Origin of the sequence: Pseudomonas sp. BCRC 81390, from assembly GCF_030341915.1 — a bacterium.
GTDB lineage: Bacteria > Pseudomonadota > Gammaproteobacteria > Pseudomonadales > Pseudomonadaceae > Aquipseudomonas.
In genome coordinates this window covers 73705-299121 of sequence record NZ_JATAAG010000069.1, presented here as the reverse complement: position 1 = coordinate 299121, position 225417 = coordinate 73705, and the positions used below count along the sequence as shown (strand labels likewise).

Here is a 225417-nt window from a genome sequence, read left to right as displayed (position 1 = left end):
GGATTAGAGGAAATAGTAAATATCTTGCTGTTGAGCCGTTTTCTATCTATGGGTTTGATGAAGTTGCGAAGATAGATGAAGAGGCGATGCCGGTTGAGTATTCATCATTTAAAATGAGTGATCTAATAAATTTTAAGAGTGTTGTTCAGAGGCGTCAGGCTAGAGATGTTGAGGCTATTGCAAGGTTTTTGCGTGATACGGTTGAGGAGCTGGTGACTATTGAAGTTGACCAGCAATGCCCGAAGTGCGGATCGGAAGGGATGCGAATTTTCGTGGGTAGGCATAATGGATTATTGGCTTGCCAGTGCAATGTGTGTGGATACGCCTACTATTCGGATGGTTCTAGGGTTGAGGTTGGTGGGTTAGAGTTTGCGCGTGAAAGGCAGTTGCGAGAGCTTGGTCTGATTTAGTGGTCCAAAAGCAATTTCATCCGTCAAGCATTACTGTGACATATCAGATAGGTTCGGAACGCCCAATAAGATAAACTTTTGTCAATTCTCCGGGTGGGATATGAGTGTGGATGATGAAATATATCAAGGCATTGGTGAGGTTTTGGTTGCGATCTCTCCTGCTGATGCCGAAGTGGTACTGGTAGAGGCCGAACTTTCTCCGGAGGGGGATCACTGTAAGTTGTTATTTGATTATGTTGATCCTTCTGGAGCCAAGCAGTGGTTTTTGCCAAGTGGCGCGAAGGCGGACAGTGATTTGCTTGAGCTTTTTGTTCGGCTTAGAAGTTTCTTCGAGTCAAATGGGCTTTATGCAGAAGGTAAGCCTTGGAAAGGCTGCGTTGTGGAACTCTGTTTGCGCAGCATGAAAATAAAGATCGACTTTAAGTATGAATGACTAACCTGGATTTCTGTCCCGCTTGAATAAATATAGCCCCGACACTGCTGGGGCTATTTATTTGTAAACGGTCCATTAATCCTAGATTTAAAGCGCTTGCCTGATCTCCGATGCTGTACTCCCGATTTCTTTCTGAAGTTTGCCGACCATATGCGATCCGACGGCAAGTCGAAAAAGGTACCTCTATCCCAAGCCCATCGTCCAAGCTGACTCTCTTTTCCAAACTAATTCAGCGTTTAGGGAAGGCTAATTAAAACTGATGATTATTACTCCTAAGCAATATATAACAGCAAGGCTGTGGAGTGAATTCCTTCATCACTATGCCGCCCGGGACAAATTGATGACTATTTTATTTTGGCTTGAAAAACTCAAGAAATCATTCGCTTCCACCGGTCTGGATTATGAAGACCTCTACGAGCTAATAGAGGCATCTATAGAGAGGGGGAGGACCAATTTTCCGGCGTTTATCTATGAGGCTTCGAAGGGTTTCGGCTTCTCTGTGGGCGAAGGGTATTTCTATTCTCTTGATCAGGATTGGGATGACCCTGAAGAATTTAATGAGGTTAGTTTCTTTTTGGGGGAGGTGGGGACCTCAAGTATTCCTGTGTTCGATTATGTTTTTTTAATGAAAATTGCGGCCGATGTTTATTCTGAGTTCTTCCCTGAAGAGAGGGGTGGTGTTTTAAATTCGGCTAAAAGATTAAAAGAGCGTTACTCAAAGAAATCCCCGGTCTAGCCGGGGCTATATATTTTACTCAGCAGTAATCACAAAACAGCCTAGCATCACCTTGATGCGTATCCGTTCGTTGACCTCGAACCCGGTTCGTTGCAGCCAGTAGCCGCGTAGCTTGATGCCGAGGATAATTCGACCCTGCTGTGGGTCGGTTCACCGCGCGGCGGACAGCAGTCGGCGGCGATGGTGCCGAAACGTTCAGTTCTGGGCGTGACTGGCCTATGATCGGCCTTAGCCATGCGCTGTCGGGCAGCGACTGGTCGCCTATGGGCGTTGTTGCCAATCCGTATGTGAAGAAGATCAGAGCGAGTGAGCTGATTGCGGAATGGCGAAGGCAAGGGTTAACTGAGGATGCAATCATTGAGCGGGCACGTCAGGATGACTTGCTCGGCTCGACTTTGGCGCCGGTGGATGTGCCAGGGATCATAAGCCTTGTCGATAAAGGTGCTTCGCGGGATGATGTAGTAAAATTGGCGGCGGTGGTGATACTAGGCAAAGCTACCAGCGGTGTAAAAGGAACTGCGAATTTACCTGCTGCGACCCCGAAGGGCTCTGGCCCTGCACCGGGCGTTTTAGGCTTGGAACCTGGCTCACTATCTTCTAAAGCCATTCATAACTATTACGCCAGCACTAAAACTGGCTCTATAGAGTTCGTCTTTGATACTAAGACGCAAACCTTTGTTGTTGGTAAGCCGACTGACTTCCGCCCAGGTATGTCTCCTCATCAGCAGCTTGTAGACTCAATTAAAGCCTCTGATAGTACTGTGGTTGGCGGTATGTTTAGGTGCGGGAAGAACGGAAAGTTTATGACTAACGAGTTTAGTGGCCATTATTGGAAGGACTGGACGCCAGAAGTTCTTAGTTTGTTTGAGTAGACTACGGGTAAGTAGGGAATAAAGGTTGAGCATAGGCCAGGGATTTGACCAGATGGAATACATATTGCAAAATGGCCTTAAATTGTCTCGTGACGCGAGTGGTGAATGGCGGATAGCGGGAGCGAGTCAATCTTTCTCCTTTAAAGTAGCTGAGGATTTCTGGAGGGTCGTTAGCTTGCTTGAAATACCCTACAAGAAAGCCAGATCAATACTTGGGGATGAATTTGCTTATCCAAGTGTAATTTTGGCGGGTTTGGATAGCAAATCTGAGTATTGGATTGGTTTGGCTTTATCCTGGGTCGGTCAGGGAGGGTTCTATGCGGATAGGGCGGTTGTTATAAAGCTGCGCGAGCTAATTGAGGCTGATCAGCTTTCGCAAGTTGATAGAAGTAGTGCCAAATCATTTATTTCAAAAGGCGTGATATAAAAAATCCCTCGGTACTGCCGGGGGGGTTGTTTTCACTCCGCCGTAATCACCAAACAGCCCTGCATGACCCTGATGCGTATCCGTTCGTTGATCTCGAACCCGGCCCGTTGCAGCCAGTAGCCGCGTAGCTTGATGCCGGGGATGACCCTATCGCCGACGTGGAGTATCTGACACCCTCGACACCGGCCTTGCGCCGGTGTTTTTGCACCCTATCTGCCCCCTTTTTGTCGCCTTCTTGCACCCTTCCTACACCCCGTTAGCACTCAAGTTGCACCCTTTCTGTACTCTTTCTGTACCCCAGCCTGACGACTTTCGGTCTACCTAGCCAATACGCCCTTTGCGATGATGAGGGGGTAGTGGATGCGCAGAAGAGCGACGCCGACGCGAGCTTCCTTGATGTCTATGCGCTGTCGGGCAGCGACTGGTCGCCTATGGGCGTTGTTGCCAATCCGTATGTGAAGGCGAGCAGAGCGAGTGAGCTGTTTGCGGAGTGGAGAAGGCAAGGGTAAGTGAGGAGGGAATCATTGAGCGGGCCGGGCCGCGCTGGTTGAACTCGACGACCTGCCGGGAGTGACGTGATTTTTTCTTGACGCCCTGGCTTCCCGGCTTCGGTTCGCTGATTTAATATACTAGCCAGTATAAATATTCCGACGTGCACTCGCGAAAGGATTCATCATGTTGCGCCATGCGTTGTCCATCGCCCTGTCCACGGCCGCCGTGCTGTTCCTGGCAGCCTGCAGCCAGGAAGCCGCCCCACCTGCCGCGCCACGCCCGGCGCTGGTGGTGCAACCGCAGCCGGCCGAAGCCGCTGCCGACAGTTACCCCGGCGAAGTGCGGGCGCGCTTCGAGCCGGAGCTGGCCTTCCGCATCGCTGGCAAGGTCAGCAAGCGCCTGGTCGAAGAAGGGCAGCGGGTCAAGGCGGAGCAGCCGCTGGCCGAGCTCGACCCCCAGGATGTACGTCTGCAACTGGAAGCCAACCGTGCCCAGCTGGCGGCGGCCGAGGCCAACCTGTCGCTGGTGCGTGCCGAGCGCGATCGCTACCAGAAACTGCTGGACCGGCAGATGGTCAGCCGTTCGCAGTACGACAACGCCGAAAACCTCTACCGCGCCGGGCTGGCCCGCCTCAAGCAGGCCAAGGCCGAGTTCGACGTCGCCGGCAACCAGGCCGAATATGCCGTGCTGCGTGCGCCGCAGGCCGGGGTGATTGCCAAGCGCCAAGTGGAGGTGGGCCAGGTGGTTGCGGCCGGGCAAACCGTGTTCACCCTCGCTGCCGATGGCGAACGGGAAGTGCTGATCGGCCTGCCGGAGCAGCAGTTCGCCCGCTTCGCCGTGGGCCAGCCGGTCAGCGTGGAGCTGTGGTCGCACCCACAGGAGCGCTTTCAGGGGCGCATCCGCGAGCTGTCACCGGCCGCCGATCCGCGTTCGCGCACCTTCGCTGCACGTATCGCCTTCACCTCCGCTGCGACGCCGGCGGAACTGGGCCAGAGCGCCCGGGTATTCATTGCCCATGAAGGGCTGATCCCGTTGGCAGTGCCGCTGTCCGCAGTTACTGCAGAGAACGGTCAGGCGTATGTCTGGCGGGTCAACCAGGACAGCCGCCTGGAGCGGGCGGTAGTGCGCCTGGGGGCCTACGGGGCCGACAGCGTGCCGGTGCTCGAAGGCCTCGAGGCGGGGGACTGGATAGTGGCCGCCGGCGGCCACGTGTTGCGCGAGGGCCAGGAAGTACGCCCCGTGGACCGCACCAACCGTGTAGTGAACCTGACGGTCAAGGAGTAAGTCCCGATGGGTTTCAACCTTTCTGCCTGGGCGCTGCGCAACCGCCAGATCGTCCTGTTCCTGATGATTCTGCTAGCGGCCATTGGCGCGATGTCCTACACCAAGCTCGGCCAGAGCGAAGACCCGCCGTTCACCTTCAAGGCCATGGTCATCCGCACCTTGTGGCCGGGCGCCAGCGCGGAGGAAGTGTCGCGCCAGGTCACCGAGCGCATCGAGAAGAAACTGATGGAAACCGGCGAGTACGAAAGGATCGTCTCGTTCTCTCGTCCCGGCGAATCGCAGGTCACCTTCATGGCCCGCGACTCGCTGCATTCCAAGGACATCCCCGAGCTGTGGTACCAGATCCGCAAGAAGGTCGCGGACATCCGCCACACCCTGCCGCCGGAGATCCAGGGCCCGTTCTTCAACGACGAGTTCGGCACCACCTTCGGCAACATCTATGCGCTGACCGGGCAAGGCTTCGACTATGCCGTGCTCAAGGACTATGCCGACCGTATCCAGATCCAGCTGCAGCGGGTCAAGGACGTGGGCAAGGTCGAGCTGGTCGGCCTGCAGGACGAGAAAATCTGGATCGAGCTGTCCAACCTCAAGCTGGCCACCCTTGGCGTGCCGATGGAGGCCGTGCAGCAGGCGCTGCAGGAGCAGAACGCGGTCAGCACCGCCGGCTTCTTCGAAACGCCCAGTGAGCGCCTGCAACTGCGCGTGAGCGGGCGTTTCGGCAGCGTCGAGCAGATCCGCCAGTTCCCCATCCGGGTGGGTGACCGGACCTTCCGTATCGGTGACGTCGCCGAGGTGCACCGGGGCTTCAACGACCCGCCCGCACCGCGCATGCGCTTCATGGGCGAGGATGCCATCGGCCTGGCGGTGTCGATGAAGGACGGTGGCGATATCCTGGTGCTCGGCAAGGCGCTGGAAGCCGAGTTCGAACGCCTGGCGCGCAGCCTGCCGGCCGGCATGGAGCTGCGCAAGGTTTCCGACCAGCCGGCGGCGGTCAAGGCTGGCGTGGGCGAATTCATCCAGGTGCTGGTCGAGGCGCTGGTCATCGTGCTGCTGGTGAGCTTCTTCTCGCTGGGCCTGCGCACCGGCCTGGTGGTGGCGCTGGCCATCCCGCTGGTGCTGGCCATGACCTTTGCCGCCATGCACTACTTCGGTATCGGCCTGCACAAGATCTCCCTTGGCGCGCTGGTGCTGGCGCTGGGCCTGCTGGTGGATGACGCGATCATTGCCGTGGAAATGATGGCGATCAAGATGGAGCAGGGCTATGACCGGCTCAAAGCGGCCAGCCATGCCTGGAGCAGCACCGCCTTCCCGATGCTCACCGGCACCCTGATCACCGCAGCCGGCTTCCTGCCAATTGCCACGGCAGCTTCCAGCACCGGCGAATACACCCGCTCGATCTTCCAGGTCGTGACCATCGCCTTGCTCACCTCCTGGGTGGCCGCCGTGGTATTCGTGCCTTACCTGGGCGAGCGCCTGCTGCCCGACCTGGCCAGGTTGCATGCCGCGCGGCACGGCAACGACGGCCACGCGCCAGACCCTTACGCTACGCCGTTCTACCAGCGCGTGCGGCGCCTGGTGGAATGGTGTGTACGGCGGCGCAAGACCGTCATCCTGCTGACCGTGGCCGCCTTTGTCGGCAGTATCCTGCTGTTCCGCTTCGTGCCGCAGCAGTTCTTCCCGGCCTCCGGGCGCCCGGAGCTGATGGTCGACCTGAAGCTGGCCGAAGGTGCCTCGCTGGCCAACACTGCCGAGCGGGTCAAGCAGCTGGAAGCGCTGCTCAAGCAGCAGGACGGCATCGACAATTATGTGGCCTACGTGGGTACCGGCTCGCCGCGTTTCTACCTGCCGCTGGACCAGCAACTGCCGGCGGCCAGCTTCGCCCAGTTCGTGGTGCTGGCCAAATCGATGGAAGACCGCGAGCGCCTGCGCAGCTGGCTGATCAGCACCGTCGACCAGCAGTTCCCCGACTTGCGCGCCCGGGTCACTCGCCTGGAAAACGGCCCGCCCGTGGGCTACCCGGTACAGTTCCGGGTGACCGGCGAGCACATCGAGAAAGTCCGTGCGCTGGCTCGCGCAGTGGCCGACAAGGTGCGCGAGAACCCGCATGTGGTGAATGTGCACCTGGATTGGGAGGAACCGAGCAAGGCGGTATTCCTGGAAATCGACCAGGACCGTGCGCGAGCCCTGGGCGTGAGTACCGCGCAACTGGCGGGCTTCCTGCAAAGCTCGCTGACCGGTAGCACGGTCAGCCAGTACCGCGAGGACAACGAACTGATCGAGATCCTGCTGCGCGGCACCCGCCAGGAACGCAACGAGCTGGGCAACCTCGGCAGCCTGGCGTTACCCACCGACAATGGCCAGAGCGTGGCGTTGTCGCAGGTAGCAACCTTGGAGTACGGCTTCGAGGAAGGCATCATCTGGCACCGCAATCGCTTGCCGACGGTGACCGTGCGCGCCGATATCTACGAAAAGGAGCAGCCGGCCACGCTGGTGAAGCAGATCGAGCCGACCCTGGAAGAGATTCGCGCCAACCTGCCTGACGGCTACCTGCTGGAGGTGGGGGGCACGGTGGAAGACTCCGAGCGCGGGCAGAAGTCGGTGAATGCCGGCATGCCGCTGTTCGTGGTGGTGGTGCTGAGCCTGCTGATGATTCAGCTGCGCAGCTTCTCGCGCACGGTGATGGTGTTCCTCACCGCGCCGCTAGGGCTGATTGGCGTAACCCTGTTCCTGCTGGTGTTCCGTCAACCGTTCGGCTTTGTCGCCATGCTCGGCACCATTGCCCTGGCCGGGATGATCATGCGCAACTCGGTGATCCTGGTGGACCAGATCGAGCAGGACATCGCGGCAGGCCTGGACCGTTGGCAGGCGATCATCGAGGCCACGGTGCGGCGTTTCCGGCCGATCGTGCTGACCGCACTGGCGGCGGTGCTGGCGATGATCCCGTTGTCGCGCAGTGTGTTCTACGGGCCGATGGCGGTGGCGATCATGGGCGGCTTGATCGTGGCGACGGTGTTGACCTTGCTGTTCCTGCCGGCGTTGTATGCGGCGTGGTTCAGGGTGAAGAAGGGCTGAAAGTCGCAAGGGAGGGCTTCGCCCTCCTTTCGCGATACATGGCCGCCCCCAGGTCAGGCATTGCCCTTGGGAGGTGTGCAGGCGCGGCCTTGTGCCGCGATGGGCTGCAAGGCAGCCCATCGGCCATCACAGCGCGCCAAACACCTTCTTGGCCAGGCTGGTAGCCGCTTCAGCCGGGTTCTGGCGAATGCTCTGCTCCTGCTTGGCGATCATTTCGAACAGGCCATCCAGCGCTTTCTCGGTCACGTAGTTCTCGATATTGGCGTCGTTCTTGACCAGCCCCAGGCCTTTGGCCTGGGCCGCGAAGGCATTGTACTGCTGGGCCAGGCCAACCTTGTCGGTGGCCTGCTTGACGATCGGCAGGAACCTGGCGCGGATCTGCTCGCGGCTGCTCCTGTTCAGGTACTGGGTCGCCGAATCGTCACCACCGCTGAGGATGCCCTTGGCATCGGTCACGCTCATGTTCTTGACGGCATCCACCAGAATCGCCTGCGCCTGCGGCACGGCAGCCTCGGCGGCTTTGTTCATGCTGGTTTCCAGGGCTTCGACCTGTTCACCCTTGCCGAACATCTTCATCGCCTTGGCGGCCTTGCCCAGGTTGCCCGGCAGCTCGATACGCACGTTCGGGTCGTTGCTGAAGCCACCCGGGGCGCTCAGCTGCTTGACGGCCAGTTGCGCGCCCTGGGTCAGGGCATCCTTCAGGCCGCCGGTGGCGTCTTTCTGGCTCAGGTCGCCCAGCGACAGGGCCAGTGCACTGGCCGACAGCAGCAGGCCGGCGCACAGGGTGGTGAAACGCAGGGTGGTGCGGAACATGAAGCTTTCCTTGTAGACAGATGAATACGGGTATCAGCGGACCGGTTCGACCTTTATCCGAACGGGCTGCGGGTCGTTGCCGTCAAGCCTGACGCCATGCTGTTCGGTGTTGATGAACAGCAGCCTGCCATCCAGTTCGATGCGCGCGCTGACCGCATAGCGGTGGCCGGGCTTGACCTGGGACGGGTCGTAGGCGAGGTGGAAGGGCAGCGGTACGTTGCCTTTGACCGGGCCGGCCTGGCGTGCCAGGACCACCGCCGGGGCGTCCATCAGCGACACATCCTGCAGCTCCACACTGAGGGTGGCGTTTGCTGGCAGGGCGCTGCGCTGCAGATAGAAGACTTCGCCATCCAGGCTGGCCTGGCTGGGCGAGGTATGGCTGGAACAGGCTGCGAGCAGGGATGCGCAACACAGCATAAAGAGCTTTTTCATGGCGTCTCCGTTTTCCTTGGGGCTGGCTTGTGGCCAACCCCAGGGACTTTAGCGGATTTTGCCGGCTGCTGAACCCTTTACAGGGAACTTTCCAGGCCGTCATCGCGGTGCAGTGCCACCTGACGGATCGACAGGCGCAACTCGGCCGACAACACCCGCTTGGCCACGCCTTCGGCCACCTCGCCGAGCTTGTCGTGGTAGCCCAGCTTGCCTTGGCTGTCGGGCTGCAGCACGCCCTGCTCGAGCAAGGTCTGGATGAAGTGGCGGAACAGCGTCTTGTCGAAGAACTCCGGGGCGTTCAGGCCATGCAGGATCGACAGGCGCTGGGCCATCATCACGCACAGGTCTTCCAGCGCTTCGGCGCTGAGGCTGTGCTGCCCGCTGTTGAGCAGCAGCGAGGTAGCCATGTAGAAGCGCTGCAGGGTCTGGGTGATGGTGCGGGCGAGCAGGGTCAGCAGGACGAACTGCCGTGAACTGGGCGCGGGGCGGATATACAGGTCCTGGTCCTGGCGCAGCAGGCCCTGTTCGACCAGTGCGGCCAGCCACTGGTCGATCACTTCGTCCAGCTGCTCCGGTGTCCAGCGCAGGAACAGTTCAGCCTGCAGGTAGGGGTACAGTGCGTGCACATACTGGCCCAGCAGTTCACGGCTCAGGCGTGAGCTACTGAGGAAGAAGCTGGCCAGCAGGGCTGGCAGGGCGAAGATGTGCAGCACGTTGTTGCGGTAATAGGTCATCAGCACCGCGTTGCCTTCATCCAGGTACAGGATGCGACCCAGGGCATCCTTCTGCTCGGCCACCAGGTTCATGCTGCGCACGTGTTCAATCAACGCCTGGCCGTCGCCCTCGGGCAGGGTGGTATGCGGTGAGTAGGGCACCTGACGCAGCAAGGCCAGGTACAGGTCGAGCACGCGGGTCAGGGCGCGTTCGTCCAGGGCCAGGCGGCTGGTCGACAGCAGTGCCAGGGCCACCAGGTTGACCGGGTTGATTGCCGCTGCCTCGTTGAGGTGACGGGCCACGGTTTCGCCCAGGCGGGTGGTGGTAGCATTGAGCCAGTCCGGGCGATACTGCGGGCCGTGGTCCTGCTCCCGCCAACCAGGCTGCTGCTGATCGAGAAAACCGGCCAGGCGGATCGGTTCGCCGAAGTTGACGTAGACCTGGCCAAAGCGCTGCTTGAGTGCGCCGAACACCTTGAAGATGTCGAAGATCGACTCCTTCTTCTTGCTGGCCCCACGCAGCTCGCCCAGGTAGGTCCGGCCTTCGAGCACGCGCTCGTAGCCGATGTACACCGGCACGAAGACGATCGGCGTGCGCGACGAGCGCAGGAAGCTGCGCAGGGTGATAGCCAGCATGCCAGTACGCGGTTGCAGCATGCGCCCGGTACGCGAACGGCCACCCTCGACGAAGTACTCAACCGGGAAGCCCTTGGTGTAGAGGGTGTGCAGGTACTCGTTGAACACCGCGGTATACAGCGGGTTGCCCTTGAAGGTGCGGCGCATGAAGAAGGCACCGCCACGTCGCAGCAGGTTACCTACCAGCGGCATGTTCAGGTTGATGCCTGCGGCCACATGCGGCGGGGTAAGGCCGTTGCGGAACAGCAGGTACGACAGCAGCAGGTAGTCGATGTGGCTGCGGTGGCACGGCACGTAGATCACTTCGTTGCCGGGGGCGATGCCTTGCACCTGCTCGATGTGGTTGACCTTGATGCCGTCGTAGATCTTGTGCCAGAACCAGCTGAGTACCACTTCGAGGAAGCGGATGGCGGTGTAGGTGTAGTCCGAGGCGATCTCGTTGCCATAGCGCAGCGCCTGCGCTTCGGCCTTGGCCAGCGGCAGGTTCTCGCGCTGCGCCTCGTCGAGGATGGCCTGGCGCACCTGCGGCGCATGGATCAGGCCTTTGACCAGCGTGCGCCGGTGCGAGATGTCCGGGCCGATGACGGCGGTCTTGAGGTTGCGAAAATGCACGCGCATCAGGCGCTGGGCCATGCGCACGGTACGTTCGTGGCCCTTGTTGTGCTGCACCAGTTCGCGCAGGTGGATCGGCGCCGAGAACTGCACGCGGGTCTTGCGCCCCAGCACCAGCACGGTCAGTAGCCGGCGCAGGCGCCCGGTCACTGCCCAGCTGTCGGCGAACAGCAGCTTCCACGGGCTGGACTCACTGGCCGGGGTCTGGCCCCAGAACACACTGACCGGGATGATCTGCGCGTCCTCTTCGGCATGCTGGCTGATGGCGGTTACCAGGCGCTCCAGGGTGGGGGGCGCGCCACGCTTGTCGTGGCGGCCGAGCCAGTCCGGGTCCGGGGTCAGGTAGAAGAATGCAGCCGGTTCGTGCAGTGGGCCCACCGCCACCGGCAGCACCGGGCGCGGCAGCCCCGCCTTGGTGCATTCGTGGTCGAGCACGGCCAGGTCGGTGAGTGCGGGCGAGGGCAGCGCATAGAACACCGGGCGGCTGCGGTCGAGCTTGAGGGTGAGGGAGGACTGGTTGATGGTTTCGGAGCGCACCCACAGGTACAACAGGCGACGCAGGGCGCCGAAGATCAGGCGGCGCAGGGGGGAACGGGTCATGGGGTGTGTGCCCTGGGTGTGAAGTTCAGTGGTTATCTGGCCAATTAGTCTGCCGTATCCGCGCAAGTTCAGCAAAAATCGCCGAACGGCGCGACGGTCATCAAATTTTTTTGTTCTGTGTCATATACTCGGCCTGCCACTTGCAGGATATTTGCGCAAGCGGCGTCGGCACGTGGCGGAGGCCTCGTGTCTACAAGGCGATCTTCACAATAAAAATCCGGAGTAGTTCAGATGTCGTCTCGTGAGACTGGGAATGTAAAGTGGTTCAATGATGCCAAGGGTTATGGCTTCATTCAGCGCGAAGGTGGTGCGGATGTGTTCGTCCACTATCGGGCGATTCGCGGTGAGGGGCATCGTACCCTGGTCGAAGGGCAGCGGGTCGAATACGCCTGCGTGCAGGGCCAGAAAGGCCTGCAAGCCGAAGACGTAGTAGGGCTCTGAGCCTCATGCTGTAAGGCTTGTTGTGGGAGCTGGCTTGCCGGCGATTACCGGCAAGGCCGGTGCCAGGTACCGTGTTGCCTGCATCGGCGGCAAGCCTGGCTCCCACAGGAATACCCTGTGTTCAGGTACGCCAGGTGATCTCCTCTTCACCGTCGGCACTGATGCGGATCCAGCGGTCGGCATCCTCTTCCCCGTCTTCTTCCACCCAGCCACCCGGCGCGCAGCGCACTTCCACACCCAGTGCGGCGAAAGCGGCGCGGGCGCAGGCAACATCGTCGGCCCAGGGCGTCTGGTCGCTTTCCAGGTAAAGGCTGTTCCATTTCCCTACAGCTTTGGGTAACCAGGTGACCGGAATGTTACCGGCCTGGCATTTGAAGGTCTGGCCTTTCTGCTGCCACTCGCTGCACGGGCCGATCGCCTGGGCAAGCCACTCGGCAATCTGCTTGTGGTCGACGTCGGCGTCCTTCAGGTAGATCTCGATATCAGGTTGGCGCATAAGGGCTCCGGTGTGCTCAGTCTTGGCGCAGGAAATAGTCATAACGCATGGAAACCGTGACTTCGAACGGCTCGGCCTGGTCGATGACCCGGGCACGCTTTTCGGCACTGGCGCGCCAGCCGTGCGGGGTCATGGCCAGCAGGTCGGCGCGGGCCTTGGGCGCGACCAGGCTCAGGCGAAACTCGAGGGTTTCGCTGTGGGCATGGGCCATGCCTTCGGGGACCAGCGCCAGGTGCTTGTCGTCGGCGTAAGGGCGTACCTCATCGTAGAGCACTTCGCGCAGTTCCATCAGGTGGCCGCTGGTGGGGCCGACCCGCATCAGGCCGCCGCCGGGGCTGAGCAGGCGCTTGGCCTCGGCCCAGTCGAGCGGGCTGAACACGCTGGCAATGAACTGGCAGCTGGCGTCGGCCAGCGGCACCCGGGCCATGCTGGCCACCATCCAGGTGACCTCGGGCGCGCGGCGGCAGGCACGCTTGACCGCCTCGCGGGAGATGTCCAGGGCATAGCCTTCGGCGGCCGGCACGGCCTGGGCGAGCTGTGCGGTGTAGTAACCCTCGCCGCAACCGATGTCCAGCCAGGCAGAGGGCTGGCGCTCGGCGGCCAGTTCGGCCAGGCGGCGGGCCACCGGGGCGTAGTGGCCGGCATCAAGGAAATCGCGACGAGCCTCGACCATGGCCTGGTTGTCACCCGGGTCGCGGCTGTTCTTGTGCTGCACCGGCAACAGGTTCAGGTAACCCTGGCGGGCGCGGTCGAAGCGGTGCCCGGCCGGGCACACCACGCCGTTGTCGAGCCGGCTCAGCGGCGCTTGGCAAAGGGGGCAGGCGAGCATCAGGCGAGCAACCGGACCAGGGTCTGGTAGTAGATTTCGGTCAGCAGGTCGAGGTCGCTGGCCAGGATCCGCTCGTCAACCTGGTGGATGGTGGCGTTGACCGGGCCGAGTTCGACCACCTGGGTGCCCATGGTGGCGATGAAGCGGCCATCGGAGGTACCACCGCTGGTGGACGGCTGGGTGTCGCGGCCGGTGACGCCCTTGATGCTGGCCGAAACCGCGTCCAGCAGCTCGCCGGGTTCGGTGAGGAACGGCAGGCCCGACAGCGCCCAGTCGATCGACCAGTCCAGTTGATGCTTGTCGAGAATGGTCGCCACCCGCGCCTGCAGGCCGTCGACGGTGGACTCGGTGGAGAAGCGGAAGTTGAACAGCGCGGTCAGTTCGCCCGGGACCACGTTGGTGGCACCGGTGCCAGCATTGAGGTTGGAGATCTGGAAGCTGGTCGGCGGGAAGAACGCATTGCCTTCGTCCCAGTGCTCGGCAGCCAGTTCGGCCAGGGCCGGGGCCGCCAGGTGGATCGGGTTGCGCGCCAGGTGCGGGTAGGCCACGTGGCCCTGCTTGCCGCGCACGGTCAGCTTGGCGCCCAGCGAGCCACGGCGGCCGTTCTTGACCACGTCACCGAGCAGGGTGGTGCTGGATGGCTCGCCGACGATGCACCAGTCCAGGCGTTCGTTGCGTGCTTTCAGGCGCTCCACCACCGCCTTTGTTCCGTGGTGGGCCGGGCCTTCCTCGTCGCTGGTGATCAGGAACGCGACCTTGCCCCGGTGGTTCGGGTAGTCCTGCACGAAGCGCTCGCTGGCAATCACCATGGAGGCCAGGCTGCCTTTCATGTCGGCGGCACCACGGCCGCAAAGCATGCCGTCGGCGTCGATCAGCGCCTTGAACGGTTCATGCTGCCATTGCTGCACCGGGCCGGTGGGCACCACGTCGGTGTGGCCGGCGAAGCACAGCACCGGGCCATCCTGAGTGCCGTGGGTGGCCCAGAAGTTGTCGACGTCCTCGATGCGCATCGGTTCCAGCTGGAAGCCCACGGCGCCCAGGCGGTTCATCATCTGCGCCTGGCAGTCGGCGTCGACGGGGGTGACCGAGGGGCGACGGATCAGGTCGCAGGCCAGTTGAAGGGTGGGCGAAAGCTCGGCTGGGGCCGTCATGGGGGACTCCGGGGCAAGGCAAGGCGAGGAAATCTGAGGGGCGTTATCTTATATCAAACGGTTTCAGGCGGCACGGCCCATTCGCGGGCACGCCCGCTCCCCGGGTACTGCACAGCTCTGATTGCCCGCGACGGACCTGTGGGAGCGGGCATGCCCGCGAATGGGCTGCAAAGCAGCCCCCGCATTCTCAAGCCTGCTGCGGCTCGGCGGCTTTTTCCCCCGGCTTGGGCAACGACGACAGGAACGCCATCACCAAGGCCGCCACATAAGGCAACGATTGCACCAGCAACATCGCCACCCAGAAACGCATGTCCGAACTCGGCAGCCCCTGCACCAGATAGATGCCCAGTGCCGCACCCCAAAGCAGCAACATGATGAACAGCTCTTCACGGGCCTCGGAAATCGCCACCAGCAAGCCATGGCTGTCGGCGTTCTTCGGCGTGCGGAAGAACGGCATGCTACTGGTGAAGAAGCCGTACAGCACCGCCTTGGCGATGGTGTGCGACAACGCCAGACCGGCCAGCGCCGCGGCAAAGGCGTCCTTCAGGTTCACCCCCACTGCGCGCCGGTAGAGAAAGATGATCTTGCCGACCTTGAAGAAGAACAGCGCCAGCGGTGGAATGGCGAAGATCATCAGTGGCGGGTCGACCCGGTGGGGCACGATGATCATCGCCGCCGACCACAGCAGCGCGCCGACGGTGAAGAAGATGTTCATGCCATCGGCGATCCATGGCAGCCAGCCGGCCAGGAAGTGGTAGCGCTGGCCACGGGTCAGCTCGCTGCCCTTGCCGCGCAGCAGCGCGCTGGCGTGGTGCTTGATGATCTGGATGGCGCCATAGGCCCAGCGGAAACGCTGCTTCTTGAAGTCGATGAAAGTGTCAGGCATCAGGCCCTTGCCGTAGCTGTTGTGGGCGTAGGCCGCCGACAGGCCCTTCTCGAACACGCGCAGGCCCAGCTCGGCGTCCTCGCAGATGCACCACTCGGCCCAGCCCAGTTCTTCCAGCACGCTGCGCCGGGTCATGGTCATGGTGCCGTGCTGGATGATCGCGTCACGGTCGTTGCGGGTGACCATGCCGATGTGGAAGAAGCCCTTGTACTCGCTGTAGCAGAGCTTCTTGAAGGCGCTTTCGTGCTGGTCGCGGTAGTCCTGCGGCGACTGCACCACGGCGATTTTCGGGTCGGCGAAGTGCGGCACCATGTGCTTGAGCCAGTTGCGGTCGACGCAGTAGTCCGAGTCGATCACCGCAATCACTTCGGCGTCCTTGGCGGTATGCGGGATCAGGTAGTTCAGCGCGCCGCCCTTGAAGCCGGCCAATGGCGCGACGTGGAAGAACCTGAAGCGTTCGCCGAGCTTCTCGCAATGGGCCTTGAGCGGCTCCCACACGGCCGGGTCCTTGGTGTTGTTGTCGATCACCAGCACCTCGTAGTCGGGGTAGTCCAGTGCGGCCAGGGCGTCGAGGGTCTGCTTGACCATTTCTGGCGGCTCGTTGTAGCACGGCACATGCACCGACACCTTGGGCCGGTAGGCGCTGTCGGCCTGCACCGGCAGGAATTCGCGGCGGCGCTTGTGTATCCATACTGCCTCGGCCAGTTCGTGGGCCTCGGTGAGCAGGACGATGAACACCCCCAGCGCGCCAAGGGCCAGCAGCACGCCCACGGTCAGGCTGAACCAGGTGCTGTATTGCTGGCTGTAGTCGTAGGCGATCCACACCAGGACCGACCCGCACAGGAACGTGATGAAGGTCAGGAAGGTGCGGCCACGCTGGCGCAGGGCAGAGCCGTCGATGAACAGCACCGTCAGCGCAATCAGGGCCAGGACCACCGAGGCCACTGCCAGGGCACGCCATTGCGGGATCGCCACCACCGGGCCGTCGAAGTTGAATTTCTGCTGGCGCTCGGCGTTGTACACGCCCCAGTAGGCGCCTACAGACCCTTCGTCACTGGCTTTCCAGGGCTGGTCATAGGCTTCGATGACGAAGTAGTTGTAACCACGGCGGTTGAGGGTGTTGACCAGGGTGCGCAGGTAGATGGCCTGGTCGGCTTGGGTGGCATCGGCACCACCGCGCATGCGGCCGTTGCTCGGCCAGCCGACCTCCGACAGCAGCAGCGGCTTGCGCGGGAACTGGTGTTTCAGTTCGCGGGCCCGGTCGAGGACGAATGCGACCGAATCCTGCATCGGCACGAACTCCCAGTACGGCAAAATGTGCGCGGCGATCAGGTCGACGTGCTTAGCCAGCTGCGGGTTTTCTTTCCAGATGTGCCACTGCTCGCTGGTGGTCACCGGTACCTTCACCGCTGCACGTACCCGGTCCAGGTACTGGATCAGGTTTTCCGGGGTGACCTCCTCGCGGAACAGCGCCTCGTTGCCGACCACCACCCGGACCACGCTGCGCGAGGTGTTGGCCAGCTGGATGGCGGTGGCAATCTCGCGCTCGTTGCGTTCCAGGTCGGGGCTGATCCAGATGCCCAGCGTGACCCGCAGGCCGAACTCCTCGGCCAGCCGCGGAATATCGGCCTGGGTGCCTTCCACCGTATAGGTACGGATGCTGTCGGTCAGTTTGCTCAACTGCTCCAGGTCCTGGCGCATCTCGTCATCAGTGGGGTACTGGCCTTTTTGTGGGCTTTCCCCCAGGCGGAATGGCGAATACGAGAAGCCGGAGATCTGCTCGGGCCAGGCAGGCGCGGAAACCGGGCGATTGATCAGCGCCCAGAACCCGGTGAACAACGCGGCGATGGCCAGGACCACAACCAGGTTCAGGCCGAATTTACGAGAAGACATTGTCGTCCATTTGTGTCGAAGTGATAGGACATTAAAGCAGGGTTGGTAGGCTCTTTCCTAACGATGCAGGTCATGGGCCCGCTGGCATATAATGCGCGCCGGTTTTTTGGGGTATGAGCATGAGCACAGAAGATCCACGCTTCGCCGGCGTTGCCCGGCTATATGGCGACCAAGGCTTGCAGCGCCTGGCCCAGGCCCATGTGGCCGTGGTCGGTATTGGCGGGGTTGGCTCGTGGGCGGCCGAAGCGCTGGCCCGTAGTGGCGTGGGCGAGATCACCCTGTTCGACCTCGACGACGTCTGCGTCAGCAATACCAACCGCCAGGCCCACGCCCTGGAAGGGCAGGTGGGGCGGCCCAAGGTCGAGGTCATGGCCGAGCGCCTGCGCGCGATCAACCCGGCCTGCACGGTGCATGCGGTAGCCGACTTCGTCACCCGTGACACCATGGTCGAGTACATCAGCGAAAACCTCGACTGCGTGATCGACTGCATCGACAGCGTCATGGCCAAGGCCGCGTTGATTGCCTGGTGCCGCCGGCGCAAGATCGCCATTGTTACTACCGGTGGCGCTGGTGGGCAGATCGACCCGACGCAGATCCAGATCGCCGACCTGAACAAGACCTTCAACGACCCGCTGGCTTCGCGGGTGCGTTCCACCCTGCGCCGCGACTACAACTTCTCGCGCAACGTCAGCCGCAATTATGGCGTGCCGTGCGTGTTTTCCAGTGAGCAACTGCGCTATCCCAAGGGGGATGGCAGTGTATGCCTGCAGAAGAGTTTTGTCGGTGAAGGCGTGCGCCTGGACTGCTCGGGTGGTTTTGGCGCGGTGATGATGGTGACCGCGACCTTTGGCATGGTGGCGGCGAGCAAGGCGGTGGAAAAGCTGGTGGCGGGGGCGCGACGGCCTTCAGAGCGGGTCAAGCCTGAATAGACCGCGAAGAAGCCAGCGCGATTCAACGGTTGGACGCCAGCTCCGCCATCCGCTGCAACACTGCATGCAACCCATTGCTGCGCGACGGCGACAGCTGGCGCTCCAGGCCCAGTTGGGTAAACCACTCACGCAGATCAAGCGCGGCCAGCTCTGCACTGGCCAACCCCTGCACCCGCACCAGCAGCAACGCCAGCAGCCCGCGCAGCAAACGTGCATCGCTGCTGGCCTTGAACCGCCACGCACCTTCGACTTGCTCGGCCACCAGCCACACCAGGCTTTCACAGCCATGCACCCGGTTGGCCTCGGTCTTTTCAGCCTCAGCCAAGGGCTCCAGACGCTCGCCCCATTGCATCAGCAAGCGTGCACGCTGTTCCCAGCCCTTGCTTTGCGCAAACGCCTCCAGCGCCTGGCAGGCGTGTATCGGCAGGTTCATCGCAACAGCTCCAGGCCTTGATCCAGCGCGTCGAAGAAGCGCTGCAGGTCATCGCTGTCGTTGTACAGCCCCAGCGACACGCGGATGGCGCCCTCCAGCCCCAACCCCTTGAGCAGCGGCATGGCGCAGTGGTGCCCGGCACGCACGGCAATACCCTGCTCGGTCAGCAGGTGGGCAATGTCAGCGTTGTGCACGCCTTCGATGACGAAACTGGCCAGGGCGGCCTGTGGTGCGCCAAGGATGCGTACACCATCGCGGTCGCCCAGGCCACGCAGCAACTGCTGGTGCAGGCTCGTCTCATGGGCTTCGACCGCCCGGGCATCGAGGCTGGCCAGGTAGTCCAGGGTCGCGCCCAGGCCGATCACCCCGGCGATCGGCGGCGTTCCGGCCTCGAAACCCAGCGGCGCGGGGCGGAAGCTGGCGCTTTGGTAGTCGGCCAGTTGCACCATCTCGCCGCCGAACTGCCAGTGGCGCAGCAATTCCAGTGCCTGGCTGCGGCCGTACAGCACGCCGACGCCTTCCGGGCCGTACAGCTTGTGGCTGGAGAACACATAGAAGTCGCAACCCAGCTGCTGTACATCATGTCGCCCATGCACCACCCCCTGGGCACCGTCGACCACGGTCAGCGCGCCTTGCGCGCGGGCATGGGCCAGCAGCGCCGGCAGCGGCTGCCAGGTACCCAGCACGTTGGACAGCTGGCTTACCGCCAGTACCCGGGTGCGTGGCCCGATCAGTTGCAGTGCCTGGTCCAGGTCGATGCGGCCATGGGCGTCCAGCGGCAGTACCACCAGACGCAGCTTGCGCCGCTGCGCCAACTGCTGCCAGGGCAGCAGGTTGGCGTGGTGCTCCAGGGCGCTGACGGCAATTTCATCCCCGGCCTCGAAACGCTGTTCCAGGCCATAGGCCAGCAGGTTCAGCGCCGACGTGGCACCGTGGGTGAAGACGATCTGTCGTGATTCTGCCGCATTGAGCCAGGCGGCGACCTTGTCGCGGCTGGTTTCGAAAGCCTGGGTTGCGAGTGCGCCGGGCAAATGCTGGGCACGGTGCACGTTGGCAGCGCCATGGCCGTAGTAATGGCTCAGGGCATCGAGCAGGGCTTGCGGCTTCTGGGTGGTGGCGGCGCTGTCCAGGTAGGTCTGGTGCTGCCGTTGCAGGGCGGCGATCGCGGGGAAATCGGCACGCCAGGGGGAGGGCTGGAACATGGTCGCGGGGCCTGGAAGAAAATCGGGTCTGGCGTGGTGCCAGACCCGATCTTAGCATTTCAAGCGCTGAGAATCCGCTGCTGCAGGGCTGCAGGGTTCTCAGTTGTGCGCGTGCAGCGCCTCGTTCAGCTCGATCGCCGACTTGTGGGTCTTGCACTCCACCGCACCGTTCAGCGAGTTGCGGCGGAACAGCAGGTCGGTCTGGCCGGCCAGGTCGCGGGCCTTGACCACTTTGACCAGCTGGTTGTTCTCGTCCAGCAGGTTCACCTTGGTGCCAGCGGTGATGTACAGGCCGGCCTCGACGGTATTGCGGTCGCCCAGCGGGATACCGATACCGGCGTTGGCGCCGATCAGGCAGCCTTCGCCAACCTTGATGACGATGTTGCCGCCACCGGACAGGGTGCCCATGGTCGAGCAGCCGCCGCCCAGGTCGGAACCTTTGCCGACGAACACGCCAGCGGAAACGCGGCCTTCGATCATGCCCGGGCCTTCGGTGCCGGCGTTAAAGTTGACGAAGCCTTCGTGCATGATGGTGGTGCCTTCGCCGATGTAGGCGCCCAGGCGCACACGGGCGGTGTCGGCGATACGCACGCCGGCCGGGACCACGTAGTCGGTCATTTTCGGGAACTTGTCCACCGAGAACACTTCCAGCAGCTCGCCCTTCAGGCGCGCTTCCAGTTGCAGCTCGGCCAGTTCGGCCAGGTCGACTGCGCCCTGGTTGGTCCAGGCCACGTTCGGCAGCAGCGGGAAGATGCCGGCCAGGCTTACACCGTGCGGCTTGACCAGGCGGTGCGACAGCAGGTGCAGCTTGAGGTAGGCCTCCGGAGTCGAGCTCAGTGCAGCGTCTTCGGCCAGCAGGGTGGCGACCAGCGGCTTGTGGCTCTCGGCCAGGCGGGTCAGCAGGGCGGCCTGGGCGGCGTCGACGCCTTTCACCGCTTCGGCCAGTTGTGCGGCCTGGGCAGTGCTGAAGGCGATGGCCTGATTGCCACCTGCGTAGCCGAGCAGCGGCGCTACGGCAGCGACCAGTTCGGCGCTCGGGTTGAGCAGTGGTTGTGCGTAGAACACTTCCAGCCAGGCGCCCTGGCGGTTCTGGGAGCCGACACCGAAGGCCAGGCTGAACAGGGTATTGGACATGTGATTACCTCGTGCGAAATAGGGTAGGGGCTCAGGCCAGGGCAGCGGCGTACAGGTCGGGCTTGAAACCGACCAGGGTGCGGGTGCCCAGGTCCAGCACCGGGCGCTTGATCATCGACGGCTGGGCCAGCATCAGTTCGACGGCCCTGGCCTGGTCGAGGTCGGCCTTGCTGGCGTCGTCCAGCTTGCGGAACGTGGTGCCGGCACGGTTGAGGATGACTTCCCAGCCGTGTTCGTCGCACCAGCGGTTCAGGCTGTCACGGTCGATGCCTTGGGTCTTGTAATCGTGGAATTCGTAGGCGACGGCTTTTTCGTCGAGCCAGGTACGCGCTTTTTTCATGGTGTCGCAGGCTTTGATGCCGTAGAGCGTGTAGGTCATTATGTGCATTGAGGCCACAGGCTGCCTCAATTTCTCCGTGTTCGAATGTCAGTCGCGGGATTATGCGGGAACCATCCTTTGAGCGCCACGGGGTGGAGCATGCCTTGGGGGGTTGTAGCACCTGTGGGATTGAGCGCCGCTCGCGCGGCGCTCGATCTCGCGGGCACCGCAGACCCAAGGCATGCGCTCCAGCCCCGCGTCTCATCATGTTACATATTCATCCCCCACCTGCGACTATCGTGCAGCGGCCTCGCCTCACGCTACCCCGCTAACATATTGTTTCAATGGCGCGCTTTCGCCCCGCTGTCGATTCTGGTTCATAAAGGAAGCCCTACCGGATGCAGTCCGCTTATACCGTCCTCATCCTGCTTACGCTGGTCAGCGTGTCGAAGCTGGTCGGCCGCCTGATCCCGCTGCCCTTGCCGTTGGTGCAGATTGCCGCCGGTGCCTTGCTGGCCTGGCCGACGCTGGGCCTGCATGTGGCCCTGGACCCTGAACTGTTCCTGTTCCTGTTCCTGCCGCCCTTGCTGTTCGCCGACGGTTGGCGCATTCCCAAGCGCGAGCTGTGGCGCATCCGTGGCCCAGTAGTGGCGTTGGCCGTTGGGCTGGTGCTGTTCACCGTGGTCGGGGCCGGTTATTTCATCCACTGGTTGCTGCCTGGCATTCCGCTGCCGGTGGCCTTCGCCCTGGCGGCAGTGTTGTCGCCGACCGACGCCGTGGCGGTGTCGGCCATTGCCCAGGACCGCCTGCCCACCCCGCTGATGCACATGCTGCAAGGCGAGGCCCTGATGAACGATGCGTCCGGCCTGGTGACCTTCAAGTTCGCCCTGGCGGCAGCGATCACCGGGGTGTTCTCGTTGGCCGATGCCAGCTTCAGCTTCGTCCTGGTCGCCCTGGGCGGCCTTGCCGTGGGTGTCGCCCTGAGCTGGCTGATCGGCCGCCTGCGGGCGTGGATGATCGCCCGCGGCTGGGACGACCCGGCCACCCACGTGGTGTTCATGTTGCTCCTGCCGTTCGCCGCCTACGTACTGGCCGAGCGCCTGGGCGTGTCGGGCATTCTCTCCGCGGTAGCGGCCGGCATGATGCAGAGCTGGCTCGACCTGCTGCCCCGGCAGACCAGCACCCGCCTGCTCAACCGCAGTGTCTGGTCGCTGCTGGAGTTCGCTTTCAATGGCCTGATCTTCCTCCTGCTGGGCCTGCAATTGCCCGACATCATCAAGGCCGTGGTCAGCCACGAAGCCAGCGTCTGGCCGACCCTCGCCTGGCGTTGCCTGGATGTGGTGGCAATCTTTGCCGCGTTGATCCTGCTGCGTTTCATCTGGGTGCAGAGCATCTGGCGCTCGATCGGGGTGGTGCGACGCTGGCGCGGCAAGCCGGCGTTGGTCCTGATGCCCACGGCGCGCTCCTGCTGGCTGCTGACCCTGGGCGGTGTACGCGGAGCAGTCACCCTGGCCGGTGTCATGTCGATTCCGCTGTTGATAGGCGCGGACAAGGTGTTTCCAGAGCGTGACTTGCTGATCTTCATCGCCGCCGGAGTGATTCTGCTGTCGCTGATTACCGCCTGTATCTGCCTGCCGCTGCTGCTGCGCGGGGTGACCAAGAGCCCGGACGAGCGCTTGCACCAGGAAGTGCAGGAGGCCTGGCGGCGTACTGCCGAGGCGGCGATCCATGCTCTGGAGGCAGAAGAGGTGATCGACAGCAATGCGCCGCAGGATGCCGCGCAGGCGACCTTGGCCACCGAGCTCAAGGCGCGCCTGATGGCGGAATACCGGGATGAACTGGACAGCTACAACGACAGCGCCGAGGCCAAGGCCCTGGCGCAACAGATGGACCTGCTGGAGCGGCGCCTGCGCCTGCGCGCGCTGCGGGCGCAGCGGTTGGAGCTGTACGACCTGCATCGTCAGCATCTGGTAGGTGACGAGGTGGTGCGGCAGGTGCTGGGCGAGCTGGACTTGAGCGAGGCGAACCTGGGGCCGGTCAAGTAGATCTGCTGATGCCATTCGCGGGGCAAGCCCGCTCCCACAGGTCCCCACCGACCTCAGATGCATGGAGAACCTGTAGGAGCGGGCTTGCCCCGCGAATGGGGCGCAAAGCGCCCCCAATCCCAGGTCCCCATCAACCTCAGATGCATGGAGAACCTGTAGGAGCGGGCTTGCCCCGCGAATGGGGCGCAAAGCGCCCCCAATCCCAGGTCCCCATCAACCTCAGATGCATGGAGAACCTGTAGGAGCGGGCTTGCCCCGCGAATGGGGCGCAAAGCGCCCCCAATCCCAGGTCCCCATTCAACCTCAGATACATGGAGAACCTGTAGGAGCGGGCTTGCCCCGCGAATGGGGCGCAAAGCGCCCCAATCCAGTCAGCGGTCTTGCAGGAACGCGCGAATCCGCTCCGCCGCCTCGATGCACTCGGCCAGCGGCGCGACCAGCGCCATGCGCACACGCCCGGCACCCGGGTTCACCCCATCCACTTCGCGCGACAAATACGAGCCCGGCACCACCGTCACATGCTGGGCCGCGAACAGGTCGCGGGTGAATTCGGCATCGCTACCCGGCACCTTGGCCCACAGGTAGAAGCTGCCATCCGGGCGCTGCACGTCCAGCACCGGCTGCAGGATATCCAGCACGGCATCGTACTTGGCGCGGTACTGGTCGCGGTTCTCGCGCACATGCGCCTCGTCCTGCCAGGCGGCAATGCTGGCCAGCTGGGTTTGTACCGGCATGGCACAGCCATGGTAGGTGCGGTACAGCAGGAATGGCTTGATGATCTCGGCATCCCCGGCGACGAAGCCCGAACGCAGGCCCGGCAGGTTGGAACGCTTGGACAGGCTGTGGAACACCACGCAGCGCTTGAAGTCGCTGCGGCCCAGCTCCGCGCAGGCAGTCAGCAGGCCCGGTGGCGGGGCGTCTTCGTCGAAGTACAGCTCGCTGTAGCACTCGTCGGCGGCGATCACGAAGTCGTGTTGGTCGGCCAGGGCAATCAGCTTTTTCAAAGTGGCCATCGGCACCAGCGCGCCCGTGGGGTTGCCCGGCGAGCACAGGAACAGGATCTGGCAACGCTGCCACACCTCGGCCGGCACGGCGTCGAAGTCGGGGTTGAAACCGTTGCTTTCCAGGCACGGCAGGTAGTGCGGGGTGGCACCGGCCAGCAGCGCCGCGCCTTCGTAGATCTGGTAGAACGGGTTGGGGCTGACCACAAGGCCGTCATCGGCGCGGTTGACCACGGCCTGGGTGAAGGCGAACAGCGCCTCGCGGGTACCGTTGACCGGCAGGATGTGGCGCTCGGCGTCCAGCCAGCCGGCCGGCACGCCAAAGCGGCGCTCGCACCACTGGCCGATCGCCTGGCGCAAGGCCGGCAGGCCGATGGTGCTGGGGTAGACCGCCAGCTTGTCGAGGTTGTCGGCCATGGCCTGGGCGACGAACGCCGGCGATTCATGCTTCGGCTCACCTATCGAAAGGGCGATGGCGCGTTTGTCCGCCGCCGGCTTCACGCTGCCCAGCAGGGCGCGGAGTTTCTCGAACGGGTAGGGCTGAAGCTGGGTCAAGGCATGGTTCATCGGCGCAAGGTCTCGTCAATCGTCTGGTCGTTAAAAGGTCATGCGGGTCGGGCTGGTATCGCTGGCCTGTCCGGCTTGCAGCTGCTGGACAATGGCCTCCTGCAGGCGGCTGCACAGCTGTGGGTCGGACAGCGGCTGGTTGTCGGCGTCGGTGATGAAGAACACGTCTTCCACCCGCTCGCCAAGGGTGGCGATCTTGGCATTCTGCAGCGACAGGTCGAACTCCAGGAAGATCCGCCCTAGCCGGGCCAGCAGGCCTGGGCGGTCCGGCGCGGTGATCTCGAGGATGGTCACTGGCCGCTGGGCATCGTTGAGGATGGTCACCTGCGGCGGGAAGTCGAAGTGCTTGAGCTGGCGCGGGACCCGGCGCTGGATGATGGTCGGGTAGTCCTCGGGGTTGCGCAGCGCTTCGGTCAGGCCGTCGCGAATCTGCTTGACCCGCTGCGGGTTGTCGCCGATCGAGCCGCCATCGTTGTCCAGCACGATATAGGTGTCGAGGGTGAACTGGCTGCTCGAGGTGATGATCCGCGCGTCATGAATGTTCAGGTTCAGTTGCGACATGGCCGCCACCGTCACGGCAAAGAAGTCGTGCTGGTCGGGGGCGTAGATGAAGATCTGCGTGCCACCTTCGAATTCGCGCTGGGTGGTTTCCTTGATCAGTACCAGCGGCCCGCCGTCGGCCGGCTGCTGCAGGATCGCGTCACTGTGCCAGGCGACGTCGGCGGCGGTGTGCTTGAGGAAGTAGTCATCGCCCAGCTGCGACCACAATTGCTCGACGTCGTCCGGGTCGGTGCCCTCGCGCACCAGGATATCCAGCGCCGCAGACTGGGTCTGGCGAATCTGCTCCTCGCGGTCCAGCGGGTTTTCCAGGCCACGGCGCAGGGCACGCTTGGTCTCGGTGTACAGCTGGCGCAGCAGGCTGGCGCGCCACGAGTTCCACAGGCTGGGGTTGGTGGCGTTGATGTCGGCCACGGTCAGTACGTACAGGTAGTCCAGGCGCGTTTCGTCGCCCACGTGCAGGGCAAAGTCGTTGATCACCTGCGGGTCGGACAGGTCCTTGCGCTGGGCGGTGGTCGACATCACCAGGTGGTTCTGCACCAGCCAGGCGATCAGGCGGCTGTCCCAGGCCGGCAACTGGTGGCGTTCGCAGAACTTCTGCGCATCCAGGGCGCCCAGTTCGGAGTGGTCGCCCTGGCGCCCCTTGCCGATGTCGTGGTACAGGCCGGCCAGGTAGATCAGCTCGGGCTTGGGCAGGCGCCCCATGAGCTTGCTGGCCAGCGGGAATTTCTCCGACACCGGCGTGTACTGCAGCTTGCGCAGGTGCTTGATGAGGTTGAGGGTGTGCGCGTCCACCGTATAGATGTGGAACAGGTCATGCTGCATCTGCCCGACGATCAGGCCGAATTCCGGCAGGTAGCGGCCGAGGATGCCATAGCGGTTCATCCGCCGCAGGTTGCGGTGGATGCCGATTTCGCACTTGAACAGCTCGATGAACAGGCTGGTGTTGCGGATATCGGTGCGGAAGGTGTCGTCGATCAGGTGCCGATGTTCGCGCAGCAGGCGCACGGTATCGGCGCGCACGCCCTTGATCTCGGGGTGCTGGGCCATCAGCACGAAGATCTCCAGCATGGCGAACGGGGTGCGCTTGAACACGTTCGGCCGGGTGGCCTCTATATAGCCATCATGCAGGCGGAAACGTGCATTCAGCGGCTGGGTGGTGCCGCTGTCGTCATCGGCGAGGATCACCTCTTCGAAGTGCTGGATGATCAGGTCGCACAATTGGCTGATGCTCATCACCACCCGGTAGTACTGCTGCATGAACTGCTCGATCGCCCGCTTGGGGTTGTCGTCGCTGTAGCCCAGCAGCGCGGCGATACTGCGCTGGTGATCGAACAGCAGGCGGTCCTCGGCGCGCCCGGCCAGCATGTGCAAGGCGTAGCGCACCTTCCACAGAAAGTCCTGGGACGAGGCCAGCAGCTCGTTCTCGCTTTCCAGCAAAAAGCCTTCGCCGGCCAGCGCGTGCAGGTTGAGGGTGCCGTACTGGCGACGGGCCACCCACAGCACGGTCTGGATGTCGCGCAGGCCACCGGGCGAACCCTTCACGTTGGGTTCGAGGTTGTACTCGGTGTCGTTGTACTTGTGGTGGCGGGCCTTGAGTTCGGCGCGCTTGGCCAGGAAGAAGTCCTTGCTCGGCCACATGTGTGTGGTGTCGGTGACCTCCAGCATGCGCTGGCGCAAGGCCTCGGGGCCGGCGATGGTGCGGCTTTCCATCAGGTTGGTGATGACCGTCAGGTCGGCGTGGGCTTGCTCGGCACACTCGTCGACGGTGCGCACGCTCTGGCCCACTTCCAGGCCGATGTCCCACAGCAGGGTGAGAAAGCGCTCGATGGCGTCGCGGTACTGCTCGTGTTCGGCGGCGCCCAGCAGGATCAGCAGGTCGATGTCCGAATGCGGGTGCAGTTCGCCGCGCCCGTAGCCGCCAACCGCGACCAGGGCAATACCGCTGTGGTCGCCCCAGTCGAACTGGTTCCATGCCTGTTGCAGGATATTGTCGACGAGCCAGGCGCGAGCCTCGATCAGCGGGCGGATTTCGCTGCCGCTGCGAAAACGCTTGTCGAGCACCTCGCCGGCCTGGCGGATGGCCTTTTTGAAGGCGGCGATGGGGCTCGCCTTGAGGGCCAGTTCCGCCTGGAACTGGCCGCGGTCGAACAGCTCGGGATCCACCTGTGACATCGCGTCAGGTTCCTGTCGAGGGGTTGGCCGTTGTGAGTGCGTCAGGCCGAGGTGCGCGGGATGGTGTCGTCCTTGCGCAGGGTGAAGATCTCGTAGCCGGTCGCGGTCACCACCAGGGTGTGTTCCCACTGGGCCGAAAGCTTGCGGTCCTTGGTGATGGCGGTCCAGCCGTCGCCCAGTACCTTGGTGTCGGCCTTGCCCTGGTTGATCATCGGCTCGATGGTGAAGGTCATGCCTTCCTTCAGCTCCATGCCGGTGCCGGCGCGGCCATAGTGAAGGATCTGCGGCTCCTCGTGGAACACCTTGCCGATACCGTGGCCGCAGAACTCGCGTACTACCGAGAAACCGTTCTTTTCCGCGTGCTTCTGGATCACTTCCCCGATGTCGCCCAGGCGGCAGCCCGGCCGGACCAGCTCGATGGCCTTGTACATGCACTCCTGGGTGACCTTGGACAGGCGCTCGGCCCATACCGGCACGGTGCCGACATGGAACATGCGGCTGGTGTCGCCGTGGTAGCCGTCCTTGATCACGGTGACGTCGATGTTCAGCGTGTCACCGTCCTTGAGCGGCTTGTCGTTGGGGATGCCGTGGCAGACCACATGGTTGATCGAGGTGCAGATCGACTTCGGGTAGCCCTTGTAGTTGAGCGGTGCCGGGATGGCCTGCTGGACATTGACGATGTAGTCGTGGCACAGGCGGTCCAGCTCTTCGGTGGTGACACCGGGCTTGACGTGTTCCTCGATCATTTCCAGCACTTCGGCGGCCAGGCGGCCGGCGATGCGCATCTTCTCGATGTCTTCTGCAGTCTTGATGGTGACGGTCATTACAGGCTCTCTACAGCGCCGCATGCGGCGCGAACAAACGGGAAAGGCCGGATTCTAGCAGAGCAGGGCGCCGATCGGTCGGGATAAAGACGCTCATGCTGCTGTCTATAGCTGGCATTCTGGCGCGAAAGCCAGGGTGCTGCAAAAACCGCTGACGGACGCAACAGTATCCGGGTTCCGTTCGGCCGCTGTCTGTGGTATAAAATGCGCCGCTTTCGGGGACGACCCCGTCAGCACTTAACCCACACACGTGTCGACACGATGGCCTGGGTGCCCCGAGTTGCAGAATTCGCGGGTTGGTCATTGGGATACGTGGAGGCCCAACCCGACTTATCAAGGAACTATCATGTCCCAAGTCAACATGCGCGATATGCTGAAGGCCGGTGTGCACTTCGGCCACCAGACCCGTTACTGGAACCCGAAAATGGGCAAGTACATTTTCGGCGCGCGCAACAAGATCCACATCGTCAACCTGGAAAAAACCCTGCCGATGTTCAACGACGCCCTGGCGTTCGTAGAGCGCCTGGCCCAGGGCAAGAACAAGATCCTGTTCGTCGGCACCAAGCGTTCCGCTGGCAAGATCGTCGCCGAGCAGGCTGCTCGTTGCGGTTCGCCATACGTTGACCACCGTTGGTTGGGCGGCATGCTGACCAACTACAAGACCATCCGCGCTTCGATCAAGCGTCTGCGCGACCTGGAAACCCAGGCCGAAGACGGCACTTTCGCCAAGCTGACCAAGAAAGAAGCCCTGATGCGCTCCCGCGACCTGGAAAAACTGGATCGCAGCCTGGGCGGTATCAAGGACATGGGCGGTCTGCCTGACGCTCTGTTCGTTATCGACGTTGATCACGAGCGCATCGCGATCACCGAAGCCAACAAACTGGGTATCCCGGTTATCGGCGTTGTCGATACCAACAGCAGCCCGGAAGGTGTTGACTACATCATCCCAGGTAACGATGACGCCATCCGCGCTATCGAGCTGTACATGACTTCGATGGCTGACGCAGTCATCCGTGGCCGCAACAACGTTGCCGGCGGCACCGAAGTTTACGCTGAAGAAGCGGCTGCACCTGCTGCCGAGTAATTAGACGCTAGCGTCGACTTGGCACGCAAAAAGGGGGCTCTGCCCCCTTTTTGCCACCTTGAAATCCTGCTGTCAGCATCGGCCCCGCATCATGGGCCCTGCTGAGATAGACACAGTGGATTTGCAGAATTGAACGCCCGTGAGCAACGGGTGGAATGGTTGAAAAACTTTCCAAGAGGATTTTGAAATGGCAGCAATTACTGCAGCGCTGGTCAAAGAACTGCGCGAGCGTACCGGCGAAGGCATGATGGATTGCAAGAAGGCCCTGGAAAAGGCCGGCGGCGACATCGAGAAAGCCATTGACGACATGCGTGCCTCGGGCGCCATCAAGGCCGCCAAGAAGGCTGGCAACGTCGCTGCTGAAGGCGCTATCGCGGTCAAGACCGACGGTAAATCCGCCGTCCTGCTGGAAGTGAACTCGCAGACCGACTTCCTGGCCCTGCAAGACGACTTCAAGGCTTTCGTAGCCGACAGCATCGAAGAAGCCTTCGCCCAGAAGCTGACCGACGCCGCTCCGCTGATCGCATCGCGTGAAGCTGCGCGTGAAGCGCTGGTCGCCAAGTGCGGCGAAAACGTCAACATTCGTCGCCTGGTGCGCGTTGAAGGTGACGTGGTCGGTGCCTACCTGCACGGCAACAAGATCGGCGCTGCCGTTGTCCTGAAAGGCGGCGACGTCGAGCTGGCCAAGAACATCGCCATGCACGTTGCAGCTTCGAACCCAGAGTTCCTGCTGCCGTCGGAAGTTTCGGCCGAAGCCATCGAGCGCGAGAAGGGCGTCTTCCTGCAGCTGAACGCTGACAAGATCGCCGGCAAGCCGGAAAACATCGTCGAGAACATGATCAAGGGTCGTATCTCGAAGTTCCTGGCCGAAGCCTCGCTGGTCGAGCAGGCTTTCGTCATGAACCCGGAAGTCAAGGTTGGCGAGCTGGCCAAGAAAGCCGGTGCTGAAATCGTTTCCTTCACCTACTTCAAGGTCGGCGAAGGCATCGAGAAGCCAGTCGACAACTTCGCTGAAGAAGTTGCCGCCCAGGTCGCTGCTGCCAAGCAGTAAGACAGCCCCGTCTGTCGCCCCGAAGAGGCTGCCCGCTCACGCGCGCAGCCTCTTTGTCAAAACGGAGAGGGGTTTATCCGACTCTCTCTTCGCTGGCACCGAAGCGGTGCCACGCTACAGTTAGCAGGCTGAAAACAGCCCGCACGAATTTTCTAAAAGTACGCCGCAGGAGAGACTCGCAATGGCTCAGCAGGTGAGTGGTCGCCAACCTCGCTATAAACGCATTTTGCTCAAACTTAGCGGCGAGGCCCTGATGGGCTCGGAAGACTTCGGGATCGACCCGAAGGTGCTGGATCGCATGGCCCTCGAAGTTGGCCAGCTGGTAGGGATCGGGGTCCAGGTCGGCCTGGTGATCGGCGGTGGCAACCTGTTCCGCGGTGCCGCGCTCAGCGCAGCCGGCATGGACCGTGTCACCGGTGACCACATGGGCATGCTGGCCACCGTGATGAACGGCCTGGCCATGCGCGACGCGCTGGAGCGCTCGAACATCCCGGCCCTGGTCATGTCGGCCATTTCCATGGTTGGCGTCACCGATCATTACGATCGTCGCAAAGCTATTCGCCACCTCAACTCCGGGGATGTGGTAATTTTCTCCGCCGGTACCGGCAACCCGTTCTTCACCACCGACTCCGCGGCCTGCCTGCGCGCCATCGAAATCGATGCCGACGTGGTGCTGAAGGCGACCAAGGTCGATGGTGTGTACACTGCCGATCCATTCAAGGACCCGCACGCCGAGAAGTTCGATCACCTGACCTACGACGAGGTGCTCGATCGCAAGCTGGGTGTGATGGACCTGACCGCAATCTGCCTGTGCCGTGACCACAAGATGCCATTGCGGGTATTCAACATGAACAAGCCTGGCGCCCTGCTGAACATCGTGGTGGGTGGCGCTGAAGGCACTCTGATCGAGGAAGGCCAAGCATGATCAACGACATCAAGAAAGACGCGCAGGAGCGCATGACCAAGTCCCTCGAGGCCCTGGGTCGCAACCTGGCGGCAATCCGCACCGGTCGCGCTCACCCAAGCATCCTGGATAGCGTCAAGGTCCCGGCCTGGGGCAGCGAGATGCCGCTGAACCAGGTGGCCGCGATCACCGTCGAAGATGCCCGCACCCTGAAGATCGTCGCCCACGACAAGAACCTCAGCGCTGCCATCGAGAAGGCCATCCTCACTTCCGACCTGGGCCTGAACCCGTCCAGCGCCGGTACCACCATTCGTGTGCCGATGCCGGCCCTGACCGAGGAAACCCGCAAGGGCTACACCAAGCAGGCCAGCGGCGTTGCCGAGGATGCCAAGGTCGCTGTGCGCAACGTGCGCCGCGATGCCCTGGCCGAGCTGAAGAAGCTGACCAAGGACAAGGAAATCAGCGAAGACGAAGAGCGTCGCGCCGCTGACGACATCCAGAAGCTGACCGACAAGTTCGTTGCTGAAGTCGATGCCGCCTTCAAAGCCAAGGAAAAGGACCTGATGGCCGTCTAAGGCCGGGGTTTTTTAATGGAAAAGACCAAGCCAGCGGTGCCGCCCTCGGTGCCGCGTCATGTCGCGATCATCATGGATGGCAACAACCGCTGGGCGAAAAAGCGCCTGCTGCCCGGCGTTGCCGGGCACAAGGCGGGTGTCGACGCCGTTCGCGCGGTCATCGAGGTGTGTGCAGAATCCGGGGTCGAGGTGCTGACCCTGTTCGCGTTCTCCAGCGAAAACTGGCAGCGCCCCGCCGAAGAGGTCGGTGCGCTGATGGAGCTGTTCTTCTCGGCCTTGCGCCGCGAGGCCAGGCGCCTGAACGAGAACAACATCAGCCTGCGTATCATCGGTGACCGTTCGCGTTTCCATCCGGAGCTGCAGGCTGCCATGCGCGAGGCCGAGGCGCTGACTGCCGGTAACAACCGTTTCATCCTGCAGATCGCGGCCAACTACGGTGGTCAGTGGGACATCGCCCAGGCCGCCCAGCGGCTGGCGCGGGAAGTGCAAGCCGGGCACCTGCGCCCGGAGGACATCACCCCGGGCCTGTTGCAGACCTGCCTGGCAACCGGCGAACTGCCGCTGCCGGACCTGTGCATCCGCACCGGTGGTGAGCACCGCATCAGCAATTTCCTGCTGTGGCAGCTGGCCTATGCCGAGCTGTATTTCTCCGACCTGTACTGGCCGGATTTCAAACACGAGGCCATGCGCAATGCCCTGGCCGATTTCGCTTCGCGCCAGCGCCGCTTCGGTAAGACCAGCGAGCAGGTCGAGGCTGGAGCTCGTGCTTAATGCTTAAACAACGCATCATTACCGCGCTGATCCTGCTGCCGATCGCGCTGGGTGGCTTCTTCCTGCTCAATGGCGGGGATTTCGCCCTGTTCATCGGCTTTGTGGTAACGCTCGGCGCCTGGGAGTGGGCACGCCTGGCCGGGCTGATGGCCCAGCCGCTGCGTATCGCCTATGCCGCGGTGGTCGCCGGAGCGCTGATGCTGCTGTATATCCTTCCCGAGCTGGCGCCCTGGGTGCTGGGCGCTGCGGTGATCTGGTGGGGGCTGGCCACCTGGCTGGTGCTGACCTACCCGCGCAGCAGCGAACTGTGGGCCAGTGCCGCCTGCCGCCTGCTGATCGGCCTGCTGGTATTACTGCCGGCCTGGCAGGGGCTGCTACTGCTCAAGCACTGGTCGCTGGGTAACTGGCTGATCCTGTCGGTCATGGTGCTGGTGTGGGCCGCCGATATCGGTGCGTATTTCTCCGGGCGTGCCTTCGGCAAGCGCAAGCTGGCCCCGCAGGTCAGCCCGGGCAAGAGCTGGGAAGGCGTGTATGGTGGCCTGGCGGTCAGCCTGGCCATCACCGTGGTGGTCGGCATCGGTCGCGACTGGAGCGTCGGCCAGATCCTGCTGGGCCTGCTCGGTGCCGCGCTGGTGGTCATGTCGTCGGTAGTCGGTGACCTGACCGAGAGCATGTTCAAGCGCCGCTCCGGCATCAAGGACAGCAGCAACCTGCTGCCTGGTCATGGCGGGGTGCTGGATCGCATCGACAGCTTGACGGCCGCCATCCCGATCTTCGCCGTGCTGTTGTGGGCTGCGGAATGGGGTGTGATGTGAGCCGCCCGCAGCGCATTACCGTGCTCGGCGCCACTGGCTCCATCGGCCTGAGCACGCTGGATGTCATCGCGCGCCATCCTGACCGCTATGAGGTGTTCGCCCTGAGCGGTTATTCGCGTATCGACGAGTTGCTGGCCCTGTGTCTGCGCCATCGCCCGGCGTTTGCCGTGGTGCCGGTGGCCGAGGCGGCCGTGCGCCTGCGCGAAGGCCTGGCTGCGGCGGGTTGCGCCACCGAAGTGCTGGAAGGCGAGGGCGGACTGTGCCAGGTGGCTTGCGCGGCGGAAGTCGACGCCGTGATGGCGGCCATTGTCGGTGCTGCCGGCTTGCGTCCCACCCTGGCCGCGGTCGAGGCGGGCAAGAAGGTGCTGCTGGCCAACAAGGAGGCGCTGGTGATGTCCGGCGCGCTGTTCATGGACGCGGTGCGCCGCAGTGGCGCTGAGCTGCTGCCGATCGACAGCGAGCACAACGCGATCTTCCAGTGCATGCCTGGTGACTACGCGCGTGGCCTGAATGCCGTCGGCGTGCGCCGGATCCTGCTGACCGCCTCGGGTGGCCCGTTCCGCGAAACGCCCGTCGAGGCGCTGCTGGATGTCACCCCGGAGCAAGCCTGCGCGCACCCCAACTGGTCCATGGGGCGCAAGATTTCGGTGGATTCCGCCAGCATGATGAACAAGGGCCTGGAGCTGATCGAAGCCTGCTGGCTGTTCGATGCGGCACCGGCCAAGGTCGAGGTGGTGGTGCATCCGCAAAGCGTGATCCACTCCCTGGTGGACTACGTGGACGGCTCGGTACTGGCGCAGCTGGGTAACCCGGACATGCGCACGCCGATTGCCAACGCCCTGGCCTGGCCCGAGCGGATCGACTCCGGGGTGGCCCCGCTGGACCTGTTCGCCATAGCCCGTCTGGATTTCCAGGCGCCCGACGAACAGCGCTTCCCTTGCCTGCGCCTGGCGCGGCAGGCTGCCGAGGCCGGCAACAGCGCGCCAGCCGTGCTCAATGCCGCCAACGAAGTTGCGGTCGAGGCATTTCTCCAACGGCGTATCCGCTTCCCGGAGATCGCGCGTATGATCGAACAGGTGCTCGATCAGGAGCCCGTCGTGCCGCTGCCGTCGCTGGACGCGGTGTTCGCCGCCGACCAGCGTGCCCGGGAGCTTTCCCGTGAATGGCTGAGGCGCCACGCGCGCTGATGCAGGCCCGCCATGGTTCATGGGGGGCTGGGCATGACGCCGGCCCGCTGAACATCATTCGGAGATGGATATGACAGCGCTCTACATGATTATCGGCACCCTCGTGGCCTTGGGGGTGCTGGTCACCTTCCATGAATTCGGCCACTTCTGGGTGGCACGTCGCTGCGGCGTCAAGGTGCTGCGCTTCTCGGTGGGCTTCGGTACGCCGTTGCTGCGCTGGCATGATCGCCATGGCACCGAGTTCATGGTCGCGGCGATTCCGCTGGGTGGCTACGTCAAGATGCTCGATGAACGCGAGGGCGAGGTGCCGCCGGCGCTGCTCGACCAAGCGTTCAACCGCAAATCCGTGCGCCAGCGCATCGCCATCGTCGCGGCCGGCCCGGTCGCCAACTTCCTGCTGGCCATCCTGTTCTTCTGGGTGCTGGCGATGCTGGGTACCCAACAGGTCCGTCCGGTGATCGGCGCCGTCGAAGCGGGCAGCCTGGCAGCATCCGCGGGCCTTGCCGCAGGTCAGGAAATCGTCTCCATTGATGGCAAGCCGACCAATGGCTGGTCGGCGGTCAACCTGCAGCTGGTCCGGCGCCTGGGCGAGAGCGGCACCTTGCAGGTGGGCGTGCGCGACGAGGGCGCCACTGCCGAGCGTCAGTTGCAAGTGAAGCTGGACAGCTGGCTCAAGGGGGCCGACGAGCCCGATCCGATCCAGTCCCTCGGCGTGCAGCCCTGGCGCCCGGCGATCATGCCGGTGCTGGCCGAAATCGATCCGAAGGGGCCGGCTGCCGCTGCTGGCCTGAAAACCGGTGACAAGCTGCTGGCCCTGGACGGTATTGCCGTGAACGAATGGCAGCAGGTAGTCGATGCCGTGCGCGCCCGCCCGCAAGCCAAGGTTGTGCTGCGTGTCGAGCGTGACGGCGCTGCCCTGGAGCTGCCGGTGACCCTGGCGCGCAAGGGCGAGGGCAAGGCTGCTGGCGGCTATCTCGGTGCCGGGGTAAAAGGTGGCGAGTGGCCTGCCAGCATGCTCCGCGAAGTCAGCTACGGCCCGCTGGACGCGGTGGGTGAGGGCTTGTCGCGCACCTGGAGCATGAGTGTCCTGACCCTTGAATCGCTGAAGAAAATGCTGTTCGGAGAGCTCTCGGTAAAAAACTTGAGCGGACCGATAACCATTGCTAAAGTGGCGGGCGCTTCAGCCCAGTCCGGCGTGGGGGATTTCCTGAATTTCCTGGCCTACCTGAGCATAAGCCTGGGGGTTCTTAACCTGCTGCCCATCCCGGTTCTGGATGGGGGGCATTTGCTGTTTTACCTGGTCGAGTGGGCGCGCGGTCGTCCGCTGTCGGATCGGGTGCAAGGTTGGGGGGTCCAGATCGGTATCAGTTTGGTCATAGGGGTGATGTTGCTCGCCCTGATCAACGATCTGGGTCGACTATAAAGCTTCGCTCAATTGCGAACCCGCCGTTTTTGTCGCGGCGGGTTGTTTATTGCCAGTTGGAATAAAAGGACTTCATGAAACGTCTGCTGCTAACTGCGGTCATGTCCGCACTGATGATCGCTGAAGTTCACGCCGAGTCCTTCACCATCTCCGATATCCGCGTCAACGGCCTGCAGCGGGTTTCCGCCGGCAGCGTGTTTGGTGCGCTGCCGCTGAACGTCGGCGACCAGGCCGATGACCGCCGCCTGGTGGAATCGACCCGTTCCCTGTTCAAGACCGGCTTCTTCCAGGACATCCAGCTGAACCGCGATGGCAATGTCCTGATCATCAACGTGGTTGAGCGCCCGTCGGTATCGAGCATTGAGATCGAAGGCAACAAGGCGATCAGCACCGACGACCTGATGAAGGGCCTGAAGCAGTCCGGCCTGGCCGAAGGCGAGATCTTCCAGCGAGCCACCCTCGAAGGCGTGCGTAACGAGCTGCAGCGCCAGTATGTGGCGCAGGGCCGCTACTCGGCCGAAGTCGACGCCGAGGTGGTGCCGCAGCCGCGCAACCGTGTGGCGCTGAAGATCAAGATCAACGAAGGTACCGTCGCCGCCATCCAGCACATCAACGTCGTTGGCAACAACGTGTTCGACGACGAGACCCTGGCGCAGCTGTTCGAGCTGAAGACCACCAACTGGCTGTCGTTCTTCAAGAACGACGACAAGTATGCCCGCGAAAAACTCTCCGGTGACCTGGAGCGCCTGCGCTCCTACTACCTGGACCGCGGCTACATCAACATGGACATTGCCTCCACCCAGGTGTCCATCACCCCGGACAAGAAGCACGTCTACATCACCGTCAACATCAACGAAGGCGAGAAGTACACCGTTCGCGACGTGAAGCTGTCCGGTGACCTCAAAGTGCCGGAAGACCAGGTCAAGTCGCTGCTGCTGGTGCAGCCAGGCCAGGTGTTCTCGCGCAAGGTGATGACCACCACCTCCGAACTGATTACCCGCCGCCTGGGTAACGAAGGCTATACCTTCGCCAACGTCAACGGTGTGCCGAAGCCGAACGATGAAGACCACACCGTCGACATCATGTTCGTGGTCGACCCGGGCAAGCGTGCCTACGTCAACCGCATCAACTACCGTGGCAACACCAAGACCGAAGACGAAGTGCTGCGTCGCGAAATGCGCCAGATGGAAGGTGGCTGGGCCTCGACCTACCTGATCGACCAGTCCAAGACCCGCCTGGAGCGCCTGGGCTTCTTCAAGGAAGTCAACGTCGAGACCCCGCCGGTGCCAGGCACCGACGACCAGGTCGACGTCAACTACAGCGTCGAGGAGCAGGCCTCCGGCTCGATCACCGCCAGCGTCGGCTTCGCCCAGAGCGCCGGCCTGATCCTTGGTGGTTCGATCAGCCAGAGCAACTTCCTCGGTACCGGTAACAAGGTTTCCATCGGCCTGACCCGTTCGGAATACCAGACCCGCTACAACTTCGGCTTCGTCGACCCCTACTTCACTGCCGATGGCGTCAGCCTGGGTTACAACGCCTTCTACCGCAGCACCGACTACGATGACCTCGATGTCGACGTGGCCAGCTATGCGGTGGACAGCTACGGTGCCGGCGTCAGCCTGGGCTACCCGATCAGCGAAACCTCGCGCCTGACCTATGGCCTGAGCGTGCAGCAGGACAAGATCAAGACCGGCAAGTACACCGTCGACGAGATCTTCGACTTCCTCGAAGAGGAGGGCGACAACTTCCTCAACTTCAAGGCCTCGATCGGCTGGTCGGAATCGACCCTGAACAAAGGCGTGCTGGCAACCCGCGGTCACTCGCAGAGCCTGACCCTGGAATCCACCATTCCTGGCAGCGACCTGTCGTTCTTCAAGCTTGACTATCGTGGCCAGCTGTTCAAGCCGATCACCAACGACTACACCCTGCGCCTGCACACCGAGCTGGGCTATGGTGACGGTTATGGCAGCACCTCGGGCCTGCCGTTCTACGAGAACTACTTCGCCGGTGGCTTCAACTCCGTGCGTGGCTTCAAGGACAGCAGCCTGGGCCCGCGCAGTACCCCAAGCCGTGGCGAGGCCAACGGTGGCAAGCCTGGTACCATCGCCGACCCGGACCAGGATCCGTTGCCGTTCGGTGGTAACGTGCTCGTGCAAGGCGGTGTCGAGCTGCTGTTCCCGCTGCCGTTCGTCAAGGACCAGCGCTCGCTGCGCACCTCCGTGTTCTGGGACGTGGGTAACGTGTTCGACACCAATTGCGGCAACCAGCCTGATTGCGAGAAGGTCGGGTTCTCGGGCATGGCCAGTTCGGTCGGCCTGGGCGTGACCTGGATTACTGCACTGGGCCCGTTGAGCTTCAGCCTGGCGATGCCGGTCAAGAAGCCGGACGATGCCGACACCCAGGTGTTCCAATTCTCTCTGGGCCAGACCTTCTGAGGTCGGCCCTCGCTTAACGACAACGGTTTATCCAGGAGTGCATCGTGCGTAAGTTGACTCAACTGGCCGTAGTGGCCGCGGCGCTGGTCGCCACCCCGGCTTTCGCCGAAATGAAGGTTGCCGTCCTGAACTATCAGATGGCCCTGCTGGAATCGGACGCCGCCAAGAAATACGCGGTGGATGCCGAAAAGAAATTCGGCCCGCAACTGACCAAGCTGAAGAGCCTGGAAAGTAGCGCCAAGGGTATCCAGGACCGCCTGATCAAAGGCGGCGACAAGATGCAGCAGCAGGAGCGTGAGCGCCTGGAGCTCGAGTTCAAGCAGAAGGCCCGTGACTTCCAGTTCCAGTCCAAGGAGCTGAACGAAGCCAAGGCCGTTGCCGACCGCGACATGCTCAAGCAGCTGAAGCCGAAGCTGGATGGCGCAGTCGAGGAAGTGATCAAGAAGGGTGGTTATGACCTGGTCCTCGAGCGTGGTGCGGTCATCGATGTCAAACCTCAGTACGACATCACCCGCCAGGTCATCGAGCGCATGAACCAAGCCCGTTGATATGACCGTGACCATGACGCTAGGCCAGCTGGCCGAGGCCCTCGGCGCCACCCTCAAGGGGCCCGAGGCGCTGCAGATTACCGGGCTGGCCACCTTGCAGGAGGCAGGCCCCGGTCAGTTGAGCTTCCTCGCCAACCCGCAATACCGCAAATACCTGGACAACAGCCAGGCGGCCGCGGTGCTGCTCAAGGCGGCGGATGCCGAAGGCTTTGCCGGCAACGCATTGATCGTGGCCGATCCGTACCTGGCCTACGCGCGCATTTCCCACCTGTTCGACCCCAAACCCAAGGCTGTGGCGGGTATTCATCCCAGCGCCGTGGTGGCTGAGGACGCGCAGGTGGATGCCAGCGCCAGCATCGGGCCGTTCGCGGTCATCGAGAGCGGCGCACGCATCGGCGCCAATGTCAGCGTCGGCGCGCACTGCGTGGTCGGTGCCCGTTGCGTGATCGGCGAAGGTGGATGGCTGGCGCCACGGGTCACCCTGTACCATGACGTGACCATCGGCAAGCGCGTGGTCATTCAGTCGGGTGCGGTGATCGGCGGTGAAGGCTTCGGCTTCGCCAACGAGAAGGGTGTGTGGCGCAAGATCGCCCAGATTGGTGGCGTGACCATCGGTGACGACGTGGAAATCGGCGTCAACACCGCGGTCGACCGTGGTGCGCTGTCGGACACGCGCATCGCTGACGGGGTCAAGCTCGACAACCAGATCCAGATCGCCCACAACGTGCAGATCGGTGAGCATACGGCCATGGCCGCCTGCGTCGGTATCTCCGGCAGTACGCGCATCGGCAAGCATTGCACCATCGCCGGCGGTGTCGGCATGGTGGGTCATATCGATGTCTGTGATAACGTTTTCGTGTCCGGGATGACCATGGTGACCCGTTCGATCACCGAACCGGGTGCCTATTCTTCCGGCACTGCCATGCAGCCACTGGCTGAATGGCGCAAGAGCGCCGCGCGTATCCGCCACCTGGACGACATGGCCAAGCGTCTCCAGCAGCTGGAAAAACGCGTCGATACCGTGACCTCAGGTGGCCAGCCGACATCAGAAGGCTGATACCATTCCCTGAGCAAGAGTGAACAGTCGCTAGCTGGCTCCTCTTTGGATTGCAAAAGGAGCGTGTGGTCAGCACCTGCGCTCCCTATTCTTATTACAGGCTTCCCCCCCGAAATGATGGACATCAACGAGATTCGCGAATACCTGCCTCACCGTTACCCGTTCCTGCTGGTGGACCGTGTGACGGATCTGGACTTCGAGGCCCAGAGCATTCGTGCCTACAAGAATGTCAGCATCAACGAGCCGTTCTTCAATGGCCATTTCCCGGCGCACCCGATCATGCCCGGTGTTCTGATCATCGAAGCCATGGCCCAGGCAGCCGGTATCCTTGGTTTCAAGATGCTCGACGCCAAGCCGGCCGATGGCACCCTGTACTACTTCGTCGGTTCCGACAAACTGCGTTTCCGTCAGCCGGTGCTGCCGGGTGACCAGCTGGTGCTGGAAGCCAGGTTCCTCAGCCGCAAGAGCATGATCTGGAAGTTCGAGTGCCGTGCGCTGGTCGACGGCAAGCCGGTTTGTTCGGCCGAGATCACTTGCGCGGAACGCTCCCTATGAATTCGATTGATCCTCGGGCCATTATCGATCCTTCGGCCAAACTGGCCGATGGCGTCGAGGTCGGCCCCTGGTCGATCGTAGGCCCCGATGTGGAAATCGGGGAGGGCACCGTTATCGGCCCGCATGTTGTGCTCAAAGGGCCGACCCGCATCGGCAAGCACAACCGTATCTTTCAGTTTTCCTCGATCGGCGAAGACACCCCGGACCTGAAGTACAAAGGTGAGCCGACGCGCCTGGTGATCGGTGACCACAATGTCATCCGCGAAGGGGTGACCATCCACCGCGGCACCATCCAGGACCGCGCGGAAACCACCGTGGGCGACCACAACCTGATCATGGCCTATGCCCACATCGGCCACGACAGCGTCATCGGCAACCACTGCATCCTGGTCAACAACACAGCGCTGGCCGGGCATGTGCATGTAGGCGACTGGGCGATCCTGTCCGGCTACACCCTGGTGCACCAGTACTGCCACATCGGCGCGCATGCGTTTTCCGGCATGGGCACGGCGATCGGCAAGGACGTCCCGGCCTTTGTCACCGTGTTCGGCAGCCCGGCCGAGGCCCGTAGCATGAACTTCGAAGGCATGCGCCGGCGCGGTTTCAGCGATGAAGTCATCCATGTGCTGCGCCGTTGCTACAAGATCGTCTACCGCCAGGGCCTGACCGTCGAAGACGCGCTCAAGGAACTGGACGAACTCGCTACGCAGCACCCTGAGGTAGAGCTGTTCCGTCAGTCGATCGTGAACTCTGCCCGCGGCATTACCCGCTGACATGGCCCAGCTTTGCGTAGCGTTGGTCGCGGGTGAGGCCAGCGGTGACATCCTCGGTTCAGGCTTGATGCGTGCCCTCAAGGCACGCCACCCTGACGTGCGGTTCATCGGCGTTGGCGGCCCGCTGATGGAGGCCGAAGGGCTGCAATCCTATTTCCCCATGGAGCGCCTGGCCGTCATGGGCCTGGTCGAAGTGCTGGGGCGCCTGCGCGAGCTGCTCAAACGCCGCAAGCTGCTGATCGAAACCCTGCTAGGTGAGAGGCCCGATGTGTTCATCGGTATCGATGCGCCCGACTTCACCCTGAATATCGAGCTGAAGCTGCGCCAGGCCGGTATCAAGACCGTGCACTACGTCAGCCCCTCGGTGTGGGCCTGGCGGCAGAAGCGTGTGCTGAAGATCCGCGAAGGTTGCGACCTGATGCTCACGTTGTTGCCGTTCGAGGCGCGCTTCTATGAAGAAAAGGGTGTGCCGGTGCGCTTCGTTGGCCATCCATTGGCTGACACCATCCCGCTCGAAGCCGACCGTCCAGCCGCGCGCGCCCAGCTCGGCCTGGGCGAGGGGCCGGTAGTGGCACTGATGCCGGGCAGCCGGGGCGGTGAAGTCGGGCGCCTGGGGGGGCTGTTCCTCGATGCCGCCGAACGGCTGTGCCAGCAGGTACCGGGCGTGCGTTTCGTGCTGCCCTGCGCCAATGCCGCGCGGCGCGCGCAGATCGAGCAGATGCTTGAAGGGCGCCAGCTGCCGTTGACCCTGCTCGATGGGCAGTCGCACCAGGCCCTGGCCGCCTGCGACGCGGTGCTGATCGCCTCGGGTACCGCTACACTCGAAGCGCTGTTGTACAAGCGACCGATGGTGGTGGCCTACCGCCTGGCGCCGTTGACCTACTGGATCCTCAAGCGCCTGGTCAAAAGCCCTTATGTGTCGCTGCCAAACCTGCTCGCCCAGCGTGCGCTGGTGCCTGAGCTGTTGCAGGACGACGCCACCAGCGAAGCGCTGGCCGACACCCTGGCGCCACTGGTGGCCGACGGCAGCCAGCAGACCGGGCGCTTCGACGAAATTCACCGCACCTTGCGCCGTGACGCCTCGAATCAGGCCGCCGAGGCGGTGCTGGCCTTGCTGAAGGACCGCTGACATGCAGATTGGACTGGATTTCAACCTGGTCGAAGACCTCGTCGCTGGCGTCGACGAGGTGGGCCGGGGCCCGCTGTGCGGCGCGGTGGTGACGGCAGCGGTGATCCTCGACCCGGCGCGCCCGATCCTCGGCCTGAACGATTCGAAGAAGCTCACCGAAGCCAGGCGCGAGGCGCTGTTCGACGAGATCTGTGAGAAAGCCCTGAGCTTTTGTATCGCCCGTGCCGAGGTCGAGGAAATCGACCGGTTGAACATCCTCCACGCCACCATGCTGGCCATGCAGCGTGCAGTCGAAGGGCTGCACGTTACGCCGAAACTGGCCCTCATCGATGGCAATCGCTGCCCGAAGCTGGCCGTGCCTTCGGCGCCGGTCGTGCAGGGGGATGCAAAGGTGCCAGCCATTGCTGCGGCCTCGATCCTGGCCAAGGTGACCCGCGACCGGGAAATGAGCGCATTCGAGCTGATCTATCCGGGCTATGGCATTGGTGGGCACAAGGGCTACCCGACACCGGTGCACCTCGAGGCCCTGGCGCGCTTGGGGCCTACGCCCATTCATCGGCGTTCCTTTGCCCCGGTGCGGGCGGCCTGGGATGCGCGCGAAGGCGTCACGGCTTCCTTGATCTGACCTCGGCGTCCGTTTTGCGACCCAAGGTTGCTTCCAGAGACAGTGCGCCGGCTTGCAGGAGCGGCTCAGCCGGTGCCACCCACCGCACCGCCTGCTTTGCGGATAAATGCGCTCCTACAGTTGGCGCCGTACCTGGTCGGAGCAACTGTCTTGCTCAATTTCCAAAAGCTGGCGCGGTCCCTGTGGGAGCGGGCTTGCCCGCGAACACGGGCGAAGCCCGTGCCATCCACCGCGTCGCCTGCTTCGCGGATAAATCCGCTCCTACAGTTGGCGCCGTACCTGGTAGGAGCAACTGTCTTGCTCAATTTCCAAAAGCTGGCGCGGTCCCTGTGGGAGCGGGCTTGCCCCGCGAACACGGACGAAGCCCGTGCCATCCATCGCGTCGCCTGCTTCGCGGATAAATCCGCTCAGTTGACGCCGTACCTGGTAGGAGCGGCTTCAGCCCCGATCATCGGCACAGCCAGATGCAACGCTAGCGCTGGAGAGCAACGCGATGCTTGTGAGCGCCTTGTGTCGCGATAGGCTGCAATGCAGCCCAAAATCTCGCCTCATTTACGCTACAATCCCGCCCTTGTCGTTCAGCACTGCTACAGGATCTTCCATGTCGGTTCCCTTCGTTCACCTGCGCGTCCACTCCGAATTCTCGCTGGTCGACGGCCTGGTGCGGATCAAGCCGCTGGCCAAGGCACTGGCCGGGATGAACATGCCGGCGGTGGCGATCACCGACCAGAGCAACATGTGCTCGCTGGTGAAGTTCTACAAGACCGCCATGGGCGCCGGTATCAAGCCGATCTGCGGCGCCGACCTGTGGCTGGCCGGTGCCGACCCGGAAGCACCGCTGTCGCGGATCTGCCTGCTGGCCATGAACCCGAAGGGCTACCGTAACCTCACCGAGCTGATCTCGCGTGGCTGGACCGACGGCCAGCGCAACGGCCTGGTGATCCTCCAGCGCGATTGGATTGCCCCGGCCAGCGAGGGCCTGATCGCCCTCTCCGCAGGCAAGGAAGGTGACATCGGCATGGCCCTGCTGGCCGGCAGGGACGAAGAAGCCGAGGCCCTGCTGCAAGACTGGATGGGCATGTTCCCGGAGCGCTTCTACGTTGAAGTGCAGCGCACCAACCGCGCCCGCGACGAAGAGTACGTGCATGCCGCCGTAGCCCTGGCGGACAAGTTCGGCGCTCCGCTGGTAGCCACCAACGACGTGCGTTTCATCAAGCAGTCCGACTTCGACGCCCATGAAACGCGGGTGTGCATCGGCGAGGGCTGGACCCTCGACGACCCACGCCGGCCAAGAATGTACAGCGACCAGCAGTACCTGAAGTCGGCCGAGGAAATGACCGAGCTGTTCAGCGACCTGCCCGACGCCATCGCCAACACGGTCGAGATCGCCAAGCGTTGCAACATCCAGGTACAGCTGGGCAAGTACTTCCTGCCCGACTTCCCCACGCCCAATGGCATGGGTATCGATGACTACCTGCGCCACGTCTCCCACGAAGGCCTGGAAGAGCGCCTGGCGGTGCTGTGGCCGAAAGAGACCACGCCCAACTACGAAGAGAAGCGCCAGGTCTATCTGGACCGCCTGAAGTTCGAGCTGGATATCATCATCCAGATGGGTTTCCCCGGTTACTTCCTGATCGTGATGGACTTCATCAAGTGGGCCAAGAACAACGGCGTCCCGGTCGGCCCTGGCCGGGGTTCGGGTGCCGGCTCGCTGGTGGCCTACGTGCTGAAGATCACCGACCTCGACCCGCTGGCCTACGACCTGCTGTTCGAGCGCTTCCTCAACCCTGAGCGTATTTCCATGCCCGACTTCGACGTCGACTTCTGCATGGATGGCCGCGACCGGGTGATCGACTACGTGGCCGAAACCTATGGCCGCAACGCGGTCAGCCAGATCATCACCTTCGGCACCATGGCCGCCAAGGCGGTGGTGCGCGACGTGGCGCGGGTGCAAGGCAAGTCGTACGGGCTGGCCGACCGGCTGTCGAAGATGATCCCGTTCGAAGTCGGCATGACCCTGGAAAAGGCCTACGAGCAGGAGGAAATCCTTCGCGACTTCCTCAAGGGCGACGAAGACGCCCGCGAGATCTGGGACATGGCCCTGAAACTCGAGGGTGTGACGCGGGGCACCGGCAAGCACGCCGGTGGCGTGGTGATCGCCCCGACCAAGCTTACCGACTTCTCGCCGATCGCCTGTGACGAAGAGGGTGGCGGCCTGGTAACCCAGTTCGACAAGGACGACGTCGAGGCTGCGGGCCTGGTGAAGTTCGACTTCCTCGGCCTGCGTACCCTGACCATCATCAAGTGGGCCATGGAGATCATCAACCGCGAGCAGGCCAAGAAGAACCTGCCCGAGGTCAACATCGACTTCATCCCGCTGGACGACCGCAAGACCTACGAGCTGTTGCAGAAGGCCGAAACCACGGCGGTGTTCCAGCTTGAATCGCGCGGCATGAAGGAGCTGATCAAGAAGCTCAAGCCCGACTGCCTGGAAGACCTGATCGCACTGGTGGCACTGTTCCGTCCCGGCCCGTTGCAGTCGGGCATGGTGGACGACTTCATCAACCGCAAGCACGGCCGCGCCGAGCTGGCCTACCCGCACCCGGACTACCAGTACGAAGGCCTGCAGCCGGTACTGGCGCCAACCTACGGCATCATCCTGTACCAGGAACAGGTGATGCAGATCGCCCAGGTAATGGCCGGCTACACCCTTGGCGGCGCCGACATGCTGCGCCGGGCCATGGGCAAGAAAAAGCCCGAGGAAATGGCCAAGCAGCGCGGCGGCTTCATCGAAGGTTGTGCCAATAACAATATCGATGCGGACCTTGCCGGTAACATCTTCGACCTGGTAGAGAAATTCGCCGGTTACGGCTTCAACAAGTCCCACTCCGCCGCCTATGGCCTGGTGTCTTACCAGACCGCCTGGCTGAAGACCCACTACCCGGCGCCATTCATGGCGGCGGTGCTGTCGGCGGATATGCACAACACCGACAAGGTGGTGGTGCTGGTAGAAGAAGTACGCAGCATGAAGCTGCGCCTCGACGCCCCGGACGTGAACTTCTCCGACTTCAAGTTCACCGTCAACGATGACGGGCGCATCGTCTATGGCCTGGGTGCCATCAAGGGCGTGGGCGAGGGTCCGGTGGAGGCGATCGTCGAGGCGCGTGCACAGGGCGGCCCGTTCAAGGACCTGTTCGATTTCTGCCAGCGTATCGACCTCAAGCGGGTCAACAAGCGCACCCTCGATGCACTGATCCGCAGTGGCGCGCTGGACCGCCTCGGGCCGCACTTCCATGACGAGATCAAGGCCTACCACGCCCACATCGACATCAACCGTGCCACCTTGCTCTCGGCGCTGGGCGAGGCCATCAAGGCCGCCGAGCAGGCCGCACATACGGCGGACAGTGGCCACGTCGACCTGTTCGGCGGCATGTTCGACGCCGTGGACGCCGACGTCTACGCCAACCACCGCAAGGTGCGCGAGCTGACCCTCAAGGAACGCCTGAAGGGCGAGAAGGATACCCTTGGCCTGTACCTCACCGGCCACCCGATCGACGAGTACGAGGCCGAGATCCGCCGCTTCGCCCGCCAGCGCATCATCGACCTCAAGCCGTCGCGCGACACCCAGACCATTGCCGGCATGATCATCGCCCTGCGGGTGATGAAGAACAAGAAAGGCGACAAGATGGGCTTCGTCACCCTGGATGACCGCTCCGGGCGCATCGAGGCGTCGCTGTTTGCCGATGCCTTCATGGCGGCACAGTCCTTGCTGCAGACCGATGCCATGGTGGTGGTCGAAGGCGAGGTCAGCCACGACGACTTCTCCGGCGGCCTGCGCCTGCGGGTGAAGCAGGTGATGACCATGGAAGATGCGCGCACCAAGCTGGCCGAGAGCCTGCGCCTGAAGGTGGCGCACGAAGCGCTCAAGGGCGACCGGCTGAAGTGGTTGGGCGAGCTGATTACCCGTCACCGTGGTGCCTGCCCGATCACCCTGGAGTACACCGGCAGCGACGCCAAGGCCATGCTGCAGTTCGGCGAGCAGTGGGCGATCGACCCGGCCGATGGGCTGATCCAGGCACTGCGTGACCAGTTCGGGCGTGAGAACGTCTTCCTGCAATATCGTTGAACCGACAACAAATTTAATCTCGACCTGAATGCGCCTGATCCCTTAAGGTAAGGCGCCAAACGGATCAACCGGCCGGCCGCCTGGCCGTAGACCCAAGACGGATGACTATGAACCCGAATTTTCTCGATTTCGAACAGCCGATTGCCGACCTGCAAGCCAAGATCGAAGGCCTGCGTCTGGTGGGCAACGACAACTCGCTGAACATCAGCGATGAAATTGCCCGTCTGCAAGACAAGAGCAACACCCTGACCGAAAGCATCTTCGGCAACCTGACCAGCTGGCAGATCGCCCGCCTGGCCCGTCATCCACGTCGTCCTTACACCCTGGACTACCTGGAGCACATCTTCACCGAGTTCGAAGAGCTGCACGGCGACCGCCACTTCTCCGACGACGCCGCCATCGTCGGTGGTACCGCCCGCCTGGACGGCAAGCCGGTCATGGTCATCGGTCATCAGAAGGGCCGTGAAGTGCGCGAGAAAGTGCGCCGCAACTTCGGCATGCCGCGCCCGGAAGGCTACCGCAAGGCCTGCCGCCTGATGGAAATGGCCGAGCGCTTCAAGATGCCGATCCTGACCTTCATCGACACCCCGGGTGCCTACCCGGGCATCGACGCCGAAGAGCGCAACCAGAGCGAGGCCATCGCCTGGAACCTGCGCGTGATGGCGCGCCTGAAGACGCCAATCATCGCCACCGTGATCGGTGAGGGTGGTTCCGGCGGCGCGCTGGCCATCGGCGTGTGCGACCAGCTGAACATGCTGCAGTACTCCACCTACTCGGTGATCTCGCCGGAAGGCTGTGCCTCGATCCTGTGGAAGACTGCCGACAAGGCCGCCGACGCAGCCGAGGCCATGGGCATCACTGCCGAGCGCCTGAAGAGCCTGAACATCGTCGACAAGGTCATCCAGGAACCGCTGGGCGGCGCCCACCGTGACCCGGTGAAGATGTCGGAAAGCATCCGTGCCGACCTGGTGCAGCAGCTGGACATGCTCGGCAAGCTCGACCACGACGCACTGCTGGCCCGTCGTTACGAGCGCCTGATGAGCTACGGCGTCTGATATCGCGGTGAATGGCACCGGCTTCGCCGGTGTTCGCGGGCAAGCCCGCTCCCACAGGTATTGCGCTGCCCTCGGGCGCGGCGCCGAACCTGTGGGGGCGGGCTTGCCCGCGAATGCGTTCTTCAATTGTGCGAGGTCTGGATGATCAACCTCACCCCCTGGCTCAACGCCCGCACCTGGTACATCGCCTTCTCCGGCGGCCTCGACTCCACCGTCCTCCTGCACCTGCTGGCCGGGCACGTCCGCAACCACGCCAGCCCCGCGCTGCGCGCCATCCACATCCACCACGGCCTGCAACCTGCTGCGGACGCCTGGCCTGCGCACTGCCAATCCATCTGCGACCGGCTTGGTATCGTACTTCAGGTCATCCACGTCCAGGTCAGCCCCGGCGCCAGCCTCGAACAGGCGGCCCGTGCCGCCCGCTATGCCGCTTTCAGCCAGAGGCTGGGCCCGGGCGATGTCCTGTTCACCGGCCAGCACCGCGACGACCAGGCTGAAACCTTGCTGTTCCGCCTGCTGCGCGGTGCCGGCCTGCGTGGCCTGGCAGCGATGCCGGAGCAACGGCGACTGGGGCAGGGCAACCTGGCCAGGCCTTTGCTGGGGTGGTCCCGACAACAGTTGCGCGACTACGCCGAGGCGCATCAACTGGCCTGGATCGAAGACCCGTCCAACGCGGATACCCGATTCGCCCGCAATTACCTGCGCGCCGAAGTATTCCCGCACCTGCAGCAGCGTTGGCCACAGGCCAGCCAGAACCTTGCCCGCGCCGCCGAGCACCTTGGCGAAGCCCTGGGCCTGCTGGACGAGCTTGCCCAGGGCGATCTGGCGCTTGCCGAGGAGGGCGCCCCGCTGGCCTGGCCCGGGCTCGATTCGCTCGACCTGGCCGCCCTGCTTGCGCTGTCACCGGCCCGTCAGCGCAATGCCTTGCAGTACTGGCTGAGCCGGCGCAGCCGTTTGCCCGACACCCGGCACTGGGCCGGTTGGGCAGACCTGCGCGATGCCGCCGTCGGTGCCCAGCCGGTATGGCGGCTGGCCGATGGGCAACTGCTGCGCAGCCATGGACGCATCTGGTGGTTGAGCGGCGACTGGCTGCAGCAGCCTGGCGCGGGGCTGGTGTGGTCCGATCCCGGCGAGCCTTTGCGGCTGCCGGGTAACGGTAGTGTGCGACTGGTTGGCGCAGTACCTGCAGGTGGCCTGCGCATTGCCTACCGCCAGGGAGGCGAAGTGCTGGACATCCCCGGCCGTGGCCGACGCGAACTCAAGCGTCTGCTCAACGAACTGCAGGTGCCGCACTTCCTGCGTCCGCGCCTGCCATTGCTGTACCAGGGCGAGCGCCTGCTGGCGCTGGCCAACCTGCCTGGCCTGGTACAGGCGGATTGCCAGCTGGATTGGCAGTTGCCGACGAACGCGCAAGGTTTGAGCTGAAGGGTACATTCGGGTAGACTACCCTCCCTTCTTGATACAGCTTCTGTGGGTTCCGCGAAAACACAGGAGTTGCCGATTACCAAGCAGTTTTTTGCTGGGCTGATTCTGAAAATGACGAGCGAGCTCCATGCCGGGGATACCCCTGGTCTGTACAGACGCGGCAGTTTTTCGAGATGCACTGTGATTGACGCAGGTGATCGGGGGCTTCGGCCTTCCTTCGCTTTCTCCGGCGGCGCTGGCCGCCTTAACGCAGACTTCTAGGGTTTTTCATGACGCGCTACATATTCGTCACGGGCGGTGTTGTTTCTTCATTGGGGAAAGGCATTGCCTCGGCTTCCCTGGCGGCCATCCTGGAAGCGCGGGGCCTGAAGGTCACCATGCTCAAGCTGGATCCGTACATCAACGTCGATCCGGGCACCATGAGCCCGTTCCAGCATGGTGAAGTGTTCGTCACCCACGATGGCGCCGAGACCGACCTCGACCTGGGCCACTACGAGCGGTTCATCCGCACCACCATGACCCAGAACAACAACTTCACCACCGGCCGTATCTACGAGCACGTGCTGCGCAAGGAACGCCGTGGTGACTACCTGGGCGCGACCATCCAGGTCATCCCGCACATCACCGACGAAATCAAGCGTCGTATCATCAAGGGCGCCGGCGATGCCGACGTGGCCCTGGTGGAAATCGGCGGTACCGTGGGCGACATCGAGTCGCAACCGTTCCTCGAGGCCATCCGCCAGCTGCGTGTCGAAGTGGGCTCCAAGCGCGCCATGCTGATGCACCTGACCTTGGTCCCGTACATCGCCACCGCTGGCGAGACCAAGACCAAGCCGACCCAGCATTCGGTCAAGGAGCTGCGCTCCATCGGCCTGCAGCCTGACGTGCTGATCTGCCGTTCCGACCACCCGGTCGATGCCTCGTCGCGTCGCAAGATCGCGCTGTTCACCAACGTTGAAGAGCGTGCGGTGATTTCGCTGGAAGACGTCGATACCATCTACAAGATTCCGGGCGTGCTGCATGCTCAGGGCCTGGACGACTTCGTCGTCGAGCGCTTCGGCCTGCAGTGCAACGGTGCCGACCTGTCCGAGTGGGACAAGGTGGTCGATGCCAAGCTCAACCCAGAGCACGAAGTGACCATCGCCATGGTCGGCAAGTACATGGAGCTGCTGGACGCGTACAAGTCGCTGATCGAAGCGATGAGCCACGCCGGCATCACCAACCGCACCAAGGTCAACCTGCGCTACATCGACTCGGAAGACATCGAGAACCAGGGCACCAGCCTGCTCGAAGGCGCCGATGCCATCCTGGTGCCGGGCGGATTCGGCCTGCGCGGCGTGGAAGGCAAGATCACCGCGGTGCAATACGCCCGTGAGAACAAGGTGCCGTACCTGGGTATCTGCCTGGGCATGCAGGTCGCCGTGATCGAGTTCGCCCGCAACGTGATGGGCTGGAAAGACGCCAACTCCACCGAGTTCGACCGCAACAGTGGCCACCCGGTCGTCGGCCTGATCACCGAGTGGGCCGATGCCACCGGTGCCGTCGAGACCCGCAGCGAAGCCTCCGACCTGGGTGGCACCATGCGCCTGGGCGCACAGGATTGCCAGCTGGCTGCCGGTTCCAAGGTGCACGACTGCTACGGCAAGGACGTGATCACCGAGCGTCACCGCCACCGCTACGAAGTGAACAACAACCTGCTGCCACAACTGGTCGACGCCGGCCTGGTGGTGTCCGGCCGCTCCGAAGACGGTGCGCTGGTGGAAGTGGTCGAGTCCAAGGACCACCCATGGTTCGTCGCCTGCCAGTTCCACCCGGAATTCACCTCGACCCCGCGTGACGGCCACCCGCTGTTCAGCGGTTTCGTCAAGGCAGCCCTGGCTCAGAAGAACAAGGCCTGATCAATGACCCAGAAGATCATTCGCGTCGGTAACATCGAGATCGCCAACGACAAGCCGTTCGTCCTGTTCGGCGGCATGAACGTCCTGGAGTCCCGTGACCTGGCAATGAAGGTCTGCGAGGAGTATGTGCGGGTCACCGAGAAACTCGGTATCCCGTACGTGTTCAAGGCCAGCTTCGACAAGGCCAACCGTTCGTCGGTAACCTCCTACCGCGGCCCGGGCATGGAAGAAGGCTTGAAGATCTTCGAGGAGATCAAGCGTACTTTCAACGTGCCGGTCATCACCGACGTGCACGAGCCCTACCAGGCCGAGCCGGTGGCCAAGGTGTGCGACATCATCCAGCTGCCGGCCTTCCTGTCGCGGCAGACCGACCTGGTGGTGGCCATGGCCAAGACTGGCGCAGTGATCAACATCAAGAAGGCGCAGTTCCTCGCACCTCAGGAAATGAAACACATCCTGACCAAGTGCGAGGAAGCCGGTAACGACCAGCTGATCCTCTGCGAGCGTGGTTCGAGCTTCGGCTACAACAACCTGGTGGTGGACATGCTCGGCTTCGGCATCATGAAGCAGTTCGAGTACCCGGTGTTCTTCGATGTGACCCACGCCCTGCAGATGCCGGGTGGTCGTGCCGACTCCGCCGGCGGCCGCCGCGCCCAGGTCACCGACCTGGCCAAGGCCGGCATGAGCCAGGGCCTGGCCGGCCTGTTCCTCGAAGCCCACCCCGATCCGGACAACGCCAAGTGCGATGGCCCATGCGCCCTGCGCCTGGACAAACTGGAGCCATTCCTGGCCCAGCTCAAGCAACTGGATGACCTGGTGAAAAGTTTTCCGACGGTAGAAACCGCGTAAAGCTCGATTCTCGGGTAAAGTACCGTCCGATCCACCCCTGACCACTCGGTCAGGGGTTCCCTTCACGGGGCCTGCCCACTGCAAGTCCGCCCGGTGAACGGCAAGATTTCCCAAGCTAAGTTGTTTTCGTCAATTCTGGAGTGCTTACAACAATGGCAAAAATCGTCGACATCAAAGGTCGTGAAGTTCTCGATTCGCGTGGCAACCCCACCGTGGAAGCCGATGTACTGCTCGACAACGGCATCATCGGTAGCGCTTGCGCGCCGTCCGGTGCTTCCACTGGCTCGCGCGAAGCGCTGGAGCTGCGTGATGGCGACAAGAGCCGTTACCTGGGCAAGGGCGTGCTGAAGGCCGTCGCCAACATCAACGGCCCGATCCGTGACCTGCTGCTGGGCAAGGACCCGGCCGACCAGAAGGCCCTGGACCGCGCCATGATCGAACTGGACGGTACCGAGAACAAGGCCAAGCTGGGCGCCAACGCCATCCTGGCCGTCTCCCTGGCTGCCGCCAAGGCCGCAGCCCAGGACCTGGACCTGCCGCTGTACGCGCACATCGCCAACCTGAACGGCACCCCGGGCCAGTACTCGATGCCGGTGCCGATGATGAACATCATCAACGGCGGCGAGCACGCCGATAACAACGTCGACATCCAGGAGTTCATGGTTCAGCCGGTTGGCGCCAAGACCTTCTCCGACGGCCTGCGCATGGGTACCGAAATCTTCCACCACCTCAAAGCCGTGCTGAAGGCCCGTGGCCTGAACACCGCCGTGGGTGACGAAGGTGGTTTCGCCCCTAACCTGGCTTCCAACGAAGACGCCCTGGGCGCCATCGCCGAAGCGGTCGAGAAAGCCGGCTACAAGCTGGGCACCGACGTGACCCTGGCCCTGGACTGCGCGGCTTCGGAATTCTACGAAGACGGCAAGTACAACCTGTCCGGCGAAGGCAAGTCGTTCGACGCCGAAGGCTTCGCCGAGTACCTGAAAGGCCTGACCGAGCGCTTCCCGATCATCTCGATCGAAGACGGCCTGGACGAGTCCGACTGGGCTGGCTGGAAGATCCTCACCGACAAGATCGGCGCCAAGGTGCAACTGGTTGGCGACGACCTGTTCGTGACCAACACCAAGATTCTCAAGGAAGGCATCGAGAAGGGCATCGGTAACTCGATCCTGATCAAGTTCAACCAGATCGGCTCGCTGACCGAAACCCTGGAAGCCATCCAGATGGCCAAGGCTGCCGGCTACACTGCGGTGATTTCGCACCGTTCCGGTGAAACCGAAGACTCGACCATCGCCGACCTGGCGGTAGGGACCGCTGCTGGCCAGATCAAGACCGGCTCGCTGTGCCGTTCCGACCGCGTTTCCAAGTACAACCAGCTGCTGCGTATCGAAGAGCAACTGGGTGCCAAGGCGGTTTACCGTGGTCGTGCCGAGTTTCGCGGCTAAGCAAGAGATGGTAAAAAGACAGCAGCCGGAGTTGTAGGGGCTTTCATACTGAAATTTCCTACGTTCCAACGGGTTTCTGTCGACGAAGCCTGGCCTCGGCCAGGCTTCGTGCTATTCGAGACCCCGAATCGAACATTCTGCGACGGTCTTTTTTAACCTGGATACCTAGATGCGCAGTCCTTATTGGTTGTTCCTTGTCCTGCTCCTGCTGCTGGGTGGTCTGCAATACCGCCTGTGGGTAGGTAATGGCAGCCTGGCGCAAGTGACCGAGCTGAAGCAGCAGATAGCCGAGCAGCATGCCGAGAACGAGCGCCTGCTTGAGCGAAACCGCGTGCTCGACGCCGAAGTGCTGGAGCTGAAAAAAGGCATGGAGACCGTTGAAGAACGGGCTCGCCACGAATTGGGAATGGTCAAAGAGGGCGAAACCCTCTTCCAGTTGCCACAGAAATGATCGATACGTTACCGGCCTTCTGGGCCGTGATTCCTGCTGCGGGCGTTGGTGCCCGCATGGCTGCCGACCGCCCCAAGCAATACCTGGAGCTGGCCGGGCAGACCATTCTCGAGCACAGCCTCGACTGTTTTCTTGGCCACCCGACGCTTAACGGCGTGGTGGTCAGTGTTGCCGAACACGACCCCTACTGGCCGACCTTGCGCTGCGCCAGCGACCCGCGCATCCGCCGCGCGGCGGGTGGCCGTGAGCGTGCCGACTCGGTACTCAACGCCTTGTTGATGCTGCATGCCGAAGGCGCAGCGGACAGCGACTGGGTGCTAGTGCATGATGCTGCGCGCCCGAACCTGGCGCGCAGCGACCTGGACAAGCTGCTGTCGGAACTGGCGGACGACCCGGTGGGGGGGCTGCTGGCGGTGCCGGCGCGCGATACCCTCAAGCGGGCCGACGCTGGCGGGCGGGTCAGCGCCACGGTTGACCGCAGCACCATCTGGCAGGCCTATACGCCACAGATGTTCCGCCTGGGCGCACTGCACCGGGCGCTGGCCGAGTGCCTGGTGTCGGATGTGCTGGTGACCGACGAGGCCTCGGCCATCGAATGGTCCGGCCAGGCGCCAAAGCTGGTGGAAGGGCGCAGTGACAACATCAAGGTGACCCGCCCGGAAGACCTCGAATGGTTGCGCCAGCGCTGGGCCGGGCGGCGCTGAAGCTTTAATCCAGCACCGGCCTCTTCGCGGGCTTGCCCGCTCCCACAGGTACTGCGCATACCTTCAGGCTGGCGCTGTTCCTGTGGGAGCGGGCAAGCCCGCGAAAAGGCCGGTGCTGGCAGCGCATTCCTTCAGCCGAGACGATACTCCGGCAACCCCGCCAACCCTTCCTTCAGGTAATCCACCAACCGCCGCACCTTCGGCGACAGGTGCCGCTGCTGCGGATACAGCGCCCATACCGCCGTGTTCGGCGGCTGGTGCGCTTCCAGCAATGACACCAGGGCACCACTGTTCAGGTGCTCCAGCACGTAATAATCCGGTAGCTGACACAAGCCCATGCCCTGCAACGCCGCATCCAGCACGGCCTGCCCGCTGTTGCAGCGCCAGTTGCCCTGCACCCGCTGGCTGATCTCGCGACCGTCCTGCTGCAGCGCCCACAGGTCCGAACTGCCCACCAGGCAGTTGTGCCGCGCCAGCTCCGACAGGCTGTGAGGCCGCCCATAACGTTCCAGGTAGGCCGGCGAGGCGCACAGGTACATGCGCCGTGGCGCCAGGCGGGTGGCCACCAGCCGCGAGTCGGCCAGCCGGCCCAGGCGGATGGCCAGGTCCATGCCCTCATGCACCAGATCAAGGGTATGGTTGCTCAGTTCCACGTCCACCCGCAGTTGCGGGTATTGCGCCATGAACCGGGTTACCAGCGGCACGATGAAGCGCTCGCCATAGGCCACCGCACAGGTCATGCGCAACAAGCCCTTGGGCTCGCTGGCCAAGTCGCCCATGGCGCGCAAGGCTTCTTCGCGGCCATCCTGCAGGCGCTGGCAGTGCTGCAGAAAGGTCTGCCCGGCTTCGCTCAGGGTCACCCGCCGGGTACTGCGGTACAGCAAGCGGGTCTGCAGGCGTTCTTCCAGCCGGGCAATCTGCCGGCTGACATGCGACGAAGAAACCCCCAGGCGTTCGGCGGCCGTAGTGAACTGGCCGGTTTCTGCCACAGCGACGAATTCGTCGATGCCTTCCCAGCGGCTGCTCATGGATTATCCCTGTATAGCAATAATGTTTTGTCTTTGCCCGGATTATTCCCCAAATAGCAGTGAATTACACTGCCAGACTGAATCGACCCTCTGTCTGGAGACCTTTGATGATCAAGTCCCGTGCTGCCGTAGCCTTCGAAGCCAAGAAACCTCTGGAAATCGTCGAAGTCGACGTGGCCATGCCCAAAGCCGGTGAAGTGCTGCTGCGGGTAGTCGCCAGCGGTGTCTGCCACACCGATGCCTATACCCTGTCCGGTGCCGACCCAGAGGGTATCTTCCCGTCGATCCTTGGCCACGAAGGCGGCGCGATCGTCGAGGCGGTGGGCGAAGGCGTGACGTCGGTCGCCGTCGGTGACCACGTCATCCCGCTGTACACCCCGGAATGCGGCAAGTGCAAATTCTGCCTGTCGGGCAAGACCAACCTGTGCCAGGCCATTCGCGCCACCCAGGGCAAGGGCCTGATGCCGGATGGCACCACGCGCTTCTCCTACAAGGGCCAGCAGCTGTTCCATTACATGGGCACCTCGACCTTCTCCGAATACACCGTGCTGCCGGAAATTTCCGTGGCCAAGATCCAGAAAGAAGCGCCACTGGAAAAGGTCTGCCTGCTCGGTTGCGGCGTCACCACCGGTATCGGCGCAGTGCTCAATACTGCCAAGGTCAAGCCGGGTGATACCGTGGCCATCTTCGGCCTCGGCGGCATCGGCCTGTCGGCGGTAATCGGCGCGGTGAAGGCCAAGGCCTCGCGGATCATCGCCATCGACATCAACCCGGCCAAGTTCGAGATCGCCCGCCAGCTGGGTGCCACCGACTGCATCAACCCGAAAGACTACGACCGCCCGATCCAGGAAGTGATTGTCGACCTCACCGATGGCGGCGTGGACTTCTCCTTCGAGTGCATCGGCAACGTGCAACTGATGCGTGCCGCGCTGGAATGCTGCCACAAGGGTTGGGGAGAGTCGGTCATCATCGGTGTGGCCGGTGCCGGCCAGGAAATCGCCACCCGTCCGTTCCAGCTGGTCACCGGGCGCGTCTGGCGTGGTTCGGCGTTCGGCGGCGTGCGTGGCCGCAGCGAACTGCCAAGCTACGTGGAAATGTCGGAAAAGGGCGAGATCCCGCTGGACACCTTCATCACCCACACCATGGGCCTGGAAGACATCAACAAGGCCTTCGACCTGATGCACGAAGGCAAGAGCATCCGCAGCGTGATCCACTTCTGAGGTGCGCCATGAGCCTGGATAACATTTCCTGCCAGAAGAGCTTCGGCGGCTGGCACAAGCGTTACCGGCATCACTCCAGGGTGCTGGGCTGTGACATGGTGTTCGCCGTGTACCTGCCACCGCAGGCCGAGCAGGGCGAGAAGCTGCCGGTGCTGTACTGGCTCAGCGGCCTCACCTGTACCGACGAGAACTTCATGCAGAAGGCCGGTGCCCAGCGCCTGGCCGCCGAACTGGGGCTGATCATCGTCGCGCCGGATACCAGCCCGCGTGGCGAGCAGGTGCCGGGTGACCCTGACGGGGCCTGGGATTTCGGCCTGGGGGCGGGCTTCTACCTCAACGCCACCCAGCAACCCTGGGCACAGCACTACCGCATGCACGACTACGTGGTGGAAGAGCTGCCGGCGCTGATCGAGGCGCATTTCCCGGCATCGGCGGAGCGCAGCATCAGCGGCCATTCCATGGGCGGCCATGGTGCGCTGGTGTGTGCCTTGCGTAACCCTGGGCGCTACCGCTCGGTGTCGGCGTTCTCGCCAATCAGCAACCCGATGGATTGCCCATGGGGCGAGAAGGCCTTCAGCCGCTACCTGGGGGAAGACCGCGCGCGCTGGCGCGAATGGGATGCCAGCGTGCTGTTGGCCGAGACGCCGGCGGGCGAGTGCCCGCCGCTGCTGGTCGACCAGGGTGACCGGGACGACTTTCTCGAGAAGCAGCTCAAGCCCGAAGCGCTGGAGCAGGCGGCACGCAAAGGCGGGCATGCGCTGACCCTGCGCCTGCAACCGGGTTATGACCATAGCTACTACTTCATCGCCAGCTTCATCGAGGAGCACCTGCGCCATCATGCGGTGGCGCTGGGGCGGGTGTAGCCGTGGCTGCGGCCGCGCCTACATGGCGGCCCCAATAGCGGCTAAAGCAGGTAGAATCACGCCCTGACTCATTCAGGGCGTTTTTCTATGCGTATTGGCCACGGCTACGATGTGCACCGTTTCTGTGACGGTGATTTCATTACCCTGGGCGGGGTGCGTATCCCCCATAAATACGGCCTCCTGGCTCACTCCGATGGCGACGTGCTGCTGCACGCCCTGAGCGATGCCTTGCTGGGCGCGGCGGCGCTGGGCGATATCGGCAAACATTTCCCCGACACCGACCCGCAGTTCAAGGGCGCCGATAGCCGCGTGCTGCTGCGCCACGTGGTCGGCATCGTCCTGGCCAAAGGCTGGAAGGTCGGCAATATCGACGCCACCATCGTCGCCCAGGCGCCAAAGATGGCCCCCCACATCGAGACCATGCGCCAGCGCATCGCCGAAGACCTGCAGGTCGAACTCGACCAGGTCAACGTCAAGGCCACCACCACTGAAAAACTGGGCTTCACCGGTCGCGAGGAGGGCATCGCCGTGCATGCGGTTGCCCTGCTGCTGCCAGCATGACCGAAGTGGAACTGCTGGGCCCGCGCGCATCGGGCGAACCCTTGGGCACTGCTGTACTCAAGGCGGTGGCCGAAGACTTCCAGGTCGACGAAGTGCTGGACATTCCGTTGTCGGGGCAGGGTGAGCACTTGTGGCTGTGGGTCGAAAAGCGTGACCTCAACACAGAAGAAGCCGCCCGCCGCCTGGCGCGCGCTGCCGGCGTGCCGGTGCGCAGCATCAGCTACGCCGGGCTCAAGGACCGCCAGGCACTGACCCGGCAATGGTTCAGCCTGCACCTGCCGGGCAAGGCCGACCCGGACCTGTCGCGTGCCGAGGATGCCAGCCTGCGCGTGCTCAGGCAGGTACGCCACCAGCGCAAGCTGCAGCGCGGTGCGCATTCGGCCAACGGCTTCACCCTGCGCCTGACTGCCCTGGCCGCCGACCACCAGGCGCTGAACGCGCGCCTGGAACAGCTCAAGCAGCACGGGGTGCCCAACTATTTCGGCAGCCAGCGCTTCGGCCACGCCGGCGGCAATGTCCATGACGCCCTCGACTGGGCCGCGCGCAAGGCCCTGCCCGAGCAGCGCAACGTACGTTCGCGGCTGCTGTCGGCCGGGCGCAGCTACCTGTTCAACCAGTTGTTGGCCGCCCGTGTCGCCGATGGCAGCTGGTCGCGGGCGCAAGTGGGCGACCTGCTGGCGTTCACCGACAGCCGCAGTTTCTTCCCGGCGGGGGAGGCCGAATGCGTCGACCCGCGCCTGGCGATCCTGGACCTGCACCCGACCGGCCCGCTGTGGGGCGCGGGCGATTCGCCCGCCGGCGCTGCCACCGGGCAGCTGGAAAACGCCATCGGCGCGCGCCAGCCAGCCCTTTGCCAATGGTTGGCCCAGGCGGGCATGGATCACGAACGGCGTATTCTGCGGCTCCCTATTGGCGGCCTGACGTGGCATTATCCCGAGCCTGATATCCTGCAACTGGAATTCGTCCTTCCGGCCGGATGCTTCGCCACCGTGGTGGTGCGCGAAGTCGTGGATCTGGTGTCGGCAGGGCAGACGGACAGCCCATGCGTATTCTGATTTCGAACGACGACGGTGTTACCGCACCCGGCATCGCCGCGCTGCACGCTGCGCTGGCGGATTACGCCGAGTGCGTGGTGATCGCCCCGGATCAAGACAAGAGCGGCGCCAGCAGTTCGCTGACGCTGGACCGGCCACTGCACCCGCAGACCCTGGCCAATGGCTTCATCAGCCTCAACGGCACGCCGACCGACTGCGTGCACCTGGGGCTCAATGGGCTGTTGCCGCAGACGCCGGACATGGTCGTGTCGGGGATCAACCTCGGTGCCAACCTGGGCGACGACGTGCTCTATTCGGGCACGGTCGCCGCCGCGCTGGAAGGCCGTTTCCTCGGCGGGACTTCGCTGGCGTTCTCGCTGTTGTCACGCCAGCCGGACAACCTGCCGACGGCAGCGCATATCGCCCGCCGCCTGGTCGAGGCGCAGTCACGCCTGACCTTGCCGCCACGCACCGTGCTCAACGTCAATATTCCCAACCTGCCGCTGGAACACATCCGCGGTATCCAGCTCACCCGCCTCGGTCACCGGGCGCGGGCGGCAGCGCCGACCAAGGTGGTCAACCCGCGCGGCAAGGAAGGCTACTGGATCGCCGTGGCCGGTGATGCCGAGGACGGCGGGCCGGGCACCGATTTCCACGCCGTGATGCAAGGCTACGTGTCGATCACGCCGCTGCAGCTCGACCGCACCTTCAATGATGCCTTCGAGCAGCTCGACGGTTGGCTGGAGGGCCTGCTCTGATGCGCGAGGACGATATGCTGCGGCGTGGCATCGGCATGACTTCCCAGCGTACCCGGGAGCGGCTGATCCAGCGCCTGTGCGAAGAGGGGGTGTCGAACAGCAAGGTACTCGACGTGATCCGTCGTACCCCGCGCCACCTGTTCGTCGATGAGGCGCTGGCGCATCGTGCCTACGAAGACACCGCGCTGCCGATCGGCCACAACCAGACCATTTCCCAGCCATTCATGGTTGCCCACATGAGCGAGCTGCTGCTGGAAGCCGGGCCGCTGGACAAGGTGCTGGAGATCGGCACCGGTTCGGGCTACCAGACGGCGATCCTGGCCCAGCTGGTCGAGCGGGTGTTCTCGGTGGAGCGCATCAAGGTCCTGCAGGACCGGGCCAAGGAGCGCCTGGTGGAGCTGAACCTGCGCAACGTGGTGTTTCGCTGGGGCGACGGTTGCGAGGGTTGGCCGGCGCTGGCGCCGTATAACGGCATCATCGTCACAGCCGTGGCGCCGGAAGTGCCGCAGGCGCTGCTCGACCAGCTGGCGCCTGGCGGCCGTATGGTGATTCCGGTGGGGCCGGCCGGCGAAACGCAGCAGCTGATGCTGATCGTGCGTGAAGAACATGGGTTCTCCCGCCGAGTGCTCGGCGCTGTGCGCTTCGTGCCGCTGCTCAACGGTCCGCTGGCCTGAGCGCTGCGGGTACGCGCCAGCGGTATTTTTGCGCGGGTGGCGAATTCCTGTTGCTTCGCCCTGTCTATCTGGCGGGGTGAAGCGCTGGCACACAAATCGCCATGGCTTTGCATCAGTCATCGAACCTGCCTGCCAGGAATGGCCGGCTTGGTTATAATCGCAACATTATTGCATTTCTTGTCTTCATATCGTTTTCGGCACCATGAGGGGAGCGCGGGTGGGTCACACAGTCATTCGGCAGCGCAAGGACGGGTCGGGTTTCACGCTTCTGGTGATTGCACTGGCCATGAGTACGCTACTGGTGGGTTGCTCAAGCACCAGCAGCAACAGCGCGCGGGTGGTCGACCGTAACAACAGCGTACCCAAGCGCCCGGTGGTGACCTCCGGGCAGTACATCGTCAAGCCTGGCGATACGCTGTTCTCCATCGCCTTCCGTTATGGATGGGACTACAAGGAGCTGGCCGCGCGTAACGGCATCGCGGCGCCTTACACCATTCGCCCGGGGCAGGCGATTCGTTTCAGCAGTGGTTCGTCCGGCAGCACCACGGTGGTGTCCAGCCCCTCATCGTCGAGCAAGACCACGGTCATCCGCCGGCCTGCCGGCAGTCCGGCTACAACCCCTGCCAGCCCTGGCAAAGCGGCCGCGCCGGCCGCTTCCAGCAGCGCCCCGGTGGTCGCCACGGTGCCCGCCGCGGAGCGTGCGGTGGGTGGCTGGACCTGGCCAGCCAATGGCGTGCTGATTGGAAAATTCGCTTCAAACGGTAGTTTGAATAAAGGCATTGATATCGCCGGTGATTTGGGACAGCCTGTTTTTGCTGCGTCTGATGGTGCAGTGGTCTACGCCGGGAGTGGGCTGCGGGGCTACGGCGAGCTGATCATCATCAAGCACAGCGACACCTACGTCAGTGCCTACGGTCATAACCGCAGGCTGTTGGTTCGGGAGGGGCAGCAGGTCAAGGCAGGGCAGTCGATTGCTGAAATGGGGTCCACGGGCACAGATCGGGTGAAGCTGCATTTCGAGATTCGCCGCCAGGGCAAACCCGTCGATCCGCTCCAGTTCCTGCCACGTCGTTGACTGTTGTACCTGGCCTGTTCCGCTGATGTAGAGGGGACAGGCTCCAGCGCTGCCAGGGAGAAAGGTGCCGCTCGAGTCTGAGTTCGAACTCAGCAAAGGACTATAACAATGGCTCTCAGTAAAGAAGTGCCGGAGTTTGACATCGACGATGACGTCCTCCTGATGGAGACGGGCATCGTTTTGGAAACGGATGTGGTGTCAGACGAACCTGCTGTATCTTCGGTTCGGACGAGGGCCAAATCGGGCTCTTCGCTCAAGCAACACAAGTACATCGATTACAGCCGGGCGCTCGATGCCACCCAGCTGTATCTCAACGAGATCGGATTCTCGCCTCTGCTTTCGCCGGAAGAAGAAGTGCATTTTGCGCGTCTGTCGCAAAAGGGCGACCCTGCCGGCCGCAAGCGCATGATCGAAAGCAACCTGCGCCTGGTTGTGAAAATTGCCCGTCGTTACGTGAACCGCGGCCTGTCGCTGCTCGACCTGATCGAGGAGGGCAATCTGGGGCTGATCCGTGCGGTCGAGAAGTTCGACCCGGAGCGTGGTTTCCGTTTCTCGACCTATGCGACCTGGTGGATTCGTCAGACCATCGAGCGGGCGATCATGAACCAGACCCGCACCATTCGCCTGCCGATCCACGTGGTCAAGGAACTGAACGTATACCTGCGGGCGGCTCGCGAACTGACGCAGAAACTCGACCACGAGCCGTCGCCAGAGGAAATCGCCACGTTACTGGAAAAACCGGTCGGCGAGGTCAAGCGCATGCTGGGCCTGAACGAGCGGGTATCTTCCGTGGACGTTTCGCTGGGCCCGGACTCGGACAAGACCCTGCTCGATACTTTGACCGACGACCGGCCGACCGACCCCTGCGAGCTGTTGCAGGACGATGACCTGTCGCAGAGCATCGACCAGTGGCTGGGCGAGCTGACCGACAAGCAGCGTGAGGTGGTGGTGCGTCGCTTCGGCCTGCGCGGGCATGAAAGCAGTACGCTCGAAGATGTCGGCCTGGAAATCGGCCTGACTCGTGAGCGGGTGCGGCAGATCCAGGTAGAAGGCCTCAAGCGCCTGCGCGAGATCCTCGAGAAGAACGGGCTGTCCAGTGAGTCGCTATTCCAGTAGCGAAGGACCGCACCAGCAAACGCCCCGATGACCTCGGGGCGTTTTTGTTTGCCTTGTGTGGGGCCTGGAGTCTAGAGGCAGCCTGGGCCGGGCTCGAAACATTATGTACAGCGCTACCCTGTTAGCATTGCGTGTAAGCCTTTGCTTACTTGTTGTGTAAGCCTTCTATGTAATAGCCGGTAAATCAATGGCGCTCCAAGGGGCCGATATTCCTCAAGCCATTGAAAAATATCGATTATTTAGACGTGAGGAAATGTGTCTCCGGCAACACCCTGTGAGGTTTTGCGGTTGCCTGCCGGGCGCAAGGCGCTAGTATTCGAACTGTGCACAGGGACATGCACAGGCTTTCAGGACGAAGGCCAAGGACATCGCAAGAAGCGATTTCATCAGGATGATGTCAGGGACAAAGCAGGGACTACGGAAAAAAATGTGGGCGGGTCAAACCGCCCCTTTTTTTGCCCGCAGAAAACAAAAAAGGCCCTGGAGGGCCTTTTTCGTATCGGGCGCTATCAGCGCTCCAGGTGTTCGATCTTGCCGGTCTTGCCATCCCACTCTTCAGCGTCTGGCAGGGCGTCCTTACGCTCGGTGATGTTCGGCCAGATTTCCGCCAGTTCGGCGTTCAGCTCAATGAAGTTTTCCATGCCCGCTGGCACTTCGTCTTCCGAGAAAATGGCTTGTGCCGGGCATTCCGGTTCGCACAGGGCGCAGTCGATGCACTCGTCCGGGTGGATGACCAGGAAGTTCGGGCCTTCGTAGAAGCAGTCCACCGGACAGACTTCCACGCAGTCGGTGTATTTGCATTTGATGCAGTTGTCGGTGACGACGAAGGTCATTTCTAGTTCTCTCCTCAGGCGACGGCGGCGGCCCTTCCTCTCAGGGCCGCGCGGTTTACAGGCATGTGGCTGCAGGCCAGGCTAATAACCTGCAGCACCAGCAAACCGCGGCGGATTCTACCAGCTTGTAGTGGGCGCCGTTATAACAGGTTCTTTAGTTGATATAGCGTTTCGATAGCTTGACGCGGGGTCATGTCGTCCAGTTGCAGCTTGCCCAGCTTCTCGATGGCCGGGTGTGGCAGGCTGGCGAACAGGTCGCTCTGGTGCGGTACCTGCGGCACATCCTTGGCCTTTTGGGCCGGCGGTTGTTCATGCGGCAGGCTGGTGGTTTCCAGGCGGGCCAGGTGTTCCCGCGCACGCTGGATGACCGCCGTCGGTACGCCCGCCAGCTGGGCCACGGCCAGGCCGTAGCTCTGGCTGGCAGGGCCAGGCAGCACATGGTGCAGGAACACGATGCGTTCATTGTGCTCGGTGGCATTCAGGTGCACGTTGGCCACCAGCGGCTCGCTTTCGGCCAGCACGGTGAGCTCGAAGTAGTGCGTGGCGAACAGCGTGTAGGCGCGCAGCTGGGCCAGCCGCTCGGCGGCAGCCCAGGCCAGCGACAGGCCGTCGAAGGTACTGGTGCCGCGGCCCACTTCGTCCATCAGCACCAGGCTGCGGTCGGTGGCGTTGTGCAGGATGTTGGCGGTTTCGCTCATCTCGACCATGAAGGTCGAGCGCCCGCCGGCCAGGTCGTCGCTGGAACCGATACGGGTGAAGATGCGGTCGACCAGCGACAGTTCGCAACTGGCCGCCGGCACGAAGCTACCGATATGTGCCAACAGCACGATCAAAGCGGTCTGGCGCATGTAGGTGGACTTACCGCCCATGTTCGGGCCGGTGATGATCAGCATGCGCGTGTTGTCGTCCAGGCCCAGGTCGTTGGCCACGAACGGCGTGGTCAGTACCTGTTCCACCACCGGGTGGCGGCCTTGCTCGATGCGCAGGCATGGCTCGTCGACGAAGCGCGGGCAATTCAGGTCCAGGTTCAGCGCACGTTCGGCCAGGTTGCTGAGCACGTCCAGTTCCGCCAATGCCGCGGCGCTGTCCTGCAGCGGCGCCAGGTGGCTGATCAGGGTTTCCAGCAAGCCGTCGTAGAGCATCTTCTCGCGAGCCAGCGCGCGGCTTTTGGCCGACAGCGCCTTGTCCTCGAACGCCTTCAGCTCCGGGGTGATGAAGCGCTCGGCACCCTTGAGGGTCTGGCGGCGGATATAGTCGCCCGGCGCCTGCTCCGCCTGTTTGGTCGGCAGCTCGATGAAATAGCCGTGCACGCGGTTGTAGCCGACCTTGAGGTTGGCCAGGCCGGTGCGGGCCTTTTCCCGGGCTTCCAGGTCGATGAGGAACTGGCCGGCGTTCTCGCTGATCGCCAGCAACTCGTCCAGCTCGTTGTCATAGCCGGGCTTGAGCACGCCGCCATCGCGGATCACCGCTGGCGGGTTATCGATGATCGCCCGCTCCAGCAGGCTGGCCAGCTCCGGGTAGGTACCGGTAATGGCGGCCAGGCGCGCCAGGTGCGGCGCCTCCAGCTCGGCCATGGCGTTCTGCAGCTCGGGCAGCGCAGCCAGCGCATCGCGCAGGCGTGCCAGGTCGCGTGGGCGGGCGTTACGCAGGCCGATACGGGCGAGGATCCGCTCGATATCGCCAATTTCCTTGAGCTGCGGCTGCAGCTTCTCGAAACGGTAGCTGTCGAGCAGGCAGCGGATCGAGTCCTGGCGGGCCTGCAGCACCTTGAGGTCGCGCAACGGGCGGTTCAGCCAGCGGCTCAGCAGGCGGCTGGCCATGGCGGTCTGGCAGCGGTCGATGACCGACTGCAAGGTGTTGTCACGCCCGCCGGCAAGGTTGATGTCCAGTTCCAGGTTGCGGCGGCTGGCGCCGTCGAGGATGACCGTGTCGTCCAGCCGTTCGTGGCGCAGGCTGCGCAGGTGCGGCAGGGCAGTGCGCTGGGTTTCCTTGGCGTAGATCAGCAGGCAGCCGGCGGCGCCGATGGCCAGGGTCAGCTTGTCGCAGCCAAAGCCCTTGAGGTCCTTGGTCGCGAACTGCTGGCACAGGGCCTTGCGCGCCGAGTCGCGGTCGAAGTCCCACGGCGCACGGCGCCGGGCGCCAGGGCGCTTTTCCGCCGGCAGGTCGCGTGGCCAGTCGTCGGGGATCAGCAGCTCGACCGGGTTGAGGCGCTCGAGCTCGGCCAGCAGGTTTTCCCAGCCCTTGATCTCCTGGACGCTGAAGTTGCCGCTGGTGATATCCAGCACCGCCAGGCCGAACAGGCGTTCATCACCCAGCAGCGCGGCAATCAGGTTGTCGCGGCGCTCGTCGAGCAGGGCTTCGTCGCTGACCGTGCCGGGGGTGATGATACGCACCACCTGGCGTTCCACCGGGCCCTTGCTGGTGGCCGGGTCGCCAATCTGCTCGCAGATCACCACCGATTCGCCGAGCTTGACCAGCTTGGCCAGGTAGCCCTCCAGCGAATGGAATGGAATCCCGCACATGGGGATCGACTGGCCGGCCGACTGACCGCGCGCGGTCAAGGTGATGTCCAGCAGTTTCGCGGCCTTTTTCGCGTCTTCGTAGAAGATCTCGTAGAAGTCGCCCATGCGGTAGAACATCAGCTGGTCCGGGTGCTGGCTCTTCAGCTTCCAGTACTGCTGCATCATCGGGGTGTGTGCGGAAAGATCAGACATTCAGGGCCTTACAGCGGGTAATCTGGTTGGCGTTTGTGAAACCGGCAATGGTACAGGCTTTTTCGGGCAGATGCAGGCGTGGCGCTGCAGGTCTCATCGCGCTTCGGTGTGCATTGCATTTCCTGGCGCATGCCTGCATTATGCACGCTATGCAAAAACGCAACGTAGCCTCCGTACTCAGAGAACTGCTCGACCGCCACGGCCTGTCCCCGACGGAGCTGCATCGGCGCACGGGTGTTCCTCAATCCACCTTGTCGCGGATTCTCGGTGGCAAGATCGTCGATCCCTCCGACAAACACGTGTCGAAGATCGCCGAGTACTTCGGTGTGAGCACCGAGCAATTGCGTGGCCGCGCCGCGCTTGGCGAGTCTCGCGAGGCCGCGCTGCCGGCGCACGGTCATGCCGGCCTCAGCGACATCAGCCTGTGGGACGATGAAACCCCCGTCGAGGATGACGAGGTGTCGGTACCTTTCCTTCGCGAGGTCGAGTTGGCAGCAGGATCAGGAAGATTCGTCATTGAAGAAAGCGAGCACGCGCGCCTGCGCTTCGGCAAGCGCAGCCTGCGCCACAACGGCGTGCAGTTCGACCAGGCCAAGTGTGTGACCGTGCGCGGCAACAGCATGTTGCCGGTACTGCGTGATGGCGCGACGGTCGGGGTGAATACCGGCAAGTGCTCGATCGGCGACATCATCGATGGCGACCTCTATGCAATCAATCACAACGGCCAGTTGCGGGTGAAGCAGGTCTATCGCCTGCCTACCGGTATCCGCCTGCGCAGTTTCAACCGCGACGAACACCCGGACGAGGACTACAGCTTCCAGCAGATGCAGGACGAGCAGATCAGCTTGCTCGGGCATGTATTCTGGTGGGGCATGTACGCTCGCTGACAACCCCGCTTTACCAAAACCCGCTTCGGCGGGTTTTTTTTCGCCTTTGGAAAAGTCCTACAAGCCACACCGTGCATGGCCTGCATGCATTTCAGCAAAAACATGTGCATAGAAATTTTCAGAAATGCATTGACTGCATATGCGCAAATGCATAGCCTGTGTCTCAAGCCGGATGTAAACCGGCTGTTACACAGGCAGCGATGGACAGGCCTCAACTGTCCAGAGGGTTGGCAACTGGCCCGGGTGTGCAGCGTAAAGCACCACGATCAGTTATCCGGCGGGCAGGTGGCCGCGGTCGGAGTCATCAATCAGCAGCGGAACCGCGCGGCGTCACCAGTCGTGGCCGGCGGTTCGCCAACGCATTACTGAAAAGCCTGGCGAGCCGGGCTTTTTGGAATGCCGAGGGATTCAAGGCAAGGCATCCATAACCGACCTGTTGGCCTGCGCCAACAGGCATTACACAGGAGACAGGACAGTGACGAACGAGCAACAGGCGTTACTCGAGATGCCGCTCTGGCTGGTAATCGTCCTGGCATTGCTGGGCGGTCTGAGCGGCGAAATGTGGCGGGCCGACAAGGCCGGCGCCACGGGTTGGTCGCTGCTGCGACGGCTGTTGTTGCGCTCCGGGGCCTGCATGGCCTGCGGTGTGTCGACGGTGATGCTGTTGTATGCCGGCGGCGTGTCGATCTGGGCGGCCAGTGCATTGGGCTGCATGACAGCGGTAGGCGGCGCCGATGTTGCCATGCGGCTTTATGAACGCTGGGCGACCCGGCGTCTGGGCCTGCGCGACAGCACACAGCGCGACGAGCGTTAAGGAGGAATATGCATGAGCGAACTGGCCACTCTACATGGCGCAGTGACGGCAACCATTCGTGAGGCAATGCCGGAGTTGGCATCGGTAGATGCCTATACCGCCGTAGGAAATGTCCCCGAACGGCCTTCGCTGCGCCACGGCATCGTCCGCATGACGGCCGATGCGGCACCGCGGGATGGCCGCTCGGTGTTGATTGCCACCTTCGAGGCGGACATCACCGCTGACAGCGCCAATCCAGAAGCGCGGCTGCAGGGCAGTCTGCTGGCCGCCCAACTGATGGACCTGCTGCGCCAGCAGCATTGGGCGCTGGATTTCGTCGAAGCCAGCCGCAATGTGCAGGCGCAGTTTCTGGGCAACGCCTGGACCGTGCGCTGGGACCAGCCGGTGCTGCTCGGCGAGCCACGCTGGAACTGGCCGGACCAGCCGCCCGGCAGCCTGGTCCTGGGCTTCGCCCCGGATATCGGCCAGGGTAACGAAGCGCATTATGTCGCCCCAGAGGATCTGTCATGAGCTACGTCAGTGCCATGCATGACCGTATGCTGGCGTGCATGGTCATTCCCTGCCGGGTGGTTGCGGTGGACCTTGCCGCCGCCCGGGTCCGGGTCTCCGACGGCAGCGGCTGGACCAGCGCCTGGCTGCGCTGGCACGCCCAGGCGGCCGGCCAGGCCAGGCACTGGCGGGCGCCGAGCCTGGGCGAGCAGGGCGTGCTGCTGAGCCCCAGTGGCGAGCCGGCCCAGGGCACCTTCCTGCCCGGCCTGTATGGCGATGCCGGTGGCGCAGCGGACAACCGCGGGCACACCGAGGTCTGGCGTTTCGCCGATGGCGGTTCGGTCAGCTACGACTGGCAGGCCAGCCACTACGACATCCAGCTACCGGCTGGCAGCGCGACCATCAAGGTCGGCGCCGCCACGCTGCAGGTCAGTGACGGTGTGATCAGCCTGCAGGCCGCCGCGATCAAGCTTTCCGGCAACGTCACGGTCGATGGCCCGTTGCAGGTCAGCGGCGATATCAACGGCGGCGGGCGGATCATCGACACCGCCGGCAACACGGCCAACCACAAACACTGAATCAAGCCCGCCCATGCGGGCTTTTTCATACCAGGAGAATGCCATGCATAGCCATGAACAGGGCGGTGCACCATGATCGGCATGGACCGCCGTACCGGCCAGCCACTGCCCGGCATCGATCATCTGCGCCAATCCATCGAGGATATTCTCAGCACACCGCTGGGCAGCCGGCGCATGCGCCCGGAATACGGCAGCCAACTGCGGCGTTTCGTCGACTTGCCGGTCAACGAGGGCTGGAAGAGTGCCGTGCAGGCCGAAGTGGCGCGTGCGCTGGGCCGCTGGGAGCCGCGCCTGCAGTTACAGCGGGTCAAGGTAGTCGCGGTGCTCGACGGCCAGGTCAGCCTGGCACTCAGTGGCCGCTACCTGGGCGACGAAGCGCTGCTGGAGATCAGCGTATGAGCCAGGTCGACCTGTCGAAACTGCCAGCGCCGCAACTGCTGGAGGACCTCGATTACGAAGCCCTTTACCAGGCCGATCTGGACACCTTCCGGGGTTACCTGGGCGAAGCCTGGACCGCCAATCTGGAAAGCGACCCGGTCACCAAGCTGCTCGAGGTCGGCGCGTACCGCAAGCTGCTCAACCGGGCGCGTATCAACGATGCCGCCAAGGCGTTGCTGCTGGCCTACGCCCAGGGCACTGATCTTGACCAGCTGGCGGCCAATGTCGGCCTGCAGCGCCTGGTGATCCAGGCCGAGGACCTGGCCAGCGTCCCGCCGGTCGAGGCGTTGCTGGAAGCGGACGATGCCCTGCGCGAGCGGGTGCAACTGGTTTACGAAGGCCTGACCACGGCCGGCCCGCGCAACAGCTACATCCTGCACGCCCGCAATGCTTCGGGACAGGTGGCTGACGCCACCGCCGAAAGCCCGTCGCCGGCCGTGGTGGATGTCACCGTGCTGAGCCTGGAAGGCGACGGCGAAGCGAGTGCCGAACTGCTGGCGCAGGTAGCGGCCTACCTCAACGACGACGATATCCGCCCGGTTGCCGACCGGGTCAACGTACGCAGCGCTGAAGTGCTGGCATACCGCATCGATGCCGTGCTGCATCTGGCCGACAGCGGCCCCGAGTACGAAGCGATTCTCGCCGAGTGCCAACGCCGCCTGCAGGCCTGGATCAACCCGCGCCGACGCCTGGGGGTGGAAGTGGCACGCTCTGGCATCGATGCGCAACTGCACATCGATGGGGTCAGCCGGGTCGAGTTGAATGGCTGGGCCGACATTCGCCCGAGCAAGGCGCAGGCAGCCTGGTGCAGCGGCTTCAGCCTGAAACGGGGGAGCTGACATGCACAGCCTGTTGCCGCTCAACCGCACCGCGCTGGAGCGGGCCATCGAAGTGGCTGCCGACGAGGACCTCAAGGTCAGCCTGCGCCAACTCTACAACCCCGATAGCTGCCCGGCGCATCTTCTGTACCAACTGGCCTGGGCCTGGTCGGTGGACCGTTGGGAGGACAGCTGGAGCGATGAAATCAAACGCTCGGTGATCCGCTCGGCGTTCTTCGTCCATGCCCACAAAGGCACCTTGGGGGCACTGCGGCGGGTAGTGGAGCCGTTCGGCTACCTGATCGAAGTGCAGGAATGGTGGCAAACCACACCGCCGGCCCCGGCGGGCACTTTCGCGCTGAAGATCGGCGTATCCGATTCCGGCATCAGCGAAAGCACCTACCAGGAACTGACTGCGCTGATCGACGACGCCCACCCGGTCAGCCGCCACCTGACCGGCCTGGTGATCAGCCTCGAAAGCCGTGGCGCCCTTCATTTCGGCTGCGCGATCCAGGACGGCGACGAACTCGACGTCTATCCGCTGACGCCCCGTGACATCGAGGTCATCGGCGTGGTGGGGCGAGGTGGCCGTGAACACACAATCGATACCTTGGACATTGCACATGGTTGACCAGACTTCTCAGTTCTACGCCATCCTCACCAACGTGGGCGCGGCGAAACAGGCCAATGCCGATGCCTTGGGCATTGCCTGGAAAATCACCCAGATGGGTGTCGGCGATGCCAACGGCAGCGACCCTACCCCGAATGCCACCCAGACCCGCCTGATCAACGAATGGCGCCGCGCGCCGTTGAACCAGCTGAAGGTGGATGACAAGAACAGCGCGATCATCATTGCCGAGCAGGTCATCCCGGCTGACGTCGGCGGCAAGTGGATTCGCGAGATCGCGCTGTACGATGCCGATGGCGACATGGTTGCCGTGGCCAATTGCGCACCCACCTACAAGCCGCTGCTGAGCCAGGGTTCGGGACGGACCCAGGTGGTGCGGATGAACCTGGTGGTCAGCAGCGCCAGCAATGTGCAACTGAAGATCGACCCGGCGGTGGTGCTGGCGACTCGGGAGTGGGTTACCGAGGAGCTGGCCAGGCAGGATTTCAAGCATTCGGTGCTGGCGGCGACCACGGCGAACATCGCCCTGACCGGGTTGCAGACGGTTGATGGGGTGGCGCTTGCTGCCGGGGCGCGAGTGTTGGTGAAGAACCAGACCGCAGCCAAGGATAATGGGATCTACAAGGTCGCTGCCGGGGCCTGGAGTCGCAGTAGCGATGCCGATACCGATGCCAAGGTGACACCAGGGTTGTTGGTATCGGTGGAGAAAGGGGTGGCCAATGGTGATAGCGCCTGGCAACTGGTGACCGACGGGCCCATCTCGCTAGGTGTCACAGCGGTGAGCTTCGCCATGGCTTTTGGGCGTACCACAGTTGCTGCGGGAACCTACCGCAGCGTCACTGTCGATACGTATGGCCGGGTCGTCGCAGCAAGCAATCCTGATACCGTTGCCGGCTATGGCTTGACCGATGTTTATACCAAGAGTCAGATCGACCAGTCCCTTGCCTTGAAGGCGCCGCTGGCGAGCCCTGCACTGACCGGACTTCCAACTGCACCAACAGCCTCTCCTGGAACGAATAACGGGCAGCTGGCAAATACGGCGTTCGTAATGACCGCCGTAGCCAACCTGGTTGCCTCAGCTCCGGGTACGCTCGATACCTTGAATGAGTTGGCTGCCGCACTAGGGGATGACCCGAATTTTGCCACCACCATGGCTAATGAACTGGCAAAAAAAGCTGCATTGGCCAGCCCATCGTTCACTGGCGACCCTAAAGCCCCAACGGCTGCAGCCTCCGATAATGATACGACTATCGCTACCACGGCGTTCGTTCGCTCGGCAATGGCGCTATTCGGTATCGGCGCGCCCTCTGCAGCGGTAACGAATATTGATGAAGTTGCTGCCACCGGATTTTACGTTGTTGGCCAGGATACTGCCGGCACAAAACCAAAGCATCCAACGTCAGGGCAAGTGCTTCCTTCGGGCCAGATCATGCACATTCACCGGTCGAGTACTGTCGGCGCAACCCAACTTTGGGACACCCTTACAAGTAGCGAACCGCTGACGTTCATTCGAAGCCGGATTGGCAACACCTCCCAGTGGAACGACTGGACACTGTTATGGACAAGTGGAAACACACCCAAGCAAGTTTCCCCAACGGACACGACAGCGGGGGCCATGATGGTCGTTGGCTCCTTCGGGCTTGGCAAAGCCTATTTAAGTGCTGAAACAGACCTCAACCAGTACGTGGTGCCGGGTAACTACCTGACGCCCATGGCCGGTTTGACCAACCTTCCCAGAGGGTGGCTGACTGCTGCTCGCTATAACTTGATGGTTGAAGGTTCCGATGCCAACAATTATTTGGTCCAGCGTATCACCGGGGGACTGTCTGTCGGCGCGGCGCCGATCCATGCCATCCGTGTCATGCAGAATGCCAACGGCTGGACCGAATGGCAGATTATCAATACCAGTATCAATCTGCCATTTCGCAATCAGGTACGTTTCAAAACTGCGGGCGTCTACCAATGGACGGTTCCTGACAGCGTTCACAAGGTCGAAGTAGAGGTGCGTGGTGGCGGTGGAAGTGGTGCATTCGGCGCTTTTGATGCGACGGTAACTGGACCTGGCGGTGGCGGTGGCGGTGGCATCAGCAAGCGCTTGTGCGCCGTGACCCCAGGTAGCGTCATCACGATTACCGTAGGTGCGGGAGGAACTGCCGTTTCTGGAGAAGGTGAGAGTGGAGTCGCCGGTGGATCGTCGTCGTTCGGTACGTTTTGCTCCGCAACCGGTGGTGCTGCCGGTGGAATGAACGTCGGGGCCTTAGGTGGCCAAGGGACAGGCGGTGATTTCAACGCATCGCTTGGTAGGGGGTTCCCTCCCGTGCGGAGTTCCGGTGGAACTACGAACTGGGGAGGCCAAGGAGGTGGTGGTGAAAGCATCTTTGCGGCTTCTGATACTTCCACCCTCAGCCAGCCTGGCATGGGGGGTGGCGGCAGGACCGTTACCCGTTCCCAGGCTGGTGCTGCGGGCTGTGTTTTCATTACGTATTAAAGGTGCAGAAATGTGGGCATTAGTACAAGACGAGGTCGTGCTGGAAACAACCGAGGTTGATCCAGAAGGCCGATATCACGCCGATCTGAAATGGCGTTCCTGCCCTCCACAGGTGCAAGCAGGCTGGCGCTATGTAAATGCAGTTTTCGTCGAGCCGGTTCATTCCAGGCAAGATGAAGGGACGATAGAGCGCGCCTGGCGTGACGCAGAAATCACGCTGTACCAGTGGCTGCGAGACCGTCATCGCGACGAGCTGGATTTGGGGCGGCCAACGACGTTCAGTGATGTGCAATTCCTGGAGTTGCTCAACTATCTCCAACGGCTGCGTGACTGGCCACAAGACCAACACTTTCCTGATCGAAGTGCCCGGCCTGTATCACCCGACTGGATCAATTTATATACCTGATGACGCCCCGCACCCCGGGGCGTTTTCTTTTCTGGCAACACCCTTCAGGCCCTGCACCCGCAGGGCCTTTTCATACCTGAACCCGGAGTAAACCTACATGAGTGGATTCTTCCACGGCGTCACCGTAACCAACGTCGACACCGGCGCCCGCAGCATCGCGCTGCCTTCTTCCTCGATCATCGGCCTGGTCGACACCTTCACCGAGGGCGCTGGCGCCACGGCCAAGGCCAACGACCTGGTGCTGATCACCAGCGAGCGTGAAGCGGTTGCCGCCTTTGGCGAGAACGCCGCCATCACCAAGGCCTGCCGCGCCATCTATGCCCGCGCCAAGGCGGTCATCGTCGCCTGTGGCGTGGCCAAGCTGGACGATACAGCGGAGCAGACCGCCGCGATCATCGGCGCGGTGCAGGCCGATGGCAAACGCACCGGCCTGCAGGCGCTGCTCGACGGCAAGAGCCGTTTCAACGCCCAGCCACGCCTGCTGGCAGCGCCGCGCCACAGCGCCACCCAGGCGGTGGGCACGGCACTGGTGGCCCTGGCCGACAAGCTGCGCGGCATCGCCATCATCGACGGCCCCAACAGCACCGACCAGGCGGCCATCGACTACGCGAAGAATTTCGGCGCCAAACGCGCCTTCCTGGTCGACCCGGGCGTGCAGTACTGGGACAACGGCGAGCAAGCCACTCTCGATGCCCCTGGTTCGGCCTGGGTCGCCGGCCTGTTCGCCTGGACCGACCGCGAATATGGTTTCTGGGCCTCGCCCTCGAACAAGGAATTCGTCGGCATCACCGGTACCACCCGCCCGGTAGAGTTCCTCGATGGCGATGACAGCTGCCGCGCCAACCTGCTGAACAACGCCAACATCGCCACCATCATCCGCGACGACGGCTTCCGCCTGTGGGGCAACCGCACCTTGTCGAGCGACCCGAAATGGGCGTTCGTCACCCGCGTACGAACCATGGACATCGTCATGGACGCGATCCTCTACGGCCACAAGTGGGCCGTCGACCGCGCCATCACCGCCACCTACGTCAAGGACGTCACCGAAGGCCTGCAGGCCTTCATGCGCGACCTGAAGAACCAGGGCGCGATCATCAACTTCGAGGTCTTCGCCGACCCGGAGCTGAACACCGCCAGCCAGCTCGAGCAGGGCAAGGTGTACTGGAACATCCGCTTCACCGATGTGCCACCTGCCGAAAACCCCAATTTCCGCGTCGAAGTCACCAACCAGTGGCTGACCGAAGTCCTCGATTCCGCCGCTTAAGGAGCGCATCCACATGGCAATGATTCCCGAAACCCTGGCCAACCTGAACCTGTTCGTCGATGGCGTCAGTTTCCAGGGTGATGTACCCAGCCTGACCCTGCCCAAACTCACCCTGAAGATGGAAGAGCACCGCCCTGGCGGCATGGACATGCCGGTCGAGATGGACCTGGGCATGGAGAAGCAGGAAGCGGCCTTCACCACCACCGGTGTGCGCCGCGAAGCGCTGAAGTTTTTCGGCCTGGCCGACGGCAGCGGCTTCAACGGCACGTTCCGCGGTGCCTTCAAGGGCCTCAAGGGCAAGATCAACCCGGTTGTGGTCACCCTGCGTGGCACGCTCAAGGAAATCGACATGGGCGACTGGAAGTCCGGTGACAAGGCCGAGATCAAGCACAGCGTCGGCTTGACCTACTACAAGCTGGAAGTCGATGGCCGCCTGATTTACGAGATCGACGCGCTGGGCATGAAGCGCGTGATCGATGGTGTCGACCAACTGGCCGCCCAGCGCGCCGCGCTCGGCTTGTAAGGAGGCGACCATGGCTCATGCGAAAAAGCAGCCACAGTGGCTGACCCTGGGCGCCGACCGCGTCACCGTGCGCCTGTCACGCCCCAGCGAAGCCAACGGCATTCAGGTCGACAGCCTGTCGCTGCGGGCACCGACCGTGCGCGATATCCGCAACGCCCAGGCCGGCGGCGTCGACGATGACCAGCAGCGCGAACTGAACCTGTTCGCGTCGTTGGCCGAAGTCGGCATCAAGGACCTCGAAGGCCTGACCCTGAAGGACTATGGCCGCCTGCAAAGCGGTTATTTTCGCCTGGTGCAGGACGACGAACTTTGACCCGTCCCGGCAAAAGGCCGCCGCTCGGCGGCTGGCCAGGGAGCTGAATTTTTCCGCGAGCGAGATCATGACCATGTCGTACAGCGACATGGTCTGGTGGCTCGCCCCGTGACAAGGAGGAACCTATGGCGAACCCACAGCTGTTCCCGCTCGGGCTCGGCGTCACCGCCATCAACCCTTTGGGCCAGGCCATCGGGCTGCTGCGTCGGGATGTCGAACGCCTGCGCAGGCAGGCTGACGGCACCCGGCTTGGCCGGCTCGTCGGCGAAGTGATGCGGCTGGGGTTGGAGCTTGGCAAGCTACGCCAGGTCGAACGCGCGCTGGCGCCGGACCAGGCAGCGCAGGGCGAAGACCCGACTGTGAGGCTGAGGGATGAAGCCGAAGCCGTTGAGCGTTTGCGCCAGCATTACCTGATGCTGGACCGGGTCATCGCCGGGCTGGCGCAGCTCAAGCCATTGCCGGGCCAGATGACAGTCAATGTCTTTCAGCAGTGGCATACGCTGGTGCAGGGGCAAGGCGCCGCCACACCAGGCAAGGTGCAAGCGCCTGTGCAGGCCCCTGCGCAGGCTGCCAGGCCGGCGCCCGGCGCCGATGCAGGTGGCGACACCGGCATCGGCGCCGGGGGGCTCGCGCTGCTTGCTGGGGGGAGTGGCGCTGCTATCGCAGATGTCATACGCAAACTGCCACCGGAAAGACAGCGCGCGATACGCGAGCGTGCTTCGAAGGAATGGCGGGACAACCGTGTCGAAACCTTTGGCAAGGTGGCCAAGGCGGTGATCACTGCTGAGGACGGCGAAGAAAGGGCGCGCGGCGTCGGCGCTGCTGTCGGCGAAATTGGCGGTCGCATGCTGGGTGCCATGGCACCTCTGCTGTTCAAAGGCAAGGGCAAAGCGATAGGCAAAGCCTCGAGCACGGGCATGAGCAGCGGTAAACGCAAGCGCCGGCGCCAAGGCCAGCGGGCCAGCAAGCAGGCGGCGCAAAAGGACGCAGATAGAACGCAGGAGGACGCCACGCAGGAGCAATGGGCCAAATTTGGCGGCCAGGTGGGCGAGGCTGCGGGTGGTGAGGCCGGCGCTGCGTTGTTCAACTGGATCACCGAGGAGGAAGAGCCGGCGCCGCAAAGCAGCGGGGCGCCTGTGCCGGAGCCGGCGCAAACCATTGCCCAGGGCGTCGCTTCCCTGCCTTCGCTCGGCACAGCAAAACAGCTGCCATTGGCAGGAAAACTGTTCAAGCGCGTGCCACTGACGGCAGTGCTGGATACCTCGCTGCAGGTGGCCGACATCTACCAGAGTAACGGCACTCCCGCAGAAAAGCTGGAAGGCTATGGCGAGGTTTTCGGCGGGTTGGGTGGCAACCTGGCCGGCACCTCGGCCGGATGGCTCGGAGGCGCGGCGGCAGGTGCCATGCTTGGCTCGGTGGTACCGGGTATAGGAACGGTGATCGGCGGCGCGGTCGGTGGCCTGTTGGGCAGCCTGGGTGGCGGCTATCTGGGCGGCATCGGCGGGGAATGGGTCGGGGGCGCGTTGGGCAAGGCCGTGGCATCCGTCGTCGGCTCCGATGCGCCAGCGGCGAGCCGGGATATTGCCGCTTCCGCAGAACAGCCAAGCCGCTTGCAGAAAGGCGTCAGCACACCTGCACCGTTGCCTGCCACTTCGACAGCGCAGCTGCTTGGCAGCCTGGCCGGTTCATCGGTCGGTGGGCTCGGTGGTGCGGCAGCCGGCGCCATGATCGGCTCGGTGGTACCGGGTATAGGAACCGTGATAGGCGCCGCGGTTGGTGGCCTGCTGGGCAGCCTGGGTGGCAGTCAACTCGGCGGCATGGGCGCCAAGCTCATTGGCGAAGCGTCGGGCAAGGCCGTGCAGTCTGTCGCCGGCTCCGATGCGCCGGGGGCGAGCCTGGAGGTTACCCATCTCTCCGAGCAGGCGACCCGAGCGCCGAGAAACGTCGGCCCGCCTACGCCGTCGCCTGCTGTTTCGATACCGCCGTCATCGGTTGTGTCGCCACCCGCCATCAACCAGCAATTCACTTTCACCGCCAATATGCCGGTGACCTTGCACAACAGCCTCGATGACCCGACCACCCTGCAACAACTGGAAGCCATCGCCCGCCGCATGCTTGATGACCTGATGCGTCAGGCGCGTGCGGTGCAGATGGTCGATCAACCACAGCCATGAGGAGGACTGCATGACCTACCTGGAACAGTTGCAAGGCGGCTTGCATGCACTGGTCAAGGCGGGCGAGGCGGGGCGTCGGCGTGCCGACGCCATGCTCGACCCGATGAACCAGGCGGTCGGCCATGCCAGGGAGGCGGCCGCCGCGCTCGAAGCCCTGCCATGGATCGGCCCGGAAATCGGCAAGCGCCTGCAACGCACCCTGCGCGCCATCGACGCGGCCAGGCAGCGCGTCGACAAGGTGATTGCCGGGTACGACCAGACCCTTGACGTGGTGCGCAAGGTGCGCGACCGCGTCGGCGCCTTCAACGAACAGCTGGGCAAGGCCGGCGCAGCTGTGCGGCGGGTGATCGGTGATGCGCGCGCGGTCGCCAACGGTGTGTTGTCGACCTTCGGCTTCGCGCCCGACACGACACCGGCCGCACAAGCGATCAAACCGTTCCCGCACCTGCTGGTCCTGCAGCCGCTGAAGGCCAACAGCGCGCCGTATTACTTCAACCTCGACAGCGCCGCCTTCGATCAACTGCGCCGGCAAACGCGCTTTCGCTGGGCCGGGCAAGAGCGTTTGCGCCGCGAGAATGCCCAGCAGGCGGTGAGCCTGGGTGAAGAGACCATCAGCATCCGTGGCGCGATCTTCCCGGGCTTCAAAGGTGGCTTGGGCCAGCTGCAGGCCTTGCGTGGCATCGGTCGCCAACTGCTGCCGCTGTCGTTGACCACCGGCTATGGCGAAGTGCTTGGCACCTGGTGCCTGACCCGCATCGAGGAAGAGCAGGGCGCTTTGCTGGCAGGCGGCATACCGCGCAAACAAGGTTTCTCACTGGAGTTCGTCAGTTATGGACAAGATTTGCAAAACGTCTGAGGGCGACCTGCTCGACACCCTTTGCCAGCATTATTACGGGCACCTCGACGGTAGCGTCGAAGCGGTGTTGCAAGCCAACCAGGGGCTGGCAGACGAGCCTCAGCCATTTCGCAGCGGCGTGACGTTCCGCTTGCCGACCCTGGTGCGGGCAGCGGCCGACGTCGTGCAGCTGTGGGACTGACGCCATGCAGCCACAATTTCGTATCCAGGCCGACGGCAAGGACATTACTGCGCTGATCAACGATCGCCTGTTGCTGCTGCGTACCACCGACAAACCGGGCATGGAAGCGGATGACTTCGAGCTGCGCATCGACGCCCGGGACGGCACCATAGCCTTGCCCGCCCGCGGTGCGCTGATCGAGCTGCATCTGGGTTACGCCGGCCAGCCGCTGACCCGGCTGGGGCGTTACACCGTCGATGAAGTCGAGTTGTCCGGCCCGCCGGATACCCTGGTGATCCGGGGCAAGGCCAGCGACCTGCGCGGCACTGGCCGGACCGTCCGCAGCGGCAGCTGGGAAGCCGTGCCCTTGCAACGCATCGTTGCCGAAATCGGTGCGCGCAATGGCTGGCAGGCAATCTGCCCGGTGCTCACACGGGTACCTCGGGTCGACCAGGTCAACGAATCGGACTTCAACTTCATTACCCGCCTGGCGCGCCAGTACGACAGCACCGCTAAACTTGCCAATGGCCAGTTGCTGGTGTTGCCGCGCCAGGCCGGGCAGAGCGCCAGCGGCAAACCCTTGGGCGTGGTCGGGATTGCCCGTGGCGACGTCAGCCAATGGTACTTTCGCCTCGATGACCAGGCCGCGCGCAAGGCCGTGCGCACCCGTCACCTCGACGCCGCCACTGGCGAGGCCAAGGTCATCGAGCTGGTCAACGATGAGGCCGCCGAGGGGCAGCGGCCGGTGCATACCGACCGTCATCTCTACCCCAACCGCGCTGCCGCCGAGCAGGCCGCCAAGGCGCGCCTGGCCAGCTTCAACCGCGCTACCGCCCATGTGCGCCTGGACTTGCCGGGGCGCACCGACCTGTTCGCCGAGCGCAGCATCGAGCTGCACGGTTTTGTCGACGGCCTCGACGGGCAATACCAGATCGACTCGGTGGAGCAACTGTTCACCAGCTCGGGCTGGCGCACCACCGTGCAGGGCAATGCTGGCAAGGCGGGCAAGGTACAGGCCAAGGGCGCGGCGCCGCGCCGCCAGGCCGCGATCAAGGCGTGAGGAGCGATACAGGGAGGGAGGTTACCCATGCTCACTGAAACACAACTGCTACAGATTTTGCCGAACGCCCGCCCCGTTGCGGGCGTTTTTGTTCCGGCACTGAACGTCAGCCTGCCGCGCTGGGAAATCGACAACCCCAGGCGCGTGGCGGCGTTCATCGCCCAGGTCGGCCATGAGTCCGGCCAGTTCCGTTATGTCAAGGAACTGGGCAACGACCGCTACCTGGCCCGCTACGACACTGGCAGCCTGGCCCTGCGCCTGGGCAATACGGCCCAGGCCGATGGCGATGGCCAGCGGTACTGCGGGCGTGGCCTGATTCAGGTGACCGGGCGCAACAATTACCAGGCCTGCAGCCGCGCGTTGTTCGGCGACGAGCGCTTGCTGGCGCAGCCGCAACTGCTCGAACAACCCCGCTGGGCCTGTGAGTCGGCGGCGTGGTTCTGGCACTCGCGTGGGCTCAATGCCCTGGCTGACCGGGGCGAGTTCAACCGCATCACACGGCATATCAATGGTGGGCTCAATGGCCTGGAGGAGCGGCTCAAGCTCTGGGCGAGGGCGCGCGAGGTGTTATGTTGAACCGATGGCAACTGGCGCTCGGTGGCGGCCTGTTGATGCTGTCCATGGCCCTGGCCTGGCAGGTTCAGGGCTGGCGCTATGGCCGGCAGCTGGCGCAACTGGCGCAAGCCCAGGCGCAAGCCGAGGCTGCCCGGCTGCTTGCCGAACGTGAACGGCGTCAGCTTCTCGAACGACGCCTGGAAGAAAGTGAAACCCGTCATTTCAAGGAACTTGCCGATGTCCAGCAGTCTCAGGCTCGCCTGCGTGATCGCCTTGCTACTGCCGATCTGCGCCTGTCGGTCCTGGTCGAACGCGACACCCTCCCTGGCGCAGTGCCCGCCACCACCACCAGCGCCGCCAGCCTGGATCATGCAACCGTACGTGCCGGACTTGAGCCGGCGCATGCTCAACGAATTATCGCCATCACCGATGAAGGCGACCGGGGGTTGATTGCCTTACGGGCTTGCCAGGCTTATGTGCGGGAGGTGCGCGGCGGGCCTTGAGGCAGGCCCGGACGCGCCTGGCGCCTGCGAGCCATGCACGCGACAGGCGCAAAAATGTTACGTTGTCTGGATATCCTTCAAGGAACCCGACATGGACCCGATCACCGTCCTCGCCACCCGTCTCGGCGAACACCTACGCCGCTTCAACGCCCAGGTCAGCACCGCTGAATCGTGCACCGGCGGTGGTATCGCCGAAGCCATTACCCGGGTCCCTGGCAGCTCTGCCTGGTTCGAAGCCGGCTACGTGACCTATTCCAATGCCCAGAAAACCCGCCAGCTGAACGTGCCGGCGGCGTTGTTCGCCGAGGTTGGCGCAGTCAGCCAAGAGGTGGTTGAGGCCATGGCCCGTGGTGCCCAGGCCGCCAGTGGTGCGCGCTTCGCCGTGGCAGTCAGTGGCGTGGCCGGGCCCGACGGCGGGTCGCCGGCCAAACCGGTGGGCACCGTGTGGCTGGCCTGGGCCGATGGCACTCATGTAACCAGCGAACGCCGGCACTTCGAGGGCGACCGCGAAGCAGTGCGCCGACAGACGGTGATCGCCGCGTTAGACGGCTTGTTACAGCTTGGTGCCGAGTAAATCGACAACAGGGGTTTGCTCGCGCGCTTGCCTGTGGAATAATACTGGCTACTTATACAGGTATTCCGGCCATCAGGGCCAAGTCGAACACGTGAGGATTGCAATGGACGACAACAAGAAGCGCGCCTTGGCTGCGGCCCTGGGTCAAATCGAACGCCAATTCGGTAAGGGCGCGGTCATGCGCATGGGCGACCACGAGCGCCAGGCGATTCCGGCCATCTCCACCGGCTCCCTGGGCCTGGATATCGCTCTCGGCATCGGCGGTCTGCCGAAAGGCCGTATCGTCGAAATCTACGGCCCGGAGTCGTCGGGTAAGACCACGCTGACCCTGTCGGTCATCGCCGAAGCCCAGAAGAATGGCGCCACCTGTGCCTTCGTCGACGCCGAGCACGCCCTCGACCCCGAGTATGCCGGCAAGCTGGGTGTCAATGTCGACGACCTGCTGGTTTCCCAGCCAGACACCGGCGAACAGGCCCTGGAAATCACCGACATGCTGGTGCGCTCCAACGCAGTTGACGTGATCATCGTCGACTCCGTGGCTGCCCTGGTACCCAAGGCTGAAATCGAAGGCGAGATGGGCGACATGCACGTGGGCCTGCAGGCTCGCCTGATGTCCCAGGCACTGCGCAAGATCACCGGTAACATCAAGAACGCCAACTGCCTGGTCATCTTCATCAACCAGATCCGCATGAAGATCGGCGTGATGTTCGGCAGCCCGGAAACCACCACCGGTGGTAACGCCCTGAAGTTCTACGCGTCGGTGCGTCTGGACATCCGCCGTACCGGTGCAGTCAAGGAAGGCGACGAGGTGGTCGGCAGCGAAACCCGCGTCAAGATCGTCAAGAACAAGGTGTCGCCACCGTTCCGCCAGGCCGAGTTCCAGATCCTCTACGGCAAAGGCATCTACCGGAACGGCGAGATCATCGACCTGGGTGTGGCCCAGGGGCTGGTCGAGAAGTCCGGTGCCTGGTACGCCTACCAGGGCAACAAAATCGGTCAAGGCAAGGCAAACGCTGCCAAGTACCTGGCTGAGAACCCGGCCATCGGCGCCGAGATCGAGAAGCAGATCCGCGAGAAACTGCTGACCGCTGGCGCTGTTGCGGCTGCCGGGAAGGCTGCGGCTGCCGAAGCTGATGCCGATGACATGGCCGACGCTGACGCCGGTTATTGATTGCACGGATAGCCGAACATGTCCGCCGAACTCGACACCCCCGTCGCTATCCGGCGGACAGCCATGGACCTGCTCGCGCGACGTGAGCACGGTCGCGTCGAGCTGACGCGTAAATTGCGTCAGCGCGGCGCTTCGGATGAGCTGATAGGGCCCGAACTCGATCGGCTTGCCGAAGAAGGGCTGCTCAGCGAAGCCCGCTATCTCGAAAGCTTCATCCGTTATCGTTCCGGCTCTGGCTATGGCCCTGCGCGAATTCGCGAGGAGCTGAGCCAGCGCGGCTTGGCGCGGGCGGATATCGAGCAGGCGCTGCGTGACAGCGGGGTAGAGTGGAGCGAGCGCATGCGTGAGGTGTGGCAGCGCAAGTTTGCCGGCCAGCGCCCCCACGACCCGCGTAGCCGTGCCCAGCAGACGCGGTTTCTTGCTTATCGTGGATTTTCCATGGACATGATCGGTCGTCTGCTCAGTGGACGTGATCTCGACGACTATTGAAGGCAGGGGCGCAGAACGCCCCTCCTCAAAAAGCAACACGGTATCAACTGGCTTTCAACGCCTCCCGGGCCCGCTGGGTGGTATGCATGGGTTGCGGCTTGGCCCAGTTCTCCGGCAGGTTGATGAAGTCCACCAGTTCGCGCAGCCGGCCCTGATCCCGGCCGTTGAAGGCAAATGACAAACGGGTCAGGTGGCTGAAGTTGCCCACCTCGTGCTCGGCACTGCTGTCAGGTTGCTGGTGATACTTGCCGCTGAGGCGCAAGTCGGCGAAGCCTTCCTGAATGTCATACAGCGCCGCCTCGCTGAGCGGGTGATGCATGCGGATCACGAACTGGCTCTTCAGCCAGCGGCTGGAATGGTAGTTGCTGTAGAACTGGTTGATTTCCTCGACCGCCTCGTCAGCGCTATGCACCAAGCGCAACAGCTTCAGGTCGCTGGGCAGGATGTAGCGGTTTTCTTCCAGCTGGCGATTGATGAAGTCCAGGCAGTCGCGCCAGAAGCTGCCGCCCGGCGAATCCAGCAGCACCACTGGCACCAGCGGGCTCTTGCCGGTCTGGATCAGGGTCAGCACCTCCAGCGCTTCATCCAGGGTGCCGAAACCGCCTGGGCACAGCACCAGGGCATCGGCTTCCTTGACGAAGAACAGTTTGCGGATGAAGAAAAAGTGGAAGGGCAGCAGCTTGTCGGTGCCGTCCACCGTGGGGTTGGCGTGTTGCTCGAAGGGGAGGGTGATATTGAACCCCAGGCTGTGGTCGCTACCCGCGCCTTCGTGGGCTGCCGCCATGATACCGCCGCCGGCCCCGGTGATGACCATCAGGTCCGAACGCGCCAAGGTCGCACCCAGCTCGCGGGCCAGGGCGTACATGGGGTGTTCCATTGGGGTGCGCGCCGAGCCGAACACGGTTACCTTGCGCCGGCCCTTGTAGCGTTCCAGTGCGCGAAACGAGTGGTCCAGTTCGCGCAGGGCCTGCAGGGTGATCTTGGCGCTCCAGCGGTCGGTGTCGTCATGGGCCATGCGCAGGATGGTCAGTATCATGTCGCGGTACAGCGGCAGGTTGGGGCTGTCCGGTGCCACCAGTTGCAGTTGTGCGTCGATGTTGCTCAGGTCGATGTTGTGGTCGCGGAAGTGGCTGAACAGCAGTTCATTCGATTGGTAAGGCATGCAACGTCTCCTTCTGCACCAATACCTCTGACCTCAATCTAGACCCTTGCGTCCGATCGTGCCGGGGTGTTTGGCCTGTCCGCTCGTCGGCATGCTGCCACTGGCGATGCGGGTTTGGTTAACTGGAAATGCGAAACGTGTCGATGCAGGAGGTGGCGGTATGCATCGCTTGATCATCGAGGTGGACCGGCAGCTTTACCAGCAGCTGGAAAATGCGGCCCGAGCGCATCACCTGAGCCTCGAGGCCGAATGCCGACGCAGGCTGGCGGGGCTGGAATGCCAGTCGCGCTATCTGCAGGCGCTGCTGGCAGAGATGCGCGCCGATGCCGCTGAAGGACGTTGGCGCGCCCGGGAAGATGAAAAGGCGTAGCGATTGCAGGTTGTCGTTACTTCTTCTTGTTGCCGGCCACGCAGCTAGCATTGTCGAAAGCCTGGTCCATGATCGGCTGGTTGGTCTTGTACACCGTGAAACGGTAGACCATGACTGCGCCCTTGGACATCAGGTTGCGGAACCCGCTGTTGCGGCAAACGCTGTCACCCAGCTGGCTGCGGACCTGTTCCGGGTTGGCCTGCATGCGCTCGGCATGGCTCTGGCGCACGCTCAGGTGGTTGATCAGTGCCTTGCCTTCCACGGTGTAACCCTGGTCGAGGATATCCTCGTTGATGGCCCGCGGGGTGCCGACACTGCTCTCTTTGGCGACCTTCTGCAGCATGGTGTTCAGGTCGTAGTCCTGCTTGGAGGCCGCCTGGGCTGCCAGGGGCAGGGCGAGCATCAGGCTCAGGATGGGGGCGATACGGCGCAGCATGGATCTCTCCTGGTTCGATGACTGGCGCTTTGACATGCGCGGGTCGGCAGCGTTCCGTGACTATCGCGAAGGCGCGAGGTCCAGGCACGCTAAAACGCCGATTATAAGGACCGCCCTGCCGGCTGCACAGCAATTGCGCCCTGTTCTGGTAGACTGGCGGCCTTGTTTTCACCGAGCAATCCTTGTGTCCATTCCCAACCTGTCCAGAGGCCTGCCGGCATGAGCCATGCGGTAGCGCGCCTGCGCGCCGAACGCCTGGCGCGCAGCAACAAGCCTTTCATCGCCCGGGGTTCGCGTGCCGAACGTTGCCCGGATTGCCGGGTCATCGCCAGTCATTGCCTGTGTGCCTGGAAGCCGCGGGTGCAGGCCGAGTCCGGCATGTGCCTGCTGATGCATGACACCGAGCCACTGAAACCGACCAATACCGGGTGGCTGATCGCCGACCTGATCGAAGACACCTCCGCCTTCGGCTGGCTGCGCACGTCGGTCGACGAACGCTTGCTGGCATTGCTGGACGACCCGCGCTGGCAGCCCTACATCGTCTTCCCTGGCGAATTCGTTGCCCAGCAACGGGTGGTCAGCGAAGTGCGGCGTGAACCGGGCAAGCGCCCGTTGTTCATCCTGCTGGACGCTACCTGGACCGAAGCGCGCAAGATGTTTCGCAAAAGCCCGTACCTCGATCGCTTCCCGGTGTTGAGCCTGGCGGCCGAGCAGATGTCGCGCTACCGCCTGCGTCGCTCGCGGCGCGATGATCACTTCTGTACGGCGGAAGTGGCTGCCATGTGCCTCGACCTGGCTGGCGATACCCAGGCCTCGCAAGCACTGGATGCCTACCTGGATGTGTTCAGCCTGCATTACCTGAGCGGCAAGCGGCGCCTGCCCCTGGATGAGCAGGATGACACCCATCAGCGTTTGCATACCTTCCTATAGTCCAAGGGGCACAACCCCTGCTTTGGTTCATAATGACCCTACCCGAGTGCCCGACACAGAACAGGATCCCCAGATCGATGGCCACTTATGAAATCCTGATTGCCGATGACCACCCGCTGTTCCGCGGCGCCCTGCGCCAGGCCGTTACCCTCGGCCTGGGCCCGGATGTGCGCCTGGTGGAGGTTGCCAGCATCGCCGAACTGGAAACCCGCCTGAGCGAAAAAGCCGACTGGGACCTGGTACTGCTGGACCTGAACATGCCAGGCGCCTACGGTTTTTCCGGGCTGGTGCTGTTGCGCGGGCAATACCCGCAGATTCCGGTAGTGATGGTTTCGGCGCAGGAGGAGGCCGCCGTGGTGGTCAAGTCCCGCGAATTCGGTGCCAGTGGTTTCATTCCCAAGTCCAGCACCCTGGAAGTGATCCAGGATGCAGTGCGCAAGGTGCTCGACGGCGAAGTCTGGTGGCCGCCGCAGGCATTCGAAAAAGTGGACGTCTCGGCCGAGGCCAAGGCTGCCAGCGAAGGCCTGGCCAGCCTCACGCCGCAGCAATTCCGGGTACTGACCATGGTCTGCGAAGGCTTGCTGAACAAGCAGATCGCCTATGAGCTGAATGTGTCGGAAGCGACCATCAAGGCCCACGTCACCGCGATCTTCCGCAAGCTCGGCGTGCGTACCCGCACCCAGGCCGCGCTGCTGCTGCAACAACTCGAATCGGTTGCCAGCAGCTGATTGCGCCTGCATTCACGCTTTTTTGACCCTTGCCGCTCTAGGCTGCTGGCCTTTCGGTTGTTAAGTGACTCACATGACATCGCCATTCAAGGGCCAGACCGGCCTCAAACGCATCTTCAACGCCGCCGGCTATTCGCTGGACGGCCTGCGCGCCGCCTTCAAGGGCGAGGCCGCGTTCCGTCAGTTGGTCCTGCTCAATGTGCTGCTGATCCCAATCGCCTTCTGGCTGCCGGTCAGCCGCGCGGAGCGGGCGATCATGATTGCCGTGTGCCTGTTGGGCCTGATCGTCGAACTGTTCAATTCGGCGGTGGAGGCGGCCATCGACCGCATCTCGCTGGAGCGCCACCCGCTGTCGAAAAACGCCAAGGACATGGGCAGCGCCGCGCAACTGGTGGCGCTGACCATGGTGGCGCTGGTGTGGGGCGTGATCCTGCTTTAAGCGATTGGCGGCAAGACGATCTCGTCACTGCGGGTAAAGCCCGCGGTGAAATTGCGGCACAGTTCTAGAAATTCGCGCATGGCCGAGGTCTGGTACTTCTGTTTGTGCCAGATGAAGTAGAACTGGCGCCTCAGGTCCAGCTCCGGGGTTTCCACTGCAACCAGGCTGCCGCGGCGGAAGGCGTCGCGCAGGGCCAGGCGCGAAATGCAGCCGATGCCCAGGCCTGACTCCACAGCGCGCTTGATGGCTTCGGTGTGCTCCAGTTCCAGGCGGATGTTGAGGTTGGTGCGCTGGTGACGCATGGCCTGGTCGAAGGTCAGGCGTGTGCCGGAGCCCTGTTCGCGCAATATCCAGGCTTCCTGGGACAAGGTCTGCACATCGGCGCGGCCCAGCTTGGCCAGTGGATGCTGCGGCGCGCAGAACACCACCAGTTCATCTTCTACCCAGGGGCGAACTTCCAGGTCCGGGTGGTTGCAGTCGCCTTCGATCAGACCCAGGTCAATTTCGTAGTGCGCAACCTGTTGCACGATATGTGCGGTGTTCTGCACGTGCAGCTTCACCTGGCTTTCCGGGTGCACCTGCATGAAGCTGCCGATCAGCAGAGTGGCCAGGTAGTTGCCGATGGTCAGCGTGGCGCCGACCGCCAGCGAGCCAAAGCCGGACTTGCCATTGAGCAGGTCTTCGATTTCCTTGGCCTGGTCGAGCAGGGCCACGGCCTGCGGCAACAGCTGCTGGCCCAGGGCGTTGAGGCTCAGGCGCTTGCCGGCACGGTCGAACAGCTGGCAGCTGGACTGACGTTCAAGTTCGGTGATCGAGGTACTGGCAGCCGATTGCGACAGCGCCAGTACACTGGCCGCGCGGGAGACGCTCTGGTGCTGGGCCACGGCAACGAAGACCTGCAGTTGACGAAGTGTGAATCGCATATCGATATAACCGATAACACATATCTTGATAATCCAGTTAACAGATATTGTCGCTGCCCCTAAACTATCGCGCAACTGCGCGTCTTGCGCGCGCCGCGTCTTTCTTCAGGAGCCCCATTAGATGAGCAACATGAACCACGAACGTGTCCTCAGTGTGCACCACTGGAACGACACCCTGTTCAGCTTCAAGTGCACCCGCGACCCGGGCCTGCGCTTCGAGAACGGTCAGTTCGTGATGATTGGCCTGCAGCAGGACAACGGCCGTCCACTCATGCGCGCCTATTCCATCGCTTCCCCGAACTGGGAAGAGCACCTGGAGTTCTTCAGCATCAAGGTGCCGGATGGCCCGCTGACCTCCCAGCTGCAGCACCTGAAGGAAGGCGACGAGATCATCATCAGCAAGAAGCCTACCGGCACCCTGGTGCTCGACGACCTGAATCCCGGCAAGCACCTCTACCTGCTGAGCACCGGCACTGGCCTGGCGCCGTTCATGAGCGTCATCCAGGACCCGGAAACCTACGAGCGCTTCGAAAAAGTGATCCTGGTGCACGGCGTGCGCTACGTGAACGAAGTGGCCTACCGTGAATTCATCACCGAGCACCTGCCACAGAACGAGTTCTTCGGTGAAGCGGTACGCGAAAAGCTGATCTATTACCCGACCGTAACCCGTGAGCCGTTCGAGAACCAGGGCCGCCTGACCGACCTGATGCGCAGCGGCAAGCTGTTCAGCGACATCGGCCTGCCACCGATCAACCCGCAGGACGACCGTGCGATGATCTGTGGCAGCCCGAGCATGCTCGACGAGACCAGCGAAGTGCTGGACAGCTTCGGGCTGAAGATCTCCCCGCGCATGCGCGAGCCGGGCGATTACCTGATCGAGCGGGCTTTCGTCGAGAAGTAAGGCGCAGGCTGGTGCAGGGAGGGCGACCTACGGGTCGCCTTTCTTATGCCTGAAATTTTTGCATCGTCTGTGCCGATCAAAACAGCAAACACACCCTACTCGACGCGCATCTCGCCGCTGTACACCAATATCTCCCGACAGCGCTTGCACAGGTAGCGCCGGCCCTGACGCACCAGCTTGTGCCGCTGCGCGGTAAACGGGAAATCGCTTTGCGGGCAGGGGCAGCGGTAGATATAGCGGGTGGCCACGCGACGCTGCACTTCGTAGTTGTGGCATCGGTTGGGCGGCAGTTCATAGACGCCGCGCATGATCAGTTGCCATTCCTCGCCATGGGCCTGGATGCGGTCGCCGAACAGCTGATGGGCCACCAGATGCGCCACTTCGTGAGCCACGGTCTGGCGCAGGAAGTCTTCCTGGTTCTCCCGATACAGTTGCAGGTTGAAGCGCAGCAGGTTTTCGTGCAGGTGGGCGACCCCGGCTTTCTGCCCGCGCAGCTTGAAGCTGACTTCCGGGCGCGGGAAGGTACGTTTGAAGAAGGTTTCGGCTTGCTGGTAACAGGTTTCGACGCGTTGTAATAGCAGCTCGGGCATGGCGGGATGGTTCTCCTGGCCGAGCATTATGCCGCAACCCTGGGCAGCCTGCCGAGCCACCGGTCAGCGCACAGGTAGAGGCCGCCTTGCGGCGGCCCCTGGCAGATGCCCCAGTGTTGCTTACGTTCTAGTTGGTGTACACCGGCCCCACGCCCAGGCCCCAGATGATCACCGTGGCAGCCATGATCGCCACCAGTACTACAAGGCCCACTGCCAGCACCGAGCTGGAGAACAGGAAGCCCTCGTCGGAGGGGATGTTCATGAACGTCGGCAAACCGACGTATAGCAGATACACCGTGTAGCAGATGGCTGCGGTGCCTATCAGCATCCCTAGCCACAGGTGCGGGTACAGCGCCGCCAGGCCGCCAATGAACAATGGCGTGGCAGTGTAGGTGGCAAAGGCGACGCACTGCGCCATGGACGGGTTGGCATCGTAGGTGCGGGCCATCCAGTGGATGAATGCGCCCATCACCGCCACCCCGGCAAGCATTGCCAGGTACGACATGATGCTCATCCAGATGGCACTCTCCATGGTCAGCATCACCGCCGGTCGATCGCCGATCACCCAGCCGACCTGGGTGGTACCGATGAACGCCGACACGGCAGGGATCGCAGCCAGGATCAGGGTGTGCGTCAGGTACATGTGGCTGATGGTTTCTTCTTCGCCACGAATTTCCCGCCATTCCTGGTCGGGATGGGTAAACAGGCCCACAACGTGATGAATCATGCCGATCACTCCTCTCAATGTTGCCAGACGCCCCCAGATGGAGCGCAGCGGCCCGAGGCCCGAACACCGATGCAAGCGGTAATGTGGCCTTATGTCGCAGTATAGGAAGCGGTTACCTACATAAACCGTGCTTTTTAGAGCAAATCGCGCTGTAAGTGCGGCTCTTGATTACATTGAAGTCTTTGACGGAATGCCTACAGTAGCGGCGCGTTTGTGCGTAAAATAGCCGGCTTTTGTCACACCTCGCGGATCCAAGCGCTATGGGCACCCTCTCGGTCAACCAGAACAAACTGCAAAAACGCCTGCGTCGTCTCGCCGGCGAAGCCATCACCGACTACAACATGATCGAGGATGGCGACAAGGTCATGGTCTGCCTGTCCGGCGGCAAGGACAGCTACACCATGCTCGACGTTCTGTTGCACCTGCAGAAGGTGGCGCCGATCAGGTTCGAGATCGTCGCGGTGAACATGGACCAGAAGCAGCCGGGCTTCCCCGAGCATGTGCTGCCGGCCTACCTCAAGGAACTGGGCGTCGAGTACCACATCGTCGAGAAGGACACCTACTCGGTGGTCAAGGAGCTGGTACCCGAGGGCAAGACCACCTGTTCGCTGTGCTCGCGCCTGCGCCGTGGCACCCTGTACACCTTCGCCGACGAAATCGGCGCGACCAAGATGGCGCTGGGGCACCACCGCGACGATATCGTCGAAACCTTCTTCCTCAACATGTTCTTCAACGGCGCGCTCAAGGGCATGCCGCCGAAGCTGCGTGCCGACGATGGTCGCAACGTGGTGATCCGCCCGCTGGCCTACTGCAGCGAGAAGGACATCCAGGCCTATTCGGACATGAAGGAGTTCCCGATCATCCCGTGCAACCTGTGCGGCTCGCAGGAAAACCTGCAGCGTCAGGTGGTCAAGGACATGCTGGTGGAGTGGGAGCGCAAGCACCCGGGCCGTACCGAGAGCATCTTCCGCGCCCTGCAGAACGTGGCACCGTCGCAGCTGGCCGACCGCAACCTGTTCGACTTCACCAGCCTGAAGATCGACGAAAACGCCACGCCGCGTTTCCTTGACGTGCTGAATATCTGAGCCCATGCGCGACTATCAGTGGCTGCACGAGTACTGCCTGAACCGCTTCGGCTCGGCCCAGGCCCTGGAGGCTTTCCTGCCGCAGCCGCGCACGCCGGCGCAACTGCGCGACATCAGCGACGACCGCTACCTGTCGACCCTGGCCCTGCGCGTGTTCCGCGCCGGGCTCAAGCACAGCCTGGTGGATGCCAAGTGGCCAGCATTCGAGCAGGTGTTCTTCGGCTTCGACCCGGAGAAGGTCGTACTCATGAGCGCCGAACACCTGGAGCGGCTGATGCAGGACGAGCGCATCATTCGCCACCTGGGCAAGCTCAAGAGCGTGCCGCGCAATGCACAGCTGGTACTGGATATCGCCAAGGCACACGGCAGCTTTGGCGCGTTCATCGCCGACTGGCCGGTGACCGATATCGTCGGGCTGTGGAAGTACCTGGCCAAGCACGGCAACCAGCTGGGCGGGTTATCGGCGCCGCGCTTCCTGCGCATGGTCGGCAAGGATACCTTCATCCCTACCGATGACATGGCGGCGGCGTTGATAGCGCAGAAGGTGATCGACAAGCCGCCGACCAGCCAGCGTGACCTGGCCCTGGTGCAGCAGGCGTTCAACCAGTGGCATGCCGAGAGTGGGCGGCCGCTGTGCCAGTTGTCGGTGATGCTGGCACATACCGTCAACCATTGAGGTTTCCGGGGCCGCAAAGCGGCCCCAGAATTCAGCTGCCTTCGCCAGCCAGGCGCCGCTCTTGCTGGAACTTCCAGCGTACATACAGCAAGCCGGCGATGAACAACCCCAGGCTCACCAGCACCTCGAGCCAGCCAAACACCGCCCGCGCCGGATCGAATGCCGCCAGCACGCCCTTGATGAAGTAGATGTTCACCACGAAGCAGGTCCAGGCATGCGCCCGGGCGCTGCCTGCCAGCATGCCCGGCAGCAACAGCAGCAGCGGCACCAGTTCGATCGCCAGAATGACCTCGACCCGGGCCCCATGCAGGTTGGCGAACCCCAGGTTGTTCACCAGCAGCAGAACGATCAGGCCGAAGAAGAACGCCAGGCTCAATGCCCGCGTCAGGCGCAGGCGCGGGGCCAGCCACGCCAGCGCTGGCAATACCTTGGGCTTTCTAGCCACGTGCGGCCTCCAGGGCCTTGGCGGTAGTCGCCAGGCGTTGACCCAAGGCGCGGCACAGGGCGATTTCGTGGGCGTCCAGTTCGCGCTTGCCATCGGCCCCGGCATGATGACTGGCGCCATATGGCGTGCCGCCACCGCGGGTTTCGAGCAATGCCGATTCGCTGTATGGCAGGCCCATGACCAGCATGCCGTGGTGCATCAGCGGCAGCATCATCGACAGCAGGGTGGTTTCCTGGCCGCCATGCAGGCTGGCGGTGGAGGTGAACACGCCCGCCGGCTTGCCGACCAGCTCACCGCCCAGCCACAGGCTGCTGGTGCCATCCAGGAAGTACTTGAGCGGCGCCGCCATGTTGCCGAAGCGGGTCGGGCTGCCCAGTACCAGCCCGGCGCAGTGGCGCAGGTCGTCCAGGGTGGCGTACAGCGCGCCACTGGGCGGAATGTCCGGGGCTACCGCTTCGCATTCGGTGGAAATCGCCGGCACCGTGCGCAGGCGGGCCTCGAGGCCGGCCAGCTCGATGCCGCGGGCAATGTGCCTGGCCATCTCGCTGGTCGAACCATGGCGGCTGTAATACAGCACCAGGATATAGGGCGCGGTCACGGCAGGATCTCCAGCACTTTCTCCGGCGGGCGGCCGACCACGGCCTTGTCACCGGCGACCAGGATCGGCCGCTCGATCAGCTTGGGGTGGCGGGCCATGGCCTCGATCAGCTGCGCGTCGGTCAGGCCCGGGTCGGCCAGGTTCAGCTCCTTGTATTCGTCTTCGCCGGTACGCAGCAACTGGCGCGGGCCGATGCCCAGCTTGCCGAGCAAGGCCGCGAGGGTGGCCGCGTCAGGCGGGGTTTCGAGGTAGCGCACGATGGTCGGTGCCAGGCCGCGGGCTTCGAGCAGTTCCAGCGCGCCGCGGGATTTCGAGCAGCGCGGGTTATGATAGAGCGTCAGGTCGGTCATGTCGGGTCGCATCCAGCAGGGTGTGGCGGCTATTCTAACCGCAGCGACTGACACATTTGCTTGAAAACTCGAGAAGGATTGACCCATGGCAAGGCGTCTGGCAGCAGTACTGGCCATCACCGCGAGCCTGTTGCTCGGTGGTTGCGGTGCCGATTATGGCGTGGACCAACACGGTAATACGGTTAAGGCCGAACAGCTCGACGGGCACTGGCTGGTGCTCAACTACTGGGCCGAATGGTGCGGGCCGTGCCGTACCGAAATCCCGCAACTGAACGCGGCGGCCAAGCAATGGGTAGGCGACGGCATCAAGGTGGTGGGGGTGAATTTCGACGGCTTGCAGGGGCAGGACCTGAAGCAGGCGAGCGAAACCTTGGGAATCGATTTCACCGTACTGGCCCAGGACCCGGCCGAGCGCTATGACCTGCCGCGCAGCGAGGCGCTGCCGGTCACCTACATCATCGATGACAAGGGCAAGGTGCGTGAGCAGCTGATGGGCGAGCAGACGCTTGAAGGGCTGCAGGCCAGGATCAAGGCCCTGAAAGGCGCCTGATGCATCCGGGGCCGCAAACGGCCCCGGCAATTCTCAGCCTTCTTCAGGCCAGAAGCGCAATGGCTTGCCCTCGGCTGGCCAGAAGCGTATCTGCTCGATCGGCGACACGTCCCAGCGTTGCACGGTTTCCAGCGCCTGCAGGTAACGTTTTTCCTGCTCCATCAAGGCCGGCGCGCACAGCTTGCGGGTCTTACCGACCTTACCGAAGCTCAGGTGCTGGCCTTCCAGCGTGTACGGCGCAAACCAATGGTTGCAACCGCCGTTGCCATAGGCACGACCATCGCTGGCCAGGGTCAGGGTCAGGTGGCTGTAGTCGATCAGTGGCCGCTCGCCAATCCACTCCAGTACATAGCTGCGCTCCTGCTGCAGCCTGGCAGGTTCAGCGGCGCAGCCAAGCAGGCCGGTGGCAATCAGCACGCCGGTCAGCAGATTCTTCACTCGGCGCTCTCCTGGCAACGCGGGCACAGGTGTTTTTCGCCACGGCTGGCCCAGCCCAGCTCGGCGATGCGCGCGCTGGCGGCGGGCTGGCGGGCTTTTTTGCCCAGCTTGGCGTCCACGGCAAATTCGAAATCCAGCACTGCGGCGCAGCTGTCGCAGGCTACCTGCCAGGTAAGGATTTCCAGTTCGTTGAACACTGGGCCACTGGCCACCGCAACCCACTGGCCGCGGGGGTTGATCAAATGGCGCACGCTCTCCACGGTCAGGCGCATCGACAGGTCCTTGCTGCCCTTGAGGGTGACCAGCAGGGTGTCGCCTTTGTGCATCGAGCCGCCGTTGCCGGTGACTTGGTAGCGGCCCGGCACCAGCGCGCGGCACTCGATCAAGGTGTGTTGCGGGTTGAAAAGGGTGTAGCGGAAATCGTGCTCGACCATGGGTCCTCCAGAAATGCCGCGTATCCTAGCACTAACCCATCACCAGATTCTGTGGTTTGCCTGCCGCCCAGCGGTTGATGTTGTCCAGCGTGGTCGCAGCGATGGCGTCCAGTGCCTCACGAGTGAGAAATGCCTGGTGGGCGGTGACGATCACGTTGGGGAAGGTCAGCAGGCGGGCCAGCACGTCGTCCTGCAACGGCAGGTCGGAACGGTCCTCGAAGAACAGCTGGGCCTCTTCTTCATAAACATCCAGGCCCAGGTAGCCGAGCTGGCCGCTCTTGAGCGCGTCGATCAGCGCCGGGGTGTCGACCAGCGCGCCGCGACCAGTGTTGATCAGCATGGCGCCAGGTTGCAGCTGGGCCAGGCTTTGCGCATTGATCAGGTGCCGGGTGTGCTCGTTCAGCGGGCAGTGCAGGCTGATGATACGGGCTTCGCGCAGCAGCTCGGCCAACGGCAGGTAGCGCGCGTCCAGCGCTAGCAGCTCTGGGTTGGGATGGGGGTCGTAGGCCAGCAGCTGGCAGCCGAAACCGGCCATGATGCGGGCGAAGGCGGCGCCGATCTGGCCGGTGCCGACCACGCCGACGGTTTTGCCGTGCAGGTCGAAGCCGGTCAGCCCGTGCAAGGTGAAATCACCTTCGCGGGTGCGGTTGTAGGCCCGGTGCAGGCGCCGGTTGAGGGCCAGAATCAGCGCAACGGCATGTTCCGCCACGGCATGCGGCGAGTAGGCGGGCACGCGCACCACGGTCAGGCCCAGGCAACGCGCGGCGGCCAGGTCGACATGGTTGTAGCCGGCCGAGCGCAAGGCGATCAGGCGCGTGCCGCCGGCTGCCAGGCGCTGCAGCACCGGGGCGTCCAGTTCGTCATTGATGAAGGCGCAGACCACCTCGTAGCCCTCGGCCAGGGCAGCGGTGTCGAGGGTCAGGCGGGCAGGCTGGAAATGCAGGTCCACGCTGGTGCCGCTGGCGGCCTGGCTGAAGCTCTCCTGGTCGTAGTGCTGGCTGCTGAACAACAGGACCCGCATGGTAATGCTCCTCAAGATTGACTGGGCTGCGGCACGTAGCCGCTCTGGCACAGGCCGTTATGCTCAGGCGCTCAACCTGGCCTGGACAGCCAGGCGGTCGATGGCGGCATCCAGCTCATCCAGTGCCTGTTGCGCCTGGGGGTGTTCCTGCTTGAGCAAGGTCTCGCTGCGTTGGCACGCGGCGCGCAGCTGCGGGACACCGCAGTAGCGCGAGGCGCCGTTCAGGCGGTGCACCTGCTCGATCAGCGTGGTGCGGTCGTCGGCCTCGCGGGCGGCACGTATGGCTTCGCGGTCGGCCTCCAGCGAGGCCAGCAGCATGCTCAGCATGTCGGCTGCCAGGTCCGCCTTGCCGGCCGCCAGGCGCAAGCCTTCTTCGGGGTCGAGCACCTGCAGTTCATCGCCGCTGGCCAGTTGTTCGGCCAGGCGCTCCTGCTGTGGCGTGCCCAGGCTGAGCCCGGTCCATTTCATCACCACCTGGGCCAGTTGCCGTTCGCTGATCGGTTTGGTCAGGTAGTCGTCCATGCCGCCGTGCAGCAACGCACGTTTCTCGTTGGCCATGGCGTGGGCGGTGAGGGCGACGATCGGCAGCGGGTTGCCGCTCTGGGTGTTTTCCCACAGGCGGATCTGCTCGGTGCAGGCGCGGCCGTCCATGCCCGGCATCTGCACGTCCATCAGCACCAGGTCGAAGGGCTCGTTCTGCACCGCCTGCACCGCAGCATAGCCGTTGTCGACGGCGAGTACCTCGGCCCCCAGGTCTTCAAGCAGGGTCTGTACCAGCAGCAGGTTGGCGGCATTGTCGTCGACACAGAGGATCTTCGGCTGGCGTTGGCCGTTGACGCTGTTCGCCTCGCCCTGGGGACGGCGCGGTTGTACCAGCTCCAGCAACAGGCGCCGCAGTTTGCGGGTGCAGGTCGGCTTGGACAGCAGCTGGCCATGACCATTGGGCAGGTAGGGATGATACAGCGCCTGCTCGGTAGTCGGGCACAGCACCACGCACTGGCAATGGTAACGTTCCAGCTGCTGGTGGTAATGGCCCAGTTGTTCGGGCGACAGGTTGCCCAGGTTGGCCCCGAGCACGGCGAACTCGAATGGCTGACCGGCCTGGCTGGCGGCCTGTACACCTTGGAGCAACTGGGCGTAGGAGGTGAACAGGCTGACGCTGAGCCCGCAATCTTCCAGCTGGTGTTCCAACGCCTGGCGGGCCAGTTCGTGACCATCGACAATGGCCGCGCGGCGGCCCAGCAGCGGTTGCAGTGGTGGCTCCTGGAGATCGTCGTGGGCCTTGGGCAGGTTGAGGCTGATCCAGAACTGCGAACCTTCGCCCGGGGTGCTGTCGACGCCGATCTCGCCGCCCATCTGCTCGATCAGACGCTTGGAGATCACCAGGCCCAGGCCGGTGCCGCCGGGCTGGCGTGCCAATGAGTTGTCGGCCTGGCTGAACGCCTGGAACAGCGTGCGCACATCCTGGGGCGACAGGCCGATACCCGTGTCCTGCACGCTGATGCGCAACTGTGCGCTGTCTTCGTGCTCGTCTTCGAGCATGGCGCGCACGACGATGGTGCCCTCGCGGGTGAACTTGATGGCATTGCTGACCAGGTTGGTGAGGATCTGCTTGAGCCGCAGCGGGTCGCCGATCAGCGACGACGGGGTGTCGCGGTAGATCAGGCTGAGCAGCTCCAGCTGCTTGGCATGGGCCGCCGGGGCGAGGATGGTCAGGGTATCCTGGACCAGGTCCCGCAGGTTGAACGGAATACTGTCGAGCACCAGCTTGCCGGCTTCGATCTTGGAGAAGTCGAGGATCTCGTTGATGATTCCCAGCAGGTTGTCGGCGGATTTCTCGATGGTGCCCAGGTAGTCCAGCTGCCGCGGGGTCAGTTCGCTTTTCTGCAGCAGGTGGGTGAAGCCGAGGATGCCGTTGAGCGGGGTACGGATTTCATGGCTCATGTTGGCCAGGAATTCCGACTTGATGCGGCTGGCCTCCAGCGCTTCCTTGCGCGCCATGTCCAGCTCGATGTTCTGGATCTCGATGGTTTCGAGGTTCTGGCGCACGTCCTCGGTGGCCTGGTCGATGCTGTGCTGCAGTTCCTCATGGGCGTTGTGCAGGGTTTCGGCCATGCGGTTGATGCCGCGCGCCAGTTCGTCCAGTTCATGGCTGCCCATGATCGGCAGGCGTTCTTCCAGATGGCCGTCCTTGAGCTGGTTGACCGCGTGCTTGATGCGCTCGATGGGGTCGTTGATGGTACGGCTCATGCGCAGCGCCAGCAAGCCGCTGAGCACCAGGCAGGCGAGGATCAGGAACAGGCTGGTGAACAGGTTGCGGTAGCCGCGCAGCAGCGTGCCGTCGTGGGACAGCTCGATCTCGACCCAGCCCAGCAGGCGTTCGGCTTCGGCCGGCACGGCATCGGTGGCCAGGTCGCGGTGGTGGCCGAACACTGGCATCAGGTAGCGCGTGGCATCATTGCCGCTGCGCTGCAGTAACTGCATGCCGGTGCCGCCGCTTGGCGGCTGGTTGAGCATGCTCGGGCCGGCGTGGGCCAGGCGTGTGCGGTCCGGGGCCAGGAAGGTGACGGCGCGCACATCGGCCTGCTCCAGGGTCTGTGCGGCGATGCGCTCCAGTTGCGCCGGTGCGAGCTTGGCCATGGCGGGTGCAGCCAGCGGTGCCAGTTGTTCGGCAATCATCTTGCCGCGTTGCAGCAACTGGGTGCGCAGGTCGTTTTGCTGCAGCCAGGTGAAGTAGCCGCCCAGCACCAGGGCCATCAGGCCGGCCGGCAGCAGGGCCAGCAGCAGGACCCGGCTGCGTATTCCCAAGCGATCGAGCACACTCGCCTCCTGTCATGTGCCTGGACGCCGTCAAGCGATGACGGCCAAGGCGGGAAGTTACTCCGCCTGCGGCAGCATTGCACCTCTTTAGTCGGTGTTTTTGCCAGTTGCCGCGCATTGGTCGCAGCGCGGTTGCCCGGCGGGCGACGGATGCTCGATAATCGCGCAATTGAGAATGTATGGCAGTTGCCAATGAATCCCGAAGCTGTTCACAACTGCAATATCCTCGCCATCGAGGATGACCCGGTGCTGGGCGCCTACCTGCACGAAACGCTGCAACGCGGCGGTTTCCACGTGACCTGGTGCCGCAATGGCCTGGAGGGGCTGGAAACAGCAGGGCGTCACGCCTTCGACGTGGTGCTGCTGGACATCCTGCTGCCCGGGCTCAATGGCCTGGATGCCCTGGCGCAATTGCGCAAACGCAGCGCCACGCCGGTAATCCTGATGTCGGCACTGGGTGCCGAGGCCGATCGCATCAACGGCTTCCAGCGCGGCGCCGATGACTACCTGCCCAAGCCGTTCAGCATGGCCGAACTGCAGGTGCGCATCGAGGCAATCCTGCGCCGGGTCGCCCTCGAACGCCGCCATCGCGCCCCGCAGGCGCAGCCCGCCAGCGGTGAATTGCACTACGACGAGGGCCTGTGCGATGTACGCCTGGACGGCCGCCTGGCCGGTCTCACCCCCAGCGAATATCGTCTGCTCGATATCCTCAACCGCAACCCCGACGAGGTGTTGAGCAAGCCGTTCCTGTACCAGCAGGTACTGCAACGGGGCTATTCGCGGCATGATCGCAGCCTGGACATGCATGTCAGCCAGATCCGCCGCAAGCTCAAGGCCATCGGTTACCACGCACGCCAGGTCCGTACCGTGTGGGGCAAGGGTTACGTGCTCAGCGCCAGCGAGGCGGAGTGACCCATGCTCGACCGTCACTCGTTGTTCTGGAAACTGGCCATCCTGCTGGTGGGCTTCTGCCTGCTGATGATCGGCCTCAGCTACACCTGGGGGCGGCACATGGAAACCCAGGACGCCTTTCTTTCGGCGCCGGCGCAGCAGGTGTTGCGTGGTTATGCCAGCGAGGCCGAGCAGGCCTGGCGCAGCGGCGGGCGTGCGGGGCTGGACCGCTGGGTGGCAACCATGCACCAGCGCGAACGCGGCTGGGTTGGCGTTTTCGACCTCAACCTGCGGCCACTCGACAGCGCCAGCCTCGACCCGCAGACCATGCAACGCCTGACCCGCCTGCGCGGTGTCGACTGGCCGATGAGCCAGCGCACGGTGGGGCAGCCATGGCTGCGCATACCGTTTCCGGGGGCGGCGGAGCAGGGCCTGCTGGTGATCGAACTGCCGCAGCGCTTCAACCCCGGCCAGCACCGGCTGTTATGGCGGGTCGTCACCAACGGCATCATCCCTGGCCTGTTCACCCTGCTGCTGTGCGTGGGGCTCTACCGCATGCTGATCGTGCCATTGAACCAGTTGCGCGAGCAGGCCAACGCCTGGCGTGCCGACCAGCTGTCGGCGCGACTCGACTCACGTACCATTGCCCGGCATGACGAGCTGGGCGAACTGGCCCGCGCCTTCGACCAGATGGCCGAGCGCTTGCAGGGGACGGTGGCGATGCAACAGCAGTTGCTACGCGACCTGTCCCACGAAATGCGCACGCCGCTCAGCCGGCTGCGGGTGGCCTGCGACGGTGAAACCGACCTGCCACGCCTGCGTGAGCGCCTGTCGCGGGAATTGGCCTGCATGCAGCAACTGGTCGAGGATACCCTGCAACTGGCCTGGCAAGACGCCGAGCGTGCGCCGATGAACCTGGAACCGATCGAGATCCACGCCTTGTGGGAGTTGCTGGCCGAGAACGCCAGCTACGAGAGCGGCTGGCCGCTGGCGCGGCTGCGCTGCGAAGTGCCGGCCGACTGCTGGGTGCTGGGCAACCTCAATCACCTGGCCCAGGCGCTGGAGAACCTGTTGCGCAATGCCATTCGTCATTCGCCGGCCGAGGGTGTGGTGCGTTTGGGAGGGCAGCGTGACGGCAGCTATTGGCGGCTGTGGCTGGAGGATGAAGGTGGCGGCGTAGGCGAAGAGGACCTGGAGCGAATCTTTGCGCCGTTCTCGCGGCTGGATGGCTCACGGCCCGGTGATGGGGGCTTCGGCCTGGGGTTGAGCATCGCCCGCAGTGCCATTCAACGCCAAGGCGGGACCTTGTGGGCGGAGAATGGCAAGCAGGGGCTGCGGCTGTGGATGAGATTGCCGTTACATGTGCCGGCCCCTTCGCGGGTGAACCCGCTCCCACAGGGTCATCACCACTCTTGAGGCCAGTGTAGCCCTTGTTGGAGCGGGTGCACCCGCGAAAGGGCCGGTGCAGGCTATTGATATAGCTTGTGGCTATATCCATCACAGATTGCGTGATATGGCCGCGAAGGGTTTGCCGGTATGATAGGCGCCCCTGCCGTCCGGATTGTGAAATACGCCATGACCTTGCAGTACCCAACCATCGCCGATTGCGTCGGCAATACGCCTCTGGTTCGCCTGCAGCGCATCGCTGGCGAAACCAGCAATACCCTCCTGCTCAAGCTCGAAGGTAACAATCCTGCCGGCTCGGTGAAGGACCGCCCGGCATTGTCGATGATCACCCGCGCCGAACTGCGCGGCCAGATCAAGCCCGGCGACACCCTCATCGAAGCCACCTCCGGCAACACCGGCATCGCCCTGGCGATGGCGGCGGCGATCAAGGGCTACAAGATGATCCTGATCATGCCCGACAACTCCACCGCCGAACGCAAGGCCGCCATGACCGCCTACGGTGCCGAGCTGATCCTGGTGACCAAGGAAGAGGGCATGGAAGGTGCCCGTGACCTGGCCGAGAAGCTGCAAGCCGAAGGCCGTGGCCTGGTGCTGGACCAGTTCGCCAACGGCGACAACCCGATCGCCCATTACACCAGCACCGGCCCGGAGATTTGGCAGCAGACCCAGGGCACCATCACCCATTTCATCAGCTCCATGGGCACCACCGGTACCATCATGGGCTGCTCGCAGTACCTCAAGGAACAGAACCCGGCGGTGCAGATCATCGGCCTGCAACCGATGGAAGGTTCGGCCATCCCCGGCATCCGCCGCTGGCCCGAGGAGTACCTGCCGAAGATCTTCGACGCCACCCGCGTCGACCGCGTGGTCGACATGTCGCAGCAGGAAGCCGAAGACACCACGCGCCGCCTTGCCCGTGAAGAGGGTATTTTCTGCGGCGTGTCTTCCGGTGGTGCGGTCGCGGCCATGCTGCGCCTGTCCCGCGAGGTGGAAAACGCCACGATGGTCGCGATCATCTGCGACCGTGGCGACCGTTACCTGTCCACCGGCCTGTTCGACCTGAGCTAAATGTCCAAGAAGAAAAGCAACAGCGGCCTGCGTTTCCAGCCGGCCGGCGGCAACCGTACCGCCCAGGTGCCCGTGGGCAAGAAACAGCGGCTGGATATCGAGCGCCTGGCCGGTGACGGCCGCGGTATCGCCTTCTTCGAGGGGCGCACCTGGTTCGTCAGCGGCGCCCTGGCCGGTGAGGCCGTGGAGGCGCGGGTGCTCAACGCTCGTGGCAAAGTGGTCGAGGCCCGCCTGGAGCGGCTGCTGCAGGCCAGCCCCGAGCGCCGTGAGGCGCCCTGCCGGCATTACGGCCGTTGCGGTGGCTGCAACCTGCAGCACCTGCCCCACGATGCACAGCTGGCGCTAAAGCAGCGTACCCTGGCCGAGCAGTTGCAGCGGGTGGCCGGCGTGCAGCCCGAGGAATGGGCCGCGCCGCTGAGCGGGCCTGAATTCGGCTACCGGCGCCGCGCCCGCGTGGCGGTGCGCTGGGATGCCAAGGCGCGCCAGCTGCAGGTAGGCTTCCGCGCCGAAGCCAGCCAGGACATCATTGCCATCGATGATTGCGCAGTGCTGGTACAGCCCTTGCAGGCGATTCTGCGCCACTTGCCGACCGTGCTGCGTTCATTGAGCAAGCCGCAGGCGCTGGGCCATGTCGAATTGTTCAGCGGCACCGCCGAGGCGCTGCTGGTGCGTCATGTCGCGCCGCTGCCGGCAGAAGACCTGGCCAGGCTGCAGGCGTTCTGCGCGCAGGCCAGGGCGCAACTGTGGCTGCAAGGCGAAGGCGAGCCGGCACCGCTGGAGCCGAAAGCACAACTGGGTTTCGCCCTGGCGCCATGGCAACTGGAGCTGGCCTGGCGCCCCGGGGACTTCGTGCAGGTGAATGCCCAGGTCAACACGGCAATGATCGAGCAGGCCCTGGCCTGGCTTGCACCGCAGGCCGACGAGCGCGTGCTGGACCTGTTCTGCGGCCTGGGCAACTTCGCCCTGCCGCTGGCACGCCAGGCGCGCGAGGTGGTGGCAGTGGAAGGCGTGCAGGCCATGGTCGATCGGGCCGCAGCCAATGCCCGGAACAACAATGTGCATAACGCACGGTTTTTTCAGGCCGATTTATCGCAGCCTTTGGCAGGCACCGGATGGGCCGCCGAGGGCTTTTCTGCGGTACTCTTGGATCCACCGCGCGACGGTGCTTTCGAGGTGGTGCAAGGCATCGCCCGCCTCAAGGCCAGAAGGCTGGTCTATGTATCGTGCAACCCGGCCACGCTGGCGCGAGACGCCCAGGTGCTGGTCGGCCAGGGGTACCGGTTAAAAAGGGCCGGGATTCTCGACATGTTTCCTCAGACGGCGCATGTCGAGGCCATGGCGTTATTCGAAGCGGGCTAGCTGACTGGCCCCTTGGTGCGGCTTTCACGGAATGGCAGCCGCACGGTGATCGCCAGCGCACCCGCGTGGTGCGCTGTATGGAAAGGTAAAACAAAGATGGTACAGGTGAGAGTGCACCAGCCGGTCAACACTGACGGCAGTATCAATCTCGATGCATGGTTGGACCATGTGGTGAGCGTCGATTCGGCACTGGATCGCGCAGCGCTGAAGGAGGCCTGCGAGTTCGCCCATGAGGTCGAGAAAAAAGGCAACCCGGCCAAGCATTCCTGGGCGGACGGGACGTCCAGCTTCCAGGCAGGCCTGGAAATCGCCGAGATCCTCGCAGACCTCAAGCTCGACCAGGATTCCCTGGTAGCGGCAGTCATCTACCGCTCGGTGCGCGAGGGCAAGGTGACCCTGGCCGAGGTCAGCCAGCGTTTCGGCCCGGTGGTGGCCAAGCTGATCGACGGCGTGCTGCGCATGGCGGCGATCAGCGCCAGCCTCAGCCCCCGGCAGTCGCTGGTGCTGGGTTCGCAGGCGCAGGTCGAGAACCTGCGCAAGATGCTCGTGGCCATGGTGGACGATGTGCGCGTGGCGCTGATCAAGCTGGCCGAGCGCACCTGCGCGATCCGCGCGGTCAAGGCCGCCGATGACGAGAAACGCCTGCGTGTCGCCCGCGAGGTGTTCGATATCTATGCGCCGCTGGCCCACCGCCTGGGCATCGGCCACATCAAGTGGGAGCTGGAAGACCTGTCCTTCCGCTACCTTGAACCCGACCAGTACAAGCAGATTGCCAAGCTGCTGCACGAGCGGCGGCTGGACCGCGAGCGCTTCATCAGCGACGTGATGAACCAGTTGCAGAACGAACTGCTGGCCACCGGCGTCAAGGCCGACATCAGCGGCCGGGCGAAACATATCTATTCGATCTGGCGCAAGATGCAGCGCAAGGGCCTGGAGTTCAGCCAGATCTACGACGTGCGTGCGGTGCGCGTGCTGGTGCCGGAAATCCGCGACTGCTACACCGCACTGGGTATCGTGCACACGCTGTGGCGGCACATTCCCAAGGAGTTCGACGACTACATCGCCAACCCCAAGGAAAACGGCTACCGCTCGCTGCACACCGCGGTGATCGGCCCCGAGGGCAAGGTGCTGGAGGTGCAGATCCGTACCCACGGCATGCACGAGGAAGCCGAACTCGGGGTGTGCGCCCACTGGCGCTACAAGGGCACCGACGTCAAGTCCAGCTCCAACCATTACGAAGAAAAGATCTCCTGGCTGCGCCAGGTGCTGGAGTGGCACGAAGAACTGGGCGACATCGGTGGCCTGGCCGAGCAGTTGCGGGTCGATATCGAGCCGGACCGGGTCTATGTGTTCACCCCGGACGGCCACGCCATCGACCTGCCCAAGGGCGCCACCCCGCTGGACTTCGCCTACCGCGTGCACACCGAAATCGGTCACAACTGCCGCGGCGCCAAGATCAACGGGCGCATCGTACCGCTCAACTACAGCCTGCAGACCGGCGAGCAGGTCGAGATCATCACCAGCAAGCACGGCAACCCCAGCCGTGACTGGTTGAATTCCAACCTGGGCTATGTCACCACGTCGCGCGCCCGGGCCAAGATCGTGCACTGGTTCAAGCTGCAGGCGCGCGACCAGAACGTCGCTGCCGGCAAGACCTTGCTCGAGCGCGAGCTCAGCCGCCTGGGCCTGCCTCAGGTGGACTTCGAGCGCCTGGCCGAGAAGACCAACGTCAAGACCGCCGAGGACATGTTCGCCTCGCTTGGCGCCGGCGACCTGCGCCTGGCTCATCTGGTCAACGCGGCCCAGCAACTGCTGGAGCCCGAGCGCATCGAACAGATCGAACTGGTGCCGCGCAAGCCAACCGGGCCGCGGACCGGCAAGCGTGGCGACATTCAGATCCAGGGTGTCGGCAACCTGCTGACGCAGATGGCCGGCTGTTGCCAGCCGTTGCCGGGCGACGCCATCGTCGGCTACATCACCCAGGGCCGCGGCGTGAGCATCCACCGCCAGGACTGTGCCTCGGTGCTGCAGCTGGCAGGCAAGGAGCCCGAGCGCATGATCCAGGTCAGCTGGGGGCCGATCCCGGTGCAGACCTACCCGGTCGACATCGTCATCCGTGCCTACGACCGTCCGGGCCTGTTGCGCGACGTGTCGCAGGTGCTGCTGAACGAGAAAATCAACGTGCTGGCGGTGAATACCCGCTCGAACAAGGAAGACAACACCGCTCTGATGTCATTGACCATCGAGATTCCTGGCCTGGACGCGCTGGGGCGTCTGCTGGGGCGGATCTCGCAGTTGCCGAACATCATCGAGACGCGGCGTAATCGTACGCCTTGAGACTGCGGCGCCTGCTTCGCGGGGCGGTTGAACCGCGAAGCAGCCACCACTGAAGGACCTGCCTAGATGACCTACACCCTTGACGACCTGCTGCACCTCATGGCCCGCCTGCGCGACCCGCAATACGGTTGCCCCTGGGACCTGCAGCAGAACTACGCGAGTATCGTCCCGCACACCATCGAGGAGGCCTACGAGGTCGCCGACACCATCGAGCGCGGCGATTTCGAGCACCTGCAAGGCGAACTGGGCGACCTGCTGTTCCAGGTGGTCTACTACAGCCAGCTGGCCCGCGAGGAGGGGCGCTTCGAGTTCGATGGTGTGGTCGACAGCATCACCCGCAAGCTCATTCGCCGCCACCCGCATGTGTTCCCCACGGGTGAGTTGTATGCGCCGGTAGACACGCCAAGCCTGAGCGAGGCCCAGGTCAAGTCACGCTGGGAAGAAATCAAGGCCGAAGAGCGCGCGGAAAAGAGCCAGCCCGAGCAGTTGTCGCTGCTTGATGACGTACCGGCGGCATTGCCGGCATTGTCGCGTGCGGCCAAACTGCAAAAGCGCGCGGCCACCGTCGGTTTCGACTGGCCCGCGGCACTCCCCGTGCTGGACAAGGTCCGCGAGGAACTGGACGAAGTGCTGCAGGCGATGGCCGACGGCGATAGCGATGCGCTTGAGGATGAAATCGGCGACCTGCTGTTCGCCACCGTCAACCTGGCCCGCCACCTCAAGCACGACCCGGAACATGCCCTGCGTCGCGCCAACCGCAAGTTCGAGCGGCGTTTTCGCTTCATCGAACAGGCATTGCGCGACAGTGGGCGCCCCATCGAAGATTGTAGCCTTGACGAGCTGGACGCCCTTTGGGGCGAGGCCAAACGTCAGGAAAAGAACCTGCCCAGCTGCGGCTGAGCTGTTGCATAAGTGAGTGAACATTCATGAGCCTTTCCCTTCGCGACCAATTGCTCAAAGCCGGTCTGGTCAACCAGAAACAGGTTTCCCAGGCCAACAAGGCCGAGAAGAAACAGAAACGCCTGGAGCACAAAGGCCAGGTCGAGGTGGACGACAGCCAGCAGCGCCTGGCCAAGGAAGCCATGGCCGAGAAGGCCAAGCGTGACCAGGAACTGAACCGCCAGCAGCAGGAAAAAGCCGAGCAGAAGGCCCGTGCCGCGCAGATCAAGCAACTGATCGAAGCCACCCGCCTGCCCAAGCTGAACACCGAGGACTACTACAACTTCGTCGACGACAAGAAGGTCAAGCGTATTGCCGTCAACGCCCTGATGCGTACCAAGCTGAGCAACGGTGCGCTGGCCGTGGTGTCGTTTGCCGGTGGTTACGAGGTCATCCCCCGCGAAGCGGCGGTGAAGATCCAGGAGCGCGACCCCAGCCGTGTCCTGCTGCTCAACACCCATGTCGAGGAAGCGGACGAGGATGACCCGTATGCGGCATACAAGATCCCGGACGACCTGATGTGGTAAACAGCAAAAACCCCGCCTTGGCGGGGTTTTTCCTGGGTAGCGGGTTCACTGCGTGGTGCGCTGGTTTTCCAGGTTTTCCAGCTCGGCCCGGTACTGGTGTGCTTCGTGCTCGTTGTGGAACATGCCCACCAGCTGGCCTTGTTGGTGCACATCCCAGATCCGCACGCCAGCGGCCAGGCCTTCGTGGGACATTTTCGATTCGTCGCGTTCGGTTACTTGGACTGTCATCGGTAAACTCCACTGCTTGAGTTGGCTGCGACACTCTGTCGCACACCCTCTTTATAGAGTTTGTTAGCAGGCTAAGTAAATAAAACAGCCATGAAACAAGTTTCATGAAGTGCGATAGGGCCGGTACAGGTAGCCGGAAACGCCCGGCAGAAAAAAGCCCCGCACAAGGCGGGGCTTCGGGTGCTACGGACAGCGCCAATCAGTTGCCCTTCACCGGCTTGCCATCGACCGTGCCGTCCTGCAGCACGATCACGTACTCCTTGCCGTCGGTTTCGACCTGGCGCAGTTGCACCAGCAGGTAATCCCAGTTCTTGGCAAACCACAGCTCGGTGATGCGCTTGCTCTGGCTAGGGTCACGCACACGCTCGACCTTCACCGCATCCACCTGGCCGGTCTTGGTGGTGACCTTTTCGGTACCCAGCACGCGGAAGTCGTAGGTGTCGATCTCGTCACCGTCGACCACCTGGTAGGTCATGCTCTTCTTGCCGGCGGCCACGTCATGCTGCAGGGCCAACTGGTAGGACGACTTGTCGAGCACGCCACGGTTCAGCGGCAGGTTGATGGCATCGCCACGATCGTTGCCGGTGACCTTCTTGGCGTTCCAGTCGAAGTTCAGGTCGACCTTCTTGGCCTTGCCCAGGCCGCCGCGCTCGAAGTGATACTGCTGCGGCAGCAGGGTATCGTTGTCCATGCGCAGGGTACTTTGCTCGGTCAGGCTGGCGATCATCATGGAAGCCTTGAAGTTAAGGTCCCACGTACCGTTGGCATTCTTGACCAGGCTACGCTCGGCGGTGCCGCTCATGGGCAGCTGCTTCCAGTCGGCGGTGTAGCTGGCCGAGAAAGGCTTCAGATCAGCTGCCTGGAGGGGCAGGGCGAGCACGGCGAGAGCCAAGAGCAGGGCGCGACGCATAAATTCTCCTAGGATCGAATCAGGTGACCGCTGGCCGCCAGGGGTTGGCCATCCAGTAACGCGCCCTGTTCGCCGAGGCGCAAGCGCCCCTCAGCGTACCAGCGCACCGCCAGCGGGTAGATCAGGTGTTCCTGACGGTGTACCCGCTGGGCCAGGCTTTCGACGGTGTCGTCAGACGCCACCGGCACTACAGCCTGTACGACCAATGGGCCGCCATCGAGTTCCTCAGTCACGAAGTGTACGCTGCAGCCATGCTCGGCGTCGCCTGCCTCCAGTGCCCGTCGGTGGGTATGCAGGCCCTTGTACTTGGGCAACAGCGACGGGTGGATGTTGAGCAGGCGGCCCTGGTAGTGGCGTACGAAGTCGCCACTGAGAATGCGCATGAAGCCGGCCAGCACCACCAGGTCCGGGGCAAAACCGTCGATGCGCGCCATCAGCGCGGCATCGAAGGCTTCACGGCTGTCGAACTGGGTGTGCTCGAGCACCACGCTGTCGATGCCGGCCGCCGCGGCGCGTTGCAGGCCGTAGGCGTCGGCGCGGTTGGAAACCACCGCGCGGATGCACACCGGGCTGTCCGCGCCTTGGCAGCTGTCGATCAGCGCTTGCAGGTTGCTGCCGGAGCCCGACAGCAGTACCACTACATTGCAGGTCTTGCTTGGCATCAGTGTGCCTTGAGGTTCTGCAGCTCGACCTGGGCAGCGCCCTCGGCGGCTTCGGCGATGTGGCCGATCACCCATGGCTGCTCACCGGCGGCGCGCAGTTCGTTCAGGGCGGCTTCTACCTGGTCCTGGGCTACGCAGATGACCATGCCGACGCCACAGTTCAGCACGCGGTGCATTTCATGCTCGTCGACGTTGCCTTTTTCCTGCAGGAAGTCGAACACCGCCGGGCGCTGCCAGCTGGCCACGTCGATCACCGCCTGGGCGTTGGCCGGCAGTACGCGCGGAATGTTGTCTAGCAGGCCGCCACCGGTGATGTGGGCCATGGCCTTGACCGCGCCGGTGTTCTTGATCAGTTGCAGCAGCGGCTTGACGTAGATGCGGGTCGGCGCCATCAGCAGGTCAGCCAGCGGCTTGCCGTCCAGCTGGGTGTTTTCGATGTCGGTAGCCGACACTTCGAGGATCTTGCGGATCAGCGAATAGCCGTTGGAGTGCGGGCCCGAGGAGGGCAGGGCGATCAGTGCGTCGCCGGTGGCGACCTTGGAACCGTCGATGATCTCGGCCTTTTCCACCACGCCGACGCAGAAGCCGGCCAGGTCGTAGTCTTCGCCTTCGTACATGCCTGGCATCTCGGCGGTTTCACCACCGACCAGCGAGCAGCCGGCCAGTTCGCAACCGGCACCGATGCCGGTGACCACGGTGGCCGCCACGTCGACGTTGAGCTTGCCGGTGGCGTAGTAGTCGAGGAAGAACAGCGGCTCGGCGCCGCACACCACCAGGTCGTTGACGCACATGGCGACCAGGTCCTGGCCGATGCTGTCGTGCTTGTTCAGGTTCAGCGCCAGGCGCAGCTTGGTGCCGACGCCGTCGGTGCCGGAGACCAGCACCGGTTGCTTGTAGCCGGCCGGGATCTCGCAGAGGGCGCCGAAGCCGCCCAGGCCACCCATGACTTCAGGGCGTGCGGTGCGTTTTGCCACGCCCTTGATGCGTTCGACCAGTGCTTCGCCGGCGTCGATGTCTACACCGGCGTCCTTGTAGCTCAGGGAGGGTTGCTTGCTCATTGATCCAGGCCTTTAGGAGGGAGGGATTCTAAAAAAACGACCATGACGGCCAAGGCCGGCTGGTAAGCGGCGGCTGCCTGAAACGTCAGTGGTCTGTGAAGGCGCGCGATTTTATCAGGGTTGCCGTGCAGCGGCCATCCTCAGGCCGACGGGCAGGGCGGTAATTATTGAAAAAAGCCTGAGGGTGGTTGATGCGGTTGCATGTGTATAAGCTGCAAGCAACGAGTCGCAAGCTGCTTCGCAAGGCAGCCTGGCGCTCGGCCTGCTTTTTCTTGCCGCTTGAAGCTTACGGCTTGAAGCTCGACTGGACAGGAATCCTCCATGCGTTTGTTGAATATTCTGGCGGCCGGTTGCCTGGCCCTGATCTCGGCCACCGTCCAGGCTGAAAATGTCTCCGGCCTTTACCAGGTACGCGAAGCGGTGACCGGGCCGGGCGCCGAAGCCCGCGCAGCGGCTACTGCCAAGGCGCTCGATACCCTGGTGCTGCGCCTGACCGGCGACCCCAAGGCGGCGCAGAACCCGGCACTGGCCGAACTGCGCAAGGACCCGCAGCAAATCATCAACCAGGTGGGCAGCGAAGCCGGGCCACCCGAGTCGGTGCTGGTCGAATTCGACCCCGGCAGCACCGAGCGAGCCCTGCGCAAGGCCGGCCTGGCCTTGTGGGGCAGCAACCGTCCGTCGATCCTCGGTTGGTGGCTGAACGACAGCGCCGAAGGCAGCAGCCTGGTCGGCGACGGCCAGGCCAGCGCCCAAGCGCTGCGCCGCGCCGCCCAGCACCGTGGGCTGCCGCTGCGCCTGCCGCTGGCCGACCTGCAGGAGCAACTGGTGGCCAACGCCGGGCAGATCGAAGGCAGCAACCCGGCGCCGTTGCGTGAAGCCTCCGAACGCTACGGTGCCGATGCGCTGCTGGCCGTGCACGCCCGCGAGGCCGACGGCAAGTGGCAAGGCAAGTGGCAGCTGTGGCTGGGTGACCAGCGTGAGCAAGGCACTGCCGAGGGGGCCGACCCGGCAGCCTTGGCCGACGCCGTGATGCGGGCGGTCAGCGTCCGCCTGGCGCCGCGCTACGTCACGCGCCCCGGGGCCAGCAGCCAGTTGCAGGTGCAAGTGCAGGGCATGAACCTGCAGCGCTACGCCGAACTGGCTCGCGTGCTCGAACCTTACGGCCCGCGCCTGCAGATGGCCGAGGGCAGTACCCTGACCTACGCGGTGACCGCCAGCCGTGAACAACTGCGGGCCCAGCTTGGCCTGGCCAGGCTGCAGGAAGTACCGGCCGAGCAGGCGCCGGCGTTACCGGCCCCGCCAACTGCGCCCGGGGCAGCGGGCGTGCCACCGGCCACGCCGGCCCAGCCTGCGGGCACGCCGTTCGACGGCCTGCGTTTTCGCTGGTAAGGGGAGGCACACAGCATGACCGACGTACGCCGTTGGATCTGGCTGGGCGCTGCCTTGCTTGTCGCCGTGCTGCTTTATAGCCTGCACAACATTCTCACTCCGTTTCTGGTCGGCATTCTGCTGGCTTACCTGGCCGACCCGCTGGTCGATCGCCTCGAGCGCCTGGGGCTGTCGCGCACCTGGGGCGTGATCGTGGTGTTCGGCTTGTTCACCCTGCTGTTGCTGGCCCTGCTGCTGGTGCTGGTGCCGCTGCTGGCCAAGCAACTGTTGCGCCTCTACGAGCTGGCGCCACAAATGCTCGACTGGCTTGAGCACGTGGCGTTGCCCTGGGTGCAGAGCCGCCTGGGTCTGGCTGACGGCTTCTGGAAATTCGACCGGATCAAGGCCGCCATCGGCAGCCACATGGGCCAGACCACCGACATGGTCGGCGTGCTGCTGTCGCATGCCACCGCCTCGGGCCTGGCGCTGATGGCCTGGTTGGCCAACATGGTGCTGATCCCGGTGGTGGGCTTCTATCTGCTGCGTGACTGGGACCTGATGATGGCCAAGCTGCGCAGCCTGCTACCGCGCCAGCGCGAGCCGCAAGTGATGGGCCTGGCCGGGGAATGCCATGAAGTGCTGGGTGCTTTCGTTCGCGGGCAGTTGATGGTGATGGTCGCCCTCGGCGTCATCTATTCGGCCGGGCTGATGCTGGTGGGGCTGGAGCTGGGGCTGCTGATCGGCATGCTTGCCGGGCTGGCGGCCATCGTGCCGTACATGGGGTTCGTCATCGGTATCGGTGCGGCGCTGGTGGCTGGCCTGTTCCAGTTCGGCGGCGACTTGTACCCGATGCTGGGCATCGTTGCGGTGTTCATGCTTGGCCAGGCGCTGGAAGGCATGGTGCTGACGCCGTTGCTGGTGGGGGACCGCATCGGCCTGCACCCGGTGGCGGTGATCTTCGCCATCCTGGCCGGCGGTGAGCTGTTCGGCTTTACCGGTGTGTTGCTGGCGCTGCCGGTGGCGGCGGTGATCATGGTGCTGCTACGGCATGTGCACGACCTGTACAAGGAATCGGACATGTATGCCGGGGGCGTCGACCCGGAGCTTTGATGCCAGGCTGCTCGTGCACGGCGTGCAAGCCTTGCTTGCACGCAACTCCTTGATTTTGCTTGTGCTATCCGCTGCCGTGATTGTGCGCCCCGCGCTGCGGGTATAGACTTTGCAGATTGTTCACCAAAGGCCCCCCTGCGGTCCTGCGACCGCCCGCGAGCATGAAACCACCGATCCAGTTGCCCCTGGGTGTGCGCCTGCGCGATGACGCCACCTTCATCAACTACTATCCGGGCGCCAATGCTGCGGCATTGGGCTACGTCGAGCGGCTATGCGAAGCCGACGCCGGCTGGACCGAAAGCCTTATCTACCTGTGGGGCAAGCAGGGTGTTGGCCGTAGCCACTTGCTGCAGGCTGCCACCCACCGCTTCCAGCAACGCGGCGAGCCTGCCGTGTACCTGCCGCTGGCGCAATTGCTCGACCGTGGCGTCGAACTGCTCGATTACCTGGCTCAGTACGAGCTGGTGTGCATCGACGACCTGCACGTGATCGCCGGCAAGGCCGACTGGGAAGAGGCCATGTTCCACCTGTTCAACCGCCTGCGTGACAGCGGCCGGCGGCTGCTGCTGGCGGCCTCGGCGTCGCCGCGCGAATTGCCAATCAAGCTGCCGGACCTGAAATCGCGGCTGACCCTCGCGCTGGTGTTCCAGATGCGTGGCCTGTCCGACGAAGACAAGCTGCGCGCCCTGCAATTGCGTGCTTCGCGCCGTGGCCTGCATCTGACCGACGAAGTCGGTCATTTCATCCTTACCCGCGGTGCACGCAGCATGAGTGCCCTGTTCGACCTGCTCGAACGCCTCGACCAGGCCTCGTTGCAGGCACAGCGCAAGCTCACCATCCCGTTCCTCAAGGAAACACTCGGCTGGTAAGTGCCGAAAACGCTGGGCCAGAGCGGCAAAACAAAAAAGTCACATCTTTTTCGATAAAATTTGCAAATGGCCATGATAGAGGGCATAGTTTCACCCTTCTAAAGGATTACAGACACGGTCGTGCCCATGCTGAAGCGCTTCGCACCCCTCGTGCCACTCGCACTCGTGACCCTGCTTTTTGGCTGTGCGGCCCATGGCCCGGCTTCTCAATCCGAGCAGCAGCCCCAGGATCACACCCCGATCGCCGCAGAATCGGCGTTCAAGGCCAAAGCCTCGTCCTCGTCGGTGTTCGGCGAGCCGGAAGAGCTGGCCACCGAAGATGACCTGGAGGCGTTCTCCAGCAGCAAGCCTTATCAGTTGCCAGTCTTGGCTGACAGCATTCTCGAGCGTGGTATGTCGCTGATCGGCACCCGCTACCGCTTCGGCGGCACCTCGGAGAAGTCCGGCTTCGATTGCAGTGGTTTCATTGGCTACCTGTTCCGCGAAGAGGCGGGTGTGACCCTGCCGCGCTCGACGCGTGAAATGATCAACGTCGATGCCCCGAAAGTGGCGCGCAACAAGCTCAAGCCGGGCGACTTGCTGTTCTTCAGCACCAACGGCCGCGGCCGCGTCAGCCATGCCGGCATCTATCTGGGTGACAACCAGTTCATCCACTCCAGCAGCCGCCGCAGCGGTGGCGTGCGCATCGACAGCCTCGGTGATCGCTACTGGAGCAAGACCTTCATCGAAGCCAAGCGTGCCTTGGCCATGGCGCCGACCAATATCGCGCGCAACTGATAGCAAAATGATGTACCCTGCGCGGCGGCGATGCTTTGAAAAAAAGCTCGCCGCCGTGCGCATTTATAGAAAGCGTCTAATCTAATTTCTCAACTCTTTTCGGCTGCGGCCCCGCGACCTCAGACAGGATGTTCTGGCCATGGTAAAAATGGCGCGCTTCGCATTGATCTCCCTGGCAGCCTTGCTGGCTGCCTGCTCCAGCCGCGCGCCTGCGCCGGCCCCTGTGGTACAGCCACAGGTCACCTACAGTCAGCCCAGCCCATCGCCAATCGCCGACGACGTGTTGATGCGTGCCATCGGCCTGGTGGGCACGCCTTATCGCTGGGGCGGCAATACACCGGATTCCGGCTTCGACTGCAGTGGCTTGATCAAGTATGTCTACCGGGATGCGGCTGGCATCAGCTTGCCGCGTTCGACGCGAGAGATGATTGTCATGCGTGCGCCGACAGTGGATGCCGGGTCGCTGCAGTCCGGTGACCTGGTGTTTTTTGCCACCGGCGGTGGTTCGCAGGTCAGCCATGCCGGCATCTATGTCGGTGAGGGGCGCTTCGTGCATGCGCCTTCCACAGGCGGCACGGTGCGCCTGGACTACCTGTCGAACAGCTACTGGGCCAAGGCCTACCTGCAGGCCAAGCGGGTGATCCCTTCAGGGCACCTGGCGCAGAATCCGTGAATGCCAGCCTGGCGCAGACCCTGTGGGGGGGCGCCGGGCGCTAGCGGTAGTCCACCGCGGCAAGGCTCATCGGGCCTTGCTCACCCGCCAGATCACATTGCCGACATCATCGGCTACCAGCACTCCGCCGCGGCCATCATTGATCACCCCTACCGGACGCCCCATGGCTTCGCCCCGGGCATTGAGAAACCCGGTGAGCAGGTCCACGGGTTGGCCCGAGGGTTTTCCTGCGGCGTCGAACGGCACGAAAATCACCTTGTAGCCGCTGTGCGGCTTGCGGTTCCACGAGCCGTGCTGACCGACCAATGCGCCCTGTTCGAAGGGCGCTGGTAGCCCACCTGGCTCGGCGAATGCCAGCCCCAGCGACGCCGTGTGTGGGCCCACGGCATAGTCGGGTGCCAACGCCCGGGCCACCTTGTCAGGGTCAGGTGGTTGCACACGCTCGTCCACGTGTTGGCCGTAGTAGCTGTAGGGCCAGCCGTAGAAGCCGCCTTCCTTCACCGAAGTGATGTAGTCCGGTACGAGGTCGCTGCCGATCTCGTCACGCTCGTTGACCGCTGTCCACAAGGCGCCGCTGTGTGGTTCCCAGGCCAACCCGTTGGGGTTGCGCAAGCCGGTGGCGAATAGTCGGTAATGGCCACTGGCAGGGTCCACTTCCCAGATCGCGGCACGGTCCTGCTCCTTGTCCAGGCCGTTCTCACCCACGTTGCTGTTGGAGCCCACCGTCACATAGAGCTTCTTGCCGTCGGGGCTGGCGATCACATTCTTGGTCCAGTGGTGATTGAGCGGGCCGGCGGGCAGTTCGACTACCCGCTGCCCTTCGCCGCGCAATTGCATCGCTCCTGGCTCGTAGTGATAGCGCAGCAGTTTGTCCGTGTCGGCGATGTACAGGTCCTTGCCGACCAGGGCCATGCCGAAAGGGGACTCAAGCCCTTCGATGAAGGCGGTGCGTATTTCAGCTACACCATCATGGTCGGCATCACGCAGCAGGGTGATGCGATTGGCGCTGGGTACAGCCGCACCTGCGCGTTTCATCACTTTTTTCATGACCCAGCCGCGAATGCCTCTGTCGTCCTCCGGTTTGGCCGGCGCGTTGGTTTCGGCCACCAGAACATCGCCGTTGGGCAGCAGGTAGAGCCAGCGTGGGTGATCGAGGCCTTTGGCATAAGCGGCCACCTGGGTGCCGGGAGCCGACCGGGGTTTGGCGTCCGGTGGCCAACCGACGGCTGGGGCGATATTCACCGTAGGGATCCACGTGCTGTCGGGGGGCGGCAGGTGAGGGGCCGGGCCTGTACCTTGGTCGATTCCCAGATGGGCGGTTTCGCCACAGCCGGCCAGGCACGCGCCTAACGCGTAGGTGAGCATGAAGCCGGTGCGGTTCATGAGCGCAGTCCTCCGACGTGGGTCTTTGGAATTCAGAGCCTGCCGTGCCAGCAGAGGTTCAGTCACCGCGATGCAGATGCACAGCTACCCGCTTCGATTGACGCTCCCGGTGCAACCCTCTAACCTTCGCGCGTGTTTCAGGTGTCCTGCCAGCGCTGTCTGGGCGGGGTGAAACTGGGAAGCCGGTGGGCGCCAGCAAGGTGCGATTCCGGCGCTGCCCCCGCAACGGTAGGTGAGACGCGGCCGCGCAGGGCCACTGGGTGCCGGCACCCGGGAAGGCGCGCAGGCTCGGGCAAAGGCCCGCTCACAAGCCCGGAGACCGGCCTGATACTGCCAACGGCATCACGGAGGGTGATGCGCGGTGCACCGTGGCTCGCGGCCATGGCCTCTGCGCGTTCTCCGTCTGCCCGCCTATTACCTGTCGTCGCGCGTTGCCGTGGCGCCAGCCAGCGGAGAACCCTGATGAGCGAGTCCACCGAACGCGACGAACGCCACCTGGCGCGCATGCAGCGCAAGAAAGCGATCATCGACGAACGTATCGCCAATTCCCCCAACGAATGCGGCCTGCTGCTGGTGCTGACCGGCAATGGCAAGGGCAAGAGCAGCTCGGCCTTTGGCATGCTCGCGCGCGCCCTGGGGCATGGCATGCAGTGCGGTGTGGTGCAGTTCATCAAGGGCCGCAACAGCACCGGCGAAGAGCTGTTCTTTCGTCGCTTCCCGGAGCAGGTGCGCTACCACGTGATGGGCGAGGGCTTTACCTGGGAAACCCAGGACCGCCAGCGTGACATTGCCGCGGCAGAAGCGGCCTGGGCCGTGTCGCGCCAGTTGCTGCAGGACCCTGGCGTACAGTTCGTGGTCCTCGATGAGCTGAATATCGCCCTCAAGCATGGCTACCTCGACCTTGACCAGGTGCTGGCCGATATCCAGGCGCGCCCGCCGATGCAGCATGTGATCGTCACTGGCCGCGCCGCCAAGCCTGAAATGATCGAGCTGGCCGACACCGTGACCGAGATGGGCATGCTCAAGCACGCGTTCCAGGCCGGTATCCGCGCACAGAAGGGCGTCGAACTGTGAGCCAGCCGCGTCATTGCCCTGCCGTATTGATTGCGGCACCGGCCTCCGGCCAGGGCAAGACCACCGTTACCGCCGCCCTGGCCCGCCTGCACCGCAACCTCGGGCGCAAGGTGCTGGTGTTCAAGTGCGGGCCGGACTTTCTCGACCCGATGATCCTCGAACGGGCCAGTGGTGCGCCGGTGTACCAGCTCGACTTGTGGATGATCGGCGCCGAGGAAAGCCGCCGGTTGCTCTGGGACGCTGCCGGCGAGGCCGATCTGATCCTGATCGAAGGGGTGATGGGGCTGTTCGACGGTACCCCGTCCAGCGCCGACCTGGCCCGCCATTTCGGCGTACCGGTGCTGGCGGTGATCGATGGCACGGCCATGGCGCAGACCTTCGGTGCCCTGGCCTTGGGCCTGGCGCGCTACCAGCCCGACCTGCCGTTCGCCGGCGTGCTGGCCAACCGGGTGGGCAGCCTGCGCCACGCGCAACTGCTGGAAGGAAGCCTGACCGAAGGTCTGCGCTGGTATGGCGGGTTGTCCCGCGAGCGCGGCATCGAGCTGCCCAGCCGCCATCTGGGGCTGGTGCAGGCCAGCGAACTGAACGACCTGGATGCACGCCTGGACGCCGCCGCCGAGGCACTCGGTGCGAGCTGCGACGCTGCCTTGCCACCGCCGGTGGCGTTTGCCGAGCCTGTCCCAGAAACCTGCGCCACGCCGCTGGCCGGTGTGCGGATCGGCGTGGCGCGGGACGAGGCGTTTGCCTTCATCTATGGCGCCAATCTTGACCTGTTGCGCACGCTTGGCGCGCACCTGGAGTTCTTCTCGCCATTGCACGACTGCGCATTGCCTGCGGTGGATAGCCTGTACCTGCCGGGTGGTTATCCTGAACTGCACCACCACGCGCTCGCCGCCAATGTGCCGATGAACGAAGCGATCCGGGCTCATCACGCCCAGGGCAAGCCCTTGCTGGCCGAGTGCGGCGGCATGCTTTACCTGCTCGATGCCTTGACCGACGTGGCGGGCGTGCGGGCCGAGCTGCTCGGCCTGTTGCCAGGCGAGGCGACCATGCAAAAGCGCCTGGCGGCCCTGGCGTTGCAGGCCGTGGAGTTACCTGAAGGCACCTTGCGCGGGCACACCTATCACCATTCGCTGACCACCACCGCGCTGGAGCCGATCGCCCGGGGCCTGAGCCCCAATGGCGGGCGTGGCAACGAAGCGGTGTACCGCCTGGGACGGCTGACGGCTTCCTACGTGCACTTCTACTTTCCTTCCAACCCGGATGCGGTGGCGGCGTTGTTGCGACCATGAGCGAACATGCATACAGCGACGCCGAGCGCGCCGCGATCTACCGCGCCATCGGCGAGCGCCGGGACATGCGCCATTTCGCCGCTGGCGAGGTGGCGCCGGAGCTGCTCGGCCGCCTGCTGGCCGCTGCGCACCAGGCGCCCAGCGTAGGCCTGATGCAACCTTGGCGATTCATCCGTATCAGCCGGCGTGACCTGCGCGCGCAGATCCAGGCGTTGGTGGAAAGCGAACGGGTGCGAACTGCCGAGGCCCTGGGGGAGCGCTCCGATGCCTTCATGAAACTGAAGGTGGAAGGTATCAACGACTGCGCCGAATTGCTGGTGGCCGCCCTGATGGACAACCGCGAAGCCCATATTTTCGGCCGCCGCACCCTGCCGGAAATGGACCTGGCCTCGCTGGCCTGCGCTATCCAGAACCTGTGGCTGGCGGCCCGTGGCGAAGGGCTGGGCATGGGCTGGGTGTCGCTGTTCGACCCGCAGGCCTTGGCTACGCTGCTGGGCATGCCGACCGGAGCCAAGCCGGTGGCGGTACTGTGCCTGGGCCCGGTGACCGAGTTCTACCCGCAACCGATGCTGGTGCTGGAAAACTGGGCTGAGGAACGGCCCTTGAGCGAAATGCTGTTCGAGAACCAATGGGGAGAGCGCCAATGAGCGTGGCCTTGCTGACCGTGGCCGGGGTGGCCCTGGATGCCTTGCTGGGCGAGCCGCAGCGGCGTCACCCACTGGTGGCGTTCGGCAACATGGCCGGCAACCTCGAACGCCGCCTGAATGCCGGCGGGCGCGGCTGGCGCAGCCACGGTGTGAGCGCGTGGTTCCTGGCGGTGGTCCCGTTGACCCTGGTGGCCCTTGTCCTGTCCTGGTTGCCGTACATCGGCTGGCTGGTCGACGTGCTGGCGCTGTATTGCGCCGTCGGCCTGCGCAGCCTGGGCGAGCACGTGCTGCCGGTCGCCAATGCCTTGCGCCAGGGCGATCTGGAAGAAGCGCGACGCCGCGTCGGTTTCCTGGTCAGCCGCGAAACCCGCGAGCTGGACGAGCCCGCCGTGGCCCGGGCGGCCACCGAATCGGTGCTGGAAAACGGCAGCGATGCGGTGTTCGCCGCACTGTTCTGGTTCGTCGTGGCCGGCGCGCCGGGCGTGGTGCTGTATCGCCTGAGCAACACGCTCGACGCCATGTGGGGCTATCGCAATGAGCGTTTCGAACGCTTCGGCTGGTGCGCGGCGCGTGTCGACGACGTGCTCAACTATATTCCCGCCAGGCTGGTGGCGCTGACCTATGCACTGCTGGGCAAGACCCGCCTGGCCCTGGCCTGCTGGCGCCAGCAAGGCCCGCTGTGGGACAGCCCCAACGCCGGCCCGGTGATGGCCGCCGGTGCGGGCGCGCTGGGGGTGGAACTGGGGGGCGCGGCGGTGTACCACGGTGAGCTGCATGAGCGACCGCGCCTGGGGCAAGGGCCAATGGCCGATGCCGAGGCCATCGAGCGTGGCTGGGGGCTGGTGCAGCGCGGTGTGTGGCTGTGGTTGCTGGTGATCTGCCTGGGGGCTTACATCAATGCTTGAACATGGGGGCCGCCTGCTGCGTGCGGTGCAGCAATATGGTATCGCCCGCGAACAGTGGCTGGACCTGTCCAGCGGCATTGCGCCGTGGTCTTTTCCGATCCCGCCGATTCCGCTGGAGGCCTGGGCTCGCCTGCCGGAAACCGGGGACGGCCTGGAACAGGCTGCGTGCGCGTACTACGGCGCCCGCCAATTGCTGCCGGTAGCCGGTTCGCAGGCGGCGATCCAGGCCCTGCCGTTGCTCCGCTCAGCGTGCCGTGTGGGCGTGCTCGCACCGTGCTATGCCGAGCACCCGTACGCCTGGCAGCGGGCTGGGCACCAGTTGCTGGAGCTGGACGACACCAAGGTCGAGGCGACGCTGGACAGCCTCGACGTGCTGGTGCTGGTCAACCCGAACAACCCAACCGGCCGCCGGGTGTCGCCTGAACGCCTGCTGGCGTGGCATGCGCGCCTGGCCGCCCGCGGTGGCTGGCTGCTGGTCGACGAAGCGTTCATGGACAACACCCCGGCCGACAGCGTGATCGGCCATGCCGAGCGCCCGGGCCTTGTCGTGCTGCGCTCGTTCGGCAAGTTCTTCGGCCTGGCCGGCGTGCGCCTGGGCTTCGTCGCCGCCGAGCGCAGCCTGCTGCTGCGCCTGGCCGAGTTGCTCGGCCCGTGGACCGTCAACGGCCCGACCCGGGTACTGGCTCAGGCCAGCCTGGCCGACCATGCCCGCCAACGCATGCAGGCTGAGCGCTGCGCCGCTGCCAGCCAGCGGCTGGCCGTGCTGCTGGACCGCGCTGGCCTGACGCCCAGCGGCGGTTGCGAGCTGTTCCAGTACGTGCGCTGCGAGCATGCTGCGCAACTGCATGATTTTCTCGCCCGCCGTGGCATCCTGGTACGCCTGTTCGAACAGCCGCCGGCGCTACGCCTGGGGCTGCCTGCCTGTGAAGCAGATGAACTGCGCCTGGCCCAGGCCCTGGCCGCCTATCAGAAGGAAACGGCATGACCACCCTCATGGTGCAAGGCACCACCTCCGACGCGGGCAAGAGCACACTGGTGACTGCGCTTTGCCGCTGGCTGTTGCGCCAAGGTGTCGGGGTGGTGCCGTTCAAGCCGCAGAACATGGCGCTGAACAGCGCAGTGACCGCCGACGGCGGTGAAATCGGCCGGGCCCAGGCAGTGCAGGCCCAGGCCTGCCGGCTGGAACCGCACACCGACATGAACCCGGTGCTGCTCAAACCCAACAGCGACACTGGCGCCCAGGTCATCATCCATGGGCGTGCCGTCACCAGCATGAACGCGGTGGCCTATCACGACTACAAGGCCATCGCCATGCAGGCGGTGCTGGCGTCGCACCAACGCCTGAGCGCTGCCTGGCCAGTGGTGATGGTCGAGGGCGCGGGTTCGCCGGCGGAAATCAACCTGCGTGCCGGCGACATTGCCAACATGGGCTTTGCCGAAGCGGTGGACTGCCCGGTGATCCTGGTCGCCGACATCAACCGCGGCGGCGTGTTTGCCCACCTGGTGGGCACGCTGGAGTTGCTGTCGCCCAGCGAGCAGGCGCGGGTCAAGGGCTTCGTCATCAACCGCTTCCGGGGCGACATCGCCTTGCTGCAGCCCGGGCTGGACTGGCTGGAGCAGCGCACCGGCAAACCGGTGCTGGGTGTACTGCCCTATGTCAGCGACCTGCACCTGGAAGCCGAGGACGGCATCGATGCACGCCAGGGAGCCAAGGCCGGCCGCGTGCTCAAGGTAATCGTCCCGGTACTGCCACGCATCAGCAACCACACCGACTTCGACCCGCTGCGCCTGCACCCGCAGGTCGACCTGCAGTTCATCAGCCCGGGCCAGCCGATCCCGGCTGCCGACCTGATCATCCTGCCGGGCTCGAAAAGCGTGCGCGGCGACCTGGCTCAGCTGCGCGAACGCGGCTGGGACAAGGCCATCGCGCGGCACCTGCGCTATGGAGGCAAGCTGATCGGAATTTGCGGCGGCCTGCAGATGCTTGGCCGGGAAGTGCATGACCCGCTCGGTCTCGAAGGCGCTGCCGGCTCGAGCCCCGGGCTTGGGCTGTTCGACTACGTCACGGTGCTCGAAGCCGACAAGCAACTACGCAACGTTGCTGGCACGCTGACGCTTGAAGGCGTCCCGCTTGCCGGTTATGAAATTCACGCCGGCGTCACCAGCGGGCCTGCCCTGGAGCAGCCTGCGGTGCAGCTTGCCGATGGCCGTTGCGATGGTGCTGTCAGTGCCGACGGCCAGGTGCTGGCCACTTACCTGCACGGCCTGTTCGAAGGCAGCCAGTCGTGCGCGGCGCTGCTGCGCTGGGCTGGCCTGGAGGAGGTGCAGAGCATCGATTACCAGGCCCTGCGCGAACGCGATATCGAGCGCCTGGCCGACCTGGTGGAAAACCACCTGGACACCGCGCGCCTGCGCCAGCTGTGTGGAGTGGCCTGACATGCGTAACCTGATCCTCGGCGGTGCCCGCTCCGGCAAGAGCCGCCTGGCCGAACAACTGGCCAGCGCCAGTGGCCTGCCTGTGACGTACATCGCCACCAGCCAGCCGCTGGACGGTGAAATGAATACCCGTGTGCAGTTGCACCGCCAGCGGCGCCCGGCAGACTGGGGCCTGATCGAAGAGCCGCTGGCCCTGGCCGCCGTGCTGCGCGCCGAAGCGGCCGAAGGGCGCTGCCTGCTGGTGGATTGCCTGACCTTGTGGCTGACCAACCTGCTGATGCTCGAAGACGACCAGCGCCTGGCCGAGGAGCGTGATGCGCTGCTGGCCTGCCTGGAGCAACTGCCGGGCACTGTCATCCTGGTCAGTAACGAAACCGGCCTGGGCGTCGTGCCCATGGGCGAGCTGACCCGGCGCTATGTCGACCTGGCCGGCTGGTTGCACCAGGCCGTGGCCGAACGCTGCCAGCGCGTGGTGCTGACCGTGGCTGGCCTGCCCCTAATGCTCAAAGGACCTGCACTATGACTCAAGCCTGGTGGCGTGACGCCTGCCAACCCCTCGACAACGCCGCCATGGACCAGGCCCGCGCCCGTCAGCAACAGTTGACCAAACCCGCCGGTTCACTCGGCCAGCTGGAAAGCCTGGCCATTCAGCTGGCTGGCCTGCAGGGGCGCGAAAAGCCAAGCCTGGACCAGCTTGCCATCAGCCTGTTTGCCGGCGACCACGGCGTGGTCGAAGAGGGCATCTCGGCCTACCCGCAAGCGGTGACCGGGCAGATGCTGCGCAACTTCGTCAACGGCGGCGCGGCAATCAGCGTGCTGGCGCGCCAGCTTCAGGCCAGGCTGGAAGTGGTCGACCTGGGTACCATCGACCCGCATCTGCAGCTGCCTGACGTGCGCCATCTGCGTTTGGGTGCCGGCACGGCCAACTTCGCCCGCCAGCCGGCGATGACCGATGAGCAGTTGCAGGCGGCACTGCAGGCCGGTCGCGACAGCGCCCTGCGCGCTGCCGAACAGGGCGCACAACTGTTCATTGGTGGCGAGATGGGCATTGGCAACACCACCGCCGCCGCAGCCCTGGCCAGCGTGCTGCTGGGCTGCCCGGCTATCGAGCTGAGCGGCCCGGGCACCGGCCTGGATGACGCCGGTGTGCGGCACAAGGCCGAGGTCATCGAGCGGGCGCTGCGCCTGCACGGCCTGCGCGCCGAAGCGCCATTGCGGGCGCTGGGTTGTGTAGGCGGCTTTGAGATCGCCGCGTTGGCGGGGGCCTACCTGGGCTGCGCGCAGGCGGGTATCGCGGTGCTGGTGGACGGTTTCATCTGCAGCGTCGCCGCGCTGCTGGCGGTGCGCCTGAACCCGCAGTGCCGGGCCTGGCTGCTGTTCGCCCACCAGGGCGCGGAGCCTGGGCACAAGGCGGTGCTGGCGGCCTTGCAGGCCGAACCGTTGCTGGCTTTGGGCCTGCGCCTGGGCGAGGGCAGTGGTGCGGCCCTGGCGGTGCCGTTGTTGCGCCTGGCCTGTGCCCTGCACGGGCAGATGGCGACCTTTGCCGAAGCCGCCGTGGCAGACCGCCCGGCATGATCCTCGATTTGCTGCGCCATGGTGAAACAGAACACGGCGGCTTGCGTGGCAGCCTCGACGATGCCCTGACCGACAAGGGCTGGGCGCAGATGCGCAGTGCCGTGGCCGAAGCCGGTCCGTGGCAGGTGCTGGTCAGTTCGCCGCTGCAGCGTTGTGCGCGTTTTGCCGATGAGCTGGGGGCACGCTTGAACCTGCCGGTGCAGCTTGAACCGGCCCTGCAGGAGCTGCATTTCGGTGACTGGGAAGGCCGCAGCGCGGCGCAGATCATGGAACAACAGGCGGATGCACTGGGGCGCTTCTGGGCAGACCCGTACGGGTTTACCCCGCCCAATGGCGAGCCGGTCGCGGCGTTTGCCGAGCGTGTATTGGCGGCTGTCGAGCGCCTGCGCCATCAGCATGCCGGCAAGCAGGTACTGCTGATCACTCATGGCGGGGTGATGCGGCTGTTGCTGGCCCGTGCCCGTGGCCTGCCAAGGGCCCAACTGCTGCAGGTAGAGGTCGGCCACGCTGCATTGATGCGGCTGCTGCCGGGTGATGACGGCCACTGGGTCGAAGGGCGCTGAGATGTTACCGTTCTGGATTGCCTTGCAGTTTCTCAGCAGCTTGCCGGTGCGTCTGCCGGGCATGCCGGCACCGCGTGAAATGGGGCGTTCGCTGTTGTGCTACCCGCTGGTAGGGTTGCTGTTCGGCCTGTTGCTGTGGCTGGCCAGCCACCTGCTGCAGGCGACCCCGGCACCGCTGCATGCAGCTTTGCTGCTGACATTGTGGGTGCTGCTCAGCGGTGCCTTGCACCTGGATGGGCTGGCTGACAGCGCCGATGCCTGGTTGGGCGGTTTCGGCGACCGCGAACGTACCCTGCAGATCATGAAAGACCCGCGCAGCGGGCCGATTGCCGTGGTCACCCTGGTCCTGGTGCTATTGCTGAAGTTCTGTGCCCTGTGGGTACTGGTCGAGCAGGGTAGCGGGGCGCAGTTGCTGCTGGCACCGCTGATCGGGCGGGCGGCGATGCTCGGGTTGTTCCTGAGTACGCCCTACGTGCGCCCAGGCGGCCTGGGGCAGGCGCTGGCCGAGCATCTGCCTCGGGCTGCGGCCGGTTGGGTGCTGCTGGGCTGTGCGCTCTTCTGCCTGGTGCTGGGTGGGTGGATCGTGGTGCTGGCGCTGGCTGTTTTCGGCTGGCTGCGGCAACTGATGTCTCAGCGTCTCGGTGGAACCACCGGGGATACTGCTGGCGCCTTGCTGGAGCTGCTCGAACTGGGCGTAGTAGTGGGATTGGCGTTGGGCCTTTAAGTAATGCGCAAGACCTTTCTGTAGGCGGTTTCTGATCGGAACGTGACGGTAACTTTCCGAAAATACTTCGCAAAAAGTCCCTATCGTCACTGGCGTATGCTCGACCCTCCAACCAACGAACGAGGAGGGTTCGCATGCGTCAAATCATTCTTGCGGTTGTTTTGTTGGTCATCGGGCCTGTTGTAGGCGCAGCGGATCTCATTGCGTTCTGGAACACCCCGCGCCACGGTGGCAACAGCTTCAACCGGCTGCCTCCCGATCAGGCCTACTTCGATGCCTTGCGCGGCTATGGCGCGACCTGGGTGCGGCTGTCCTACGACAAATGGCAACCGGCGGGGCGTGACTTTCTGCTTGGCGATGCCGATGCCTATCAAGGCCTGCCGGCGGCTGACCTGGCCACGCTGCGCGCCACGCTTGACCGAGCCCACCAGGCCGGGCTCAAGGTGGTCATCGCACCGCTCTCGCTACCCGGCATGCGCTGGTCGCAAAACAACCAGGGCCGGTTCGACGACCGCTTGTGGCAGGACAAGCGCTACTGGTTGCAGGCTGCCGCTTTCTGGCGCGATATGGCCCGCGAGCTGAAGGGCCATCCGGCCATCGCGGCCTACAACCTGATCAATGAACCCGCGCCGGAGAAGGAGGGTGGCCTGGCCGAGCATGCCGACGCCAGGCAAATGCAGCGGTGGTACGCGCGAGCGCAGGGTAGCGCGCGCGATCTGCCGGCGCTGTATCAACAACTGATCGCAGCCATTCGTGAGGAAGACGCCGAGACACCGGTCATGGTCGATGCTGGTTGGTTTGCTGCCGCCGACGCCTTTGATTACTGGCCAGCCCCACTGGATGACCAGCGGGTGCTGTACAGCGTGCACATGTACGAACCCTACGCGGTTACCAGTGCGCCGAACATGACGCGCAAACAGCCTATGGCTTACCCCGGCCCGGCTCCGTTCGCAGGGCAGACCCAGCAGTGGGATGGTCAGCGGGTGGCACGCTACCTGCGCCAACCGCTCGATTGGGCCGAAGCCATGAAGGTGCCGCGCGAGCGCCTGGTGGTGGCTGAGTTTGGCTGCATGCGCAGGTTGCCGGGGTGCCGGCAATACCTGGAAGACGTGCTCGGCGTGCTGGAGCGCAACCGCTTGCACTGGGCGTTCTACAGTTTTCGGGAAGACAGCTGGGATGGCATGGACTACGAACTGGGCTCAGCCAAGGTCCCTTGGCGTTACTGGCAAGCGATCGAAGAGGGGGCTGCGGACCCGTTGCCGCGCAAGGCCACCGTGGAATTCGAGCCGATCCGCAAGCGTTTGAACCCGGATTGAGATCGTCAGTCGGTCACGAAATATCTTGCAACGCTCTGTATGCGGGTATATACACGTATCCATGCTGACCAGTGAATGTATCTGTACCCATCTGCGTCGCGCCGCCCGTGGGGTGAGCCGACATTACGACGAGGCCCTCGCCGGCTTCGGAGTCAATGTTGCGCAGTTTTCCCTGTTGCGTCACCTGCAACGGCTCGACCGTCCTAGTATCACCACCTTGGCCGAGGCCATGGGCCTGGAGCGCAGTACCCTGGGTCGCAACCTGCGGGTATTGGAGGCCGAAGGGCTGGTAGCCCTGGCTGATGGCGATGACCAGCGCAACCGCGTTGTGTTGTTGACCGACGCCGCTACGGAGTTGCTGCGTGTCGCCCATCCGGCCTGGGAGCGAGCCCAGGCCGAACTGGTGGAACGCCTGGGGGCAGGGCAGCGGGATGAACTGGTGCGCCTGCTGGGCCTGCTGGCTTGAATTGATACGATCATAAGCGGGTATATACCCGTAAACCCTTGCGATGTGCTGGAGATAACGACAATGACTTCGGTGTGGCGAACCAGCGGGTGGGTATTGTTGGGGGCAGCGTTGATTCTGGCGCTGTCCTTGGGTGTGCGGCATGGCTTCGGCCTGTTCCTGGCGCCGATGAGCGCCGATTTCGGCTGGGGGCGTGAGGTGTTCGCCTTCGCCATTGCCTTGCAGAACCTGATCTGGGGCTTGGCACAGCCCTTTGCCGGTGCGCTGGCCGACCGCCTCGGCGCGGCGCGGGTGGTGATCATCGGTGGCATTCTCTACGCCGCCGGCCTGATCCTGATGAGCCTGGCTGACTCGGCCTGGTCGCTGTCGCTGAGTGCCGGCCTGCTGATCGGCATCGGCCTGTCCGGCACCTCGTTCTCGGTCATCCTCGGTGTCGTCGGGCGCGCCGTGCCGGCAGACAAGCGCAGCATGGCCATGGGTATTGCCAGTGCCGCCGGCTCTTTCGGCCAGTTCGCCATGCTGCCGGGTACCCTTGGCCTGATCCAGTGGCTGGGCTGGTCTGCGGCACTGCTGGTGCTGGGCCTTTTGGTTGCACTGATCGTGCCCTTCGTCGGCTTGCTGCGCGACCGCCCGTTGCCCAGCCATGGCACGGAACAGACCTTGGGCCAGGCCCTGCACGAAGCGTGTTCGCATACCGGCTTCTGGCTGCTGGCCCTGGGCTTCTTCGTCTGCGGTTTCCAGGTGGTGTTCATAGGTGTGCACCTGCCGGCCTACCTGGTAGACCAGCATCTGCCCGCAAGCACCGGGACCACGGTACTGGCGCTGGTCGGGCTGTTCAACATCGTCGGTACCTTCACCGCGGGCTGGCTGGGCGGGCGCATGTCCAAGCCGCGCTTGCTGACCGGGTTGTACTTGCTGCGTGCGGTGGTCATCGTGCTGTTCCTCTGGGCGCCGGTGAGCGCGTTCAGCGCCTACCTGTTCGGCATTGCCATGGGTCTGTTGTGGCTGTCCACGGTGCCGCTTACCAACGGTACCGTGGCCACGCTGTTCGGCGTGCGCAACCTGTCCATGCTTGGCGGTATCGTCTTCCTGTTCCACCAGCTGGGTGCGTTTCTGGGGGGCTGGCTGGGTGGGGTGGTGTATGACCGCACCGGTAGCTACGACCTGGTCTGGCAGATTTCCATCCTGCTCAGCCTGCTGGCTGCCGCCCTGAGCTGGCCGGTACGCGAGCGCCCGGTCGCTCGCCTGCAGGCCCAGGCCGCATGAACCGCTACCTGGCCCGTGGGCTGCTGGCCGTTGCCGCGTGGTTGCTGCTGGCGTTGGTCTGGTGGGGCTGGCACAAGGGCGGGATGGCATTGATGCAACTGGGCATGAGTGTTTGTTAGGCGCTACCCTGCAAGCTCAAGGATTGTTTTGCAGGAGAAACGAACATGCGTGCACGTGGGTTGACGTTGCCGGTGCTGGCCCTGCTTGCCAGCGCTTCGAGCTGGGCTGCCGATTGCCCGGCCTTGTTGCAAGGCAGCCTGCCGGAGTTGCGGGGCAAGGGGCAGGTCGACCTGTGCCAGCGCTTTGCCGGCAAGCCGCTGGTGGTGGTCAATACGGCCAGCTATTGCGGCTTTGCACCGCAGTTCGAGGGGCTGGAGGCAACATACAAGGCGTACCACCAACAGGGCCTGGAAATGCTCGGCGTGCCCTCCAACGACTTCAAACAGGAAGATGCCGATAGCGAGAAGACGGCCAAGGTCTGTTATGCCAACTATGGTGTCACCTTCACCATGACCAAGGCGCAGCCGGTGCGGGGCAAGGATGCGATTCCGCTGTTCGTCGAACTGGCCAGCCAGAGCAGTGCGCCGAAGTGGAATTTCTACAAGTACGTTATCGATCGCAAGGGCAAGGTGATCGGCAACTTTTCCAGCCTGACCAAGCCGGATGACCCAGAATTCCGAGCCGCCATTGAAAAGGCCATCGCTTCGCAGCAGTAATGTAGCCGCTCTTGCTCTTGCTCTTGCTCTTGCTCTTGCTTTTGCTTCTAAGCGCGCGATAGTTCAGGCAGCGCCGAATGCGACTTCAGGAGGCCGAGCAGGCCTTGCTCCCGGGAGGACGCGCTGCAGGCCCCATCCATGGGGCCTCAGCGCTTGACGGGCATCCATGCCCGTCACCTCCCTCCGCAAGGCCTGCGTTCGGCCTCCTGAAGTCGCGAAGATCAAGATCAAGATCAAGATCAAGATCAAAATCAAGATCAAAGGCGAAAGCGGGTTATGTGCCTAGGGTTGCTTCACATGCACTGTAATTGCCACCAACCGTACCACCAACGGCCTGACCATCAATACGCAAACGAAAGCTACCGGCATCGCCAATTGATAGGCCTTCAGCACGTTATTCAAGTACTCCGGGTTGATCCCGGCATTCGCCGCAGTGATCACGAAGCACATCAACAGCGCCATGATCGACGACATGTAGAAGGCAAAAACGTAGGGTGTGGCGCCCGGTTTCAATTTGCGTCGGCTGCGCGCCTGCGACAGGTTGCTCATGCGAACTCCTGAAAAGTGAATGGGATCGCAGGTTAGCAACGTACCTGGTAGCCGCTGTAGACCAGCCGTATTAAGTTCTTTATAAAGAGATGCTTACGAATCCAAGGGCCAAGCATGGACCTGCTCAATGCCATCCGCAGCTTCATCAAGGTGGTCGAAGCCGGCAGCATCGCCGCCGGCGCACGCAACCTGGGCCTGAGCCCGGCCGCGGTCAGCCAGAACCTGGCACGCCTTGAAAGCCACCTTCAGGTGCGCCTGCTCAGCCGCACTACCCGCAGCATGGCGCTTACCCCTGCCGGAGCTCAATATTACGAGCGTGTCCGGCACGTCGAACGTGACCTGGCCCTGGCCGAGCAAGCCATTACTACTCCGGACAGCGAGCCCCAGGGACGTTTGTGCATTGCCTCGACCTCCGCCTTCGGTCGCCACGTGCTGGCGCCGCTGATACCCGCGTTCAATGCCCGTTATCCGTTGCTGTCGATAGAACTGGTAACGACTGATCGCCGGGTCAACCATGCGCGGGAAGACGTGGATGTAAGCTTGCGCATTGCTCCACAGCTGGAAGACCAACTGCTGGCCCGGCAGGTTGCCCGTATACCGTTCATGTGTTGTGCCTCGCCCGGTTACCTGCGTAGCGCCGGCGTGCCGGCCACACCCGAAGCCTTGCGTGATCACCGTTGCCTGGTGTTCCGCTACCCCGTGGACGGGCGATTCCTGCGCTGGGGGTTCATGCGTGACGGGCTGCGTTTCGAGGCCGAGTTCGGTAGCGTATTGATCAGCGATGACATCGATGCCCTGACCCAGATGGCACTGCACGATGGTGGCATTACCCGCTTGGCCGAGTTCATCGTACGGCCGCACCTGGCCTCTGGTGCGCTGGTACCGTTGTTCGAATACCGCGACAGCGGCCAGGCCTATGCCCAGACTGAGCCGATGGATATCTACCTGTGCCTGGCCGATCGTTTCGCCATGACCGCGAAAGTCCGCGTGTTCATGGACTACCTGCGCGAATGCCTGGGTGACAGCTGGCAATTGCAGGGATGAACAATCTATGGTCACCCATTTTTTGCAATACTGATTAACGGATGAAATGGGCCAAATCGCTCATGATGATGGCCTCCGGAATGAAAACACCCTGCGAAAGCGTAGCCCTCGCAGGGTGTCGGGGTGACCATCTCATTAACCGCCACGCGGGCGGTTTTTCATGCAGCGCGTATGAATCATCAGAAGCGGTAGGTGAGGGAAGCACCAATACCGTGAGCGCTGTTCTCGTACTTGGCCTGATAGGTGCCTTTCAGCGCCTGTTGGGTTGGCGAGCCCGACACGTTGTTTACCTTGGTATCCTCTTCCCACAGGTAGGAGTAGGCCACATCGATGGTCATGTCATCGTTCGGGCTCCAGCCGGCACCAAAGCTGACCGCTTTACGATCGCCAGTCGGAATGCGTGGCGAGCGATCGTGGTTGTTGGTGGGCGACTGGTCGACCGAGAAGCCTGCACGCAGGGTCCATTCCTTGTTCACCTTGTAGGCCGCGCCAATGGCGTGGGCCCAGGTGTCATGCCAGTTCTGCTCTTCGGTGATGGTCTGCAGCGGGTAGCCCGCTGGTGCGTCGTTCTTCACGATGATGCTTTCCAGGCGGCTCCAGCGCGTCCAGGTGCTGCCTGCATACAGTGTCCAGTGGTCATCCAGTTCATGAGTGATCGAGAAATCCACCGACTCCGGGGTTTTGACCTTCAGGCTGGCGTCGAACTTGCCGCTGAGGCCAAGCTGTGGAATCGGGTAGGAAACACGGGTGTCGCCTTCAAGTTCGTAGTCGACCATCGAGTGGTAGGTCAGGCCAAGGCGGGTACGGTCGGTAGCCTGCACCAGAACACCGATGTTGTAGCCGACCGCGGTGTCGTCGCCCTTGATCTTGACCTCGCCATCCGGGCCATTGGGCCCCAGGAGGGCCTTGCTGCTCAGGTTCGAGCCGAGTTCACCCTTGATGCGGTTGATGGTCGGGCCAAAACCGATCGAAACCTTGTCGTTGAAGGCGTAGCTGATGGTTGGCTGGAAGGTGACCACCTCGACCTTGCTCTTCTTGCCCCAGTAGCGTGCCGCGTCACCGCTGCCGTAGTCGGTGATCAGGCCGAATGGCACGTAAACGCCGAAGCCCACGCTCCAGTGATCATCGAGTGGCTTGACGTAGTAACCCATGGGGACACCCACGACCGGGACCATGTCGCCATCGGTTTCCCCCCCGAAATTGCTCCCACGGCCCGAAATATCAGTCTTGGCAATGACGGCTGCGCCACCCACGGTGACCTGTTCGCGCTTCAGGCGCGACATGCCGGCAGGGTTGCCGTACACCGTGCTGGCATCTTCGGCAGAAGAGGAACGCCCTGCGAAACCGGTTCCCATGCCGCTGATGCTTTGTTCGTTCAGCGCGAACCCGGCGGCGAGCAACTGGCTGGAAGCAAGAGCAACGGCAATGCCGAGGGAGGTTTTGAGCATTACTTTTTTCATTATTAGAAAACTCCTTGGGATCTCCGGGGCGAAACGCTACCAACAAATCACGCGTCGCGCCATAGCCGCGATCGAGGGAGATAGAGCAGTTTTGTAGGACAATCCGACCAAAATCCCATTTTTTCCGGTATCTTGTAGGAGGAGTCTCAAGATGCCTGCGGCAATTTCTGGTTTATGCAGGTATGCCAAGCGTGGGTGAAGTCGCGCAGGCGGCCTTGTGGGTTGAAAACCTGGCGCCAGATTCGTGCCTGCGCCAGCAGGTCATCGGCTGCGGGCAAAGGGGCGGCTTGCTCTTCGACCAGCATCCAGGCAATGGCGGTGGAATAACGCAGGTTGACCGCAAGTTCCAGGTGCGGGCTGCCGAGGAAGGCGTGCTGGCTGGCGAGGCCGCGGACCAGGCTGGCCAGGTCGGGATCGCGGGCCAGGTATGCGTCCCAGAGCGCTTGATGACGATGTTCGCCGATGCGATACAGGCCATGCCCGCGGCGGTCATGCAAGGCCGAGCCCAAGGCCGACTGGCTGGCGGCGATGCCCAGCAACAAGGCTTCGGCGCTGGCGCTGTGACGATTCAGGTAGACCAAGGTGGGTCGGATCACATACTGACACAATTCATTCGCCGCGATACCCATGATGCCCTCGAGCAGTTAAGGGCCGGACGGGCGCTGGAGCTTGGCAGCTGGTGAATGGTCAGGCCCGCCGGAAGCGGCAAGCACCGCTCGAGTTGAAGTGTAGTGTGATAATGGTCGTGTAAAAGGCTGTTTTTAAATCGATTGCTGCCTGACGTACCGGGCTATATGCCTTACGGCAATTACGCCGGCATCGTTCAGGCAGGCTTGCGATGGGATGATTCAGCGCTTGAATACCGCCGTATTCATGGCTCACGCGGTGAGCGACTGACGTGTGCGGTCGATAACCGCTTGCAGCGGTTCACTGCGGCTGTACTGCTCGGGGTACAGGCGCTCGGTGTGGCAGGCGACGCCGTGTTCGTCCACCAAGGTAAAGCTGAAGCTGCCCTTGCGTGGGGCAACGATCAGGCACTTCAGCGGCGAGAAGGCCTGGGAAAGGGTGCCAATGGCAGCCTGAATTTGATGATGAGTTTGCATATTATTGGAGGTTCCTGCTTTAAACACGGGGATTATGATCCGTGCATGATAGAAACGTTCCAGTGACGCCTTTATTAAGGGACGAACGAACCTGACTGGAACAGGGCAGCCAGAGGGGGCGCAATCAAAAGGTGGGCGCTTGGGCTGACTGGTAGGTACTTCAGAGGGCAGGCAGCACACCGGGGCCAAGGTTCTAGGCCGTCGGGGTGGGATCCTGATCAATCTGTCACGTGATTCGTGCTTGGACAGCGCAGGGCTGGCGAGTGAATCATCGAATGGGCCGGTCCAGGTTTCAGCAGGACACACTTGGGCGGTGTGGGTCTGCAAGGACGCTTGAGGCCAGAATTGACTTTCAGCTTGGTACTAACGATGCGCACCCTACCGGAAACGCATGCGTTTGGCAAGCACCACAGGTTTTTTCAGGTGAGCCGCGCAGTATGGCGCTTAATTTCCATGCTGGAAAGGGGAGCAGATGAACCGAAACCGACATGATGTCCTGTATCACAGCACCCAAATGAGGGTTCCAAGGTGAACTTGTTCACACTCGAGGACGCGCTTGTAACAACTTGGCAACAGGCTGCGACGCACTCGCCAATGCCTTGACTGGGCGGTTAAGTCAATGAAAAAAAACACTATTTTCAGCTGGTGAAAAAATCGTCAGTTTGACCGAAACCCACGATTCACGGGGGTTTGCGGGGTGTGGGAGGGGGTTGTCCACCGAGTTATCCACAGGAACTGTGGATTGTCCGAAGCGCTTGCTCTAGGACGGGCGTGCCAGCAACGTAATGAACTGTTCGACAATCGACAGGCTCCAATGGGCCCTCGATCCATTCACTTGAAAACGTCAAGAAAAGATCGCTGAAAACTTTTTGCAATTTTGCGGAAAATGCCCCACCGGGACTCAGCAAAGGGCGGTGCGACCCTCTGCTGTTCCACAATCCGCGCCTTCAGCGTTTGCTGATAAGCTGCGCGGCAATCATCCAGGATCATTCGGGGTAAGCATGGCAGTGGATCTGGCCAGCATTCTGCTGGGCTTGGTGGCGGGGGCCTTGCCCTGTCTGGGGTGGATCATGCAACTACAGCGCCGCCAGGCGGCGCGGCAGGCCGAGCAGGCCTTGCTCGAGGAACGCCTCAGCGCCGCCCTGTTGGCCCAGGCAGGCCTGCAGGCGCAGCTGGAAGCCAGCCGCGACGAGATCAGCGACCTGAGTGAAGCCAACTCGGTCAAGCAGGCCCAACTGGCCGCTCAGAGTCGCGAGCTGGAATTGCTCCAGATCGACCGCGACAACGCCCGCGATGCTGCCCACGCGTGGAGCCTCGAGCGCGCCAGCCGCGAAGCCGAACTGCGCCGTCTGGAAGCCCAGACGGCGCGCCTGGACGCCGAATTGCGCGAACAGCAGGAAAGCCACCAGCAGCGCCTGGAAGACTTGCGGGAAGCACGCGACACCTTGCGTGCTCAGTTCGCCGACATGGCCACCAAAATCTTTGACGAGCGCGAGCAGCGCTTCGCCCAGACCAGCCAGCAGCACCTGGGCCAGTTGCTCGACCCACTCAAGGAGCGTATCCAGGCTTTCGAAAAACGCGTGGAGGAAAGCTACCAGCAGGAAGCCCGCGAACGCTTCTCGCTGGGCAAGGAGCTGGAGCGCCTGCAGCAGCTGAACATGCGCCTGTCCGATGAAGCCACCAACCTGACCCAGGCGCTGAAGGGCCAGAAGACCCAGGGCAACTGGGGTGAGCTCATTCTCGAGCGGGTGCTGGAGCATGCCGGCCTGGAAAAGGGCCGCGAATACCAGACCCAGGTCAGCCTGAAGAGCGCCGATGGCGAGCGCTTCCAGCCCGATGTGCTGATCATGCTGCCCGGCGACAAGCAGGTGGTGGTGGATGCCAAGGTCAGCCTCACGGCCTACCAGCAGTACGTGGCCGGCAATGACGAGGCTGCGCTCAAGCAGCATGTGCAATCGCTGCGCAGCCACGTCAAAGGCCTGTCGAGCAAGGATTACAAGCGCCTCGAAGGCCTGCACAGCCTGGATTTCGTGCTGCTGTTCGTGCCGATCGAGGCGGCCTTCTCGGCGGCCCTGCAGGCCGAGCCGAACCTGTTCCAGGAAGCCTTCGACCGGCATATCGTGATCGTCAGCCCGACCACCTTGCTCGCCACCCTGCGGGTGATCGACAGCCTGTGGAAGCAGGAACGCCAAGGCCAGAACGCCCGCGAAATTGCCGAACGCGCCGGCTGGCTGTACGACAAGTTCGTGTTGTTCATCCAGGACCTGGACGAGCTGGGCAGCCGCCTGCAGCAGGTGGACAAGGCCTATGCCGCTGCGCGCAACAAACTGTGCGAAGGGCGCGGCAACCTGGTCAGCCGCAGCGAACAGCTGAAACTGCTGGGCGCCCGCGCCAGCAAGAGCCTGCCGGCCGACTTGCTGGAACGGGCGCTGTCCGATGAAGCGATGCCGGAGGAAGTGCTCACTGAACCAGGCTCAGATGGCGATTGAGCAGGGCGCGCAGGGCCGCTGGCTTGACCGGCTTGGCCAGGTAGTCCAGGCCCGAAGCATGCACCATGGCGAGGGTTTCCTTGCTGCCGTCGGCGCTGATCACCACGCCCGGCACCGGCTCGCCCAGGCGCGCGCGTAGCCAACCCATCAGCCCGATGCCGGTCTCGCCGTCGTCCAGGTGGTAGTCCACCAGCGCCAGGTGCGGGCGCATGCCCTTGGCCAGCAGGGCTTCGCATTCGGCCTGGTTGCGCGCGGTCCACACCTGGCAGCCCCAGCGGCTGAGCAGGCTGTTCATGCCGATCAGGATGCTGTCTTCGTTGTCCACGCACAGCACCTGCAGCCCTGCCAATGGCTGACCGGCCTGTTCCACCGGGGCACCGGCTGCCGGCGCGGCCTGACGGGCAATCGGTACGCTGACGCGGAACACCGTACCCTGGCCCGGCCACGAGCGTACTTCCAGCGTGTGGCCCAACACCCGGCACAGCCCGTCGGCGATCGCCAGGCCGAGGCCCAGGCCTTTCTCGGCTCGGGTCTGGTGGCTGTCCAGGCGCTTGAACTCCTGGAAGATCACCTGCAGCTTGTCGTCGGCGATACCAGGGCCACGGTCCCACACTTCCAGCCACAAGCGTTCGCCCTGGCGTCGTACCCCCAGCAGGATCGGGCTCTTGCCATAGCGCAAGGCGTTGGTCAGGAAGTTCTGCAGCACCCGACGCAGCAGCTTCATGTCGCTCTCCACCCGCAGGCGACTGCCGCGCAGGCGGAATTCCAGGCCTTTTTCGGCGGCCAGCAGCTTGAACTCGGCGCCCAGGGTGTCGAACAGTTCGTTGAGGGCGAAGGGCTTGGGGTCCGGGGTGATCTTGCCGTTTTCCAGGCGCGAGATGTCCAGCAGGTCGCTGATCAGCTCTTCCGCCGAGCGCAGCGAGCTGTCCATGTGCTGCACCAGTTGCCGGGCCTCTTCATTCATGCCTTCGGCCTGCTGCGACAGGGCCGCGGAGAACAGCCGCGCCGCGTTCAGCGGTTGCATCAGGTCATGGCTGACCGCGGCCAGGAAGCGGGTCTTCGACTGGCTCACGGCTTCGGCATGGCTCTTGGCTTCGGACAATGCCTGGTTCAGTTGCGACAGTTCGTGGGTGCGTTCGGCAACCCGTTGTTCCAGGCTTTCGTTGGCGTCACGCAGGGCCTGCTCGGCCTCGCGGAACGGTGTGATGTCAGTGAAGCTCATGACGAAGCCGCCGCCAGGCATCGGGTTGCCGATCAGCTCGATCACCCGGCCGTTGGGGAACAAACGCTCCGAGGAATGCGCACGGCCCTGGCGCATCCAGTGCAGCCGGCGCGCCACGTGCACTTGCGCTTCGCCCGGGCCGCACAGGCCGCGTTCGGCGTTGTAGCGGATGATATCGGCAATCGGCCGGCCGACGCTGATCAAGCCGTCGGGGTAGTTGAACAGCTCCAGGTAGCGACGGTTCCAGGCCACCAGGTGCAGGTTCTGGTCTACCACGCTGATGCCCTGGTTGATGTTCTCGATGGCGCCTTGCAGCAGGGCGCGGTTGAACTGCAGCACCTCGCTGGCTTCGTCGGCGATGCGCACCACGTCTTCCAGCTGCATGTCGCGGCCTTCGATGGCGGCCTTGACCACGGCGCGGGTCGATGAGGTGCCGAGCACCCCGGCCAGCAGGCGTTCGGTGTGTTCGATCCAGTCACCGTCGGCGTTCTGGTTGGGGTTGAAGCCCTTGCCCTGGCGGTAGGCGAAGCGGATGAAGCTTTGCCGCGCGCGCTCTTCGCCGACAAAGCGCGAGGCCAGGGTCAGCAGGTCATCGATCTGCACCGCCAGCAGCGGCTTGCTGCTGGGGCGGGCACTGGTCTGCTGGCCGATGAAGCGGCCGGCCTGCCAATGTTCGGAAACCCGCGTGCGCGACAGCACCGAGACCCAGGCGAACAGGGTGAAGTTGCCCGCCAGCGACAGCACCACGCCTTGGGTCAGCGGGCTGATCGGCAGGTGCAACGGGTTGCCGTGCAGCCACGCCAGCCCCGGAAACAATTGCAGCGACCAGCCTACACTGTGCGCGGCAATCGGCAGCACCAGGGTGTAGAACCAGAGGAAGATGCCCGCCGCCAGGCCGGCGAACACGCCGCGGCGGTTGGCCTGCTTCCAGTACAGTGCGCCGAGCATGGCCGGGGTCAGCTGGGTCACGGCGGCGAAGGCGATCTGGCCGATGGTCGCCAGGCTGGCGGTGGAGCCGAGCAGGCGGTAGCTGACGTAGGCCAGCAGCAGGATCACCACGATGGTCACCCGGCGTACCGACAGCATCCAGTGGCGGAATGCCTCGAACGGTCGCTCGGCGTTGGTCCGGCGCAGCAGCCAGGGCAGCAGCATGTCGTTGGAAACCATGGTCGACAGCGCCACGGCCTCGACGATGACCATGCCGGTAGCCGCCGAGGCGCCGCCGATGAACGCCAGCAGGGCCAGGCTCGGGTGGGCCTCGGCCAGTGGCAGGCTGATGACGAACGAGTCGGAAATCACCGTGCCCGGCAGCAGCATCTGCCCGGCCAGGGCGATGGGCACCACGAACAGCGCGGCCAGCGCCAGGTACATCGGGAACACCCAGCGCGCCAGGCGCATGTCCTGGGGTTCGATGTTCTCCACCACGGTGACGTGGAACTGCCGTGGCAGGCAGATGATTGCCATCATCGCCACGGCGGTCTGCACCACCATCGACGGCCAGTTGATGGTCTCTTGCCAGTAGTCCTGCAAGTGGACCGACTGGCGCGCCTGGCTGAACAGGTCGTCGAAGCCGTCATACAGGTTGAAGACGACGAAGATGCCCACGGCCAGGAAGGCCAGCAGCTTGATCAGCGATTCGAAGGCGATTGCCAGGACCATGCCACGGTGGTGTTCGGTCACGTCTAGGCTGCGGGTGCCGAACACGATGGCGAACAGTGCCAGCACCAGCGACACCACCAGCGCGGTGTCCTGCACCCGTGTGCCGGTGGCGTCGGCACTGGCGCCGATCAGCAGGTTGACACCGAGCACGATGCCCTTCAGTTGCAAGGCGATGTAGGGCAGCACCCCGACCAGGCAGATCAATGCCACCACGACTGCCAGGGTCTGCGACTTGCCGTAGCGTGCGGCGATGAAGTCGGCGATCGAGGTGATGTTCTGCTGCTTGCTGATCAGCACCATTTTCTGCAGCACCCATGGTGCGAAGATCAGCAGCAGCACCGGGCCCAGGTAGATCGGCAGGAACGCCCAGAGCTGTTCGGCGGCCTGGCCGACCGCGCCGAAGAAGGTCCAGCTGGTGCAGTACACCGCCAGCGACAGGCTGTAGACCCAGGCGCGCAGCTTCGGCGGCAACGGCGTGCTGCGGCGGTCGCCGTAGAAGGCGATGGCGAACATGATGGCCATATAGGCCAGGGCGACCACGGCGATCAGCCCGCTGGACAACGACATGAAGACTCCGAAGCAAAAAAGATAACGCGGTCCCGATCAATCAGTCTGGCACGCAGGTGTCGCTTCGTCAGCGCAGACCATGGTCGCAGTGGCAGGTGGTCGCAGGGTGCATTTCAACCTGTGTGGGTACCCAGCCGATAGAACACCCCTGCCAGTATCACCGACAACACCAGCAGGTAGAAGATCGCCTCCGGCCACAGATGCGCCAGGGCAAACCCCACCATCACCGGCCCCAGCGCCGCACCCAGGTTGGACAGGTTCTGCGCACCGTAATACACCCCGCGCAAGTGTTCCGGTGCAATCAGGTCGATGAACATGTACTCGGCGGGGATGACGATGATTTCGCCCAGGGTGAATACCAGCATCGCCAGGCACCACAGCAGCGTCGACCCGGCCAGGGCAAAGCCCAGCAGCCCGGCGATGAACAGGCCCATCCCGGCGAGCAGCCAGGGCATCAGGCGCTGGCGGCTGATACGCCGGCCGATGAGGTACTGCAAGGCAATCACCGTCACTGCGTTGGTGGTCACCAGGTAGCCGACCAGGCGCGCTGCCTCGCTCGGGCTGCTGGTCACCACCAGGTACTGCGACAGGTAGGCGGTGAACTGGCCGAACACCACCGCGCTCAGTACCCCGCCGAGGGTGAAGCACACCAGCCGACGGTCAGCGGCCAACCCCAGCGCCACCTGGCCAAAGCCGGCAGTGGGCTTGCTCGGCGCGCTGGCGCGCAGGCCGCGGTCGCCAAGGCGCCAATAGGCCAGGCTCATGGCCAGCCCAAGCAGGGCAGAGGCGATGAACGGCAGGTGGCCGTCCAGCTCCAGCATGGCCACGCCCAGCAACGGCCCGGCGGCATAGCCGACGTTGCTGAGGGTGTACTTGATGGCGAACACCTCGGCCCGTTCTTCCACTGGCAGCAACGCGCAGAAGCCCGCCTTGGCGGCGATGTCGACCACTGCCAGGGCCAGGTTGATCAGCACCAGGCAGATGAAGAACGGCATCGCTGCGCGGCTGGCAACGGCACCTACGAATGCCAGCGCGAACAGCAGCATGCAAGCGCTGACCAGCGTGTGGTTGCGCCAGGTATCGACCAGGTGGCCGCCATACAGGCTCAACAGCGAGGCGACAATCAGCGCACCGCCGATCAGCAGGCCGATCTGGCTGATCGGCAGCTGGAAGTTGTCGGCCAGATACACCACCAGATAGGGCAGGGTAAGGGCACGGGCGACGGTCAGCGTGAAGGTAGTGAGCAGCAGCAGGCGAACGGTATGCGGGTAGCGTTTGATGGCGGCAAGCATTGCCACGTCCTTGTTGTTCTGGTTTGCCGGGCTCAAGCATATGCCAACAGTGGCCCGCTGCGCAGGTCATTTGCAGGCGTGCCCGCGAAGGATGCCGGAACAGGCGACCGCTGGTGCTCAGGGCATCAATTCAAAGCTGGCTGTCTGTACGGTTTGCGAGTCCAGGCCGACCATTACGTCGAACCAGCCGGGTTCGCTGACCCAGCGCAGGTTGCGGTCGACGAAGCTGAACGCTGAAGGGGGCAGATGGAGGTTCACCTCTCGTACTTGCCCAGGAGCCAGCCACAGCTTTTCGAAGCCCTTCAGTTCCTTCACAGGTCGGCTTATCGAGGCGCTCCGGTCGCGAATGTACAGTTGCACGACCGTTTCCCCTGCGCGCGAACCGTCGTTGCGGACAGTCACTTGCACCTGCAGGGCTTGTCCGGCTGGCAAGCGAGTGCTCGACAAGCGCGGCGAAGAAACGCTGAAGCGGGTATAACTCAGCCCGTAGCCGAAGGGGTAGAGCGGCGTATCGTCAATGTCGTAATAGCGTGAGCGGTAGGCAGATGGCCTGGCCGGATCGAACGGCCTGCCTGTGTTGAGGTGGTTATAGTAGAGAGGGATCTGGCCCACGCTGCGCGGAAACGTGACAGGTAGCTTGCCTGACGGGTTGTACTCGCCAAACAGCACGTCGGCGATGGCGTTGCCACCTTCGCTGCCACTGAACCAGGTTTCCAGTACAGCATCGGCCCATTGGCTTTCTTCGGTGATGGTCAATGGCCGGCCATTCATCAGCACCAAGATCAGCGGCTTGCCGGTCGCCTTCAGTGCTCGCAGCAGAGCCCGTTGCTGCCCAGGCAGGTTCAGGTCGGTTCTGCTGGCACCCTCATGAGACATGCCGCGCGCCTCACCCAGTGCTGCCACCACCACATCGGCCTGACGAGCCGTGGCCACGGCCTCGGCAATCATGGTTTCAGCCGGACGTGGGTCGAAGGCGACCTGGTTATCTGCAAGCAGGACGAAAGCCTGCGGGTTGTCACTGATGTTTGCCCCCATTGCATACAGCAGGCGTGCGCCGGGGGCCTGGGCATCTCGTAAACCTTGGCGCAGTGTCACGGCCTGCTCGGGTTGGCCATTGGCATGCCAGCTGCCAAGGATATCCACGGCATTGTCGGCGAGGGGGCCGATCAGGGCGATGGTTGCTTGCCGGCTCAACGGGAGCACCTGGTGACTGTTCTTCAGCAGTACCAGCGAACGGCGTGCCATGTCCCTGGCCTGGGCACGGTGCAGTGTTTGTTCGAGGTGGTCCGGGGTAGCCCGCAGGCGGCGATAAGGGGCATCGAACAGGCCAAGTTCGTATTTGGTGGCCAGCACCTGGCGAACGGCGTTGTCGAGCTGTTGCTCGGGCACCTGTCCTTGCATGACCAGGTACGGCAGGTCGTGGACGAAGTAGCGGTCGCTCATGCTCATCTGCGTGCCGGCCATGAGTGCAGCCTGTGCGGCTTGCCTGCCGTTTTCGGCCACGCCATGGGCGATCAGTTCCTCGACGGCGCCATGGTCACCGATAACCAGGCCGTTGAACTGCCATTGCTGGCGTAGTATCTCCTGCAACAGCCAGGCGTTGGCGGTCGCCGGAACGCCGTTCAAGGTGGTCAACGTAGTCATCACCGCACCTGCTCCGGCATCCAGCGCGGCCTTGAACGGCGGAAGGTAGTCTTGTACAAGGCGCCGTTCACTGATGTCGGTGGTGTTGTAGTCGCGGCCGCCTTCCACCGCGCCGTAGCCGACAAAGTGCTTGACGCAGGTCATCAGGCTATCCGCCGCGCCCAAGGCCGGCCCTTGCAATGCACGTACCACCGTCCGGGCGATACTTGACACCAGGTAGGTGTCTTCGCCATACCCTTCGGACATCCTGCCCCAGCGCGGATCGCGGCTGAGGTCAAGGACCGGGGCGAAGGTCATGTCCAGGCCGTCAGCGGTAGCTTCGCGTGCGGCGGAACGCGCACTCTTGGCAATCGCCTGCAAGTCCCAGCTGGCGGCCTGCCCCAGGTTAATGGGGAATATCGTCCGCCGGCCGTGCACCACGTCCCCGGCAAAAAACAGCGGGATGTGCAGTCGGCTGCGCTGCACCGCTGCGTCCTGCAGTTCGCGCAATGCTACCGGGTCTGCTCTCGCGGCTGTAAACATGGCACCGACTTGGCCATTGGCAATGCTGTCGAGGCTGGCCTGCGGGGGCGGGCCTGCGTCTGCGTACACCATGCGTAACTGGCCGACCTTTTCCTGCAGGGTCATCTGCGCCAGCAGTTGATCGAGAAAGCGCTCCTTGCCTGTCTGCGTGCCGGTGGCAGCGGCGTTGGCAGTCATCGCGCAGGCGGCCAGTGCTGGCAAAAGCCTGGTCATGGCCCAATTCAGGCGGGCGAACAGTGATTCCATTCGATCGATTCGCGGCTGATAAAAGCCGACAATGGCGCCTGGACGCTGCAACACGCTACTGGTAGTTCTGTCAGTTGACGTCGACGATGTGGCTTGGCATAGCCCGAGCGCATTCTAATAAGACAACTGCCATCCATGGCTGAACCAGGACCAAGGACGATGAGTCATTCCTCGCAATTCACCTTGCTCGGCAAACGGCGTTTCCTGCCGTTTTTCATCACCCAGTCGCTGGGTGCGTTCAACGACAACCTGTTCAAGCAGTCGCTGATCCTGGCGATCCTGTTCAAGCTCAGCCTGGGTGACGGTGACCGTTCGATCTGGGTCAACCTGTGCGCCTTGCTGTTCATCCTGCCGTTCTTCCTGTTCTCGGCGTTGGGTGGGCAGTTTGGCGAGAAGTTCGCCAAGGATGCGTTGATCCGGGCGATCAAGCTGGCCGAGATCGCGATCATGGCAGTCGGCGCGCTCGGCTTCGTCACCAACCACCTGGCGCTGATGCTGGTGGCACTGTTCGGCATGGGCACGCATTCGGCGCTGTTCGGCCCGGTGAAGTACTCGATCCTGCCGCAGGCGCTACGCGAAGAAGAACTGGTCGGCGGCAACGGGCTGGTGGAAACCGGTACCTTCCTGGCCATCCTCGCCGGCACCATCGGCGCCGGGGTGATGATGTCGGCCGACAGCTATGCCACGGTGGTCGCTGGCGGCGTGGTCGGCACGGCGCTGCTGGGCTACCTGGCCAGCCGCTGGATCCCGCGCGCCGCCGCCGCGTCGCCGCACATGCCACTGGACTGGAATATCTTCAGGCAGTCCTGGGCGATCCTGCGCATGGGCCTGGGCCAGCCGCCGGCGGTGTCGCGTTCGATCGTCGGCAACTCGTGGTTCTGGTTCGTCGGGGCTATCTACCTCACTCAGATCCCGGCCTATGCCAAGGACTGGCTGCACGGTGACGGTACGGTGGTAACCTTGGTATTGACCCTGTTCTCGGTCGGTATCGCCCTGGGCTCGCTGTTGTGCGAGCGTCTGAGCGGGCGCAAGGTGGAAATCGGCCTGGTACCGTTCGGCTCGTTCGGCCTGAGCCTGTTCGGCCTGCTGTGGTGGTGGCATTCCGGCGATGTGCCGGCTGCCGCCGCCCCGCACGACTGGCTGGCGCTGCTGGGCATGGGCCAGGCCTGGTGGATCCTGCTGTCGATCGTCGGCCTCGGCGTGTTCGGCGGCTTCTATATCGTGCCGCTGTATGCGCTGATCCAGGCACGCACTGCCGACGACCAGCGCGCCCGGGTGATCGCCGCCAACAATATTCTCAATGCCTTGTTCATGGTGGTATCGGCGCTGCTCACCATTGTTCTGCTAGGCCTGGCCAAGCTGACCATCCCGCAGCTGTTCCTGGTGGTGTCGCTGCTCAATATCGCGGTGAACGTGCATATCTTCAGGATCGTGCCCGAGTTCACCATGCGCTTCCTGATCTGGCTGCTCAGCCATTCGATGTACCGCGTGCAGCACCGCGGTCTCGAGCGCATTCCCGAGCAAGGCGCGGCATTGCTGGTGTGCAACCACGTGTCTTTCGTCGACGCGCTGCTGCTCGGTGGGGCGATCCGTCGGCCGATCCGCTTTGTCATGTACTACAAGATCTACAACCTGCCGGTACTCAACTTCGTGTTCCGCACTGCAGGTGCCATTCCGATTGCCGGGCGCAATGAAGATCTGGCCACTTACGAGCGCGCCTTCACCCGAATTGCCGAGTACCTGGCAGATGGCGAACTGGTGTGCATCTTCCCGGAGGGCAAGCTGACCGGGGACGGTGAAATCGATGTATTCAAGGGCGGCGTCAACCGCATCCTCGCCGACACCCCGGTGCCGGTGATTCCGCTGGCCTTGCAGGGGCTGTGGGGCAGCTTCTTCAGCCGTGACCCGGCCAAGGGCTTTTTCAAGCGCCTGTGGTCACGGGTAACCATCGTGGCGGGTACTGCCATCCCGGTGGAGGCCGCGCAGCCAGAAGCGTTACGTGAGCAGGTCAGCCGCCTGCGCGGCGACCTGCGATAACGGCGGGTGTCAGCTGGCGCTGACTTTCAGGCCGACCAGGCCGGTAACGATCAGCGCCACGCTGACCAGGCGTACCAGTGCCACCGACTCGCCGAACAGAAGGATGCCGGCGATCACCGTGCCGACCGCGCCGACGCCGGTCCAGATGGCGTAGGCGGTGCCCAGCGGCAATTCCTTCATGGCCAGGCCCAGCAGGCCCAGGCTGATGGCCATGGCGGCGACGGTGAGTACGGTGGGCAGCGGCTTGCTGAAGCCATCGGTGTATTTCAGGCCGACGGCCCAACCCACCTCGAACAGGCCGGCGAAGAACAGGATGATCCAGGACATGGTGCGTCTCCATCGTTGCGAAGGATGGGGCCGTCCCCGAAATGGTCACGCGCTGCGTCGTGAGGTCGTCCTCACCGTGGGCACCATGGTGCACATATGCAGCCCACTGGGCAAGCCTGTGCGGCCTCTTCGCGGATAAACCCGCTCCCACAGGGATCTCCACAATTTTCAGACCTGTGCAGTACCTGTGGGAGCGGGTTTACCCACGAAAGGGCCCGTACAGGCAACATCAATGCCTGGCCGGCTCCCCACCTTCAGCTTCGGCCGCAGGTTTTCCCATGCGCCGGAACCAGGTTGACAGCAGCGCCCCGGAAATATTGTGCCAGACACTGAACAGCGCACTCGGCACCGCCGCCAGCGGCGAGAAATGCGCCGCTGCCAGGGCCGCGCCCAGCCCCGAGTTCTGCATGCCCACCTCCAGCGCCAGCGACTTGCGTTGGGCCAGCGGCAGCTTGCACAGCTTGCCGGTCAGGTAGCCGAGCAGATAGCCGAAGCTGTTGTGTAGCACGACCACGGCCATGATCAGCAGCCCTGACTCGGCGATTTTCGCCTGGCTGGCCGCCACCACTGCGCAGACGATCATCACGATACTGACCACCGACACCAGCGGCAGCACCTGTACCGCCGCCTGCACCTTGCTGCCGAGCAGGCGCTGGGCCAATACGCCAAGCACGATCGGCAGCATGACCAACTGCAGGATCGACCAGAACATGTCCATGAAGGACACCGGCAGCCAGGCCGAGGCGAGGAACCAGATCAGCGCCGGGGTCAGCAGCGGGGCGAGCAAGGTGGTCACGGCGGCGATCGCCACCGCCAGCGCCAGGTCGCCGCGCGACAGCCAGACCATCACGTTCGACGCCGTGCCGCTCGGGCAGCAGCCGACCAGGATCACGCCCACGGCGATTTCCGCTGGCAGCTGGAACATCTGGCACAGCAGCCAGGCCATGCCCGGCATGATCACGAAGTGCGCAACCACGCCCAGCATCACCCGCCACGGCTGGCGGGCGAGGGCGGCGAAGTCGTCGAACTTGAGGGTAAGGCCCATGCCGAACATCACCAGGCCCAGCAGCGGCACGATGGCTACCTTCAGGGCGATGAACCATTGCGGTTGCAGGAAGGCCAACACGGCGAACACCAGCACCCACAGGGCGAAGGTGTTGCCGACGAAGCGGCTGAGGGCGGCGAGGGCAGGCATGGGGCAAGTCCTTTTTCTTGTGGCTGGGTAATTATCAAGGGCCCAATCGCCGGCGCTGTCCGAGAATATTCCCCATGCCAGCACCGGCATTCCATGGCAGTCAGACCCCTTGCGGAATCTCCTCGCCACCCAGCGCCTCGAACAGCGCCGGCAGGAATTCGGCAAAGGTCATCATCATCAGCTGGAAACTGGCGTCGAACTGTTGCGCAGCTTCATCGCCGCCATCCTGTTCGGCCTGCTCCTGCAGCAACTCCTCGAATTTCACGCGCTTGATCACCATCTTGTCGTCCAGCACGAACGACAGCTTGTCCTGCCAGGCCAGGGCCAGCTGGGTGACCACCTTGCCGGTGCTCAGGTGCAGCTGGATTTCCTCGCTGGTCAGGTCCTGGCGCTTGCAGCGTACGATGCCGCCGTCTTCAGCGGTATCGCGCAGTTCGCATTCGTCGAGGACGTAGAAACCTTCGGCGGCCTGCTGCGACTTGACCCAGTCGGTCATGGTGGCGGCTGGCGCGATCTTCACCGTCGCCGGGCGCACCGGCAGCGAGCCCATCACTTCGCGCAGGGTGGAAAGCAGGTCTTCGGCACGCTTGGCGCTGGCCGAGTTGACCAGGATCACCCCCAGGCGCGGGGCGATGGCGGCGAAGATCATCGAGCGGCGGATGAACGCGCGCGGCAGGAAGGCCTGGATGATCTCGTCCTTGATCTGGTCGCGTTCCTTTTTATAGACCTTGCGCATCTGCTCGGTCTCGATCTCTTCGACCTTTTCCTTGACCGCGTCGTTGACCACGCTGCTGGGCAGGATGCGTTCTTCCTTGCGTGCGGCAACCAGCAGGTACTCGCCGCTGACGTGCACCAAGGGAGCGTCTTCGCCCTTGCCGAAGGGCGCGACGAAACCATAGGTGGTCAGCTCCTGGCTGGCGCAGGGGCGGGCCGGCTTGCTGGCCAGGGCCGCTTCCAGCGCTTCAGGCTCGAACGGGACTTCCTGGGTCAGGCGGTAGGTCAGCAGGTTCTTGAACCACATGAGGGGCAATCTCTCCTTAATGCATAAGGCGGGCATTATTCTCCGAGCGGTGCTCCGAGGCCAACCCTGTCAGAGGGCCAGCAGCCATCTGGATGCCGGGAAAACGCCCGGCAGCGCTAGGTCTTTGAAAGATCTGGAATTTTTTTTGGGAAAAGTTGAAAAAACGCTTGCCAGGGTAACGGGGCGTCCGTAGAATGCGCGCCACACCGAGACGAAGGGTGATTAGCTCAGCCGGGAGAGCATCTGCCTTACAAGCAGAGGGTCGGCGGTTCGATCCCGTCATCACCCACCACTCGATGTTTAGCGCAGCGGTAGTTCAGTCGGTTAGAATACCGGCCTGTCACGCCGGGGGTCGCGGGTTCGAGTCCCGTCCGCTGCGCCATATTTCACTTTCAGGGCCTACTGAACACCCGGAAGTCACAGAGAAAGCGACCTTAGGGTCGCTTTTTTTGTTTCTGCGACGACTACAGTGCCTTTACCGGAATGCAGATGTCGCAGCTGAACTCCCCCGTTTGAGGGTTGAAGGCCGTTGCGGCGTGAAACCTTTCAAAACACGGCCGCTCGTCACATTGCAGGCCGTTGGACGGCATCCACTCGCGAAGCAGCCGCGTCCAGGCATCAGCAATGTTCTCCACCCTGCCTTTGAAGCCAAACAGCGCATAGCGCCCTCCCGGCAGGGTCTGGATGTCTGCCTGACCACTGGTGACAAAATCGGCAGGTACCTCGACACAAGCGTCATAACGGCACTTGTCGGCGGGCGTGATGGACGGATCGTCATGACCGATACCGTAGCAAACGCCTTCGCTGAAACCGTGCGAGTACATCCAGGGCGTCATCTTGTTGCGCCAGAATTCGCCAATGGCGGGGCCATAGGGGCCGATCAGACGCTGGTAGGCCACGCGCGTTGCGGGCAAGTCGGTGATACGAACGTTCATGGCGGGATCCTTTGCCGATGGACTGGAGACGGCAGCATCAGCGAAGGCGCATTCGTGTGCCTGATTTACATTGCTCAAGACCTGATCAGGATTGCTGTCTCCATCAGCGGGGCGCTGGCGGGTGGCTTCAACCAGTGCTGCCGCTCGCTGCGGAGCAGTGGCCCGCCAGTCCGATGGCGTACAGCCAAACCTGAGCTTGAAGGCCCGTGCGAATGCCTCAGCCGAATTGAAGCCAGAAGCCAGGGCGGTCTCCAGCACTGTTTCATGGCTGCTGGCGGAAAGTCGCAGTGCTGCTTTCTCCAGCCTTCTGCGCCGGATGTAGTTGCCCAGGGTTTCGCCCATCCATGCAGCGAAGATCCGATGAAAATGAAAGCGTGAAAAATTGGCGACGTCGGCTAGTGCTGCGCCATCCAGAGGTTGCTCCAGGTGAGCATCGATATAGTTGAGCACGCGATTCATGCGTCGTGTGTACTCAGCGCGGGATGCCTGAGCGGCGGGGGCGGTCGTCATGGCGCAAATTATAGCCTCGGGTGGGAAAAGTAGCGGCTCACGGGTTGCAGCGGAGTAGAACGCTTCCAGCATTCCAAAAGCTAGTCTACCCGCTGCCATCAGCATGAATGTGCTCCAGCATGGCGCCAGCAAGCCCGCGCGTGCCATTGCATGGTGCGCTACCGGTGCCGGCTTTTTCGCCGGCCAGCCCACCCCTCACAGTGCAGCTCGGCCATCAGCCCTTTGAAATCCTGGTGTGAGTCGGCATGCCCGCGCAAGGGTCGGCACAGCTGGCCCACAAATTGCTGTTTCCCCTCCATCCAGGGCTATCAACGTCGACAGCCCGTAAACCTTCACGACAAAGGCGCCGTGTTGCCCCGCTTGCCAAGCAAGCCGGGCAGCCGGCGCCTTTTTGCGTTTCACAGGAGCCCGCCCCATGGCCAACAGCGAAGTATGCAGCGTCTGTCCCTATTGCGGCGTTGGTTGCGGCATCGTCATGAGCGTTGTCGATGGCAAGGTCGCCAAGATCAGCGGTGACAAGCAGCACCCCAGCAACTTCGGCCGCCTGTGCACCAAAGGCCTGACCGCACACCTGCCGCTGAGCGCCGCAGGGCGCATGGCCGACGCCTATGTACGCCAGCAGCGCAATCAGCAGCCGGCGCGTACCGGCCTCGACCAGGCCATTGCCGAGGCCGCCGCACGCCTGCGCGGCATCATCGACCAGCACGGCCCTGACGCCGTGGCACTGTACGTGTCCGGGCAGATGTCGCTGGAGGCCCAGTACCTGGCCAACAAGCTGGCCAAGGGGTTCATTCGCACCCGTCACATCGAGTCCAACTCGCGTCTGTGCATGGCCAGTGCTGGCAGCGGTTACAAGCTGTCGCTCGGCGCCGATGGCCCACCCGGCAGCTACCAGGACTTCGACCACGCTGATGTGTTTTTGGTGATCGGCGCGAACATGGCTGACTGCCACCCGATCCTGTTCCTGCGCCTGCTCGACCGGGTCAAGGCCGGCGCCAAGCTTATCGTCGTCGACCCGCGGCGCAGTGCCACCGCCGACAAGGCCGACCTGTTCCTGCAGGTGCGCCCCGGCACTGACCTGGCGTTGCTCAACGGGCTGCTGCACCTGCTGCAGCGCAACGGCCATACCGACCCCGATTTTATTGCCCGCCATACCGAGGGCTGGGACGAACTGGTCGGCTTTCTCGACGACTATACCCCGCAACGCGTAGCCGCCATCACCGGCCTGGCCGAGGCCGACCTCATCAAGGCCGCCGAATGGATCGGCACCGCCAGCAACTGGATGAGTTGCTGGACCATGGGCCTGAACCAGAGCATCCACGGCACCTGGCACAGTAATGCCCTCTGCAACCTGCACCTGGCCACGGGTGCCATTTGCCGCCCCGGTAGCGGGCCGTTTTCACTGACCGGCCAGCCCAATGCCATGGGCGGCCGCGAGATGGGCTACATGGGCGCCGGTCTGCCAGGCCAGCGCTCGGCGCTGGTGGCGGCGGACCGCGCCTTCGTCGAGCGGCAGTGGAGCCTGCCGCCTGGCAGCCTGCGGGCGGAAGAAGGCGAGGGCACTATCGCCCTGTACCAGCAGATGCAGGCAGGTGAGGTCAAAGCCTGCTGGATCATCTGCAGCAACCCGGTGGCCAGCGTTGCCAATCGCCAGCAAGTGATTGATGGCTTGCGCCGGGCCGAGCTGGTGATTGCTCAGGATGCCTTCCTCGACACTGAAACCAACCGTTACGCCGACATTCTTCTGCCAGCCGCGCTGTGGGCCGAAGGCGAGGGCGTGATGATCAACAGCGAGCGCAACCTGACCTTGATGCCGCGCGCTGTCGCGCCGCCCGGGCAGAGCCTGCCGGATTGGCAGATCATTGCCCGGGTTGCCTGCGCGATGGGCTACGCCGATGCCTTCGACTACCCCGATGCCGAAGCGGTGTACGAAGAGATCCGCCGCTTTCACAACCCCGCAACCGGCTACGACCTGCGTGGCATCGGTTATGCCGAGCTGCGCGAGCAACCGCGCCAGTGGCCCTGCGCGCCCGGTCGCGACGACCCGCGCAGCCCGTTACGCTACCGCAACGATGGCAGCAGCCAAGTGCTGTTGCACGATGCCCGCGGCGAACGCCCGGCACTGGCCTTTGCCACCAGCAGCGGCAAGGCGCGCTTCTTCGCCCGGCCCTGGCTGCCGGCGGCGGAGTTGCCCGATGCTGATTACCCCATGGTCCTGAATACCGGCCGTGTTCAGCATCAGTGGCACACCCTGACCAAGACCGGCAAGGTGCCGGCGCTGAACAAGCTGGAGCCTGGCCCTTTCGTCGAGCTCCACCGCGAAGATGCCGCACGGCTGGGGATCGCGGAAAAGGACCAGGTGGCCATCCGCTCGCGCCGGGGGCAAGCCGTGTTGCCCGCGCGTATCAGCGACCGGGTGATGCCGGGCAACTGCTTTGCCCCTTTCCACTGGAACGACCTGGTTGGCGATCAGCTGGCGATCAATGCGGTGACCTGCGATGCGGTCGATCCGCTGTCGTTGCAGCCAGCGTTCAAGCATTGCGCCGTGGCCCTGGAGCGGGTGGCCGGTGAACGCATCGAAGCCTTTGAACTCAGCGCTGCCATTGCGCAGCCAGCCCGCAGGCCGACCGCTGTGCTATCACAGGTACTGGGTCTGGACGCGCTGCCAGTCCCGGCGCTGGCCGAGGAGGAACGCCATTACCTGCAAGGCTTCCTGCTGGGCCTGGACCAGGTCCACGGCGAAGGCGTGCGCTGCCTGCCGGCCAATGCACCGCTGGCTAGCAATAGCCGGCTGTTCGTCGATGGCTTGCTGGCCGGGCTGTTCGCCCCGCCTGTGCCAGTGCACCAAGCCGCGCCGGCAGCCCCACGGCACCAGGTACTCTGGGCGTCGCAGACCGGCAACGGCGAGCGGCTGGCCGAGCGCTGTGCCGCACATTTGCGCAGTGCCGGCCTTGCTGTGCAGCTCAACTGCATGGATGCGGTCAGCCCGCATCAGCTGCAGGGCGCGGCCAGCGTCGTGCTGATTGCCAGTACGTTCGGTGATGGCGATGCGCCGGATAGCGCAGCGGCGTTCTGGCGTGCCTTGCAAGGCGAGGAGGGCGCCCATTGTGCCGAGCTGCCGTACGCCGTGCTGGCCCTGGGCGATTCCAGTTACCAGCAATTCTGCGGTTTCGGTCGCAAGCTCGACCAGCGCCTGGCCGAGCTGGGTGGGCGACGCCTGCTGCAGCGGGTCGATTGCGAGCCCGATTTCGACGATGCCTTCGCCGCCTGGCTCGATGCGCTGCTGCCCACCCTGCGCAGTGTCGCTGCGCCACAGCCGCGCAGCGAAGCCGCACCGGCGGCGGCCTGCAGCAAGCAGCAACCTTGGGCCGCTACCGTACTGGAGAACCGCCTGCTCAACGGCGCGGGCGCCAGCAAGGAAACCCGTCAGCTGGTGTTCGACCTGAGTGGTAGCAGCTTGACCTATGCCCCGGGTGATGCCCTGGGGGTATGGCCGCGCAACTGCCCGGCGCTGGTCGACGAACTGCTGGCGCTGATGCAGCTTGATGGCCAGGCCAGGGTCGAGCTGAACAACCAGCCGCCCATGCCGTTAAGAGAAGCCCTGCAAGCGCACCTGGAAATCGCCAAGGTTACCCCGCAGCAGTTGCAGGCGTTTGCCGTCAATGCCCCGGACCTGCAGCGCTTGCTGCAGCCCGAATGCAAGGCCGAGCTGCAGGACTGGCTGTGGGGCCGGCAACTGGTCGATGTGTTGCATGCCTTCCCGCAGCAATTGCCGCTGGCCAGCTGGCTAGAGCTGCTCAAACCGCTGCAGCCGCGGCTGTACTCGATCAGCTCCAGCCCGTTGGCACACCCTGGGCAAGTGCACCTGACCGTTTCCACGGTGCGCTATGGCTCACGTAAAGGCGTGTGCTCAAGCTTCCTTGCCGACCGCGCGCAGGCACTGAAGGTGGCGATCTTCCCGCAGGTGGCGAAGCACTTCCGGTTGCCAGAGGATGACGGTGTCTCGCTGATCATGGTCGGCCCCGGCACCGGCATTGCGCCGTTCCGGGCCTTCCTCGAGGAACGTGAGGCGCGTGGAGCCAAAGGCGCCAACTGGCTGTTCTTCGGTGAACAGTACGCGGCCACCGATTTTTACTACCGGGAGCAGCTGCAGGCCTGGCAGGCCGCAGGGCACTTGCGCCTGGACACGGCCTTCTCGCGGGACCAGGTGCAGAAAATCTACGTGCAGCAGCGCATGCTGGAGCGCGGCGCGGAACTCTGGCAGTGGCTGCAGGCGGGGGCTTACTTCTATGTGTGTGGTGATGCGCAGCGCATGGCCAAGGATGTAGAGGCGGCGTTGCGGGTGATCGTGGCCGAGCATGGGGGCATGGATGCGGCCGCGGCTGCGGCTTATATCGAGGAACTGGGCAAGGCCAAGCGGTATCGGCGGGATGTGTATTGAATGCGCCAAGATGGGGAGTGATGCACTTGGAGTGTGCATTTACTGCGCTGGCCCCATCGCTGGCAAGCCAGCTCCCACAACGGTTTCACCAGCTTGTGGATCTGTGGCGGCCCTTGTGGGTGCTGGCTTTCCGGCGATAGGGCCAGTTCTGGAAACAGCTTTGGCACAGTCCCTGCTTTAACCTGGTTACAACAAAGCCCACTGATCAACGGCGATCAATTCGGGCCCCCTACCGTGATGAATACAGGCAAAGGCGCCTGGAGCTTCGGCTCCAGGCGCTTTTTTTTGATCGAGGATCGGCTTATGAAGGCAACAGCGAGCAGCGGGCAACGACAGCGACTGATCATCGTCGGCAACGGCATGGTCGGCCATCACTGTGTCGAACAACTGGTCAGCCGCGGCGCCCTGCAGCGCTTCGAGCTGCACGTGTTCGGCGAAGAGCGGCAACGCGCCTACGACCGTGTGCACCTGTCCGAGTACTTTGGCGGCAGCTGCGCCGAAACCCTGGCCCTGTGTGGGCAGGACTTCTACAGCGCCAGCGGCGTGCACCTGCACCTCGGTGAAGCGGTGCTGGGAATCGACCGCGAGCGCAGCGAAGTAGTCACCGCCGAGGGCCGCTACGGTTATGACCAGCTGGTGCTGGCCACCGGTTCGTACCCCTTCGTACCGCCGATCGAAGGCTCCAGCGGCAATGCCCGCCTGGTTTACCGTACCCTCGATGACCTCGATGCCATCCGCGCTGCCGCAGCCAGCGCCCGCCGTGGCGTGGTGGTGGGCGGTGGTCTGCTCGGCCTGGAAGCGGCCAACGCCCTCAAGTCGCTGGGCCTGGAAGCCCACGTGGTGGAATTCGCCCCACGGCTGATGCCGGTGCAACTGGACGGCGAGGGCGGTGCCGCGCTCAAGGCGCAGATCGAAGCCCTGGGTGTAGGCGTGCACCTATCGCGCGCCACCCAGTCGATCAGTGCCGGTGAAGACTACCGCTACCGCATGAACTTCGACGGTGGCGAGCACCTGGAAACCGACCTGATCGTGTTTTCTGCCGGTATCCGCCCGCAGGACGCCTTGGGCCGCGCCTGTGGCCTGGACATTGCGGCGCGTGGCGGGGTGGTGATCGATAACCACTGCCGCAGCAGTGACCCACGCATCTTCGCCATCGGCGAGTGCGCCTCGTGGAACGGCAGCGTTTTTGGCCTGGTCGCCCCAGGCTACAGCATGGCGCGCAACCTGGCCGCGTTGCTGGTGGGTGAAGCTGTTGGCGAATTCACTGGTGCCGACATGTCCACCAAGCTCAAGCTGCTGGGCGTGGACGTCGGCTCGATCGGCGATGCCCACGGCGCCACGCCAGGCTCGCGCAGCTACCGCTTCATCGATGAAGCCAACAGCGCCTACCGCCGGCTGGTGGTGGACGCCAGCGGCAAGCGCGTGCTCGGTGCGGTGCTGGTTGGCGACAACAGTTACTACGACACCTTGCTGCAGTACGCCCAGAACGGCATCGCCCTGCCGGCCGACCCGGCGGCGCTGATCCTGCCGCAAGGCGGCGGTGCGCCGGCCCTGGGTGCCGATGCGCTGCCCGACAGCGCCACCATCTGCTCCTGCCACAACGTCAGCAAGGGCGCGGTCTGTGCCGCCATCGACAGCGGCTGTGGCGATCTTGCCGCAGTCAAGGGTTGCACCAAGGCCGCGACTGGCTGTGGGGGTTGCGCAGCCCTGCTCAAGCAGGTGTTCGAGCATGAGCTGAGCGCCCGTGGCGTGGCGGTGGACAAGAGCCTGTGCGAGCACTTTGCCTACACCCGCCAGGAACTGTACGGGCTGGTGCGGGTAGAGGGCATCCGTACGTTCAACGAACTTCTCGCACGCCATGGCCAGGGGCACGTTGGCTGTGACATCTGCAAGCCGGCGGTAGGCAGCATCCTCGCCTCGTGCTGGAACCAGCCGATCATGGACCCGGCGCTGGTGCCGTTGCAGGACACCAACGACACCTTCATGGCCAACATGCAGAAGAACGGCACCTACTCGGTGGTGCCGCGCATACCCGGTGGCGAAATCACCCCCGACAAGCTCATCGTGATCGGCCAGGTGGCGAAGAAGTACGACCTGTACACCAAGATCACCGGTGGCCAGCGCATCGACCTGTTTGGCGCCCAGCTGCACGAACTGCCGCTGATCTGGGGCGAGCTGATCGAGGCCGGCTTCGAAACCGGTCACGCCTATGGCAAGTCGACCCGTACGGTGAAGTCCTGCGTGGGCAGCACCTGGTGCCGCTACGGCGTGCAGGACAGCGTCGGCATGGCCCTGCGCCTGGAAGACCGCTACAAGGGCCTGCGCAGCCCGCACAAGCTCAAGTTCGCAGTGTCCGGCTGCACCCGTGAATGCGCCGAGGCACAAAGCAAGGACATCGGCGTGATCGCCACCGACAAGGGCTGGAACCTGTACGTGTGCGGCAATGGCGGCATGCGCCCGCGGCACGCCGAACTGTTCGCTACCGACCTTGACGACGAAACCCTGGTGCGCCTGATCGACCGGGTGCTGATGTTCTATATCCGCACGGCGGACAAGCTGCAGCGCACCTCGGTGTGGCGCGAGAGCCTGGAAGGCGGGCTGGACTACCTCAAGCAGGTGGTCATCGACGACAGCCTGGGCCTGGCCAGCGAGCTGGAGGCGCAGATGCAGCATGTGGTCGACCAGTACGAATGCGAGTGGGCCAACGCCCTGAACGACCCCGAGAAACTCAAGCGCTTCCGCACCTTCGTCAATGACCGCCGCGCTGACCCGGACGTGCACTTCGTGCGCGAACGCGAACAACGCCGGCCTGCGGCGCCGCTGCACCTGATCCCAACTATCGAGGAGGCTGTGTGATGAACCTGTCCAATGCTGCTGTGAAAACCCGAGTGAACTGGCAAACGGTATGCCAGGCCGACGACCTGGTAGCCGATTCCGGGGTGGTGGTATGGCTCGATGGCGACCAGGTGGCCTTGTTCTACCTGCCGGCGCAGGCACAACCGCTGTACGCGGTGGGCAACCGCGACCCGCGTTCCGGCGCCAATGTCATTGGTCGGGGGCTGGTGGGCACGGTGAAGGGCGAGCTGGTGGTTGCAGCGCCGCTGTACAAGCAGCACTTCAGCCTGCACAGCGGCGAATGCCTGGAAGATTCGGCGCAGCGCTTGCGGGTGTGGCCGGTGCGCTTGAGGGGCAGGGCGGTAGAGTTGGCGGTGGATTGATGCATTGTTTATCGCCTGTGAGATCGAGCGCCGCGCGCGCGGCGCTCGATCCCCATACGGCGAAAATACTGCGACCAGCGCAATGCGTTAAGCTTGCGCCCATGAACCTCGACACCCGTATCAAGTACCGCCACCTGCTGTGTTTCCTGGAGATTGCCCGGCAGGGCAGCCTGGCCAGGGCGGCAGATATCCTGGCAATCAGCCAGCCGGCGATTTCCAAGACCCTCAAGGAGCTCGAGGACCTGCTCGAAGCGCGCCTGTTCGAGCGCAGCCGTCAGGGCGTCGAGCTGACCCCGGCCGGCACGCGTTTCATGCGTTACGCCGGGCCTAGCGTACAGGCGCTGCGTGATGGCGTCAGCAGCCTGCGCGGTGAGGCGCGGGCGCCGTCGCAGGTGCGCATTGGTGTGCTGTCCACGGTGGAAGGGCTGCTGATGCCCGAGGTGCTGTGCCGCCTGCACCAGCGCCATGAGGCCTTGGTGATCAGCGTGGTCACCGGGGTCAGTGCGCAGTTGCTCGGGCAACTGCACCTGGGCGAACTGGAGCTGGTGGTCGGGCGCATGACCGACAGCCCGCAGATCCAGGGGCTGTCATTCGAGCACCTGTACAGCGAGTCCATGGCCCTGGTCGTGCGCCCCGGGCATCCTTTGCTGGCGAGCGCCCCGGTGGAGCGGCAGCGGGTCGGGCGGTATCCGTTGGTGCTGCCGCCGCCGGGCACCACCATCCGCCAGCATGCCGACAGCCTGTTCGTGCAATGCGGCATTCAGCTGCCGGCACAGCGTCTGGAAACCCTGTCTCTGGCCCTGAGCCGGCGTTACCTGCTGGGCAGCGATGCGCTGTGGGTGGCGCCGCGCGATGCGGTGCTGCTCGACTTGCGCCGTGGCGAGCTGGCCGAACTCGACCTGGGCGTGCGCGAGCCGGGCGGCTCGGTAGGCATCTGCCGCAACGCGGCCTTGCCACAGAGCCTTCCCGGGCAGTGGGTATGCGAGGTGCTGCGCGAAGTGGCCGGGCAGTACCGCGACGGTGCCTACCCCTGAAGCGGTGCGGTCAGCAAGGCGTTGATGGCCTTGAGGCTGTCATCGCTGAGGCTGCCACTGGCTGCCATCAGGCGTAGCTGCGCCTGCACGATGGCGTAGCGCTGACGGGCCAGTTGCAGGCGGGTGCGGGTCAGCTGCTGCTCGGCATCCAGCACATCGTTGCTGATCCGCGCACCGGCCTCGAAGGCATGCGTGGTGATCTGCAGGTCACTCTGGCTGGAGCGCAAGGCTTGCTGCAGGGCCTGGTACTGGCTGATGCCGCCCGTCAGGTTGAGGTAGGCCTGACGCGCCATGAAGTCCGCCTCGCGCCGGGCATCTTCCAGTTCATCCTCGGCGGCACCCTGCAGGGCACGGGCTTCGCGGGTAAGGCTCTGGGTACCGCCACCGGCATACAGCGGCACGCTGAGTTGCACGCCCACCACCGTCTGGGTGTACTTCTCTTCCGGCACGGTAACGTCGTACAGGCTGCCACCGACCGAGGCAAAACGGCCATGCGCCGCCACCAGGTCGAGGGTAGGCAGGTGCCCGGCCTGTTGTTTGTCCACCTCCTGTTCGGCGATCAGCTGGCGCACTTCGGCGGCCTGCACCTTCAGGTTGTGCTGACGTGCCTGTTCGGTCCAGGCATCCAGGCGGGCCGGCTGCGGGCCGCTGAACGCCACCTGGTCGTCCAGCCTGGCCAGTTCGCCCGGCGTGCTGCCGGTCAGCCGGGCCAACGCCTGCTGGTTCAGGCGCAAGGCGTTGCCGGCGGCGATCTGCTCGGCCTGCGCCAGGTCGTATCGCGCCTGGATGCGCTGCACCTCGTTCTCGGTCCCGGAGCCCTCGCGGCGGAAGCGCTGTGCCTTGTCCAGTTGCTGGGCCAGGGTTCGGACCTGCTGGCGGCTGGTGGCCAGCTGGTCCTCGGCCAGCAGCAGCTCGAAGTAGGCGTCGGCCACGCGCAGCATCAGGTCCTGGCGTGCAGCGAGCAAGTCGATTTCGCCCGCCGTTGCCAGGGCCTTGCCCTGCTCATGGCCGATCACGTTCTGCCAGCGCAGCAGCGGCTGGACCAGTACCAGCGCGTAGGCATTGGAATTGTCGCGGTCGCGGCTGGCCGCCCCGCTGTGTTCGCGATCGACCCAGGCTGCGCCGCTTTCCAGGGACAGGTGCGGCAACAGTCTGGCCAGCCCTTGCGGAGCCTTCTGCGCAGCCGCCAGCTGGCGTTGCTGGGCAGCGGCATAGGCCATGTCATGGCCCAGGGCCTGCTGGTAGCTCTGGTACAGGTCGCGAGCCTGGACGAGGCCTGTGCCGAACAGGGTGAAGGCCAGCACGCCTAGGCGGATTCGTGTGCTTTGTCCGAACACGTCACGGACTCCTTTGCAGGTGAGGGCTTGGGTTGGCGGGGGTTGCGCATCAGCAGCACCATTGGCACGCCGATCAGCATCACTGCGCCGAGCAGACCGAAGAGCATGCTGAAACCGAGCATCTGCGCCTGCTCCCGGGCCTGGAAAAAGGCCAGCACGGCATTGGCCTGGTCGGCACTCGGCAAGTCGGTGGAAAGCCGCCGTGGGTCGAGGTTGGCCAGGTCCCAGCCACTGGCAAGCAGGGTGTTTTCATCGACGTGCTCGGAAAGCTGTCGATAGCGCGCCCAGGAAAACCGCGTCAGCAGCGTGGCGGCGATGGCGATGCCGACGCTGCCGCCTAGCTGGCGCATCAGGTTGAGCACGCCGGAGCCCACCGAAATCAGCTGCGCGGGCAGTTGACGCATGGCCAGGTTGGTCAGCGGCACGAAGATCATGCCTAGCCCAAAGCCACGGATGATCAGCGGCCAGTACAGGGTGTCGGGGTTGCTTTGCAGGGTGAACTGGGTGTGCAGGTACATGGCGTAGCCGTAGACCAGGATGCCCACGCAAATGAAGTAGCGCTCGTCGATACGGTTCTCTTGCGACAGTTTGCCGATTACCAGGGTGCTGACCGCGCTGGCCAAGGCCCCGGGAAAGATCACCAGGCCACTCTGGTAGGGGCTCTGTTCAAGCAGCGTCTGCAACAGCAGGGGCACCATGAACAGCGTGCTGTACAGGCCGAAGCCGACGCAGAAGGCGCAGACCGAACCCAGCAGGAACTCGCGGTTGTTGAACAACGCCAGGTTGACGATCGGGTTGGCTACCCGCCGTTCCCAGTAGCAGAACCCCAGCAGGCCGAGCAGCGCCAGGGCCAGGCACAGCAGGCTCAGGTTGGATTCCAGCCAGTCCCAGTGCTCGCCACGCTCCAGCAGGATCTGCAAGCTGCCGACACCGACGGCAAGCAGGATGAAGCCCAGGTAGTCGATGCTGCGTGGGCGCCGTTCGTTGGGCGAGTCGCCCACGCACAGCCAGGCCAGCAGCAGCGCCAGCGCACCGATCGGCAGGTTGATCAGGAAGATCCAATGCCAGGAGAACTCGTCGATCAGGTAGCCGCCCACCGACGGGCCGAGGGTTGGCCCCATCATCACCCCGACGCCGTACAAGGCCAGGCCAGCGCTGACCTTCTCCTTGGGGAACACGTCGTAGATGATCGCCTGCGAGATGCCCAGCAGGCCGCCCCCGGCCAGCCCCTGCACCACGCGCCACAGCACCATCTGCCACAGCTCCTGCGACACTGCGCAACCCAGCGAAGCCAGCACGAACAGTGCCGATGACATCCAGTAGTAGCGGCGCCGGCCAAACCAGGCCGACAGCCAGCCGCTGGCCGGCAGGATCACCACGTTGGCGACGATGTAGCCGGTCGAGACCCAGGAAATCTCGTCCACCGAAGCGCCAAAGCTGCCCATCAGGCTTGGGATGGCGACGTTGACAATGGTCACGTCGAGCAGCTCCATCATCGAGATCAGGGTGACCGTCACGGCCACCAGCCAGGGCGATTTCATAATGTCTGCCCGCTATCGCGGGTATCGACCTCGACGAACACGCTCATGCCTTGGCTGAGCGCCTGCTGCATGGCAGTGGGTAACTGGCGGAACTCGATGCGCGCCTGGATACGCTGCACCACCTTGGTGAAGTTGCCGGTGGCGTTTTCCTGTGGCAGCAGCGAGAAGCGCGCGCCAGTGGCCGGTACCAGGCTGTGCACCACCCCTTCGAACTGCTGCCCCGGGAAGGCGTCGACGCTGATGCGTGCCGGCTGGCCGACCCGTATGCGGGCGACCTGGGTTTCCTTGAAGTTGGCCACCACCCATATGTGCTCGGTGCTGACCAGGCTCAGCAGCTTCTGCCCGGCCACGACGAACTGCCCGGGCTGTACGTCCTTGTGCACGATGACCCCGGCCCGCGGCGAGGCCTGGCGGGTGTCCTGCAATTCGATGCGGGCCAAGGCCAGTGCCGACTCGGCGGCCTTGATCCGGTACTCTTCGACTTTCAGGGCGGCCTTGTTGGCCAAGGCGCCTTCACGGGCCGCGGTGGAGTTGTCGCGGGCCGCCTGCAACTGGTGGTTCAGGGCATTGAAGCGGGCCCGTGCGGCTTCCAGGTCCTGGGTGCTGACCACGCCTTGTTCGGCCAGGCGTTGGCTGCGCTGGTAGTCACTGCGCGCCTGTTCGACATTGGCCACCAGCTGGCCGATGGTGGCCTGTGCCGCCTGGCTGCGCGCCGCAGCGCTGCGCACCTGGCTGTCGACCAGGCCGGGCATGCCGCCCTGGCCGGTAGCCACCAGGGCGCCGAGGTAATTGGCCTGGGCTTGCTCGACCCGCTGCAGGTATTCGTCGTCGCGCACCTGGAACAGCAGGTCACCCTTGTTCACCCGGGTGTTCTCGTGCACCGGCACTTGCACCACCACGCCACTCAAGCGGGCCCGAATGGGAATGATCACGCCTTCCACTTCGGCGTTGTCGGTGCTGACGTACTGCCTTGCGTATTGCCAGCGTTGCAGCCCCAGCACTGCCAGGCCAGTGATGACCAGCGCCGATACTGCCAACTTGGCGTACTTGCCTTTCACCATGTCACACGCTCTCGTCCTTGTTATGGAGCCAGTGCCCCTGCCCGCAGCTGGCGCAGGCAGGGGCCGCCACTCAGCTGGCGGCTGCCGCGCAAGCGGCCTGGCCACCGGCGCTGGCCCGCTGTTGCAGCAGGTCGAGCACGCCGTCCCACAGTACCGTGCGGGCCACCAGGGCATCGGCGGCGCTTTTGGCCAGGGCCTGCTGTTGTGCCGGCTCGCTGACGATCTCGGTAATGATGCGTTTGGCTGCCGGGCCGTGATCGTCGCCGTCCATCTCGATGTGGCGCTTGAGGTAGTAGGTGAGCATCGGCACGCTGGTTTCATTGATGGCCCAGCGCTGCAGCAGGCCGGTGAACATGTCCGGGATAATGTCTTCGCGGCCGAAGAAGAAGTACGCCAGTACCTGCTCGGTCGAGCCATGCAGGGCTACGTCGAGGGTCTTGCTGACGAACACCTTGGCCGGCAACGGGATGTCGACGTTGGTCAGCGCCTGGGCCAGTGGCACGCCCGCTTGCAGCAGGGACTGGAACTGGCGGAACGGGCCGGTATCGGCACCAATTTCATCCATGGCGCTGAGGTACAGGTCGAGGTGGCTGATGAAGCCACCGTCGGGGTGTTCGTCGGTTTCCTCGCCGGTGACGATCTCGTTGATCAGCCGCGCGGCAATGATGTGCCGGGGTGGCAGCCAGGGCAGGCTGACGCAGGTCAGGTCGCGCTGGATGCGTTTGAGCAGCGTCATGAAGTCCCACACCGCGAAAACATGGTTTTCCATCAGCAGGCGCACGTCATCCAGTGTGCTGATGCGGGCGAACAGCGGGTGTGCCAGCAGGGTGCGACGTTCATTTTCAATCAGTTCATCTACGTCAAAAGACATACTCGGCTCCTTGAGTGTGGGGTGAGGCTGCGGGCGGATCACTGCCCTGAGCGGCCGGGTGGTGGCATTGCCTGCCAGGCACCGGCATAGGGGAAACGTGCCTTGCAGTAGCGCAAGGCGCCAAAGAAACGCGGTTCGAGCAGTGCCTGGCGGCCTTCATACCAGCCGCTGGCGAGCAACTGGCGATGCAGGCGCGGTAGCCGCCAGCACGGCACCCGCGGGTACAGGTGGTGCTCCAGGTGGTAGTTGGAACCCAGGTGCAGCAGGGTGCTCAGGCAGGCCGTACGCGAGCGGGCCACCGGCAGCTTAACGCTGGCCTCGAAGGCATGTTCCTGGTAGGCATTGAGGGCCGAAACCAGCAATGCCAGCAGCAGGCACCCGGCCACGGCGGGCAGCAGCAACGGCCACCGGCTTGCCAGCGCCAGCCACAGCGCCGGCCACAACAGCAGGCAGGCCAGGTTGACCCGGGCCAGCAGGCGGATTTGCTGGTCCGGCAGCGGCAGGGTGCCGCTGACCTTGGCGCCGGGCAGGGCCAGGCGCACGGTTTGCAACAGGTACCAGGCGGTAACATGCAGGCGCGACAGCAGCAACCGGGTGAGCGCCAGGCGATAGCGCCGCAGCAGGCGCCAGTCCGGGTCCTTGGGGCTGCCGTTGTAGCGATGATGCTGCCAGTGGTCGACGAAGTAGCCGGTGACGCAGAAGCCGGTGAGCATCGAACTCAGCAGCACCGCCAGCAGGCAGCTGTACAGGCGGTTGTCACTGAGGTTGAAGTGAAACCCCTCGTGGCCGAGGATGCCCTGCAGGAACAGGCCGTAGCCGGCCAGCACCAGCAGCGGCAGGGCCAGCGGCCATGCCTGGGGCGCCTGGCTGAGGATGGCCACCACCAGCGCCAGCGGTACGGCGAACAGCAGCAGCGCATAACCGACCACCAGGCTGGTTTCCAGTGCCGATGGCTTGAGCAGGCTGCGGTCCGGGCGCAGCGTGGGCTTGTCCAGTGCCAGTTGCGTCATCGGCCTGGCCTCAGTCGATCAGTTCAGGCTTGAGCGACAGCTGCCCGGCCTTGCTCAGGCTGCGCAGGCGCAGGCCGATGAAGGCATCCACCAGGCTCGGCAACCAGCGGGCGGTATACATGGCCACGCTGCCGAGGAAGGTCAGGCCGCGATTGCGCAGGCCGCGCTGAGTGCAGGCACGCACCAGGCCGTTGCTGGCGTCATCGAGCTTCTCTTCCAGCGACAGCAGCACGCGGTCGCCGCGCTTGAAACTGACCAGGCGCTTGACCGACAGGCCGACCCGTTCCGCCGGGTCGTGAATGGCGGTGTCGATGAACCCGGGGAACACCGTCACCACGTCCAGCTGCCCCGGGTACTGCATGCGCAGCACATCCGAGTAGGCGCTCATGGCGCGCTTGCTGGTGGCGTAGGCCGCGACGTAAGGCGCGTTCACCAGGGCGAACAGCGAGGACACGTTGACCACCTTGCCACCGGTGCGCAGCAGCGCCGGCAAGAACCGCGAGGTCAGTTGCCAGGGCGCCAGCAGGTTGACCTCCAAGGCGCGACGCACGTCTTCGGTAACCCCGGTCTCGCCGCGCTCGAGGGTCAGCACCCCGGCATTGTTGACCAGGATGTCGATGTCGCCGAAGCGCTCCAGGATCGAGGCGGCGGCCTCGTCCAGGCGTTCGCGGTCGCACAGGTCGAGCACGTAGTAGGCATCGAAATTCAATGCCGTGTGCGGCTCGAGCCGGTCGATGCCGATCACGGTCGCCCCCTGACGCTTGAGCTTGCGCGCGGTTTCCAGGCCCAGGCCACGTGCCGCGCCGGTAATGACGACGATCTTGTTGAGCAGTTTCACGGGGTGACTCCATTGGCAATGCTGAAGGTGGTGCCTTGCAGGTAGCGGTCGAGGTTGGCGGTCATGCTGAATCGCCCTGGCGGGTGGAACTGCAGGCCTCGGGTGCTGGCCAGCCAGTCGCAGCCCTGGTTCGAGCGGATGAAGGCCAGGCCACCGAGCATCTGGTGGGCCAGGTCGGAGGCGCTGGCCAGTTGTTGCTCGATGCCGTAGCGGACCAGCAGCAGGCGCGCCAGCAGGTCATCGGCGTCGTCTTGCAGCTGCTCCACTTCGTGGGCCAGGCCTTCCAGCGCGCTCAGGCACAGTTGCAACTGGCAGGCCAGCTGCACCCGCTGCTGGTCGCTCCAGCGGCGCTCGTCGACAGCCCGCTCCACCAGGCCCATGCAGGCCCCCAGGTAACTGGCGCTGATCAGCAGCTCGAACCAGATGAAGCCGATGGTCTGTACCTCGCCCAACTGCGACTTCAGCCCGGCGGAGAAGATCATCTTGTCGTTGACGTAGACATCCTCCAGGCGCAATTCCTGGCTTTGCGCCGCCGCCAGGGCGCTGTTGCCCCAGAACGGGTGGTGGCTGATGCCCGGTGCATTGGCAGGAATGAGCGCAATCATCAGTTCCTCGCCGTGCTCGCCGGCCCGGCTGAAGCTGGCGGTCAGCAGGTCCATCGAAGTGCTCAGGCTGCACGGTTGCTTGCTGCCGCTCAGACGCACGCCATCGGCCAGCTGTACGGCCTCCATGCCGGCATCGAGGATGCCGCCACCGGGCACGCCCTCGGCGAAGCCCGAGGCCAGCAGCAGACGCTGCTGGGCGATGGCCGACAACAGCAGGCCTTCGGCGCCGGCGCCATTGGCGGCAACCGCGACCAGGCTGGCCACGGAAAACTGATGCATGGTGCTGGCCACCGCCAGCGAGGGCGACAACGCCCCGAGGGCGAGCTGCACCTGCAGCGCTTCGCAGGCGCTGGCGCCCAGGCCACCGCCAGCCTCGGGTACCAGCAAGGCAACCGGGCCGCTGTGCTTGAACCAGTCCACCACCGGGCTGTCGGCGGCCTCGCGCTGCTCGAATGGCAGTTCCAGCAGCAGGCTGGCGAAGCCCGGGGCAAAGCGCTGCAGCGTTTGCCGGGCGTTGTTCAGGAGGGACAAGGGCATGGCATCACTCCTTGATCTGGCTGTTCGGGAACAGGCCATGGATGATGGCGCTGATATTGTCGCGAATTGCCTGCCGAGCCACCGGGTCGAGCATGTCGGCCAGCATCGGCAGGCCCAGGTCGAAGCAAGAGCGGAAGGCGATGCTGGCGCCGCCGTCGGTTTCGCTGACTTGCCACGAGCCGGAGAAGTGCTCGATGTCGCCAGCGGTCTGGCGGAAGTGGATGTGCAGGTTGTCACGGTCGAAGACATCGCGTTCCTGCCACTTGAGAATGCCGCTATGGAAATTCACCTCCCAGTGGCTCAGTACTTCGTGCTCGGCGATGGTCTCGATCTCGATGTTGCGCACCGACTCGCACAGCTGCGGGTAGACGCTGAAATTGCTGATGGCCGCGTAGACCTGCTGGGCGCTCTGGCTGGGAACATGGGCGTTCAGGCTGACTTCATTCATTTCGATGTCCTATTCGAAGGTGCAGGCAAGGGCGCGGGCGAAACCGCCCAGCAGCCATTCGACGTCGCTGTCGCTGTACAAGGCTGGCGGTGTCAGGCGGATTACCCGGTGATCGTTGAGCGAATGGTTGACCACGATGCGTTGGTCGATCAGGTGCATGACCATGTTGGCCGCCAGCCCGGCGTCGGCGAACTCCAGGCCCAGCAGCAGGCCCAAGCTGCGCAGCTGCACCTGGGCGCCACGCGGGTGCTGGCGCAGCAGTGCCTGCAGGCCTTGGCGCAGGCGCTGCCCCAGTGCCGCGGCACGGCTTACCAGTTGGTCGCGCTGCATCACGTCGAGGGTCGCCATTACTGCGGCCATGGCCAGCGGGTTGGCGCCAAAGGTGGAGGTGTGCATCAACGGGTTGCGGTTGAGCGGTGCCTGCATTTCGGCAGTGCAGACCATGGCGCTGACCGGTACGCAGCCACCGGACAGGCTTTTGCCGACCAGCAGGATGTCGGCCACCACACCCTCGTGGTCGCAGGCCCACCAGCGCCCTGTGCGGCCCATGCCGGACTGGATCTCGTCGGCGATCAGCACCGCCCCGTACTGGTCGCAGAGCTGGCGCACCTGCTGCAGGTAGCCGGGCTCTGGCACGATCACCCCCGCTTCGGCCTGGACCGGTTCGAGGATCACGCAGGCGCGGGCGGGCTGGGCTTGCAACCGGCGGCGCAGCGCTTCGGCATCGCCATAGGGCACGAAGTGGCTATCGCCCAGGCGCTCGGCGAACGGGGAGCGGTACAGTTCTCGTCCGGTGACCGCCAGCGAACCGAGGGTCTTGCCGTGGTAGCCGCCCTGGGTCGAGATCACCTGCTGGCAACCGTTGAGCCAGGCCAGCTTGAGCGCCGCCTCGGTGGCTTCGGTACCCGAGTTGCAGAAGTACACGTACTGCAGCGGGGCGGGGCATACCGCAGCCAGCGCTGCAGCGGCCTGGGCCTGGAACGGGTTGAGCAGCAGCTTGCTGGCCATCGGGTGGCTGTGCAGCTGGCGGCTGACCTGTTCGACCACCTGCGGGTGCGAATGGCCAAGCAAAAACACACCATAACCACCGGCATCCAGATAGCGGTTGCCGTCCATGTCGAACAGGTAGACGCCTTCGCCAGCCACCTCGATGGGCAGGTTCATCATTGACGCCAGGCGGGCATAGCCGGCATTGACATGGTCACGGTACTGCGCGCGCACGCGCTCGGCGTCCAGCCCTTCGGGCAAGGGAGTGAAGCTGTTCATCGTCTCAGGCCTCCATGGCCAGTTCGCCACGGCGCTCGCCGGCTACCGGAATCTTCAACATGCGCTGCATGGCCGAAAGCTTGGGCGACAGGCGCGCCAGGGTCAGGGCCAACTCCTGGCGTGGCGAACGGCGGGCCAGGCGCTGCGCCGGCAACAGTTGCTCCAGCGAGCTGGGCAGCGGCTGCAGCAGGCTGGCGTAGCGGCACAACTGGGTGGCGCGGCCAAGGGCGGCGCGGATGTTCTCTTCCAGGGCGGGCAGGAATACCGGGCGCACCAGACGCTCGTAAATGTCCGGGTTCATGCAGCGCGGGCGCTGAAAGGGCTTGCCCTGGTCCTGCATTTCCGCGCACATCAGGTCGAGCAGGGTACGGATATCCAGCGCCTGCGGGCCGTTGCTGAGGAAGTAGTCGTCACCGATCAGGCGTTGGTCCAGGGCGCTGGCGATGCCGGCCGCTGCCACATCGCGGGCGATCACATCGACCCGCCCGGCTTCCGGGCAAGGGATGATCGGCAGGTAGCCCGACATCATCAGCCCCATGGTCAGGTGGAAACCTTGCAGGATCGGCATGTGGCCGCTGTGACTGTCGCCGATGATGATCGACGGGCGGAAGATCGACACCGGTACGCCTGCCTCTCGTACCAGGGTTTCGGCCTGGCGCTTGACCTCTTCGTACGGGGTCGAAGGCATCACCCCGGGGTGATAGTCACACGGGTGGGTGAAGGCGGTGCTGATGTGATACAGCGGTACGTCGGCGTCGCGAACGAATTCCAGCACCTGCTCGGTGCCTTGGTAGTTGACCGAGAACACGGCTTCGGCGTGGCCATCCAGGCGGGTGATGGCTGCGCAGTGGATGACCCAGTCGACCCGCTTGGTCAGTGCCAGGTAATCCGCGGCGGACAGGCCCAGGCGCGGTTGGCAGATATCACCGCGCAGGGTCTCGACCCCAGGGTGGTTGATGCTGCTGCGGCGGGTCAGGCAGATCAGGTGATAGCGCTCGGCCAGTTGGTCGATCAGGGTATCGCCCAGTACACCGGCTCCGCCGGTGAGGAAAACGGTCAGCCGCGTGGGTCCTGACATTGGCTAGCACTCCTTGCTCGCTAAGGTTGATGAAGTGGCATGGCACCCGTCCGCCTGGCAGCCGTCTAGGAGCGCCGGGAGCGGAACGATTAAAAAAGCCGACTGTAGTTACACAGCCGGCAAGTGCCCCTGCGCCTGGTGGTGGAGACCCCGATTGGCGCGGGCTGGGGGGATAATGGCGTTTTACAACTGCTGATTCTTGAACGAATCGCTTGTATTGCGCAGCACCGCGGCAACGCGGCTCGGCGACATGCCAACCATGCGCCGCATCATGCGGGTGAGGTGGGCCTGGTCAGCGAAATCGCCTGCAATCGCGGCATCGCTGAGGCTGGCGCCGTTGGCCAGGGCATGGCAGGCCCGTTCAAGTTTGCGCCAGATGATCCATTGCGACAGCGGCACGCCCATTTGCCGCGTGGCGAAAAAGCGCAGGCGCGGGCTGGACAGGCCAACCGCACTGGCCGCACGCGATACCGCACCGATGCCGGCGCAGTCCTGGCGCAGCAGGTGCAGGGCGTTGGACAACCGCGGGTCGAAGCTGTCCAGCGGGACCAGCTTGAGCTCCAGTGCCCGGACCACGTCATTGAAGTTGGCCGCGTTTCGCACGCAATCGACAATATCGGGGCTGATCGCTGCCGTGCCGCTGTCGTCGAGCAGGGCCTTCAACGCACGGCCAAGAGGAGCGTCGGGGTAGAAGTAGAGAAAGGCAACACGGCCTGGGTTGGGCAGCGAGCGATGGTCGACAGAAGGCCCGATCAATACCCCTGGCGCGGTGAGGACGTGGTTGCCGAACTCCACCGTGATGTCGTAGCGCAGGCCGATGCACAGCTGAATGGCAACGTGGGCGTGGGCGGCAGTCTGGTCGGTCTTGCCGATATAGCCCAGCCAGTAATCACCGAAGGTTACGGCTCCATCCCATCTCATCGTGCATCCCTGAAACCTGTGCTAGATGGCCTGGCCGCGCCCGGGCCAGTATTCTGAAAGCGGCAGATGATAGCGTTATGGTATATCTTGGTCGACACAAAACGTAACGAAGCATCTTTTGCCTTCCTCAACGCCTTTTTGCCGCGTGCATGGCTGTGGAACTAATCCATGTCTGCCCGCTCTTATGCCGGTAGCCATGGGTCGGGGACGCCTGATAAGCTCGCGGCTTTACCCTGATTGCCCTTATGGCGCATGAACAAGGAAATCACATGAAACAGCATCGTTTGGCGGCTGCGGTTGCCCTGGTAGGCCTGGTACTGGCTGGCTGTGATCAACAGACCAGCAGCCCCGAGCTGAAGACTCCGGCGCAGAAAGCCTCCTACGGTATCGGCCTGAACATGGGCAAGAGCCTGGCTCAGGAAGGCATGGAAGACCTTGATTCGAAAGCAGTCGCCCTCGGCATCGAAGACGCCGTCGGCAAGAAAGAACAGCGTATCAAGGATGAAGAGCTGGTCGAGGCTTTCACCGCATTGCAAAAACGCGCAGAGGAACGCCTGACCAAGGCCAGCGAAGAAGCTGCTTCTGCCGGCAAGAAGTTCCTCGAGGAAAACGCCAAGAAGCCAGGCGTGGTCACCACGGCCTCGGGCTTGCAGTACGAAGTGGTCAAGAAGGCCGACGGCCCGCAGCCCAAGCCGACCGACGTGGTCACCGTCCACTATGAAGGCAAGCTGATCGATGGCAAGGTGTTCGACAGCTCCGTCGAGCGCGGCAGTCCGATCGACCTGCCGGTCAGCGGTGTGATCCCGGGTTGGGTCGAAGGCTTGCAACTGATGCACGTTGGCGAGAAGTACAAGCTGTTCATCCCGGCGGAACTGGCCTACGGCGCACAAAGCCCGAGCCCGCTGATCCCGGCCAATTCGGTACTGGTGTTCGACCTTGAACTGATCGCCATCAAGGACCCGGCCCAGCTGCAAGGCGCCGAGCCGGAAGCCGAGGCCCCGGCCGAAGCTCCAGCCGAGGCACCTGCCAAGTAACACTGGCTGGCCCATGCAAAACGCCCCGTCCCGACGGGGCGTTTTCGTTTGTGCCGGATGGTTGGACGAACCCGCAACTGCTGATACTGTCCGAGCAAATGCAGCGTGAAGAAGCCGGACGCTTCTGGCAAAAACGTTTGCGCTGCACGCATACGCAGGCTGTGAAACGACTGTGTAAAAAACGCCCGATCTGACCGGGGCCCTTGCCTGGCAGGCACCTGCGGTCGGAAACGTCGCCCTGTTCACAAGGTTATCCACAATAAATGTGGATAACCTTTCCGCTCCGGAGGCTACATGAGCGCACCCTGGAATTTCACCCGTTTCCTGCCCCTGGCCGAGCGCCTGCTCAGCCGTGGCCGGTTGCCGGCCCTGTTGTTCGCGGTGGCCCGCAAAGGCCCGCGCCTCGGCCAGCTGCGGGAGGATGTGAAGTTGTTGCAGTCGCTGTGCCTGGCCTGGTGGCGTGGCGAGTACCGCGCCATCAGCGCCAAGGCCCTGGTCACCATCGTCGCCGGCCTGTTGTATTTCGTCAGCCCCATCGATGCCATCCCAGACTGGTTGCTCGGTGTCGGCTTGCTCGACGACATCGCCGTGCTGGGTTGGGTGCTGAAGACCGTGGCCGACGAACTGGCGCGCTTCAAGGCCTGGCGCGACAGCCAGGCGCCCGAGCGGCTGCGCGTGGTCGAACGCCTGCCGACCACCCCGGAAGCCTTGCAGCTGGAGCGCAAGGCTTAGTGAAACCGGCCTGAGCGACACCTTGGTTGCAGCTCGACTGCACAGACCCCGGAGTTGGTCATATAATTGGCATAAGGGTTATGCCTACGGATTACATGCAGTAATCCTTACTGAGGGGTTTGTATGGGTATTCAGGTCATCAGCCGGGACGGTCAACCCGAGTACGCCGTGGTTCCCTGGGAGGACTACCAGGCGCTGCTCAAGGCAGCAGGGCAGGCGCCTGCCGAGGCGGCTGTGCGGGATGCGGGGAGCGCCGCTGCTAGCGCACCCTTGCCGGCATTCAGTGAGGTCGCACAGATTCGCCAGGCCAAGGGCATCGCACCTGAGCAACTGGCGCGCAACGTCGGGGTAAGCCCGGCTTACCTGGCCATGATCGAGGCAGGCGAACGCCAACCGGATGCCGCCATCCGCCGCGCCCTGGCCTGGCATCTGGGCGTGGCCGGCTGGAGCGAGCCATCATGAGCCAGGTCAGGATCAGCCGTCAGCACTGGGATAACCTGCTGGGCGAGCTTGACCTGGCCCGTCGTCAACGTCATTTGCTGACTTACCGTGCACTGATCGAGCGCTTGCAACTGCCCAGCCCGGCCATGCAGACACTGACCGCCGCGCTGGAGTACCTGGCGGTGCTGGATGCCCGTGCCGAGCAGCCACTGCGCAGCTCGCTGGTCATCAGCCAAGGTGCCAGCCGGTTACCGCGTACCGGCTTTTTCGAGTGCGTGGAGCGCCTGGGCCGTTTCTCCGGGCCGGTCGATGGCATGGAGGCGGCATCGTGGCATGCTTCCGAAGTTGTCCGGGTGTTCGAGTACAGCTATCCCGAAACGGCCTGATTGGTTACCTGTTCCGGCCGGGCGGGTACCCGCTGTGGGAGTGGGCTTGCCCGCGAAGCAGTCATTACCGGCAAGGTATGCCTGTGGATCAGCCCACAAGGCCTGCCTTCGGCATCCACCACTTCCAGGGCGTTGAGGTGCTGATGGCGACCAAACAATTCCAGCAGCTGCCCGATCGTGGCGTTCAGTTGCACCGTAGGCTGTGCGGCCAGCCTGACACTCGTCGACACCGGTAACGCCCGGCTTTCGCGCACACCCAACTCCTGCGGCCGCCCCAGCAGGTAGCCCTGCACCAGGTCCACACCCATCTCGACCAGCACCGCCAGTTCCTCCGCCAGCTCGATGCCTTCGGCAATCACCTGTGCCTTTGACGCCCGAGCAATCTGCAGGATCGAACCGACGAACTCGCGCTTGAGCGGGTCGCGGTGGATGCCGTCAATGAAGTGGCGGTCGATCTTGACGTATTCGGGGCGCAGTTCCGACCACAGGCGCAAGCTGGAATAGCCTGCCCCGAGGTCATCGATGGCAATCGAAAAGCCCATGTCGCGGTAATGGTGCAGGGCATTGGAAAGCAGCTGGAAGTCGTCGGTCGGGGTGTGTTCGGTCAGCTCGATGACCACGCGGCTGGGCGCCAGGCCGACCTGTTCGAGCAGTTTCAGGGTCTGGCCGGAGGGATAGTCCGGTTCCAGCAGCGACTCAGGCGAAACGTTGAGGAACAGCTGGCCCTGCAACTGCTGTTCACTGAACCGCCGGCAGGCGCTTTCCCGGCAGGCGGCCTCCAGTTCGGTCAGGCGCCCAGCCTGGCGGGCGATGGTAAACAGGTTCAGCGGAGCGTGCAGCGGGCTGTTGGACGGGCCGCGGCTCAGCGCTTCATGGCCGAACACCCGTTGTTCGCTCAGGCGCATGATCGGCTGGAACAGACTGTGAATGCTGCGTTGAGCCAGGATGGCACCCAAGGCACTGAGCTGTTCGACGACGGTCATGACGGATTCCTGAAAATGAAAGGGCCGGACGCTTGCACGCCCGGCCCCTCTATTTCACGACAGCGCGATGACTGTTTGATGACGGGTCACATTAATTTGCCATCATTGCTGCCGTTGTTACTTCTTGGCCACCTTGGTGCTTGCACTGAGGTAGTCGATCAGGATGCGACCGGTCTCCGCCAGGTAGGCGTCGTCTTCCGGCTTGGTGTTTTCATCCTCGGTCGGCAACGCGTCCTCATCCTCTTTTTTCAGCTCTTTCAGCGGCTCTTCACCCTTGGCCTTGCGGCGGATATTTTCCAGCGCCAGTTGCTTGGCCTCGATTTCATCATGGCGAGCGCGGCGGTCCTGCTCGTTGAGGCTGACGGTTTTCTCGTTCAGCAGCTTCTGGGTCAGGGCCAGGCGGTCGCGAATGTAGGTGAACTCCGCGTCCTTGTCGCTGCGCGCTTCATGCTGCGCCTTGAGCTGGGCAAGGAACGGCTTGAACGGGTCGGCCGCCGGCTTGACCACCGGGCGGATGGTATCCCACGGCATCGCTTCGGGCAGGGCGCTCTCGCCGATTTCCTTGGTGTCGATGATCGACGGGTAGTCGATGTCCGGCAGCACGCCCTGGTGCTGGGTGCTCTGCCCGGAAACCCGGTAGAACTTGGCCAGGGTCAGCTTCAGCTCGCCATGGTTGAGCGGCTGGATGGTTTGCACGGTGCCTTTGCCGAAGGTCTGGCCACCGATGATCAGGGCCCGGTGGTAGTCCTGCATGGCGCCAGCGAAGATCTCCGATGCCGAGGCCGACAGGCGGTTGACCAGCAGTGCTAGCGGGCCCTTGTAGAAGGCGCCAGGGTTTTCATCTTCCAGCACGTCGACGCGGCCGTCGCTGTTGCGCACCAGCACGGTCGGGCCTTTCTCGATGAACAGGCTGGTCAGTTCGGTGGCTTCCTGCAGCGAGCCGCCGCCGTTGTTGCGCAGGTCTATGACCACACCGTCGACTTTTTCCTTCTGCAGTTCGGTGAGCAGCTTCTTCACGTCACGCGTGGTGCTCTTGTACTCCGGGTCTCCGGCGCGGTAGGCCTTGAAGTCGAGGTAGAAGGCCGGGATCTCGATGATGCCCAGCTTGTAGTCACGCCCGTCCTGCTTGAGTTTGAGCACCGACTTCTTCGCCGCCTGCTCTTCGAGCTTCACCGCCTCGCGGGTGATCGACACGATCTTGCTGGTCTGGTCGCTAGGGGCGTTGCTGGCTGGAATGATCTCCAGGCGCACCACCGAACCTTTCGGGCCACGGATCAGCTTGACCACTTCGTCCAGGCGCCAGCCGACCACGTCGACCATTTCCTTGTTGCCCTGGGCCACGCCGATGATCTTGTCGGCCGGGGCCACCTGCTTGGTCTTGGCCGCCGGGCCTGCCGGCACCAGGCGCACGATCTTGACCTGGTCGTTGTCGCTTTGCAGCACCGCGCCGATGCCTTCGAGCGACAGGCTCATGTTGATGTCGAAGTTTTCCGCGTTGTCCGGCGACAGGTAGTTGGTGTGCGGGTCGTAGGACTGGGCGAAGGTGTTGATATAGGCCTGGAAGATATCCTCGGCACGGGTCTGGTCCAGGCGCGCCAGCTGGTTCTTGTAGCGCTTGGTCAGGGTTTCCTGGATCTGCTTGGGCTCTTTGCCGGCGATCTTCTGGCGCAGCACCTCGTCTTTCACCCGCTTGCGCCACAGCTCGTCGAGTGCGGCCTGGTCCTTCAGCCATGGGGCGTCCTTGCGGTCTATCAGCAAGGTTTCCTTGGCGCTGAAGTCGATCTTGTCCACGCCTTTGTCCAGCTCGGCCAGAGCGAAGTCCAGGCGTTGCTTGACGCGGTCCAGGTAGCGTTTGTAGATGGTGAAGCCCGGGTCCAGGTTGCCGCTCTTGAGGAAATCGTCGAATTGCGTTTTCCACTTGTCGAATTCGGCGATGTCGGCAGCGGTGAAGTAGCTGCGCGCCGGGTCCAGCAGCTTGATGTAGCTGTCATAGATGATGACCGAACGGGCGTCGTCCAGCGGCGGCTTGCTGTAGTGGTGGCGCTTGAGCAGTTCCACCACGTTGAGGCTGGCGACGATCTCGTCACGGTCAGGCTGCAGGCTGTCCCATTTGTTGGCGGCCGCCGCATTGCCGCCGAGCGTGAGGCTGCCCAGGCCGACAATCAGCGCCAGGGCGGTGCTTGGGAGGAAATGCTTCATGCTGATTCGACGTGGAGGCAATTGATCACGCATAGTAGGCCGTCTTTTCCGTTCGCCGGTTCCAAAAAACCGGACGCATACTGCAAAAAGCCTGGGACATAGCATTCCCAGGCTCGGTCATATGATTCAACTATGGAGGCACTGTGAAGGCATTGCAAGGCGTTGACGGACATGTGGCCTGGGTCGAGGCCGAACGCCCGGCCTGTGACGCGGGCCAAGTGCGCATTCGCGTAGCCGCAGCGGGGCTGAACCGCGCCGATCTGCTGCAGATGAAGGGCCTTTACCCGCCACCGCCAGGCGCCAGTCCCTACATGGGCCTGGAGTGCGCCGGGGTGGTCAGTGAGGTGGGGGCAGGCGCCGACTGGCGGGTGGGAGACCGGGTATGCGCGCTGCTGGCCAGCGGCGCCATGGCCGAAGAAGTGGTGGTGGATGCCCGCCACGTGCTGCCGGTACCCGAGGGCCTGAGCCTGCATGAAGCCGCAGCGTTGCCGGAGGTCTACGCCACCGCCTGGTTGAACATCTTCCAGCTTGGTCAGGTGAAGGCTGGCGAGAAGGTATTGGTGCACGCTGGCGCCAGTGGCGTTGGCTCGGCCGCCATCCAGTTGTGCAAGGCGTTCGGCAGCCCGGTGTGGGTCAGCGTCGGTTCGCGGGACCGCCTGGCCTATTGCGAGGCGCTGGGGGCTGCCGGTGGTGTGGTGCGCAACGAGAACCTGCAAGCACTGGAAGCTATCGGCCCGTTCGATGTGATTCTCGACCCGGTGGGGGCGAGCTACGGTGAGCTCAACCTCAAGCTACTGGCCCGTGATGGCCGCTGGGTGATCATCGGCCTGATGGGCGGACGCAAGTTCGAACTGGACTTGGCGCAGGTGCTGGGCAAGCGCCTGGAAATCACCGGGTCCACGCTGCGCAACCGCGATGACAGCTTCAAGGCAGAGCTGCTGCGCGAATTGCAGCAGCAGGTATGGCCGCTGTTTGCCGAAGGGCGCCTGTCGCCACAACTGGTCGATACCTACCCGGTGGAGTTCGCCCAGGCGGCGTATGCCGAGCTGGAGAGCAACCAAGTGTCGGGCAAGCTGGTGCTGGTGATCGACCCGAGCCTGGTGTAAGCAGGCCCGGCCCTTTCGCAGGCACGCCCGCTCCCACAGGCACCCCGGAATATTCAAGTTGTGGTGATTCCTGTGGGAGCGGGCGAGCCCGCGAAGAGGCCCACGCAAATCTTCAGGTCCAGCTCAGAATCGGCCAGCCATTGATCTCGGCATGCTCGCGCAACACCGCATCCGGATTCACCGCATGCGGGAAGTCCACTTTCAGCAACAACGGCAGGTCATTGCGCGAGTCGGAATAGAAACTCGCCCCTTCCAGGTTCTCCTGTTCCTGATCCAGCCACTCCAGCAGCCGGGTGATCTTGCCCTCGCGGTAGGTCAGCACCCCATGGGTCTGGCCGGTATACACCCCGTTCACCGCCTCCAGCTCGATCGCCAGGTACTCGTCCACGCCCAGCCGCGCCGCAATCGGCCCGACCAGATGGGTGCCTGAAGCCGAAATGATCAGGATGCGGTCCCCGCGCTTGCGGTGCTCGGCAATGCAGCGGCAGGCGTCGCCGTAGATGATCGGCTCGATCACCTCCTCGACCCACGGCTCGACCAGGTGCTGGACCTCTTCCAGGGTGCGCCCGGCAATCGGTTCCAGGCTGAAGGCCATGTACTCCTCCATCCTCAGGTGGCCTTTGCCGTAGGCCTCCATCAGCTCATGGTCGCGGCGCAGGAACTCCTTGCCGTCGACCCAGCCCAGCCGGGCCATCTGCTCGCTCCACAGCGTCGCGCAGTCGCCGTGGATCAAGGTTTCGTCCAGATCGAAAATTGCCAGTGCCATGGGTAACTCTCCTTAAGCCACTTCCCGTAGCGCCGTGGGGTCGATCGACAGGCTTACCCGCTGCCCGTCCGCGTGCAGGTCGGCCGCCGAACGGTTGAGCACGTCGACCACCAGCTCTACCTCACGCACGCGTACCCGGTAGCGGATCACGTTGCCCAGCAGGCTGTGGCTGCGCACTTCCGCGTCCAATGCGCCGTCGCGGCCCAGGGTGATCGATTCCGGGCGGATCGCCAGGCGGCTGGCCACCGGGCGCTGCAGCAGCCGGCTGGCACTGTCGGCGTCGAGCAGGTTGTAGTTGCCGATAAAACCGGCGGCAAACAGGTCCACCGGCGCGGTGTACAGGGTTTCGGCGTCGCCACTCTGGACGATACGCCCTTGGTTCATCAGGAAGATGCGGTCGGACATCGTCAGCGCTTCTTCCTGGTCGTGGGTGACAAAGATGGTGGTCAGGCCCAGTTCACGCTGGATGGCCCGAATCTGCTCACGCAAATGCTTGCGAATGCGCGCATCCAGCGCCGACAGCGGCTCGTCGAGCAGCAGCAGGCGTGGGCGGGTCACCAGCGAGCGGGCCAGGGCCACGCGCTGGCACTGGCCACCGGACAACTGGTGCGGGTAGCGCCCGGCGAAGTTGCCCAGCTCCACCAGGTCCAGTGCTTCACGCACACGCTGCTGGCTTTCATCGGCCTTGACCTTCTGCATGCGCAGGCCGAAGGCCACGTTCTGCTCCACGGTCATGTTGGGGAACAGTGCGTAGCTCTGGAACACCATGCCGATGCCGCGCTTTTGCGGGCTCAGCGGCACGATGTCGTGGCCGTCGAGCAGGATCTGCCCGCTGTCCACCGGGGTCAGCCCGGCGATGCAGCGCAGCAGCGTGGACTTGCCGCAGCCGGACGGGCCAAGCAGGGTGACGAATTCGCCGCGCTCGATGTGGCAGTCGATGTTCTCGAACACCGGGCTGCCGGCGTAGCTCTTGTGCAGTTTCTGTACGCTGACGAAGCTCATGTCAGGTCTTGTCCTTGTTCAGGCGGTTGGCGACCCAGGTCAGTACCAGCACGAAGGCAAAGTACGAGATCACCAGTGCGCTGTTGAAGTGGCCGCTGCTGTTACGCATGTTGTTCAGGTACACCTGCAAGGTCTCGTAGCGGGTGCCGACCAGCAGGTTGGCGAACACGAATTCGCCGAACAGGAATGAGAACGACAGCAGCAGGGCTACCATCAGGCCCTTGCGCAGGTTCGGCAGCACCACCAGCAGCGCCGCCTGCCAGGTGCTGGCACCGAGCAGTTGGGCGGCGTCCATCAGGTCGCGCAGGTTGATCGCCTGCAGGTTGTTGGTGATGGCCCGGTACATGAACGGCAGGGCGATGGTGAAATAACAGCCGATCAGGATCCACGGGGTACCGACCATCGCCATGGGCCCGCTGCCGTAGAGCTGCAGCAGCCCTACCGAGGACACCACCGGCGGTACCGCGAATGGTAGCAGGATGAGGATGTTCATCAGCGCGTCGAGCCTGGGGAAGTGGTAGTGCACCACGAACAGCAGCGGCAGGATCAGCACCACCGACAGCAGCAGGGCGCCCACGCACACCAGCAATGATTGGGCAAAGGCGGCCAGGAAGCGCGGCTCGCTCCACAGCGCGAGGTACCATTTGAAGGTCAGCCCGCTGGGCAGCAGGCTGGCTGACCAGCTGGTGGCCAGCGAATAAAGCAGGGTGCCAGCCAGTGGCAACAGCAGGATGAGGAACAACAGGTAGACCACGGCGCGGTGGTACCAGCCGGCAGAACGCGTGTCAGCGCGCATGGTAGCTCCTTTTCAGCAGCCATTGATGCACTACCGTGACCAGCGTCATCAGCCCCACCAGGACCATGGCCAGGGCGCTGGCCAGGTTGGGGTCGAGGCTGATGTCACCGGCCACCAGGCCAGCGATGCGGATCGGCAGCACGTTGAAGTTGCCGGTGGTCAACGCGTACACGGTGGCGTAGGCACCGAGGGCATTGGCCAGCAGGATGACGAAGGTGCCCAGCAGTGCCGGGGTCAGCACCGGCAGGCCGATGTGCCGCCAGAATTGCCAGTGGCTGGCGCCCAGCAGTGCGGCCGACTCGCGCCAGTCTTCACGCAGGGCGTCGAACGCCGGGTACAGCAGCAGCACGCCGAGCGGGATCTGGAAGTAGGTGTACACCAGGATCAGCCCGCTTTTGGAGTAGATGCTGAAGTCTTCCAGCAGGCCGGCCTGCTTCAGCAGCAGGGTCAGCGCACCGTTGAAGCCGAGCAGGATGATGAAGGCGAAGGCCAGCGGCACCCCGGCGAAGTTGCTGGTCATGTTGGCGAAGGCGCTGACGAAGTCGCGCAGCCTCGAGTCCACCTGGCGCAGCGAGTAGGCGCCGAGGGTGGCAATGACGATGCCGAACAGGCTCGACCAGAAGCTGATCTCCAGGCTGCGTTGCAGGGCCTGCAGATAGAACTTCGAGGCGAATACCTTGCTGAAGTTGGCTACGCCCCAGCCTGCTTCCGATTGCAGGCTGTTGATCGCTACCCAGGCCAGCGGGGCGATCTGGAAAATGACGAAGAACACGGCGAACGGTAGCAGGCAGAGCAGGGCCAGGTAGCGGCCATGGTTGCTGCTGCGCTTGGCTTTGGTCACTTCAGCAGCTCCCGGCAGACGCTCTTGTCATGCGCCGCGCCAAGCAGCTCGCAGATGGTCCCGCACAGCTCGGTCTGCAGCGGCTTGGCCGCCGGGTCCAGGCTGAAGGCATCGCCGAAGACAAACAGCGGTACTTCGCGCTCTTCTGCGAGCAGGCCATTGTGCGAGCGGTCGTTGTTCATGCCGTGGTCGGCGGTGACCAGCACCTGGTAGCCCTCTGCGAGCCAGCCTGGCAGGTAGTCGGCCAGCAGAATGTCTGCGCTGCGTGCGGCGTTGCGGTACTGGCTGCTGTCCAGGCCGTGATGGTGGCCGACATCGTCGATGCTCATGGGGTGCACCAGCAGGAAATTGGGGGTATGGCGGCGGCGCAGGTATTCGCCATCGGCCAGCAGGTGCGAATCGGGATAACGGTCATCCCAGTAGAACAGCCCATGCTGGATCGGCAGCTTGGGTGCGTGGGTGTGGCGGTCGCGTTGCGCGTCGAAGGGTGAGCGGTTGTACAGCTCGCTGATCCAGTGGTAGGCCGCCGCGGCAGTGCTCAGGTTGGCTTCGCGGGCGTAGTGGAACACGCTGCGCTGGCTGGACAGGCGGCTGACCTTGTTGTGCACGATGCCGCTGTCGATTGGCGGCACACCGGTGAGAATGCACTCGTACAGCGGCCGAGACAGTGATGGCAGCTCGCATTCCACGCGGTACAGCGCGGCGCGGTCAGCTTCGACATAGGCATGCAGGTGGCCCATGGCATGGTGGGCGACCTGATAGTTGAGGCCGTCGAGCAGGACCAGGATGACGTTGTGGCTCATTCAATACTCCGCAAAGGAACCGGGGAGGGCTTCGCCCTCCTTTCGCGGCACGAGGCCGCTCCTACAGGGACAGCGCAAACCTCCAGGGCGACGCAGGCCCTGTGGGAGCGGCCTTGCGTCGCGATCGGCTGCGCAGCAGCCCCAGGATGGTCCTGCCTTACTCCATCTCGATGATCACCTGCTCCTGCCACATCTGCGGCAGCTTCTTCGAGGTTGCCTCCCAGGCTTCGGCATTCTTGATCGGCTGCGCCGCCTGGTACTGCTCGTTGGGCAGCAGCTTGGCCTGGACATCGTCGGGCAGCTTCAGGTGCTCGGCACGGATCGGCCGCGCATGCCCTTTGGCCAGGTTGATCTGCCCGGCATCGCTGAAGATGTACTCACGCGTCAGCTTGGCCGCGTTCGGGTGCTTGGCGTACTTGTTGATGATGGTGGTGTAGCCGGAGATTACCGAGCCGTCCGATGGGATCAGCACTTCGAAGCGCTTGGGGTCGATCTGTTCGCGGTAGCTCAGGCCGTTGAAGTCCCACACCACGCCAACCTCCACCTCGCCCTTTTCCAGTGTCTGGATGGTCGGGTTGGCCAGCGACAGGCGCTTCTGCTGGGCCAGTTTGGTGAACAGCTGCAGGCCCGGCGCCACGTTGCTCTCGTCGCCCTTGTAGGCGATGGCCGCAGCGAGCACGCCGTTGGCGGCCTGGGCGGCGGTACCGACATCGCCGATGGCGACCTTGTACTTGCCTTTTTCCAGGTCATGCCAGGTTTTCGGGCGCTCGCTTTCCTTGACCAGGTCCTTGTTGATGATGAACGCGATGGTGCCGGTATAGGCCAGCGCCCAGTGACCGTCCTTGTCCTTGGCCCACTCTGGTACCTGGTCCCAGGTGCTGGGTTTGTAAGGCTGGCTCACACCCTTGGTCACGGCGATCGGGCCGAACGCGGCGCCTACGTCGCCGATGTCGGCGCTGGCGTTGTCCTTCTCGGCGTCGAACTTGGCGATTTCCTGGGCCGAGCTCATGTCGGTGTCGCTGTGCTTGAGCCCGTACTTGCTGGCCAGGTCTTCCCAGGTGCCTTTCCAGTTGGCCCAGGCATCGGGCATGCCCACGCTGTTGACGTTACCTTCCTTGCGGGCCGCGTCTTCCAGGGCCTTGAGGTCGGTACCGGCGGCCATGGCCGTGGTGCACAGGGCGATGGCCGAACCGAGCAGTGACGCCATGAAGAACTTTTTCATCCGAAGCTCCTTTGGGTGAGTGCCTTGCGAATCGTTGTTATGAGTAAAGCCGTTGCCTGAGACCCTTGGTCTAGGTCAGCAAACCTTGAGCCAAGGTAGGCCGCTTGCGTGACAATTTGATGTAGGGCAAAGCCCGCGCAGGTGTAAGCGGGTTCCTGGCAATACAGCGTAGACCATGGGCAGACCCCGGTTTTGCGGGGCTGGCCCGATTCTGGCAGTGGGTCTGGTGCAGCTTTGTCACAGGATGTTCATCAGCCCTGCCTAGGCTTGCACTATTCTCCAAGTGCCCTGTCATGGGGCTGGACTAGTCCAGATAGGTAACCTTTGATGCAGTCGATGCCTCCGCGTGCGGTAACAGCCATCTGCCATGCCCTGCAGGAGCAGATCGAGCACGGCCTGTTGGCGCCGGGTGGCAAGCTGCCGGCGGAACGCAGGCTCAGCGAGGTGTTCGACACCACCCGCATCACCCTGCGTGAGGCGCTGGTGCAGCTGGAAGCCCAGGGCCTGATCTACCGCGAAGAGCGCCGCGGCTGGTTCGTTGCGCCCGAGCGGCTCACCTACGACCTGATCCAGCGCAGCCACTTCCACGCCATGGTGCGTGACCAAGGGCGGGTAGCCAGCACCGAATTGCTGTCCGCGCGGCTGCAGCCGGCCTCGGCCGCGATTTGCGCACGCTTGCAATTGCCGGCGCTGTCCAGCGTGGTGCGCATCTGCCGGTTGCGGCGGATCGACGGGCGAGCGGTGCTGTATGCCGAGCATTACCTCAATCCGCGGTATTTCCCGGCGATTCTCGAACAGGACCTGGCCCAGTCGCTGACCGAGATCTATGGGCGGGTGTATGGCATTCAGTATGGGCAGGTGTGCTTCGAGATCTGGCCGACGGCGTTGCCGGTGGAAGCGGCCAGCGCGTTGAAAGTGTCGGCGGGCAGCGCCGGGTTGCATATCACCCGGGTCAACAGCGACCAGCATGGACACCTGATCGACTGCGACCTCGAGTATTGGCGGCATGATGCCATCCGCATTCGTGCCCAGGCCGGGTGAGCAGGGTGCCTGGTGTCGCGATGGGGCTGCGAACCGGCCCTAGTTCGCTGCACTGCTGCCGTCTGCCATGCTCCCACCCCCGGCCGTCACCACCTGCACCGACAGGCGCGGTGTCGCCAGGTCCAGCCCGGCCTCATCCAGCTGCCGCTTCAACGCCAGGTTGAATGCCCGCGATACTTCCCACTGCTTGATCGGCGCGGTCTTGAACCGCGCCCGCAGGATCGCCGAGCCCGACTCGAAGCTTTCCACGCCCTGCAGCTCCAGTGGCGACCAGATATTGCGGCGCATCAGCGGGTCGTTGCGCAGTTTCTGCCCTACCTCGCGAACCAGGCTGATCGCCTGGTCGATGTTCATGCTGTGCGGGATCGCCACGCGGAAAATCGCGTAGCCGAACTCGCGCGAGTAGTTCTTGATGCTCTTGATCTCGCTGAACGGGATGGTATGCACGATGCCGTCGATGTCGCGCAGGCGCACGGTGCGGATGGTCAGCCCTTCCACCGTGCCCAGGTGGCCGCCGACATCCACGTAGTCATCGATGGCCAGCGAGTCCTCGATGATGATGAACAGCCCGGTGATCAGGTCGGCCACCAGCGATTGTGCGCCAAAACCGATGGCCAGGCCGATCACCCCGGCACCGGCCAGCAGCGGGGTGACGTTCATGCCCATGTTGGCCAGGGCGACGATGACCGCGATGATGAAAATGACCACGAACATGACGTTGCGGATCAACGGCATCATGGTTTGCGCGCGGGCGTTGGCCAGGCCGCGACGCGAACGCACCAGGGCGTGGTGCACGGCGGTGTCGGCGAGAATCCACACCAGCCAGGCGACAATCAGTGTGCCGGCCAGGCCCAGCAGGCGCAGGCTTATGTCGTGGCCCTCGCCCTCGGCGAAGCTGATCATCGACAGGCCCCACACGCGCAGGCCCAGTTCGATGAACACCAGCCAGATGAACAGGTGCACCAGCAGGTAGGCGAAATTGCGCAGGCGTTCGGCATATACCGCCTGGCGCCTGCTGGCCCGCTTCGGGTTGGCGGCGTGGCGGCGCACCAGGCCATTGAGCACCATGCACACCACCACCAGCACGGTGCACATCAGCGACTGGCGCAGGGCGGTGCTGGTGTCGCCGGCGGAAACGAAGGTGGCGAACAGCGAGATGGCCACCAGGATCAGCGCCGGCACGAACCAGAAGCTGCCGAGGATTTCGATGGTGTCGCTGAGGGTGCGCCGGGTCAGGCGCCGTGACAGCGGCTGGTTGCGGATCAGATGGGCAATGGGCCGGCGAAAGCGCAGGATGAACAGCCCGGTGCACAGCGCCGCGATCACGTTGGCCAAGGTCGCCAGGGTGTGGGCCAGGTGGGTGCCGAGGGCGACCGTCAGGCGTGGGTCGCTCATGGCCTCGCCGAACGCGGCGAAGCTGCCGATCAGCCACAGCGGGCGGAATGCCTGGTGGCGCAGGATATGCAGGGCGCGGTGGCGGTGCGGGCCGTCGAGCAGCGAAAAGGCGATCACGCAGATGGCCGAGAAGCAGGTGCCCACCACCAACGCATAGGCCAGCACCATGGCCAGCGACTTGCCCAGCGACGGTGGCAGCACGACGCTGAGGTACACGGTGAACACCAGCGCCACCAGCCATGGGCCCAGTTTACGCAGGGCGAAACGCACCAGGTCCCAAGTGCGGGGGTGCTGCGGCAGCTCCTCGCTCAGGCCGAAGCGCAGGCGTACCCGGTGGCCGACCCAGTTGAAGGCGTAGGCCAGCACGCTCCACACCGCAATGACCGCAGCAAAGCCGAACAGGATGGCCGGCCACTGATGAACCGGCACCATCAGGTCGCTGAGTTCGACCTGGGCCTGTTCGATTTCCGCAGCCCAGCGGTGGAACGGGCTGGCATCGCCGCTGAACTGCTTTTCAAAATCATGCAGGGCGCCGCCGATCAGGCCGAGCACGCCTTGTTCGACGTTGGGTTGCGATTGTTGCGTGGCGTCGCGCAGTTTTTTCAGGTCGGCCAGCAGCTTGGCCCGCTGCTGATCGTTTTCCAGGTTCTTGATCACCTCATCCAGCGACTTGCCCAGCGGTTCAGTGGCTTGCGGTTGCGCGGGCGTGCTACCGCCCAGCAGGCCGGGCAGGCCGGCGGCTTGGACCGGGGAAATGAACAGCAACAGCAACAGGAACAGGCAACGCAGGAGGGCGGGCACGGGCAAAACTACCTCAGGTCAAACGATGGACCGAGTGTAGAGCTTTACGACGGTAGTTGCTCCAGGATCTTCCAGCAGGTGAGGCCGAATATACCCAGTGTGCCGACCCACATCATCACCACGCCAATGTTGCGCTCGCGCAGGCTGAAGCCGACTGTCAGCAGCAACAAAAACAGGAACACCGGCACGAACAGGGACAGGAAGGGGGACATGGACAGCAATCCTTTTGCAGTGGGGCCATGTAACAAGCATAGCGGGTAGCGGGCGGAGCGGGATTGACCTTGAGCAGGCCCGGCCTCTTCGCGGGCCTGTCCGCTCCCACAGGATCATCTGTGCGGTACCTGTGGGGGCGAGCCCGCGAAGAGGCCGGGCCTGCTTACATCAAGGCAAATCGCGGCAACGATAGAAGGCGCTCAGCACCTTCACCAGGTGCGCCAGGTCATGGCTGCCGCACAGCTCGCGGATCGAGTGCATGGCAAAGGTCGGCAGGCCGATATCCACCGTACGCACGCCGAGGTGGCTGGCGGCAATCGGGCCGATGGTCGAGCCGCAGCCCATGTCGCTGCGCACCACAAAGCTCTGCACCGGTACTTCCTCGGCCATGCACAGGTGGCGGAAGAAACCGGCGGTTTCGCTGTTGGTGGCGTAGCGCTGGTTGTTGTTCACCTTGATCACCGGCCCGGCGTTGAGCTTGGGCCCGTGGTTGCCGTCGTGCTTGTCGGCGTAGTTGGGGTGCACGCCGTGGGCGTTGTCGGCCGACACCATCAGCGAGCGCTGGATGGTGCGCACGTAGGCATCGCCGTCCGGCAGCAGGCGCTGCAGGGTCTGCTCGAGCATCGGCCCGTCGGCGCCACAGGCCGAGCAACTGCCGACTTCTTCATGGTCGGTGCACACCAGCACGCAGGTTTCATCGCTGTCGGCCGCCAGCAGCGCCTGCAGGCCGGCGTAGCACGACAACAGGTTGTCCAGACGGGCGCCGGCGATGAAGTCGCCGTTCAGGCCGACCAGCGCGGCGTCCTGGGTGTCGTAGAAGCTCAGCTCGTAATCCAGCACCACATCGGCGATCAGTTCGTGCTCGCGGGCCAGCTGCTCGGTGAGCAGGGCGCGGAAGTCGATGCGCTCGTCACCCGCGACCTGGGCGAGGATGGGCGGCAGCTCGTTCTGCGGGTTGATCGCCCAGCCTTCGTTGGCGGTGCGGTTGAGGTGAATGGCGAGGTTGGGAATGACCGCGATCGGCAGCTTGAAGTCGATCAGCTGGCTTTCCACCTTGCCGTCACGGCGGTAGGTGACCCGGCCAGCCAGCGACAGGTCGCGGTCGAACCAGGGCGCCAGCAGCGCTCCGCCATACACTTCGACTCCCAGCTGCAGGAAACCCTGGCGCTGCAGCTCGGGCTGTGGTTTTACCCGCAGGCACGGGCTGTCGGTGTGCGCGCCGACCATGCGGATGCCGTTCAGCAGCGGCGCTTGCTTGCCCAGCTTGATGGCGATGATCGATGAATCGTTGCGGGTGACGTAGTAGCGGCCGCCAGGCACGGTGGCCCAGCTGTCGCGTTCGTCCAGGCGCTGGTAGCCGGCAGCTTCCAGGCGCTGGGCCAGGCTGGCGGTGGCGTGGAAGGGCGTAGGGGAGGCCTTGAGGAAGTCGATCAGGCCAGAATTCAGTGCGTCGCGCATAGCTCACTCCAGACAGCAGTGGCGCGAGTTTAGCGTATTAGGTCGACGAATTGTGCTTGCCTCTTCACGGCTAAAGTCGCTCCCACAGGGACTGCACCACCCTCGAAAGCGGTGCAGTCCCTGTGGGAGCGGCTTCAGCCGCGAAGAGGCCAGTACAGGCCGTACGAATTCAGAACGGCGCCGGGCACTCGAACTTCAACCGCTCCCCGGTCACCGGGTGGGTAAAGCTCAGCATCGATGCATGCAGGCACAGCCGCTCATGGGCCGCCAGTGCCTCGGGGTTGGCATACAGACGGTCGCCCAGCAGTGGGTGGCCGATCGACAGCATGTGCACGCGCAACTGGTGCGAGCGCCCGGTGATCGGCGTCAGCTCGACCCGGCAATGATTGCCACAGCGCTCGATGATGCGCCAGAAGGTCAGCGCGTGCTTGCCCTGCGCGTGGTCCACCACATGGCGCGGCTTGGTCGGCGGGTCGTAGCGCAGCGGCAGGTCGATGCTGCCGCTGTCCAGCGCCGGCTGGCCCCAGCACAGTGCGGTGTAGGCCTTTTCGGTTTCGCGATCATGGAACTGACGCGACAGCTCTCGGTGGCTGTCGGCATCGCGCGCCAGCAGGATGATGCCGGAGGTTTCCCAGTCCAGGCGGTGCACGATCAGCGCATCGGGGTAGCCGTTTTCCTGCAGGCGGGTGATCAGGCAGTCCTTGTTGTCCTCGGCACGGCCCGGTACCGACAGCAGCAGGGTCGGTTTGTTGATCACCAGGATGGCGGCGTCTTCGTGCAGGATCTGGATGTTGGACAGCGGCATTGCTTGGTCTCGGTCAAATCGGGGAAAACCAGAGGGGCCGCCTTGCGGCCCATTCGCGGCACAAGGCCGCTCCTACAGGGGCAATGCATAACGCCTGTAGGAGCGGCCTTGTGCCGCGAACGGGCTGCAAAGCAGCCCCAGCTTCCAGCCTGATCAGCGATCGGGCAAGGTAATGTTCAGCTCCAGAATCGAGCAGCTGCCCTGGTTTTCCAGTTCGATATGCACGTCGTCGTTGCCGATGTTCACATACTTGCGGATCACTTCCAGCAGTTCTTTCTGCAGCGCTGGCAGGTAGTCCGGCTCGCTGCGTTGGCCGCGCTCGTGCGCCACGATGATCTGTAGACGCTCTTTCGCTACCGACGCGCTGGTCTGTTTCTGTCTGCCACGAAAGAAGTCAAAAAGGTTCATGGTTTACTTGCCTCCAAACAGGCGCGCGAAGAATCCTTGCTTCGGCACTTCGATGAACCGCAATGGCTTCTCTTTGCCCAGCAGACGGTCGACGGTATCGCTATAGGCCTGGCCGGCATCGCTCTGGTCGTCGAGGATGACCGGGATACCCTGGTTGGAAGCCTTCAGCACAGCCTGGGATTCCGGGATCACGCCCTTGAGCTTGATTGCCAGGATCTCTTCGACGTCAGCGATGCTCAGCATTTCGCCCTTTTCCACGCGCTCCGGGTGGTAGCGGGTGATCAGCAGGTGTTCCTTGATCGGCTCTTCGCCGTTCTCGGAGCGGCGCGACTTGCTCGACAGGATGCCCAGCATGCGGTCGGAGTCGCGTACCGAAGAAACCTCGGGGTTGGTCACCACGATGGCTTCGTCGGCGAAGTACATGGCCAGGTGCGCGCCTTTCTCGATGCCGGCCGGCGAGTCGCAGATGACGAACTCGAAGTCTTTCTTCAGTTCCATCAGCACCTTTTCCACGCCTTCCTGGGTCAGCGCGTCCTTGTCACGGGTCTGGCTGGCGGCCAGCACGTACAGGTTCTCCAGGCGCTTGTCCTTGATCAGTGCTTGTTGCAGGTTGGCTTCGCCATTGACCACGTTGACGAAGTCGTACACCACGCGGCGCTCGCAGCCCATGATCAGGTCGAGGTTACGCAGGCCCACGTCGAAGTCGACGATGACTGTCTTGTGGCCACGCAGTGCGAGGCCGGTGCCGATGGCGGCGCTGGTGGTGGTCTTGCCCACACCCCCCTTGCCGGAAGTAACGACGAGAATCTTGGCCAAGGTGTTTCACCCCTAAATAAGACGGGACAGTTGTCCCTGCAAAATGCAAAAAATGGCAACAGATGAAAAAGTTGCTCTAAAAATGACGGCAAGTATCCGTTAAAGACGGGTGATGTTCAACACGTCACCGGACAGGCTGACTTGCACGCCGGTGCCCCACAGCGGGTCGCGGCGCAGGTCTTCGCAAACCTTGTACTGGCCGGCGATGGAGACCATTTCGGCAGTCATCTGCTGGCAGAAGATACGTGCCTTGGTATTGCCCTTGATGCCGGCCAGGGCGCGGCCGCGCATGGCGCCGTACACATGGATGTTGCCATCGGCCAGAAGTTCCGCCCCGGGGCTGACCGAAGCGGTCACCACCAGGTCGCCGCCCTGGGCGTAGATCTGCTGGCCGCCACGCACCGGCGCGGTGATGATGCGCGTCGGACGCACCTCGGGTTCGACAACCGGCGGCGGCAGCGGGGCCGGCTCGGGCTTCTTCACCTCGGGCTCGGGCTCCAGCGGTCGTTCGCGGGCACCCGACGGCGGCAGCACCGGTAGGTCGATGGCTATGGCGGCGGCAATGTCCTCGATACGGCTGGCGCGGATGGCCAGGGTGCGCAGGCCGTGGTGGCGGCAGATCCGCATCAAGCCAGGCAGGTCGATTGCGCCCACGTCGGCCGGCAGCTTGTCCAGCGCCAGCACCAGCGGCGTGTTGCTGAAGAAGTTCGGTGCCTGGGCGACTTTGGCCGCCAACTGGCGGTCAAGGGCCTCAAGGTCATTGCGCGCCAGTTCCAGCACGGTAATGGCAAGCATGCTGCCCTTGAGCTGGAACACGGAGGCGGAGTCGGGTGTGGTGTTTGGGCTCATGGTCTGCATAGACGGCTTGTTGCGAAAAAAGTGCCCTGACTTATAACGATAAGACCGGTTGCCCGCAACATGCGCTGATCCGTTGTAGAATGCGCGGCCTTTGTCTTTCCGGAAGCTTCAATGGAACGTCCGCGTTTTCGTCCCTATTTCCTTCACCCACGTTTCTGGGGCCTGTGGCTGGGCCTGGGCCTGCTGTGGCTGGTGGTCCAGCTGCCGTACCGGGTGCTGTTGAAGGTCGGTGCCGGGCTGGGGGCGGTGATGTACCGCTTTGCCGGTGAGCGGCGGCGCATTGCCGCGCGCAACCTGGAGCTGTGCTTCCCGGAGCTGTCGGTCGACGAGCGGCAGCGTCTGCTCAAGGCCAACTTCGCCTCCACCGGCATCGCCTTCTTCGAAATGGCCATGAGCTGGTGGTGGCCGAAGGCGCGGCTGGCGCGCCTGGCCCACGTCGAGGGGCTGGAGCACCTGCAGGCCGCGCAGCAGGCGGGGCAGGGCGCCATCCTCATGGCGGTGCACTTCACCACCCTGGAAATCGGCGCCGCGCTGTTGGGCCAGCAGCACACCATCGACGGCATGTACCGTGAGCATGGCAACCCGTTGTTCGATTTCATCCAGCGCAGCGGCCGTGAGCGGCATAACCTCGATTCGCTGGCCGTAGAGCGCGAGGATGTACGCGGCATGCTCAAGCTGCTGCGCTCGGGCCGGGCGATCTGGTACGCACCGGACCAGGACTACGGCGCCAAGCAGAGCATCTTCGTGCCGCTGTTCGGTATCCCGGCGGCGACGGTGACCGCCACCACCAAATTCGCGCGCCTGGGCAAGGCGCAGGTGATTCCGTTCACTCAGAAGCGCCTGGAGGACGGTAGCGGCTATCGTCTGGTAATACACCCGCCGTTGGCGGACTTCCCTGGCGAAAGCGAAGAGGCCGACTGCCTGCGTATCAACCAGTGGGTCGAGCGCGTGTTGCGCGAATGCCCCGAGCAGTACCTCTGGGCACACCGGCGCTTCAAGTCGCGGCCCGAAGGGGCGCCGCGGCTTTACGACAAGAAGAAGCGCTGAACTGATTTTGCCTGTGCCGGCCTCTTTGCGGGCTTGCCCGCTCCCACAGGTCCGTGGATTGCCAAGCCTGTGGTGATCCTGTGGAGCGGGCGTGCCCGCTAAGAGGCCGGGCCTGAAAACAACTGATCCAGGAAGGATGACATGGCCCCACCCCCGGTAACCGGTCTTATTCTTTCTGGCGGCGGCGCCCGTGCCGCCTACCAGGTCGGCGTGCTGGCCGGCATCGCCGAGCTGCTGCCTGCGGGCGCACATAACCCGTTCCCGGTCATTGTCGGCACCTCTGCCGGTGCCATCAATGCCGTGACCCTGGCCAGTGGCGCCACCCACTTCCATGACACCGTGCAAAAGCTCACGGCGTTCTGGCAGAACTTCCGCAGCCACCAGGTGATCCGCAGCGACTGGCCGGGCGTGGTCCGTCAGGCCAGCCGCTTCGTTGGCCACAACCTGCTGGGCCTGGGTGGCCCGGCGCCGGTGGCGTTGCTCGACAGCAGCCCATTGCGTGGCCTGCTGCAGGCGCATCTGAACCTGGACGGCATCGCCCATTCCCTCGCTGCCGAACAATTACGGGCCGTCGCGGTGACGGCGTTCGGCTATGAGTCCGGCCAGGCAGTTACCTTCTACCAGGGCCGCGGTACCATCGAGGCCTGGTTGCGCCACCGCCGTATCGGCATGCCCACGCCGTTGACCATCGACCACCTGCTGGCCAGCGCCGCCATCCCGCTGTTGTTCGCCCCGGTGCAGCTTGGCGATGAGTATTACGGGGATGGCGCGGTACGCCAGTCGGCGCCGATCAGCCCGGCCCTGCACCTGGGCGCCAGCCGCGTTCTGGTGGTCGGGGTCAGTGGCAACCCGCAGCGGCCAGCGCCGCCATTGCCGACCCAACGTGTGTTCAGCGGGCAGCAGCCGAGCCTAGCGCAGATCGGCGGGCACATGCTCAACAGCACATTCATCGACAGCCTGGAAGACGACATCGAACTGCTGCAGCGCCTCAACCACCTGAGCCGTCTGTTGCCGGCGCACCTCGATGCCCGGCGCCTGGGGCTGGCGCCCATCGACGTGCTGGTGGTTGCACCCAGTCAGCCGCTGGACGAGATTGCCGCTCGCCACCGGCGCGAGTTGCCGGCGGCGTTGCGCCTGTTCCTGCGCGGGCCGGGGGCGACCCGGACCAGTGGCGCGGGGGTGTTGAGTTACCTGTTGTTCGAGGCCAGCTATTGCAGTGAGCTGATCGAGCTGGGGCGCAGGGATGCCTTGGCCAAGAAGCGGGAGCTTTGCCAGTTTCTGGGGATTTGATGTTGCCTGTGCCGGCCTCTTCGCGGTAACCCGCTCCCCTAGCGACTGCACGCCCCTCAGGTATTGTGCGATCCCTGTGGGAGCGGGTTTACCCGCGAAGAGGCCAGGCCCGCTTACTCGGCTATCTGCAGCTTGCGCGCCTGGGTATACACATAGCGCACCTTTTCATACTCGAACGGCGAGTTGAGCTGGCCGTAGCGGAAGTTGGTGGTGTAACGCTTGTCCACCACGCGCAGGGCAAAGAGTTCCGGGTGGTCACTGCTGGCTTCGGCCACGTTCAGGTAGTTGATCGCCTGCTCGCCGGCATAGTCCACCACCAGCCCGGTGGTATCGCGCAGGTTCGACGGGCCCAGCACCGGCAGCATCAGGTATGGGCCGTCCGGCACGCCATAGAAGCCCAGGGTCTGGCCGAAGTCTTCGCTCTGGCGCGGCAGGCCCATCTTGGTCGCCGGGTCCCATAGCCCCCCGACACCGATGATGGTGTTGAACATCAGCCGCGCGGTGATCTCCGCCGAGCGCTTGGCCTTGAGCTGCAACACACTGTTGAACAGGTTCGGCACATCGCCCAGGTTGTTGAAGAAGTTGCTCACGCCAGTGCGCACGAAGCGCGGCGTGACGTACTGGTAACCGCTGACCAGCGGCAGCAGCACCCATTGGTCGAGGCGGTAGTTGAAGTGGTAGATGCGGCGGTTGATCGACTCCAGCGGGTCGTACACGTTCAGCGCTTCCAGGGTCGAGCGTTCGAACTCGCGCTGGTCCAGCCCCGGGTTGAATTTCAACTCGCGCAACGGGTCGAGGAAGCCGTCGGCCTCCGGCGTCAGCGGCGCGCTGGTGACCTGCGGGTCGGCCTCGATCACGCTGGCACGCGGGGCGGTTTCGGCAGCCAGGGCATGCCCGGCGGCGAACAGGGCAGTGGCGAAGAGGAGTTTGTTAACCACGGAAGAACTCCAGCATGGCGTCACTGTTGACGCGGTAATTGAGGTTGCCGCAATGGCCGCCGTGGGGGTAAAGGGTCAGGCGGTCGCCGAACACCTTGCGCAGGAAACCGATGTCGCCCGGGCCGAGGATGACGTCGTCGGCGTTGTGCATCACGGCGATCTTGTCGCTGCTGCGCAGGTAGTCTTCCAGGGCATACAGGCTGACCTGGTTGACCAGCTGCAGGATGCTGTTGCCGTCGGTGCGGGCGCGCCACATGGGGATGACCTGCTCGGTCATGTAGCAGTCGAAGTCGCACTGCAGCGCGCGCTTGAAGAACGGCGTGAGGCTGCTGCCCTCGGTGATCGGGAACTTCGGCGGAATGATCAGGCCGCGGCGGTTGATCAGGTCCGAGGTGAAGGCGATGTCGGCTGCGGAGAAGCGGAACGACGTGCCGATCAGCATGGCCATCTGTTCGTTGGACAGGTGCTGGCGCGACTGCTGGAAGTCGTACAGCAGGGCTTCATTGAGGTCGATGTAGCCCTTGTCCTGGAAGTAGCGGGTCAGCTTGGCCAGCATCAACTCATAGAACGTGGTACTGCGGTCGATGCCCTTGACCTGGGTTTGCACCAGCTTGTCGAGGTTGTTGATCGAGGTGTACAGGTTCACTGGCGGGTTCAGCAGCAGCACGCGCTTGAAGTTGAAGCTGCGGCGGGTTTCGTCCAGGTGGCTGACAAACGCCGCATCCAGTGCCCCCAGGCTGTAGCCGGTGAGGTAGAAGTCGCTGACCGGCAGGCGCGGGTGCTGCGCACGCACCGCCTGCATCACCCGGTACATGTCTTCGGCATCTTCCTGGCTGACGCCGGGGGTGGCGAAGCGTGAGGCAGCGCTCATGAAGTCGTAGCTGGTAGGTGACGACAGTTGCACCACATGGAAGCCGGCCTGGTAGAACAGCTTCTTCAGGTATTCGTTGATGCTGCTGCTATAAGGGGCGCCCGTGCCGGCGATGATGAAGATCAACGGTGCCTGACGGTCCTGGCGGGCCAGGCGGTACTTGAGCTTCTTCACCGCCCAGAAATTGTCGGGCAGGCTGAATTCACGCTCCGGGCGCAGGTTGAGGCTGTAGTCGGACTGGTTGATTTCGTCATCGCCGGGCAGGGTAGGGCGCTGCTCCGGCGGCGTCGTGGCGATGGTGGCCTCGAACGGGTTGGTCAAGGGGTAGCCATAACTCGCGGCGTCGATATCCCGCGCCGAAGCGGCCACAGCCATGAGCAGGCCGCCGAGCAAGGCAGCGAGGCGCAAAGATCGAAGCATGTAATCCCCCAAAAGAACGCAAGGTCGAGCAGTGTGCAGGCTAGGACCACAGCGGGCCGGGCAAAGTTGCCAGGCGTGGTGGCCTTTTGTGTACTTGTTATCTGCAACATAGCTGCAGGGTTGTGATTTTGCCTTACAACAAGGCATCAGCGATCATGGATGCTTTCGATTACCGCTATTGGAGAACCGGATGTCTCGTTCGCTGCCGCCTGCGCTGCTTGTGCTGTTTCTGGGGCTGTGGCTTGCTGCCAGTTATGGTGTGCGCTATGGGCTGATGGAGGACGCGCAGTGGGTAGGGCTGTGCACCGCGCCGGCGGCTTATTGGCAATGTGAGGTGCGCTCGTTGCTGGGGCTGGGCATTCATCATCAGGTGCTGGCCTGGGGCGGGCTGGGGCTGGCGTTGCTGGCGCAGGTCATCGGCGGCCGTCGTGGCTGGTGGCTGGCGCTGCTCGGGCTGGTCTTCGCGGTGCCGGCGCTGGTGCTGTATACCGCCAGCATGGCGACGTTTGCGCTGGTACTGGCGGGGTTGCGGTTGGTGCGAAATGCTGGGGCTACGCCGTCTCTATAGGAGCGGCTTCAGCTGCAATCACCGGCACAGGCGGTGCCATACACCGCGTCGCCTGCTTCGCGGATAAATCCGCTCCTACCTGTTGGCGCTATTCCTCTAGATACAACGAGCTGCCTGGTGTCGCGGTGGGCCACTCCTGCCGGGTATCTGCTTTCAGGCCTTGCGAGTAATGCGCAAACTGCGCCACAACGCCGCCGTCATCAGCAAACTGACCAGCGCCCACAGCCAGGCCTGCTGGTTCTCCAGCCCTTCCACGAACAACTGCGGCGCCACCCCGGCACCCACGATGAACGCCAGCAATGCCACTTCCGCCCGCCGCGCCGGTACCGGCCATAGCGCAAACACCAGCGCCGGCAAAGCCAGCGCTGCGCTGGGGAAGCTGCGATAGCGTGGGTCAAACACCATTGCCAGCATGCTCACCGCAGCGGCAAAGCCCGCCGCCAGCAACAGCCAGCCCGCCCGTGCGTGCAGCCAGGCGAACAGCCGCTCGCGCCAGCCGCCGCGCCGTGCCAGGGCCAGCACGGCATGGGCCAGCACCAGCAGGTTAAGCCCCGCCAGCAACAGCGCCCACAGCCATTCCCCGGCAAACCGTGCATGGGTGCGCATCAGCTCGCCCCACAGCCCCAGGCAACCTGCGCCAAACGCCGCCAGCAGCGGTAACAGCAGCGCCGCTGCCGGTGTAGCGGGGCGCCCGGCCAGCATCAGCATGGCCGCCGCCAGCAGCGCACTGGCCAGCAACCACTGCGGCCAGTGCGGCAAGTTGCTTACTGGCCCTTCGAGCACGCCCTTGTCCTGCCGGTCGGCATCGTAAAGCCCCCAGTAACCGCCGACCGCCCCTTCGTTGGCGCGCTTCCATGGCTGGTCGAACGCCTCGATCAGGTTGTAATGCCAACCGTTGCTTTGCGCCATGGCGACGAAGCCGCGAATGAAGCGAGCCTCGTTGACCCGGCTCGGTACCGCTGTCTCGCGCTGGCGGCCTTCGCTGGGCCAGCCGGTCTCGCCGATCAGGATGTCCTTGGGCGCGAAGCGCGTGCCGAATACCCGGCGCACATCGGCGACATGGGCCAAGGCTTGATCGATGCCACGCGGGTCGTCCTCCCAGTACGGCAGCAGGTGGATGGTGAGGAAGTCCACCGCCGGCGCCACTTGCGGGTGCTGCAGCCAGAACTCCCACACATCGGCGTAGGTCACCGGCACCTTTACCTGGCTTTTCACCCGGGCGATCAAATTGGCCAGCTGGGTGCCGGTGACTTCCTTGCGCAGCAGCGTCTCGTTGCCGACGATCACCGCGCTGACCACGTCGGGGTTGGCGTTGGCGGCGGCGATCAGCAGCTCGATTTCCTTCTCGGTGTCGGCCGCGTGGGCGTTGACCCAGGCGCCCAGTATCAGCTTCAGCCCATGTTTGCGGGCCAGCGCCGGAATTGCCTCAAGACCGGTCTGGGAATAGGTGCGGATGCACTGGAATCGCTCGGCGAGCAACGCCAGGTCGGCGTCCATGCGCTCCGGGCGCAGGCGGAACGGGCGGTCGTAGGGCGACTGGTCCTTGTCGAACGGTGTGTACGAGGCGCATTGCAGCTTGTGCGTCGGGCTGGCGGCGTCGGGCAGTCGCACCGGCTTGCCGAGCCCGTACCAGAGCCCTCCCAGCCCCAGCAGGGCGAGCAGGCAGGCAAGCAGGTACAACGGCAACAGCAGGCGGGCAGAGCGGGGCATCGGGCGGTCCATCGTCAGGTGCAAAAGGCTAGATAGTAGCCTGACGCCAAACCTTTGGCATGCAAGGATCGCGCAGGTCGGCGCTGGGGGATGGCGCTAATGGCATAGTGCTGTCGCATATGGGCGGGTACAGGTCGCACGTGGAGCAGGTCGCCCGGTGTGGCAGGAAGATGATGCAATCTCCTAGACCTGACGAGGGGATGCTTTGATGGCTGCTTTGAGAAAAATGCGACGTTTCCTGGGTGTGGGCACCGCCTTGGTAATGGCCATGGGCGCTGCACAGGCAATGGCTAAAGAAGTAAGCATTGGTTACGTGGATGGTTGGGCCGACAGCGTGGCAACCACCAACGTGGCCGCCGAAGTGATCAAGCAGAAGCTCGGCTACGACGTCAAGCTGCAGGCTGTGGCCACCGGGATCATGTGGCAGGGCGTGGCTACCGGCAAGCTCGATGCCATGTTGTCGGCCTGGTTGCCGGTGACCCATGGCGAATACTGGGCCAAGAACAAGGACAACGTGGTCGACTACGGCCCTAACTTCAAGGACGCCAAGATCGGCCTGATCGTCCCCGAGTACGTCAAGGCGGTGAGCATCGCCGACCTCAAGACCGACGATACCTTCAAGCAGAAGATCGTCGGCATCGACGCCGGTTCCGGGGTGATGCTGAAGACCGAGCAGGCCATCAAGGACTACGACCTGACCGGCTACAAGCTGCAGGCCAGCTCCGGTGCGGCGATGACGGCAGAGCTGGGCCGTGCCTACAACAAGCAGCAGTCGATCGCGGTGACCGGCTGGGTACCGCACTGGATGTTCGCCAAGTGGAAGTTGAAGTTCCTCGAAGACCCGAAAGGCGTGTATGGCGCTGCTGAAACCGTGAACAGCATCGGCAGCAAGGAGCTGGCGAGCAAGGCGCCGGAAGTGGCGGAGTTCCTGAAGAAGTTCAGCTGGCAGTCGAAGGACGAGATTGGCGAGGTGATGCTGGCGATCCAGGAAGGGGCCAAGCCTGAAGCGGCGGCCAAGGACTGGGTGGCCAAGCACCCTGAGCGCGTGAAGGAGTGGACCGGCAAGTAACAACCCGTCAGGGCCAGTTTTGCTGCTTCCGGGCACGCCCGCTCCCACAGGAACTGCACCGACTTCAAGGGCAGCGAAAATCCTGTGGGGGCGGGCGTGCCCGCGAATGGGCCTTCACATGGGCCTTCACTTTGTTACGCAACGGGTAAAACACCGTTGCATCTAAGACTAAGGTCGTCTGGTTGGCGTCCGACAGCCGCATAAAGTAGGGGTCGTGGGTTCTCCCCTATCTGTGCTGCTAGGACAAAAACAATGAACGACAGCATTTACCTCTCGATACAAAACAGCCCCCGTTTCAAGGAGCTGGTCACCAAGCGCGAACGGTTCGCCTGGATCCTCTCGGCGATCATGCTCGGCCTGTACTGCGCCTTCATCCTCCTGATCGCCTACGGTCCGCATATCCTGGGTACCAAGCTCAGCCCGGACTCCTCGATTACCTGGGGCATTCCCCTGGGCGTCGGCCTGATCGTCTCGGCATTCGTGCTGACCGCCATCTACGTGCGCCGCGCCAATGGCGAGTTCGATGAGCTGAACAAGGCCATCCTGAAGGAGGCGCAACAATGATTCGACATGCCAAAACCTTGGCCGTACTGGCCTGCGGTGCCTTCGCACCCGCCGTGTGGGCCGCCGATGCCCTGACCGGCGAGGTGCAGAAACAACCGCTGAACGTTTCCGCCATCGCCATGTTCGTGGCCTTTGTCGCCTTTACCCTCGGCATCACCTACTGGGCTTCCAAGCGCAACAAGTCGGCTTCCGACTACTACGCCGCAGGCGGCAAGATCACAGGTTTCCAGAATGGCCTGGCAATTGCCGGTGACTACATGTCGGCGGCCTCGTTCCTGGGCATTTCCGCGCTGGTGTTCACTTCCGGCTACGACGGCCTGATCTACTCGATCGGCTTCCTGGTCGGCTGGCCGATCATCCTCTTCCTGATCGCCGAACGCCTGCGCAACCTGGGCAAGTACACTTTTGCCGACGTGGCCTCGTACCGCCTCGGGCAGAAGGAGATCCGCACGCTGTCGGCCTCCGGTTCGCTGGTGGTGGTAGCGTTCTACCTGATCGCGCAGATGGTCGGTGCCGGCAAGCTGATCGAGCTGCTGTTCGGCCTGGACTACCACGTGGCGGTGATCCTGGTCGGTATCCTGATGTGCCTGTACGTACTGTTCGGCGGCATGCTGGCCACCACCTGGGTACAGATCATCAAGGCCGTGCTGCTGCTGTCCGGGGCCAGCTTCATGGCGCTGATGGTGATGAAGCACGTGGGCTTCGACTTCAACACGCTGTTCTCCGAAGCGATCAAGGTGCACGCCAAGGGCGAAGCGATCATGAGCCCGGGCGGCCTGGTCAAGGACCCGATCTCGGCCTTCTCGCTGGGCCTGGCACTGATGTTCGGTACCGCCGGCCTGCCGCATATCCTGATGCGCTTCTTCACCGTCGGTGACGCCAAGGAAGCGCGCAAGAGCGTGCTGTATGCCACCGGTTTCATTGGCTACTTCTACATCCTGACCTTCATCATCGGCTTTGGCGCCATCCTGCTGGTCAGCACCAACCCGGACTTCAAGGACGCCGCTGGCGCCCTGCTGGGTGGCAACAACATGGCAGCGGTGCACCTGGCCAATGCCGTGGGTGGCAGCGTGTTCCTCGGCTTCATCTCGGCAGTGGCCTTCGCCACCATCCTCGCGGTGGTTGCCGGCCTCACCCTCGCCGGTGCCTCGGCGGTATCCCACGACCTGTACGCCAGCGTATGGCGCAAGGGCAAGGCCAACGACAAGGACGAGATCCGCGTGTCGAAGATCACCACCGTCGCCCTCGGCGTACTGGCGATCGGCCTGGGCATCCTGTTCGAGAAGCAGAACATCGCCTTCATGGTCGGCCTGGCGTTCTCCATCGCCGCCAGCTGCAACTTCCCGGTACTGCTGCTCTCGATGTACTGGAAAAAGCTGACCACCCGTGGCGCCATGATCGGCGGCTGGCTGGGCCTGGTCAGTGCGGTGACGCTGATGATCCTCGGCCCGACCATCTGGGTACAGATCCTCGGCCACGAAAAGCCGATCTACCCGTACGAGTATCCGGCACTGTTCTCGATGCTGATCGCCTTCGTCGGTATCTGGTTCTTCTCGATCACCGACAAGTCCAAGGCTGCCGAAGACGAACGTGCGCTGTTCTTCCCGCAGTTCGTGCGTTCGCAGACTGGCCTGGGAGCATCGGGCGCTGTTTCGCACTGATCCTCACGGCAATGAAAAAACCGCGCTTCGGCGCGGTTTTTTCTTGTCTGCGGCGCTAGATCATGCCTAGCAGCAACAACACCAGCAGGATCACCAGCACCACGCCGATGATGCCGGACGGGCCGTAGCCCCAGCTGCGTGAATGTGGGAAGACCGGTAAGCCACCAATCAACAGCAGAATCAGGATGATGATCAGAATCGTGGTCATGACGGAGTCCTTGCGTGGTTGGGGGTCAAGGGCCTCGGACTGCTGGCCTCTTGTAGATTGGGACCGACGCCGCTTGGGAAAGATTCCATTGGTGTACGGGCAGTGCTGGCACGGACGCATGCTGCCCCATTCACTACCCTGATGAACCCTGCCGTTACCCTGGCCCTTGTTTAGACTCCAGTCACTCTTCATGCAAACAAGGCCAGCCACCATGCAAAACCGCATCATGATCACCGGCGCCGGGTCCGGCCTCGGTCGCGAGATCGCCCTGCGCTGGGCGCGCGAGGGCTGGCGCCTGGCGCTGGCCGACGTCAACGAAGGCGGCCTGCGCGACACCCTGGAAGGCGTACGCAAGGCCGGCGGCGACGGCTTCGTCCAGCGCTGCGACGTGCGTGACTACAGCCAGCTCACCGCCCTGGCGCAGGCCTGCAGCGAGCAGTTCGGCGGCATCGATGTGATCGTCAACAACGCCGGTGTCGCCGCGGGCGGGTTCTTCGCCGAATTGTCGCTGGAAGACTGGGACTGGCAGCTCGCGATCAACCTGATGGGGGTGGTCAAGGGCTGCAAGGCGTTCCTGCCGCTGCTGGAGCGCAGCAAGGGGCGCATCATCAACATCGCTTCGATGGCGGCGTTGATGCAGGGCCCGGGCATGAGCAACTACAACGTGGCCAAGGCCGGCGTGCTGGCCTTGTCGGAGAGCCTGCTGGTGGAGCTGCGCCAGCTCGAAGTAGCGGTGCATGTGGTGTGCCCGTCGTTCTTCCAGACCAACCTGCTGGATTCGTTCCGCGGGCCTAACCCGGCGATGAAGGCGCAGGTGGGCAAGCTGCTGGAGGGATCGCCGATCAATGCTGCGGAAATCGCCGACTACATCCACCGGCAGGTTGCCGCCGGCGAATTCCTGATCCTGCCCCACGAAGCCGGGCGCCAGGCCTGGCAACTGAAACGCCAGGCGCCCGAGCGGCTGTATGACGAGATGGCCGACATGGCAATGAAAATGCGTGCCAAGGCCCATTCACGATGATTGGTCTGTAAGACAAATTACTTCGTTATGTAGGGCGCTTCTGAATCGCCGCGGAACTATTGAGTAGCCAGATGTCCGCAAGGCAGGCTCCGGTTTTCCCTTTCGCTGGAGGACTGGAGCATGTTGGTAATAGGACGCGAAGTGGGGGAGGTCATCATGATCGGCGATGACATTCGGCTCATGGTGGTGGACGCGCGCGACGGGGTAGTGCGCTTTGGCGTGGATGCACCGCGCGAGGTGCCGGTGCATCGGGCCGAGGTGTACAAGCGCATCAAGGACGCCAGGCAAGACGCCTGCCCTGGCCAGTGTTCCGGTAGACCCGCCCGCACACGGGGTTGAGCGGGCCGGGAGCAGCATGCCGTGGCTGTGGGGCGAGTTTGCCCGCGAACGGACCAGACCTGCTAGCCGAGCAGCTCGCGCGGCACATCATGCCTGGCCAGCAACTGGCACTGCTGGCTTTCCGGATCGAACAGGATGAACGCCTGGCCTTTGGCCAAGGCCTGACGCACCCGCAGCACGCGGGTTTCCAGCGGGGTATCGTCGCCGTTGTCGGTGCCGTCGCGGGTGACGAAGTCTTCGATCAGACGGGTCAGGGTTTCGGCTTGCAGTTGGTCGTAAGGGATCAGCATGATGGGCGTTGCCTAGGGTGTGGGTGCGGGCATGCTACGCGAAACATTCGGCATTTTGGCGCCGCGATGGGCTGCAGGGCAGCCCCGGGGCCCTCAAGCTTTGTGACCGACCAGGCTATCCACCGCGGGTACCCGTGTCTCGCTCTCCATCTGCGCATCATGTTCCAGCTGGTGGCTGAAGCGCTCCAGGGACGCATTGGCCGGCTGCGAGTCGCTGGCAAACACCGGCGGGCTCAACAGGTACGCCGACAGCAACCGGCTCAGCGCCGCCAGGCTATCGATGTGGGTGCGTTCGTAGCCATGCGTGGCATCGCAACCGAACGCCACCAGTGCGGTGCGGATATCGTGGCCTGCCGTCACCGCCGAGTGGGCATCGCTGAAGTAATAACGGAACAGGTCGCGGCGCACCGGCAGGTCGTAGTCGCCAGCCAGCTTCAGCAGGTGTCGCGACAGGTGGTAGTCGTAAGGCCCCGACGAGTCCTGCATGGCCACGCTCACCGCATGTTCGCTGGAGGCCTGGCCGGGCGCCACCGGGGCAATGTCGATACCGACGAACTCGCTGACATCCCAGGGCAGGGCACCGGCGGCGCCCGAACCGGTTTCCTCGGTAATGGTGAACAATGGATGGCAGTCGATCAGTGGCTGACGGCCGCTTTCCACCACTGCCTTCAGTGCCGCCAACAGTGCCGCCACGCCGGCCTTGTCATCCAGGTGGCGGGCGCTGATATGGCCGCTTTCGGTGAATTCGGGCAACGGGTCGAAGGCGACGAAGTCACCGATGCTTACACCCAGCGCCTCGCAATCGGCGCGGGTGGCGCAGTAGGCGTCCAGGCGCACTTCCACATGCTCCCAGCTGATCGGCATCTGGTCGATGGCGGTGTTGAAGGCGTGCCCGCTGGCCATCAGCGGCAGCACGCTGCCACGGAACACGCCGGTGTCGGTGAACACGCTGACCCGGCTGCCCTCGGCGAAGCGGCTGGACCAGCAGCCCACCGGCGCCAGGGCCAGGCGGCCATTGTCGAGCAATTGCCGGACGCTGGCGCCGATGGTGTCCAGGTGGGCGGACACGGCGCGGTCCGGCGAGCTTTGCCGCCCCTTGAGCGTGGCACGGATGGTGCCGCGGCGGGTCAGCTCGAAGGGAATGCCCAGCTCCTCCAGGCGCTCGGCCACGTAGCGCACGATGGTGTCGGTGAAACCTGTGGGGCTGGGGATGGCGAGCATCTCCAGCAGGACGCGTTTGAGGTAGTCGAGATCGGGTTCGGGATGTCGCTCGGACATGGTCGGACTCCTTTACTGCTGTGTCGGCCTTTTCGCGGCTTACCCGCGAAGAGGCCGGCACGGGTTCACGCCAAAGGCCGGCTATGCGGAAACAGCAGGTCGATGAAACGCTCGGCGGTCGGCTGCGGCTCGTGGTTGGCCAACCCGGCCCGCTCGTTGGCTTCGATGATCACGTACTCCGGCTGCCCGGCATCGCGCACCATGAAATCCAGCCCCACCACCGGGATCTCCAGCGTCCGCGCTGCCCGGACGGCGGCCTCGGCCAGCGTCGGGTGCAGGCGTTCGGTCACGTCTTCCAGGGTGCCGCCGGTGTGCAGGTTGGCGGTGCGCCGCACGTTCAAATGCTGCCCTGGTGGCAGCACATCGTCGTAGCAATGGCCCGCCGCGCCCAGGGTGCGTTCGGTCTCTTCATCGAGCGGAATCTTGCTTTCGCCGCCAGTAGCCGCCTGCCGGCGGCGGCTCTGCGCCTCGATCAGCTGGCGAATGCTGTGCTTGCCGTCACCCACCACCTGCGCCGGGTGGCGAATGGCGGCGGCCACCACTTCATAACCGATGACCACGATGCGCAGGTCATGCCCGGCATGGAAGCTTTCCAGCAATACGCGGCTGTCGTACTGGCGCGCATGCTCGACGGCGCGGGTGATGTCCTCGATCGTGGTGAGGTTGACCGCGACACCTTGGCCCTGCTCGCCATCGACCGGTTTGACCACCACTGCTGCGTGCTCGTCGAGAAACGCCAGGTTGTCGTCGGCGTTGCCGGCCAGCTGCTGTGCCGGCACCTTGAGCCCGGCGTTATGCAGGGCCTGCCGGGTCAGGCGCTTGTCCTGGCACAGGGTCATGGTGACGGCGCTGGTCAGGTCGCTCAGCGATTCCCGGCAGCGAATTCGGCGCCCGCCGAGGCTGAGGGTGAACAGCCCGGCAGCGGCGTCGTCTACTTGCACCTCGATACCCCGGCGCAGCGCTTCGTCGACGATTATGCGGGCATAGGGGTTGAGGTCTGCCTGCGGTCCAGGGCCGAGAAACAACTGCTCGTTGATGCCGTTCTTGCGCTTGACCGCAAAAGTCGGCAGGTTGCGAAACCCTAGTTTCTGGTACAGGCGCTTGGCCTGGCGGTTGTCGTGCAGCACCGACAGGTCCAGGTAAGCCAGGCCGCGGCTCATGAAATGCTCGATCAGGTGGCGTACCAGCACTTCGCCGACGCCGGGGCGGGTGCAGTGCGGATCCACCGCCAGGCACCACAGGCTGCTGCCGTGCTCGGGGTCGTCGAATGCCTTGGCGTGGTTCAGGCCCATGACGCTGCCGATGACTGCGCCGCTGTCTTCGTCCTCGGCCAGCCAGTAGACGGGACCACCCTGGTCAAGGGGGGTGAGCAGCTCGGGGACGACCGGCAACATGCCGCGCGCTTGGTACAACGTGTTGATGGCCTGCCAGTCGCCGGGATTCTGCGCCCGGCGTACGCGGAAGCCGCGGAACACCCGCTGCGCCGGGCGGTAATCGGTGAACCACAGGCGCAGGGTGTCGGACGGGTCGAGAAACAGCTGCTGTGGCGCATGGGCCAGCACCTGCTGGGGCGCCGCCACATACAGCGCGATGTCGCGTTCGCCCCGGCACTCGCCGAGCAGGTCCTCGGCCAGCCGGGCCGGGTCGGCGTAGGTGTGGCCGATCAGCAGCCGGCCCCAGCCGCAATGTACGGCGCGCGGCTGGTCGTGGGGCTGGCTGCCATCGCCGGCCAGGCGTGCCTGCAGGCGCTCGTAGGAAGGCGCCTGGCCGCGCAGCAGGCGCTGGCCGTAAGCAGTTTCGTGGGCTTTCATCGATCAGAGTCCTTGTTCGGTCAGCCACAGGTTCAGTGCCGCCAGTTGCCACAGCTTGGAGCCGCGCAGCGGGGTCAATTGGCCGTGCGGGTTGCTCAGCAGGCGGTCGAGCATGGCCGGGTTGAACAGCCCCCGGTCCTGGCTGGGGTCGGTCAGCAGTTCACGTACCCAGCCAAGGGTGGCGCCTTCCAGGTGCTTCAGGCCTGGCACCGGGAAGTAGCCCTTCTTGCGGTCGATCACCTCATGCGGGATCACCCGCCGGGCGGCCTGCTTGAGTACCTGCTTGCCACCCTCGGGCAACTTGAAGCGCGCGGGGATGCGCGCCGACAGCTCCACCAGGCGGTAGTCGAGGAACGGCGTGCGCGCCTCCAGGCCCCAGGCCATGGTCATGTTGTCCACCCGTTTGACCGGGTCTTCCACCAGCATCACCGTGCTGTCCAGGCGCAGGGCCTTGTCCACCGCATCGGCGGCGCCGGGGCGGGCAAAGTGTTCGCGCACGAAGTCGCCCGCCGCATCGGTTTCCAGCAGCCAGGAGGGTTGCATGGTGTCGCGGTATTCGGCGTGGCTGCGGTCGAAGAAGGCCGCACGGTAGGCGCTGAAGGCGTCCTCGGCGCCGTCCACCTGCGGGTACCAGTGGTAGCCGGCGAACAGTTCGTCGGCGCCCTGGCCGCTTTGCACGCCCTTGCAATGTTTCGCCACCTCCCGCGACAGCAGGTAGAAGGCGATGCAGTCGTGGCTGACCATCGGTTCGCTCATGGCGCGGAACGCCGCCGGCAGTTGCTCGATGATTTCGTGTTCGGCAATGCGCAATTGGTGGTGGCGGGTACCGTAGTGCCGGGCGATCAGGTCGGAGTACTGGAACTCGTCGCCGCGTTCGCCGCCAGCGTCCTCGAAACCGATGGAGAAGGTCGACAGGTCGTCCACGCCTGCTTCGCGCAGCAGGCCGACCAGCAAGCTGGAGTCGACCCCGCCGGAGAGCAGCACGCCCACATCCACGGCGGCACGTTGGCGAATGGCCACGGCCTCGCGCGTGGCATCGAGCACGCGGGTGGTCCAGCCTTCGAGGTCCAGCTCGCGCTCGTCTGGCGTGGCGCCGTAGTGCAGCTGCCACCAAGTCTGGCGTTCCACTTCGCCATGGCGGTCGACGCGCATCCAGGTGCCAGGCTCGAGCTTCTGCACGTTGGCCAGCAGGGTGCGTGGTGCCGGTACCACCGCGTGGAAGTTCAGGTAGTGGTTGAGTGCCACCGGGTCGAGCACCGGGTCGATGTCACCGCCCTTGAGCAGTGCTGGCAGGGTCGAGGCGAAACGCAGGCGCTCGCCATTGCGCGACAGGTACAAGGGTTTGACACCCAGGCGGTCGCGGGCGAGGAACAAGCGCTGGTTGTCGCGCTCCCAGATGGCCAGGGCGAACATGCCGTTGAGCTTTGGCAGCAAGGCGGCGCCCCAGGCGTGGTAGCCCTTGAGCAGCACCTCGGTGTCGCCGTCGGACCAGAAGGTGTAGCCCAGCGCCTGCAGCTCCTGGCGCAGTTCGGGGAAGTTGTAGATGGCGCCGTTGAACGCCAGCGACAGGCCCAGGGTGTTGTCGACCATCGGCTGCGCCGAGCCGTCGGACAGGTCCATGATTTTCAGGCGCCGGTGACCCAGGGCAATCGGGCCCTGGCTATGGAAGCCCCAGGCGTCCGGGCCGCGCGGCGCCAAGTGATGGGTAATGCGCTCTACCGCAGCCAGGTCGGCCGGGCGAGGGGCTTGGTCGATGGGGGTGAAACGCAACTCTCCTGCTAATCCGCACATAGGTCCTTACCGGTTTTTCCGTTGGGGAGGGAGTGCCCCGGATTAGGGCACTTGAAGGAACTGACCTGTGCGGTTTGTGAGAGTTTTAGATCGATCTGTTATATACCACCGTTTCCTTTGTGAGCGCTGGCTCGCCGGCGATGGGCTGCGCAGCAGCCCCGGTCCGCTCATTTGCCGCGAATCAACCTGCGCAAGGCAAACCGGTTCGGATGACAAGCCTCCGCCACTGCCCGCGGCAACGGCAGCGGCTCGCCGCATACCCAGGCGGCCACCAGCTCGCCACTCAGCGGTGCGGTGATCAAGCCCCGCGAGCCATGCCCGCTGTTCACATACAGGCCACCCAGCCACGGGCAGGGCACCTCTGGCACCTGCCGCGCATCGCGGCCGAGCACCGCATAGGCTTCGCTGAACGCCAGGGTATCGGCCATCGGGCCGACGATCGGCAGGTAGTCGGGGCTGGTGCAGCGGAACGCCGCGCGCCCGTGCAACTGTGCCGGGTCCAGTCCGGCGGTGCCCAGGCGCCGGGCCAGGTCGGGGGAAATTTCATCCAGCAACGCCAGGTTGCCTTGGTGCTCGGCCACCGTCGGCGCCAGGTCTTCGCTATGGAAGTCGAAGCTCGCGCCCAGGGTGTGTTCATCGTCGCGCGGTGGCGCCACATAGCCCTCCGCACACACCACGGTGCGCAGCGCGCGGCTCCCGGCGGTGGCCGGCAGGCGGGTGATCTGCCCGCGGATGCGCTTGAGCGGCAGCTGTGCGCACGGCTCGAAGCGCCGTACTTCGGCGGCCCCGGCCAGCACCACCACGGGGGCGCAGGCCAGCAGCCGTTCGCCAGCCCAGGCTTGCCATTGCTCACCGACCCTGCGCAGGTCGAGCACCGTCTGGTGTGTCAGCAGGCGGATGCCAGGGTGCTGCAACTGCTGCTGACACAGCGCCGGCGGGTGGACCCAGCCACCCTCGGGATAGAACAGCCCACCGGCCGGCAACGCCACACCGGCCATGGCTTCGGCTTCTTCACGCTGGAGTGGGCGTAAAAGGTCAGGGGCGAAAGCCGCCGCCAGTTTGCCCTGGCGCTCGGCTTCCTTGCTGTCGAAGGCCAGTTGCAGCACGCCACAGGCATCCCAGTCGCGGCCTCGCTGCAGGCGCTCCAGCTGGCGTCGGGTGTAGCCGAAACCGGACAGGATCATCTGCGACAGTGCGGTGCCATGGGCAGACAGCTTGAGGTAGAGCACCCCTTGCGGGTTGCCTGACGCTTCCCGTGCCGGCCCGTCGTGACGTTCCAGCACGGTCACCTGCCAGCCGCGCCGGGCCAGGCTGGCGGCGCTGCAACTGCCGGCCAGCCCGGCACCGATGACCAGCGCCTGGCGTGGCCCCGCTACGGCCTCCGGGCGGGCATACCAGGGCGGGCTGGCGCTGGGTGCAGTGCCGACATAGGCGCCGTTCATCACCTCCCACTTCTTGCCGATGCCCGGCACCTTCTTCATCGCAAAGCCGGCGTCGACCAGGCTGCGGCGCACCCAGCCGGTGGTGGTGAACGTGCCCAGCACGGTGCCGGGGTGCGACAGTCGCGCCAGCTGTGCGAACAGCGCCGGCGTCCACATGTCGGGGTTCTTGGCCGGGGCGAAGCCGTCGAGGAACCACACGTCGACCTGCGCATCGAGTTGCGGCAACTGTTCCAGCACGTCACCAATCAACAAGGTGAGGGTGACCCGCCCATTGGCGAAGGTGAACTGTTGGTAACCTGGGTGCAGCGCCACGTACTGCGCCAGCAGCGGTTCGCTGTAGGCCGCCAGCTCTGGCCACAGGCGCACGGCCCGGGCCAGGTCGTCACGGCCGAGCGGGTACTTCTCGACGCTGACGAAATGCAGGCGGGCCTCGGCGCCAGCCTGTTGCTCGAACAGCTGCCAGGCGCAGTAGAAATTCATGCCGGTGCCAAAACCGGTTTCACCTATCACCAGGCAGGCGTGCGGGGCGAGGGCGGCGAACCGTTCTGCCAGGCGGGTTTGCCCGAGGAAGACATGACGGGTTTCCTCGATGCCTTCATTGACCGCGAAGTAGACGTCGTCATATTGCCGCGAATGAGGGCGGCCCTGGTCGTCCCAGTCGATCTGGGCGTGCTGGAGAAGGGTGGACATGGTTGGCTCGGTTGCAGCGGATGGGCGGATTTTAAGCTATCCGGGCGGTTTGCACAGGCTGTGCCGAGCGCTTCGCGGGCGTAAATGAAATCCGCTAGTCTTGCTTATCCATTGAAGGAGCCAATGCATGTTCGAATCTGCCGAAATCGGCCACAGCATCGACAAGGAGGCTTATGACGCCGAGGTGCCCGCTTTGCGCGAGGCCCTGCTCGAAGCCCAGTACGAACTCAAGCAGCAGGCGCGCTTCCCGGTGATCGTGCTGATCAACGGGGTCGAAGGCGCCGGCAAGGGCGAGACAGTCAAGCTGCTCAACGAGTGGATGGACCCGCGGCTGATCGATGTGCTCACCTTCGACCAGCAAACCGACGAGGAGCTGGCCCGGCCTCCGGCCTGGCGCTACTGGCGGGCGCTGCCGCCGAAGGGGCGGATGGGCGTGTTCTTCGGCAACTGGTACAGCCAGATGCTCCAGGGGCGGGTGCATGGCCTGTTCAAGGACGCGGTGCTGGACCAGGCCATCACCGGCGCCGAGCGGCTCGAGGAAATGCTCTGCGACGAGGGGGCGCTGATCATCAAGTTCTGGTTCCACCTGTCCAAGAAACAGATGAAGGCCCGCCTCAAGGCACTGAAGGACGACCCCTTGCACAGCTGGCGCATCAGCCCGCTGGACTGGCAGCAGTCAGAAACCTACGACCGCTTCGTGCGCTTCGGCGAGCGCGTGCTACGCCGCACCAGCCGCGATTATGCACCCTGGCATATCATCGAAGGCGTCGACCCCAACTACCGCAGCCTGGCGGTGGGGCGCATTCTCCTGGAAAGCCTGCAGGCGGCCCTGGCCAACGACCCCAAGGCCAAGCACCGTGGCAACGTTGCCCCGCTGGGCCGCAGCCTCGACCAGCGCAGCCTGCTCGGCGCGCTGGACATGACCCTGCGCCTGGACAAGGCCGACTATCAGGAGCAACTGGTCACCGAGCAGGCGCGCCTGGCTGGCCTGCTGCGCGACAAGCGCATGCGCCGGCATGCCCTGGTGGCGGTGTTCGAAGGCAACGATGCTGCTGGCAAGGGCGGTGCCATTCGCCGCGTGGCGGCGGCGCTGGACCCACGCCAGTACCGCATCGTGCCAATTGCCGCGCCCACTGAAGAAGAGCGCGCACAGCCTTACTTGTGGCGGTTCTGGCGGCATATTCCGGCGCGTGGCAAGTTCACCATCTTCGACCGTTCCTGGTATGGCCGGGTACTGGTGGAACGGGTGGAAGGCTTCTGCAGCCCGGCCGACTGGATGCGCGCCTACAGCGAGATCAACGATTTCGAGGAACAGCTGGTCAACGCCGGCGTGGTGGTGGTCAAGTTCTGGCTGGCGATCGACCAGCAGACGCAGCTGGCGCGCTTCGAAGAGCGTGAACAGATCCCGTTCAAACGCTACAAGATCACCGAGGACGACTGGCGCAACCGCGAAAAGTGGGACGACTATGTGCAGGCGGTGGGTGACATGGTCGACCGGACCAGCACCGAGATCGCGCCGTGGACGTTGGTGGAGGCCAACGACAAGCGCTGGGCGCGGGTGAAAGTGCTGCGCACCCTCAACCAGGCACTTGAGGCGGCGTTTGCCAAGGACAAGAAATAAGCGAAATTGTTGCTGCCGGTTCTGGCCCTTTCGCGGACACGCCCGCGAACAGGCCAGGGCCGGTACCACGCCTTCCCAGCCATGCCACAAAAGAATGACCTGATGAATTCTTTTCTCGGCACTCACGCCCGCCCCAGCCCTCCAAGCCTTTAGAATTCAATCACCCCCACCACGGGCTTGATCGAGGACTTTATGCACACCACTTCCGGCCGCTGGGGCTATGGCCTGTTCCTGGCACTTCTGACGGCGTTGCTCTGGGGCATCCTGCCGATCAAGCTCAAGCAGGTGCTGCAGGTGGTCGACCCGGTCACGGTCACCTGGTACCGCCTGCTGGTTTCCGGTGGGCTGCTGTTCGCCTGGCTGACGGCCCAGCGCCGCCTGCCGTCCATTGGCAAACTGACGCCCAGGCGCAAGGGGCTGGTGCTGGTCGCCGTGCTCGGCCTGATGGGCAACTATGTGCTGTACCTGATCGGCCTGAACCTGCTGAGCCCGGGCACCGCGCAACTGGTGGTGCAGCTCGGCCCGGTGCTGTTGCTGGTGGCCAGCGTGTTCGTGTTCCGCGAACGTTTCAGCCTGGGGCAGGGCATGGGCTTGCTGATCCTGCTGGCGGGGTTTGCTCTGTTCTTCAACCAGCGCCTTGAAGAGCTGCTGACTTCGCTGGGTACCTATACCACAGGCGTGCTGACCATCCTGCTGGCCACCACGATCTGGGTGTTCTACGCGCTGAGCCAGAAACAGTTGCTGACCGTGTGGAATTCGCAGCAGGTCATGATGGTGATCTACCTTGGTTGCGCCGCATTACTCACGCCATGGGTACACCCACTGCAGGCGTTGCAGCTGAGCCCGGTGCAGGGCTGGCTGTTGCTGGCCTGCTGCCTGAATACCCTGGTGGCCTATGGCGCATTCGCCGAGGCGCTGGCGCACTGGGAGGCGTCGCGGGTGAGTGCCACGCTGGCGCTGACGCCGCTGGTCACCTTTGTCGCGGTGGCCTTGGCGGCCTTGCTGTGGCCTGGCTACGTACATGCGGAGGATATCAACGCCCTGGGTTATGTCGGGGCGGTCACGGTGGTGCTGGGGTCGGCGCTGGTGGCGCTTGGGCCATCGCTGGTGGCGAGCTGGCGGGCGCGGAAATTCCGCAAAGTCGCGCGCTCGGTGTAGGCGCGGCCTTGCGTCGCGATGGGCTGCGCAAGGCCGCTCGTGCAAGGGGCGCGCTGTCCGGATGTCAGCCTTTTCCTCCTGGGGCCAGCATGTTCTCCGGCCGCACCCACTGGTCGAACTGCTCATTGGTCAGATACTTCAACTCCAGTGCCGCCTCGCGCAAGGTCTTGCCCTCGCCGTAAGCCTTCTTGGCAATTTCCGCAGCCTTGTCATAGCCGATATGCGGGTTCAGCGCCGTTACCAGCATCAACCCGCGCTCCAGGTGTGCCGCCATCTGCTCGGCATCCGGCTCGATACCTGCCACGCAGTGCTTCTGGAAGTTACGGCAACCATCGGCCAGCAGTTCGATCGACTGCAACAGGTTGTGGATGATCACCGGCTTGAACACGTTCAGCTGCAAATGGCCCTGGCTGGCGGCAAAGCCGATCGCCGCGTCGTTGCCCAGCACCTGGCAGGCAAGCATCGACAGTGCCTCGCACTGGGTCGGGTTGACCTTGCCCGGCATGATCGAGCTGCCGGGTTCGTTGGCCGGCAGGCGTACCTCAGCCAACCCGGCACGTGGGCCGGAACCCAGCAGGCGCAGGTCGTTGGCAATCTTCATCAGCGCCACTGCCAGGGTCTTCAGGGCGCCGGCCAGGCTGGTCAGCGGCTCATGCCCGGCCAGGGCGGCGAACTTGTTCGGTGCGGTGACGAACGGCAGGCCCGACAGCGCCGCCAGCTCGGCCGCGATGGCTTCGGCGAACCCATGCGGAGCATTCAGCCCGGTACCCACGGCAGTGCCGCCCTGGGCCAGTTCACAGACTGCCGGCAAGCTGGCGCGGATGGCGCGCTGGGCGTAGTCGAGCTGGGCGACGAACGCGGACACTTCCTGGCCGAAGGTGATCGGCGTGGCGTCCATCATGTGCGTGCGGCCGGTCTTCACCAGTTGGTGGTGACGCGCCGACAGCTCGGCCAGCCCCGAGGACAGCTCGGCGATGGCTGGCAGCAGCTTGTCATGTACCGCCTGGGCTGCAGCGATGTGCATGGCGGTGGGAAAGCAGTCGTTGGAGCTCTGCGAACGGTTGACGTGGTCGTTGGGGTGCACCGGCGCCTTGCCGCCACGGCCCTTGCCGGCCAGTTCGTTGGCGCGCCCGGCGATCACCTCGTTGACGTTCATGTTGCTCTGGGTGCCGCTGCCGGTCTGCCACACCACCAGCGGGAATTGGTCGTCGTGCTGGCCAGCCAGCACCTCGTCGGCAGCCTGTTCGATCAGCCGGGCGATATCGGCCGGCAAGTCGCCATTGCGGTCGTTGACGCGTGCGGCGGCCTTCTTGATCAGCGCCAGGGCGTGCAGCACCGCGATGGGCATGCGTTCCTTGCCGATGGCGAAGTTGATCAGCGAACGCTGGGTCTGCGCACCCCAGTAGGCGTCCTCAGGAACTTCGACCGGGCCCAGGCTGTCTGTCTCGATACGGCTCATTCTGTACGCACTCCTGTGTAGTTCGAAATCGCAGTTTAGGCCCTGATTCGACCGAGCGGTTCCGTCGCTCGTCGTGCCACTTGAGCACATCGCCACCACGGCGCAGAATGCTCTACCCTGAGGTACCTGCCTCTGTCTCTTCTGAAGGAAATGCAATGACCCGTCTCCGTGTCCTTTGTGCCGCCGTTGCCCTGGCTTGCGCCAGCGGCCAGGTACTCGCTGCCACCGCCAGCCACAATGCTGCTGCCGAGAAATTCCTGACCCTGGCCAACGCCGACAAGCTGGGCACCCCGGTGTACATGCAGGTCCAGCAGATGTTCGCCCAGCGTTTCGCCCAGACCAAGGCCCCGGCCACCAAGCAGTCGGTGCTGGAAAGCTACCAGGCCAAGGCCAACGCGGCGCTGGACAACGCCATCGGCTGGAACAAGCTGAAGCCGAAGATGGTCGACCTGTACACCCAGACCTTCACCGAGCAGGAGCTGAAGGACCTGGTCAAGTTCTACGAATCGCCGCTGGGCAAGAAAGTGCTGCGTGAAATGCCCAAGGTCACCCAGCAGTCGGCCCAGCTGACCCAGCAGAGCCTGGAGCCTGCGGTGCCGGTGGTGAACAAGCTGCTCGACGACATGACCAAGGAACTGGACCCGAACGCCGGCAAGGCCGCCGCCCCGGCGAAGAAGTGAGCACGCCGCGATGACCATGCAGCAGCGCATCGAACAGCAGCTGGCCGCCCTGGCGCCGCAACACCTGCAAGTGCTCAACGAAAGCCACATGCACAGTCGTGGTCAGGAGACCCACTACAAGGCAGTGATCGTCAGCGAGCAGTTTGCCGGGTTGAACAGCGTCAAGCGCCACCAGAAGGTCTACGCCACCATGGCTGAACTGATGGGCGAGATCCATGCCCTGGCCATCCATACCTACACAGCCGAGGAATGGGCCAAGGTCGGCGTGGCACCGGCCTCGCCGGTGTGCGCGGGCGGCGGGCACTGAAACCTTGCTGTTGTTCTGGTAGAATCTGCAGTACTCCGGGGGCCGCTTTGCGGCCCATTCGCGGCACAAGGCCGCTCCTACAGGGATAGCGCAGCCCGTCGGCTGGTGCATTGCCCTGTAGGAGCGGCCTTGTGCCGCGAATGGCGCGCAAAGCGGCCCCTGCTTTTTTGTCACACTGTCAAACCCGGTCCGCCCCTTACGAGGGCAACCACCTGGAGATTGCGCTTCATGTCCCAACCCATCGTCGTCGCGGCGTTGTACAAGTTCGTCACCCTGGAAGACTACGTCGAGCTGCGGGAGCCGCTGCTCAAGACCATGCTCGACAACAACGTCAAAGGCACCCTGCTGCTGGCCCACGAGGGTATCAACGGCACTGTCTCGGCCACCCGCGAAGGCATCGACGGCCTGCTGGCCTGGCTGCGCAACGACCCGCGCCTGGCCGATGTCGACCACAAGGAATCGTACTGCGACGAACAGCCGTTCTACCGTACCAAGGTCAAGCTCAAGAAAGAGATCGTCACCCTCGGCGTACCCGGCGTGGATCCCAACAAGGCAGTCGGCACCTACGTCGAGCCCAAGGACTGGAACGCGCTGATCAGCGACCCGGAAGTGCTGCTGATCGACACCCGCAACGATTACGAAGTGGCCATCGGCACCTTCAAGGGCGCCATCGACCCGAAGACCGAGACCTTCCGTGAGTTTCCCGACTACATCAAGGCCAACTTCGACCCCAGCAAGCACAAGAAGGTTGCCATGTTCTGCACCGGTGGCATCCGTTGCGAAAAAGCCTCCAGCTACATGCTCGGTGAAGGCTTCGAGGCGGTCTATCATCTTAAGGGCGGCATCCTGAAATACTTCGAGGAAGTACCTCAGGAAGAAAGCCTTTGGGACGGCGACTGCTTCGTCTTTGACAACCGGGTCACGGTGCGCCATGACCTGAGCGAGGGCGAATACGACCAGTGCCACGCCTGCCGCCACCCGATCAATGCAGAGGAGCGCGCGTCCGAGCACTATTCGCCAGGGGTCAGCTGCCCGCATTGCTGGGACACCCTGAGCGAGAAGACCCGGCGTAGCGCCATCGACCGGCAGAAGCAGATCGAGCTGGCGAAGGCCCGCAACCTGCCGCACCCGATCGGTTACAACTACAAAGCCGAGGCTTGATGCATGTCCGCGCGCCTGATCTATGTGATGGACCCGATGTGCTCCTGGTGCTGGGGCTTCGCACCCGTGGCCGCGGCCCTGATCGCCCAGGCGCGTGAAGCAGGCGTGCCCACCCGCCTGGTCACTGGCGGCTTGCGCACCGGTGGTAGCGCCCTGGACAGCGCCACCCGCAAGTACATTCTCGAACATTGGCAGGCGGTGGCCGAAGCCACCGGCCAGCCGTTCCGCTTCGAAGGGGCCATGCCCGACGGCTTCGTCTATGACACCGAGCCGGCCTGTCGGGCCCTGGTCACTGCCCGCGAGCTGGACGCCGAGCGCGTCTGGCCGCTGCTGGCGTTGATCCAGCGTTCGTTCTACGAGCAGGGCGTGGACGTGACCGTTGCGCCGCATCTGGTCGATCTGGCCGAACAGTCAGGCTTCGACCGTGCCATGTTCGCCGAGGCCTTCACCCGTGCCGACACCCGCGCCGCCACTGCAGCCGATTTCAGTTGGGCCCAGGACCTGGGCATTGCCGGTTTCCCGACCCTGCTGGCCGAACGCAATGGCCAGCTGGCCCTGCTGACCAACGGCTACCAGCCGCTGGAACGCCTGCAACCCTTCCTCGGCCGCTGGCTGCAGCAGGCCGCCTGTGCTTGATGTGCCTGGGTCACCCGACCCGGTGCCGGGCAAGCCTCACACTGCGGCCGATCGACTGAGCTGGGCGGAAATCCGCCGCCTGGCCCTGCATCACAAGAAGAACCTCTGGTCCGCCAACCTCATCGCTGTGCTGGCAGCCTGCTGCAGCGTGCCCATCCCGTTGCTGCTGCCGCTGCTGGTGGACGAAGTGCTGCTGGGCCAGGGCGATGCCGCGCTGAAGTGGATGAACCACCTGCTGCCGTCCAGCTGGCAGGTGGCGGCCGGCTACATTGGTCTGATGTTGCTGCTGACCCTGTGCCTGCGCCTGGCCGCCCTGGCGTTCAACGTGACCCAGGCCAGGTTGTTTGCCGGCTTGGCCAAGGACATCGTCTACCGCCTGCGCATTCGCCTTATCGAGCGGCTGAAGCGCATTTCGCTGAAAGAATACGAAAGCCTCGGCAGCGGCACGGTGACCACCCACCTGGTCACCGACCTGGACACCCTCGACAAGTTCGTCGGCGAAACCCTCAGCCGCTTCCTGGTGGCCATGCTGACCCTGACCGGCACCGCGGCCATCCTGATCTGGATGCACTGGCAGCTGGCCTTGTTGATCCTGCTGTTCAACCCGCTGGTCATCTACTTCACCGTGCAGTTGGGCAAGCGCGTCAAGCACCTGAAAAAGCTCGAGAACGACAGCACCGCACGGTTCACCCAGGCGTTGGCGGAAACCCTCGATGCCATCCAGGAGATCCGTGCCGGCAACCGCCAGGGCTATTTCCTCGGGCGCCTTGGCCTGCGCGCCCGCGAAGTGCGCGACTATGCCGTGGACTCGCAATGGAAAAGCGACGCCAGTGGCCGCGCCAGTGGCCTGCTGTTCCAGTTCGGTATCGATATCTTCCGCGCCGCGGCGATGCTCACCGTGCTGTTTTCCGACCTCTCGATCGGCCAGATGCTGGCGGTGTTCAGCTACCTGTGGTTCATGATCGGCCCGGTGGAGCAACTGCTCAACCTGCAATATGCGTACTACGCCGCCGGCGGTGCGCTGAGCCGTCTCAACGAGCTGCTGGCGCGTGCCGACGAGCCGCAGTACGCGGCCGCCAGCGACCCGTTCGCCGGTCGCCAGACGGTCGGTATCGAAGTACATGACCTGCGCTTTGCCTATGCCGAAGAGCCAGTCCTCGAACACCTCGACCTGTGCATTGCGCCGGGCGAGAAGGTGGCGATCGTCGGCGCCAGCGGCGGTGGCAAGAGCACCCTGGTGCAATTGTTGCTGGGCCTTTATAGCGCCCAGGCCGGGACCATCCGCTTCGGTGGTGCCAGCCTGCAGGAAATCGGCTTGGAAACCCTGCGCGAAAACGTCGCGGTGGTGCTGCAGCACCCGTCGCTGTTCAACGACAGCGTGCGTGCCAACCTGACCATGGGCCGCGACTGCAGCGACGAGGCCTGCTGGCAGGCGCTGCGCATCGCCCAGCTGGATGCCACCATCGTCGCCTTGCCGCAGGGCCTGGACAGCGTGGTGGGGCGCTCCGGCGTGCGCTTGTCCGGTGGCCAGCGCCAGCGCCTGGCGATTGCCCGCATGGTGCTGGCCGAGCCCAAGGTGGTGATCCTCGACGAAGCGACCTCGGCCCTGGACGCCGCCACCGAGTACAACCTGCACCAGGCCCTGGCGCGTTTTCTCAGCGGCCGCACCACCCTGATCATCGCCCACCGTCTGTCGGCAGTGAAGCAGGCCGACCGGGTGCTGGTGTTCGATGGCGGGCACGTGGCAGAGGATGGAGACCACCAGCAGCTGATTGCAGAAGGTGGGTTGTATGCCAAGCTTTATGGGCACCTGCAACAAAATTGAACTTGGACAATTTCGCCGATCTTCTGTCATGAAAAACCCAACCACAGCGATGGCATATGGCCTACGCTGTGCTTGTCTGGGTTGATCTGCGCCATATCTGCTCTGTGACAGGGACTCCATGAAGGGACATCGCACTCTAGAAGCGCCAAAGCTGCTCGGCATCACCTGGCCCTTCATCGCCGTTGTGGTCTTCCAGGTGGCCCTGGGCAGCGTCAGTTTCTATGCGCTATCGGCCGTACGCGCCTATGTCGCGGGTGAAAGCCTGTGGTCCAAGGCGCAGAAAGACGCTATTTATTACCTCGACCTGTACGCCGAGACCCGCGACGACAGTACCTACCAGCGCTACCGCCAGGCGATAGCCGTGCCCCAGGGCGACCAGCGCGTGCGCGAAGTGCTCGACCAGCCCGTTCCCGACCTGGATGCCGCGCGCCAGGCCGTGCTGCAAGGCGGCAACCACCCCGACGATGTCGAGCGGATCATCTGGTTCTATCGCAACTTTCGCAACCTCAGCTACATGCAGACGGCGATCGACTACTGGAATATCGGCGACGACTACCTGGCCAGGCTGGACCTGCTTGCCGTCGAAATGCGCAGCAAGTTTGCCGCTGGCCCGGTAGACGCCCGTACGGTCAGCGAATGGAAGGCGCGCATCGTCACCATCAACGAAGGCGTGACCCCGGCTGCCAAGGCATTCAGCGATGCCCTGGGCGAAGGCTCGCGCATGCTGTTGCGGGTGCTGCTGATCACCAACCTGGTGACGGCACTGTTTCTGATTGCCATTGCCTGGCGCCGCTCCAGCAAGCTGCTGGCCCAGCGCGAGGCGTTTGCCAGTGCACTGCAGGTGGAAAAAGAGCGGGCGCAGATCACTCTGCAGGCCATCGGCGACGCGGTGATCACCGCTGATGTGGAGGGCAGCATCGGTTACATGAACCCTGCCGCCGAACAACTGACCCACTGGCAGGCGGCCCAGGCCCAGGGCCTGCCGTTGTCGGCATTGTTCAGTCTGGTCGACGAGCAGGCCGCAGAGGATGGCCGCAGCCTGGTCGAGCAGGTACTCAGCGGCAGCCTCAAGGGCGGCGCCGAGCATGCCCGGCTGATCCAGCGCCTGGACGGCAGTACCGTGTCGATCAACCTGGTCGGTTCGCCCATCGTCAATGACGGCCAGGTCAGCGGCATCGTCCTGGTGCTGCATGACATGACTCAGGAACGCCAGTACATCGCCAACCTGTCCTGGCAGGCCACCCACGACGCCCTGACCGGGCTGGCCAACCGCCGCGAGTTCGAATACCGTCTGGAGCAGGCGCTCAATGACCTGGCGCGCCAGGCCGGGCGGCATTCGCTGATGTTCCTCGACCTCGACCAGTTCAAGCTGGTCAACGACACCTGTGGGCATGCCGCTGGCGATGAATTGCTGCGGCACATCTGCGCCGTGCTGCAGTCCGGCTTGCGTGAAGGCGACACCCTGGCCCGCCTGGGCGGTGACGAATTCGGCGTGCTGCTGGAAAGTTGCCCGCCCGACCAGGCCGAACGCATTGCCGAGCAGTTGCGCCAGCTGGTGCAGAGCCTGCACTTCGTATGGAAGGGGCGGCCGTTCGTCACCACTGTCAGTATCGGCCTGGTGCACATGGCCCAGGCCCCCGGTACCCTGGAGGCCTCGCTGCGCGCAGCCGACATGGCCTGCTACATGGCCAAGGAGAAGGGCCGCAACCGCGTGCAGGTGTACCACGCCGACGACAGCGAGCTGTCCATGCGCTTTGGCGAAATGGCCTGGATTCAGCGTTTGCACGTGGCACTGGAAGAAAACCGCTTCTGCCTGTACGCCCAGGAAATCGCCCCGCTGAAAAGCTTCGAAGGGCCGGGCCATATCGAGATCCTGTTGCGCCTGCACGACGAAAGCGGTCGCACCATCCTGCCCAACAGCTTCATCCCGGCGGCCGAACGCTATGGCCTGATGACCGCGCTGGACCGTTGGGTAGTGCGCAATGTGTTCCAGGTCATCCGCCAGTGCCTGGACCAGGAGCGGGAAGGGCCGCTGTCGATCTGTGCGATCAACCTGTCGGGGTCGAGCATCGGCGACGACAAGTTCCTCGAATACCTGCAGCGGCTGTTCGTCGAATATGCCATCCCGCCGCGGATGATCTGCTTCGAAATCACCGAAACCAGCGCGATTGCCAACCTCGGCAGCGCCATCCGCTTCATCAACGAACTGAAGGGGCTGGGCTGTCGCTTCTCGCTCGATGACTTCTGCGCTGGCATGTCATCGTTCGCCTACCTCAAGCATTTGCCCGTGGATTACCTGAAGATCGACGGGAGTTTCGTCAAGGACATGCTCGACGACCCGGTCAACCGGGCAATGGTCGAGGTCATCAATCACATCGGTCATGTAATGGGCAAGCGCACCATTGCCGAGTTCGTCGAAACACCCTTGATCGAGCAGGCCTTGCAGGAGATTGGCGTTGATTACGCCCAGGGCTACCTGATTGAACGCCCCCAGGTGTTCACCTGTGACAGTCTGCAGCGCCAACGGATCGCCACCCGGCCTCTGTTGCAGCGGGCACCTGGCACGTTTCGTTAGCTAGTGATCGCAAGGATCAAGGAGCTCAAAGTGATTGATGCATTCGTTCGTATCGGCCCTCTGATGGACCCTGCCAGCTACCCCCAATGGGCCCAGCAACTGATTGAGGATTGTCGCGAAAGCAAGCGCAGGGTGGTAGAACACGAGTTCTACGCACGGTTGCGTGATGGCCAGTTGAAGCAATCGACCATTCGTCAGTACCTGATCGGTGGCTGGCCGGTGGTGGAGCAGTTCTCGCTGTATATGGCGCACAACCTGACCAAGACCCGTTATGGCCGGCACCAGGGCGAGGATATGGCGCGGCGCTGGTTGATGCGCAATATCCGCGTCGAGCTCAACCATGCCGACTATTGGGTCAGCTGGGCCCAGGCGCATGGCGTGCACCTGCATGAATTGCAGGCGCAGAACGTACCGCCCGAGCTGAACGGCCTGAACGACTGGTGCTGGCGCGTGTGTTGCACCGAAAACCTGGCGATCTCCATGGCGGCGACCAATTACGCCATCGAAGGCGCGACCGGAGAGTGGTCGGCGGTGGTGTGTTCGACCGACACCTATGCGTTGGGCTTTGCGGAGGATGAACGCAAGCGGGCGATGAAGTGGCTGAAGATGCATGCCCAGTATGACGACGCGCACCCGTGGGAGGCGCTGGAGATCATCTGCACCCTGGCCGGCGAGAACCCGACCCTGGGGCTGCGCACCGAATTGCGCAGGGCGATATGCAAAAGCTATGACTGCATGTACCTGTTCCTGGAACGTTGCATGCAGTTGGAAGGCCGCCAGCAGGGTCACATGCGCCCGGCATTGGTGGCGGGGTAAGGCCCGGGCCGCTGCGCAGCCATTGCGGCAAGGCCGGTCCTGCAGGGGGCGAACCCCTGCAGGACCGGCCTTGTGTCGCGATGGGCTGCCAGCCAGCCGCGGCAACCCCGTGCCTTACTGGGCGTCGAACGCCTGCCCGTTCACGCCTTTGCTGTCCGGCCCCATCAGGTACAGGTACAGCGGCATGATCGCTTCCGGCAGCGGGTTGTTCTGCGGATTCTCGCTGGGGTACGCCTGGGCGCGCATCGCCGTGCGCGTGGCGCCCGGGTTGATGCTGTTCGAGCGCACCGGCGCCACGCCTTCCAGTTCGTCGGCCAGCGTCTGCATCAGGCCCTCGGTGGCGAATTTCGACACGCCATAAGCGCCCCAGTAGGCCCGGCCCTTGCGCCCGACGCTGCTGCTGGTGAATACCACCGAAGCGTCTTCCGACAGCTTGAGCAGCGGCAGCAAGGTGCTGGTAAGCATGAACGTGGCGTTGACGTTGATGTGCATTACGCGCATGAAGTTGTCACCCGACAACTGCTCCAGGGGCGTCCGCGGGCCGATGATCGAGGCGTTGTTGAGCAGGCCGTCGAGGCGGCCGAACTGATCCTCGATCATCACCGCCAGTTCGTCGTACTGGTGGGGCAGGGCGGTTTCCAGGTTGAACGGGATCACCACCGGTTGCGGGTGGCCGGCGGCTTCGATCTGGTCGTAGACCTCGTTGAGGTTGGCCTCGGTCTTGCCCAGCAGCAGCACGGTGGCGCCGAGTGCGGCGTAGGCCTTGGCAGCGGCGGCGCCGATGCCACGGCCGGCGCCGGTAACCAGGATGACCCGGCCTTGCAGCAGGTCGGGGCGGGCGGTGTAGTCGAACATTGCGTATTCCCTTTTTATGGCGCGCCAGACCGTGTGGGAGCGGGCGCGCCCGCGAACACCGGCAAAGCCGGTGCCATGCACCGCAGTGCCTGCCTCGCGGGCTTGCCCGCTTCCACAGCGTCTGGCGTCAGCCGTTGCTACTCAGCAGCCGCACAGCGCGCTGTCGATCACTTTGCGCAGCTCCAGCGGGTGGTCCACCACCACGTCGGCGCCCCAGTTGTTGGGGTTGTCCTCTGGATGAATATAGCCGTAGCGCACCGCCGCCGTACGGGTGCCCGCATCGCGGCCGGACTCGATGTCGCGCAGGTCGTCGCCGACGAACAGGACGCTGGCCGGGTCCAGGTTCAGGGTCTTGCAGGCCAGGATCAGCGGCTCCGGGTCGGGCTTGCTGTTTTTCACATGGTCCGGGCAGATCAGCAGTGCCGAACGCTCGGCCAGGCCCAGCTGCTGCATGATCGGCTCGGCGAAGCGCACCGGCTTGTTGGTGACCACCCCCCACAGCAGGTTGCCTTTCTCGATATCGGCGAGCAGCTCGGCCATGCCGTCGAACAGCTTGCTGTGCACCGCGCAGTCGCGCTGGTAGCGCTCGAGAAACTCCAGGCGCAGGGCCTCGAAGCCTTCGGCCTCGGGGCTGATGGCGAACGTGGTGGCAACCATGGCGCGGGCGCCGCCGGAAATCACGTCACGGATGCGCTGGTCGTCGATGGCCGGCAGGCCGCGCTCGGCGAGCATGGCCTGGCAGATGGCGATGAAGTCCGGCGCCGTGTCGAGCAAGGTGCCGTCCATGTCGAAGAGAACCGCTTGCAAACGCATGCTCATTCCTCGCGCAGGGTCTGGATCATGTAGTTGACGTCCACATCGCTGCTGAGCTTGTAGTGCTTGGTCAGCGGGTTGTAGGTCAGGCCGATGATGTCCTTGACCTGCAGCCCGGCAACGCGGCTCCAGGCACCCAGCTCGGACGGGCGGATGAACTTCTTGAAGTCGTGGGTACCGCGCGGCAGCATCTTCAGGATGTACTCGGCGCCGACGATCGCCAGCAGGTACGCCTTGGGGTTGCGGTTGATGGTTGAGAAGAACACCTGGCCGCCAGGCTTGACCATGCGATAGCAGGCGCGGATGACCGAGGACGGGTCGGGCACGTGCTCGAGCATTTCCAGGCAGGTGACCACGTCGAACTGTTCGGGCATTTCTTCGGCCAGGGCTTCGGCGGTGATCTGCCGGTATTCCACCTGCACGCCCGACTCCAGCTGGTGCAGCTGGGCCACGGCCAGCGGTGCCTCGCCCATGTCGATGCCAGTGACGGTGGCGCCACGCAGGGCCATGGCCTCGCTGAGGATGCCGCCGCCGCAACCCACGTCCAGCACTTTCTTGCCGGCCAGGCTGGCGCGCTCGTCGATCCAGTTGACGCGCAGCGGGTTGATTTCATGCAGCGGCTTGAACTCGCTTTCGCGGTCCCACCAGCGGTGGGCCAGCGCTTCGAACTTGGCGATTTCGGCGCGGTCGACGTTGCTCATTGAACAGTCCTCTGAAACTTCGCAAAATTGCGCCGGAGTATACCCGAGCGCTTGGCCCCGAGGGTCGCTATAATCGCCGGCTTTTGATATCCGAACGACGGGGAGAGGCGATGCGCGAGCGACTTTTGGCGGCGGAGAAGGTGACCGCGATCCGCTGGCAGGGCGGCGTCTTGCACCTGCTCGACCAGCGCCTGCTGCCGTCGGAAGAGCGTTGGCTGGCCTGCGACAATGTCGCGCAGGTGGCGGCAGCGATCCATGACATGGCCGTACGCGGCGCCTCGGCCATCGGCATCGTGGCGGCCTACGGCCTGGTGTTGGCCGTGGAAGAGCGCCTGGCCCAGGGCGGCGACTGGGAAATGGACCTGGAAGAGGACTTCCTGTTGCTGGCCGAGGCGCGCCCCACCGCAGCCAACCTGTTCTGGGCGCTGAACCGCATGCGCGAGCGCCTGCAGCGCCTGCGCCCGGACGAAGATGTGCTGGCAGCGCTGGAAGCTGAAGCACTGGCCATCCATGAAAGCGACCGTGAAGCCAACCTGACCATGGCCCAGCATGGCATCGAGCTGGTTCGCCGGCACCAGGGCAACGCCCAGACCCTGCTTACCTACGGTAATGCCGGCGCGCTGGCCAGCGGCGGCTTCGGCACCGCGCTGGGGGTGATCCGTGCCGGTTACCTGGAGGGCATGGTCGAGCGGGTATATGCCGGCGAGACCCGTCCCTGGCTGCAGGGCTCGCGCCTGACGGCCTGGGAGCTGGCCAACGAAGGCATCCCGGTGACCCTGTGCGCCGACTCGGCGCTGGCCCACCTGATGAAGACCAAGGGCATCACCTGGGTGGTGGTGGGCGCTGACTGCGTGGCCGCCAATGGCGACATGGCCGGCAAGATCGGCACCTACCAGCTGGCGGTCAGTGCCATGCACCACGGGGTGCGCTTCATGGTGGTGGCGCCGAGCACCAGCATCGACTTCAACCTGGCCACAGGCGAAGACATCCCCCTGGAAGAGCGCGCGGCCGACGAGCTGCTGGACATTGGCGGCACCCGGGTCGCGCCGGATGTCGAGGTGTTCAACCCGGTGTTCGATGTGACCCCTGCGGACCTGATCGACGTGATTGTGACCGAACGAGGCATTGTCGAGCGGCC

The 225417-nt window shown here is 63.9% G+C and carries 215 protein-coding genes, 2 tRNA genes, 1 pseudogene and 1 riboswitch (1 of these 219 only partly in view); of the genes and pseudogenes, 132 read left to right on the top strand and 86 right to left on the bottom strand.

The window, feature by feature from the left end:
• From QSV36_RS22815 to QSV36_RS22805, 3 genes are all read left to right on the top strand, one after another.
• Positions 1 to 410 carry the 3' portion of a hypothetical protein gene (locus tag QSV36_RS22815; protein ID WP_289134650.1) on the top strand. It extends 103 nt beyond the left edge of the window, so only the last 410 of its 513 coding nucleotides appear in the window; the start codon falls outside the window, past its left edge; the stop codon is at positions 408 to 410.
• Positions 411 to 510: 100 nt separating this feature from the next.
• Positions 511 to 843, top strand: coding sequence for a hypothetical protein (locus tag QSV36_RS22810; protein WP_289134648.1), 333 nt, complete (start codon positions 511 to 513; stop codon positions 841 to 843).
• 340 nt (positions 844 to 1183) lie between these two features.
• Positions 1184 to 1579, top strand: a complete 396-nt coding sequence (locus QSV36_RS22805; protein WP_289134646.1) for a hypothetical protein — start codon at positions 1184 to 1186, stop codon at positions 1577 to 1579.
• A gap of 15 nt (positions 1580 to 1594) precedes the next feature.
• On the opposite strand, the gene QSV36_RS22800 is transcribed toward QSV36_RS22805, so the two are convergent.
• A complete protein-coding gene (locus QSV36_RS22800) occupies positions 1595 to 1696 on the bottom strand; it encodes a SymE family type I addiction module toxin (protein ID WP_289134733.1) in 102 nt (33 codons plus the stop codon).
• 101 nt (positions 1697 to 1797) lie between these two features.
• On the opposite strand from QSV36_RS22800, the gene QSV36_RS22795 reads away from it, so the two are divergent.
• Together QSV36_RS22795 and QSV36_RS22790 are read left to right on the top strand one after the other, a co-directional pair.
• Complete coding sequence (locus QSV36_RS22795; RefSeq protein WP_289134643.1) at positions 1798 to 2451, top strand: polymorphic toxin type 43 domain-containing protein; 654 nt, start codon at positions 1798 to 1800, stop codon at positions 2449 to 2451.
• A gap of 52 nt (positions 2452 to 2503) precedes the next feature.
• A complete protein-coding gene (locus QSV36_RS22790; RefSeq protein WP_289134642.1) occupies positions 2504 to 2878 on the top strand; it encodes a hypothetical protein in 375 nt (124 codons plus the stop codon).
• Between the two features lie 32 nt (positions 2879 to 2910).
• Here the strand turns inward: QSV36_RS22790 and QSV36_RS22785 are convergent, their stop codons facing one another.
• Positions 2911 to 3012, bottom strand: a complete 102-nt coding sequence (locus QSV36_RS22785) for a SymE family type I addiction module toxin (RefSeq protein WP_289134730.1) — start codon at positions 3010 to 3012, stop codon at positions 2911 to 2913.
• Positions 3013 to 3234: 222 nt separating this feature from the next.
• Between QSV36_RS22785 and QSV36_RS22780 the strand changes: the two genes are divergently transcribed.
• The 3 genes from QSV36_RS22780 (at position 3235) to QSV36_RS22770 (ending at position 7726) form a co-directional block, all read left to right on the top strand.
• The gene (locus QSV36_RS22780; protein WP_289134640.1) at positions 3235 to 3387 is read left to right on the top strand and encodes a hypothetical protein; all 153 of its coding nucleotides are present in this window, start codon (positions 3235 to 3237) and stop codon (positions 3385 to 3387) included.
• Positions 3388 to 3553: 166 nt separating this feature from the next.
• On the top strand, positions 3554 to 4654 hold the full coding sequence (locus QSV36_RS22775) for an efflux RND transporter periplasmic adaptor subunit (protein ID WP_289134638.1): 1101 nt from the start codon (positions 3554 to 3556) through the stop codon (positions 4652 to 4654).
• 6 nt (positions 4655 to 4660) lie between these two features.
• Positions 4661 to 7726 carry an efflux RND transporter permease subunit gene (locus tag QSV36_RS22770; protein ID WP_289134636.1) on the top strand — a complete coding sequence of 1022 codons (3066 nt, stop codon included), beginning with the start codon at positions 4661 to 4663 and terminating at the stop codon, positions 7724 to 7726.
• A gap of 126 nt (positions 7727 to 7852) precedes the next feature.
• Here the strand turns inward: QSV36_RS22770 and QSV36_RS22765 are convergent, their stop codons facing one another.
• The 3 genes from QSV36_RS22765 to plsB all read right to left on the bottom strand — a co-directional run bounded on the left by QSV36_RS22765 (position 7853) and on the right by plsB (position 11532).
• Positions 7853 to 8539: a DUF4197 domain-containing protein gene (locus QSV36_RS22765; protein ID WP_289134635.1), complete on the bottom strand. Its 687-nt coding sequence runs from the start codon at positions 8537 to 8539 to the stop codon at positions 7853 to 7855.
• A gap of 33 nt (positions 8540 to 8572) precedes the next feature.
• Positions 8573 to 8971: a YbaY family lipoprotein gene (locus QSV36_RS22760; protein ID WP_289134633.1), complete on the bottom strand. Its 399-nt coding sequence runs from the start codon at positions 8969 to 8971 to the stop codon at positions 8573 to 8575.
• 77 nt (positions 8972 to 9048) lie between these two features.
• Positions 9049 to 11532: a glycerol-3-phosphate 1-O-acyltransferase PlsB gene (gene plsB / locus QSV36_RS22755; RefSeq protein ID WP_289134631.1), complete on the bottom strand. Its 2484-nt coding sequence runs from the start codon at positions 11530 to 11532 to the stop codon at positions 9049 to 9051.
• A gap of 231 nt (positions 11533 to 11763) precedes the next feature.
• Here plsB and QSV36_RS22750 point away from each other — a divergent pair, with 231 nt between their 5' ends.
• Positions 11764 to 11973 (top strand): cold-shock protein, encoded by a 210-nt coding sequence (locus QSV36_RS22750; protein WP_003252255.1) that lies wholly within the window; start codon positions 11764 to 11766, stop codon positions 11971 to 11973.
• Positions 11974 to 12094: 121 nt separating this feature from the next.
• Here the strand turns inward: QSV36_RS22750 and QSV36_RS22745 are convergent, their stop codons facing one another.
• The 4 genes from QSV36_RS22745 to QSV36_RS22730 all read right to left on the bottom strand — a co-directional run bounded on the left by QSV36_RS22745 (position 12095) and on the right by QSV36_RS22730 (position 17228).
• Positions 12095 to 12469, bottom strand: a complete 375-nt coding sequence (locus QSV36_RS22745; RefSeq protein ID WP_186679262.1) for a hypothetical protein — start codon at positions 12467 to 12469, stop codon at positions 12095 to 12097.
• 16 nt (positions 12470 to 12485) lie between these two features.
• Positions 12486 to 13298 (bottom strand): putative RNA methyltransferase, encoded by an 813-nt coding sequence (locus QSV36_RS22740; RefSeq protein WP_289134629.1) that lies wholly within the window; start codon positions 13296 to 13298, stop codon positions 12486 to 12488.
• Positions 13298 to 14449, bottom strand: a complete 1152-nt coding sequence (gene dapE, locus QSV36_RS22735) for a succinyl-diaminopimelate desuccinylase (RefSeq protein ID WP_289134626.1) — start codon at positions 14447 to 14449, stop codon at positions 13298 to 13300. Before dapE ends, QSV36_RS22740 begins: the two co-directional genes overlap by 1 nt.
• Positions 14450 to 14636: 187 nt before the next feature.
• Positions 14637 to 17228 (bottom strand): glycosyltransferase, encoded by a 2592-nt coding sequence (locus QSV36_RS22730; protein WP_289134624.1) that lies wholly within the window; start codon positions 17226 to 17228, stop codon positions 14637 to 14639.
• 119 nt (positions 17229 to 17347) lie between these two features.
• Between QSV36_RS22730 and tcdA the strand changes: the two genes are divergently transcribed.
• Complete coding sequence (gene tcdA, locus QSV36_RS22725; RefSeq protein WP_289134622.1) at positions 17348 to 18157, top strand: tRNA cyclic N6-threonylcarbamoyladenosine(37) synthase TcdA; 810 nt, start codon at positions 17348 to 17350, stop codon at positions 18155 to 18157.
• Positions 18158 to 18179: 22 nt separating this feature from the next.
• Here tcdA and QSV36_RS22720 read toward each other — a convergent pair whose 3' ends face one another.
• The 4 genes from QSV36_RS22720 to QSV36_RS22705 form a co-directional block, all read right to left on the bottom strand.
• A complete protein-coding gene (locus tag QSV36_RS22720; protein WP_289134621.1) occupies positions 18180 to 18590 on the bottom strand; it encodes a SufE family protein in 411 nt (136 codons plus the stop codon).
• Positions 18587 to 19792, bottom strand: a complete 1206-nt coding sequence (locus QSV36_RS22715) for a cysteine desulfurase (protein ID WP_289134619.1) — start codon at positions 19790 to 19792, stop codon at positions 18587 to 18589. Before QSV36_RS22715 ends, QSV36_RS22720 begins: the two co-directional genes overlap by 4 nt.
• Positions 19793 to 19891: 99 nt before the next feature.
• Entirely contained in the window at positions 19892 to 20926 is a 1035-nt protein-coding gene (dapD, locus tag QSV36_RS22710; protein ID WP_289134617.1) for a 2,3,4,5-tetrahydropyridine-2,6-dicarboxylate N-succinyltransferase, read from the bottom strand.
• A gap of 31 nt (positions 20927 to 20957) precedes the next feature.
• Entirely contained in the window at positions 20958 to 21305 is a 348-nt protein-coding gene (locus QSV36_RS22705) for an ArsC family reductase (protein ID WP_289134616.1), read from the bottom strand.
• Between the two features lie 338 nt (positions 21306 to 21643).
• Here QSV36_RS22705 and QSV36_RS22700 point away from each other — a divergent pair, with 338 nt between their 5' ends.
• A complete protein-coding gene (locus tag QSV36_RS22700; RefSeq protein WP_289134614.1) occupies positions 21644 to 23290 on the top strand; it encodes a Na+/H+ antiporter in 1647 nt (548 codons plus the stop codon).
• 371 nt (positions 23291 to 23661) lie between these two features.
• Here QSV36_RS22700 and dapC read toward each other — a convergent pair whose 3' ends face one another.
• From dapC to map, 3 genes are read right to left on the bottom strand one after another with little or no spacing between them, the layout of a single operon-like run.
• Positions 23662 to 24858: a succinyldiaminopimelate transaminase gene (dapC, locus tag QSV36_RS22695; protein WP_289134612.1), complete on the bottom strand. Its 1197-nt coding sequence runs from the start codon at positions 24856 to 24858 to the stop codon at positions 23662 to 23664.
• A gap of 30 nt (positions 24859 to 24888) precedes the next feature.
• On the bottom strand, positions 24889 to 27591 hold the full coding sequence (locus QSV36_RS22690; protein WP_289134610.1) for a [protein-PII] uridylyltransferase: 2703 nt from the start codon (positions 27589 to 27591) through the stop codon (positions 24889 to 24891).
• 41 nt (positions 27592 to 27632) lie between these two features.
• Positions 27633 to 28415 (bottom strand): type I methionyl aminopeptidase, encoded by a 783-nt coding sequence (gene map / locus QSV36_RS22685; protein ID WP_087501394.1) that lies wholly within the window; start codon positions 28413 to 28415, stop codon positions 27633 to 27635.
• A gap of 346 nt (positions 28416 to 28761) precedes the next feature.
• Here map and rpsB point away from each other — a divergent pair, with 346 nt between their 5' ends.
• The 23 genes from rpsB (at position 28762) to ispD (ending at position 55297) form a co-directional block, all read left to right on the top strand.
• Positions 28762 to 29499, top strand: a complete 738-nt coding sequence (rpsB, locus tag QSV36_RS22680; RefSeq protein WP_046616139.1) for a 30S ribosomal protein S2 — start codon at positions 28762 to 28764, stop codon at positions 29497 to 29499.
• A 187-nt stretch (positions 29500 to 29686) separates the two neighbouring features.
• Positions 29687 to 30550 (top strand): translation elongation factor Ts, encoded by an 864-nt coding sequence (tsf, locus tag QSV36_RS22675; protein WP_225776613.1) that lies wholly within the window; start codon positions 29687 to 29689, stop codon positions 30548 to 30550.
• A gap of 181 nt (positions 30551 to 30731) precedes the next feature.
• Positions 30732 to 31475 carry a UMP kinase gene (pyrH, locus tag QSV36_RS22670; protein ID WP_003252294.1) on the top strand — a complete coding sequence of 248 codons (744 nt, stop codon included), beginning with the start codon at positions 30732 to 30734 and terminating at the stop codon, positions 31473 to 31475.
• Positions 31472 to 32029 (top strand): ribosome recycling factor, encoded by a 558-nt coding sequence (gene frr / locus QSV36_RS22665; protein ID WP_289134605.1) that lies wholly within the window; start codon positions 31472 to 31474, stop codon positions 32027 to 32029. Before pyrH ends, frr begins: the two co-directional genes overlap by 4 nt.
• 15 nt (positions 32030 to 32044) lie before the next feature.
• Positions 32045 to 32800 carry a polyprenyl diphosphate synthase gene (gene uppS, locus QSV36_RS22660; RefSeq protein ID WP_225776614.1) on the top strand — a complete coding sequence of 252 codons (756 nt, stop codon included), beginning with the start codon at positions 32045 to 32047 and terminating at the stop codon, positions 32798 to 32800.
• Positions 32800 to 33615 carry a phosphatidate cytidylyltransferase gene (locus QSV36_RS22655; RefSeq protein WP_289134602.1) on the top strand — a complete coding sequence of 272 codons (816 nt, stop codon included), beginning with the start codon at positions 32800 to 32802 and terminating at the stop codon, positions 33613 to 33615. The genes uppS and QSV36_RS22655 overlap by 1 nt, the downstream gene beginning before the upstream one ends.
• Positions 33612 to 34802: a 1-deoxy-D-xylulose-5-phosphate reductoisomerase gene (ispC, locus tag QSV36_RS22650; RefSeq protein ID WP_289134601.1), complete on the top strand. Its 1191-nt coding sequence runs from the start codon at positions 33612 to 33614 to the stop codon at positions 34800 to 34802. The genes QSV36_RS22655 and ispC overlap by 4 nt, the downstream gene beginning before the upstream one ends.
• Before the next feature lie 70 nt (positions 34803 to 34872).
• On the top strand, positions 34873 to 36225 hold the full coding sequence (gene rseP, locus QSV36_RS22645; RefSeq protein WP_289134599.1) for an RIP metalloprotease RseP: 1353 nt from the start codon (positions 34873 to 34875) through the stop codon (positions 36223 to 36225).
• 74 nt (positions 36226 to 36299) lie between these two features.
• The gene (gene bamA, locus QSV36_RS22640) at positions 36300 to 38660 is read left to right on the top strand and encodes an outer membrane protein assembly factor BamA (RefSeq protein WP_225776618.1); all 2361 of its coding nucleotides are present in this window, start codon (positions 36300 to 36302) and stop codon (positions 38658 to 38660) included.
• A 44-nt stretch (positions 38661 to 38704) separates the two neighbouring features.
• Positions 38705 to 39208, top strand: coding sequence for an OmpH/Skp family outer membrane protein (locus tag QSV36_RS22635; RefSeq protein ID WP_015269197.1), 504 nt, complete (start codon positions 38705 to 38707; stop codon positions 39206 to 39208).
• Between the two features lies 1 nt (position 39209).
• Complete coding sequence (gene lpxD / locus QSV36_RS22630; RefSeq protein WP_289134597.1) at positions 39210 to 40265, top strand: UDP-3-O-(3-hydroxymyristoyl)glucosamine N-acyltransferase; 1056 nt, start codon at positions 39210 to 39212, stop codon at positions 40263 to 40265.
• Between the two features lie 114 nt (positions 40266 to 40379).
• Positions 40380 to 40820: a 3-hydroxyacyl-ACP dehydratase FabZ gene (fabZ, locus tag QSV36_RS22625; RefSeq protein ID WP_051097422.1), complete on the top strand. Its 441-nt coding sequence runs from the start codon at positions 40380 to 40382 to the stop codon at positions 40818 to 40820.
• On the top strand, positions 40817 to 41593 hold the full coding sequence (gene lpxA, locus QSV36_RS22620; RefSeq protein WP_289134593.1) for an acyl-ACP--UDP-N-acetylglucosamine O-acyltransferase: 777 nt from the start codon (positions 40817 to 40819) through the stop codon (positions 41591 to 41593). Before fabZ ends, lpxA begins: the two co-directional genes overlap by 4 nt.
• Before the next feature lies 1 nt (position 41594).
• Positions 41595 to 42722 carry a lipid-A-disaccharide synthase gene (gene lpxB, locus QSV36_RS22615; RefSeq protein WP_289134590.1) on the top strand — a complete coding sequence of 376 codons (1128 nt, stop codon included), beginning with the start codon at positions 41595 to 41597 and terminating at the stop codon, positions 42720 to 42722.
• A 1-nt stretch (position 42723) separates the two neighbouring features.
• The gene (gene rnhB, locus QSV36_RS22610) at positions 42724 to 43347 is read left to right on the top strand and encodes a ribonuclease HII (RefSeq protein ID WP_170028656.1); all 624 of its coding nucleotides are present in this window, start codon (positions 42724 to 42726) and stop codon (positions 43345 to 43347) included.
• Between the two features lie 601 nt (positions 43348 to 43948).
• Positions 43949 to 47473, top strand: coding sequence for a DNA polymerase III subunit alpha (gene dnaE, locus QSV36_RS22605; protein WP_289134588.1), 3525 nt, complete (start codon positions 43949 to 43951; stop codon positions 47471 to 47473).
• 107 nt (positions 47474 to 47580) lie between these two features.
• Entirely contained in the window at positions 47581 to 48528 is a 948-nt protein-coding gene (gene accA / locus QSV36_RS22600) for an acetyl-CoA carboxylase carboxyl transferase subunit alpha (RefSeq protein ID WP_289134586.1), read from the top strand.
• A 141-nt stretch (positions 48529 to 48669) separates the two neighbouring features.
• Positions 48670 to 49953: a tRNA lysidine(34) synthetase TilS gene (tilS, locus tag QSV36_RS22595; RefSeq protein ID WP_289134584.1), complete on the top strand. Its 1284-nt coding sequence runs from the start codon at positions 48670 to 48672 to the stop codon at positions 49951 to 49953.
• A gap of 269 nt (positions 49954 to 50222) precedes the next feature.
• Positions 50223 to 51851 (top strand): CTP synthase, encoded by a 1629-nt coding sequence (gene pyrG, locus QSV36_RS22590; protein WP_025337984.1) that lies wholly within the window; start codon positions 50223 to 50225, stop codon positions 51849 to 51851.
• A 3-nt stretch (positions 51852 to 51854) separates the two neighbouring features.
• A complete protein-coding gene (gene kdsA, locus QSV36_RS22585; protein ID WP_025337985.1) occupies positions 51855 to 52700 on the top strand; it encodes a 3-deoxy-8-phosphooctulonate synthase in 846 nt (281 codons plus the stop codon).
• Positions 52701 to 52852: 152 nt separating this feature from the next.
• Positions 52853 to 54142 carry a phosphopyruvate hydratase gene (gene eno, locus QSV36_RS22580; RefSeq protein ID WP_170028662.1) on the top strand — a complete coding sequence of 430 codons (1290 nt, stop codon included), beginning with the start codon at positions 52853 to 52855 and terminating at the stop codon, positions 54140 to 54142.
• A 169-nt stretch (positions 54143 to 54311) separates the two neighbouring features.
• The gene (ftsB, locus tag QSV36_RS22575) at positions 54312 to 54593 is read left to right on the top strand and encodes a cell division protein FtsB (protein ID WP_004375443.1); all 282 of its coding nucleotides are present in this window, start codon (positions 54312 to 54314) and stop codon (positions 54591 to 54593) included.
• Positions 54590 to 55297 (top strand): 2-C-methyl-D-erythritol 4-phosphate cytidylyltransferase, encoded by a 708-nt coding sequence (ispD, locus tag QSV36_RS22570; protein WP_289134581.1) that lies wholly within the window; start codon positions 54590 to 54592, stop codon positions 55295 to 55297. Before ftsB ends, ispD begins: the two co-directional genes overlap by 4 nt.
• Before the next feature lie 131 nt (positions 55298 to 55428).
• Here the strand turns inward: ispD and QSV36_RS22565 are convergent, their stop codons facing one another.
• Positions 55429 to 56325: a LysR substrate-binding domain-containing protein gene (locus QSV36_RS22565; RefSeq protein ID WP_289134579.1), complete on the bottom strand. Its 897-nt coding sequence runs from the start codon at positions 56323 to 56325 to the stop codon at positions 55429 to 55431.
• Positions 56326 to 56432: 107 nt separating this feature from the next.
• Here QSV36_RS22565 and QSV36_RS22560 point away from each other — a divergent pair, with 107 nt between their 5' ends.
• From QSV36_RS22560 to rpoS, 8 genes are all read left to right on the top strand, one after another.
• A complete protein-coding gene (locus QSV36_RS22560; RefSeq protein WP_016712915.1) occupies positions 56433 to 57545 on the top strand; it encodes an S-(hydroxymethyl)glutathione dehydrogenase/class III alcohol dehydrogenase in 1113 nt (370 codons plus the stop codon).
• An 8-nt stretch (positions 57546 to 57553) separates the two neighbouring features.
• A complete protein-coding gene (gene fghA / locus QSV36_RS22555) occupies positions 57554 to 58408 on the top strand; it encodes an S-formylglutathione hydrolase (protein WP_225776629.1) in 855 nt (284 codons plus the stop codon).
• Positions 58409 to 58495: 87 nt separating this feature from the next.
• Complete coding sequence (gene ispF, locus QSV36_RS22550; RefSeq protein ID WP_186679178.1) at positions 58496 to 58969, top strand: 2-C-methyl-D-erythritol 2,4-cyclodiphosphate synthase; 474 nt, start codon at positions 58496 to 58498, stop codon at positions 58967 to 58969.
• Positions 58966 to 60024: a tRNA pseudouridine(13) synthase TruD gene (gene truD / locus QSV36_RS22545; protein WP_289134576.1), complete on the top strand. Its 1059-nt coding sequence runs from the start codon at positions 58966 to 58968 to the stop codon at positions 60022 to 60024. Before ispF ends, truD begins: the two co-directional genes overlap by 4 nt.
• Complete coding sequence (gene surE / locus QSV36_RS22540) at positions 60012 to 60761, top strand: 5'/3'-nucleotidase SurE (protein WP_225776632.1); 750 nt, start codon at positions 60012 to 60014, stop codon at positions 60759 to 60761. Before truD ends, surE begins: the two co-directional genes overlap by 13 nt.
• Before the next feature lie 35 nt (positions 60762 to 60796).
• Positions 60797 to 61435, top strand: a complete 639-nt coding sequence (locus QSV36_RS22535; protein WP_170034070.1) for a protein-L-isoaspartate(D-aspartate) O-methyltransferase — start codon at positions 60797 to 60799, stop codon at positions 61433 to 61435.
• A 217-nt stretch (positions 61436 to 61652) separates the two neighbouring features.
• On the top strand, positions 61653 to 62510 hold the full coding sequence (locus QSV36_RS22530; RefSeq protein ID WP_289134727.1) for a peptidoglycan DD-metalloendopeptidase family protein: 858 nt from the start codon (positions 61653 to 61655) through the stop codon (positions 62508 to 62510).
• A 108-nt stretch (positions 62511 to 62618) separates the two neighbouring features.
• Positions 62619 to 63626 carry an RNA polymerase sigma factor RpoS gene (rpoS, locus tag QSV36_RS22525; RefSeq protein WP_170028669.1) on the top strand — a complete coding sequence of 336 codons (1008 nt, stop codon included), beginning with the start codon at positions 62619 to 62621 and terminating at the stop codon, positions 63624 to 63626.
• 509 nt (positions 63627 to 64135) lie between these two features.
• Here rpoS and fdxA read toward each other — a convergent pair.
• Together fdxA and mutS are read right to left on the bottom strand one after the other, a co-directional pair.
• The gene (gene fdxA / locus QSV36_RS22520) at positions 64136 to 64459 is read right to left on the bottom strand and encodes a ferredoxin FdxA (protein WP_085626452.1); all 324 of its coding nucleotides are present in this window, start codon (positions 64457 to 64459) and stop codon (positions 64136 to 64138) included.
• 140 nt (positions 64460 to 64599) lie between these two features.
• Positions 64600 to 67173 (bottom strand): DNA mismatch repair protein MutS, encoded by a 2574-nt coding sequence (mutS, locus tag QSV36_RS22515; RefSeq protein WP_289134573.1) that lies wholly within the window; start codon positions 67171 to 67173, stop codon positions 64600 to 64602.
• Between the two features lie 149 nt (positions 67174 to 67322).
• Here mutS and QSV36_RS22510 point away from each other — a divergent pair, with 149 nt between their 5' ends.
• The 22 genes and pseudogenes from QSV36_RS22510 (at position 67323) to recX (ending at position 84361) form a co-directional block, all read left to right on the top strand.
• A complete protein-coding gene (locus QSV36_RS22510; protein ID WP_289134571.1) occupies positions 67323 to 68060 on the top strand; it encodes a LexA family transcriptional regulator in 738 nt (245 codons plus the stop codon).
• Positions 68061 to 68535: 475 nt separating this feature from the next.
• On the top strand, positions 68536 to 68874 hold the full coding sequence (locus QSV36_RS22505) for a phage holin family protein (protein WP_289134569.1): 339 nt from the start codon (positions 68536 to 68538) through the stop codon (positions 68872 to 68874).
• 12 nt (positions 68875 to 68886) lie between these two features.
• A complete protein-coding gene (locus QSV36_RS22500; protein ID WP_289134567.1) occupies positions 68887 to 69384 on the top strand; it encodes a hypothetical protein in 498 nt (165 codons plus the stop codon).
• On the top strand, positions 69381 to 69941 hold the full coding sequence (locus QSV36_RS22495; protein ID WP_289134565.1) for a phage baseplate assembly protein V: 561 nt from the start codon (positions 69381 to 69383) through the stop codon (positions 69939 to 69941). Before QSV36_RS22500 ends, QSV36_RS22495 begins: the two co-directional genes overlap by 4 nt.
• Positions 69942 to 70013: 72 nt before the next feature.
• Positions 70014 to 70340 (top strand): GPW/gp25 family protein, encoded by a 327-nt coding sequence (locus QSV36_RS22490; RefSeq protein ID WP_289134563.1) that lies wholly within the window; start codon positions 70014 to 70016, stop codon positions 70338 to 70340.
• The gene (locus QSV36_RS22485; RefSeq protein ID WP_289134561.1) at positions 70337 to 71218 is read left to right on the top strand and encodes a baseplate assembly protein; all 882 of its coding nucleotides are present in this window, start codon (positions 70337 to 70339) and stop codon (positions 71216 to 71218) included. The genes QSV36_RS22490 and QSV36_RS22485 overlap by 4 nt, the downstream gene beginning before the upstream one ends.
• Before the next feature lies 1 nt (position 71219).
• Positions 71220 to 71828, top strand: a complete 609-nt coding sequence (locus QSV36_RS22480; RefSeq protein WP_289134559.1) for a phage tail protein I — start codon at positions 71220 to 71222, stop codon at positions 71826 to 71828.
• Positions 71821 to 72888: pseudogene (locus QSV36_RS22475) on the top strand (phage tail protein); the annotation flags it as partial. The gene QSV36_RS22480 and the pseudogene QSV36_RS22475, both read left to right, overlap by 8 nt.
• A complete protein-coding gene (locus QSV36_RS26170; RefSeq protein WP_502945746.1) occupies positions 72874 to 74313 on the top strand; it encodes a glycine-rich domain-containing protein in 1440 nt (479 codons plus the stop codon). The pseudogene QSV36_RS22475 and the gene QSV36_RS26170, both read left to right, overlap by 15 nt.
• Entirely contained in the window at positions 74294 to 74719 is a 426-nt protein-coding gene (locus tag QSV36_RS22470) for a phage tail assembly chaperone (RefSeq protein ID WP_289134557.1), read from the top strand. Before QSV36_RS26170 ends, QSV36_RS22470 begins: the two co-directional genes overlap by 20 nt.
• A 97-nt stretch (positions 74720 to 74816) precedes the next feature.
• Positions 74817 to 75983, top strand: a complete 1167-nt coding sequence (locus tag QSV36_RS22465) for a phage tail sheath subtilisin-like domain-containing protein (RefSeq protein WP_289134555.1) — start codon at positions 74817 to 74819, stop codon at positions 75981 to 75983.
• Positions 75984 to 75996: 13 nt separating this feature from the next.
• Positions 75997 to 76506 (top strand): phage major tail tube protein, encoded by a 510-nt coding sequence (locus QSV36_RS22460; RefSeq protein ID WP_027920000.1) that lies wholly within the window; start codon positions 75997 to 75999, stop codon positions 76504 to 76506.
• A 10-nt stretch (positions 76507 to 76516) separates the two neighbouring features.
• On the top strand, positions 76517 to 76819 hold the full coding sequence (locus QSV36_RS22455; protein ID WP_289134553.1) for a phage tail assembly protein: 303 nt from the start codon (positions 76517 to 76519) through the stop codon (positions 76817 to 76819).
• A 125-nt stretch (positions 76820 to 76944) separates the two neighbouring features.
• Positions 76945 to 78993: a hypothetical protein gene (locus QSV36_RS22450; RefSeq protein WP_289134551.1), complete on the top strand. Its 2049-nt coding sequence runs from the start codon at positions 76945 to 76947 to the stop codon at positions 78991 to 78993.
• Positions 78994 to 79003: 10 nt separating this feature from the next.
• Positions 79004 to 79849, top strand: coding sequence for a phage tail protein (locus QSV36_RS22445; RefSeq protein WP_289134549.1), 846 nt, complete (start codon positions 79004 to 79006; stop codon positions 79847 to 79849).
• Positions 79824 to 80030, top strand: a complete 207-nt coding sequence (locus QSV36_RS22440; protein WP_289134548.1) for a tail protein X — start codon at positions 79824 to 79826, stop codon at positions 80028 to 80030. Before QSV36_RS22445 ends, QSV36_RS22440 begins: the two co-directional genes overlap by 26 nt.
• 4 nt (positions 80031 to 80034) lie before the next feature.
• On the top strand, positions 80035 to 81069 hold the full coding sequence (locus tag QSV36_RS22435; RefSeq protein WP_289134546.1) for a phage late control D family protein: 1035 nt from the start codon (positions 80035 to 80037) through the stop codon (positions 81067 to 81069).
• Between the two features lie 27 nt (positions 81070 to 81096).
• A complete protein-coding gene (locus QSV36_RS22430; protein WP_289134544.1) occupies positions 81097 to 81645 on the top strand; it encodes a glycoside hydrolase family 19 protein in 549 nt (182 codons plus the stop codon).
• A complete protein-coding gene (locus QSV36_RS22425) occupies positions 81639 to 82127 on the top strand; it encodes a lysis system i-spanin subunit Rz (protein WP_289134542.1) in 489 nt (162 codons plus the stop codon). Before QSV36_RS22430 ends, QSV36_RS22425 begins: the two co-directional genes overlap by 7 nt.
• A gap of 91 nt (positions 82128 to 82218) precedes the next feature.
• Positions 82219 to 82701, top strand: coding sequence for a CinA family protein (locus tag QSV36_RS22420; RefSeq protein ID WP_289134540.1), 483 nt, complete (start codon positions 82219 to 82221; stop codon positions 82699 to 82701).
• Positions 82702 to 82804: 103 nt separating this feature from the next.
• The gene (gene recA, locus QSV36_RS22415; RefSeq protein WP_170028690.1) at positions 82805 to 83872 is read left to right on the top strand and encodes a recombinase RecA; all 1068 of its coding nucleotides are present in this window, start codon (positions 82805 to 82807) and stop codon (positions 83870 to 83872) included.
• Between the two features lie 18 nt (positions 83873 to 83890).
• Positions 83891 to 84361 (top strand): recombination regulator RecX, encoded by a 471-nt coding sequence (gene recX, locus QSV36_RS22410; RefSeq protein ID WP_289134538.1) that lies wholly within the window; start codon positions 83891 to 83893, stop codon positions 84359 to 84361.
• 43 nt (positions 84362 to 84404) lie between these two features.
• Here recX and QSV36_RS22405 read toward each other — a convergent pair whose 3' ends face one another.
• Complete coding sequence (locus QSV36_RS22405; RefSeq protein ID WP_289134536.1) at positions 84405 to 85523, bottom strand: LOG family protein; 1119 nt, start codon at positions 85521 to 85523, stop codon at positions 84405 to 84407.
• A gap of 160 nt (positions 85524 to 85683) precedes the next feature.
• On the opposite strand from QSV36_RS22405, the gene QSV36_RS22400 reads away from it, so the two are divergent.
• A complete protein-coding gene (locus QSV36_RS22400; protein ID WP_225776655.1) occupies positions 85684 to 85893 on the top strand; it encodes a hypothetical protein in 210 nt (69 codons plus the stop codon).
• A 16-nt stretch (positions 85894 to 85909) separates the two neighbouring features.
• On the opposite strand, the gene QSV36_RS22395 is transcribed toward QSV36_RS22400, so the two are convergent.
• Complete coding sequence (locus tag QSV36_RS22395) at positions 85910 to 86329, bottom strand: quorum-sensing-regulated virulence factor family protein (protein WP_289134534.1); 420 nt, start codon at positions 86327 to 86329, stop codon at positions 85910 to 85912.
• A 219-nt stretch (positions 86330 to 86548) separates the two neighbouring features.
• Between QSV36_RS22395 and QSV36_RS22390 the strand changes: the two genes are divergently transcribed.
• From QSV36_RS22390 to QSV36_RS22380, 3 genes are all read left to right on the top strand, one after another.
• Positions 86549 to 87259 (top strand): tRNA-uridine aminocarboxypropyltransferase, encoded by a 711-nt coding sequence (locus tag QSV36_RS22390; protein WP_289134533.1) that lies wholly within the window; start codon positions 86549 to 86551, stop codon positions 87257 to 87259.
• Between the two features lie 77 nt (positions 87260 to 87336).
• The gene (gene erdR, locus QSV36_RS22385; protein ID WP_025338000.1) at positions 87337 to 87987 is read left to right on the top strand and encodes a response regulator transcription factor ErdR; all 651 of its coding nucleotides are present in this window, start codon (positions 87337 to 87339) and stop codon (positions 87985 to 87987) included.
• Positions 87988 to 88060: 73 nt separating this feature from the next.
• Complete coding sequence (locus QSV36_RS22380) at positions 88061 to 88426, top strand: diacylglycerol kinase (protein ID WP_010952700.1); 366 nt, start codon at positions 88061 to 88063, stop codon at positions 88424 to 88426.
• Here QSV36_RS22380 and finR read toward each other — a convergent pair.
• Entirely contained in the window at positions 88423 to 89349 is a 927-nt protein-coding gene (gene finR / locus QSV36_RS22375; protein ID WP_289134530.1) for a LysR family transcriptional regulator FinR, read from the bottom strand. The genes QSV36_RS22380 and finR overlap by 4 nt on opposite strands.
• A gap of 121 nt (positions 89350 to 89470) precedes the next feature.
• Between finR and fpr the strand changes: the two genes are divergently transcribed.
• Positions 89471 to 90250: a ferredoxin-NADP reductase gene (fpr, locus tag QSV36_RS22370; protein ID WP_225776659.1), complete on the top strand. Its 780-nt coding sequence runs from the start codon at positions 89471 to 89473 to the stop codon at positions 90248 to 90250.
• A gap of 95 nt (positions 90251 to 90345) precedes the next feature.
• Here the strand turns inward: fpr and QSV36_RS22365 are convergent, their stop codons facing one another.
• Both QSV36_RS22365 and QSV36_RS22360 read right to left on the bottom strand, forming a co-directional pair.
• Complete coding sequence (locus tag QSV36_RS22365) at positions 90346 to 90840, bottom strand: SprT family zinc-dependent metalloprotease (protein WP_289134528.1); 495 nt, start codon at positions 90838 to 90840, stop codon at positions 90346 to 90348.
• Positions 90841 to 90967: 127 nt separating this feature from the next.
• Positions 90968 to 91567 carry a Yip1 family protein gene (locus QSV36_RS22360; protein ID WP_225776662.1) on the bottom strand — a complete coding sequence of 200 codons (600 nt, stop codon included), beginning with the start codon at positions 91565 to 91567 and terminating at the stop codon, positions 90968 to 90970.
• A gap of 260 nt (positions 91568 to 91827) precedes the next feature.
• Here QSV36_RS22360 and ttcA point away from each other — a divergent pair, with 260 nt between their 5' ends.
• Entirely contained in the window at positions 91828 to 92652 is an 825-nt protein-coding gene (gene ttcA, locus QSV36_RS22355) for a tRNA 2-thiocytidine(32) synthetase TtcA (RefSeq protein WP_289134525.1), read from the top strand.
• A gap of 4 nt (positions 92653 to 92656) precedes the next feature.
• Positions 92657 to 93328, top strand: a complete 672-nt coding sequence (locus QSV36_RS22350; protein WP_289134523.1) for a DNA-3-methyladenine glycosylase I — start codon at positions 92657 to 92659, stop codon at positions 93326 to 93328.
• A gap of 31 nt (positions 93329 to 93359) precedes the next feature.
• On the opposite strand, the gene QSV36_RS22345 is transcribed toward QSV36_RS22350, so the two are convergent.
• From QSV36_RS22345 to arsC, 3 genes are read right to left on the bottom strand one after another with little or no spacing between them, the layout of a single operon-like run.
• Positions 93360 to 93773, bottom strand: a complete 414-nt coding sequence (locus tag QSV36_RS22345) for a DUF2069 domain-containing protein (protein WP_289134522.1) — start codon at positions 93771 to 93773, stop codon at positions 93360 to 93362.
• Positions 93766 to 94371 (bottom strand): NAD(P)H:quinone oxidoreductase, encoded by a 606-nt coding sequence (gene wrbA, locus QSV36_RS22340; RefSeq protein WP_289134520.1) that lies wholly within the window; start codon positions 94369 to 94371, stop codon positions 93766 to 93768. The genes QSV36_RS22345 and wrbA overlap by 8 nt, the downstream gene beginning before the upstream one ends.
• Positions 94368 to 94721 carry an arsenate reductase (glutaredoxin) gene (gene arsC, locus QSV36_RS22335; RefSeq protein WP_186689783.1) on the bottom strand — a complete coding sequence of 118 codons (354 nt, stop codon included), beginning with the start codon at positions 94719 to 94721 and terminating at the stop codon, positions 94368 to 94370. The genes wrbA and arsC overlap by 4 nt, the downstream gene beginning before the upstream one ends.
• Positions 94722 to 94806: 85 nt before the next feature.
• Between arsC and QSV36_RS22330 the strand changes: the two genes are divergently transcribed.
• Positions 94807 to 95271 (top strand): TlpA disulfide reductase family protein, encoded by a 465-nt coding sequence (locus QSV36_RS22330; protein ID WP_289134518.1) that lies wholly within the window; start codon positions 94807 to 94809, stop codon positions 95269 to 95271.
• Positions 95272 to 95304: 33 nt separating this feature from the next.
• Here the strand turns inward: QSV36_RS22330 and QSV36_RS22325 are convergent, their stop codons facing one another.
• The 4 genes from QSV36_RS22325 to QSV36_RS22310 form a co-directional block, all read right to left on the bottom strand.
• A complete protein-coding gene (locus tag QSV36_RS22325; RefSeq protein WP_289134516.1) occupies positions 95305 to 95709 on the bottom strand; it encodes an META domain-containing protein in 405 nt (134 codons plus the stop codon).
• Positions 95706 to 96143, bottom strand: a complete 438-nt coding sequence (locus tag QSV36_RS22320) for a hypothetical protein (RefSeq protein WP_289134515.1) — start codon at positions 96141 to 96143, stop codon at positions 95706 to 95708. Before QSV36_RS22320 ends, QSV36_RS22325 begins: the two co-directional genes overlap by 4 nt.
• A 31-nt stretch (positions 96144 to 96174) precedes the next feature.
• Complete coding sequence (locus tag QSV36_RS22315; protein ID WP_289134514.1) at positions 96175 to 97164, bottom strand: 2-hydroxyacid dehydrogenase; 990 nt, start codon at positions 97162 to 97164, stop codon at positions 96175 to 96177.
• A 63-nt stretch (positions 97165 to 97227) separates the two neighbouring features.
• Positions 97228 to 99984: a response regulator gene (locus QSV36_RS22310; protein WP_289134512.1), complete on the bottom strand. Its 2757-nt coding sequence runs from the start codon at positions 99982 to 99984 to the stop codon at positions 97228 to 97230.
• Positions 99985 to 100176: 192 nt separating this feature from the next.
• On the opposite strand from QSV36_RS22310, the gene QSV36_RS22305 reads away from it, so the two are divergent.
• From QSV36_RS22305 to QSV36_RS22275, 7 genes are all read left to right on the top strand, one after another.
• Positions 100177 to 100896 carry a response regulator transcription factor gene (locus QSV36_RS22305; protein WP_289134511.1) on the top strand — a complete coding sequence of 240 codons (720 nt, stop codon included), beginning with the start codon at positions 100177 to 100179 and terminating at the stop codon, positions 100894 to 100896.
• Positions 100897 to 100899: 3 nt separating this feature from the next.
• Positions 100900 to 102291: a sensor histidine kinase gene (locus tag QSV36_RS22300; RefSeq protein WP_289134509.1), complete on the top strand. Its 1392-nt coding sequence runs from the start codon at positions 100900 to 100902 to the stop codon at positions 102289 to 102291.
• Between the two features lie 159 nt (positions 102292 to 102450).
• Positions 102451 to 103350, top strand: coding sequence for a cysteine synthase CysM (cysM, locus tag QSV36_RS22295; protein WP_225776674.1), 900 nt, complete (start codon positions 102451 to 102453; stop codon positions 103348 to 103350).
• Positions 103351 to 104709, top strand: coding sequence for a 23S rRNA (uracil(1939)-C(5))-methyltransferase RlmD (gene rlmD, locus QSV36_RS22290; protein ID WP_289134507.1), 1359 nt, complete (start codon positions 103351 to 103353; stop codon positions 104707 to 104709).
• A 96-nt stretch (positions 104710 to 104805) separates the two neighbouring features.
• A complete protein-coding gene (gene relA / locus QSV36_RS22285; protein ID WP_289134505.1) occupies positions 104806 to 107046 on the top strand; it encodes a GTP diphosphokinase in 2241 nt (746 codons plus the stop codon).
• Positions 107047 to 107112: 66 nt separating this feature from the next.
• Positions 107113 to 107946 carry a nucleoside triphosphate pyrophosphohydrolase gene (gene mazG, locus QSV36_RS22280; RefSeq protein WP_289134503.1) on the top strand — a complete coding sequence of 278 codons (834 nt, stop codon included), beginning with the start codon at positions 107113 to 107115 and terminating at the stop codon, positions 107944 to 107946.
• A 26-nt stretch (positions 107947 to 107972) separates the two neighbouring features.
• Positions 107973 to 108512, top strand: coding sequence for a DUF2058 domain-containing protein (locus QSV36_RS22275; protein ID WP_225776678.1), 540 nt, complete (start codon positions 107973 to 107975; stop codon positions 108510 to 108512).
• A gap of 45 nt (positions 108513 to 108557) precedes the next feature.
• Here the strand turns inward: QSV36_RS22275 and QSV36_RS22270 are convergent, their stop codons facing one another.
• The 4 genes from QSV36_RS22270 to purM form a co-directional block, all read right to left on the bottom strand.
• The gene (locus QSV36_RS22270; protein ID WP_170028714.1) at positions 108558 to 108740 is read right to left on the bottom strand and encodes a hypothetical protein; all 183 of its coding nucleotides are present in this window, start codon (positions 108738 to 108740) and stop codon (positions 108558 to 108560) included.
• A gap of 199 nt (positions 108741 to 108939) precedes the next feature.
• A complete protein-coding gene (locus tag QSV36_RS22265) occupies positions 108940 to 109650 on the bottom strand; it encodes a DUF3108 domain-containing protein (RefSeq protein WP_289134500.1) in 711 nt (236 codons plus the stop codon).
• A gap of 8 nt (positions 109651 to 109658) precedes the next feature.
• On the bottom strand, positions 109659 to 110312 hold the full coding sequence (gene purN / locus QSV36_RS22260) for a phosphoribosylglycinamide formyltransferase (protein ID WP_289134499.1): 654 nt from the start codon (positions 110310 to 110312) through the stop codon (positions 109659 to 109661).
• On the bottom strand, positions 110312 to 111370 hold the full coding sequence (gene purM / locus QSV36_RS22255; RefSeq protein ID WP_186689768.1) for a phosphoribosylformylglycinamidine cyclo-ligase: 1059 nt from the start codon (positions 111368 to 111370) through the stop codon (positions 110312 to 110314). The genes purN and purM overlap by 1 nt, the downstream gene beginning before the upstream one ends.
• Before the next feature lie 321 nt (positions 111371 to 111691).
• On the opposite strand from purM, the gene QSV36_RS22250 reads away from it, so the two are divergent.
• The 5 genes from QSV36_RS22250 (at position 111692) to QSV36_RS22230 (ending at position 116167) form a co-directional block, all read left to right on the top strand.
• Positions 111692 to 112759, top strand: a complete 1068-nt coding sequence (locus QSV36_RS22250) for a DUF2066 domain-containing protein (protein ID WP_289134497.1) — start codon at positions 111692 to 111694, stop codon at positions 112757 to 112759.
• Positions 112760 to 112774: 15 nt separating this feature from the next.
• On the top strand, positions 112775 to 113848 hold the full coding sequence (locus QSV36_RS22245; protein WP_289134495.1) for an AI-2E family transporter: 1074 nt from the start codon (positions 112775 to 112777) through the stop codon (positions 113846 to 113848).
• Positions 113849 to 114009: 161 nt separating this feature from the next.
• Positions 114010 to 114717, top strand: coding sequence for a DnaA regulatory inactivator Hda (gene hda / locus QSV36_RS22240; protein WP_003252443.1), 708 nt, complete (start codon positions 114010 to 114012; stop codon positions 114715 to 114717).
• A 126-nt stretch (positions 114718 to 114843) separates the two neighbouring features.
• Complete coding sequence (locus QSV36_RS22235) at positions 114844 to 115494, top strand: C40 family peptidase (protein WP_289134493.1); 651 nt, start codon at positions 114844 to 114846, stop codon at positions 115492 to 115494.
• Positions 115495 to 115633: 139 nt separating this feature from the next.
• The gene (locus QSV36_RS22230) at positions 115634 to 116167 is read left to right on the top strand and encodes a C40 family peptidase (protein WP_289134491.1); all 534 of its coding nucleotides are present in this window, start codon (positions 115634 to 115636) and stop codon (positions 116165 to 116167) included.
• A 66-nt stretch (positions 116168 to 116233) separates the two neighbouring features.
• Here the strand turns inward: QSV36_RS22230 and QSV36_RS22225 are convergent, their stop codons facing one another.
• Complete coding sequence (locus QSV36_RS22225) at positions 116234 to 117550, bottom strand: PQQ-dependent sugar dehydrogenase (protein WP_289134490.1); 1317 nt, start codon at positions 117548 to 117550, stop codon at positions 116234 to 116236.
• A gap of 122 nt (positions 117551 to 117672) precedes the next feature.
• Positions 117673 to 117892, top strand: a riboswitch (cobalamin riboswitch).
• Positions 117893 to 118012: 120 nt separating this feature from the next.
• Between QSV36_RS22225 and cobO the strand changes: the two genes are divergently transcribed.
• The 15 genes from cobO (at position 118013) to QSV36_RS22150 (ending at position 130530) form a co-directional block, all read left to right on the top strand.
• Positions 118013 to 118624, top strand: a complete 612-nt coding sequence (gene cobO / locus QSV36_RS22220; protein ID WP_186679068.1) for a cob(I)yrinic acid a,c-diamide adenosyltransferase — start codon at positions 118013 to 118015, stop codon at positions 118622 to 118624.
• Entirely contained in the window at positions 118621 to 119916 is a 1296-nt protein-coding gene (locus tag QSV36_RS22215; RefSeq protein ID WP_289134489.1) for a cobyrinic acid a,c-diamide synthase CobB, read from the top strand. Before cobO ends, QSV36_RS22215 begins: the two co-directional genes overlap by 4 nt.
• Positions 119913 to 120563, top strand: coding sequence for a 5,6-dimethylbenzimidazole synthase (bluB, locus tag QSV36_RS22210; RefSeq protein ID WP_289134487.1), 651 nt, complete (start codon positions 119913 to 119915; stop codon positions 120561 to 120563). The genes QSV36_RS22215 and bluB overlap by 4 nt, the downstream gene beginning before the upstream one ends.
• Positions 120560 to 121468: an adenosylcobinamide-phosphate synthase CbiB gene (cbiB, locus tag QSV36_RS22205; RefSeq protein WP_289134485.1), complete on the top strand. Its 909-nt coding sequence runs from the start codon at positions 120560 to 120562 to the stop codon at positions 121466 to 121468. The genes bluB and cbiB overlap by 4 nt, the downstream gene beginning before the upstream one ends.
• The gene (gene cobD, locus QSV36_RS22200; protein WP_289134483.1) at positions 121461 to 122453 is read left to right on the top strand and encodes a threonine-phosphate decarboxylase CobD; all 993 of its coding nucleotides are present in this window, start codon (positions 121461 to 121463) and stop codon (positions 122451 to 122453) included. Before cbiB ends, cobD begins: the two co-directional genes overlap by 8 nt.
• Entirely contained in the window at positions 122450 to 123904 is a 1455-nt protein-coding gene (locus QSV36_RS22195; RefSeq protein ID WP_289134481.1) for a cobyric acid synthase, read from the top strand. Before cobD ends, QSV36_RS22195 begins: the two co-directional genes overlap by 4 nt.
• 1 nt (position 123905) lies before the next feature.
• Positions 123906 to 124427, top strand: a complete 522-nt coding sequence (gene cobU / locus QSV36_RS22190) for a bifunctional adenosylcobinamide kinase/adenosylcobinamide-phosphate guanylyltransferase (protein WP_289134479.1) — start codon at positions 123906 to 123908, stop codon at positions 124425 to 124427.
• The gene (cobT, locus tag QSV36_RS22185) at positions 124424 to 125479 is read left to right on the top strand and encodes a nicotinate-nucleotide--dimethylbenzimidazole phosphoribosyltransferase (protein ID WP_289134478.1); all 1056 of its coding nucleotides are present in this window, start codon (positions 124424 to 124426) and stop codon (positions 125477 to 125479) included. The genes cobU and cobT overlap by 4 nt, the downstream gene beginning before the upstream one ends.
• Positions 125476 to 126042, top strand: coding sequence for a histidine phosphatase family protein (locus QSV36_RS22180; protein ID WP_289134476.1), 567 nt, complete (start codon positions 125476 to 125478; stop codon positions 126040 to 126042). Before cobT ends, QSV36_RS22180 begins: the two co-directional genes overlap by 4 nt.
• Before the next feature lies 1 nt (position 126043).
• Complete coding sequence (locus QSV36_RS22175) at positions 126044 to 126766, top strand: adenosylcobinamide-GDP ribazoletransferase (protein WP_289134474.1); 723 nt, start codon at positions 126044 to 126046, stop codon at positions 126764 to 126766.
• A gap of 200 nt (positions 126767 to 126966) precedes the next feature.
• The gene (locus tag QSV36_RS22170; protein ID WP_289134725.1) at positions 126967 to 128082 is read left to right on the top strand and encodes a glycoside hydrolase family 5 protein; all 1116 of its coding nucleotides are present in this window, start codon (positions 126967 to 126969) and stop codon (positions 128080 to 128082) included.
• A gap of 61 nt (positions 128083 to 128143) precedes the next feature.
• Positions 128144 to 128548, top strand: a complete 405-nt coding sequence (locus tag QSV36_RS22165; RefSeq protein WP_289134472.1) for a MarR family winged helix-turn-helix transcriptional regulator — start codon at positions 128144 to 128146, stop codon at positions 128546 to 128548.
• Positions 128549 to 128611: 63 nt separating this feature from the next.
• Positions 128612 to 129814 carry an MFS transporter gene (locus QSV36_RS22160; protein WP_502945736.1) on the top strand — a complete coding sequence of 401 codons (1203 nt, stop codon included), beginning with the start codon at positions 128612 to 128614 and terminating at the stop codon, positions 129812 to 129814.
• Positions 129811 to 129933, top strand: coding sequence for a hypothetical protein (locus QSV36_RS22155; RefSeq protein ID WP_289134470.1), 123 nt, complete (start codon positions 129811 to 129813; stop codon positions 129931 to 129933). Before QSV36_RS22160 ends, QSV36_RS22155 begins: the two co-directional genes overlap by 4 nt.
• A 45-nt stretch (positions 129934 to 129978) precedes the next feature.
• A complete protein-coding gene (locus tag QSV36_RS22150) occupies positions 129979 to 130530 on the top strand; it encodes a glutathione peroxidase (protein ID WP_289134468.1) in 552 nt (183 codons plus the stop codon).
• A gap of 282 nt (positions 130531 to 130812) precedes the next feature.
• Here QSV36_RS22150 and QSV36_RS22145 read toward each other — a convergent pair whose 3' ends face one another.
• Positions 130813 to 131079 (bottom strand): DUF2798 domain-containing protein, encoded by a 267-nt coding sequence (locus QSV36_RS22145; RefSeq protein WP_289134466.1) that lies wholly within the window; start codon positions 131077 to 131079, stop codon positions 130813 to 130815.
• 114 nt (positions 131080 to 131193) lie between these two features.
• Between QSV36_RS22145 and QSV36_RS22140 the strand changes: the two genes are divergently transcribed.
• Complete coding sequence (locus QSV36_RS22140; RefSeq protein WP_289134464.1) at positions 131194 to 132123, top strand: LysR family transcriptional regulator; 930 nt, start codon at positions 131194 to 131196, stop codon at positions 132121 to 132123.
• Between the two features lie 179 nt (positions 132124 to 132302).
• Here the strand turns inward: QSV36_RS22140 and QSV36_RS22135 are convergent, their stop codons facing one another.
• The 3 genes from QSV36_RS22135 to QSV36_RS22125 form a co-directional block, all read right to left on the bottom strand.
• Positions 132303 to 133583 carry an OmpP1/FadL family transporter gene (locus tag QSV36_RS22135; protein ID WP_289134463.1) on the bottom strand — a complete coding sequence of 427 codons (1281 nt, stop codon included), beginning with the start codon at positions 133581 to 133583 and terminating at the stop codon, positions 132303 to 132305.
• Between the two features lie 146 nt (positions 133584 to 133729).
• Positions 133730 to 134212 (bottom strand): hypothetical protein, encoded by a 483-nt coding sequence (locus QSV36_RS22130; RefSeq protein ID WP_289134462.1) that lies wholly within the window; start codon positions 134210 to 134212, stop codon positions 133730 to 133732.
• Positions 134213 to 134461: 249 nt separating this feature from the next.
• On the bottom strand, positions 134462 to 134686 hold the full coding sequence (locus QSV36_RS22125; protein WP_225776701.1) for a hypothetical protein: 225 nt from the start codon (positions 134684 to 134686) through the stop codon (positions 134462 to 134464).
• 1115 nt (positions 134687 to 135801) lie between these two features.
• On the opposite strand from QSV36_RS22125, the gene QSV36_RS22120 reads away from it, so the two are divergent.
• Positions 135802 to 137175, top strand: coding sequence for a DNA recombination protein RmuC (locus QSV36_RS22120; protein WP_289134721.1), 1374 nt, complete (start codon positions 135802 to 135804; stop codon positions 137173 to 137175).
• On the opposite strand, the gene QSV36_RS22115 is transcribed toward QSV36_RS22120, so the two are convergent.
• The 3 genes from QSV36_RS22115 to bglX all read right to left on the bottom strand — a co-directional run bounded on the left by QSV36_RS22115 (position 137147) and on the right by bglX (position 144294).
• Positions 137147 to 140623: a hybrid sensor histidine kinase/response regulator gene (locus QSV36_RS22115; protein WP_289134461.1), complete on the bottom strand. Its 3477-nt coding sequence runs from the start codon at positions 140621 to 140623 to the stop codon at positions 137147 to 137149. The genes QSV36_RS22120 and QSV36_RS22115 overlap by 29 nt on opposite strands.
• A 113-nt stretch (positions 140624 to 140736) precedes the next feature.
• Positions 140737 to 141915: an MFS transporter gene (locus tag QSV36_RS22110; RefSeq protein ID WP_289134460.1), complete on the bottom strand. Its 1179-nt coding sequence runs from the start codon at positions 141913 to 141915 to the stop codon at positions 140737 to 140739.
• A 117-nt stretch (positions 141916 to 142032) separates the two neighbouring features.
• Complete coding sequence (bglX, locus tag QSV36_RS22105; RefSeq protein ID WP_289134459.1) at positions 142033 to 144294, bottom strand: beta-glucosidase BglX; 2262 nt, start codon at positions 144292 to 144294, stop codon at positions 142033 to 142035.
• Positions 144295 to 144486: 192 nt separating this feature from the next.
• Here bglX and QSV36_RS22100 point away from each other — a divergent pair, with 192 nt between their 5' ends.
• Entirely contained in the window at positions 144487 to 146364 is a 1878-nt protein-coding gene (locus QSV36_RS22100; protein ID WP_289134458.1) for an MFS transporter, read from the top strand.
• A gap of 9 nt (positions 146365 to 146373) precedes the next feature.
• Here QSV36_RS22100 and sugE read toward each other — a convergent pair whose 3' ends face one another.
• From sugE to rdgC, 3 genes are all read right to left on the bottom strand, one after another.
• Positions 146374 to 146691, bottom strand: coding sequence for a quaternary ammonium compound efflux SMR transporter SugE (gene sugE, locus QSV36_RS22095; protein WP_289134457.1), 318 nt, complete (start codon positions 146689 to 146691; stop codon positions 146374 to 146376).
• Positions 146692 to 146920: 229 nt separating this feature from the next.
• A complete protein-coding gene (locus tag QSV36_RS22090) occupies positions 146921 to 147886 on the bottom strand; it encodes a bile acid:sodium symporter family protein (protein WP_289134456.1) in 966 nt (321 codons plus the stop codon).
• A 100-nt stretch (positions 147887 to 147986) separates the two neighbouring features.
• Complete coding sequence (gene rdgC / locus QSV36_RS22085) at positions 147987 to 148907, bottom strand: recombination-associated protein RdgC (protein WP_225776709.1); 921 nt, start codon at positions 148905 to 148907, stop codon at positions 147987 to 147989.
• A 216-nt stretch (positions 148908 to 149123) separates the two neighbouring features.
• Here rdgC and QSV36_RS22080 point away from each other — a divergent pair.
• A tRNA-Val gene (locus QSV36_RS22080) sits at positions 149124 to 149199 on the top strand.
• A gap of 13 nt (positions 149200 to 149212) precedes the next feature.
• A tRNA-Asp gene (locus tag QSV36_RS22075) sits at positions 149213 to 149289 on the top strand.
• An 82-nt stretch (positions 149290 to 149371) separates the two neighbouring features.
• Here QSV36_RS22075 and QSV36_RS22070 read toward each other — a convergent pair.
• Positions 149372 to 150301 carry an AraC family transcriptional regulator gene (locus QSV36_RS22070; RefSeq protein WP_289134455.1) on the bottom strand — a complete coding sequence of 310 codons (930 nt, stop codon included), beginning with the start codon at positions 150299 to 150301 and terminating at the stop codon, positions 149372 to 149374.
• Positions 150302 to 150767: 466 nt separating this feature from the next.
• Between QSV36_RS22070 and QSV36_RS22065 the strand changes: the two genes are divergently transcribed.
• From QSV36_RS22065 to pcaQ, 4 genes are all read left to right on the top strand, one after another.
• Positions 150768 to 154793, top strand: a complete 4026-nt coding sequence (locus tag QSV36_RS22065) for a bifunctional nitrate reductase/sulfite reductase flavoprotein subunit alpha (RefSeq protein WP_289134454.1) — start codon at positions 150768 to 150770, stop codon at positions 154791 to 154793.
• Positions 154794 to 155096: 303 nt separating this feature from the next.
• Entirely contained in the window at positions 155097 to 157649 is a 2553-nt protein-coding gene (gene nirB / locus QSV36_RS22060; protein WP_289134453.1) for a nitrite reductase large subunit NirB, read from the top strand.
• Positions 157649 to 158011: a nitrite reductase small subunit NirD gene (nirD, locus tag QSV36_RS22055; RefSeq protein ID WP_289134452.1), complete on the top strand. Its 363-nt coding sequence runs from the start codon at positions 157649 to 157651 to the stop codon at positions 158009 to 158011. Before nirB ends, nirD begins: the two co-directional genes overlap by 1 nt.
• A 101-nt stretch (positions 158012 to 158112) precedes the next feature.
• Complete coding sequence (pcaQ, locus tag QSV36_RS22050; RefSeq protein WP_289134451.1) at positions 158113 to 159045, top strand: pca operon transcription factor PcaQ; 933 nt, start codon at positions 158113 to 158115, stop codon at positions 159043 to 159045.
• On the opposite strand, the gene QSV36_RS22045 is transcribed toward pcaQ, so the two are convergent.
• The 11 genes from QSV36_RS22045 to QSV36_RS21995 all read right to left on the bottom strand — a co-directional run bounded on the left by QSV36_RS22045 (position 159036) and on the right by QSV36_RS21995 (position 170558).
• Positions 159036 to 160382, bottom strand: coding sequence for a TolC family outer membrane protein (locus QSV36_RS22045; protein WP_289134450.1), 1347 nt, complete (start codon positions 160380 to 160382; stop codon positions 159036 to 159038). The genes pcaQ and QSV36_RS22045 overlap by 10 nt on opposite strands.
• Complete coding sequence (locus QSV36_RS22040) at positions 160352 to 161923, bottom strand: DHA2 family efflux MFS transporter permease subunit (RefSeq protein ID WP_289134449.1); 1572 nt, start codon at positions 161921 to 161923, stop codon at positions 160352 to 160354. The genes QSV36_RS22045 and QSV36_RS22040 overlap by 31 nt, the downstream gene beginning before the upstream one ends.
• Positions 161920 to 162984 carry an HlyD family secretion protein gene (locus tag QSV36_RS22035; protein ID WP_289134448.1) on the bottom strand — a complete coding sequence of 355 codons (1065 nt, stop codon included), beginning with the start codon at positions 162982 to 162984 and terminating at the stop codon, positions 161920 to 161922. The genes QSV36_RS22040 and QSV36_RS22035 overlap by 4 nt, the downstream gene beginning before the upstream one ends.
• A 70-nt stretch (positions 162985 to 163054) precedes the next feature.
• Positions 163055 to 163855 (bottom strand): DUF3050 domain-containing protein, encoded by an 801-nt coding sequence (locus QSV36_RS22030; RefSeq protein WP_289134447.1) that lies wholly within the window; start codon positions 163853 to 163855, stop codon positions 163055 to 163057.
• A gap of 38 nt (positions 163856 to 163893) precedes the next feature.
• Positions 163894 to 164865 carry a fatty acid desaturase gene (locus QSV36_RS22025; RefSeq protein ID WP_289134445.1) on the bottom strand — a complete coding sequence of 324 codons (972 nt, stop codon included), beginning with the start codon at positions 164863 to 164865 and terminating at the stop codon, positions 163894 to 163896.
• Positions 164866 to 164875: 10 nt separating this feature from the next.
• A complete protein-coding gene (locus tag QSV36_RS22020; RefSeq protein ID WP_289134443.1) occupies positions 164876 to 165703 on the bottom strand; it encodes an SDR family NAD(P)-dependent oxidoreductase in 828 nt (275 codons plus the stop codon).
• Positions 165700 to 166845, bottom strand: coding sequence for an acyl-CoA dehydrogenase family protein (locus tag QSV36_RS22015; RefSeq protein ID WP_289134441.1), 1146 nt, complete (start codon positions 166843 to 166845; stop codon positions 165700 to 165702). The genes QSV36_RS22020 and QSV36_RS22015 overlap by 4 nt, the downstream gene beginning before the upstream one ends.
• A gap of 4 nt (positions 166846 to 166849) precedes the next feature.
• A complete protein-coding gene (locus tag QSV36_RS22010) occupies positions 166850 to 167293 on the bottom strand; it encodes a type II toxin-antitoxin system RatA family toxin (RefSeq protein ID WP_225776722.1) in 444 nt (147 codons plus the stop codon).
• A 9-nt stretch (positions 167294 to 167302) separates the two neighbouring features.
• Positions 167303 to 168559, bottom strand: coding sequence for an aspartate aminotransferase family protein (locus tag QSV36_RS22005; RefSeq protein ID WP_289134437.1), 1257 nt, complete (start codon positions 168557 to 168559; stop codon positions 167303 to 167305).
• Between the two features lie 4 nt (positions 168560 to 168563).
• Entirely contained in the window at positions 168564 to 169637 is a 1074-nt protein-coding gene (locus QSV36_RS22000; protein WP_289134436.1) for an SDR family oxidoreductase, read from the bottom strand.
• Between the two features lie 183 nt (positions 169638 to 169820).
• Positions 169821 to 170558, bottom strand: a complete 738-nt coding sequence (locus QSV36_RS21995; RefSeq protein ID WP_289134434.1) for a helix-turn-helix domain-containing protein — start codon at positions 170556 to 170558, stop codon at positions 169821 to 169823.
• A gap of 269 nt (positions 170559 to 170827) precedes the next feature.
• Here QSV36_RS21995 and bamJ point away from each other — a divergent pair, with 269 nt between their 5' ends.
• The 4 genes from bamJ (at position 170828) to QSV36_RS21975 (ending at position 173151) form a co-directional block, all read left to right on the top strand.
• Complete coding sequence (gene bamJ / locus QSV36_RS21990; protein WP_225776726.1) at positions 170828 to 171592, top strand: BamJ family beta-barrel-assembly machinery protein; 765 nt, start codon at positions 170828 to 170830, stop codon at positions 171590 to 171592.
• Positions 171593 to 171886: 294 nt separating this feature from the next.
• Positions 171887 to 172324 (top strand): YkvA family protein, encoded by a 438-nt coding sequence (locus QSV36_RS21985; RefSeq protein WP_289134432.1) that lies wholly within the window; start codon positions 171887 to 171889, stop codon positions 172322 to 172324.
• A 123-nt stretch (positions 172325 to 172447) separates the two neighbouring features.
• Positions 172448 to 172786, top strand: coding sequence for a helix-turn-helix domain-containing protein (locus tag QSV36_RS21980; protein ID WP_289134430.1), 339 nt, complete (start codon positions 172448 to 172450; stop codon positions 172784 to 172786).
• Complete coding sequence (locus QSV36_RS21975) at positions 172783 to 173151, top strand: hypothetical protein (protein ID WP_013971408.1); 369 nt, start codon at positions 172783 to 172785, stop codon at positions 173149 to 173151. The genes QSV36_RS21980 and QSV36_RS21975 overlap by 4 nt, the downstream gene beginning before the upstream one ends.
• Here QSV36_RS21975 and QSV36_RS21970 read toward each other — a convergent pair.
• Together QSV36_RS21970 and QSV36_RS21965 are read right to left on the bottom strand one after the other, a co-directional pair.
• Positions 173133 to 174134: an EAL domain-containing protein gene (locus QSV36_RS21970; RefSeq protein ID WP_289134428.1), complete on the bottom strand. Its 1002-nt coding sequence runs from the start codon at positions 174132 to 174134 to the stop codon at positions 173133 to 173135. The genes QSV36_RS21975 and QSV36_RS21970 overlap by 19 nt on opposite strands.
• A 117-nt stretch (positions 174135 to 174251) precedes the next feature.
• A complete protein-coding gene (locus QSV36_RS21965; RefSeq protein ID WP_289134426.1) occupies positions 174252 to 176333 on the bottom strand; it encodes a carboxy terminal-processing peptidase in 2082 nt (693 codons plus the stop codon).
• A 143-nt stretch (positions 176334 to 176476) separates the two neighbouring features.
• Here QSV36_RS21965 and QSV36_RS21960 point away from each other — a divergent pair, with 143 nt between their 5' ends.
• Entirely contained in the window at positions 176477 to 177439 is a 963-nt protein-coding gene (locus QSV36_RS21960; RefSeq protein ID WP_289134424.1) for an NAD(P)H-quinone oxidoreductase, read from the top strand.
• 112 nt (positions 177440 to 177551) lie between these two features.
• Here QSV36_RS21960 and QSV36_RS21955 read toward each other — a convergent pair whose 3' ends face one another.
• The 6 genes from QSV36_RS21955 to QSV36_RS21930 form a co-directional block, all read right to left on the bottom strand.
• Positions 177552 to 178205 (bottom strand): HAD family hydrolase, encoded by a 654-nt coding sequence (locus QSV36_RS21955; protein WP_289134422.1) that lies wholly within the window; start codon positions 178203 to 178205, stop codon positions 177552 to 177554.
• A gap of 12 nt (positions 178206 to 178217) precedes the next feature.
• Positions 178218 to 179207, bottom strand: coding sequence for an ABC transporter ATP-binding protein (locus QSV36_RS21950; protein ID WP_289134420.1), 990 nt, complete (start codon positions 179205 to 179207; stop codon positions 178218 to 178220).
• A gap of 1 nt (position 179208) precedes the next feature.
• A complete protein-coding gene (locus tag QSV36_RS21945; RefSeq protein WP_289134418.1) occupies positions 179209 to 180003 on the bottom strand; it encodes an ABC transporter permease in 795 nt (264 codons plus the stop codon).
• On the bottom strand, positions 179993 to 180844 hold the full coding sequence (locus tag QSV36_RS21940; protein ID WP_289134416.1) for an ABC transporter permease: 852 nt from the start codon (positions 180842 to 180844) through the stop codon (positions 179993 to 179995). The genes QSV36_RS21945 and QSV36_RS21940 overlap by 11 nt, the downstream gene beginning before the upstream one ends.
• Positions 180841 to 181647 carry an alkaline phosphatase family protein gene (locus QSV36_RS21935; protein ID WP_289134414.1) on the bottom strand — a complete coding sequence of 269 codons (807 nt, stop codon included), beginning with the start codon at positions 181645 to 181647 and terminating at the stop codon, positions 180841 to 180843. Before QSV36_RS21935 ends, QSV36_RS21940 begins: the two co-directional genes overlap by 4 nt.
• A gap of 157 nt (positions 181648 to 181804) precedes the next feature.
• Positions 181805 to 182869: an ABC transporter substrate-binding protein gene (locus QSV36_RS21930; protein ID WP_289134412.1), complete on the bottom strand. Its 1065-nt coding sequence runs from the start codon at positions 182867 to 182869 to the stop codon at positions 181805 to 181807.
• Between the two features lie 327 nt (positions 182870 to 183196).
• Between QSV36_RS21930 and QSV36_RS21925 the strand changes: the two genes are divergently transcribed.
• Positions 183197 to 183910, top strand: coding sequence for a UTRA domain-containing protein (locus QSV36_RS21925; RefSeq protein WP_289134411.1), 714 nt, complete (start codon positions 183197 to 183199; stop codon positions 183908 to 183910).
• A gap of 39 nt (positions 183911 to 183949) precedes the next feature.
• On the opposite strand, the gene QSV36_RS21920 is transcribed toward QSV36_RS21925, so the two are convergent.
• The 7 genes from QSV36_RS21920 to minC form a co-directional block, all read right to left on the bottom strand.
• Positions 183950 to 186106, bottom strand: coding sequence for a mechanosensitive ion channel family protein (locus QSV36_RS21920; protein WP_289134409.1), 2157 nt, complete (start codon positions 186104 to 186106; stop codon positions 183950 to 183952).
• A 44-nt stretch (positions 186107 to 186150) separates the two neighbouring features.
• Positions 186151 to 186318 carry a hypothetical protein gene (locus QSV36_RS21915; RefSeq protein WP_178076400.1) on the bottom strand — a complete coding sequence of 56 codons (168 nt, stop codon included), beginning with the start codon at positions 186316 to 186318 and terminating at the stop codon, positions 186151 to 186153.
• A gap of 169 nt (positions 186319 to 186487) precedes the next feature.
• Positions 186488 to 187777 carry a M18 family aminopeptidase gene (locus tag QSV36_RS21910; protein WP_289134404.1) on the bottom strand — a complete coding sequence of 430 codons (1290 nt, stop codon included), beginning with the start codon at positions 187775 to 187777 and terminating at the stop codon, positions 186488 to 186490.
• A 169-nt stretch (positions 187778 to 187946) separates the two neighbouring features.
• Complete coding sequence (locus tag QSV36_RS21905; protein ID WP_289134403.1) at positions 187947 to 188582, bottom strand: RluA family pseudouridine synthase; 636 nt, start codon at positions 188580 to 188582, stop codon at positions 187947 to 187949.
• Positions 188583 to 188735: 153 nt separating this feature from the next.
• Positions 188736 to 188990, bottom strand: coding sequence for a cell division topological specificity factor MinE (gene minE / locus QSV36_RS21900; RefSeq protein WP_003252572.1), 255 nt, complete (start codon positions 188988 to 188990; stop codon positions 188736 to 188738).
• A gap of 3 nt (positions 188991 to 188993) precedes the next feature.
• Positions 188994 to 189806, bottom strand: a complete 813-nt coding sequence (gene minD / locus QSV36_RS21895; RefSeq protein ID WP_019097102.1) for a septum site-determining protein MinD — start codon at positions 189804 to 189806, stop codon at positions 188994 to 188996.
• A gap of 99 nt (positions 189807 to 189905) precedes the next feature.
• Positions 189906 to 190664, bottom strand: coding sequence for a septum site-determining protein MinC (gene minC / locus QSV36_RS21890; RefSeq protein ID WP_289134399.1), 759 nt, complete (start codon positions 190662 to 190664; stop codon positions 189906 to 189908).
• Positions 190665 to 190775: 111 nt separating this feature from the next.
• Here minC and QSV36_RS21885 point away from each other — a divergent pair, with 111 nt between their 5' ends.
• Both QSV36_RS21885 and QSV36_RS21880 read left to right on the top strand, forming a co-directional pair.
• Positions 190776 to 191711, top strand: coding sequence for a lipid A biosynthesis lauroyl acyltransferase (locus QSV36_RS21885; protein ID WP_289134397.1), 936 nt, complete (start codon positions 190776 to 190778; stop codon positions 191709 to 191711).
• 141 nt (positions 191712 to 191852) lie between these two features.
• Positions 191853 to 193001 (top strand): patatin-like phospholipase family protein, encoded by a 1149-nt coding sequence (locus tag QSV36_RS21880; RefSeq protein WP_289134395.1) that lies wholly within the window; start codon positions 191853 to 191855, stop codon positions 192999 to 193001.
• 113 nt (positions 193002 to 193114) lie between these two features.
• Here QSV36_RS21880 and QSV36_RS21875 read toward each other — a convergent pair whose 3' ends face one another.
• Both QSV36_RS21875 and mlaY read right to left on the bottom strand, forming a co-directional pair.
• Entirely contained in the window at positions 193115 to 193939 is an 825-nt protein-coding gene (locus tag QSV36_RS21875; protein ID WP_289134393.1) for an MlaA family lipoprotein, read from the bottom strand.
• Positions 193932 to 195230 carry a lipid asymmetry maintenance lipase MlaY gene (mlaY, locus tag QSV36_RS21870; protein WP_289134391.1) on the bottom strand — a complete coding sequence of 433 codons (1299 nt, stop codon included), beginning with the start codon at positions 195228 to 195230 and terminating at the stop codon, positions 193932 to 193934. The genes QSV36_RS21875 and mlaY overlap by 8 nt, the downstream gene beginning before the upstream one ends.
• A gap of 190 nt (positions 195231 to 195420) precedes the next feature.
• Between mlaY and QSV36_RS21865 the strand changes: the two genes are divergently transcribed.
• Positions 195421 to 195798 (top strand): hypothetical protein, encoded by a 378-nt coding sequence (locus tag QSV36_RS21865; protein WP_289134389.1) that lies wholly within the window; start codon positions 195421 to 195423, stop codon positions 195796 to 195798.
• A 153-nt stretch (positions 195799 to 195951) separates the two neighbouring features.
• Here the strand turns inward: QSV36_RS21865 and QSV36_RS21860 are convergent, their stop codons facing one another.
• A complete protein-coding gene (locus tag QSV36_RS21860; protein WP_289134387.1) occupies positions 195952 to 197520 on the bottom strand; it encodes a glycoside hydrolase family 17 protein in 1569 nt (522 codons plus the stop codon).
• 196 nt (positions 197521 to 197716) lie between these two features.
• On the opposite strand from QSV36_RS21860, the gene QSV36_RS21855 reads away from it, so the two are divergent.
• From QSV36_RS21855 to QSV36_RS21845, 3 genes are all read left to right on the top strand, one after another.
• Complete coding sequence (locus QSV36_RS21855; RefSeq protein ID WP_289134385.1) at positions 197717 to 198577, top strand: glycine betaine ABC transporter substrate-binding protein; 861 nt, start codon at positions 197717 to 197719, stop codon at positions 198575 to 198577.
• A gap of 252 nt (positions 198578 to 198829) precedes the next feature.
• The gene (locus QSV36_RS21850; protein ID WP_289134383.1) at positions 198830 to 199141 is read left to right on the top strand and encodes a DUF485 domain-containing protein; all 312 of its coding nucleotides are present in this window, start codon (positions 198830 to 198832) and stop codon (positions 199139 to 199141) included.
• The gene (locus QSV36_RS21845; protein WP_289134382.1) at positions 199138 to 200802 is read left to right on the top strand and encodes a cation acetate symporter; all 1665 of its coding nucleotides are present in this window, start codon (positions 199138 to 199140) and stop codon (positions 200800 to 200802) included. The genes QSV36_RS21850 and QSV36_RS21845 overlap by 4 nt, the downstream gene beginning before the upstream one ends.
• 55 nt (positions 200803 to 200857) lie before the next feature.
• On the opposite strand, the gene QSV36_RS21840 is transcribed toward QSV36_RS21845, so the two are convergent.
• On the bottom strand, positions 200858 to 201010 hold the full coding sequence (locus QSV36_RS21840) for a DUF3309 family protein (protein WP_003252624.1): 153 nt from the start codon (positions 201008 to 201010) through the stop codon (positions 200858 to 200860).
• Positions 201011 to 201221: 211 nt separating this feature from the next.
• On the opposite strand from QSV36_RS21840, the gene QSV36_RS21835 reads away from it, so the two are divergent.
• On the top strand, positions 201222 to 202031 hold the full coding sequence (locus QSV36_RS21835; protein WP_289134380.1) for an SDR family oxidoreductase: 810 nt from the start codon (positions 201222 to 201224) through the stop codon (positions 202029 to 202031).
• Positions 202032 to 202151: 120 nt separating this feature from the next.
• The gene (gene csrA / locus QSV36_RS21830; RefSeq protein WP_289134378.1) at positions 202152 to 202370 is read left to right on the top strand and encodes a carbon storage regulator CsrA; all 219 of its coding nucleotides are present in this window, start codon (positions 202152 to 202154) and stop codon (positions 202368 to 202370) included.
• A gap of 62 nt (positions 202371 to 202432) precedes the next feature.
• Here csrA and QSV36_RS21825 read toward each other — a convergent pair whose 3' ends face one another.
• The 5 genes from QSV36_RS21825 to mnmC form a co-directional block, all read right to left on the bottom strand.
• The gene (locus tag QSV36_RS21825) at positions 202433 to 202660 is read right to left on the bottom strand and encodes a YheU family protein (protein ID WP_060497566.1); all 228 of its coding nucleotides are present in this window, start codon (positions 202658 to 202660) and stop codon (positions 202433 to 202435) included.
• A gap of 93 nt (positions 202661 to 202753) precedes the next feature.
• On the bottom strand, positions 202754 to 203938 hold the full coding sequence (locus QSV36_RS21820; RefSeq protein ID WP_289134375.1) for an osmoprotectant NAGGN system M42 family peptidase: 1185 nt from the start codon (positions 203936 to 203938) through the stop codon (positions 202754 to 202756).
• 65 nt (positions 203939 to 204003) lie between these two features.
• Positions 204004 to 205749 carry an N-acetylglutaminylglutamine synthetase gene (gene ngg, locus QSV36_RS21815; protein ID WP_289134373.1) on the bottom strand — a complete coding sequence of 582 codons (1746 nt, stop codon included), beginning with the start codon at positions 205747 to 205749 and terminating at the stop codon, positions 204004 to 204006.
• Between the two features lie 3 nt (positions 205750 to 205752).
• Positions 205753 to 207540, bottom strand: a complete 1788-nt coding sequence (locus QSV36_RS21810; RefSeq protein ID WP_289134371.1) for an N-acetylglutaminylglutamine amidotransferase — start codon at positions 207538 to 207540, stop codon at positions 205753 to 205755.
• Between the two features lie 167 nt (positions 207541 to 207707).
• Positions 207708 to 209672: a bifunctional tRNA (5-methylaminomethyl-2-thiouridine)(34)-methyltransferase MnmC2/FAD-dependent 5-carboxymethylaminomethyl-2-thiouridine(34) oxidoreductase MnmC1 gene (gene mnmC / locus QSV36_RS21805; RefSeq protein WP_289134369.1), complete on the bottom strand. Its 1965-nt coding sequence runs from the start codon at positions 209670 to 209672 to the stop codon at positions 207708 to 207710.
• 127 nt (positions 209673 to 209799) lie between these two features.
• Here mnmC and pap point away from each other — a divergent pair, with 127 nt between their 5' ends.
• Together pap and QSV36_RS21795 are read left to right on the top strand one after the other, a co-directional pair.
• Positions 209800 to 211293 carry a polyphosphate:AMP phosphotransferase gene (gene pap / locus QSV36_RS21800; RefSeq protein ID WP_289134368.1) on the top strand — a complete coding sequence of 498 codons (1494 nt, stop codon included), beginning with the start codon at positions 209800 to 209802 and terminating at the stop codon, positions 211291 to 211293.
• Positions 211294 to 211485: 192 nt separating this feature from the next.
• Positions 211486 to 212451, top strand: coding sequence for a DMT family transporter (locus QSV36_RS21795; protein ID WP_289134366.1), 966 nt, complete (start codon positions 211486 to 211488; stop codon positions 212449 to 212451).
• 64 nt (positions 212452 to 212515) lie between these two features.
• Here the strand turns inward: QSV36_RS21795 and QSV36_RS21790 are convergent, their stop codons facing one another.
• Entirely contained in the window at positions 212516 to 213910 is a 1395-nt protein-coding gene (locus QSV36_RS21790) for a class II fumarate hydratase (protein WP_289134364.1), read from the bottom strand.
• Between the two features lie 155 nt (positions 213911 to 214065).
• On the opposite strand from QSV36_RS21790, the gene QSV36_RS21785 reads away from it, so the two are divergent.
• The 7 genes from QSV36_RS21785 (at position 214066) to QSV36_RS21755 (ending at position 221910) form a co-directional block, all read left to right on the top strand.
• On the top strand, positions 214066 to 214590 hold the full coding sequence (locus QSV36_RS21785; RefSeq protein ID WP_225776760.1) for a DUF2059 domain-containing protein: 525 nt from the start codon (positions 214066 to 214068) through the stop codon (positions 214588 to 214590).
• Between the two features lie 10 nt (positions 214591 to 214600).
• Positions 214601 to 214897 (top strand): BolA family protein, encoded by a 297-nt coding sequence (locus QSV36_RS21780; protein WP_225776761.1) that lies wholly within the window; start codon positions 214601 to 214603, stop codon positions 214895 to 214897.
• Positions 214898 to 215125: 228 nt separating this feature from the next.
• The gene (gene trhO, locus QSV36_RS21775; protein WP_225776762.1) at positions 215126 to 216058 is read left to right on the top strand and encodes an oxygen-dependent tRNA uridine(34) hydroxylase TrhO; all 933 of its coding nucleotides are present in this window, start codon (positions 215126 to 215128) and stop codon (positions 216056 to 216058) included.
• Positions 216059 to 216061: 3 nt separating this feature from the next.
• Entirely contained in the window at positions 216062 to 216694 is a 633-nt protein-coding gene (locus QSV36_RS21770) for a DsbA family protein (protein WP_289134361.1), read from the top strand.
• Positions 216687 to 218519, top strand: coding sequence for an ABC transporter ATP-binding protein (locus tag QSV36_RS21765; RefSeq protein WP_289134359.1), 1833 nt, complete (start codon positions 216687 to 216689; stop codon positions 218517 to 218519). The genes QSV36_RS21770 and QSV36_RS21765 overlap by 8 nt, the downstream gene beginning before the upstream one ends.
• A 118-nt stretch (positions 218520 to 218637) precedes the next feature.
• Positions 218638 to 221094 (top strand): EAL domain-containing protein, encoded by a 2457-nt coding sequence (locus QSV36_RS21760; RefSeq protein ID WP_289134357.1) that lies wholly within the window; start codon positions 218638 to 218640, stop codon positions 221092 to 221094.
• Positions 221095 to 221124: 30 nt separating this feature from the next.
• On the top strand, positions 221125 to 221910 hold the full coding sequence (locus QSV36_RS21755; protein ID WP_289134356.1) for an iron-containing redox enzyme family protein: 786 nt from the start codon (positions 221125 to 221127) through the stop codon (positions 221908 to 221910).
• Positions 221911 to 222024: 114 nt separating this feature from the next.
• Here QSV36_RS21755 and QSV36_RS21750 read toward each other — a convergent pair whose 3' ends face one another.
• The 3 genes from QSV36_RS21750 to ubiG all read right to left on the bottom strand — a co-directional run bounded on the left by QSV36_RS21750 (position 222025) and on the right by ubiG (position 224279).
• Complete coding sequence (locus QSV36_RS21750) at positions 222025 to 222765, bottom strand: YciK family oxidoreductase (protein ID WP_289134354.1); 741 nt, start codon at positions 222763 to 222765, stop codon at positions 222025 to 222027.
• A gap of 141 nt (positions 222766 to 222906) precedes the next feature.
• The gene (gene mupP / locus QSV36_RS21745) at positions 222907 to 223578 is read right to left on the bottom strand and encodes an N-acetylmuramic acid 6-phosphate phosphatase MupP (protein WP_186678108.1); all 672 of its coding nucleotides are present in this window, start codon (positions 223576 to 223578) and stop codon (positions 222907 to 222909) included.
• A 2-nt stretch (positions 223579 to 223580) separates the two neighbouring features.
• Positions 223581 to 224279 (bottom strand): bifunctional 2-polyprenyl-6-hydroxyphenol methylase/3-demethylubiquinol 3-O-methyltransferase UbiG, encoded by a 699-nt coding sequence (gene ubiG, locus QSV36_RS21740; protein WP_025338098.1) that lies wholly within the window; start codon positions 224277 to 224279, stop codon positions 223581 to 223583.
• Between the two features lie 110 nt (positions 224280 to 224389).
• On the opposite strand from ubiG, the gene mtnA reads away from it, so the two are divergent.
• Positions 224390 to 225417, top strand: a 1028-nt coding sequence (mtnA, locus tag QSV36_RS21735; RefSeq protein WP_289134350.1) for an S-methyl-5-thioribose-1-phosphate isomerase, incomplete at its 3' end; no start/stop codon positions are given.

Excerpts from the sequence above, each read along its gene's own strand:
- QSV36_RS22810 (WP_289134648.1), top strand. The coding sequence starts at position 511 with ATGAGTGTGGATGATGAAATATATCAAGGCATTGGTGAGGTTTTGGTT.
- QSV36_RS22805 (WP_289134646.1), top strand. The coding sequence starts at position 1,184 with ATGACTATTTTATTTTGGCTTGAAAAACTCAAGAAATCATTCGCTTCC.
- QSV36_RS22795 (WP_289134643.1), top strand. The coding sequence starts at position 1,798 with ATGATCGGCCTTAGCCATGCGCTGTCGGGCAGCGACTGGTCGCCTATG.
- QSV36_RS22790 (WP_289134642.1), top strand. The coding sequence starts at position 2,504 with ATGGAATACATATTGCAAAATGGCCTTAAATTGTCTCGTGACGCGAGT.
- QSV36_RS22775 (WP_289134638.1), top strand. The coding sequence starts at position 3,554 with ATGTTGCGCCATGCGTTGTCCATCGCCCTGTCCACGGCCGCCGTGCTG.
- QSV36_RS22770 (WP_289134636.1), top strand. The coding sequence starts at position 4,661 with ATGGGTTTCAACCTTTCTGCCTGGGCGCTGCGCAACCGCCAGATCGTC.
- QSV36_RS22765 (WP_289134635.1), bottom strand. The coding sequence starts at position 8,539 with ATGTTCCGCACCACCCTGCGTTTCACCACCCTGTGCGCCGGCCTGCTG.
- QSV36_RS22760 (WP_289134633.1), bottom strand. The coding sequence starts at position 8,971 with ATGAAAAAGCTCTTTATGCTGTGTTGCGCATCCCTGCTCGCAGCCTGT.
- plsB (WP_289134631.1), bottom strand. The coding sequence starts at position 11,532 with ATGACCCGTTCCCCCCTGCGCCGCCTGATCTTCGGCGCCCTGCGTCGC.
- QSV36_RS22750 (WP_003252255.1), top strand. The coding sequence starts at position 11,764 with ATGTCGTCTCGTGAGACTGGGAATGTAAAGTGGTTCAATGATGCCAAG.
- QSV36_RS22745 (WP_186679262.1), bottom strand. The coding sequence starts at position 12,469 with ATGCGCCAACCTGATATCGAGATCTACCTGAAGGACGCCGACGTCGAC.
- QSV36_RS22740 (WP_289134629.1), bottom strand. The coding sequence starts at position 13,298 with ATGCTCGCCTGCCCCCTTTGCCAAGCGCCGCTGAGCCGGCTCGACAAC.
- dapE (WP_289134626.1), bottom strand. The coding sequence starts at position 14,449 with ATGACGGCCCCAGCCGAGCTTTCGCCCACCCTTCAACTGGCCTGCGAC.
- QSV36_RS22730 (WP_289134624.1), bottom strand. The coding sequence starts at position 17,228 with ATGTCTTCTCGTAAATTCGGCCTGAACCTGGTTGTGGTCCTGGCCATC.
- tcdA (WP_289134622.1), top strand. The coding sequence starts at position 17,348 with ATGAGCACAGAAGATCCACGCTTCGCCGGCGTTGCCCGGCTATATGGC.
- QSV36_RS22720 (WP_289134621.1), bottom strand. The coding sequence starts at position 18,590 with ATGAACCTGCCGATACACGCCTGCCAGGCGCTGGAGGCGTTTGCGCAA.
- QSV36_RS22715 (WP_289134619.1), bottom strand. The coding sequence starts at position 19,792 with ATGTTCCAGCCCTCCCCCTGGCGTGCCGATTTCCCCGCGATCGCCGCC.
- dapD (WP_289134617.1), bottom strand. The coding sequence starts at position 20,926 with ATGTCCAATACCCTGTTCAGCCTGGCCTTCGGTGTCGGCTCCCAGAAC.
- QSV36_RS22705 (WP_289134616.1), bottom strand. The coding sequence starts at position 21,305 with ATGACCTACACGCTCTACGGCATCAAAGCCTGCGACACCATGAAAAAA.
- QSV36_RS22700 (WP_289134614.1), top strand. The coding sequence starts at position 21,644 with ATGCAGTCCGCTTATACCGTCCTCATCCTGCTTACGCTGGTCAGCGTG.
- dapC (WP_289134612.1), bottom strand. The coding sequence starts at position 24,858 with ATGAACCATGCCTTGACCCAGCTTCAGCCCTACCCGTTCGAGAAACTC.
- QSV36_RS22690 (WP_289134610.1), bottom strand. The coding sequence starts at position 27,591 with ATGTCACAGGTGGATCCCGAGCTGTTCGACCGCGGCCAGTTCCAGGCG.
- map (WP_087501394.1), bottom strand. The coding sequence starts at position 28,415 with ATGACCGTCACCATCAAGACTGCAGAAGACATCGAGAAGATGCGCATC.
- rpsB (WP_046616139.1), top strand. The coding sequence starts at position 28,762 with ATGTCCCAAGTCAACATGCGCGATATGCTGAAGGCCGGTGTGCACTTC.
- tsf (WP_225776613.1), top strand. The coding sequence starts at position 29,687 with ATGGCAGCAATTACTGCAGCGCTGGTCAAAGAACTGCGCGAGCGTACC.
- pyrH (WP_003252294.1), top strand. The coding sequence starts at position 30,732 with ATGGCTCAGCAGGTGAGTGGTCGCCAACCTCGCTATAAACGCATTTTG.
- frr (WP_289134605.1), top strand. The coding sequence starts at position 31,472 with ATGATCAACGACATCAAGAAAGACGCGCAGGAGCGCATGACCAAGTCC.
- uppS (WP_225776614.1), top strand. The coding sequence starts at position 32,045 with ATGGAAAAGACCAAGCCAGCGGTGCCGCCCTCGGTGCCGCGTCATGTC.
- QSV36_RS22655 (WP_289134602.1), top strand. The coding sequence starts at position 32,800 with ATGCTTAAACAACGCATCATTACCGCGCTGATCCTGCTGCCGATCGCG.
- rseP (WP_289134599.1), top strand. The coding sequence starts at position 34,873 with ATGACAGCGCTCTACATGATTATCGGCACCCTCGTGGCCTTGGGGGTG.
- bamA (WP_225776618.1), top strand. The coding sequence starts at position 36,300 with ATGAAACGTCTGCTGCTAACTGCGGTCATGTCCGCACTGATGATCGCT.
- lpxD (WP_289134597.1), top strand. The coding sequence starts at position 39,210 with ATGACCGTGACCATGACGCTAGGCCAGCTGGCCGAGGCCCTCGGCGCC.
- fabZ (WP_051097422.1), top strand. The coding sequence starts at position 40,380 with ATGATGGACATCAACGAGATTCGCGAATACCTGCCTCACCGTTACCCG.
- lpxA (WP_289134593.1), top strand. The coding sequence starts at position 40,817 with ATGAATTCGATTGATCCTCGGGCCATTATCGATCCTTCGGCCAAACTG.
- lpxB (WP_289134590.1), top strand. The coding sequence starts at position 41,595 with ATGGCCCAGCTTTGCGTAGCGTTGGTCGCGGGTGAGGCCAGCGGTGAC.
- rnhB (WP_170028656.1), top strand. The coding sequence starts at position 42,724 with ATGCAGATTGGACTGGATTTCAACCTGGTCGAAGACCTCGTCGCTGGC.
- dnaE (WP_289134588.1), top strand. The coding sequence starts at position 43,949 with ATGTCGGTTCCCTTCGTTCACCTGCGCGTCCACTCCGAATTCTCGCTG.
- accA (WP_289134586.1), top strand. The coding sequence starts at position 47,581 with ATGAACCCGAATTTTCTCGATTTCGAACAGCCGATTGCCGACCTGCAA.
- tilS (WP_289134584.1), top strand. The coding sequence starts at position 48,670 with ATGATCAACCTCACCCCCTGGCTCAACGCCCGCACCTGGTACATCGCC.
- pyrG (WP_025337984.1), top strand. The coding sequence starts at position 50,223 with ATGACGCGCTACATATTCGTCACGGGCGGTGTTGTTTCTTCATTGGGG.
- kdsA (WP_025337985.1), top strand. The coding sequence starts at position 51,855 with ATGACCCAGAAGATCATTCGCGTCGGTAACATCGAGATCGCCAACGAC.
- eno (WP_170028662.1), top strand. The coding sequence starts at position 52,853 with ATGGCAAAAATCGTCGACATCAAAGGTCGTGAAGTTCTCGATTCGCGT.
- ftsB (WP_004375443.1), top strand. The coding sequence starts at position 54,312 with ATGCGCAGTCCTTATTGGTTGTTCCTTGTCCTGCTCCTGCTGCTGGGT.
- ispD (WP_289134581.1), top strand. The coding sequence starts at position 54,590 with ATGATCGATACGTTACCGGCCTTCTGGGCCGTGATTCCTGCTGCGGGC.
- QSV36_RS22565 (WP_289134579.1), bottom strand. The coding sequence starts at position 56,325 with ATGAGCAGCCGCTGGGAAGGCATCGACGAATTCGTCGCTGTGGCAGAA.
- QSV36_RS22560 (WP_016712915.1), top strand. The coding sequence starts at position 56,433 with ATGATCAAGTCCCGTGCTGCCGTAGCCTTCGAAGCCAAGAAACCTCTG.
- fghA (WP_225776629.1), top strand. The coding sequence starts at position 57,554 with ATGAGCCTGGATAACATTTCCTGCCAGAAGAGCTTCGGCGGCTGGCAC.
- ispF (WP_186679178.1), top strand. The coding sequence starts at position 58,496 with ATGCGTATTGGCCACGGCTACGATGTGCACCGTTTCTGTGACGGTGAT.
- truD (WP_289134576.1), top strand. The coding sequence starts at position 58,966 with ATGACCGAAGTGGAACTGCTGGGCCCGCGCGCATCGGGCGAACCCTTG.
- surE (WP_225776632.1), top strand. The coding sequence starts at position 60,012 with ATGCGTATTCTGATTTCGAACGACGACGGTGTTACCGCACCCGGCATC.
- QSV36_RS22535 (WP_170034070.1), top strand. The coding sequence starts at position 60,797 with ATGACTTCCCAGCGTACCCGGGAGCGGCTGATCCAGCGCCTGTGCGAA.
- rpoS (WP_170028669.1), top strand. The coding sequence starts at position 62,619 with ATGGCTCTCAGTAAAGAAGTGCCGGAGTTTGACATCGACGATGACGTC.
- fdxA (WP_085626452.1), bottom strand. The coding sequence starts at position 64,459 with ATGACCTTCGTCGTCACCGACAACTGCATCAAATGCAAATACACCGAC.
- mutS (WP_289134573.1), bottom strand. The coding sequence starts at position 67,173 with ATGTCTGATCTTTCCGCACACACCCCGATGATGCAGCAGTACTGGAAG.
- QSV36_RS22510 (WP_289134571.1), top strand. The coding sequence starts at position 67,323 with ATGCAAAAACGCAACGTAGCCTCCGTACTCAGAGAACTGCTCGACCGC.
- QSV36_RS22500 (WP_289134567.1), top strand. The coding sequence starts at position 68,887 with ATGAGCGAACTGGCCACTCTACATGGCGCAGTGACGGCAACCATTCGT.
- QSV36_RS22495 (WP_289134565.1), top strand. The coding sequence starts at position 69,381 with ATGAGCTACGTCAGTGCCATGCATGACCGTATGCTGGCGTGCATGGTC.
- QSV36_RS22490 (WP_289134563.1), top strand. The coding sequence starts at position 70,014 with ATGATCGGCATGGACCGCCGTACCGGCCAGCCACTGCCCGGCATCGAT.
- QSV36_RS22485 (WP_289134561.1), top strand. The coding sequence starts at position 70,337 with ATGAGCCAGGTCGACCTGTCGAAACTGCCAGCGCCGCAACTGCTGGAG.
- QSV36_RS22480 (WP_289134559.1), top strand. The coding sequence starts at position 71,220 with ATGCACAGCCTGTTGCCGCTCAACCGCACCGCGCTGGAGCGGGCCATC.
- QSV36_RS26170 (WP_502945746.1), top strand. The coding sequence starts at position 72,874 with ATGACCGCCGTAGCCAACCTGGTTGCCTCAGCTCCGGGTACGCTCGAT.
- QSV36_RS22465 (WP_289134555.1), top strand. The coding sequence starts at position 74,817 with ATGAGTGGATTCTTCCACGGCGTCACCGTAACCAACGTCGACACCGGC.
- QSV36_RS22460 (WP_027920000.1), top strand. The coding sequence starts at position 75,997 with ATGGCAATGATTCCCGAAACCCTGGCCAACCTGAACCTGTTCGTCGAT.
- QSV36_RS22455 (WP_289134553.1), top strand. The coding sequence starts at position 76,517 with ATGGCTCATGCGAAAAAGCAGCCACAGTGGCTGACCCTGGGCGCCGAC.
- QSV36_RS22450 (WP_289134551.1), top strand. The coding sequence starts at position 76,945 with ATGGCGAACCCACAGCTGTTCCCGCTCGGGCTCGGCGTCACCGCCATC.
- QSV36_RS22445 (WP_289134549.1), top strand. The coding sequence starts at position 79,004 with ATGACCTACCTGGAACAGTTGCAAGGCGGCTTGCATGCACTGGTCAAG.
- QSV36_RS22440 (WP_289134548.1), top strand. The coding sequence starts at position 79,824 with ATGGACAAGATTTGCAAAACGTCTGAGGGCGACCTGCTCGACACCCTT.
- QSV36_RS22435 (WP_289134546.1), top strand. The coding sequence starts at position 80,035 with ATGCAGCCACAATTTCGTATCCAGGCCGACGGCAAGGACATTACTGCG.
- QSV36_RS22430 (WP_289134544.1), top strand. The coding sequence starts at position 81,097 with ATGCTCACTGAAACACAACTGCTACAGATTTTGCCGAACGCCCGCCCC.
- QSV36_RS22425 (WP_289134542.1), top strand. The coding sequence starts at position 81,639 with ATGTTGAACCGATGGCAACTGGCGCTCGGTGGCGGCCTGTTGATGCTG.
- QSV36_RS22420 (WP_289134540.1), top strand. The coding sequence starts at position 82,219 with ATGGACCCGATCACCGTCCTCGCCACCCGTCTCGGCGAACACCTACGC.
- recA (WP_170028690.1), top strand. The coding sequence starts at position 82,805 with ATGGACGACAACAAGAAGCGCGCCTTGGCTGCGGCCCTGGGTCAAATC.
- recX (WP_289134538.1), top strand. The coding sequence starts at position 83,891 with ATGTCCGCCGAACTCGACACCCCCGTCGCTATCCGGCGGACAGCCATG.
- QSV36_RS22405 (WP_289134536.1), bottom strand. The coding sequence starts at position 85,523 with ATGCCTTACCAATCGAATGAACTGCTGTTCAGCCACTTCCGCGACCAC.
- QSV36_RS22400 (WP_225776655.1), top strand. The coding sequence starts at position 85,684 with ATGCATCGCTTGATCATCGAGGTGGACCGGCAGCTTTACCAGCAGCTG.
- QSV36_RS22395 (WP_289134534.1), bottom strand. The coding sequence starts at position 86,329 with ATGCTGCGCCGTATCGCCCCCATCCTGAGCCTGATGCTCGCCCTGCCC.
- QSV36_RS22390 (WP_289134533.1), top strand. The coding sequence starts at position 86,549 with ATGAGCCATGCGGTAGCGCGCCTGCGCGCCGAACGCCTGGCGCGCAGC.
- erdR (WP_025338000.1), top strand. The coding sequence starts at position 87,337 with ATGGCCACTTATGAAATCCTGATTGCCGATGACCACCCGCTGTTCCGC.
- QSV36_RS22380 (WP_010952700.1), top strand. The coding sequence starts at position 88,061 with ATGACATCGCCATTCAAGGGCCAGACCGGCCTCAAACGCATCTTCAAC.
- finR (WP_289134530.1), bottom strand. The coding sequence starts at position 89,349 with ATGCGATTCACACTTCGTCAACTGCAGGTCTTCGTTGCCGTGGCCCAG.
- fpr (WP_225776659.1), top strand. The coding sequence starts at position 89,471 with ATGAGCAACATGAACCACGAACGTGTCCTCAGTGTGCACCACTGGAAC.
- QSV36_RS22365 (WP_289134528.1), bottom strand. The coding sequence starts at position 90,840 with ATGCCCGAGCTGCTATTACAACGCGTCGAAACCTGTTACCAGCAAGCC.
- QSV36_RS22360 (WP_225776662.1), bottom strand. The coding sequence starts at position 91,567 with ATGATTCATCACGTTGTGGGCCTGTTTACCCATCCCGACCAGGAATGG.
- ttcA (WP_289134525.1), top strand. The coding sequence starts at position 91,828 with ATGGGCACCCTCTCGGTCAACCAGAACAAACTGCAAAAACGCCTGCGT.
- QSV36_RS22350 (WP_289134523.1), top strand. The coding sequence starts at position 92,657 with ATGCGCGACTATCAGTGGCTGCACGAGTACTGCCTGAACCGCTTCGGC.
- arsC (WP_186689783.1), bottom strand. The coding sequence starts at position 94,721 with ATGACCGACCTGACGCTCTATCATAACCCGCGCTGCTCGAAATCCCGC.
- QSV36_RS22330 (WP_289134518.1), top strand. The coding sequence starts at position 94,807 with ATGGCAAGGCGTCTGGCAGCAGTACTGGCCATCACCGCGAGCCTGTTG.
- QSV36_RS22320 (WP_289134515.1), bottom strand. The coding sequence starts at position 96,143 with ATGGTCGAGCACGATTTCCGCTACACCCTTTTCAACCCGCAACACACC.
- QSV36_RS22315 (WP_289134514.1), bottom strand. The coding sequence starts at position 97,164 with ATGCGGGTCCTGTTGTTCAGCAGCCAGCACTACGACCAGGAGAGCTTC.
- QSV36_RS22305 (WP_289134511.1), top strand. The coding sequence starts at position 100,177 with ATGAATCCCGAAGCTGTTCACAACTGCAATATCCTCGCCATCGAGGAT.
- QSV36_RS22300 (WP_289134509.1), top strand. The coding sequence starts at position 100,900 with ATGCTCGACCGTCACTCGTTGTTCTGGAAACTGGCCATCCTGCTGGTG.
- cysM (WP_225776674.1), top strand. The coding sequence starts at position 102,451 with ATGACCTTGCAGTACCCAACCATCGCCGATTGCGTCGGCAATACGCCT.
- rlmD (WP_289134507.1), top strand. The coding sequence starts at position 103,351 with ATGTCCAAGAAGAAAAGCAACAGCGGCCTGCGTTTCCAGCCGGCCGGC.
- relA (WP_289134505.1), top strand. The coding sequence starts at position 104,806 with ATGGTACAGGTGAGAGTGCACCAGCCGGTCAACACTGACGGCAGTATC.
- mazG (WP_289134503.1), top strand. The coding sequence starts at position 107,113 with ATGACCTACACCCTTGACGACCTGCTGCACCTCATGGCCCGCCTGCGC.
- QSV36_RS22275 (WP_225776678.1), top strand. The coding sequence starts at position 107,973 with ATGAGCCTTTCCCTTCGCGACCAATTGCTCAAAGCCGGTCTGGTCAAC.
- QSV36_RS22270 (WP_170028714.1), bottom strand. The coding sequence starts at position 108,740 with ATGACAGTCCAAGTAACCGAACGCGACGAATCGAAAATGTCCCACGAA.
- QSV36_RS22265 (WP_289134500.1), bottom strand. The coding sequence starts at position 109,650 with ATGCGTCGCGCCCTGCTCTTGGCTCTCGCCGTGCTCGCCCTGCCCCTC.
- purN (WP_289134499.1), bottom strand. The coding sequence starts at position 110,312 with ATGCCAAGCAAGACCTGCAATGTAGTGGTACTGCTGTCGGGCTCCGGC.
- purM (WP_186689768.1), bottom strand. The coding sequence starts at position 111,370 with ATGAGCAAGCAACCCTCCCTGAGCTACAAGGACGCCGGTGTAGACATC.
- QSV36_RS22250 (WP_289134497.1), top strand. The coding sequence starts at position 111,692 with ATGCGTTTGTTGAATATTCTGGCGGCCGGTTGCCTGGCCCTGATCTCG.
- QSV36_RS22245 (WP_289134495.1), top strand. The coding sequence starts at position 112,775 with ATGACCGACGTACGCCGTTGGATCTGGCTGGGCGCTGCCTTGCTTGTC.
- hda (WP_003252443.1), top strand. The coding sequence starts at position 114,010 with ATGAAACCACCGATCCAGTTGCCCCTGGGTGTGCGCCTGCGCGATGAC.
- QSV36_RS22235 (WP_289134493.1), top strand. The coding sequence starts at position 114,844 with ATGCTGAAGCGCTTCGCACCCCTCGTGCCACTCGCACTCGTGACCCTG.
- QSV36_RS22230 (WP_289134491.1), top strand. The coding sequence starts at position 115,634 with ATGGTAAAAATGGCGCGCTTCGCATTGATCTCCCTGGCAGCCTTGCTG.
- QSV36_RS22225 (WP_289134490.1), bottom strand. The coding sequence starts at position 117,550 with ATGAACCGCACCGGCTTCATGCTCACCTACGCGTTAGGCGCGTGCCTG.
- cobO (WP_186679068.1), top strand. The coding sequence starts at position 118,013 with ATGAGCGAGTCCACCGAACGCGACGAACGCCACCTGGCGCGCATGCAG.
- bluB (WP_289134487.1), top strand. The coding sequence starts at position 119,913 with ATGAGCGAACATGCATACAGCGACGCCGAGCGCGCCGCGATCTACCGC.
- cbiB (WP_289134485.1), top strand. The coding sequence starts at position 120,560 with ATGAGCGTGGCCTTGCTGACCGTGGCCGGGGTGGCCCTGGATGCCTTG.
- cobD (WP_289134483.1), top strand. The coding sequence starts at position 121,461 with ATGCTTGAACATGGGGGCCGCCTGCTGCGTGCGGTGCAGCAATATGGT.
- QSV36_RS22195 (WP_289134481.1), top strand. The coding sequence starts at position 122,450 with ATGACCACCCTCATGGTGCAAGGCACCACCTCCGACGCGGGCAAGAGC.
- cobU (WP_289134479.1), top strand. The coding sequence starts at position 123,906 with ATGCGTAACCTGATCCTCGGCGGTGCCCGCTCCGGCAAGAGCCGCCTG.
- cobT (WP_289134478.1), top strand. The coding sequence starts at position 124,424 with ATGACTCAAGCCTGGTGGCGTGACGCCTGCCAACCCCTCGACAACGCC.
- QSV36_RS22180 (WP_289134476.1), top strand. The coding sequence starts at position 125,476 with ATGATCCTCGATTTGCTGCGCCATGGTGAAACAGAACACGGCGGCTTG.
- QSV36_RS22175 (WP_289134474.1), top strand. The coding sequence starts at position 126,044 with ATGTTACCGTTCTGGATTGCCTTGCAGTTTCTCAGCAGCTTGCCGGTG.
- QSV36_RS22165 (WP_289134472.1), top strand. The coding sequence starts at position 128,144 with ATGCTGACCAGTGAATGTATCTGTACCCATCTGCGTCGCGCCGCCCGT.
- QSV36_RS22160 (WP_502945736.1), top strand. The coding sequence starts at position 128,612 with ATGACTTCGGTGTGGCGAACCAGCGGGTGGGTATTGTTGGGGGCAGCG.
- QSV36_RS22155 (WP_289134470.1), top strand. The coding sequence starts at position 129,811 with ATGAACCGCTACCTGGCCCGTGGGCTGCTGGCCGTTGCCGCGTGGTTG.
- QSV36_RS22150 (WP_289134468.1), top strand. The coding sequence starts at position 129,979 with ATGCGTGCACGTGGGTTGACGTTGCCGGTGCTGGCCCTGCTTGCCAGC.
- QSV36_RS22145 (WP_289134466.1), bottom strand. The coding sequence starts at position 131,079 with ATGAGCAACCTGTCGCAGGCGCGCAGCCGACGCAAATTGAAACCGGGC.
- QSV36_RS22140 (WP_289134464.1), top strand. The coding sequence starts at position 131,194 with ATGGACCTGCTCAATGCCATCCGCAGCTTCATCAAGGTGGTCGAAGCC.
- QSV36_RS22135 (WP_289134463.1), bottom strand. The coding sequence starts at position 133,583 with ATGAAAAAAGTAATGCTCAAAACCTCCCTCGGCATTGCCGTTGCTCTT.
- QSV36_RS22130 (WP_289134462.1), bottom strand. The coding sequence starts at position 134,212 with ATGGGTATCGCGGCGAATGAATTGTGTCAGTATGTGATCCGACCCACC.
- QSV36_RS22125 (WP_225776701.1), bottom strand. The coding sequence starts at position 134,686 with ATGCAAACTCATCATCAAATTCAGGCTGCCATTGGCACCCTTTCCCAG.
- QSV36_RS22115 (WP_289134461.1), bottom strand. The coding sequence starts at position 140,623 with ATGTCGTTGTCCAGCGGGCTGATCGCCGTGGTCGCCCTGGCCTATATG.
- QSV36_RS22110 (WP_289134460.1), bottom strand. The coding sequence starts at position 141,915 with ATGCTTGCCGCCATCAAACGCTACCCGCATACCGTTCGCCTGCTGCTG.
- bglX (WP_289134459.1), bottom strand. The coding sequence starts at position 144,294 with ATGACCAGGCTTTTGCCAGCACTGGCCGCCTGCGCGATGACTGCCAAC.
- QSV36_RS22100 (WP_289134458.1), top strand. The coding sequence starts at position 144,487 with ATGAGTCATTCCTCGCAATTCACCTTGCTCGGCAAACGGCGTTTCCTG.
- sugE (WP_289134457.1), bottom strand. The coding sequence starts at position 146,691 with ATGTCCTGGATCATCCTGTTCTTCGCCGGCCTGTTCGAGGTGGGTTGG.
- QSV36_RS22090 (WP_289134456.1), bottom strand. The coding sequence starts at position 147,886 with ATGCCTGCCCTCGCCGCCCTCAGCCGCTTCGTCGGCAACACCTTCGCC.
- rdgC (WP_225776709.1), bottom strand. The coding sequence starts at position 148,907 with ATGTGGTTCAAGAACCTGCTGACCTACCGCCTGACCCAGGAAGTCCCG.
- QSV36_RS22070 (WP_289134455.1), bottom strand. The coding sequence starts at position 150,301 with ATGAATCGCGTGCTCAACTATATCGATGCTCACCTGGAGCAACCTCTG.
- QSV36_RS22065 (WP_289134454.1), top strand. The coding sequence starts at position 150,768 with ATGGCCAACAGCGAAGTATGCAGCGTCTGTCCCTATTGCGGCGTTGGT.
- nirB (WP_289134453.1), top strand. The coding sequence starts at position 155,097 with ATGAAGGCAACAGCGAGCAGCGGGCAACGACAGCGACTGATCATCGTC.
- nirD (WP_289134452.1), top strand. The coding sequence starts at position 157,649 with ATGAACCTGTCCAATGCTGCTGTGAAAACCCGAGTGAACTGGCAAACG.
- pcaQ (WP_289134451.1), top strand. The coding sequence starts at position 158,113 with ATGAACCTCGACACCCGTATCAAGTACCGCCACCTGCTGTGTTTCCTG.
- QSV36_RS22040 (WP_289134449.1), bottom strand. The coding sequence starts at position 161,923 with ATGAAATCGCCCTGGCTGGTGGCCGTGACGGTCACCCTGATCTCGATG.
- QSV36_RS22035 (WP_289134448.1), bottom strand. The coding sequence starts at position 162,984 with ATGGTGAAAGGCAAGTACGCCAAGTTGGCAGTATCGGCGCTGGTCATC.
- QSV36_RS22030 (WP_289134447.1), bottom strand. The coding sequence starts at position 163,855 with ATGTCTTTTGACGTAGATGAACTGATTGAAAATGAACGTCGCACCCTG.
- QSV36_RS22025 (WP_289134445.1), bottom strand. The coding sequence starts at position 164,865 with ATGACGCAACTGGCACTGGACAAGCCCACGCTGCGCCCGGACCGCAGC.
- QSV36_RS22015 (WP_289134441.1), bottom strand. The coding sequence starts at position 166,845 with ATGCCCTTGTCCCTCCTGAACAACGCCCGGCAAACGCTGCAGCGCTTT.
- QSV36_RS22010 (WP_225776722.1), bottom strand. The coding sequence starts at position 167,293 with ATGAATGAAGTCAGCCTGAACGCCCATGTTCCCAGCCAGAGCGCCCAG.
- QSV36_RS22005 (WP_289134437.1), bottom strand. The coding sequence starts at position 168,559 with ATGAACAGCTTCACTCCCTTGCCCGAAGGGCTGGACGCCGAGCGCGTG.
- QSV36_RS22000 (WP_289134436.1), bottom strand. The coding sequence starts at position 169,637 with ATGTCAGGACCCACGCGGCTGACCGTTTTCCTCACCGGCGGAGCCGGT.
- QSV36_RS21995 (WP_289134434.1), bottom strand. The coding sequence starts at position 170,558 with ATGAGATGGGATGGAGCCGTAACCTTCGGTGATTACTGGCTGGGCTAT.
- bamJ (WP_225776726.1), top strand. The coding sequence starts at position 170,828 with ATGAAACAGCATCGTTTGGCGGCTGCGGTTGCCCTGGTAGGCCTGGTA.
- QSV36_RS21985 (WP_289134432.1), top strand. The coding sequence starts at position 171,887 with ATGAGCGCACCCTGGAATTTCACCCGTTTCCTGCCCCTGGCCGAGCGC.
- QSV36_RS21980 (WP_289134430.1), top strand. The coding sequence starts at position 172,448 with ATGGGTATTCAGGTCATCAGCCGGGACGGTCAACCCGAGTACGCCGTG.
- QSV36_RS21975 (WP_013971408.1), top strand. The coding sequence starts at position 172,783 with ATGAGCCAGGTCAGGATCAGCCGTCAGCACTGGGATAACCTGCTGGGC.
- QSV36_RS21970 (WP_289134428.1), bottom strand. The coding sequence starts at position 174,134 with ATGACCGTCGTCGAACAGCTCAGTGCCTTGGGTGCCATCCTGGCTCAA.
- QSV36_RS21965 (WP_289134426.1), bottom strand. The coding sequence starts at position 176,333 with ATGAAGCATTTCCTCCCAAGCACCGCCCTGGCGCTGATTGTCGGCCTG.
- QSV36_RS21955 (WP_289134422.1), bottom strand. The coding sequence starts at position 178,205 with ATGGCACTGGCAATTTTCGATCTGGACGAAACCTTGATCCACGGCGAC.
- QSV36_RS21950 (WP_289134420.1), bottom strand. The coding sequence starts at position 179,207 with ATGAGCTTCGTCAGCGTACAGAAACTGCACAAGAGCTACGCCGGCAGC.
- QSV36_RS21945 (WP_289134418.1), bottom strand. The coding sequence starts at position 180,003 with ATGCGCGCTGACACGCGTTCTGCCGGCTGGTACCACCGCGCCGTGGTC.
- QSV36_RS21935 (WP_289134414.1), bottom strand. The coding sequence starts at position 181,647 with ATGAGCCACAACGTCATCCTGGTCCTGCTCGACGGCCTCAACTATCAG.
- QSV36_RS21930 (WP_289134412.1), bottom strand. The coding sequence starts at position 182,869 with ATGAAAAAGTTCTTCATGGCGTCACTGCTCGGTTCGGCCATCGCCCTG.
- QSV36_RS21925 (WP_289134411.1), top strand. The coding sequence starts at position 183,197 with ATGCAGTCGATGCCTCCGCGTGCGGTAACAGCCATCTGCCATGCCCTG.
- QSV36_RS21915 (WP_178076400.1), bottom strand. The coding sequence starts at position 186,318 with ATGTCCCCCTTCCTGTCCCTGTTCGTGCCGGTGTTCCTGTTTTTGTTG.
- QSV36_RS21910 (WP_289134404.1), bottom strand. The coding sequence starts at position 187,777 with ATGCGCGACGCACTGAATTCTGGCCTGATCGACTTCCTCAAGGCCTCC.
- QSV36_RS21905 (WP_289134403.1), bottom strand. The coding sequence starts at position 188,582 with ATGCCGCTGTCCAACATCCAGATCCTGCACGAAGACGCCGCCATCCTG.
- minE (WP_003252572.1), bottom strand. The coding sequence starts at position 188,990 with ATGAACCTTTTTGACTTCTTTCGTGGCAGACAGAAACAGACCAGCGCG.
- minC (WP_289134399.1), bottom strand. The coding sequence starts at position 190,664 with ATGCAGACCATGAGCCCAAACACCACACCCGACTCCGCCTCCGTGTTC.
- QSV36_RS21885 (WP_289134397.1), top strand. The coding sequence starts at position 190,776 with ATGGAACGTCCGCGTTTTCGTCCCTATTTCCTTCACCCACGTTTCTGG.
- QSV36_RS21880 (WP_289134395.1), top strand. The coding sequence starts at position 191,853 with ATGGCCCCACCCCCGGTAACCGGTCTTATTCTTTCTGGCGGCGGCGCC.
- mlaY (WP_289134391.1), bottom strand. The coding sequence starts at position 195,230 with ATGCTTCGATCTTTGCGCCTCGCTGCCTTGCTCGGCGGCCTGCTCATG.
- QSV36_RS21865 (WP_289134389.1), top strand. The coding sequence starts at position 195,421 with ATGTCTCGTTCGCTGCCGCCTGCGCTGCTTGTGCTGTTTCTGGGGCTG.
- QSV36_RS21860 (WP_289134387.1), bottom strand. The coding sequence starts at position 197,520 with ATGGACCGCCCGATGCCCCGCTCTGCCCGCCTGCTGTTGCCGTTGTAC.
- QSV36_RS21855 (WP_289134385.1), top strand. The coding sequence starts at position 197,717 with ATGGCTGCTTTGAGAAAAATGCGACGTTTCCTGGGTGTGGGCACCGCC.
- QSV36_RS21850 (WP_289134383.1), top strand. The coding sequence starts at position 198,830 with ATGAACGACAGCATTTACCTCTCGATACAAAACAGCCCCCGTTTCAAG.
- QSV36_RS21845 (WP_289134382.1), top strand. The coding sequence starts at position 199,138 with ATGATTCGACATGCCAAAACCTTGGCCGTACTGGCCTGCGGTGCCTTC.
- QSV36_RS21840 (WP_003252624.1), bottom strand. The coding sequence starts at position 201,010 with ATGACCACGATTCTGATCATCATCCTGATTCTGCTGTTGATTGGTGGC.
- QSV36_RS21835 (WP_289134380.1), top strand. The coding sequence starts at position 201,222 with ATGCAAAACCGCATCATGATCACCGGCGCCGGGTCCGGCCTCGGTCGC.
- csrA (WP_289134378.1), top strand. The coding sequence starts at position 202,152 with ATGTTGGTAATAGGACGCGAAGTGGGGGAGGTCATCATGATCGGCGAT.
- QSV36_RS21825 (WP_060497566.1), bottom strand. The coding sequence starts at position 202,660 with ATGCTGATCCCTTACGACCAACTGCAAGCCGAAACCCTGACCCGTCTG.
- QSV36_RS21820 (WP_289134375.1), bottom strand. The coding sequence starts at position 203,938 with ATGTCCGAGCGACATCCCGAACCCGATCTCGACTACCTCAAACGCGTC.
- ngg (WP_289134373.1), bottom strand. The coding sequence starts at position 205,749 with ATGAAAGCCCACGAAACTGCTTACGGCCAGCGCCTGCTGCGCGGCCAG.
- QSV36_RS21810 (WP_289134371.1), bottom strand. The coding sequence starts at position 207,540 with ATGTGCGGATTAGCAGGAGAGTTGCGTTTCACCCCCATCGACCAAGCC.
- mnmC (WP_289134369.1), bottom strand. The coding sequence starts at position 209,672 with ATGTCCACCCTTCTCCAGCACGCCCAGATCGACTGGGACGACCAGGGC.
- pap (WP_289134368.1), top strand. The coding sequence starts at position 209,800 with ATGTTCGAATCTGCCGAAATCGGCCACAGCATCGACAAGGAGGCTTAT.
- QSV36_RS21795 (WP_289134366.1), top strand. The coding sequence starts at position 211,486 with ATGCACACCACTTCCGGCCGCTGGGGCTATGGCCTGTTCCTGGCACTT.
- QSV36_RS21790 (WP_289134364.1), bottom strand. The coding sequence starts at position 213,910 with ATGAGCCGTATCGAGACAGACAGCCTGGGCCCGGTCGAAGTTCCTGAG.
- QSV36_RS21785 (WP_225776760.1), top strand. The coding sequence starts at position 214,066 with ATGACCCGTCTCCGTGTCCTTTGTGCCGCCGTTGCCCTGGCTTGCGCC.
- QSV36_RS21780 (WP_225776761.1), top strand. The coding sequence starts at position 214,601 with ATGACCATGCAGCAGCGCATCGAACAGCAGCTGGCCGCCCTGGCGCCG.
- trhO (WP_225776762.1), top strand. The coding sequence starts at position 215,126 with ATGTCCCAACCCATCGTCGTCGCGGCGTTGTACAAGTTCGTCACCCTG.
- QSV36_RS21770 (WP_289134361.1), top strand. The coding sequence starts at position 216,062 with ATGTCCGCGCGCCTGATCTATGTGATGGACCCGATGTGCTCCTGGTGC.
- QSV36_RS21760 (WP_289134357.1), top strand. The coding sequence starts at position 218,638 with ATGAAGGGACATCGCACTCTAGAAGCGCCAAAGCTGCTCGGCATCACC.
- QSV36_RS21750 (WP_289134354.1), bottom strand. The coding sequence starts at position 222,765 with ATGTTCGACTACACCGCCCGCCCCGACCTGCTGCAAGGCCGGGTCATC.
- mupP (WP_186678108.1), bottom strand. The coding sequence starts at position 223,578 with ATGCGTTTGCAAGCGGTTCTCTTCGACATGGACGGCACCTTGCTCGAC.
- ubiG (WP_025338098.1), bottom strand. The coding sequence starts at position 224,279 with ATGAGCAACGTCGACCGCGCCGAAATCGCCAAGTTCGAAGCGCTGGCC.